The organism is Enterococcus sp. MSG3299, from assembly GCF_050555765.1.
Classification (GTDB): Bacteria; Bacillota; Bacilli; order Lactobacillales; family Enterococcaceae; genus Enterococcus; species Enterococcus faecalis.
The window spans coordinates 2,320,001-2,550,686 of sequence record NZ_CP187869.1 but is presented as its reverse complement, the minus strand read 5'-3'; the positions used below and the strand labels follow the sequence as shown (position 1 = coordinate 2,550,686).

Genomic DNA, 230,686 nt, shown 5'->3' with positions numbered 1-230,686 from the left:
ACGATGCTGGTTATAAAGACGTAGACGGCGATGGCATTCGCGAAGACAAAGAAGGCAAACCACTAGAAATCAAGTTTGCTTCAATGTCAGGCGGCGAAACTGCACAACCACTTGCTGATTACTATGTCCAACAATGGAAAGAAATTGGCTTAAACGTAACGTATACAACAGGACGCTTAATTGATTTCCAAGCCTTCTATGATAAATTGAAAAATGATGACCCAGAAGTAGATATCTATCAAGGCGCGTGGGGCACAGGTTCAGATCCTTCACCAACCGGCTTATATGGTCCAAACTCAGCCTTTAACTATACACGTTTTGAGTCAGAAGAAAATACTAAATTACTTGATGCGATTGATTCAAAAGCATCATTTGATGAAGAAAAACGTAAAAAAGCCTTCTACGATTGGCAAGAGTATGCCATTGATGAAGCGTTTGTAATCCCAACGCTTTACAGAAATGAAGTCTTGCCTGTCAACGACCGTGTAGTTGACTTTACTTGGGCAGTTGATACGAAAGATAATCCATGGGCAACAGTGGGTGTCACTGCAGACTCACGGAAATAAAAAAACAGATTCTAGAAGACATAAAGCTCTTCTAGAATCTGTTTTTTTGGATAGGATAGTTTCTTAGGCCATCTTATTTTATGTGAAAATTTTTGTTACTTTAAGCAATTACAATTTATATGTATGCGTTATTTTTTTGTTATAGATGAATTGTTTTTTATGCAGTATGGTTTTTGATGGGAGGTTCTGTTTTTTTATTTTATTTAGTGTGTATATCTACATATTTGTTATGAAATGTTATTTTTTTTATTATATATATAATACTACCTTTACGTATAAAGAACGATAAGTTACAATTAGATTAAGTTTTAGTTAGTTTTTGAAGGTGTGTTTGGTATTGTTTATAACTAAAACTTATATTTAAAGAAAGGAGTGAATGGATATGCCACTTTATATGGAGAATTATTTGCTTGCGTTGCAATCAAAATATTCACAAGAAATAACTGTAAAATGGGTTTGGGCAGTTGTAATATTACTTTCAGTGATTGGCTGTATTGGTTATGCAGTTTACTGTAGTTGGGTAGGTGGAACATTTGCTGGGAGTATTAAAATTGGTGTTCCCGACTTGGTACACGTTACCTTCAATTGTAAACGTTGATATTTAAGGAGGAAGGAGCCTCTATTTTATGGAGGCTTCTTGTTAAGAAACTTATGATAAGAATTGAAAATTTAACAAAAAAATTTGATAGGAAAGTTTTAGATAATATAACTATCTCATTGCCTAAAAACCGAGTTAGTGTGATTGTAGGTATAAATGGAAGTGGGAAAACTACTTTATTAGATTGTATTGTAGGATTGAAAGATGCAACGTCTGGAAAGGTATTTATTGAGAGCTATTCTAATGATTCTGAAAAGTTTAAAGAATGTATATTCTATATACCATCGGAATTTTATCTACCTAATTATATGACGGGTAAAGAGTACTTAAACTTTGTTTTATCAAGATATCGCTGTAGTGATACAGAACGGATAGATGATTTTTTAGAACTATTTGATTTAAAATTTGCTGGAACTAATTTAATAGAATCGTACTCATTTGGTATGAAGAAAAAAATACAAATAGTTGCAGCAGCACTAGCTAACACTGATTATATATTAGGTGATGAAATATTTAATGGACTTGACTTTGAGACAACATTGCTTACGTTAGAGCTGTTTGAAAATTTATCTAGAGAAGTAGGGATAGTGATTATTTCTCATAATAAATTAATTATTGAAAGGTTTTCAGAGAATATTTTATTGATGTCCAATGGCAATTTAACTCCATTTTTAGGGGCGTCAGAGAATTTAGAAAAAGAAGTGATAAGTACGGAGAAAATTCATGAAAAAATTAAATACATCAAAGGATATCATCCTATTAATCGAGTTATTTATTGATAATGCTTTACGAGGTTTGCTCAAGCACTCTATTTTGTCAAAAAAGAGTACTCGCATCGTAATAGGTGTGTGTGTATTTTTTATCTATTTTGCATACTTTTTTTATAATATGAGTGAATTAGCTAGAATTGTACCAGATTCAGAAAAAATTAGTCATATTTTGATAGAACAAGGTCGAAAAATAACTTTTTATAGTTATTTTAGTAATACATTTGTTTTAGGTATAATAGCATATATTTTAGTTGATAATACTGTTGCATTAGATAAAAACTCCTTATTTTTTGTGAAAACATTGCCTTTTAGAAAGAAAGACATCAGCTTATCTTTTATGCTATTCAAATTTGTAATTATGATATTGCTTTATGAATTAGTTATGATCATTTCTACGCCAGCTATTAAACTTGTGACGACTGTTCCTATTGAATATGTCATTTTTTTTATTGTTCAGCATCTTTTTTACCTAGTGGTAATTGGGGTGATTGAGTTTATACATTGTTTGTTTGCATTCTTTTTGAAACGAAGAGTGAAACAAATCAATAGTCTCAAAGTGATAGGTGATAGTTTATTAATGATTTTTGCTACTTTTTATTTTTTTGATTTTCGTTATGGTTTAGAATTATTTCTAGCAAACCAATTGTGGAGTATCTCCTATATGATTCCTATCACTTTTTTTCTAATAGTGGTATGTTTAATGCTTATTAGTATAGGCCTATTAAGACTAATTAGTATTCTTGAAAATCAAATGTCTCAACATTCAAAATATATATACATTCCATTCTTAAATAAAGTTATATTTCGTTATAAAGCGAATTGGTATTTTATTAGTTTTACTACAGTTGTTATGTTGGTTATTTTTTTCCAAAGTGGTTTAAGAACAATGTTATTCATTTTGACAACTGTTATGGCCTTTTCAGGCGTTTTATTATTAAGCTATGGAGATATTACTGCTGATTTCAGAAAACAATATGATTTATTGAGAATAAAAATTAGAAATGAATGGTTGAGTCAACTATTGCTAGTGATAATGTTGGCAATGCCATTGTTACTACTTTGTTTTTGGGGATTTGGGGAGTTAGCTCAACTAATTACAGCGTTGTCGTTATCATTAGTAGCTATAATTTTGGGATATGTATTTCCAAAATCACAAGGAAGTTTAAATGAAACGACTTCATTATTGTTATTATTTATTGTATTTGTTCTAGTTAGTTTATTGACAAATCGCTCTTTTGGTTGGTTGATTCTAATTGTTTTAGTACTCTTGCATTTGTTAGTAATTAAGAAGGTGAGAAATGAAAAAGAATAGTAAATATTTAGGAAGTATAACAGTTATCTATTTGTTAGTTCTTGTGATTGAAACATTATGGGAGCTATTCCATACCAGTCGCACAGAATCAACGAAAGTCACTACCTTATTAGGAATTACGATTGATAATCGTATAAGTAAACATGAAATTTCAACTACTTTTGGTTTGACAATTAAGGTATTAGTACTCTATTTGTTGTTATTGTTAGTTGTCTATATTTTGACTGGGTTATTTGGAAAAAAGAAAATATGATTATTAAGTTATCAATATTGTATGTGTTGTCAATATATGTCGTGTTACTTGTACATGAGTGGTTACATTTTATTTTAGCCAAATTCTTCAAATACAATGCTTATATAAAGAGAGTTGGTCTATACCCATTTAAAGTAGTGTATACGAACAGAAATAATCCTCTAGATAATTTATTGATTTCAGCGATATCTCCGCTTTTCTTGGTTATAGTAGGAATAATTTTGCCATTAAATTATTATACTGTGATTTTAAAAGTATCTTGTATTAGTAATATTTTTAATCTCTTACCGTTTACTGCAGATGGAGAAATAATTTTGCTTTCAATTTTTCAAATTTTTAGGAGGAGAAATAAATGAAAAAAAGAAAAGTGTTCATTATTTTTCTTGTTAGTTTGATTATATTTGTTTTTGGTTATTACTTAGCGTTTAATCAAAATAAGTATGTATCATATAATGACGAGACAAAACAGTTTGTACATACTGATACTTCAAAAATAATGGAAAATCTGGTGAACAGACAACAAGGAATTTATTATTTTGGCTTTCCGACTTGTCCTTGGTGTCTAGAATTATTACCAATACTAGATAAAGAATTAGAGAAGGAAAGTATGAATGCTTATGCTGTAAATACTCGTGGTGATGACTATACAGAAAATGATGATGAATTATTACAAAAATTTTATCAAAAATATACTGGGGATGAGTCGCTTTCTGTACCTTTTATTGTTGCTATAAATAATAAGAAAGAGGTGCAGGTTCATATAGGCACAGTAAAGAATCATGATGCGACTAAAACAAAATTAAAAAGACGACAAAAAGAAGAATTATCCCAATCTTTAAATGAGATGTTAATATTTAGTGAAAGTGAATAACTGAATGCTTTTTTTATTGTCTCTTGCTGGTACGTTTATTCAAAAAATTCCGAGAAAACGTTGCTACGTTTTCTCTTTTTTTATGGGATAGCAGTGGCTGATTTGATAGCTGGAGAGGTGATTTATTTATTTTTTTCTAAAAAATAATGAGAACACAGTGAATAACAGGCTTTTTCTGAATAGAACCATTTAAAAAAAGTGAAAAAAAAAGTATAATGAAACAAGGTGTAAATAAATGTAAAGGAATGTGGAGAATGGACAATCAGTTAACAACAGAGTTAAAAGAACGTTACGGCATTGTTTTCCATGATGTCAATCTATTAGAGCAAGCTTTTACTCATTCATCCTATGTGAATGAGCATCGCTATTTAAAATTATCCGATAATGAACGTCTTGAATTTTTAGGAGATGCAGTTTTAGAATTAATTGTTTCACAATATTTGTATTTAAAATTCCCAGAACTTCCAGAAGGAAAATTAACGAAGATGCGCGCAGCCATCGTTCGGGAAGATAGTTTAGCCAAATTTGCGAAAGAATGTCACTTCGACAACTACATTTTATTAGGTAAAGGAGAAGAAGCATCGGGCGGACGAACACGTGCATCATTATTATGTGACTTATTTGAAGCCTTTTTAGGTGCCCTCTACTTAGACCAAAAAGTTGGCGCAGCCAAGAAATTTATTGAAGACGTTATTTTTCCGAAAATTGATGCCGGTGCTTTTTCACATGAGATGGATCACAAAACACAATTACAAGAAGTTTTACAACGCAAAGGCGATGTTTCAATTGAATATCGCTTAATTAAAGAAGAAGGCCCTGCTCATGACCGCACCTTTTTCACTGAAGTTTACATGAATGGTGAACTCATTGGGTTAGGCCAAGGAAAATCGAAGAAGTTAGCTGAACAGGATGCCGCTGAGCGGGCACTGAAAAGTATTCCTCAGTAAGGCTGGAAGGAGCAATATTCGTGTATTTAAAACGAATTGAAATTACAGGATTTAAATCATTTGCAGATAAAACCATTATTGAATTTGAAGATGATGTGACAGCAGTGGTTGGTCCGAATGGAAGTGGGAAAAGTAATATCACGGAAGCCGTTCGCTGGGTATTAGGTGAACAATCTGCGAAAAACCTTCGCGGTGGCAAAATGAACGACATTATCTTTGCCGGTTCGGAAGGTCGTAAGCCGCTAAATATTGCGGAAGTTACAGTGACGTTAGACAACATCGACCATTATTTAGCATTGGATTATAGTGAGATTAGTGTCACCCGTCGTTTAAAACGAACGGGCGAAAGTGACTTTTTTATTAATAAACAAGCGTGCCGTTTAAAAGATATTCAAGATTTATTTATGGATTCAGGGTTAGGCAAAGAATCTTTTTCAATTATTTCGCAAGGGAAAGTTGAAGCGATTTTTAATAGTAAACCTGAAGACCGTCGTGGGATCTTTGAAGAAGCAGCGGGCGTTTTAAAATACAAACAACGGAAGAAAAAGGCTGAACAAAAGCTTTTCGAAACCGAGGACAACTTAAGCCGTGTCCAAGATATCATTTACGAGTTGGAAGACCAATTAGTTCCTCTAGCCGCCCAAGCAGATGCGGCTAAAAAGTATTTAGCTTTGAAAGAAGAACTTACCGAAATTGATGTCAATTTAACTGTGACCGAAATTCAAGAAGCAAAAGCTATTTGGGAAACGAAAACGCAAGAATTAACAGCCATTGAAGAAAAGTTAGCTGGCGCAAGTAAGCAAGTCCATGACTTAGAAGGCAAATTGGTACGTTTACGCAGCAAGCGCAATCGTTTAGATGAACAAATTGAAACGGAACAACAACAATTATTACAAGTGACAGAAGCGTTGAAACAAGCAGAAGGACAAAAAAATGTTTTAATTGAACGTTCCAAACACACCTCCCAAACGGCAAGCGAATACGAAGAGACATTGGCAGAAACGGCCGAAAAAATTGTTCGTTATCGAGAAGAATTGCAGACGCTGGAAACAGCAATCGCAGAAAAAACGGCACAACGTCAGACGTTAAAAGAAGCATTGGCTTTGGCAACGAAAGATGTGGAAAAATATAGTAAGTCTTCTAAAGAATTGATGGAGGAATTGCGCAGCCAGTATGTGGAAGTCATGCAAGAACAAGCCAATACAGCCAATGACTTAAAATATTTAGAACGACAATATCAACAAGAAACAGCTAAAAATCAACAATCGCTAGCAAAACACGAAGCGCTAGAAGAACAGATGGTTGAAGCTCTCGCAATGAAAGAGACGCTAGAAAAAGAGCAAAAAGTTGCAAAACAAGGCTTACAAGAACAGCTGGAAGAATACACTGCGTTGAAAGCAACGCTTGAAGCCAAACGTGAACGATTAGCACAGCGTCAAAACGATATGTACCAAGCGATGAATCAAGTGCAACAAGCGAAGGCACGCCAAAAAAGTTTGCAAGAAATTCAAGAAAATTACGCTGGCTTCTATCAAGGCGTGAAAGCTGTATTGCGTCACAAAAACCAATTAACTGGGATTGTTGGCGCAGTGGCTGAGTTAATTGAAGTGCCTAAAGAATATACGTTGGCGATTGAAACGGCCTTAGGTGGTGCGGCGCAACATATTGTTGTGGAAAATGAGAAAGATGGTCGAGCAGGCATCACCTTCTTAAAACAACAACACAGTGGCCGAGCAACCTTTTTACCATTGACTACCATTAAGCCGCGCTCTGTATCGGCGATGGTTCAGAATCGTTTGGCTGGTGCACCGGGCTTCGTGGGGATTGCCAGTGAATTAGTTCGTTATCCAGAACAAGTACAAACCGTTATTCAAAATCTCTTAGGCGTCACGATTTTAGCGGCAGATTTAACGAGTGCCAACCAGTTAGCAAAATTAGTCAATTACCAATATCGCGTTGTCTCATTGGAAGGCGATGTGATGAATCCTGGCGGTTCGATGACTGGGGGAGCCAATAAACGTGGCAACCAAGGAAGCCTATTTTCACAAGCGCAAGAACTTCAAACAATCACTGAACAAATGACTCAATTAGAAACACAACTAAGAAGTGTAGAACAAGAAGTCCAAGCGCTCTCGCAAGAAGTGAAAACAGCCACGGAACGTGCAGAAATGTTGCGCTCTGCTGGTGAACAAAATCGTTTAAAACAACAAGAAATTGACAATAAATTAGCCAATCAAACAGAAACGATTACTCGTTTAACAAAAGAAAAACGTCTGTTTGAATATGAATCACGGGAATTGCATCAATTCTTAACCGAATATCAAACGAAAAAAGCCACATTGACAGAGCAACAAGCAAACTTAACGGCAACGAAAGAACGTTTAGATGCTGAAATGAAACAAGTGGAACAAGAAGCTAGCCAAATGGAAACCTTTAAAGCCCAAGCGCAAGAACGCTTGACGACAGTTCAAGCAGAACAAGCAGTAGCGGCGGAACAATGTGCCCATTTTGCTCGTCAAAAGCAAGACAAACAAGAACAATTGGACGAATTGTTGATTCGAGAAACGGCCATCCGTCAACAGCTACAACAATTAAGTAGCCATTCTAGCGATCACCAGTTAACCGAAGAAGGCTTAGCGGCACAAGTCGCGCAATTAGCGGAGAAACAAACAGCGTTGCAAACCTCTTTACAAACGGCACGCAGTCAACGACAAGCGTTGCAAGAAGAAGTAGACGATTTAGATACAAAATTAGCGGAAGAAAACAAACGCCAACAACAGTACTTAGCAGATAAAACACAAATTGAAGTCCTAAAAAATCGTGCAGAAATGCAATTAGATAGCTCGTTAAGTTACTTACAGGAAGAATACAGCTTAACCTTTGAAGCTGCCTATGAAGCGTATTTCCCAATCGATGATTTAGCGCAAGCGCAGCAAACAGTGAAACGCCTAAAACAAGAAATTGAGCGGTTAGGACCTGTTAACTTAAGTGCCATCGAGCAATTTGAACAAGTCGATGAACGCCATCAATTTTTAGTCAGTCAACGAGATGATTTATTAAATGCGAAAGAACAATTATTTGAAACCATGGATGAAATGGACCAAGAAGTGAAAGAACGGTTTAAAGAAGTCTTTGAAGCAATTCGTGGCCAGTTCAAAGTGGTATTTCCCAATATGTTTGGTGGCGGACGGGCAGAACTGGTGCTAACCAACCCAGAGGATCTCTTGAATACAGGGATTGAGATTGAGGCGCAACCACCAGGGAAAAAATTACAACATTTAAGCTTGTTGTCTGGAGGCGAACGGGCATTAACGGCGATTGCGTTACTCTTTTCAATTATTCGTGTTCGACCAGTTCCGTTCTGTATTTTAGATGAAGTAGAAGCAGCTTTAGATGAAGCCAACGTTGCTCGCTTTGGCCATTATTTAAGCGAATTTGAAGATGGCACACAGTTTATTGTGGTGACGCATCGTAAAGGGACAATGGAAGCCGCAGATGTTTTATATGGCGTGACTATGCAAGAATCTGGGGTTTCAAAAATCGTTTCAGTTCGCTTGGAAGAGGTCAAAGAAGGTGGCGCAATTGAAAAAAGCAATTAGCCAGAAGCAAGGAGGAGCGAACGTTTGATAAAATTAGTTGCTATTGATTTAGATGGAACATTATTAAATAGCCAAAAAGAGATTTCTTTACGGAATAAACAAGCACTGATGGCTGCGAAACAAGCAGGCGTGAAAGTTGTTATCTGCACAGGTCGACCTTTGGCAGCCATTGGTCCTTACTTAGAAGAATTAGGTTTACAAGATGAAGGCGATTATAGCATTACTTTTAACGGCGGATTGGTTCAAAAAAATGATACAGGGGCCATTATTGAGAAAACATTGATGCCCTTGGAAGCGATTCATGAGCTGTACCAATTAGCAACCACACTCAACATGCCGTTTGATGTCTTATCCGATGAGGTCGTGATGCAACTGCCTTCTGCACCTAATTATCCTTCAATTTATAGTTCTCTAAACAAATTATTAACCTTTGAGTCTTACAAATTAGAAGAGTTAACCCCAAATCGAATTTATAACAAAGTTGTTGTTGCGATTGATGAAGCGTATTTAAATGAACGCATCAAGGAAATTCCAGCCTCTTTTTATGAGCGCTTTGAAATTATTAAAACGCGAAATAACTTATTAGAATTTATGCCAAAAGGGATTACGAAAGCCTATGGTATTTCCTTGTTAGCCAAAGATTTAGGAATCCGTGCAGAAGAAATCATGACCTTAGGGGACGAAGAAAATGATTTACCGATGATTGAATACGCTGGCTTAGGTGTCGCCATGGCAAATGCGATTCCATTAGTTAAAGAAGCCGCAGATGTCGTTACAGACACGAATGACCAAGATGGCGTTGCCAAAGCGGTCGAAAAATATATTTTAACGCCGTTGGAAGGAGGCCAATAAGAATGGGATTTTTTGATAAAATTAAAAAAGCTTTTTCCGCTGAAAAAAAGGAAGAAGAAAAACAAGAGATAATTGAAGAAACAGTAGACGAAACACCTAGTGATGAATCAGCGCCTGCTGAATCAAAAGAAACCGCAACAGAAGAGGCGCAAATAACGCCAGAAACGACAGCAGAAGAAGTTGCAGAAACAGCCGATTTAACAGATAACGCTGAAATGGAAAAATTAGCTGATGTAGAAGAAGCGTTAGATGAAGAGCCAGAAGAAATCCTGACAGAGGAAACACAAGAAGTTGTTGTGGAAGCGCCTGAGGAAGAAAATAGCGTCGTGACTCCGTTTGCAGAACCAACAGACACGCAGGTTTCAGAAGAAATTGAAGAGTCGAAAGAAGAACAAGTCCAAGAAAAATATGAAAAAGGCTTGGAAAAAACGCGTAAAACATTTGGTCAACGGTTGAACGAATTGTTTGCTAATTTCCGAAGCGTCGATGAAGATTTCTTTGAAGAATTAGAAGAAACGTTAATTGGTGCAGACGTAGGCTTTGATACATCCTTAAAAATTACAGAAGCCTTGCGACAAGAAGTGAAACTGCGAAACGTGAAAAAACCAGCTCAAGTTCAAAATACCATCATTGAAAAAATGGTTGATTTGTATGAAGAAGCAGGAATTAATGAAAATAATGCGATTAACTTACAGCCAAATGGCTTAACCGTGATTTTATTTGTTGGTGTTAATGGAGTTGGTAAAACAACCAGCATTGGTAAATTAGCCCATCAATACAAGTTGGAAGGAAAGAAAGTTTTAATGGCCGCTGCCGATACGTTCCGAGCGGGCGCCATCGATCAATTAGTTGTTTGGGGTGAACGGGCTGGCGTTGAAGTTGTGCGTGGGAATGCTGGCGGCGACCCAGCAGCGGTCGTTTTCGATGCAGTGGAACGTGCCAAAGCAGAACAGGCCGATGTTTTGCTAGTGGATACAGCAGGTCGTTTACAAAATAAAGTCAACTTAATGAAGGAATTAGAAAAAATTAAACGAGTCATTCAACGAGAAATTCCAGATGCGCCTCACGAAGTTCTCTTAGTCGTGGACGCAACTACTGGGCAAAATGCGATGACACAAGCCAAACAGTTCAAAGAAACAACCGATGTCACTGGCTTAGTTTTAACCAAACTAGACGGAACAGCCAAAGGTGGTATTGTCATTGCTATTCGGAATGAATTACACTTGCCAGTGAAATTAGTTGGTCTAGGTGAAGGCATTAACGATTTAGAACCATTTAATGCCAACGATTTCGCAATGGGCTTATTTAAAGGCTTATTAAAAGATGTTTAGTTGTAGAAAATAACAGGTTTGGGAAGAACGTGGGACAGGAGCCTGGGACAAAAATCACTTTGGATTTTTGTCCCAGGCTCAAAACCTGATAAACGGCGGGAACAGAACCAACTCCTTCGGAAATAAGTCGAAATTCTCCAAAAATTAAAGAGCAATTTTCGGAAATTTCTTCTTATTTCTCGGAGCTAAACGGTTCTGTCCCGACCTCCTGTCCCGCCGTTTATTTTAGGATTAGGACGGATGTTCTAAGTTCTTCCTAAATTGTTTCTGAAAAAATGAAGGAGTGAGGGAGAAGATGACAGAACAAATGTGGATTGAGAAGTTAGGATTAGAAGCGCATCCGGAGGGCGGTTATTTTAAACAAACCAATAAAAGTGAACAATTGATTCCGACCAAACGAGGCGAACGGGCATTGCATACAGCGATTTTGTTTCTATTAAATACAGAAAGTCCGTCACATTTTCATCGTTTAAAAGCGGATGAATTATGGTTTTTTCACGATGGTCAGCCGTTAACCGTTCACTGTATTTTTCCTGATGGAACGTATCAAGCTGTTCAGTTAGGGAAAGACTTAGTTCAAGGACAACAGCTTTCGTTCTCAGTTCCTGCCGGCACAATCTTTGGCTCTACAGTAGCGACAGGATTTGCGTTAGTCAGTTGTGTGGTTACACCAGGCTTTGAGTTTGAAGACTTCGAGTTATTTACTCAAGCGGAATTGTTAAACGATTATCCACAACATAGTGAAATCATTCAGCGCTTGGCTTATCGAGAATTACCTTAAGAAAACGTTTTAGTAACATTTCTTTTATGAATATGCTAGTATAAATCAAACAAGCTTGTTGATTTTGTCGCAACGCACAGTTAGCTGTCGTAGATGATTAAAAGAAAGGGATGAATCACATGGGCACAATGGTTTTTGTTAACTTCCCAGTAGCGGATGTCCAACGTTCTACAGCATTTTATGAAAAACTTGGATTCAAAAAGAACGAAGAATTTTCAACAGAGGAAGCTAGTTCGATGATGTGGGATGATCAATTTTGGATTATGTTGTTGAACCATGACTTTTATGGAAAATTTATCCAAGAAAAGCAAATTATTGATGCGCAAACCACCAGTGGAGCATTAATTTCCTTTAGTTTAGAGAGTGCCGAAGCCGTAAAACAGTTTGGCGAAACCGCCAAAGCTAACGGAGGCAACTGTTACCGAGTTGATATGGGAATACCAGAAGAGCAAATGTATGGCTTAGAGGTGCAAGACCTAGATGGCAATAGCTTAGAACCTGTCTGGATGAAGATGTAAAAAGAGCCGCAAAATCTCTACAGATTTTGCGGCTCTTTTCCTACAAAAAACTATTGTAAATTATTGGCATTAGTAGCTTCAACGCCATAAGAATCAGCTACTTTTTTCAAGCTAAATCCTTTTCCGTAGACTTCACTCGCACTCATTGAAATCAAAAAAGCTTCTTCATCAATATCAAGAATGGCTTCTTTTAAGCGGGGAAAATCTTTTTCACGAATGACAGTCATTAAGAGCATGCCTTTCGCGCTTCGATAACCGCCTTCGATTGGCACCAAGGTCACACCTTTATCTAGTTCACGTAATAAGCGTTCTTGAATAGCGACATATTTTGGTGAAATAATCATCACATTCTTCGAGCGAACCAGACCAACTTGAATCATGTCAACGACACGACCAATTGTAAATAAACAAATTAAAGAGAATAACACAATATCTGCATTAAAAGCGTACATTGCTGATAAAATGACTAAACCATCGACGAATAAAATAGCAATACCTAAGGAAACTTTGAAGTATTTATTGACAATTTGTGAAATGATTGCTGTCCCACCAGTTGAGGCATTGCCACGGAAAACCAGGCCTAGGCCAGCACCTGTAATAATACCGCCAAATAATGCTGCTAGAAAAATATTATGTGTTAAAACAGGCATCCCCGAAGTAATTCCTACAAAAAATGGATAAATAAGACTGCCATAAATGGTTTTGACACCGACCTCTTTCCCAAGAAGTAGGAAACAAAGCACTAAAAGAGGAATATTGATGGCGTAAAGAACAATGGCGGGACTAATCCCGAAAACATAATTAATAACAATACTAATGCCATTGGCTCCGCCTGCGACAAGTTTATTTGGCAATAAGACCGCATTGATTGAAATGGCCAAAATGAATGCACCAACTGTTACATAGGCGGTGTCTTTTAAACGTTGGGCTGTAAAAAATTTGTTCATAAAATACCTCCAATTATTTATTAGTTTAGTGAATGATGACATAAAAAAAGACAGAACATGAGAGACAAGCCTAATCGACTTATGTCCCACACTCTAAATCTTCAACTAATCAACTGAACACTTTTTCCTTATACTAACATGAAATACGACAAGAAAACATAGTGAACAAACAATTTTTTGGAAAAGCCCTCAATTTATTGAAGGCAAAAAAGTCAAAAAGCGGCCAGCCCAAATAGCTTCATGATGTTGGATAATTTGTGCCGCGGTTAAATGTCCATTATCCAAGGTGGAAGTGGTTTTCGGTGTCATCAAACACGTATAGCCTAAACCATGAGCCATCCGAATTGTAGTGTCCACACAAAACTCGGTTTGGACACCAGCGATTTCTAACGTTTGAATGTCGTGTTCCGTCAGTAAATCATTTAAATTTGTTTGGTAAAAGGCATTCGCGTGTGTTTTGCGGATGAAAAAATCTGTGGGTTGTGCATCCAGCTTTTCAAAAAGTTGCCAAGAGTCTGAGTCAAAAGCTAATTCGGTTTCTTCATGTTGAACAAAAATAATGGGCGCATGGTGTTGGCGGTAAACAGCAATACGCTGATTGACCTTTTCCAACACTTCTGGCAGACGGTACAATTGCTGCGTCGGACTTTCGATGCCTTTTTGAAAGTCAATTAAAAGTAATGCACGATTTTTCATGAGCAATCCCCACTTTCTATAAACTAGTTGTTTTCAGTATAACGGAAAAAGGCGCTCTCTAAAAGTGTCTCGAAAATTCTCGAGTGAACGTTCAAAAAAACAGCATATTTACTCGTTTTCCTATATAATAGTAAGAGAAACAGATAGTTTGTAGAAAGAAAGGCGACAAGATGAATTATAGAGAATTAATGCAAAAGAAAAATGTTCGTCCTTACGTATTGATGGCTCGTTTTGGTTTAGAAAAAGAAAACCAACGTAGTACACGAGAAGGGCTTTTAGCGACAACTGATCATCCCACGGTTTTTGGTAACCGTTCTTATCATCCATATATTCAAACAGATTTTAGTGAAACACAGTTAGAACTAATCACGCCTGTAGCAAATAGCGGCACAGAAATGCTTCGTTTTTTAGATGCCATTCACGATGTGGCTCGTCGTTCGATTCCAGAAGATGAAATGCTGTGGCCATTAAGTATGCCGCCACAATTACCAACAAAAGATGAAGAGATTAAAATCGCTAAATTAGATCAATATGATGCAGTGTTATATCGTCGTTATTTGGCAAAAGAGTATGGCAAACGAAAACAAATGGTCAGCGGAATTCATTTTAATTTTGAATATGACCAAGCCCTGATTCAGCAATTATATGATGAACAATCCGAAGTGACAGATTGCAAACAATTTAAAACGAAAGTGTACATGAAAGTTGCCCGTAACTTTTTACGTTATCGTTGGTTAATTACGTATCTTTTTGGGGCTTCGCCAGTTAGTGAAGACGGCTACTTTAGGGTCTATGACGACCAACCGCAAGAACCCATTCGCAGTATTCGGAATAGTACGTATGGCTACAGAAATCATGACAATGTGAAAGTATCGTATGCCTCATTGGAACGCTATTTAGAAGATATTCATCGCATGGTGGAAAATGGTTTACTTTCTGAAGAAAAAGAATTTTATGCGCCTGTGCGCTTACGTGGCGGGAAACAAATGTCTGATCTGCCTAAAACAGGTATTCGCTATATCGAGTTGCGTAATTTAGACTTAAATCCTTTTTCACGTTTAGGCATTGTGGAAGATACCGTGGATTTCTTACATTATTTCATGTTGTATTTATTGTGGACAGATGAAAAAGAAGAAGCGGATGAATGGGTAAAAACTGGCGATATTTTTAATGAACAAGTGGCTCTTGGTCATCCTCATGAAACGATTAAGTTAATTGCAGAAGGCGATCGGATTTTTTCAGAAATGATTGATATGTTAGATGCTCTAGGCATTCGTAAAGGTAAAGAAGTTGTCGGTAAGTATTATCAACAACTGCGGAATCCACAAGACACCGTTTCTGGCAAAATGTGGACGATTATTCAAGAAAACTCCAACAGTGAACTGGGAAATATTTTTGGAAACCAATATCAAAGTATGGCCTTTGAACGCCCTTATCAATTAGCTGGTTTCCGTGAGATGGAATTATCCACACAAATTTTCTTGTTTGATGCGATTCAAAAAGGTTTGGAAATCGAAATTTTAGATGAACAAGAGCAATTTTTGAAACTGCAACATGGCGAGCACATTGAATACGTCAAAAATGCCAACATGACTAGCAAAGATAACTACGTGGTGCCATTGATTATGGAAAACAAAACCGTGACAAAGAAAATTTTGTCTGCAGCAGGGTTCCATGTGCCTGGCGGTGAAGAATTTTCATCTTTTATTGAGGCACAAGAAGCACATTTACGCTACGCCAATAAAGCGTTTGTCGTGAAACCAAAATCAACGAATTACGGTTTAGGAATTACCATTTTTAAAGAAGGCGCTTCGTTGGAAGACTTTACGGAAGCGTTACGGATTGCTTTTAAAGAGGACACAGCGGTTTTAATTGAAGAATTTTTACCTGGAACAGAATATCGGTTCTTTGTGTTAGATAATGATGTAAAAGCCATCATGTTGCGCGTGCCAGCCAATGTTACGGGAGATGGCAAACACACTGTAGAAGAATTGGTGGCCGCTAAAAATAGTGATCCATTGCGGGGGACCAATCACCGTGCACCACTAGAGTTAATCCAGTTAAATGATTTAGAAAAACTAATGTTGAAAGAACAAGGTTTAACTATCTATTCTGTGCCAGAAAAAGAGCAAATCGTGTACTTGCGAGAAAATTCTAATGTTAGCACGGGCGGGGATTCGATTGATATGACCGATGTCATTGATGATAGTTATAAACAAATCGCCATTGAGGCCGTAGCTGCTTTAGGAGCCAAAATTTGTGGTATTGATTTAATCATTCCTGACAAAGACGTAAAAGGCACACGTGATAGCTTAACGTACGGGATTATCGAAGCAAACTTTAATCCAGCCATGCACATGCATGTGTATCCTTACGCTGGAAAAGGACGCCGTTTAACAATGGACGTTTTAAAACTTTTATACCCAGAAGTGGTTCAATAAAAAAAGAATACCGCCAAAAAATTCATAATAGATTTTTTGGCGGTATTCTTTATAAAAACGTTTTCTTGGTGAACCAAATAGGTTATACTAAAGCTATTACCAATGAAAGTTGTATGACGGTGGCTCTGAGTTAGAGAGGCAGGTGATGCCTATGTGTATCCGATGCACTTTAACGAAAGGAGCATTTTTTTTGTCAATCGAAGCGACATTGGAATTGATGATTAGTTTTGCAACCCTTGTTGCGTTACTGATTTTCGGTATCCTTGAAGCAACGAAAAACAATAAAAAATAACCGTTCACAAGCTTCGTAGGCCGAACGGTTAAGATTCAAAACTTAACTCAGTAAGCCACCAGTTCTTATAACTGGTGTTGGTATAAAAGGAGAGGTATGTAGTAGCATATCTCTCTTTTCATTTTCATAATAGCATAATTCTATTTAAAATGGAAGCGCTCATAACTTATATCATTTTATAGAAAATTCCTATAAAAACGTTTTCTTGGTGAACCCAATAGGTTATACTAAAGTTATTACCAATGAAAGTTGTATGACGGTGGCTCTAAGTTAGAGAGGCAGGTGATGCCTATGTGTATCCGATGCACTTTAACGAAAGGAGCATTTTTTTGTCAATCGAAGCGACATTGGAATTGATGATTAGTTTTGCAACCCTTGTTGCGTTACTGATTTTCGGTATCCTTGAAGCAACGAAAAACAATAAAAAATAACCGTTCATAAGCTTGACAGGCCGAACGGTTAAACAGTAATAAAAAACTTAACTCAGTAAGCCACCAGTTCTTATAACTGGCGCTGGTATAAAGGAGAGGTATGTACCCGCATACCTCTCTTTTTCATCTTTATAATAGCACAATTCTATTATAAATGGAAGCGCTCATAACTTTCCTTGAGCTTTTTATGAGTGAAATAGCTTTTGCCAAAAGCCTTTTTTAGCTGTTGGCTCTTCTTTTGGCGTTTCTGTTGCTTGAGGATATTTTTCTGTAACGTCAATCACAGGTTCATCGACTGCATGTTTTTCAGCTAACAGTAAGCCGAGAGAGTCAGGGTTGTTCTCCACAAAATTGTTAACAATCTTAAAGGTTGCGCCATGCTGATTTAATAATTTAATATAGGTACTTTGCAGGTCAGAAGAGATTTCGCCATTTAAAAGTACTGTAACTTCAGGATGCTTCGCTAATTCTTCTAATAAATGTTTTTGGTTCTGTGCATCTTTCATTTCAGCGACGGTCATGGAGAGACGGCAGCGTTCACGAAATGTGCCCATGTATTTGTGTTGTTCTTCAGGATTAACGAGGGGCGTACCGTACATTCCTTTATCCAGACGTTGTTGTAAGTCATCATTCGCCATTCAGTAACACTCCTTTCCTAACGTTTCCCTCCATTATAGCATATCTTAGATAAGTCGTTGGTCAGTCGGCTTGAGAAGAAGTTTTTAATAAAGGAAAAAAAGTGGTTGCATTTGTGATGGTTTTCTCATACACTGTAACTAAGAATGAGAATCATTCTCAATTAAATAAAAATGGAGTTTTCTCATGAAAAAGATTGGTTTGTTTGTTCTACTATTACTTTTCAGTTTATTGTCATTAGTGATAGGGGTGAAGGACATTGCACTTTCTCAGTTGTTTCAATTAGATGCGCAGCAACAATTTGTTTTATTTACCACCCGTGTTCCCCGCACGTTGAGTTTAATCATTGCTGGTAGTACGATGAGTATTTCTGGATTGATTATGCAGCAACTCACACAAAATAAATTTGTCGCTCCTAGTGTCGCTGGAACAACCGATAGTGCAAGGTTGGGTATTTTAGTCGCAATGTTATTTTTCCCAACAGCTCCGTTTCTCTATCGAACGGCAATTGCTTTTATTTTTGCGCTAAGCGGGACCTTGTTATTCTTAGCGCTCATTCGATTATTACCAAGTAAGAATCAAGTGATGGTCCCTTTGGTGGGCGTGATGTTTGGTAACATTCTAGGTTCAATTGCCACATTTTTTGCCTATCAATACCAATTGGTTCAAAATATGTCTGCTTGGTTACAAGGAAATTTTTCCACAGTTATGAAAGGGAATTATGAATGGTTATTCTTAATGATTCCTTTGTGGTTTGTTATTTATTTATTTGCTTATCATTTCACTGTCGTTGGTATGGGTGAAGCATTTGCAAATAGTCTTGGCGTCCACTACCAGCGAATTCAGTTTTTAGGTTTGACGCTGGTTGCTTTAGCAAGTGCCATCGTTTTATTGATGGTGGGGAATATTCCGTTTTTAGGAGTTGTGATTCCCAATCTCGTGTCTTTACGTTATGGCGATCATATGAAAAATACCTTGTGGTTAACTGGGATTTGTGGAAGTTTATTCTTGTTAATCTGTGATATTTTAGCACGAGTATTGATTTCCCCCTATGAAATTCCTGTCAGCGTGGTTGTCGGAACATTAGGGAGCATTTTGTTCATTTTATTATTACTAAGGGGGCGCAAACGATGAAACGGCCTTTAAAAAAATGGCTTTCATTACTTTTGCTTTTAGCTGCCGTAGTAATTGTGAGTCTTTGTTATTTAACTTATAACACGTATGGCAATTGGTCCTTTGCTTTGGCGTTACGAGGGAAAAAGTTATTGGCTTTTATTTTTGTCGGAATCGCTGCGGCTTTTTCAACCATTAGTTTTCAAACGGTCACGCAAAATCATTTCCTAACGCCAAACATTTTAGGGATGGATTCCTTGTACGTCTTTGTGCAGACGGTGTTATTTTTTCTTTTAGGAGGCGCACAAGCGTTAGGTCAAGTAAGTCTTGGCTCGTTTTTGATGAACGTCTTTTTAATGGTGTTTTTAAGTACTAGTTTATCGTATTTTCTATTACGCAAAAATCAATCCGACTTATTTTTATTATTGATGATTGGCATGATTTTAGGTACTTTTTTCAGTAGTATTAGTACGTTTTTACAAGTGATTATGGATCCTAACGAATACGACTTACTCCAAGGAAAGTTGTTTGCCAGTTTTGGTAACGTCAATAGTCAGTATCTCGTTTTCGTTGGTGTGGCGGTACTCATGATTTGTGGGATACTTTGGCGGGAAAGTTACCGTTTAGACGTTTTACATTTAGGGAACCATCAAGCCCAGAATTTGGGGATTGCTGTGAATCAGTTTCAATTAGTGTTGTTGTGTTTGATCAGTAGTCTGGTCGGCTTATCAACAGCATTAGTGGGACCGATTACATTTTTAGGTTTTATCGTGGCCAATATGAGTTATCAATTCATGAAAACCTATCGCCACCGAGAACTGTTTGTGGCAGGGAGTTTAATAGCAGTCTTTTTACTGGTGTTCGGCCAATTGATGGTTGAACAGGTCTTCCATTTGAATACCCCGCTAAGTGTGGTGATTCAATTTGTTGGGGGCGTTTATTTTATATGGAAAATTATTGCAGAAAGGAAGCAACGCACATGATCCAGATGAGTGATGTATCAAAAAAATATGGAGATAAATTTGTCGTTTCAGATATTGATTTACCTATTTCTGAAGGCAAATTAACGGCCTTTATTGGACCAAATGGCGCTGGGAAAAGCACGCTGCTAGCCATGATGAGTCGCTTAATTCCCAAAGATACCGGGGAAATTTATCTGGACAAGCAAGAAGTAAAAACCTGGAAGCAATCAGCTTTTTCACAAAAAATTGCCCTTTTAAAACAAGCCAACGGTGTACAACTTAAATTAACTGTGCGAGAACTGGTCAATTTTGGTCGTTTTCCTTATTCCAAAGGTCGCTTAAAAAGCGCTGACCATGAAAAAGTAACAGAAGCACTGGAACAATTGGGCTTAACTGAAATGGCGGAAGAATACATTGATACCCTTTCTGGAGGGCAATTACAACGGGCGTATATTGCCATGATTTTAGCCCAAGATACCGATTATATTTTATTGGATGAGCCCTTAAATAACCTCGACATGAATTATGCGGTTCAAATGATGCAGATTCTTAAACGCTTAGTGGATGAACTAGGAAAAACAATTCTGATTGTTCTACATGATATTAATTTTGCCGCAAGCTATGCAGATGAAATTGTCGCCATGAAAGGCGGAGAGCTCTATGCGCATGGCGCAACAGAAGAAGTTATTCAAACAAGTATTTTAAATGATCTTTATGAAATGAATATCCGGATTTGTGAAATTGAAGGAAAACGCTTTTGTCTTTATCACTAAATCGGGCAATTTAAAAATAACGTTTTTGGAGGAAAAGAATGAAAAAGAAATTTTTAGCAATGATGGCAGTTTCAATGATGGGACTGTTAATGTTAAGTGCTTGTCAAACAAATAAAAAAACAGCAGATTCTGCAACAACAGAAACAACAGCTAAAACGGAAGTCACAGTCAAAGACACCAATGGTCAATTAACCGTTCCCAAAAATCCTCAGAAAGTCGTTGTTTTTGATAATGGTTCCTTGGATACAATGGATGCACTAGGTGTCGGTGACCGCGTGGTAGGCGCGCCAACTAAAAATATCCCTGCGTATTTGGAAAAATACCAAAAAGTTGAATCAGCAGGCGGCATTAAAGAACCAGATTTAGAAAAAATCAATCAACTAAAACCAGACTTAATTATTATTTCTGGTCGTCAACAAGATTATCAAGAACAATTAAAAGCCATTGCGCCAACCATTTACTTAGCTGTAGATGCCAAAAATCCTTGGGCATCAACGAAACAAAATATCGAAACGTTAGGCACTATTTTTGATAAAGAAGAGGTAGCTAAAGAAAAAATAACTGGCTTAGAAAAAGAAATTGCTGACGTGAAAAAACAAGCAGAAGCTAGCGCGAATGATGCGCTTGTTGTGTTAGTTAACGAAGGACAACTTTCCGCTTACGGAAAAGGCTCTCGTTTCGGTTTAATTCATGATACATTTGGCTTCAAAGCAGCAGACGATAAGATTGAAGCTTCCACTCATGGGCAAAGTGTTTCTTACGAATATGTTTTAGAAAAAAATCCTGGGATTCTCTTTGTGGTAGATCGCACCAAAGCAATTGGTGGCGACGATTCAAAAGATAACGTCGCTGCAAACGAATTGATTCAAAAAACCGATGCTGGTAAAAATGATAAAGTCATTATGCTTCAACCAGATGTTTGGTATCTAAGCGGTGGTGGATTAGAATCAATGCATTTGATGATAGAAGATGTTAAAAAAGGATTAGAGTAAAATTGTTTTAGAAAAGAGGAATTGAAACCTCTTTTCTTTTTTTAATGAAAAACAAAAAAGTTTTAAATTAAAAATGTAGTTGACGGCCTCGAAAATGTTTGCTAAACTATCCGTAAATCAGTATGATTGATGAAACAAATAAAAGAACAAAATGTGATGAGAAGGAAAGTACTTTTTAAAATAGCTTGCAGAGAGCCTCGTTTGGTGAGAAGAGGTAGTGACGTTAAAGGGGAAAATGGCCTTTGAACAGGTTGGTTGAAGCCGTTCGCTTAAACCAATTCAGGTGCGCCTGTTATAGCGCTACAGTATGATTGTACTGGAAACGAGCGGATCTTTTTTAGCGAAGAGATCAACAAAGGTGGTACCGCGATTGCATAAGCATTCGTCCTTTTTAGGACGAATGCTTTTTTTATTTGTTTAAAAAATATGAGGGGGCAACAACATGAAATTGGGGAAAAAAGTAGTAGGTTTGATTGCAACAGGGTTTCTTTTAGCCGCATGTGGCGGAACCAAAGAAGCGGCAGAGAAAGTAGATTCGGGAAATTTAGCAGCTGAACAAAAAATCAGTATTAGTTCACCTGCACCAATCTCAACATTGGATACAACACAAACAACAGATAAAAATACCTTTACAATGGCACAACATTTATTTGAAGGCCTTTATCGGTTTGATGATGATAGTGCCACGGTGCCAGCTCTAGCTAAAGATGTCAAGATTAGTGACGATGGGCGCAAGTACCACTTTACCTTGCGGGAGGGGATTAAGTGGAGCAACGGCGAGCCAATTACGGCCCAAGATTTTGTTTATTCTTGGAAAAAACTGGTGACACCAGCGACGATTGGACCGAATGCCTATTTACTAGACAGCGTTAAAAATAGTTTTGAAATACGCAACGGTGAAAAGTCAGTCGATGAATTAGGGATTTCAGCCCCGAATGACAAAGAATTCATTGTTGAATTAAAACAGGCCCAACCTTCCTTCTTAGCAGTCGTTTCGATTGCTTGGTTAGCGCCACAAAATCAAAAATTTGTCGAAGCGCAAGGCAAAGATTACGCCTTGGATAGTGAACATTTACTTTATAGCGGGCCATTTACGCTAGCCAATTGGGATGCGACTTCAGATACTTGGACATTGAAAAAAAATCCAGAATACTATGATGCGGATCAAGTGAAACTGGAAGAAGTTGCGGTTAGTACAATCAAAGAAGATAATACTGGGATTAACTTATATCAAGCGAATGAACTAGACTTAGTTCGCATTAACGGACAATATGTTCAACAATATCAAGATGATCCAGGCTATGTCAGTCATCCAGATGTGGCCAACTACTTCTTAGATTTCAACAAAAAAGAAGGAACGCCATTAGCGAATGTTCATTTACGAAAAGCGATTGGCCAAGCAATTGATAAAGAAGCCTTAACACAAAGTGTCTTAAACGATGGGTCAAAACCCCTCAACGGATTGATTCCAAGTAAACTTTATGCGAATCCAGAAACAGATGAAGATTTCCGAGCTTACAGTGGCGAGTATTTGAAAAATGATGTCAAAAAAGCCCAAGCTGAATGGACGAAAGCCCAAGCGGATGTCGGTAAAAAAGTGAAACTTTCCTTGCTGGCGGCAGATACAGATCAAGGAAAACGAATTGCGGAATATGTTCAAAGTCAGTTGCAAGAAAATCTGCCAGGTTTAGAAATTACCATTTCATCGCAACCAAGTAATAATGTGAATCAATCGCGACGTGAAAAAAATTATGAGTTGTCTCTTTCAGGATGGATTGCCGGCAGTAGTGAATTAGACTCTTACTTTAACTTATATGCAGGAGAATCAAGCTACAATTATGGCAATTATCATAATGCCAAATACGACCAATTGGTAGAAGATGCACGAACGATTAATGCCAATAATCCAGAGAAACAGTTTGCAGAATACAAAGAAGCGGAAGACATCTTGCTGAACCAAGATGCTGCCCAAGTACCGCTGTATCAAAGTGCCTCAAATTATCTAATCAATCCTAAATTGAAAGGCATTAGTTATCACTTGTATGGGGATTATTTCCACTTGCGCAATGCTTATTTAACAGAATGATTCAGGAAGAAGGAGTAAAAAATGGAAAAATTAGTCGAACGATTTTTAACTTACGTGAAAGTTAACACCCGTTCAGATGCCAACAGTCAAACCACACCGACGACGGTCGGTCAAGTGGTTTTGGCCAGAATGATTGAAACAGAACTGCATGAATTAGGTTTGGCCGATGTGCATTATAACGAACAAAACGGCTTTTTAACGGCACGGTTGCCTGGTAACCAACCTGCAGCGAAGAGTATCGGCTTGATTGCACATCTGGATACGGCGGATTTTTCAGCAGAAAACATCCGTCCCCAAGTCATCACTAATTATGATGGTCAAGATGTCCTCTTGAATCAAGAACAAGGCATCGTTTTATCAGTTGCTGAATTTCCCAATTTAAAAGAGTATCAAGGGGAAACGTTGATTACTACAGACGGAACCACACTTTTAGGAGCAGATGACAAAGCGGGAATTGTCGAGATATTAGCTGCTGTTGAGTATTTTTTGGCACATCCAGAAGTAGCGCGGGGGGATGTTTGGCTCGCCTTCGGTCCAGATGAAGAAATTGGACGCGGGGCCGATCAATTTGATGCGCCGAACTTCCCAGTCGCTTTTGCGTATACAATCGACAGTGGCCGCGTGGGGCATTTCGAGTATGAAACGTTTAACGCTGCTCAAGCTGTGATAACAATTGAGGGAACCAGTGTCCATCCGGGAACGGCCTATGGTTCGTTAGTAAATGCCATTAAATTAGGCGAACAACTTGATCAATCACTGCCGCAAAAGGAAGTACCAGAACAAACACGTGGAAATGAAGGATTTTATTTACTCAATAAATTTACAGGAAGTATTGAAAAAGCAGAACTTGTCTATATCATTCGGGATCATGATCAAGAAAACTTTCAAGCGAGAAAGCAATTTTTGGAAAAACAAGTCCAACGTTTAAATGCGCTGGCGGATAAACCCAGACTAACAATTACTTTCCAAGAACAATATTATAATATGAAGGAAATCATCGAAAAAGATTGGACCCCTGTGGAATTAGCCGTCCAAGCAATGGAAAGTTGTGACATTGAACCAATTATCACACCATTTCGTGGCGGGACAGATGGTTCTAAGATTTCTTTCATGGGCATTCCCACGCCTAATCTATTTACAGGAGGCGAAAATTTTCACGGGCAATATGAATTTATTACCGTTGAATCAATGGCCAAAGCTGTTCAAACGATCATTGCCATCATTCGCTTAAACGCTAATTAAAGAAACACGCGAGGAAAATGCCGATTTTCCTTGCGTGTTTCGCTGTTTTTCTGTAAAGTATGTAGAAAAGTAGGGAGTTTTGCTCATGAATTATCCATTGATTTTTGCAGAAAACCAACGAATTGAAACCGAACGCTTGATTTTAAGACCTGTCACATTAGCCGATGCAGAAGATATGTACGAATATGCTTCAGATGAGGAAACGGTCCGCTATGTGTTCTTGAAAAACCAAACAATCGCTGAAACACGACAAAACATTGCTAAATATTTTATGGGGGAACCTTTAGGAAAATATGGGATTGAAGTGAAAGAAACGGGCAAAATGATTGGCACGATTGATTTGCGGGTCAATGAAACCAATAATGTTGGAGAATTAGGCTATGTCTTGAACCGTGCCTTTTGGGGCAATGGCTACATGCCTGAAACCGCGACGGCGTTAGTTGAACTGGGTTTTGCAAAAATGAAACTCATGAGAATCTTTGCTTTACATGATCAAGACAATCCAGCTTCTGGTCGTGTCATGGAGAAAATTGGTTTTACCTACGAAGGAACACTGCCCAATGCCCGAATTAGTAAAGGGAAAATTGTCACAGATGTTTATCGTGGGATGACACTGGAAACATGGCAAAATCGACAAAAATAGAAGCGGAAGACAAGTTGAGAGAGGAATTAGAGAAATGTTGATGTTTACAGAAAAAGAATTCGCAGCCTTTGAAGTTGCTGGATTAGATGAACGAATGGCGGTTATCCGTGCGCAAATTCAACCGATTTTTCAAGAATTAGACACGTATTTTGCCGAACAACTAGCGCCTGAACTAGGAACGGAGTTGTTTGTCCATATTGCGCAACATCGCCGTCGCACCGTGTATCCACCAGAAAATACTTGGTCCGCACTCAGTCCGAATAAGCGCGGTTATAAAATGCAGCCGCATTTTCAATTAGGCATTTGGGGCGACTATGTGTTTATGTGGTTGTCATTCATTGATAATCCTAAAAATGAAAAGCAGATTGCGCAAGCCTTTTTAGAGAATCAGCAATTATTCCAAGCATTACCAGAAGATACGTATGTTTCCTTGGATCATACGGTTCCTCAAATTACTCCGCTGCCAGAAACGGATTTAGAAAAAGCCTTAACTCGTTTTAGAGATGTAAAAAAAGGTGAGTTTGAAATTGGGCGTATCATTCCCAAAGATAGTGCCTTGTGGCAAAACCCTGAAAAAGCACGAGCTTATATGTTGGCAACCTATCAACAACTCCTGCCATTGTACCAATTGGCTATTGCCCAATAAGAGAAACAGACAGTTATTTTATGTTTTAGTGTTATTTTATCGAATTATCCAATCGTCAAAAATGAGAAAAGCTCACAATGTTAGTTTTAAACACTAACATTGTGAGCTTTTCTTTAGTTTAGGTGATGGAAATTTAAGAAATTAAAGATGATTTTTTTGAAAAAGGGGATAGTCTTTACTGTTTTCCCTTGTTTCCTTTAAATAACGTAGCTTAAAAGACACGATATATAAGGAACTTGTTGAAATAAGGGTTATCAACTGGAAAAAACTGTTGTTTTGAAGAGTCTTTTTTTTTGCTATTATAGAGCTATGAAAATAGGTTGTGAGAGATATTTAAATGCAAAAGGAGGTTTTTAAATGAAAAAAAAGCGTTATTTAATGATTGCGTGTCTACTATTTTCCCCTAGTTTTTTTATAAATGTTGAAGCGTCTGATGGTGGTTCTAGTTCGGTGGGGATTGAATTTTACCAAAATCCGACAACACCCGCTCCTAAAGATCCCCCACCGAAAACAGATGCGCCAGCTGCTGATCCCAAGGAACCAGCTGGTCCTCCGCAAGGAGATCAACGAAGTGGTGGTTCGACACAGACCACCACAACTGGCTCGCAGCTCCCTCGTACAGGGAGCAAGAGTCAGGCAAATTTGAGCATTCTCGGCTTAGCCTTAATTGGCTTGGCGGGAATCGTACATAGAAAGAGGGGACGACATGAAGCGAAATAAATGGCAACGTCTTGCAGCTATTGGCTTATGTAGTTCTATGCTAGTGAATGCCTTTTCTGGCGTGACGGCAGTTGCGGAAACCGTGACGATTGAAAGTAGTCCGACCGCCGAAAGTAGTACCAAGGAAGAGACACCAGCCAGTAGCGTGAAGGAAGAAACAACGAAAGCCAGCACGGAAAATAGTCAAGTAACAACTGACACAAGTCAGGAAGAAGTAGAGCAGACAGAAAAAACAGAAATCATTCAAGAAGAAAATATACTTGAACCATCCAGTGTTCAAGCGAAAATTATGCCTAGGGCATTTGTCTGGGCAGCTACAGGGACAACGAATAAAACTACGGTTCGTCTTAATGATGTAGTTGATTATCGGTTGAAATTTGAAAATATTACAACAGATGACACAAATTCAGATATTGTTGGTCCGATTCGAATTGAATCAAAATTGGCAGCAGGAATGACTAGACCCACTTCAGTTATTATTAAAGTTGGCCCCGAGGAACAAAATGTAGTTCTAGGGGAAGGCTCTCATAATGCCAATAGTGGTGGCGAATATTTTGTTTGGACAGAGTCCACTAGGACGGTCACTGCATTTATTAATCGTCTACACGGGAGAACTTCTGGAAATACTGGGTATATCAAAACGTTGTATTTTCAGACAAGAATTACTTCTGGTATACACAATGAAAAAAAATATATCGATTCCACGATTCGATTTAATGGTTTTGGTGCAGTCAATAGACGAAATGAAATGACATATGTGGATAAATTTGCTGGTAACTTAGGTTTAAAAGGGAGTTTAAAATTTTACGATGAGGATGGACAGTCTAGTAAGGAACAAATGAGCCTTTCCATGAATCCAGTACTATTTAAATCAACCAACTCTAAAGTTGAAGGAACACTGTTAAGATATCCTTTAACTATGACAAACGCTGGCAATGGACTTTATAGTTTTAATACAGGACTAAAAACTGTAGGCACTAGTAATGGGGGTTCGTGGCTTTTCTTTAGTAACGACATTGCGATTAATTTTGCTACAGCTACCACCAATAGAATTGATAAAATTGTGTTAACGCCGCCTAAAACAACATTTCCAGATAGCCGAACAGGTGTGATGACTTCCAGAGCATATACATCAACAACTTATACGAGAAGCAACTATGATATTTCAGCATATAACTTTACTAAAGCGACTGGTAAGACGTGGCGCATAACTAATCTTAATCCTCATAGCGGAGTAAGTACTAATATTATGTTTAGTGACAATCTTGTGGGAACAACAGGACAATTTAATGCAGGAAATAATAGTGCAACGATTACCTACTATATTTATTACAAAAAACTTTATGAGAATTTTGTTAATAGTAGTGGACAAAAAATCGCACCACCCCCGGGATTCACTCAGGGTAAGAAAACAGTTATAAATAGTGAAGCGTACACTTTCAAACAAGCAGGCACCTTACCAGACACCTACACAACAGGTGGTAAAACCTACAAGTTCAAAGGTTGGTACAAAGGTAAAACAAAGCCAAGTACCTTGACAACTACCAAAGCACCAAGCTATGCGGTGACGTATGATGGGAATGATGATTTGAATGTGGTGTATGAGGAAGTGAAGACTAAAACCTATACATTACCTAGCAAAGAAATTACTTTTGGCTATGTAGACGAAAAAGGTAATTTAATCAATCCTGCTAATTTCATATTGAAAGCAACGATGTCTGAAACAGAAAAAAGTGGTACAACAACACCATTTTCAACAATTACAGGAACCAATGTAACGACAACGAATCTTAAAAAATTAACGATTCCACAAAAAGTCTATACCTTACCAGAGTCTGCGGAAAGTATCACATATATCACATATGGTACACAAAGTGTTACACATGAAATTCCGAAATACTATCGCACCATTTCAATCTCGCCAACGGCAACTTATACAGGAGATAAAACGAAATATCCACTTGCGAATGAAGTCAGAAAAGAGGTTGCGAATCCAAGCACGGTTGTTAATTCAACTACTGGTACAAACGCATATGAATTAGTCAAAACCAATAATACATTATATAACACCAAACAATATTATTGGACCTGGGATGCGACTAAGACGCTTTACGCAATGAGTGTTTACTCTGGTAACGTAGGAGCGAATTACAATTTAGCAACCCCAGATAAAACTGTTTATTATTACTTAGAAAACCGCCGTGTTACCGAAAACTTCGTAGACACCAACGGCGCTAAAATCACGGCACCAACAGGTTTTACGCAAGGTAAAAAAACGGTGATTACAAGCGATGCCTATACTTTCAAACAAGCAGGCACCTTACCCGACACCTACAAAGTCGGTACAAAAACCTACAAGTTCAAAGGCTGGTACAAAGGCAAAACCAAACCAAGTGCCTTGACAACTACGAAAGCGCCAAGCTATGCAGTAACGTATGATGATAATGATGACTTGAATGTGGTGTATGAGGAACTAATTCCCAAAGATACGTGGGTTTACCCAGGTTTCCATGCAGAATTTGTCGATGAAAAAGGACAAGCTTTCAATGAACCGTTAACGTTTTCTGGAAACTACACACAGACACTAAGAAAAGCGGTAGACCAGACATATGTGACAACGGGGGCTATGAATCCACTGGTAAGTATTAAAAATACGAATAAAGCCAATATCTATACTATTACGACCCAATCAAGAGTCAACGTTCCAGCAAACTTTGATGAAGTTCCTAGCGCCATTTATGATATGCGTACTTATGCAATCAACGACTGGAATATTACAACGGAACTAAAATATATTGATAAAATTGAAACAATGAATACCACATTACCTGTTTCTGAGTACCCAGTGGGCTTTGTGGGGACTGACCCAGTGTTTAACAATAGTGGTCCGGGCCAATTAAATGAGATAGATAAATCCTTTAAAAAAGGGGTAGATAATAAATTTTCAATAAAAGCAACATTTGGTGTCGGTAGCTCAGTAAACACTGTTCCAAGATTATTACTTGTAGCTCGTGCGACAGGAAATCCAGAGAATAAGATCGTTTTACATGGTTTTGATGGGACACAAGACTTCAAACAAACTATGAACTATAAAGTCACACGGAAACAAGTCACCGAAAACTTCGTGGATGTCAACGGTGCCAAAATCACGCCACCAACAGGCTTCACCCAAGGCAACCAAATCCCGATGACTAGCAATACCTTTAAGTATACAGCGGCAAAAGCTTTACCAGCGACGTATACTGCAGGTGGCAAGACCTATACTTTCCAAGGGTGGTATAAAGGGAAAACCAAGCCAAGTACGTTGAACAAAACCACAACACCAACGTTCAATGCGACCTTTGATGGCAATGACGATATGACCGCCATGTATAAGGAAGAGATACCAACGGCTAGTGTCACATTAACTCGACCAAAAGAAGTGATCGATACGAATACCAATGTAATCTGGACAACAACGATCACGAATACTAGCAAAGCACCCTTACAGAATCTTAACTTGAAAAAAGGGCCCAATTGGTCAGCTGGTCTGACGATCCCGACCTTTATGGAAGTGACACCAGAAGGAGAAACGACAAAATCAATCCCAGTAAATAGTACACTTTGGACAGAGGGGGTTTCTTTACCAAATGCCGTTCCTATCGGCAAAAAAGTTTCAATTGCTTTCACAACTCGCGCAACAGGGAAACCAAACACTGTTTTGAAAGCAGAAGTTGTAGTATTTGGTGGTATTAAAGATAGTACAGTGGACAACTTCGTGAGAATTCGTCCAAATGATCAAGAAGTAGTCACACCAACGACCGAAGGCTTCATCAGTGTGCCAACCTTCGACTTCGGCCAAGTGGGCGTTGCAGGAAGTAAGCAACAACACAACTTGAAAAAAGCCGCGGATTACTACGGTAACGGTACACGGAATCCGTATGTCCGAATCAAGAAAACGCAACCGAATTGGAGCCTAACGGCGCAACTGTCGCAACCAAAATCAGCGACAGACAGCTTGCCTACAGCGACCCGCTTATTATTAGGGGCGGCGCCTGTCTCTAGCTTCACCAATTACAATCAACCAACCGAGTTGAAAAATGCGGTCGGTACCACAAGTGCCATTAGCTTAACAGCTAACAACACAGCGACGGATATTATTGCCAACCAGCAATTCACAGGTAGTAATGTTTATCAGTTGGATTTCACCTTCAATAATGTCAAACTTGAAGTGCCAGCCAATCAAGGTGTTAAAGGGCAACAATACAAGGCCGCGGTTACGTGGAATCTTGTGACTGGACCTTAACAAGAATACGTGAATAAAAGCTAAACCGCCCTCAAAAAGTCTAACTTTTTGAGGGCGGTTTATTATTTTTATGGAAAGCCAATTTTATCTAATGGATAATAACGAAAAGTCAAAACACCTTCCACACTCTCTTGTTTAACAAAGCCAAAGTAACGACTGTCATCTGAGCGCGGGCGATTATCCCCCAAGACAAAATACATGCCTTCTGGAACGGTCAGGGATTGGGTGGCTTCTAAGGTCTCTAGCGTAAAATCTTGGGTATAATTTTCATTTTTAGAGACATTTCGTTTAGCACTTGCTAAGTAATCTTCACTGAGTGATACACCATTAATATAAAGGGTATCATCGCGATACTCGACTGTTTCGCCAGGTAAACCAATTAAACGTTTGGCTACTCGTTGGCCGTTGCGAGGACTAGGAAAAGCGATAATATCAAAGCGTTGTGGCTTTTTAATCGAGGTCACCCATAAACGGTCGTTGTTATGAAGTGTTGGTTCCATTGAAGAGCCGTTCACCGCAGCAGGGGAGAACACATAGTGTCGAATCAGCAAGACAGCGCCGACTAACAAAACCAACTGAACCAATCGTTTTAATAATGAGGACATGGACTTCACTCCTTTGTCCTTTTAGTGTACTACAGACAAGGAAAAGAAAAAAGTTTTCCCCTTAAGAAAGGTGTGCTAAAAAACGTTTCATAAAGCGTTGGCGAATTAAAATACCAACATAAGCAGCTGCGACAGCTTTAATGATGCCAGGAATAATAAAAGGAGCAAACCCACCCGCAAAAGCATTTGGCCACGGTAGATTTGCGGAATATTTCAACCAAATCATACCGAAAACTAAGGTAACTAAGGCGCCGGCAATATTTGCGATAATGGCCCAAGTATAGTTAAAGGTTGTTTTTTCTAAAATATAACCAGTTAATAAGCCGTTGAAGATAAACCCGATTAAATAGCCGCCAGTTGGTCCAAAGAGTACACCGAACCCGCTAGACATCCCAGCATAAACGGGTAAACCAATTAATCCTAATAAGAAGTAAATTAAAATAGCGTAGGTCCCCGTTCGCTTACCCAAAACGGTAGCGGTTAAGCCGATGGCAAATGTTTGTCCGGTTAGTGGGACAATCCCCAATGGAATTGTAAATTGTGAAAGTACAGCAATAATCACAGCGAATTCTGCTGCTAAAATTAAAGAGCGTAACGATGCTTTATTCATAAGAAGCCTCACTTTCTATTGTTAACCAATTATTTTTATTTGGTTAACAATAGTTTAGCGGAAGTAAACAATTTTGTAAAGAGGGCAAAGAAAAAACCTTGCCAAGAAAGGCAAGGTTTTGAAAGAAGGTAAGAACCGCAGTTCGACCTTTTGAAATCTTAAAGTTTTTGGTTGTAGTATTCAACGACAAGTGCTTCGTCGATTTCTGGGTAAAGTTCATCACGTTCTGGTAAACGAGTGAAGCTACCTTCTAATTTTTCAGTGTCAAAGCTTACGAATGCTGGACGTCCAACAGTTGCTTCAACCGCTTCTTTAATTGTAGAGATGTTTTGAGATTTTTCACGAACACCGATCACTTGACCAACTTCAACGTGGTATGATGGAATATCAACACGTTTGCCGTCTACAGTGATGTGGCCATGGTTAACTAATTGACGTGCTTGACGACGAGTAGTTGCAAGACCTAAACGGTAAACAACGTTATCTAAGCGTTGTTCTAGTAAAACCATGAAGTTAACACCGTGTTTACCTTCTTTGATTTTGCTTGCTTTAATGAACAATGTACGGAATTGACGTTCGTTCATGCCATACATATGACGTAATTTTTGTTTTTCAGTTAATTGCATTCCGTATTCAGAAACTTTACCACGGCTGTTAGGTCCGTGTTGTCCTGGTTTGTAAGGGCGACGAGCTAGTTCTTTACCAGTACCTGATAAAGAGATACCTAGACGACGAGATACTTTCCATGATGGTCCAGTATAACGAGACATTAAAAATTCCTCCAATAAATAAAAGTTTTTTTGGAGTAAAATAATTAGATGAAAAATTCATATTCGTTCAGTTCATTCTTCAACCTTCGCCTTTGCAGCCGCGGTTACGCAGTTGAACCAAGTTTGGCAATGAACTGTTGACGAGTTATTATTCTTCTGCTGCAATTATTTTACACAAAATCTAGTATACTTAATAAGATAGGAAACGTCAAGGTTTTAAAGTGAAATCTGAAAAAAAGGTAGACAAAAACACTTTTCCTCATTAGAATAAGAGGAGATGTTTTGAAAATATAAGTTGAAAACGGAATGAAAGGGAGTTTACAATGAAGTCTGGTTCACCATTGTTTGAACAAATTGATAAATCTATCGACAAGAAAGTGAATTTATTCTCAAACAGCTTTTCCCGCTACGCTGTTCGTGCAATGCTTGCTTGCCTATTTTTAACGTTGGGAACAGCCGTTGCTTTTGCAATCGCAATTAAAGGAGAAGGAATTTCTCATGGTTTAGGGAAAATGCTTTACGCCTTCATGTTCAGTTGGTCACTTGTAATGATTTTATATATGAATGCCGAACTTGGTACCTCAAATATGTTGTACATGACTGTTGGGGTCTATCGTAAAAAAGTCAACTTTTCCTTAGCTGCAAAAATTTTATTTACCTGTATCTTATTCAATTTAATTGGTGGCGTCTTGTTTGGTTTCTTGGTATCACTTACGGTGCCGTTCCAAGATTTGCCAAAAGATAGTTTCTTCTTTACATCGATTGCTGGAAAATTAGAAAAAACTACCCTACAGATTTTAGTTGAAGCTATGTTCGCCAATATTGTAGTTAATACAGCCGTATTAGTGAGTATGCGAATGAAAGATGACGCCGGCAAAGTCGCGGCCATTATTTTCATTATCTTTATCTTTGCGTTCCTTGGTTTTGAACACGTGATTGCCAACTTCCCAGCCTTCAGTTTAGCTTACTTTGCTTCGAACGGCGCAATTGAAGCTTTCACAGCTGGTAATGTTGTTCATAATCTGTTCTGGGCCTTTATCGGTAACTTTATCGGTGGTGGCTTAATTATGGGTCTCGGCTATGCCTGGTTAGATAAAGACAACAAAAACTTAACGTATTTTGATTAATTGACCAACCAACTATACTAAAACATGGTACACTGTTTTAGTATAGTTTTTTTATTATAAGGAGCGAAGGAATGGACACACTTCAATTTCAGAAGAACCCAGAAACAGCAGCAAAAATGTCTGCTTATATGAAACACCAATTTGTTTTTGCAGGCATCCCCGCCCCAGAACGTCAAGCGTTAAGTAAACAACTTTTAAAAGAAAGTCATACGTGGCCAAAGGAAAAATTATGCCAAGAGATTGAGGCTTATTATCAAAAAACAGAACGAGAATATCAGTATGTCGCTATTGATTTAGCCCTTCAAAATGTTCGGAGATTTTCATTAGAAGAGGTCGTAGCGTTTAAAGCCTATGTTCCACAAAAAGCGTGGTGGGATAGTGTGGATGCTTGGCGAAAATTTTTTGGGTCGTGGGTGGCGTTGCATCTGACTGAATTGCCAACGATTTTTGCCCTTTTTTATGGCGCTGAAAATTTCTGGAATCGGCGTGTTGCGCTGAATTTACAGTTGATGTTGAAAGAAAAGACCAATCAGGACCTGTTGAAAAAGGCGATTATTTATGATAGAACTACAGAGGAGTTCTTCATTCAAAAAGCGATTGGCTGGTCATTACGCCAATATAGTAAAACGAATCCGCAATGGGTCGAGGAATTGATGAAAGAATTAGTGTTGAGTCCTTTAGCACAACGAGAAGGCAGTAAATATTTAGCGAAAGCGAGCGAATAAGGAGAAATGATGGAAAGAAAACTTTTTGCATTTGATATTGATGGGACGTTGTTAAATTCGGAGAAGAAAGCATTGGATAGCACGAGAGAAGCGCTAGCAAAATTGCGGGAGCAAGGACACTTAGTTACGCTGGCAACTGGCAGAAGTCGTTATATGGCGCAAGAGGTGATTTGGGATTTAGATTTTACTAATTACGTATTATGTAATGGCGCCGCGGCTTTTGTGGATCATGAGCAATATTATCAAAATTTATTGCACGCTGAAGCGTTGGAACGTTTGGCACAAGACAGTGATCAACGCGGCTTAGGATTTGCTTGTGTGGGCTTAGATGATATTAAGAAGAGCAACCAGCACCGTGCTGAAAAAATGGAAATTGCGATGAACTCTTTTCATTTTCATTCACCTGCTTATGATGAACACTTTTATCGTCAAAATGATATTTACCAAGCGCTAGCTTTTTATGACGCAGAAGATCAGTGTACGTTTGAAGAAGAATACCCAGAATTTCGCTTTATTCGCTGGCATCAACATAGCGTAGATGTTGTGCCTAAAGATGGCTCAAAATCAGCTACGTTAACGTATTTAGCTAAACGTGTGGGCATTGATGCAAAAAATATCATTGCCTTTGGGGACGGCGAAAATGACCGAGAAATGTTAAGCCATGCAGGGATTGGCGTCGCAATGGGCAACGCGAGTCCTTCCATTCAAAAAGTGGCCACAATGGTCACAGATACAAATGATAATGATGGGATTTGGAAAGCCTTAAAAGAAATGAAGGCCATTTAAAAAAACTGCACCGTTTGTCTGAAAACAAACGGTGCAGTTTTTTTTTCTTTATTCGATGACTAAAACGCCCTCTTTTAAAGCAAATGGATTTTCTTTATTAATATGATCGTAGAACATGATGCCATTAATATGATCAATTTCATGTTGAACCACAATCGCTTCGTAGTTTTTTAAACGAACTTTGTGTTTTTCGCCAGCCATGTCAAAATAACTGACGGTAATTTTGTTATGGCGAACGACATACCCAGGCACATCCCGATCGACAGATAAACAGCCTTCCCCTTCACCTAAACATACATCTTGCACAGAATGGCTCAAAATTTTAGGGTTGTACATTACCGTACTTAATGAAGGCGTTTCGTTTTCTGGGTCGTTACTAGGAACATGGACAGCAATAATTCGTTTAGAAATATCTAATTGTGGTGCAGCTAAACCAACGCCACCACGTAATTGTAATTCTTCGGCTTTGACTGGATCTTGACTATTTTTTAAGAAAGTCAACATGTCTTCGCCTAATTGTCGGTCTTCCTCAGTGATAGGGACAGGCACTTCTTCTGCCACAGCACGAAGTGTGGGATTCCCTTCACGAATAATATCTTTCATTGTAATCATTCAATGGTTCCTCCTTTGAAACATAAAAAAATTCTTCTTTTATTTATTCATGCGCTGAAATAATCAGTTGTTTACCACCATTTAGTGTATCACAAAATCACTAAAAAAGGGGCTAGATTGTTTAAAAAAACTATCGAATAATAGAGATTAAGCTTGCATTTTAGCGGTGTTTCCTGTAAAGTAAGCTTGTGTGGAAACACACCATCTATCACTTGGTTTAGCGAGTCACCAACGCTTCACTCAGTGATCAGACGAATAATAGAGAAAGAGGTGGAACAAATGGCAATTTCACAAGAAAGAAAAAACGAAATCATTAAAGAATACGCACGTCATGAAGGAGATACTGGTTCTCCAGAAGTACAAATTGCTGTCTTAACTGAAGACATTAACCAATTGAACGAACATGCGCGTACACACAAAAAAGATCACCATTCTTACCGTGGTTTAATGAAAAAAATCGGTCACCGTCGTAACTTGTTAGCTTACTTACGTAAAACTGACATCCAACGTTACCGCGAATTGATCCAACGTTTAGGATTACGTCGTTAATCATTACGTATAAAGCGAGGTTCAATCAGAATCTCGCTTTTTATCTTATTGTCACTATTGAGGGTCCTCTTTGGAAAGTTTTTAGGAACTACTAACCAAATGAAAGAGCAGCAACGACTTGTTACTTTTTCATTTGTTTAGTAGCCGTCTGACTTTTCCAAAGAGCAAGAGTAAAGGAGAAGAATTATGACAGAAAAACAAGTCTTTAAAACAACTTGGGGCGGCCGCCCACTAGAAGTAGAAATCGGCCAATTAGCCAAACAAGCCAATGGAGCTGTCTTAGTACGTTACGGCGATACGGTCGTTTTAAGTGCTGCTGTTGCCTCTAAAGAAGCAAAAGATGTAGACTTTTTCCCATTAACTGTAAACTATGAAGAAAAAATGTATGCGGTAGGAAAAATTCCTGGCGGCTTCATTAAACGTGAAGGTCGTCCAAGTGAACGTGCGACATTAACCGCTCGTTTAATCGATCGTCCCATTCGTCCAATGTTCTCAGAAGGCTTCCGTAACGAAGTCCAAATCACAAACATCGTTATGAGTGTGGATCAAGATTGTACACCAGAAATGGCTGCAATGTTTGGGTCTTCCTTAGCGTTAGCAATTTCAGATATTCCGTTTGATGGACCAATTGCTGGTGTTGACGTTGGTCGTATTAATGGCGAATATGTTTTAAACCCAACGGTAGAACAAGCGGAACAAACAGATATTGAATTAACTGTTGCTGGAACAAAAGAAGCCATCAACATGGTTGAAAGTGGTGCTAAAGAAGTATCAGAAGAAGATATGTTAGGTGCCTTACTTTTCGGTTTTGATGCCATTAAAGAACTAGTGGCGTTCCAAGAAGAAATCGTTGCCGCTGTAGGTAAACCAAAAATGGACGTGGACTTATTACAAGTGGACGCTGATCTTAAAAAAGAAATTTTTGATGCGTACTACAATACAATGAAAACAGCCGTAATGACGGAAGAAAAATTAGCACGTGAAGTTGAAATTGACAAAGTAAAAGATACAGTCAAAGAAGTTTACGCTGAAAAATTTGCGGAACACGAAGAAGAAGCGCAATTACTAAAAGAAGTGAAACAAATTGCGGAAGATCTTGAAAAAGATGTCGTACGTGAGTTAATCACGATCGATAAGATTCGCCCGGATGGCCGTAAATTAGACGAAATTCGTCATTTATCATCAGAAGTAAGTATTTTACCACGTGTGCATGGTTCTGGCTTATTTACTCGGGGTCAAACACAAGCTTTATCCGTTTGTACATTAGCGCCTTTAGGGGAACATCAAATTATCGATGGGTTGGGTGTCCAAGATAGCAAACGTTTCATCCATCATTATAACTTCCCACAATTCTCTGTTGGTTCAACAGGACGCGCGGGCTCACCAGGTCGTCGTGAAATCGGTCACGGTGCGTTAGGTGAACGTGCCTTAGCACAAATTATTCCATCAGAAGAAGACTTCCCTTACACAATCCGCTTAGTGGCAGAAGTGTTAGAATCAAATGGTTCTTCTTCACAAGCAAGTATTTGCGCGGGAACATTAGCATTAATGGATGCGGGTGTGCCAATTAAAGCGCCAGTTGCAGGTATTGCAATGGGTCTTGTTAGTGATGGCGAAAACTATACAATCTTAACAGATATTCAAGGTTTAGAAGATCACCTTGGCGATATGGACTTTAAAGTAGCGGGAACGAAAGACGGAATCACTGCTTTACAAATGGACATCAAAATCCAAGGAATTACAGAACAAATTTTAACGGAAGCATTAGACCAAGCGAAGAAAGCACGGATGGAAATTCTAGAAGAATTAACAACAACGATTGCTGCTCCTCGTGAAGAATTAAGTCAATATGCACCGAAAATTGAAATGATTCAAATTAAACCAGCGAAAATTAAAGATGTCATTGGTAAAGGTGGCGAAACAATCAACAGCATTATTGATGAAACCGGCGTTAAGATTGATATCGATCAAGACGGTAACGTAAGTATTGCTTCATCAGATGCTGAAATGATTAAAAAAGCCATCAAGATTATTGAAGAATTAACCAAAGAAGTCGAAGTCGGTCAAGTTTACTTAGCAAAAGTTGTCCGCATTGAAAAATTTGGTGCGTTTGTTAACCTAATTAAAGGCAAAGATGGCTTGATCCATATTTCTCAATTAGCAAACGAACGTGTGAACAACGTTGAAGATGTCGTGAAATTAGGCGACGAAGTCCTTGTCAAAGTAACTGAAATTGACAAACAAGGCCGTGTCAACGTGTCAAGAAAAGCATTATTAAACGAAGAAAACAAAGAAAAATAATTTTTTTTAAACCAACGAAAACCAAGGAAGTTTCCTTTCTTTTCGTTGGTTTTTTCGTTGAAAACAAGCCCTAAAAAAGAAATGATAAAAAAAGCTAAAGACGATCGCCAACTCTTTTGTTTATAGTCAATTAGTGGTAAAATTAATACTATCAGTCTGAAGAATATCTGGGGTGTCTTTGTGAAAAAATTTAATCCAAATAAAAATATAATCATTACCTTAATTTTAGTCATTATTTTAGTAACCATTATTAGTTTAACTGCTGCGCAACGTTCTGAAAAAGGCAAAACCAATGTCGTTCAAGGTGGCGTCAATAATAGCGTTAGTATGGTGGATCGTGTGATCTCTTTTCCAGCTCGTGTGGTGGAAAACGGCTTGTCTTCAATGGGCAATTTAATTAACACGTTTAAAGAAAACGAACGTCTAAAAGAAAAAATTGATAGCTATAATGAATTAGCTGTCCAAAACAATAACTATAAACGCGAAATTGATAGTTTAAAACAAGAATTGAATCTGAACGAAACGTTGGCCACTTATGAAAAAGTAACTGCGAATGTCATTACGCGTTCGCCGGATACTTGGCAAGACTTATTAATTATCGATAAAGGAACCAATGACGGCATTGAAGCGGGCATGGCGGTCATGGCGCAAAAAGGGTTAGTGGGGCGTGTCATTGAAGTCAATGCAACGACTGCAAAAGTGGAACTACTAACGTCTAAAAATGTCAACTCGAACCATTTCCCTGTGCGAGTAACTTCCGCAAATGGCGAATCGTTTGGTTTACTTAAAAATTACGACAATAAGACGAATGCATTAATTGTGTCACAATTAACTGGCGATGCCACTCTGAAAGAAGGCGATGTCGTTCAGACTTCTGGCTTAGGTGGTAATTCCCCAGCCGATTTAGCGGTAGGGACAGTTATTAAAGTGAAACCAGATAGTTTTGGTTTAGATCGTGAAGTGTATGTGAAACCTTATGCGGATGTCTATGGGATCTCCGTTGTGACGGTCGTGAAAAGATCGGCAGGGGAAAGCGAATGATTCGGAAAGAGTATTTAAAATACGTCACGCCTATTCTCTTGTTTTTCTTAATGTTAATTGATGCTCATTTAACAAAGTCTTTTGAAACGTGGACAAGTAATGTTTACTTCGCCAGTTCTCATCTGTTATTACTTGCGTTTATGTTTGCCGTTCCTAATTTTTCTAAACGTTATTTATTAATTACTTCGTTAATTTTAGGCTTCATTTGCGATAGCTACTACATTGGCATTATCGGGATTTATACAGTTGCACTGACGATTTCGGTTATGTTGATGTATACATTTAAAGAAGTAATTCAAACAAATTTACTAACTGGTTTTTTTGGGATCGTTATTTTTACCACGTTGTATGAACTGATTGCGGTACTGATTCAAGTGGCCTTTCATTTAGCGGATGTCAGCCCAATTTTATTTATTACACGTGTGTTAGGCCCTACATTGCTATTGAACATGGTGTGGTATGTTATTTTATCTTATCCACTGAAAAAACTGTTTTCCGTAAAATAAAAATTGAAAATTTTGTTCGTTTGCGAAAAATGCTCATTTGTTAGCATTTTTCGCTTTTTTTATTCTCTTTAAATAACAAAACAATGAGAAGCTTACCCTGGAGCCATGAAGAAAGTTGTGAAAAAAGTGAAGCTTTTTTTTGTCATTTACAAGAAGAAAATTGAAATATTACTGTAACATCCATATTATCTCAGTGACATACAGCTATGCTACAATTGCTCTATCGTTGAAAAAGAGAAATTTATTCAAATTTTAATAAATAATAAAAAAGCTTAACAAAAAAGGATTTTCGGAGGACAACAGATTGAAGAAAAGTGTATTATCGGCTCTAATGGTATGTTCCATTACATTAACAAGCGTAGCGTTGCCATCCGCAGCATTTGCAGATGAATACGATACAAAGATTCAACAACAAAATCAAAAAATTAATGCGTTAACTAGCCAAATGTCAGATGCAGAAGCAAAAGTTGCCGCGATTGAAAATGATATGGTTGAAACGGCCAAACAAATCGATACATTAACAGCTAAAAAGAACAAGCTATCATCAGAAGTATCTAAATTATATAGTGAAATTTCTGATTTGAATGTCCGTATTCAAAAACGTGAAGTACAAATGACAAAACAAGCACGCGATGTCCAAGTGAATGGTCAAAGTGATTCAATTATTGATGCTGTCTTAGATGCAGATTCAGTAGCAGATGCAATTGGTCGCGTTCAAGCGGTCTCAACAATGATGAGCGCCAATAATGAATTACTAGAACAACAAAAAGAAGACAAAGCGACTGTTGAAAAGAAAACAAAGAATGTTGAAAAACAAATTGCTGAATTAGAAGCAGCAACAAAAGAATTAAATGATAAAACAGAATCATTAAAAACATTGAAGATTCAACAAGAAGTGGCTAAAAATGATTTAGAAGCACAACGTTCTGAAGAACAAGGGAAAAAAGACGGCTTCATTAAACAGAAAAAAGAAGCGGAAAAACGTTTAGCAGAAGAACAAGCACGCCAACGTGCAGCTGCTAAAAAAGCAGAAGAACAAGCGGCAGCGCAAGCACAAGCCGCAGCACAAAAAGCGGCAGCAGAGCAAGCGAAAGCAACAAAAGCAGCCAATGAGGCAGCAGCATCAGCCGCTGAAGAAAAAGCCGCAACACCAGCAGTAGAATCATCAACAACTACTGAAAGTACCACAACGCAAGAAACAACAACTTCAAGTACTGAAACAGAAAGTGTTGTAACAACACCTGCAGCAGCACCTGAAAAAGAAAAAGAAGTTCCTGTAACTAACCCAACGACTCCTGAAAAAGGTAATGAAGCAAAACCAGGGAATGGTGGCGTGACTTCAGGAAAACAAGCCGCAATTAATGCAGCTTTAGCAGATGTTGGTAATTCTTATGCAACAGGTTGGAATCAACCAGGTGAATGTTTAGTATCTGTTCGTCGCTGGCTAGCGGCAGGCGGTATTAACTTCGGTTATGGTGGTCCAAACAGTGGCTATGTTGCTTCTGGCGCAACACAAGTTAGCTGGAGTAACGTGCAACCAGGCGATGTTGTTCAATATGAAAGTGCCTATAGTCCAGATAGCTGGATTGGTGGCGTGCATACTGTCTTAGTTACAGGTGTAAGTGGTGGAAGTGTCCAAATCGTTGAAGCGAACAACCCAGGAGGTTCTGGTTATGTTTCTTCTAACTCTAACTGGTCACCAGCACCACCAGCAGGATTCCGCGCTGTTGTATGGCGTTTTCCAGGCTAAATAGTCATCTATTAATAATTGATAACAAGGAGTGGTAACTAACAAAAATCGTTAGTTGCCGCTTTTTTTATTCATTTAATTTTAAATATATGCATAAAATGTATCTGAAAATATTGTAATCTGGCCATTTTTTTGCAATTATAGAGGTATATACATATTAGGAGCGGAGGAATCAGCATGAGCGGAACGCACGATACAAAACAAGCAATCGCTTCAGCTTTAATAGAATTATGTGAACAAAAGGATTTTCGTAAAATAAGTGTCCAAGATATTACCAAAAAAGTGGGCTTGAATCGCCAAACATTTTATTATCACTTTACAGATAAATATGATTTATTACGTTGGATTTATCGTCACGATGCATTGATTTACTTAGAAACAGATATTTGTTTGGAAAACTGGGAGGAACAAGCCCTGAAGTTATTAAAAGCGATTAAAGAGAAGAGTCATTTTTACTATACAACGGTGACCTCAGATTCAGAAGTTCTTCTTAATGTTTTTTCCGCTTCGACCAATCGCTTATTTATTTCATTATTTGAACAAGTCGATGTTGAGAACCATTTAACAGATAAAGACAAACAATTTTATGCGAATTTCTTTTCTTATGGATGTAGCGGCGTCTTAACGAAATGGATTCTTGAGGAATATCCTCAGACTCCTTTGGAAATGGCGACGCAATTATTCCGTTTAGCGAAAGATACAGAATTTATGGCTTATCATTTGTATGAACAAGAAGCCAATGAGTAATGTGTGAAGGATAAAAAGTTTTATGAAGGAGTGAAACGTTGTGGTAACTGTGTTATTTGTTTGTTTAGGCAATATTTGTCGCTCGCCAATGGCAGAAGCGATTTTTCGTCAGAAAGTCCAACAAGCCGGTTTAGAATCGACTATTCAAGTGTTTTCAGCAGCTACTAGCCACTGGGAAGTTGGCAGTCAGCCACATAAGGGAACCAGAAAAATTTTGGAGCAACAAGGAATTTCCTATCAAGGAATGCGGGCGACACAAATCCAGCCAAGTGATTTTAAAAAATATGACTATATCATTGGGATGGATACGAATAATGTGGCCGATTTAAAAGCATTAGCTCCTCAAGAAGAGCAACCGCGGATTCATTTATTTATGGAAGTTGTGGCTGGTAAAGAAACCATGGACGTACCTGATCCTTATTATACTGGAGATTTTGAGGAAACTTACCGCTTAGTGGAAGCAGGTACCTCAGAATGGTTGAAAAAAATAAAAGCACAGCTGAAAGATTAGGACTATAGTCCGATAGTACTTTCTGTTTCCCCTTGGTACAATAGTGTTAACAAATTGTTCAGGGAAAAAGAGACAGGAGGGAAGTAAGATGAACAGTAGTTATTTATCCTATGTTTTTGAATTGAGTTTGTATTATTTATTGTTGATAATGAGTCTGCCGCTAGTGTATGCTGTCACGTATCATTTATCTTTTAGTAGTATGTATACAAGTGAATGGTTAATGATTTCTGTTTTCTTATCTCCGTTAGTTTTATTATTTGCAGGTATTCGTTATGGTTTTGCTCGTTTGAAACAGCAAGAACGTCAAGCGATGAAATAAAGCAAAAAATCCTTGAAAAGTGTCAAAACTTTTCAAGGATTTTTTTATTAAGCCACCCAATCGGCTAAGGTTTTTTGCTCCAATTGGAAAGCCTTTAACATATCGTCGTTGGCGTCTTTAATAGGCGTCGTTGCTGCTAATGTTCCTTGAACAGCAATTCGCGTCGTTGCTTGTAAATCGCCACAGGTAATTAAGGTAATCATATTTTGACCAGGAACGTCATCAATTAACTCAACACGGGTTGGTTCGATTTTTTCTACAGAAGTTATTTTGTATGTATAAACAGTAGATAAATCAGTGATATAAATGAGTTCGTCTTTTTTGGTTCTTTCTAAAGGTGAAAATAAGGAAACGCCATCTTCCGTTCGATGACTAGCCAAGGCATAATTGTTTTTCCCCATGACTTGATCTTCTTTCATGGTCCCGGCACCAGTTAATAAAGCGACATTTGACAATCCTTTAAAAATGGGCAAATTAATTTCGACACTTGGTATCGCAATGGCACCAATCACAGGTAAGTTTTTGTTTTCAAATTGGGCTTTCATCACCGCTTCTGTGCTCAAGGACTCAACTGAATCAAAGTCAAACGTTGTTTCACGAGCCATATTTTTCTTCACATCAGCTGGTTTCAACTTGCTAACGGCGTACGAGCGGCTATTTTGTTGAACCACCCAACTACGTATCTGATTGTTAAAAATTAAGGCCAACCCAATGATAAATAGTAAAACTAATAAGCTGTTGATTAACCAATTTTTTCCTCTTTTTTTCTCTTTTGGGCGCATGTTCTCCCTCCTTTTAATGTATCAAGTTTACCACAATTTATTTGAAAAACCTATTTATTTTCTTTGGGGAATAGGTAAGCTGGCCGGACCTTGATTTAATAAAAAACAACTGAATCGATTGATTTTTCAAAAAAATCCTCATTTTGTAATGGAATTTTAAAGTAAAAGAAACAAGCTTTTCTTTTGAAAATATTGTAAAATGGTAAGGAGGCTAGTAGAGGGGAGATGGGAATTTGCTTGATTTAATTTATGTACATATAGATGTAACCAGCAACGCGGTTTTATCTAAAGGAATTACCCATTCCGATTTTGTTCGTTCAATTGTGCATCATCCACAGAACTTACTATTATTAGATCCTTCTGCCGAAGCTGGCGAATACGATATGCATTCAGGCTTGAAAATTATTCGCGGAGAAGAAAGCGTCAATCGCTATTTTCAATCGCTACAACGTCGTTGGATGACTGAAGAGATTAAATGGATTGACTTTTCCGATGTGACGATGCTAAAAGAGCTAACGCCATTAGAAATTTCGGAACTTCTTTATTTTGGACACATGAAGAATAGTTTGCATTCGCCTTTCTTTTATAAGCTACAAAATGATTTTGTCTTTTTTGAATTTGCAGATCAGATGACGCGTGTCTATTATCGTTATATTGATGAATTTTATCGAATCTTTGCTGATAAAATTACACGTGTTGTTTTAGAGAAAGTGAACCAGAAAAAGGCCTTCTTTAAACGAAATACGCCTGTCGAAAAATTAAGTCCTGAATTACTTAAAAATATGAAAGGTATCTTGCAAGAAGGTGTTATTTTTTGCTTCCAACAAACGGAAGTGGATAAAGAAGAATATCGGATTCCTATTTACTTGGTGGAAGATTCACTTAGCAAGATGAAAAATACCTCTTACCAAAAAGAAGAAATTTTGGCAACGCTTGTCTATAATAGTGAAAAACGCATTTGGCACATTGAACAAGAGAATGATTTCGGTGAAATTTTTATGTTGGCCCATGAAGGCTGAGAGAGCTCTAACTTTATCAACTAAAGTAGGGCTTTTTTTTGTAGCTATGATTTGGATGAGAAATCAAGTATAATAAAATGATAAAAAGGAAAGAAGGTTGTTTAATGAAAAAAATACTCTATGGCTCTATGACTGGCTTGGCACTCTTTTTGATAGCTGGCTGTACATCCAAAACACCTACAGCTGTTTCATCAACAAATGAACAAAAAGAAACAGTAATATCAACTACTGAAACAAGTTCATCCGTACAACAAGAAGCAACGACGACATCAGAGAAGACAAGTGCGGTAGCTGTCTCTTTAGAAAAAGTAACGACAGCATTTGAGAAAAAATATCCAGAAGCTAAAATAACAAGTCTGCAGTTAGATACAGATTTTGGACGTTATTTTTATGAAATAGAAGGCGTGGATCAGCAAAAAGAATATCAAGTTGAAGTGAACGCAGAAACAGGCGAATTCACAAAAGAAAAAGTCGAAACCTTGGATGCCGATGAACAAAATGGCGTTAAAATGCAAGAAGAGGCACTTGATTTAACAAATATCATTTCCAGAGAACAAGCCACAACCTTGGCTGAAAAAGAAGCGAAAGTCGGCCAGGCAACAGATTGGAAGTTAGAGAAAGAATTAGGAATCACCTATTGGGAAGTGAAAGTGAAAGAGGGCCAACAAAAAATAGAGGTAAAAATCGATGCTCATTCTGGTAAAATTTTGACAACTGAGCGGGATGATTAATGGATAAAAAGTAGCTGGCATGCGTTTGAGTAGGAGTTGATTCCCTTAAATGCTGATCAGCTATTTTTTTGCTTGTTCGACAAACGTGTTTTTCTAAAGTCCCTATGGTAAAATAACGATGTATTAGTGGTTGAGAGCGTCAGAACATAGGAGGAAATTTGTTTGGCTAGAAAAATGGATTTACGTATTTGGGTAGAAGGAACAGTCGTCGCAGCAATGGCAATGGCCCTCTCTTTTTTACCGATTGAATTTGCCAATAGTGGCTTGGACCTATCGTTGGGAATGGTCCCATTAGTTCTTTATTCGTTTCGTCGTGGGTTGCTTCCTGGAGTTGCAGCAGGCTTTGTTTGGGGCATGTTAAATATTATTCTCGGCACAGCCATGAAAAATTTCTTGTCCGTTCCACAGATTATTTTTGAATATCCCTTTGCTTTTGCGTTTGGAGGAATGGGTGGCGTATTCGCTAGAAAAATTCAACTGTATTTTCAAGCGAATCGTTTAAAATCAGCCATTCGTACGATTATTTTAGGAAGTGTTGTCGCAGTCTTCGCCCGCTGGTTTTGGCATTTTTGGGCGGGTGTATTGGTTTGGGGCATGTATGCACCAGAAGGAATGAGCCCATATCTCTATTCCTTTGTTCTAAACGGTACAAGTACCGTCGTCAATTGTTTGTATGTAAGTCTAGTTCTAGGCTTATTGGCAAAAGTAGCACCGCAATTATTTGTTCCTAAGAAATAAGTTGAGTCCTAAGTCAGAAGTTTCATGGGATTTTGACTAAAGTCATAAATAAAAGAAACCACCAACCTGCAATCGCCAGGGTTGGTGGTTTCCATTTATTTTATAAAGACTTCAATATTCTAGTGAATTTGACGTTGGTGACGATTAGCTAACGTGCTGACTTTCATGACAGAAGCAACAGGAATCATGCGCAACTGTTGTTCATCCGTTTGTAAACGAACGACGATATTGTCCGAAATATTTTTTGAGACAATCCAGCCGATCACCGTTTCGAATTTATGCGCTGTAGGGACTTCTTTCAATTGTAAGACCACTAAGGATTTTTGGGCGGCAGCGACTTGGAGCTCTTGTAAAAGCGCACTGCGTTCCTTTTCTTTATTCTTTTGATCTTGAGAATCTTCTAAAAATGCCGAAAAGAAATGTTGGGAAGAGAGCGTAATCAGTTTAGAAATGCTCTTGATGGTAGCTTTATGTTGATCCATTCTTCTGCCTCCTTTACGAATAAAATAGAATAAAACTCAAATGACTAATTACCTGTATTTTACCTAATTTTGTGATAAAATTCAAGAAAATATGTTCGCCTTCAATAATTATGAGAATTTACCAACGTTTCTGTTTTTCGAAAAAGAAAGTAGTATAATGTGTGAGCATATAAGAAATACATAAGATTATCGGATGTAGTCAATAGATAGAAAAGGATGAATAGTATGTCAAAAAAACCATCAGGTTACCAAAAAAAAGTTCTCACGGTGTTGTTGGTATCGTTTGGCTTTGGCGGATTGTTAGCGCAGTTTTCGCCGATGAAATCAGGTGGGTTTTCAAGTTGGTTTGATGATTCATATGTTAAAGCTAGTGCTGAATCAAGTAAAACAAAAGAACCAGCACCAGTTAAAATTGAGAAAAAAGTCAAACCTTTAAGCTATGGACAACAGGTCAATCAAGAAATTGAAAAGAAGCAATATAATGGACATCTGGATTTGCCGTTAGAATTGCAGACAGATGCTAAATGGAAAGACACCGCATACGGATTTGGCAATGTGGATAAGCCGAATACAATCGAAATTAATGGCTGTGCGATTGTGTCGCTTGCAATGGTTGGTTCATACATGGATCACCAAGAAGTTACCCCTCTGGATGTGTTAGCTTGGGCAAAAAATGACTTCTTTATGGAAGGACAAGGGACGGCGTGGTCTATTTTTAGTGCATATGCTGAAATGAAAGGCTATAACTGTCAAGAAATTGGGGATATTGAAACAGTGGCAGCTTTCTTGAAGGAAGGTCATCCAGTCATTATTTCTGTAAAACCGGGCTATTTCACTACAACTGGTCACATTATGGTGATGAGTGGTGTGGATGAAAAAGGCGATTTCTGGATTAATGATCCAAACGATTCAGAAGAAAAGGGCCATTCAAAACGGACATTTACAGCCGAAGAAGTGATGAATGAAGCGTTAAACTTCTGGGCATTTTATTAGGAATAAGAAAAGGTGTGGAACAACAGGCAGTACCCTTTGTTCGCATCTTTTTTAGCAAATAAAAGGAGGCAGGACAATGGAGCGATGTACTTGGGCAACGGATACAACTGAAGAGATGCAAGCCTATCATGATGATGAATGGGGACGTCCAGTTCATGAAGAGCAACAGTTATTTGAGTTATTGACCTTGGAAAGTATGCAAGCGGGCTTAAGCTGGGAGATTATTTTGAATAAACGAGAAACGCTTAGAGCAGCTTATGATGCGTTTGATTATCGGAAAATTGCGCGATATGATGAGGAAAAAATTTTAGCTTTACTAGCAAATCCTGGTGTGATTCGTCATCGTTTAAAAATTCAAGCGACCATCACGAATGCGCAAGTTTTTCAAGAAATTCAGGCAGAATTTGGGTCCTTTGATCGCTACCTCTGGAACTTTGTCGATCAGCAACCAATCGTTAATCACTGGCAGCACCCAGAAGAGGTTCCAGCCTCCACGGAATTATCGCAACAGATTAGTCGAGCGTTAAAAAAACGAGGATTTAAATTTTTAGGTGCCACGACAGTCTATTCCTTTTTACAGGCGGCGGGTTTGGTGAATGATCATTTAGAAACGTGTCAGTATAAATAAGTATAGAAGAATTAAAAAGGAAGGAACTAGCAAAACGAATGGCTAGTTCCTTCCTTTTTTTGCAGTGATTATGGACACTCATTTAACATCGTTGAAACAGTTTTCGCCAACTTTTCTATTAAGAATAGTGCAGGTAGTTGGGACGTTACGTCTGCAATGGAACTTTTCTCGGTTGTTATATAGTAGGGGATCGTGACTGTTGAAAGTTGAGCAATCGTGCTTTTTTCACTATTTGTAATGGCAATTACATCAATCCCCATTTCGATAAAATAATCAATATTTTGCCGAACTTTTTGTGTTTCACCCGAAACTGATAAGGCGATAACACCCACTTTTTTAGCAGTTTCTTCGGATAATTTGCTAACGGGATGGGAAAAAAGGTGGGATACAGAAGCAGATAAATTATAGATACTGGAAAAATAAATTTCACCAAATTCAGCTAGGACTTTGGACGTTCCTTCGCCAATAAAAAGAACAAATTCTTTTTTTGCCAGTAATTCCGCAGCTTGAACAATCCGTCCTTCTAATAATTCTTCTGATGAGCGTTGCAAAAAATGAATCAGCATTGTTTCATCTAAAGATTTTGGTTGGGCTGTTTTTTTTCGTTCGCTTAGATAATTCTTCAATTTAAATTTAAAATCTGTATAGCCTTCACACTCGAATTTTTGACAAAAACGCCAGATTGCCGTTTTACTGAAATGAATTTCATCTGCTAATTCTCGAATTGTCATATAAGGAACTTTTTCAATATTGTGGCTAATATACTTGTAAATCTCTAATTCTGTTGGATTTAATTGTGGATCGTAGGTTAAAAACAGCATGCTGATCCCTCCTGTCGTTTGTGAACGTAATGTCCTTTTTTAGGGACATAGTCTTATTTGTAGATTATAGCACTCAATCAGAAAACTAGCTATAAAAAAAGGCGCCACTTAGCTACAATCAATAGAGAAACAACTAAAAATTCATGAAACAGAAGAGAGAGTGGGGAAAAATGAGCAATAAAAAATTAATTATCAACGCTGATGATTTTGGTTACACGCCAGCGGTAACGCAAGGAATTATTGAAGCACACAAACGTGGCGTGGTTACTTCAACAACCGCATTACCAACTTCTCCTTATTTTTTAGAGGCCATGGAGAGTGCTCGAATCAGTGCACCGACTTTAGCTATCGGTGTCCATTTAACATTGACATTGAACCAAGCAAAACCTATTTTACCTCGAGAAATGGTCCCTTCCTTAGTAGATGAAGCTGGTTATTTTTGGCATCAATCGATTTTTGAAGAAAAAGTCAATTTAGAAGAGGTTTATAACGAATGGGATGCTCAAATTATTTCATTTATGAAAAGTGGTAGACGCCCTGATCATATTGATTCTCATCATAACGTTCATGGAAAAAATGAAAAGTTATTAGGTGTGGCTTTGGCACTTGCTCGCAAATATCAATTACCTTTACGTAACGCTTCAAGAAGTATTGAAACAAAAGACTATTTAGAGTTATATCAGGATGTTCGCACGCCAGATGAAATGTTGTACCAATTTTATGACAAGGCGATTTCAACTGAAACCATCTTGCAATTGCTTGATATGGTTGTTTGTAGTGAAGGAGAGGTCTTTGAAATCAATTGTCATCCTGCGTTTATCGATACTATTTTACAAAAGCAATCAGGGTATTGTATGTCTCGAATTCGTGAAGTGGAAATATTAACGTCCCAAGAAGTCAAAGAAGCGATTGAAGAACGCGGCATCTTGTTAGCCAATTATGAATCGCTAGCAATGTAAATCAAAGCAGCGTGAATAGCGTGTGAGTAAGTTCTTAATCAGAGCGCCTACTTACACGCTAAATTATTGAAAGAAAGAGGACGTACATGAGTAAAGGACAACCAATAAATCTGAATATCAGCGATTTTTTAAAAGTTTTCGCTGTAGCATCAGTTATTTTACAAACGGTTTTATCATACGTGTTGACACATTCTCCGCAAACGGAAGCAATGAATTCAATCGGTAGTTTTTACCGAATGTCTAAATATTCGGCACCCATGTTTATTTTTGCAATTATTTACAACACGGTGTTAAAGAGTCAAGCTGAATCGTATCTTGAATTTTTAAAGGAAAAATTTTATGAATTGGTGCTTCCTTATGTGGTCTGGTCCAGTCTCTATCTATACGCTTTTCCTAGTTTACAACAACGAATACCCTATGAAACGCCCCTAGGATTTCTAGGGGAAATTCTTAGTGGTGATGGCGCGGCACATCTATGGTATGCCGTAATGATGTTGCAATTCCAATTATTTATGCCGTATTTTATTTGGTTGGCAACAAGAATTACAAAAAACAAAAAAGTGATTTTACCAATTGTTTTTTTTACAATCGGTGCGCATATCCTTTGGTGCTTCTGGTACCAGAAAATGATTTTTCCATATGCAGAAACTTCTCTTTGGTACTTAATAGATCGTTTAGGGCTTAGTTATCTCATTTATGGTATTTTCGGGGTCATCGCAGCGAAGTATCAGTGGGAAATTTTTACTTTCTTGAAAAAGACGAGAGTGGCACTATTTCTGTTGTTTCTTTTTATTTTTTGGCAGGCAGTCCAAGGGAATTTATTTGATGGAACACAGATGACTCCGAACGATCTACCTTATTTGGATCCTCTTCAAAGTGCCTATAGTTTATTGATTATCGGGTTGGTTTTTTATTTGGGAACGCAAGGAATAGCCAAAAAGATTCGTCTTTTACCAATGGTTAAATGGATAGCCACTTATGCGTATCGCAGTTATCTAGCGAATGTTTTTATTTTTCAAGTGGTCTTGAAACTGGTCCACCCGTTTTTAACCAATCAACCAGTCAGCTTGGTTATTCTTGTGTTGTATATGGGTACATTTGTTGGCTCGTTTGGACTCACGGTTGTAATCGAGTATTTTTTCAAAAGCATCTTTAAGTTGGGACGCCTTGTATCTATATAGGTACATGTTCTTAAATAGAAATCATTGTCCAAAATCATGGGAAAGCATACTCAATTGTCACAAGAATTGTTACACTCTTTGAGGAATAAGTTCTGCTTATCCAATTAAATAGTAAGCTCAGTAAATAGTTAGGGGAGAAAGAATAAATGATAGGTCTTATTTTAACGGGACATGGGGTATTTTCAACTGGAATGCATCAATCAGTTAGTATGATTGCAGGAGAGCAAGCAAATGTTCAGGCAGTCCCTTTTTTCAATGATACAGGGCTTGATGTATTAGAGTCAAACATTCGTAAAGCCGTTGACTCTATGCTGGAGACGTGTCCAGCAGTGGTCATTTTAACTGACCTTTTAGGTGGCACACCGTTTAGAATTTCAATGACTGTCGCAAGTAATTATCCAAATGTCGAAGTGTTAGCAGGAACAAATTTACCGATGGTTCTTGAAGGGCTTGCATTACGCACAATCAGCACGAACGTAGAAGATTTTGTTTCAATGGTCACAGATTCAGCCAGAGATGGGATTGTTCATAAAAAACTAGAACAACCACAAGCAAATACTCAAGAAGAAGCAGACGGAATCTAACCAATTAGAAAAGAGGAGGAAGCACTATGCCGAATATTTTATTAACAAGAATTGATAATCGCTTGATTCATGGTCAAGTCGCAACACAATGGAACGGTTCTTTAGGCGCCAACTTAATTTTAGTCGCAAATGATGCAATTTCTGAGGATACACTGCGCCAACAATTGTTAAACATGGCGGCCCCTGCAGAAGTACAAACCCGCTTTTTCTCCATTAAGAAAACGATTGAGGTCATTCATAAAGCCTCAGAAAGACAAAAGATTTTTCTGTTAGTTGATAATCCTGTTGATGCATTGCGCTTGGTAGAAGGTGGTGTGCCAATTGAAAAATTAAACATTGGTAATATGCATATGGAAGAAGGCAAAAAACAAGTAGCTACCGCTGTTGCCGTTAATAAAACAGATGTAGACGCCTTTAAAAAGCTACAAGAATTAGGTGTTAAACTTTCGATTCAACGTGTACCGTCAACGCCAGAAGAAAGTTTAGATGCATTATTTTCATAAAAAAGTAATGTTGGACAATAATTTTGAAGAGAAGAAGTGGGAAGAATGATTATTCAAAGTAAAAACGTATGGATTAACGAACAATTTCAACCAGCTCAAGTTGAAGTGTCAGAACAACGAATTGTTGCAATTCTACCGTACAATGAAAAAGCTGTCGACAAAGAATACGGAGAAAAGCGCATTCTTCCAGGATTTATTGATATTCATGATCATGGTTGGCATGGTGGGGATGCCAATCATGCCAATCATGAATTTATCAAAGAGTGGCAAGCTTACCTTCCAGAAGAGGGGATTACAGCTTTTTTACCAACAACGTCAACAACATTTCCAAAAGACTTGGAACATTCATTTGAAGTGATTGGTTCATTTATTGAGGAAGACCAAGGAACCAACGGAGCACAAATCTTAGGGATTCATGCGGAAGGACCAATGATTTCTGAAGAATTTCGTGGCTCTCATAATCCAGAGTTATTAGTAAAACCATCCGTTGAGACATTTAAAAAATGGCAAGAGTTAGCAAAAGGGCACATAAAATTAATGACGTTGGCACCAGAAAATGATGTAGAGAATGCCTTGACTACATATTGTCATGAACATGATGTAGTCATTTCAATTGGCCATACGGCTGCAACCTATGAACAAGCAATGGCAGCTGTCGAAGCAGGGGCAAAAAGTTTTACCCATACGTTTAATGGAATGGAAGATATCAGTCACCGGAAACCAACCGCAGTAGTTGCTGCTTTGGATAGTGAGGAAACGTTTGCTGAAATTATTGCTGATGGGGTACATGTTGATTATTCATTAGTACGTGTGTTAGCCAAACTAAAAGGCAAGGACTATTTAATTGCTGTGACAGATTCTATCTGGGCCAAAGGGTGTCAACCAGGCGTTTATCCAAAACCAGAAAAAGGGATTGAAATGGTTATTGATGAACAAAATGTGGTCCGTTTAGCGAATGGCAAGTTAGCTGGAAGTACGAACCATTTAAATAATATGGTTCGCAACCTTGTTGAAAAAGCATTACTTCCAGAAGTGATTGCTATTAATTCAGTCACGAAAAATCCAGCTCGTTTGTTGAATGTGAACGAATCTATGGGAGAAATCAAACTAGGGCTTTTAGGTAATTTTACAATTATTGATGAGAAATACGAAGTGCTAGAAACCTTAGTAAATGGTGAAACAGTTTATAAAAAGTAGACGAAGTCTAATAGGAGGAAAAAAATGTTAGTACAGGCAATTTTGGTAGGAATTTGGGCTGGGATAGCAGGGGTTGATAAGCTTGTCTTACAGACACATATTCATCGTCCGATTGTTACAGGGCTGATTGTTGGTTTAATATTGGGAGATGTCAACACAGGGTTAATCACTGGAGCAACGCTAGAGTTAGTTTGGATTGGTGCAGTAGCAATCGGCGGTGCGCAACCACCCAACGTAGTAATTGGGGGAGTTATTGGAACAGCGTTAGCAATTATCACAAAATCTGACCCGCAAGTAACCGTAGGGTTGGCTGTTCCTTTCGCAGTTGCAGCGCAAGCGTTAATTACCTTGTTATATACAGCGATGTCACCAATTATGCATAAATTTGATGCTTATGCAAAAAAAGCAGATACAAGAGGGATCGAAAGATTGTCTAGTTTTGTCCCAATCGTTTTATTCATTTGTTATTTTTTTGTAGTGTTTTTATGTATTTTCTTTGGTGCTGATAAAGCATCTAGTTTCATTTCTATTCTACCCGAATGGAGTATTCATGGCTTGAGCGTTGCAGGTGGTATGATGCCAGCAGTAGGTTTCGCCATGTTATTAAAAACGATGTGGGAAACATCCTACGTGCCGTTCTTTATTTTTGGTTTTGTTATGGCTGCCTATTTAGGATTAGATACATTAGCGGTTGCAGGTTTAGCTGTCGCAATTGCTTTATATGAATTTTACGCACAAAGAAATAATACAGTCACTGCATCAAATAATAATGGAGGGTTTGAAGAAGATGGCATCTGAAGAAACATATAATGATACGATATCCGAAAAAGTAATAACAAAAAAAGAGTTAAAAAAAATAATGTTCCGTTCGTATCTGCTACAATCTTCATTTAATTATGAAAGAATGCAAGCAGGCGGCTGGACCTACTCATTAATTCCAGGATTGAAAAAGATTCATCGTGATAAAGAAGACTTAGCTCTTTCTTTGGAAAATCATTTACAATTTATGAACACGAATCCACAATTGGTGACATTCATGCATGGTGTGATTATTGCAATGGAAGAGTCAAAAGAATCACCAAAATCCATTCAAGCGATTAAAACAGCGTTGATGGGCCCGTTAGGCGGAATTGGGGATGCGCTATTTTATTTAACCGTTTTGCCGATTGCAGCAGCGATTGGTTCACAACTATCATTAGAAGGCAATATCTTAGGAACAATTGTTTTCTTGTTGTTATTTAATATTCCGTATATGGCTGCCAAAATTGGGTTAATTAATCTAGGTTATAAAATGGGCGTCAAAGCAATTTCAGTTTTAAGCGAAAGTACCAAAAAATTATCTCGTTCAGCAACAATTGTAGGAATTTCCGTGGTGGGCGCGTTGATTCCGAAGAGTGTACAATTAACGACAACTTTTGTTTTTCGCTTGAAAGATACTAAGTTAGACCTTCAAACACAATTGTTTGATACAATCATGCCCAATTTATTACCGTTAGTGTTTACGCTGTTTTGTTTTATTATGTTGAAAAAAGGACGTACGCCGATTGCTTTAATTATTTTTACTGTGATTTTTGGGTTGTTAGGTTCTTTAATCGGGATTATATAAAAAAGATTTGGAACAATAGCGATTTTGGCTATTGTTCCAAATCTTTTTCTAAATTTAATCGAGTGATTATTCTTTATACGCCCACTTGAAGTCGTATTTAGCACCTGTTGGATGATAAATAATTTCTTTCACGTTTGGTGCACGTAAGTGTGATTCTGCTTTTTGGTAAATTGGCACAACACCCATATCAGCAATTACTGTTTTTTCAGCGTTGATTAGATCTTCCCAGCGTTTTTCAGGATCGTTAACATCTGTGGTTTTGGACGCAGCAATGAATTTATCGTATTCAGGATTGCTGTAACGTCCACGGTTATTAGAAGTTGAGCTTTCTAATAAATCTAAGAAGTTAATTGGGTCTGAATAGTCGGCACTCCAACCACGAACAGCGATTTGGAAATCCCCTTTTAAGGTACGATCTAAGCGAACAGCCATAGGGACAGGTGTCACAGTTACTTTTAAGCCTTCCAAAGTATCAGACAGTGATCCTTGAAGATATTCGCCCATTTTTTTAGCGCCTTCAGAGTCGTCTACCATTAAATCAACCGTTAAGTTGGAAACACCAAGTTCTTGTTTCGCTTTGTTCCAGTATTCCACAGCTTTTTTCTTGTCGTATTTGACTAATTTGTCGCTACCAGCTTCTTTAACAAAGTCTTCACCCGTTTTTGGTGATTTCGCGACATCCACAGGAACGAAGCCTTGTGAAGGAAGAGAGCCATTGGCTAAAATGTTTTTAGCTAATGAATCGCGATCGATGGCATAAGACATAGCACGACGTAAGTTTGCGTTGGTCAATGGTGATTTTTCATCTGCTTGATTCATTTCTAAATAGAAAGAAGAAGCGGCTTTTAATTGGACCAAGTCAGGCGAGTTTTGCATTTGTTGGGCCAGTTCGCCAGATAAATACGTATCATCCACTTCACCGGTTTCATAAAGATTTAAGGCAGTTGGGGCTTCTTTCACCACGTTGATAGCGACTTTATCTAACTTGACAGTCTCTTTGTCCCAATATTCTTCATTTTTAGTTAGAGACCATTTAGTATCTGTTCCGGGACCATCAAACTCAGTTAGCGTAAACGGACCATTGTAGACTGCTTTATCGCTACTCTTTGTATAATCTTTACCAAAACGTTCAACGATATCTTGACGTTGTGGCAAGAAAGAAGGGAAAGCCAATAAATCGTCAAAATATGGTGTTGCTGTTTCTAAAGTGATTTCCAATTCATGATCATTGATTGCTTTAATGCCCAACTCTTCTTTAGGTAGTTCCCCTTTAGAAATTTTTTCAGCATTTTTTACTGGTTCAAACATGTAGGCATATTCTGAAGCAGTGGCAGGGTCCACTGTTCGTTGCCAACCATAAACGTAATCTGCAGCAGTAACTGGTTTGCCATCAGACCATTTTGATTCTTCACGTAATTTAACTTTGTAAACTAAACCGTCTTCTGAAACAGTCGCTTTTTCGGCTGCACCAGCAGGCGCGGGTTTGTTGTCTTTATCTAAACGATAGATTCCTTCGTAGACATTATTTAAAGTGGTAAAACTCACTTCATCTGTCGCAAGGGACGGATCGGCACTAGGCATTTCTTGGGATTCAACCATTGTGTATACTTGGTTGTCGCTGCCGCCGTTGCTAGCTCCTTTATCGTCACTGCCACCGCCGCAGGCCGCTAAAGCTAAGCTTGATAATACAAGTAATGAAGTAAATAAAACAGATTTCTTCATTTGACACGCTCCTTTTCATTTTTAGCAATACTCTCAGTATAATGTAAAAATGAAAAGGAGAAATTAAAAAATCGTTAGAAATGATTATTCTTTTATCAATTTTTAAAAAATGTCTAATCTTTTTTATGAAAAAAGTGGACAAACGTTGATAAGTAAAGATTTAAGCTGATTTCCATGCAGAAAACATTCGATTTTTGAGTATTTATTCATCATTGATTTGATTTTTTTGACATAAAATAAACATCCCTTTTACAAAAAACAAATGAGAAGAAAAAAAGATTGTTACAAAAGCAAATAAGTGCTTTTGTAACAATCTTTTTAATCTTTTAATCGTTGAATGTCAATTACAGTTCCTGTGTAGGCATCTGCAGTGAATTCGTATTGAACAATGCCGTCGTCTTCAATGCGGCAAATTCCTCCAGTATACGTTTTGGAGTGGATGGCGAATTTCCGCAAGGGCTTTTTCTCAAACTCAATCCACGAACCTTCAATCGGTCCTTCTTTTAAAAAAGCAGCTTTTACATTTTCTAAGACGAGATCAGCGGAGATTGTTTTTTTCTTATGGTAGAACAAGGTTGAGGCAATGCCGCCTACTAAACCAAGACCAACACCTAGCGCTAAGCCGCCTTTAAAGTATGTCAACTCATTTTCTTCGTTCATTTGTATGACCTCCCTTGGTCGGTTTCTGCTTACTATTACTTTTGTCAGTATCACTCTTATTTTACCATAGAGAAGGGGCCGCTGAGAAATAAAAAAAGTTTTTCAATCATTCTTTTAGGGCATTCTCATTGTCACGTTTAAAAAGAGAAAGCGATGTGCATTTTCTAGTATTTGCGTTATAATAAGAGTGAAATCATATGAAAGGAGTACCTATTTTTATCGACAGGATAAAGTGACTTTTTAGAGGAAAAGTGACGCTTGGTTGGCGTAATTTCCAACAAATCAAAAGCAATAGGACATACATCTATGGAAGAAAAAACATTTCAACGAATCAAGGAATTAACTGAATTACAAGGAACCAGCGGATTTGAAGACGACATTCGCGCGTACATGAAAGAACATATCACCCCGTTAGTGGACGATGTTCAATATGATGGTTTAGGTGGTATTTTTGGGATTAAACGTTCAAAAGTGGAAGCAGCGCCACGCGTAATGGTAGCAGCTCACATGGACGAAGTTGGCTTCATGTTAACTCAAATTAACGATAATGGTTTATTCCAAGTGGTTCCTTTAGGTGGCTGGAATCCCTATGTTGTTTCAGCACAACGTTTTACGTTAAAAACAAGTAAAGGGAACTATCCATGTATTTCTTCATCTATTCCGCCACACTTGTTGCGTGGTACGAGTGGTCAAAAACAATTAGAAGTCTCTGATGTGTTATTTGATGCAGGATTCTCTTCAAAAGAAGAAGCTGAAAGCTTTGGCGTTCGTCCAGGGGATTCCATTGTTCCACAAACAGAAACGATTAAAACAGCTAATGGCAAAAATATTATCAGTAAATCATGGGATAACCGCTATGGTTGTACGTTGGTATTAGATGCATTGGAAACGTTACAAAATGAAGAATTAGGCCACACATTAATTGCTGGAGCAAACGTACAAGAAGAAGTTGGTTTACGTGGTTCTAAACCATCTGTTCATAAATTTAATCCAGATATCTTCTTTGCGGTGGATTGTTCAGCGGCAGATGATATTCACACGAAAAAAGGGACGTATGGTCATTTAGGTGAAGGAACGTTATTACGGATTTTCGACCCAGGTTTGATCACATTGCCTCGCTTGCGTGAATATTTATTGGATACAGCAGCGACACACAATATTCCGTATCAATATTTTGTTTCTAAAGGCGGAACGGATGCTGGGGCAGCGCACACAACTAATAACGGTGTACCAAGTACAGTCATCGGCGTTTGTGGTCGTTACATCCATACGCATCAAACAATGTTTAGTATTGCGGATTATGAAGCAGCGCGGGAAATGTTGTTACAAGCATTACGTGGCTTGGATAAATCAACAGTTAATACAATTGTTTACGGAAAGTAGAGGATGTTTAAATGATTTATCCCAATTCATTAGAAGAACTAGCAACTTATGTTGAAAAAGGTAAAAATGTTTTCTTCTTTACTGCTGATTGGTGCGGAGACTGTCGTTTCATTAAACCAGTCATGCCTGAAATTGAAGAAGCATTTCCAGCTTTTCAATTTATCGAAGTCGACCGCGATCAGTTTATTGACGTGGCTGCCGAGTGGAATATTTTTGGTATTCCGAGTTTTGTCGTAATTGAAAACGGTCAAGAGTTAGGACGCTTAGTAAACAAAGACCGAAAAACAAAAGAAGAAATCAGTGCATTTTTAACTAGCTTAGGCTAATTTTCATGAACCAGAGGAACCATTAAATTAAGAGAGAATCAGCTGGACAAAAGGGCGTTCTGCGCAAGGGTCCTAAATTCATTTTTGACTCTAGTTTCTTAGTCAAAGAAGCCTTTTAGATCAGCCTCCATCGGGAAGGTGACGAAAATGGAAGAACAAATGTATAAAAATATTCTTGTCGGCGTAGACGGTAGTGATCAAGCCAATTTAGCTTATGAACGTGCAATTGAGGTTGCTCGTCGAAACGGAAGCCGAGTCATTGTTGCAAATATTTTAGAAAATCAAGTGTATACAATGATGGGGTATTCGACGTTAAATGATCAATTAATTGATCAAGAAACAGCTGCTGCGGAAGAATTAATGGCCGATTGTAAAAAGTATGCTGAAAGCGTTGATTTTCATAATGTTGAAACAGTTACCATGTTTGGTTCACCAAAAGAAGTCATGAGTCATGAATTACCTGAAAAATACAATGTTGATTTAATTATGGTGGGACAATCAGGATTAAACGCAGTCGAACGTGTGGTCATGGGAAGCGTCAGTAGCTACATTATTCGTCAAGCCCCTTGCGATGTCTTAATTGTTCACTCTGAAGAAAAATAAGCAAAAAGAGTTATTGATTGAATAGAGAGTTGACCTAACGTTTCTTTTGTTTTTTCAAAGGATCAGCGGCTTGTCACTCAAAATTGAGGACTTGGAGAATAAGTCGTAGTGACATATTTTCCAAGTCTTTTAGTTTTTCGACAAAAAAGTATGCACAATGGGTCAATTTTTGATAAGATAAGACAGGAAAACGACAGAGGAGGAACAAAAATGATTTTTGCATATAATAAAGAACACGTTGGCGATGTCTTACTTGTCATCGTTGCGGACGATCAAGGTGCGGAAAACCAAGTAAAACGTGTCGGCGATGTGGCACGTGTAAGTTTAGTTGAGGCGCCAGAAACAGTGGTAGCTTGGAATATTTTCAATGCTTCAGCGTTTCTAGGTGACATTAATGGCACCGGCCAAGTGACTTTAACAGACGAACAAATTGAAAAAGTCAATACAGCGATTAAAGATGCGGGATTTTCAGAAATACTTGAAAAAGACGACACCCCTAAAATTGTGGTCGGCTTTGTCAAATCATGTAAAAAACATCCAGATTCAGATCATTTATCTATCACACAAACAGAAGTAGACAACGGCGAAATCTTACAAATTGTTTGTGGCGCACCGAACATCAAAGCAGGACAAAAAGTAGTTGTGGCCAAACCAGGCGCAATGATGCCTGATGGTTTAATGATTTGGCCAGGGGTTTTACGTGGTGAAGAAAGTTTTGGAATGATTTGTTCAGCAAAAGAATTACGTTTACCAAATGCACCTGCTAAAAAAGGAATCTTAGAATTGCCTTTTGATGCAGAAGTTGGTTCTGCATTTGCGGTAGGAGAATAAAAGAAAAAAACGACCTGTTGTTCAGACAACAGGTCGTTTCTTTCTTTTATTGATTGCTGCGATTATTTTGTTGTGTTAAAGCTGATTTATCAATGGTTAAATCGATGGTTGCTTTCATTTCTTTAGAACCACGATAATAAGTCACTTCCATTTTATCGCCAACTTTTTTCTTGTAAAGCGCGCTTTGTAAATCTGTAGTAGAGCTTACGTCTTGGCCGTCAACTTTCGTGATAACATCGTATTTTTCCAATCCAGCCTTTTCAGCAGGGGTCGCTGCTTCAACACCACGAACCACTACGCCAGTTTTTACAGAAGCTGGAATTTTTAAAATTTGTTCTTGTTGTTGTGAAGAGATACCTGTTAAATCAGACATCGTAATCCCGAGAGCTGGCCGCGTCACTTTACCATCTTTTTCTAATTGGTTGATAATGTTGACTACGTCATTACTTGGAATGGCAAAGCCCATCCCTTCAACGCTCACTTGACTAGTTGATTGCACAATTTTTACTGAGTTAATGCCAATGACTTGTCCTTCAATATTGATTAGTGGACCACCGGAGTTTCCTGGATTGATGGCAGCATCGGTTTGAATGGCATTAATATTGATGGTTTCACCAGACTCGTTTTTATTGGTAATATTTCTATTCACAGAAGAGATGATTCCTTGTGTGACAGAGTTAGCATAATCAGAGCCTAGAGGGGAACCAATCGCAATAGCAGGCTCACCGACTGTGATTTTACTAGAATTCCCAAACTCAGCGACTTGATCAACTTTGTCGGAAGAAATTTTAATCACGGCTAAATCCGTGTAAGCATCGGTTCCGACTAATTCGCCTTTCACTTTGGTACCATCAGATAAAACAACTTCCAATCCTTGCGCTTTATCTACGACGTGGTTATTTGTCACGACATAAGCCGTTTTACCATCTTTCTTATAAATAACCCCACTACCTTCACTGGCTGCTTCTAAATCGTTACCATTGTTGCCGGAAGAGTCTTGAGTACCTTCATTCCCACCGAACAATCCCCCAAAAGGATCATCTGCCGAAGAATTGTTGCTAGCACTTTGCATATTAATGACAGAAACCACAGAATTTTGAACTTTTTTCACGGCTTTTGTGACATCGCTAGAAACATTGTAACTCACATTGCTGACTTTTGTGTCGCCGTGATTAGTGGACGTCGTCGTCGCTGCATTATTTCCGCCGTTGGGTGTGGGAATAATCCCAGAATAAGCGCCTCCTAGAATAAGAGCGCCACCAAGTAAGCCGCCAGCTAAACCAATCCCAAATTTTTGCAATAAACTTTTTTTATCTGAATTAGGTGTAACATCTTTTCGTTGCATAAAATAACCTCCCAATAAGTGCATCTGAATTTTCTATATTAAGTATATCTGTTTCCTACTCCTTTAGTCTATCGAATAGCTTTGAATTTTTTATGAACAACTTAGGGAAAAATTACAGAAAAAATACGAATGAAAAAGTTATACACAGAAAAATGTGAACAAATCGGGAATAACTCTGTGTACAGTTTTCAGAAAAGTTATCCACAGAATGTGGATAATGTGGACAAATCAGTGGCGAATATGTGTTTGTATTGAAAAAGCTGTTAAATAAAGTAATTTTTCAGTTTGTTCTGTGGATAACTCTGTGTATATGTGTATAAGTATGTGGAAACGTTGTGGAAAGTAGCCAAACTTCGTGCTAAAATAAGAAAGAAGAGAAAACGAGAAAGTAGTGGAATAGGTGAAAATTAAACTAGTAACAGTCGGAAAACTGAAAGAAAAATACCTGATTCAAGGCATTAATGAATATCTGAAACGTTTAAATAGCTATGCCAAGATGGAAATCATTGAAGTACCAGATGAAAAAGCCCCAGAAAAACTCAGTGACGCTGAAATGCTTCAAGTCAAAGAAAAAGAAGGCCAACGTATTTTGGGGAAAATTAATGACAACGAATACGTCTTTGTTTTAGCCATTAATGGCAAACAATTATCTAGTGAAGAATTTTCAAAAGAAATTGAACAATTAGGGATTAGTGGCAAAAGTAATCTAACCTTTGTCATTGGTGGCTCCTTAGGTCTCAGTGATTCAGTCCTTCGGCGAAGTAACCAACAAATTTCTTTTGGCCGCTTAACTTATCCACATCAGTTAATGCGTTTGGTATTAGTGGAACAAATTTATCGTGGTTTTCGGATTATGAAAGGGGAACCGTATCATAAATAGGAAGTAGGCTGGTTGCTCAGTAAGTTCTATGAATCAAGTCATTGCTTGAAAAATATATGAAGTAAAATATCTTTAGTCTGTTTGTCTGATAGAAAATAAAAAAATTCAATCAAACTGGTTTGAGAGAAACGTTACCGTTCAAACAATAAATAAAAATGAGAGGAATGGCAAAAAACAATGGTCATTCCTCTCGTTTTTTCAAAAAAATTGTCCAATTGTTGTGCCTCAGAAACAGGTTCAGCATCCATGATTATTATTTTAAAATGAGAAAAAATTAAGGGATTATCATAAAAATCAATATTTTTAACGAGAAAAGTTGAATAAGCTCTTCAATGAAGAAAACGCTATTGACAGTAATTAAAAATTACCTTAAAGTGAAAGCGTAAACATGTATAATATTTCATGTGACTAGGGAAAACTAGGCATGAAAAGTCTGTCTGAAGTAATTACTTTAGGTTGTCTTTTCATGCCTAATTTTTATATAGAATACTTAGTAGAGGAGGAAGTTGATTAAATTATCAGAAAAAAGTGTTTGGAAAAGTCGGATTGGTTGCTTAAAAATAGAAAGATATGGGGAGAAATATGATTAAAAAAATAATAGTCGTTGTTGCTTTCATGCTTACAGGCTTCTCGCTAACTGCGATGAGTGCATCTGCAGAAGAAATAACTGATTTATTTTTACAAAAAGAAGTGACATATTCTGGTGTAGAAGGAGGAAAAATTGGAGAGAATTGGAAATACCCTCAATTTGTTGGCGAAAAAGCTGTTGATGGCGATGAAACAACACGCTGGTCCGCTGATAAGCAAGATGAACAATGGTTAATTGTTGATTTGGGTGAAGTAAAAAACATTGGCGAACTCGTTTTACAGTTGCATGCAGAAAGTCCTGTGTATGAAATCTTAGTTTCAACAGATGGTGAAAGCTATCAATCTATCTTTAAAGAAGAGAATGGGCAAGGTGGCCAACCTACTAAAAAATATATTGATGGCAATAATGTACAAGCACGTTTTGTAAAATATCAGCAGATGAAAATGTGGCAACACACAAATAAGCAATTTTACAGTTCAAGTATTATTTCGTTTGAAGCATATGAAAAAAAACGATTGCCAGAAGCGATTAAACTTTTAACAGAGAACCTGACTATTAGTGAAAAAAGAAAGCAACAGCTAGCCTTTGAAGTGTCACCAGCTGGAGTAGATATCACAGAGGATCAGATTGAGTGGTCGAGTAGTGATCCTACCATTGTGACGGTTGACCAAACGGGTAATTTAACAGCAGTTAAGAGTGGTGAAGCGAAGGTAACAGTCAAAATTAAAGGAACAGAAATTAGTGATACAATTCCTGTGACTGTTGTAGCAGAAAATAAACAATATGCGGAAATGCGAGCAAAATGGAAAATGCGATTGTTAGGTACAACGCAGTATGATAACGATGCAGATGTGCAACAGTATCGTGCCCAGATTGCTACGGAGAGTTTAGCATTATGGCAAACGCTTAATCAAGCAGCAGATCGTGAGTATCTGTGGGAACGAAAACCATCGGATACAGTGTCTGCTGATTACACGACTCAATTTACCAATATTAAAAAATTAGCGTTAGGCTACTATGAACCATCAAGTGAGCTTTTTGAAAAACCAGAAGTTTATGATGCGATTGTTAAAGGCATTGAATTTATGATTGATACAAAAAAATACAATGGAACGTATTACACAGGTAACTGGTGGGATTGGCAAATTGGTTCCGCGCAGCCGCTAACAGATACATTGATTTTATTACATGATGACCTATTGAATACAGATGCAGAAAAATTAAATAAATTTACTGCTCCGCTGATGCTGTATGCAAAAGATCCAAACATACAATGGCCAATTTATCGTGCAACAGGAGCTAACTTAACAGATATTTCAATCACCGTTTTAGGTACTGGACTTTTGTTAGAAGATAATCAACGCCTAGTACAAGTACAAGAAGCTGTTCCGTCCGTTTTAAAAAGTGTTTCCTCTGGTGATGGCTTATATCCTGATGGTTCCTTGATTCAACATGGTTATTTTCCGTACAACGGCAGTTACGGGAATGAGTTGCTAAAAGGGTTTGGACGAATTCAGACTATTTTACAAGGTTCCGACTGGGAGATGAATGACCCTAACATTAGTAATTTATTTAATGTTGTTGATAAAGGTTACTTACAATTGATGGTAAATGGAAAAATGCCATCGATGGTTTCTGGTAGAAGTATTTCCAGAGCGCCAGAAACGAATCCTTTTACTACAGAGTTTGAATCGGGTAAAGAAACAATAGCTAATTTAACCTTAATTGCAAAATTTGCACCAGAAAATTTAAGAAATGACATTTATACATCTATCCAAACGTGGCTTCAACAAAGTGGGTCATACTATCATTTCTTTAAAAAACCAAGAGATTTTGAAGCGTTAATTGACTTGAAAAATGTGGTGAATAGTGCGTCACCTGCCCAAGCGACACCAATGCAATCTTTAAATGTATATGGTTCGATGGATCGAGTCCTACAGAAAAATAACGAATATGCGGTGGGTATCAGTATGTATTCACAACGTGTCGGAAACTATGAATTTGGGAATACGGAAAATAAAAAAGGCTGGCATACAGCAGACGGCATGCTTTATTTATACAATCAAGACTTTGCTCAGTTTGATGAAGGATACTGGGCAACGATCGATCCATATCGATTACCAGGAACGACAGTTGACACAAGAGAATTGGCAAATGGTGCTTATACAGGGAAACGCAGTCCCCAGTCATGGGTAGGTGGCTCAAATAATGGACAGGTTGCCTCTATAGGAATGTTTTTAGATAAAAATAATGAAGGAATGAACTTAGTTGCTAAAAAATCTTGGTTCTTATTAGATGGTCAAATCATTAATTTGGGAAGTGGCATTACTGGTACGACAGATGCTTCGATTGAAACAATCCTCGATAATCGGATGATTCATCCACAGGAAGTGAAGCTTAACCAAGGTTCAGACAAAGATAATTCTTGGATTAGTTTAAGCGCAGCGAATCCATTGAATAACATTGGCTATGTTTTTCCTAATTCAATGAATACGCTTGATGTTCAAATAGAAGAACGCTCTGGTCGCTACGGAGATATTAACGAATACTTTGTTAATGATAAAACCTATACAAATACATTTGCTAAAATTAGTAAAAATTATGGCAAGACTGTTGAAAATGGTACTTACGAATATTTAACAGTGGTTGGGAAAACGAATGAAGAAATCGCAGCTCTTTCTAAAAATAAAGGCTATACTGTTCTAGAAAATACAGCAAACTTACAAGCCATTGAAGCAGGTAATTATGTCATGATGAATACATGGAATAATGACCAAGAAATTGCAGGACTGTATGCGTATGATCCAATGTCGGTTATTTCAGAAAAAATTGATAACGGTGTTTATCGCTTAACTCTTGCGAATCCTTTACAAAATAATGCATCCGTTTCTATTGAATTTGATAAGGGCATTCTTGAAGTAGTCGCAGCGGACCCAGAAATTTCTGTTGACCAAAATATTATCACTTTAAATAGTGCGGGGTTAAATGGCAGCTCGCGTTCAATCACAGTTAAAACAACTCCTGAAGTAACGAAAGAAGCGTTAGAAAAATTAATTCAGGAACAAAAAGAACACCAAGAAAAAGACTACACCGCAAGCAGTTGGAAAGTCTACAGCGAAGCGTTGAAACAAGCACAAACTGTGGCAGATCAAACAACAGCAACGCAAGCAGAAGTAGACCAAGCAGAAGCAAAACTACGCTCGGCAGTGAAGCAATTGGCAAAAGTACCAACCAAAGAAGTAGATAAAACCAACTTGTTGAAAATCATCAAAGAGAACGAGAAACATCAAGAAAAAGACTACACCGCAAGTAGCTGGAAAGTCTACAGTGAAGCATTGCAGCAAGCGAAAACTGTGGCAGATCAAACAACAGCAACGCAAGCAGAAGTAGACCAAGCAGAAGCAAAACTACGTTCGGCGGTGGAGCAATTGGCAAAAGTGCCAACTAAAGAAGTAGATAAAACCAACTTGTTGAAAATCATCAAAGAAAACGAGAAAAACCAAGAAAAAGACTACACCGCAAGCAGTTGGAAAGTCTACAGTGAAGCGTTGAAACAAGCACAAACTGTGGCAAATCAAACAACAGCGACACAAGCAGAAGTAGACCAAGCAGAAGCAGAGCTACGCTCGGCAGTGAAGCAATTAACATTGAAAAATAGTGGGGAAAATAAAAAGGAACAAAAAAATGGGGGGAATAATGGACACTTAAATACTAGTGCGGGAGTTGATCAAACTGGTACGAAACAAGTTAAGCCATCAAGCCAAGGTGGTTTCAGAAAAGCTAGCCAATTTTTACCGAGCACAGGAGAAAAGAAATCGATCGCGCTTGTGATTATTGGCCTTCTAGTTATCGCCAGTGGGTGTCTTTTAGTTTTTCGTAAAAGTAAATCGAAGAAGTAAAAAATTACGGATTCACTAAAAACATAATAAAAAAGCAGACTTCCATACAAGAAGTCTGCTTTTTCATTAATTACTCCGCTTCCGCATTTTGCAAGTCAGCGACATCAGTCAGATAAGTGGTTTCATCCAACAAATCTTCCGAATGTGCGACATAAATCGCAGTGGCGCTATCACCAACCACGTTTAGGCTAGTAACGAGCATTTCGATTGGACGATTAATAGCTAAAATCAATGAATACGTCGCAATCGCAATCTCATTGTTATAGTTTAAACCAGTTAAAATAGTGAAAAGGATAATCCCGCCAGCGCCAGGTGCCGCCGGTGTACCAATGGATGACATTAAAGCTAAAATGGCAATCAAGGCAATATTAGCTGGTGTCACTTCATAACCAGCTACGCCCGCCACAAAAATAGCCGCAATTACTTGCATAATCGCTGTGCCGTTCATATTAATAGTCATTCCTAACGGCAAGACAAAGGCGGCAACATCGCTGTCGACACCTAACTCTTCAACCGTTGTTTTTGTATTTAACGGTAAAGTGGCTGCCGAAGAAGAAGTAGAAAATCCAAAGACCACAACTTTCATAATCTTTTTAATAAAAGGAACAGGATTTAATTTTGTCGCAAATAAGATAAATAATGGGTAACCGATCATCAAAAAGGCTAAGAGCGTCGCTGTCGTTGTTACGACGTAGACTAACGCTGGTTTTAAATAATCAATCCCGTAAGAAGCAAACGTCCGAACTAACAACATAAAGACGGCGATAGGAGCAAATTTAGTAATTACAAAGGTTAAAAATAACGTGACCATCGCATTGACTTCTTCAATTAATTTTTTGAAAACACGAATTTTATCCCCTAATGCATTAATACATAAACCAGTAATCACTGCCAACACAACAACAGCTAAAATCGCACCATTGTCGCTAAATGCAGAACCGATATTTTTCGTGACAGCATTGACTATCACCATTAATGGGTTGCCGCTTGTACTTACTTCGACAGGAGCTAGCGTTTCAGATAACGACACATTAAAAGCGCCAGTTAAATATACGCTATAGCCCACAATTCCTGCCGTTAATAGAGCAATCAGTGACATCGATAAAAAGCCAAAAATTGTTTTATAAGAAATTCGTCCTAATTTTTGCGTATCGGTAATATGACAAATGGCTAAAGTAATTGAAGTAAAGACCATCGGCACAATCACTAATTGTAGGCCGTTGATAAATAGTTGACCAATAATATAGAAAAGCCCAATCGCAGATTGTCCTTTTTCAGGATCTGAAATATCTTGGAAAAGAATCTGATTGATTGTCTGCCACACAGCGCCTTGATTGCTGCGAATAAGGTGCTCTCTTAAAAATAAAAAGCCGAGCCCAACGATTAAACCTCCCACCAATGAAATCACCATTTTTTTGGTAAATGAGATACCTTTCACTTCACGTTTTTTCTTTTCCACTTTGTTGCCTCCCAAATAAATTGATTAAGCACCGCGCAAAAAAAGCCTTGCACACAAAAAAAGGGCAAGACATCTCGTATCATTCACTATACAAAAATACAGAATTTTACAGAACTTTGCCTTGTTAGCCTCTCGGACTATCTTAAAGGTACTTTTCCACATACTAAGGGAAACTACGAGAATTGTCAATTCTTTTTTACTTAGGGGGGTGTTATTTTTGAAGAAAGAAAGTGATCTTTACCCTTTCCGCAGATACCGCAGCCAAAAAAGAACTACAACGGATTCTTTTGCAGTATAATAGAAAATAGAAACGAAAGAACAGGCACCAACACAAAGGAGGTATTTTTATGAAAGTCACTCAACTTTCTAGTGAAACCCTTGACCGAGCGCACGAACGTTTTGAAGAAACACTTGCGCAAATGACCGTTGCCGAAGCAAACACGATGCCCGCACCATTAATTAAGTCTGTTACTTGGCTAATGTGGCACACAGCCAGAGAATTAGACCTACAAATTTCCGCACTTAATCATAGTGAGCCGTTATGGCTTAGCCAACACTGGACAGAAAAATTTGCCTTGGATTTGCCAGATGAAACAGAAGACTGGCATCACACACCAGAAGAAGCGGCGAAAGTCGTGGTGGCAGAAAAGCAATTGCTTAGTGACTATTTGGCTGCCAGTGTGGCACTTACCAAAAGCTATTTAGACCAAGTCAAAGAAGAACAATTGTCAGACGTGATTGATAAAAATTGGACCCCGCCGGTGACTAGACAAGTGCGTTTAGTTTCAGCGATTGATGATGCAGTGATGCATTCTGGGCAAGCCGTTTATACACGAAGATTAGTCATTGGAAAATGATAAATAAGAAAAAACAAAAAATGCTTCTGCCTAAGCAGGAGTATTTTTTATTGAGAGAAAAAATACATAAAAATAATGAACGAAGGACTGTCCACTTTTTCCCTAGTTGAAACGTTGTATAAGTGAAAGGAGAAATCAGATGAAAAAGGAGGCAAATTTTGACGAAGTACTATTTTCTTTGGGGCAAGAAGTCATCCAAGTCTTGATTCGCCGAGGAGCAAGTCTTGAAGATGCACAAGATGCAGTGTCGCAAACGTATACAACGATTTTTTCAATATTACCTGAAATTACATCAGAAAATCTACGCCCGTGGTTTTTCCGAGTAACATTTAATTACTACATTACGATGTATCGAAAAAAGAAACGAGAACGCACTTTTGTGGCAAACAGCCATCCTGTGCAATCAATAGAAAAAATGGAAGGGCAAGAGTTATTATTATTGATTGATTCCTTAAAAGATGAGGAACAAGAACTATTGCTTTTGAAATATTATTATCAATTATCGTATGCCGAGATTGCGTTGATTTTAGAATTATCTGTTGAAAATGTTCGCAAAAAATTGTATCGCACACGTCAAAAATTAAAAAAAGAACTGGAGGAATAGAAGTGGATTTAAAAAAAAGTATTCGTAAAGCGAAAAGAAAACAATTTATCGTGATTGGTGCCATAACCGTTGTTAGTTTTGCCGTATTGTTTGTCGGTTTTTTTGTGGGAATGGATAAACTTTCGACGAAAAACTATCATACCCTACTAGAAGTAATTAATGATCAAGAAATGATTGCTTCACCAAACACTCAATTAGATTCCCAAGTGATTGCTAATAGTTCGCCTTTTGGGGGCGAAGTTGTAACTAATCGTTCAAAAAATATTGATGGTTACACGGTGGAGTGGAGTAATTTACGTAGCAGATATAGCTTTTTCAGAAATTCGATTGACTGGAATGAAGTCTATCCTGGTAGCTATTATTCTTCTAAGAATTTTTATGAATACAACCGACAAACCAAGCAGAAAGTAGCATCTTTTTATAACCCAGCGATTACCAATTACTATGGTGGTATCAAAAACGAATTAAGTGAATTAGATAAAATGGAAAACCAAGTAGCGGAAGTGGCGATTTCTTTTGATAAACCTTATCCATATGAAGAAGTCCGCAAAATGTTACCGAGCAATGTCAACTTAGTTTGGCTCTATGTTTACTCCGAAACGGTTAATGAAAAAGAGGGTCCTTCTGGTACTCTGCCTTATGGTTTTCAATTAAGCATGGACGATCAAAACGAAATATTTGATCCTGAAAACGACAAGCAACACTTTTTTGAAACCTTAGAAAAATCCCCGTTGTTTGCTGATAATCAAGAAGGCCAAAAGTTTATCCAACAAAATAAAAATAAAAAAGTCGAAAAATTACCTATTTGGGGAGTCATGCTCACCGGACAAACCAAAAATTTCAAAGCCTTACAAAATGAACCTTTTGTTCGTGGGGCTTCAATTGGCGTGACCGCACCTATCGTTCCTTATATTCAGCCAGAGAAATAAACATTCTTCCAAACTCTAAGCCTTCCGACTGATTTTGCTTCAACGATATTGTCAGTAAAAATAGAAAACGTTATAATAGAATGGATCACAGGAAGTGCTTCTACAATGCGTGGGAGCACTTTTTTTACTTATCTATGAGGAGGGCAAGTGAATGTTTTTTAATTTTATTGGGTTAACGTTATTTTTTGGTATCGGGATCTTAGTTGCGAATGGCGCCAAAATTGTAGCGAATAAAGGGAAAAAGAGTAAGGGGACCATTCTATTAATGGTGATGGAATTGCTCTTGTTAGGTATCTTTTTATTTGTGACTTTGCCAAGTAAAAATCTTTCAACCGTGTTATGGATTAATCTGATTGGCGCAGTGATTGCTAGTGGGGTGTTATTAAGTACACGCTTAGCTAGTAAAGTCGAAGTTCCTGGTATCCAAAAGGGCCGCAAAGAAGTAGGGAAGAATACCAACAAAACGGCTAACAAAGACTGGTCTGGCAAAATTTTGGGTGTTGCCGTTTTGGCAATGATTTTGTTGACTATTGTCAGTAGTATTACCAGAATCTCTTCTATTGATGAAATTTATCAAACGATTCCTTTAAAAACGGAAGAAAAAGCTGAAGTTTTAACTTCGGCGAAAGAAACACCCATTGCGATTGCACCACAAACGGCGAAACGAAAAATGTTACAGAAATTTTCTGTCATTCCCAATTCCAATATGTTTACTTTGGATGGTATAACGGCACAAGTTGTCAATGGCGAGTATGTTTATGTAGCAACAGTCGAATTTAATGGCTTCTTTAAATGGCTAAAACTGGGGGAAGTACCTGGCTATTTCATCATTAGTGCGACAGATATCAACGCACAGCCAGAATTTGTAGAAAAACCAATTGTTTATACTCCTTCAGCTTACTTTGGCAAAGATGCCGCACGAAAAATTTATTCCGCTTATCCAGGTTATGCAGCAACTGGCACAATCAATTTAGAGCTGGACGACCAAGGGAATCCTTACTATATTCAAACGCTTTACAAAGAGTATGGGGTTTCTGGTCGCATGCACTATAATGAATTTAAAACGGCGGTATTAAATGCTACAACAGGAGAAGTTAACGTTTATGACAGTCAAAAAGCCCCAAGTTTCGTTGATGCGCCGATTACTAGCTCAGCGGCGAATAGCTTAAATGAATTCTTTGGTCGTTACAGTCAAGGCTGGTGGAACCAGACAATGTTTGGTGCCAAAAAAGATGTCAAAATTCCAACTGAAAATGGTATTTATGCATCAGGACAAATTACGCCGATGATGAACAAGGAAGGGAACCAGTTGCTTTATTTTACGGACTTTACAAGTAGTGAAAAAGACCAAGATTCCGCTTTAGGTTATTCCTTAATCAATGCCCGAACAGGCCAAGTTACGTATTATCGTGATACTAAAGTCGGCATTATGGATAGTGATGGCGCCATTTCTATCGCTTCAAAAATTTATCCAGAAAAGAAATGGAAAGCTAGTATGCCAGTCCTTTATAATATTGATGGCGTGCCAACGTGGATTGTTTCGTTAATGGACAGTAAAGGGATTTTCAAAAAATATGTCTATATAAACGCCGTAGATAATGATATTGTGATTGATGCAGACACGGCACAAGGTGCATTAGACGCTTATCGAATTGAGTTAGTAACAAAAGGAAGCAACAATGAAAATACAGACAAAGCCAACTTGAAAACGATGCAAGGTAAAGTAGCTCGTGTCTCAGTAGTAGCTGGGGAAGCGCAAACGGTAGTTTCATTTTTACTAGAAGATGAAAAAACCATTTTTAGCGTAACGACTAATAACAGTCCGCTGGCGCTATTCTTAAAAGAGGGCGACCAAGTGACATTTAAAGCCGTAGTGACTGAAAATGCTAAAGCAGCGAATGTTGAAGAATTGAAAATTGCAGGATTAAACTAAGAGGTCGGGACAGAAGTGTTTAACTCCGAGAAATAAGAAGGAATTTCCGAAAATTGTTCTTTAATTTTTGGAGAATTTCGGCTTATTTCCGAAGGAGTTGCTTTTGTTCCCGCCGTTTATCAATTTTTAAGCCTGGAACAAAAATCCAAAGTGATTTTTGTCCCAGGCTCTCTTGGAAAAGAAGAAAAATCCACTTATTTCTGCTATGATAATAGAGAAAAAGAATACGAAGGAGCTTCGCCCATGCGCAACATAAAATTAACCATTGAATATGATGGTAAAAGATACTCAGGTTGGCAACGACTAGGTAATTCAGAGAAAACGATTCAAGGGAAAATTGAAAGTATTTTAACACAAATGACGGGTGAACCGATTGAAATTATTGGCTCAGGCAGAACGGATGCCGGCACACATGCACGTGGTCAAGTAGCGAATTTTAAAACGACTAGTTCACTAACAACAACCGAAATGTTATCCTTTTTAAATCGATATTTACCTGGCGATATTGTTGTTAAAGAAGTTACAGAAATGCCTGAACGTTTTCATGCACGGTATAACGCCACAGGCAAACAATACAGCTACTATGTTTGGAATAGCCCAATTCCTAATGCCTTTGAACGGTATCATAGTTTTCACTTTCCCAAAGCGTTGGATCAAGAAAAAATGGAACAAGCTTGCCAAAAATTAATAGGGACCCATGATTTTATTGGCTTTTCAGCATTGAAAAAAACCAAAAAATCGACTACTCGAACGATTGAAAAGATTACGATTGAAAGAAACGGCGAAATGTTACAGTTCACTTTTGTGGGCAATGGTTTCTTGCATAAAATGGTCCGCATCCTCGTTGGGACACTTTTAGAAATTGGTGCAGGCACCAAAGAATTAGCGATAATTGATGAATTGTTCGCAACAAAAGTCCGAGAAGGCGCAGGTGAAACGGCTCCTGCACAAGGGTTGTTTTTAGATGAAGTGTATTATAAATAACAAAAAAATAAATTTTCTTTAACCACACCAATTAAAAAGTTGAACTTCATCTAAAAAGTGCTAACGTTAAGAAGAGATTAACAATAGAAAGAGGTCATTTTTTTGCTATCTTTACTTATTTCTGTCAAAAAATTATTTTCATCTTTTTTAGGTATCTTAAAAAAAGAAGACACTCGTGCCTTGTTCTTTTTACTGGCAACCACGTTGTTGAGTGGGACTATTTTTTATTCAACAGTGGAAAAATTGTCGCCATTAGATTCGTTATATTTAAGTTTCATGACGTTAACCACGATTGGTTATGGAGATGTGCATCCAGTTACTGACTTGGGAAAAATTTTCACCATGATTTATGCTACAGTAGGCTTGGGGATTATGGCTATGTTTATTTCGGTCGTAGCAAAATCCTACTTGTATTCTAAACAAAGTCATCACCATCATCACCATAAAAACAAAGAACATTCAGCGGAAAAGTCTTCAGAAAAATAGACGAAATTGATGAGTTGACCAAGTGTTTCTCGAAAAATGAAAGTTTTTTGAGAAACACTCTTTTTTTATCTTAATAATTATGGTAGTATGTCCCAAACTGTATTTTATTTTAAAGGAGCGTGAAGTGAATGGTCAAAGCGATTCGGAAATTATCGTTAATTCAAAAAATCATGATAGGGATTGTGATTGGAACCACCTTGGGTTTCTTGGTGCCGGAATGGACCTTCATCAACGTTCTTGGTGAATTGTTTGTGGGCGCCTTAAAAGCAATTGCGCCGATTTTAGTTTTTGTCTTAATTATTGCGTCGCTAGCCCAACAAAAGGCTGGGGCGAAAACATATGTTGGATCAATTTTAGTTGTGTATCTGTTAGCGACATTTTTGGCAGCTGTTGTTGCCGTGACGGCAAGCTATCTGTTTCCCGTTAAGATTGTCTTGGAGGCGGCGCAGGAAGCGCAAGCAGCCCCAACGCAACTTAGTGATGTTTTAAGTAATGTGTTAACAAGCGTTGTCCAAAATCCGATTCAAGCGATGATTGAAGGCAATTATTTATCTGTTTTATTTTGGTCCTCATTAATCGGTATTGGGTTACGTCAAAGTTCGGTCGCTACCAAGGATGTGATTGCCAATCTTTCAACAGGGATTACCACGGTCGTTCAAATGATTATCGGCATTGCGCCAATTGGAATTCTAGGTTTGGTGTTTCATTCGGTGGCAACCACAGGCATTGCAGGGTTAGCCAAGTATGGTCAGTTATTATTATTGTTAATTGGTACGATGGCCGTGGTTGCTTTAGTCGTTTATCCAGCGATTGTTTTTTGGAATATTCGGCAAAATCCGTATCCGTTAGTCTTTTTTGTATTAAAGGAAAGTGCGATTCCCGCATTCTTTACACGCAGTTCTGCGGCCAATATTCCCATTAATATGGAATTGGCGAAAGCAATGGATTTAAATGAAGAATCTTATGCGGTCTCTATTCCGCTAGGCGCAACGATTAATATGGGCGGCGCAGCCATTACGATTACCATTATGACATTGGCGGCAGTCCACACATTAGGCATGTCCGTGCCAATCTATTTAGCATTATTGTTGAGTATCATCGCCGCTGTTTCTGCTTGTGGGGCTTCAGGAATTGCTGGTGGTTCCTTGTTGTTAATTCCGCTTGCATGTAGTTTGTTTGGCATTTCCAATGACATTGCCATGCAAGTCGTCGGCGTTGGCTTTATCGTCGGCGTAGTCCAAGATTCCATTGAAACAGCGTTGAACTCTTCTAGTGACTTGTTGTTTACCACCTCAGTTGAGTTAGCAGACCGACGTAAAAATGGTGAAATCATTGATGTCAAAGCGTTAATTGGCAAAAGTCAATTGGTGGTCGAACAAGAAAATATTTAAAAGAAAGGAACAACCCGCTAAAATGTGGGTTGTTCTTTTCTTTAATAATCTCGGCCCCATTTTTTTCAGGGGCCACTGAAATTATCGACCATTTTGTGAAGAAAATCCTCTCTATAATAAAGGTATCAAGTAAATAGGAGGTACACGAAATGAAATGGTATCAACTTTCCTCAACAAAAGTAATCGAGCAGACTAAGACGAAGCAAACGGGTCTTTCTAGCGAAGAACGTCAGCAACGTTTACAAACGAATGGTCCAAATAAAATTGAAGAAAAACAACAACTGAAAACGTGGCAAAAGCTAGCCAAACATTTTACAGATTTACTAATGGTGGTCTTACTCGCTGCCGCAATTCTAAAATTTGCCACAGGCGAAGTGGTCGAAGGAAGTATCATTTTTCTAGTGGTACTTGTCAATGGCTTTGTCGGTTATTGGCAAGAGCGTAAAGCAGAAGAATCATTAGACGGCCTGAAACAGATGATGGGCCAAGAGGCAGTCGTTCTAATTGATGGACAAAAAACAACCGTTTCTTCTGAAACATTGGTTCTGGGAGATGTAGTCACGTTACAAGCTGGCGATGTAGTCCCAGCAGATTTGCGCTTATTTGATGTTCATAATCTGATGATTGAAGAATCAATTTTGACAGGCGAATCAGAAGCCGTGGAGAAAATTACCGGTTCCTTGAATGAAGAATTGCCAACAGGCGATCAAAAGAATTTGGCTTTTTCAGGAACACTTGTCCAAGCAGGTTCGGCCTTAGGTGTTGTAGTAGAAACAGGAGATGCCACTGAAGTTGGAAAAATTAATCACGCGTTGCAGTCAGTAGATCAAAAAACAACGCCGCTCGTACGGAAAATGCACCAATTAAACAAGCAAATTTTCCAAGGGATTATGGTCTTGATCGTGTTTCTGATTTTCTTTACCACTTTTCGTCATGGCATGGAATGGAGCCTCTTATTTTCTGCGATGATTGCATTAATTGTAGCAATGATTCCAGAAGGCTTACCTGCTGTGTTAACGATGATTTTATCGATGGGTGTTCATGAGATGGCTAGAGAAAATGCGATTATTAAAGGCATGCCTTCCGTTGAAACATTAGGCTCAATGACAGTTATCTGTTCAGACAAGACAGGAACGCTAACTAAAAATGAAATGACGGTAATGGATGTAGTGACTGAAGAAATGACCATTGTCAAAGAGATTATGGCCAACTGTCAAGAATTGAAATTACAAGACCAACAAAAAATCGCCGACTTACAAGGGAATCCTACCGAGTTAGCTTTACTACAATATGTTGATCAGGATCAACTGTCTTTACGCCCTGTAGAAAAGAAAATTCCGTTTAGTTCAAGTTACAAATACATGGCCACTCGCCATCCGCAAGCAGAAGGTTCAATTATTTATGTCAAAGGTGCGCCAGAAGTATTGTTACAACTTTCTACGTTATCTGATAATCAAAAAGGTGCTTGGCAAGCACAAGCTGCGCAATTAGCGCAAAAAGGACAACGGGTATTAGGTTTCGCTTATAAGACAGTTACGTCACAACAGGAACTGACACATGAAACATTGTCAGGATTGACGTTTGCTGGACTGGCAGGCATCATCGATCCGCCAAAAGAAAGTGCTATTCAAGCCGTCAAAGAATCTCAAGAAGCAGGTATTTCCGTCAAAATGATTACCGGAGACCATAAAGATACAGCGCAAGCCATTGGCGAGCAAGTTGGTTTAAAGCATACGAAAAAAGTCCTTGAAGGATTAGAAATTGATGCTATGTCAGATGAAGAATTAGCCCAGAACGTTCAAAAAGTCGATGTATTTGCACGAACGACACCAGAACATAAATTACGAATTGTCACGGCGTTACAAAACAATGGCGAAATTGTCGGAATGACCGGCGATGGCGTGAACGATGCGCCAGCACTAAAGAAAGCCGATGTCGGAATTGCCATGGGAATTAAAGGAAGTGAAGTAACCAAACAAGCCGCAGATATGGTTTTGGCAGATGATAATTTCCATACGATTGCTAAAGCCGTGAAAGAAGGACGCCGCATTTTTGATAACTTGAAAAAGACGATTACCTTCTTCTTGCCAACCTCTTTAGCACAAGGTTTAATTGTTGTCTGGGCGCTTTTAATGAATCATCCTCTACCGTTGACACCTGTCCAGATATTATGGGTAAACATGGTAACTACGATTACTTTGTCTTATGCATTAGGTTTTGAAAAAGCGAGTGCTGATACCATGAAACGACCACCAAGAGATGTCAACGAAGGCATTTTAACAAAGTACAGTATTTTTAGAATCGTCTATGTGTCGGTACTCATTATGGTGCCAGGTTACCTCATGGCGTTACAATTTGAGGGCCAAGCCTTACAGCAAACGTTCCTCTTACAAAGTATCGTCTTAGCGCAAGCAGCGTATATGATCAACTGTCGTAAGTTGGTTGATCCGTCGTTAAGCACAGGCTTTTTCCAAAATAAAGTGTTGTTTGCTTCATTAGGAATCCTCTTTTTACTACAAGCGCTAGTAGTTTACTGGCCAGTAGCGCAGCAATTAATTGGCACAACTTCTTTAAATGGCCTTCAATTAGCAATGATTTTCGTCCATGTTGTGAGTCTGTTTTTCCTTGTTGAAGGGGAAAAATATATAACCAAACGATTCATGACGAAAGAAAGCCAAAAAACTAGCGAATGTCCTCGCTAGTTCCTTTAAAAATAAGAATGAAGAGTGAGCTCTGCTAGTCGGCGGAGTTCATTTTTTGTTGGAATTAAAGAGAGATAAAAGACAGGAAGATCAAGATGATCCAAGGGAAAATTGGAAATGATTATGTCGGCTTCATTTAACGTCAACTGGCTTAGTTCCACATATTCAATAGCTTGTAATTTCACACGAGTACCTAAATAAGCAGCTAATTCTTGTTGCAAAAAAGCTTTCCAAGCAGGTTCCCCTTGAAAGAGGAAATAGGCAGTCATCGTTTGCGCCTGAATGGAATAACTGGCTTGTTTTTCTAACAAAGAAGCCAAACTAAGAAAATAAGTCGGTTCTTCAATCGTGGTGTAGCGAGATAAAATCTCCAAAAGTTCTTGGTTGCTCTTTGATAACGCAAGGTCCTCTGCGGCTTGTTCGGTCATTAATTCTTGATATTCCAATTGAAATTGCTCAGAAAGTGTTGGGGACTCGGTATATTTAATGAATAACAATAACAGATTATCCAATAAATTTGTTTGGATTAAATCAGGCCGGGCTTCTTCAGTGGACAAATTAGTGACAAACTGTTGTAACGACTTTCGCAGCTGACTGTAATGAGTGTGGAGCGCAGAAGCCAACGTTTCGCCATAGACATTATCATAATTCCAACTTTCTAAGAAACAAAAGAAGGCGAAAAAACTTTCTTCCCCTTGCAAATAGATGCCTTCAGAAGCATAAAGTTTTGCCAAGGACGGTTGATAAAGTTGAAACAAGACATCTTTTGAATCAAAAGAAAATTGACTCACTCGGCAATTGGCTTTATTGCGAATCGTGTTAATAAAAAACCAACAAGCGCCAAAAATTTCTTCCGTTTCTACCGTCAACTCACTACTGTAAACTTGTTTCAAAAATTGAAAATAATGCTCCTCATGAATAGAATAATCGTCAAAAAAATAATTATTATGAGTAAAAGGCACCAACAAGCGATGATAAAAAATCCGAATATTGCTTTCTGCCCCGATTAGCTGAATGGTCGTCGTGGTTAGTTGAATCGTTAAATGAAAATCACGTAAGGCCTGATTCATTTTTTTGATATGTCGCTTCAAAGTTTCATAAGAAACACCACTAGTGCTCAAAAAAGAAGTTGTCACTAACTCTTTCGTAAATAGTAGCTCTTTTAATAGTTGAATACTAATGGATTGAGGTAAAAATAATGACCAAAGCTCATTGGTTTGCGCATTCCCCTGATTGCGTAACCGAATACCACTGCTATCGGTTTCAATGGACCAGTCGGCGGGTAATTGACTGCGAATATACTGTAAATCCGAAAAAACGGTTCGCTCTGTCGTTTGGATTTGCGCGGCTAAACGCTTGGCTGTCAGCTGAGGAACATTTAACAACTGTTCCAACAAACGAATTTGCCGAAGCAAATCTTTTTCCGTTATCACACGTTTTAACATGGAGTACATGGCAAAACCTCCTTTTGCTTAAGAATACGGATAAAAAGGGGATTGGTCAATTAAAAAAAGAAGCGAATCGTCATTCGCTTCTTTTTATTCACTATACAAAAATATCAAATGTATGCAAAACGGCTGACAATAAAATGGTTACAACAGCCATTCCTGATACAAAGCCGACAGCACCAGGAACAAACGGAGGTAATCGTTTAGCAATATAGCTACCGACAGGGGCCGCACTGATTCCTGCTAAAACGGCGATGGTCAGGGAAAGCCAAAAGCCACCACCCATCATTAAAATCACACCAGGAACAATACTGACCAGTGGCATAAACGTTGGATACCAACCTTCTTCAGCGAAATGTTTTCGATAAAGAAAAACACCAACAGCCGAAGCAATCATTTGTCCCATTAAAATGTCAGGAACCAAGCCAGAACCATTTGTAATATGATTAATATTGACAAACCAATCTGTCAAAACGCCTAGAATTACCAAACCTCCAACTAACTCATTTCCATAAAACCAAGCTTCGGAGAAGTCAGCAAAAGTGCGTCGTATTGACCATTGAAAGGTTTGCGTATTTTCAATTTTAGGTTGTTTTTGCCGCTTCTGAGCGATTGGTGCAACAGAAGGAACCATCCAAGGGAGTTGATGACAGATGGCTGAAACAATCCAGCCAACAAAAGCCATTGTGGTAACGTTGGAAACTGTCCCAGGTACATTTAAAAGGGGCATCAATTGCGCATTCAACCAATTGGCAAACGGAAAAGTGAAAAGTGCACTCAACAGAGAAATCGTTCCTAATTTTTTCCAGCCAGGTCCGTAAACAAGCGTTAAAGCTGGCGGCGTGCCGACCACCACAATAAACGTTGGTAACCACAACACTTCTTTTGTAAAAAAGCGTGTAAAATCAAAAACATAAATAGTTAAAAAGAGGGAAAGTAGCTGAGAAGCAAGTACCCGAGGCCAAGCACCAGAGCCACCAGCAATTGCAAATCCCTGCCATTTTGAATTTTTCCGATAAAGTTGCCAAGCAATCAGACCGCCGATTAGTAAGAAAAGCGTTGTAAAAAGTCCACCGTAAAATTCCCCTTCCGTGAAGTTCATAACAAAATAGATAAATTTGTAAAATCCCTGCTGATTTACTTTGATAACTACGTCATTGTAAGGAAAAAAGTTAGACACATGTCGAAAGCCATTCATGATCCAATACAGGAACATTCCCAAAAAAAATTTTACAACAAGAGCTAAAACGGCTTCGTAATTGATCGATTTATTTTTCATATGATCGCTCCAAAAAAATGACATTTTACTAAGTTTTTGAAATTAGTTTATTTTAGCTACTAAAGCTTTTAGTGCCTCGTTAAAGACATTTGCTGGCGGATTAGTCAATCCAGCGCCAATCATACCAATCCCCGGTTCCTTATGAGCAATAGCAGTATTAATGATAGGCAGCATCCCTGTTTCTAAGACTTTTAAGACATCGATGCCTGAAGGAATCCCCATAAAATCTAAAACAGGAATCGTGACATTGGGATTTTCTTTCGTAGTAATTTCCAGCATTTCTTTTGAATAATTCAATGCTTCTGCCACTGTTCCGCCAACTAATGGGACAATTGCTGGTGCAGCTGCCAGAGCAAATCCGCCAACCCCATACGTTTCTGTAATAGCACTATCGCCCATATCCAAACCAGCATCTTCTTGTGTGTAACCAGCAAACATCGGACCAATCACCCGTTGGGCAGGCCCCGTAAACCAGTGATTTCCGCCAATCCCACTGACACGAATTCCAAATTCGACCCCATTGCGACACATGGTGGTGACAATTGTACTATTCTCTACATTATGCCCAGCATCTAACGCACATTTAGCGGCGCCCATCCAAGTTGGACCAGAAAAATAGTCAGAACTGCCAAGAAATTCAAATACTTCTTTTAATTGTTCACGAGAAAAATCAGTTTGAACCATGTAAGGCGTTAATGCTTGGACTAACAACGTACTTCCAGCTACATTGCGATTATGACACTCATCGCCCATATGCAAGGCTTGCGAAAGCATTAAGCGTAAATCAATGCCTTCTGGACAAAAAGTCATGGCATCATGAAGTAATGGACCTAAAACATCGCGCATCCAAATCAGGCGATCCACGACGGATTGATCATTTGCGCCAAATCGTAAAACTTTCGCCAATTGTTCACTTAAATTAGTAAAAGCTGTATTGCCATACGTTTCATTTTTGATAATATGAACGTACATATTCGGAGAAGTCACGCCAGCCATAGAACCAACGGCATCATGTTCATGACAAGGAGAAAACGTAATCGCGCCAGAACGAGCAACCCGATCGGCATCAGCTAGATCTTTTGCTAATCCTTCAAAAACAAGCGCTCCTTGAACGGCACCTTTCATCGGTCCGCACATATTTTCATAAGTAATGGGTGGCCCAGCATGTAAAATGGTCGTTTCAGTCATATCGGGCATGACATTAATTGCTTTATCAAATCCTACTAAAATAGGTTTTGATTGAATAATGCGGGTAACTGCTTCTTCGTTGGCTTGTTGGATTTTTTCATAAAGTGTTGGATTTTTTAATTGATCCAATAATTTTAATAGCTCTGGGTCACCATTGGCTGGCGGTGCCCAATTTACTTGATGTGAAGGAATCCCTTGTTTTTTCATATCTTCATGAATAAAGTCAATGCCTACATTGATCGTATCTAAAGGTTGTTTAAAAAGATCATTTCTGCTCATGTTCGTTCGCTCCTTTTACAAAAGTTTTGGTGGCTTCGCAAAGTTGATGACTGCTGTCGACAACGAGAACCTCTAAATCTTCTAAAATTTTCCGCTGTTCATGAATATCTTGTGGATCTTCTTCGGTCCCTAAAACATAGCCAATAGTGGCTAACTCACGACCATCTGCTTTCGCTATTGCTTTGGCTTCCTTTAACGCCTCCGCTAACACGCCAACAGGATTTTCGTGAGAACCATAACCTAATTCAAAATCTAACGCTAAAACTGCCACTTCAGGATCTTTGGCTTCTTGAAGAATGCGAGTAATCCGAGAAGTCGGATCGATCATTGGATGTGGGCGGCCTTCTGTGAAACGATCATCACCGAAATCAATCAATGTATGTGCTTGGCTGTGGTCAGGATTTGCTAATTGCCGTTCAGGAATTTTATGAATATTACTATAAACATCATCAGAGACTTCTGTTAAAGCATATAAAAGTTCATCACAAAGAGTGCCACCACAGAACAACCCACGAACAAATTTTTGAGAAGAGGCTTGTTGCTGTTGGATGGCTGTTAACGTTGCGCCTGTCGGATTTTGATAGAGGCTGGTTTCCGCTTCCTGTGTTTGACTAAATTGAATCACCTTTTGAACTGCATCCAGAGAAGAAGTAGCAAAAGTGACGTTGTCTATTTTTCGTTCCGTTTGTTCACTGCCGATAAAATAAATAACAACTGGTTTAGTTGAAACAGCTAATTTTTTTAAAATTTTCTCTGTTACTTCTGGAGCAGGCGGTTTAGAAATAAGTAAAATTGCCTTAGTTTGTTCGTCAGCCATTAAAGCATCCAGCCCGTCAAGCATCATCAGCCCACCAATTTCAGCAGACAAATCACGGCCGCCAGTACCAATTAATTGTGAAATCCCATAACCATATTTATGGATTTGAACACTAACTTCTTGGCTGCCTGTACCAGAAGCGCCGACAATTCCAATATCTCCTGAACGTACCTTGTTAGCAAAACATAACCCAACGCCATTAATAATCGCTGTTCCACAATCAGGGCCCATCACAAACAGTTCTTTTTCGTGTGCTTTTTGTTTTAACGCTAATTCCTCGTCAACCGTCACGTTATCACTAAAGAGCATGACGTGTTTTTGCTGATTTAAAGCTTTATGCGCTTCTCGTGCAGCAAATTTTCCATTGACAGAAATTACAACTAAGTTGGCATCAGGCTCTTCATGAAGGGCTGAATCTAACGTCTTATAGGTTACTTCAGAAGAAGCGGTTTTCTTTTTCTTCGTAAATAACTCGTCGACTTGCTGTAAAATTTCTTCTGAGTCCGCTTGGTCATCAAGATCTAAAACAATTAATAAATCGCCCGTTGTAACATGATCCAAGGCGGGTGTATATAAACCAACATTCCGAATCACTTCAAGATTCATGTCGGTTCCCATCCCAATCATTGCGGTTTTAACTCCAGCCAGTTCATTGGCTCGTGTTGAAATGGTCATTAAAGTAACTGAATCAAAATAGGCGTTCTCTTTAATTACTGTTTGAATTGTCATGATTATTCTCCTCACAAAATAGTTTTAAACCAAAAATAATGCCGCAAAGTATGTCGCTTCCTGAAGTTGAGCCCACCTCCTCTAAAGCTGAAACCGCTTGAGCCATTTCGTTTGTATTTCCGCTTTCAATCGATAAAAAAACACGCTGAACTAGTTGAGAAAACCGCTCGTTCACTGCTTCATGGATTTCCGCATAACTGACCGCATTCGTTCGTTCCTTGGCTAGCACAGCCAGCTGTTGGAAATTCGAGGGAAGTTGCTGTAATGCAGAAAAACTAGCAAGTAATCCTGTGATAAAATCATCGCCAGTGGGAGTTAAACCAATCCCCAATCCCAAAATCTTCGTTAAACAATCAAGAGCTATTTTAAAAGATTTTTGCGCCCAAGCCTGTTGAAAATGAATCATTTCTTTTTGAATCTGGGTCCGACTATAAGAATCAAAAAGAAAGGTTGACGGCGAAGCAGGAAAAAGCGCTTGCCAAGGATTGAAACGAGTTTGCTGAATATACGTTAAAAAAATAGCTATCTTTGTTTTACTGGGTGTTAAATAAAGTGGCGTTGGTTGCCAAATTTGGGCATCGGCTAGGGTTAATTGTCGTCGGCCTAACCGGATAAACAGGGGCTCAATTTGGACAGGTAAATCAGCGAAATGGCTAAGTTTTTTTCATCGAGTATAATCGTGTTAGGTGCTATATGTTCGGGATGCGTTGAAATGGTCAAGAGAATTTCTTGGGTGTCTACATGACCATAATTAATAGCGTGCGTAAAACATTGCAAACTAGTCAATGTTTGATGAGGGAGTTTCGATAAAATCGTTTGGTCATAAGCTAAAATTTTTGTCATTCCAACGACCTCCTTTTTAATAGCGCTTTCACGACTTCATAATAAAAGAATCCAGCACGCTAAACAATTGCTAAAAATGACATTGATTTACAAGTTTGAATGGACAATTTGTACATTGGGAGGATAAATGATGTTAAAAGTGAGTGATTTATTAACGTTAGAAGAATTACCTGGCATTACCTTAGTGGCAGGACATAAAAATCAGGACCAACCGATTTTAAAAGTCAATATTTTAGAAAATCCTGATATTTTAGATTGGCTAACAGCAGGTGAGCTGCTGTTAACGACAGGGTACATATTTAAAGATGATCGGAAATTACAGAAAAATTTTTTGAAAGAACTAGCCAAACACCATTGTGCTGCCTTGGGATTTAAAACCCAACGTTATTTTGAAGAAGTTCCACCAGACCTAATCAAATTAGCAGATGAAATGAACGTTCCTATTTTAGCAATTCCTTACAATTATACCTTTTCGCAAATTGCTGACGTGTTGAAAAGTCATGTCACGTTAGAACAATTTGACATGAATGCGCAAGAAACCGCATTGCATAATAAAATTTATCAAATCTTAGAAACGGGAAGTAGCAGTTTTCATTTGCTGCAGGATCTAGCAGAAACCATTCAAAATCCTGTCTTGTTATTGAATGACCACTTTGAAGGAGTTAATTTTTTTGACTTGCCTAAAAATCCAATTCGTATTTCTAGCATTTTAGAAGATAGACAAGAAACCTCAGAGTTCCAAAAACAATTGCTGGAACAAAGTCATCCATTATTACGCTTTTATCAAGAACCGATTCATTTACAGTTGAAACTCCAGAACCAAGTGGTGCCAATTGAAATTTATCCAATTAAAAAGAAAAATGTTATTTTATATTATTTGCTCGTCTGGAACACCTTGGCCCCATTACGACCAGTCGACGTGGCTCATTTTAAAATCACAGCTCATTACTTACTTTTACAATTGCAATTGGAATACTCACGGAAATTTGAAGAATACCAACAACGAAACGAATTATTTTTTAAGCTGATTGCGCATGAAAAGAGGGACCAAGCTGTTTTCCAACAATTTCAACAATATTATCGCTTGGCAATAGATAAGCCCTATGCGATTTTGCTAATTTCATTAACTTTAAATGAACGCCAAAGGCAAGAAAGAATGTCTATTTTAGGTAACCAGTTAAACCAAGTTATTTTAGGGGACAAACAAAAAATTGTTTGTATTGAAATTGACAGTTCCTTTGTCTTATTAGTTGAAAATCCACCTGAAAAAGAAGGCGATTATCTGAAAATGATGCAACGCCTAGCACAAAGTAGTATAAATCAGTTAATGAAAGTACAAGAAGATGTGGAACTTTTCCTAACAATAGGACCTAAGATTCAAGGTCTGACCCAGATTCATGAATCGTATCAACAAGCGATTGACGTTTTAGCCTTTCAACGCCAATTCGTTGCAGAAAAACCTGAAATGAGGATTGCTTCCTACGCGAATTTTCATCTTAGACAGACATTGCAACGTTATTTTTTAGCAGAAGGACAAGCAACCCTCAGAAAAAAATATCTTCAACCATTGCTGAAAAGTGATCAACAGCAACATACAGACTTTGTCCATACACTGAATGTCTATTTTCAATCAAAACGAAACTTGTCTCAAACAGCCAAAAAGCTCTTTATTCATCGTAATACTTTGTTACAACGATTGGAGAAAATTGAACAGCTAGTGCTGTTGGATTTTGATAAGGAAGTGGACTTGTTGGCGTTGGAAGTGGCGTTGTTTGTGGGAACTTAAGAAGCAATATAAGTGGCGGTTTTTAATTTAATGGAATATATATATAGCTAAAAGAAACGATTATACAAGAAGAATAATTTAATCAATAAAAAATGGAATCTTTTCATAACCTTAATTTTTCAAAAAAACTAATCCTTCCCAAAATCTTCAAACACAAACCACTAACTATCTGCTACTATAAAAGAAACAACTATCATTTGGAGGAAGTATGCGTAACAGAAAAATGTGGACAATTATCGTCAGTGGGTTATTTTTAAGTAGTATCATCGCGGGAATTTCAGGAGCATTTTTAATCATTGAAGGAGAGCTAACGACTCTGCTCTGGGAGGTGTTGCCAGCGCAAATGAAATGGCCAATTCTCTATTATTTTGTCTTGTGTGTGCTAGGAGCGTTGGTATTGAGTTATCTGAAGAAACGCTTCGGGCAAGTACCACAAACGGCGCATGAGGCTCTGACAGAATTGAAGGCGAAACAATCGGTCGATTATTCAGGTGTGTTTAGAAATTTATTGGCCGCCTTGGTAATTTTAATTTTCGGGGCTGGTGTCGGTCCTGAAGCTGCATTGTTGGGAGCAATTATTTCGTTGTCAGTCTGGCAATCTGATAAGTTACGGTACCTTTATTTTCATTATGACGAGCAAGAACAGCAAGTATTTTGGACAAAAATTCAGCGCTTGCTACATCCGCAACAGTTTGTTCAGCGCTACGATACGAGGCTCGCTCCTGCGGATAAAAAGAAACTGAAACAAGTGATGAACGGGTTATTTATTGTGAACGGGTTGGTGGTGTTTACCTTTTTAATGAAATTGGTGGGACACCCATCGTTTATTACGAAGTTAGGAACTGGAAAAATTGAAATGGCTTCGTTATGGCTGATTTTACCAGCTTTATTAACTGCTTTTGTGATTGGTAACGCCTATCAATGGTTGCAAGCTGCTCTGGCTAAACTATGCCAACCTTTTGAAGAAAAGCAAAGCATACTGGTAAGCTTTGGTGCAGCCTGTATTTTTCTCTTTGTTATTTTAATGCCAAGATTACTATTTTCAGGACAATCTTTTATGCATTTAGTTCCTAGTTTTGGTAGTCAACAAGCTTGGTATATCTTGGTGATCGCTGCGATAATGAAACTAGTATTTCTACAAGTTTGTTTACAGACAGGTTGGATAGGTGGCGATATTTTTCCCGTCGTTTTTTCAGCTATTTTAATCGGGTTTGCGGTCGCGCAATTTTTTCCAACAATTGACTCACTTTTTGTTGTCGCAATTTTTGCTACGAGTTTAACAACCCAGATCTTAGGGACGATTCTTGTACCGGGTATTTTTGTGGGGCTCTTTTTCCCAATCACGCTTTGGCCAATTGTAGTCCTTGTGTTATTTTTACAATGGCTATTGAAAAATAAAATTATTAAGAATAACTAGAAGATACTAAAAAGAGGGAATAAAATGAACCTAACCCATCAAGACTTCAATCTATTCAACCGAGAAATCTTCACATTTAAACAACTCAAAGAGCAACAAAAATCAGCAGAAATCGATGCCTTAAAGCAAACCTACAAGCAACATTGGGAAAAGTGGAAAGCCTTAAACCTCGCAATCGCTCAAGGTTTACCAGCTGAACTCGGCATCACTAAGCCGAAAATCGAAAGCTGGACCAACGGCTGGAATTTACGCAGTCATTTCTGGGCTGCGTATCGCAGTGAGCAACGCCAAGCGGAAAATGCTTGTCTGGCGTTGTTATTAAATAAAAAGCAATTTCAAGTATATTTGATGTTTCAACATTACAAAAGTGAGGAGCGGACAGGCTCAGTCGTCGCTTACAATCAATTGCTTAATCGTTTAGAAGCTTGGAGTCAAACCATCGACTGCGAAGGCTATTATATTTGGCCGCAGGAAGAGCATGAACTAGTGGACCATTTGCCTTTAAAAGATTATTTAGCAGATGAAAAACAACGGAAAATTTTAGAAGAGCGGATAGGCAATCGCTCATTTCAGATCGGTAAGTTGTGGTTTGCGACGGAAAAGCTTGAAACGATTGAAGAAAAAAGTTGTCAGGCGCTTCAAGAATTAGCGCCGTTGTATAACGCATTATCTGAAAAATGAACGAAACAACGTCTCTGACCAAGTACCTAGTCAGAGACGTTGTTTGTGTTTTTATTGATTTAAATCTGTTAGTAGTAGCTCGTTAGAAACAGCAAAAGTAGTAACTTCTGTTAAAGCTGGATCCAAAGTGTATTTTGTAAATGAGGTAGTACTTTCTGGTTGGACATACATGGTTAGATTAGTCACATCATATCCTGACCAATAATGTGTGAAATCAGACAGAGAATTACTTTGACCTAAATGGCCAATCCCCCGAGGAATCATCACTGTTTGGAAGGCGCGATAGAGTTGCATAATCCCTTCAGAGCTATCAAATTCTTGGAGATTGTCAGAATAGTATAACGTACGAATGAAGCGTGACGGCGAAGTGAAGTCTCCTGGGATTCCTAGTAGTCCGTAAGAAGTCCCACCTTCAATTGGGTCAAGTGTTGCGCCTGATTTTAAAGTGTAAGGTTCTTTAATAGCGTAGTTGCGCATTCCGATATAGTTTCGTGCATTGGTTAAATGATAATTGTATTCTGGGCTGTTTGTGACTACGCCAATCGAATCATAAATGACGAACGCTCCGTTATCTGTTGGTTGCAAAACGATACTATTATTATTTTTATCATTAATGGTCCAGTGTAAGGTGAAATGAACTTCCCCCAATGAATCAAGTTGGAATTTTTGATCTAACAGGCCGATTTTTTCAAAAGCTACTTTTACTTCGTCAACGCTTTCAAAATTACTCAAAATATAAGCAAGTACTTCTTCTGCAATATGAGGTGTTAAACCACGATCTGCTAAACTTTCAGCAGGTGCTGTTGAAGATTCCATTAAATATTGAATATCACCAGATAAGCCGGCTTCGTTGATACCATCTGTGATAGCAAGGCTGACGGTTTTACCATCGTTCGCTGGTTGATCTGTGCCTGACATTGCTAGTCCCATAAAGGCATATTTTGCCGTCCAAGGATTTAGTTGGCTATTTAGAACTGTACCTTTTGGAAATTGAGCAATTAGAGTAGGGATTTTTGGTGCAATTGGATCTTCGTTGCCAAAAAAGTCAAACGTAAAATCCATCGTACGTCCATAAAAAATATCATTTGTTTTGGAAATAATCTTGATGCCTGTACACATAATAGTTTCCCCCAATTAATGTAAGTTTGTGAAGCCTGTTTACTAGTTAAGCATATCATACTCTAGGAAACAGCGGTGGCTAAATTCCTAAAATATTAGACAATTTTGTCTAAATGAGGTGAAAAAAATTTTTTAGCGATTTCCTTCACAAAACACCTTATTATCTTTCCGAAAATATGATATCTTTAGAATGGAAATTTCATGAAAAGAGGATGCGAATGTTTAAAAAGTACACACAAATGATAAGGGATGAATTTAAAGGGTATAATCAAAAAAAATTGAAAAAAGATTTCTTGGCAGGTTTGACTGTCGCAGCCGTCGCGTTGCCGTTAGCGTTAGCGTTTGGGGTCTCTAGCGGCGCCACTGCAGCAGCTGGCATGATCACGGCAATTATCGCTGGAATTGTGATTGGAAGCCTTTCAGGTGGGTTTTATCAAATTTCAGGACCAACAGGTGCGATGGCAGCTATTTTAATGTCAATTGCGGCAGTGCATGGCATGCAAGGGATTTTGTTGGCCACCTTTTTGGCGGGAATTTTCTTGCTTTTGGCAGGGATTTTGCGCTTAGGGAGCTTGACTTCTTTTATTCCGTCACCGGTCATTACCGGGTTTACTTCAGGAATTGCTATTATTATTGCGTTGGGGCAGCTTGATAATTTCTTTGGGGTTCGTTCAGAAGGCCACAATTTAATTGAGAAAATCAGCAGTTATCGTTCATTGGGCTTTGATTTAAGTATACCAACGACGGTTATGTCGATTTTAGTGGTGCTTGGATTAGTATTCTTTCCGAAAAAGTGGAATGCGATGATACCAGCTTCATTGGTGATGATTATTTTAGCTACTTTAGCAACAGTGGTTTTTCAACTGCCAGTGGCCACTGTAGGGAAAATTCCGACAAGTATTTTTAGTGATACACGTTTGGAACTTGGTTCGCTTCAATTAAGTGCGTTTCAGGATATTTTGGTGCCTTCGATTAGCATTGCTATGTTAGGTATGATTGAAAGTTTGCTTTGTGGCGCTTCGGCTGGTCGCATGACAGGGAAGCCATTAGACAGTAATCAGGAACTAGTGGCACAAGGAATTGGCAACTTAATTTTGCCATTTTTCGGTGGCGTGCCTGCGACGGCAGCGATTGCCCGCACGAGCGTAGTGATTAAATCTGGTGCGCAAACACGTTTAGCGGGTATTTTTCATGCAGTCTTTTTATTGTTATCGATGTTGCTTTTATCGCCAGTCATGTCTAAAATTCCCATGCCTGCGTTAGCTGGTGTTTTAGTGGTGACAGCGTGGCGAATGAATGAATGGTCGGTGATTAAAGAATTCTTCCAGAAACGTTTCCACACAGCCTTATGTTTATTCTTTTTAACGATGGTAGCGACCGTTATTTTTGACTTGAGTTTAGCGATTGTTTTAGGGGTCTTAGCGGGTTGCCTGTTTTTCATTGCGAAAAGTGCCGTGATTACGATTAATGTCGAGGAAGTTGATTGGTCAAGAATGGGGCTAGTACCGACCGAGTGTACAGAAAATTGGGTGGTGGTTTATTTGAGTGGCCCGTTATTTTTCATGTCTTCTGAACGATTGAAACAAACGTTACTGCAATTGGAAACAAAAAGTGGTGTAGTATTTTCAATGCGAGGAGTTCCTAGCATTGATAGTACGGCGCTAGATATTTTAGAAGAATTTTGTCTCGCAGCAGAAGGTCGTGGACAACAAGTTCAATTTGCCGCTCTGCAACCAGAAGTTGAAAAAATGATTCGAACCATTCAAGGAAATCAAGAGAAAGAATACCATTTCTCAGTCGCAGAATTTTTACAAACGGTGCATGTTGCAGAACAATAATTCATTTTCAAATGAAATGTTCTATTTTCTATCGCGGGCTTAATGGGTGAAGAAATAAGAAAAATAAGTGGGGACTAAAACGAGTTTCTAGATGAGTTCCTAAAAAATAATGAAGAGAAAACTTCTAAGTATGAAGTTTTCTCTTTATTATTTTTTTTAGGTTATTTATTGAATTACTTCTAGCATAACGTCTTTTTGATCATCCGTAACATTGCCTGCGTAGTTAGGAGTGATTAAAGATATCGAACCATTTTTATTGTTGAATAAGTATAAAGTACCCGATCTATTTTGTTCATCGTTTGAAGAAATATTAGTTCCTAAAATTAACTCTGTATTTACTTTAACGGTGCGAATACTGTTATCGGCCGCTGAAAATATTCTAATCTCTTTTGTAGGAATTGTATTTATAGATAGCTCATATTTATTAATGGCTTCTTTCACTTGATCATTTCCAGCCCCAAACAATTTAGTTCGGAAGGTAGCAGTTGGTGTTGAATTTAAGTTCTCTAACGTAATTGAAGTTGGCACATTCATTCCTTTAAAATTAAATACTAGTGGATTGTTTAAGCTACTAAGATCGACAGCATAAGGTGTTGCTTCTAAAGAATTTGCTTCTTCGACATTTGTGGATACTTCATTTTTAGACTTTGCCGAAGCTTGAGTGGTACTGGCACTTTCTGAAGTTTCTTTTAGTTTATTATTAGAGCTTGTTTCTGTGCTAGAACTGTAATGATTAGCACTGCTTTTCATTGATGTTGTATGATTGGTAGAATTTTCTTGTTTTTTAGGTTCATTCGCTTTTTGAGAACTACAACCTGTTAAAAAAATAACTAAAATAACACAAAATAATTTTTTCATACTATTCCTCCTATAGACGCTATAACTAATTTTATCTTACTTGTTAATATAACAAAAGAAATAATTATTTTATTTTCACGAATGCTCAAATTGTTTAAATCTGTAGTTTTTATACTTATTTTTGTTGCATTTGCAACAAAAATAAGTTAAAGTAATGACAATCATAAAATATTAGCGAAAGGAAGTGTCCTAGTGACAGATATTTTAAGAGAAATTGGCATGATTGCGCGGGCCTTAGATTCAATCAGTAATATTGAATTTAAGGAATTATCTTTAACACGAGGACAATATCTTTATTTGGTCAGGGTCTGTGAAAATCCTGGAATTATCCAAGAAAAGATCGCCGAACTGATTAAAGTTGATCGAACCACAGCGGCGCGGGCGATTAAGCGTTTGGAAGAACAAGGCTTTATTTATCGTCAAGAAGATGCAATCAACAAAAAAATTAAGCGGATTTATGCCACAGAAAAAGGGAAAAACGTTTATCCAATCATTGTGCGCGAAAATCAACACTCGAATCAAGTTGCTTTGCAAGGCTTGTCAGAAGTGGAAATTTCACAATTGGCAGATTACTTAGTCCGGATGCGTAAAAATGTCAGCGAAGATTGGGAATTTGTCAAAAAAGGGAACACTCGAAATTATTAAGGAAAGGACGACTGATTGATGGGAGAAATAAAAAAATTAACAATAGAAGATGCACCAGCGTTACAAGAAATCAGCATTGAAACTTATACAGATACTTTCGGACCATATAATACCCCAGAAAATATGCAAGCCTATTTAGTAGAAGCCTACAATTTAGAAAAATTACAAAAGGAATTGGCTAATCCCCACTCTGACTTTTATTTTATCTTTGTCGATAATCAATTAGCTGGCTACATGAAATTAAATCGTGAGAAGGCACAAACGGAACCGATGGGGCCAGAAAAGCTCGAGGTTGAGCGATTGTATATTTTGCCTGCGTTTAAAGGAAAGAAGCTGGGAACACAATTGTTAGAACTGGCGGAAGAAAAAGCTCGTGAATTTGGTAAAAACGCACTGTGGCTAGGTGTCTGGGAACACAATGATGCGGCGCGGTCATTTTATAAAACGATTGGCTACCGCTATTACAGTCAACATTCATTTTTTATGGGAGACGATGAACAGACGGATTTTATTTTGTTAAAGGAATTATAGCAAGAAAATTTAGAAACAAAGATTTCTGATTTTATCAGAAATCTTTGTTTATTTTTTTGATTAAAATTAAGCAATTTTTTATTTTCAAAATGTTATTTTTAAAAACGTAAAAATTGAAAAAGAAGATTTTGAATCTGTGAAAAGTTGTCGATCTTGTGAGAAAACTCTTTTGTCAGTGTCTTTTTTCAGGATGGGTCTCTTCCTGAAAATCCACTTCAGTTTATCTGTTTTGTGTGTTTTTGATTAAAAAACGTTGTGTTGGATTTCATTTAACTGTATAATTTATTTATGTCATTTTTAATAATAAGCGTATTTTAGCATTTGAAAAGAGAAGTTGTACATAATATGTGAATAAAAAGATTTGTTTCTTACTTTCTAGAGTGAGAGGACGATATAAAAAAGGTTGCTATTTTTTCGTTCAAAGTGAACAAAGAATCGTTTGTTATTTAGTTGGGGTAACTAATGATTGTTGTTATAAAAAGCGCTTACAATTCGTGTGATGAGAGTAGTACGCATGTTTGTGCAAAAGTGACAAAAAAGAGAAGGCAGGGTGTTTTAATAGAAAAAAATTTTTAATAAAAAGGAGAGTTTGTCGTGGAGAAAAATGTGTCTCAAGTAACAGCTCAAGAAGAAACAGCGCTGAAAGCACGTGGCTACAATGAGGATTTGTTGCCAAGTAGCCCGAAACAACGGACGATGGGCGCGCGCAATTTTTTTACATTATGGATGGGTTCGATTCATAATATCCCGAATTATGCAGCAGTGGGCGGCTTTATTTTCTTAGGTTTATCGCCGCTGCAAGTTATGCTGGCAGTTGTGTTAAGCTCATTCATTGTAGCAACTTTCATGAATTTGAATGGCGTGGCTGGCTCTAAATATGGGATTCCTTTTGCGATGCACTTACAGTCTACTTACGGCAGTCTCGGAGCAAAACTGCCAGGGTTCTTAAGAGGTTGTGTGGCCGCGATTGCTTGGTTTGGTCTGCAAACATTTACAGGATCGCTGGCTTTATTAATTATTCTCGGGAAATTTTGGCCGAACTTTTTACAAATTGGTGGATCATTCCAGTTTTTTGGTCTTAGGCTACCTGAATTAATGGCGTTTACTCTTTTTTGGCTCTTAAATGTGGCAATAGGTTTCGGTGGTAGCAAAATTTTGAACCGTTTTACCGCCATTTTAAGTCCGTTGATTTATGTCGTTATTATTGGATTAACGATTTGGGCCATTCGAGCTGGGGGCGGTTTAACACCAATTTTGTCCTATCAAGTTTCTGGTGCGATTCGTTCAGTCAATCCACTGGTGGCGTATCTGATTATTTTTAACTCGGTTGTGGCCGTTTGGTCAGCGCCTGGTGCGAGTGTGGCGGATTTTACTAAGAATGCGCGCTCGACACGTGCTCAGGTTGTGGGGCAAACAGCAGGTTTAGTTGTTGGTTATGGGATTTTCGCTTTTTCCAGTGTGGTTATTCTGTTAGGTGGTTCGCTGTATTTTGGGATTCAAGAATGGAATATTTTAAACATTATTGATCGTTTAGATAATGTGGCAGTGGTGGTCTTAGCCATGTCGGTTTTCTTATTAACGACTATTTCAACGAATGCAACGGGGAACATCATTCCGGCAGGTTATCAATTGGCGGCGCTATTTCCTAAAAAAATGACATATAAAAAAGGCGTCATGATTGCCAGTGTTATTAGCTTTCTTATTATGCCTTGGAAACTGATGGAAAACGCCGATAGTATTTTTATTTTTCTGAACGCAATTGGGGCTGTTTTAGGACCAGTCGCTGGTGTGATGATTGCGAATTATTATTTTGTTCAAAAGCAACAAATTGATTTAAATGCTTTATACGTAGATAAACACAAAAAAGAGGAAGCCAATCCTTTTTACGGATTAAACAAGCCGGCATATGTTGCTACTATTCTAGCGTTGGTTCTTTCCTTAAGTGGTCAATTTATTCCGCAGGTTAAAATCATTGCTGATATTTCGTGGTTTGTGGGCTTTGCCACAGGTTTTGTGCTGTACTTAGTGTTAAAAAAATGGACTTGGGATTCAAAAAAAGTGAAAGAAACAGCTTATCAGGAGGGAAAATAAATGCAAGCAGAGTTAGTGATTAAAAACGGGTTAGTTATTTTAGAAACTGGAGAAGTCATTACGGATGTCGCCGTTCAAGGAGGAAAAATCGTAGCGATTGGGCAAGACTTGTCAGGAGAACGTGTGATTGATGCGACGGGTTTAGTCGTTAGTCCTGGGATGGTGGATGCTCATGTTCATATTACCGATCCTGGTGGTGGTTACCGCGATGAATGGGAAGGGTATGTCACAGGAACGGCCGCTTGTGCCAAAGGGGGCGTGACGACCTTTATGGAAATGCCTTTAAATCAGATTCCAGCAACTGTGGATAAGACCTCTCTTGAGATCAAATACAAGGCAGGAGAAAATAAACTAAAAGTAGATGTAGGGTCATTTGGCGGCGTGGTCCCGACCAACTTGGCTGGCGGGATTCAGGAACTTGATGAAGGAGGCGTTTCCGGCTATAAATGCTTTTTAGGAACGTGCGGCGATCGTTCAATTGAAGGAGATTTTCAAAATGTCGACGATTATTCGCTATATGAAGGAATGAAACAAGTCGCCAAAACTGGCAAAGTGCTAGCAATCCATGCAGAAAATGCGCCAATTACGGATAAATTAGGCGCGTTAGCTTATCAAAATGGCGAAACGACTTTAGCAGCATATGTAGCTACACGTCCTGTGTTTACCGAAGTTGAAGCGATTCAAAAATCTATTTTATTTGCCAAAGAAACAGGTTGTCGGATTCATATTTGTCATGTGGCTTGTCAAGAAGGCGTGGAAGAAGTTTTAAAAGCCCAAGCAGAAGGGGTAGATGTGACTTGTGAAACATGTACGCATTATTTATATTTTACCACGGATGAACTTGATGCCATTGGTCCAGTTGTCAAATGTTCACCGCCGATTCGTGACGCGGACCAACAAGCCGCATTATGGAACCACGTGCAAACAGGCGGCATCGCGTTTGTAACCTCTGACCATTCTCCTTGTACGCCAGACTTAAAAGATACAACCAATGCTTTTGAAGCTTGGGGCGGCATTTCTGGTGTTCAAAATAACGTCGATGTGTTATTCGATGAAGCCGTCCAAAAACGTGGTTTATCCTTGAAACAATTCGCGGATATGATTGCAGCAAACCCAGCTGACCGTTATCACTTAGCACAAAAGGGCCGCATCAGCATTGGTAAGGATGCCGATTTTGTACTAATTAAACCTAATGCGCCGTATATCTTAAAAGCAGAAGATTTAGAATATCGAAATAAAATTAGTCCTTACATTGGTCGTGAAATTGGGGCCCAAGTGATTCAAACAATTTTAAGAGGCGAAACAATTTACGCACAAGAAACTGGGGTAACCGAGGCGTTTAACGGCGTATTTATCAAAAATTAAACACTTATTTTAGAAATGTAAAGGGACAGAAGCGTGATTGAATTAGCACCTCTGTCCACGAGTTAGAGAATGTTCATTGGCTATTTTGCACAAAAAAAGGCTTAATTTTGTTTGATAAGTACAATGAAGATAGCTAGGGAAACGTTTACAATCAGAGTGTAATCAGTCAGGAGGTTTTGTGATGGACTTGGAAAAAGTTTTAAAACAAAGAATCGAAGAGTTGTCAGCAATTGGGAGTAATCCTGCAGGAGGGATGACACGCTTACTTTATACAGATTCGTGGTTGGCAGCACAAAAGTATGTGCAAAGCCAAACTGAGGCGTTTGGACTGGAAACGCAATTTGACGAAGTTGGGAATCTGTTTTGTCGAGTGGCAGGAACGGAATTTCCTCAGGAAACGATTTTAACTGGGTCACATATCGACACCGTAGTTAATGGTGGGACCTTAGATGGTCAATATGGTGTTATTGCTTCCATGACAGCTGTTCAATATTTATTAGACAAATATGGGAAACCACGGCGTTCTTTAGAAGTGCTTTCCATGGCTGAAGAAGAAGGGAGTCGTTTTCCAACGGTTTTCTGGGGAAGCAAAAATGTCGTTGGTGAAGCCAAACGTGAAGAAGTAGTCGATATCTCTGACAACGAAGGCAAAAAGTTTGTTGATGAGATGCATCGCCAAGGCTTTGATTTTCGGCAAGAGCAAACTAGACGTGAGGACATTGAAGCATTTGTCGAAATTCATATTGAACAAGGCAATATTTTAGAGAACGAAAAGCTCCAAGTCGGTGTTGTTCATAGTATTGTAGGGCAACGTCGCTACACGGTTAACTTAAAAGGGCAAGCCAATCATGCAGGTACTACGCCAATGAGTTACCGTCATGATGCGGTATATGGCTTTGCTAAAATTTGTGCAGAAGCCATTGATCGTGCGAACGAAATTGGGGATCCGTTAGTTTTAACATTCGGTAAAGTCATTCCGAAACCCAATACAGTCAATGTGGTGCCTGGAGAAGTGGAATTTACAATTGACTGCCGTCATACCGACGCTGCTTTTTTACGACATTTTACAGGTGAATTAGAAGAACGGATGAAGACAATTGCTCAAGAATTAGGCTTGACGATTGCAATTGACCGCTGGATGGATGAAGCCCCTGTACCGATGAATCAAGCAATTGTAGAAGTTATTGAACAAAAAGCCAAAGAAGGCAAGTATCAGTATCGTATGATGCATAGTGGCGCTGGGCATGATTCGCAAATTATTGCGCCCCATTACCCGACAGCGATGATATTTGTGCCAAGTATTGGTGGGATTAGTCATAATCCAGCAGAAGCAACGGCATTTCCAGATTTGGTTGAAGGTGTCAAGCTTTTAGCAGATACCTTATATGAATTAGCGTATAAATAAGATAGAAAAGGAAGAATTGTGATGGGTTATAAAAATAATCGAGTTGGTTACCAAAAAGAATTGTTAACATCAAGAGCTGTGATAAAAAAAGACAATTACGCCATTATTCCCCATGATGGTTTGGTGCAAAATGCAGTACCTGGTTTTGAAAATGTCGATATTTCCATTTTGGGATCGCCTAAATTAGGTGCGACATTTGTGGATTACATTGCTACGTTTCATAAAAATGGTCAACAAACAACTGGTTTTGGTGGCGACGGGATCCAAACGTTGGTTTATGTCATTGACGGTCGTTTGCGCGTTTCAGATGGTCAAGAAACTCATGAACTTGAAGCCGGGGGCTACGCCTACTTTACGCCTGAAATGAAAATGTATTTAGCGAACGCACAGGAAGCGGACACAGAAGTTTTCTTATATAAAAAACGCTATCAGCCGTTGGCAGGCCATCAACCTTATAAAGTGGTTGGGTCAATTCATGACCAACAACCCGAAGAATATGAAGGAATGACAGACGTTTTACTTTGGAGTTTATTGCCGAAAGAGTTTGACTTTGATATGAATATGCATATCTTATCTTTTGAACCAGGTGCTAGTCATGCCTACATTGAAACGCATGTCCAAGAGCATGGCGCGTATTTAATTAGTGGCCAAGGGATGTACAATTTGGACAACGAATGGTATCCAGTGGAAAAAGGGGACTATATTTTCATGAGTGCCTATGTGCCACAAGCAGCCTATGCGGTTGGTCGTGAAGAACCGCTAATGTACGTTTATTCCAAAGATGCCAATCGTGAACCAGAATTATAAAGAAAAGCCGAATGTAAAGTAATGACCTCGGAACAATAGGATTTGAACACGCAGTGGTGAACGGTAGAGTCCTTTTTCTTGGTAGACGTTACTTTTATTCGGCTATTTTCCTGTTAATTATTTTTCTGAAAGTTCCAGCGCTACCCGTAAGAGTAAACTCGTCTCAGGCTCTTGAATAGAGGTGCCTAATAACTTTTCACATTGATTCATGCGATATTTAATGGTGTTTCTGTGAAGGTAAAGAGCGTTAGCCGTTTTAGTAATTTCGCAATTGAAATCTAAAAAAACTTTCAAGGTTTTTCGTAATTCTTGTAACGTCGGTTCCGTCGGATAGGCCAACTCTTTCAATTGTTGCTGGCAAAAGTATTCAACATCTTCAGTGCCAATCTTTTCGAAAAGTCCAGCTAGGCCTTTGGGATGGAACAATTGCACAGTCGCTGGTTTTTGAGCGTGTAAAGAAGCCTCTAATGTCGAGGAAGCTTCAATATAAGAATTAGGCAAATCTTCTAGGTTTTCATAAGCATTGCCTAAAGCAAAGCGAATGGTAATAGGCAAAGTCTGTTGCAAACGTTCAGCGAGGTTTTGCAAAATCATCAAATGGTCATTTTTCTTTGATTGAAAAATCAAGATACTTTTATTTTGATTTTTTAATTTAAACAAGGCGACATCTGGCAGGATTTCCGGCAATTGTTCTTTGAGCCATTGGAAAATTAGTTGCCCTTCTGCTTGCTGATAACGAATATGGGTTTCATTTTCTGGTTTAGTCACGCCGTAGACAATCGCTAATTGATAATAATCACTGTTGATTAAACGATAATTTTTCCAAAGTTCCAACCAATTTTGATGTTTACTCAGCGCTTCTTGATGTGTATCAAGCAAGCGGTCCAAAAAGTCTGTTTTGAGATGTTCAAAAGATTCAGCAATTTTCTGGTTTTTAAATAACATAAAAGTCAAAACTAAAATGGCCTGATCAATGGCAAATTCAGAAATAGGGTAAGGAATCTGTTCAGGAGATAAGACCAATAAATAATAGGGAAAATAATCGTTCACACGAATTGGAAAGCCAGCTACTTGAATGTTTTCTTGTCGCTCATCCTGTAAACGAAAGATTTTCTTTTCTTGTGCCAATTGTTGAAAGTGGTCTTTTGATAATTGTTCGATGAAAAACTCCGCCGATTTTTGATTGCCATAAAAATAATTCGAGTGGGCAATCACCTGTTGCCAAGGACTTAATAAAATAATTGGCGCATTTAAAATTTTCGCAAATTCAGCGATGAAGCGCGTAGCATCAACATCTTGCATTAATAATGTTGAAAAACGCTTTTGTATGTCAAATGCTACAGACATCTGTTCGGTTTTGCTATCACGAAGATAGCCTACAATTTCATGCAACAACCCGCCTAGTGGCTGTGTGCTAGGAATTTTAATCAGGGGCAAATCAACGGCACTGGCATAGGCAACAATTTCTGGTGAAATTTCGTCAAGGAACCGCCCAACTTTGATTCCTAAAGCCGTACACTCTGCTTGTTTTAGCGAGTCAATAAAAGGTTTCAATTTTTCTTGATCATCTTTATAAATCATTGCCGTTGTTAAAATCATGACATTTTTAGGGATAAAATCAGCCACATCAGGTGTTTCCGTGATTTCTACACTTTCCAAGGGCTGTGTTAAGTTTGAGTGAGACGATAATAATTGTAAGTCAGAAAATCTTGGTAAAGCCAAGACCTCAGCTAATATTTTCATCACAACAACCTCCTTTTTTTATAGTATATCGAAGAATAAAAAGGAGTACAAAAGATAGTTATTGAATATGTCTAAAAAACAAAGTCAAAATAGTGCAAATTGAACAATGAATTTCTGGGTTTTTCCAAAGATAATAAAAGAGAAGAATTAAAAATGAAGTGAGGGATTACTATGTATCAACAACCAAATTTTGTACGGCGAACAATCATGACGCCGGGACCAGTCGAAGCCCATCCATCGGTACTTCGTCAAATGGGTCAACCAATTTTAGGGCAATTTGATCCAGAATTTCTACAGATTATGGACGAAGTTCGGGAAATGATTAAAGTACCTTTTGCCACAAAGAATCAACAAGCCTTTGCCATTGATGGCACGTCACGTTCAGGCTTAGAAGCGGGGTTATTTGCATTGATTGAGCCAGGTGACAAAGTGCTTGTGCCTGCGTATGGCCGGTTTGCTTATTTATTAGGTGAAATTTGCGAACGCGCCCGGGCCGAAGTCATTTATTTAGAAAAGGACTGGCTCGCACCGTTTGAACAAACAACGGTGATTGAAGCGATTAAAGAACATCAACCAAAAATTGTTGCGATGGTCCACGGCGAAACGGCGAATGCACAAATGCAACCGCTGGATCAAATTGGCGCCTTTTGTCGGGAAAATGAAATTTTCTTCGTAGTAGATATGGTGGCGACTTACGGCGGTGTCGAAACAAAGGTCGATGATTGGAAGATTGATATTGCGGTAGCAGGCACTCAAAAATGTGTCAGTGTACCTTCAGGCCTTTCTTTGATTACTTACAACCAACGTGTGGCCGACTATCTGGCGGGCCGTTACCAAAAAGAGTTAGGGCTTGGCGCGGATGCGCGGAATGAACGGTTCATTCAAAGTAACTACTTGGATTTATCGCAATTAGAAAAATATTGGGGACCAGAGCGCTTAAATCACCATACAGAAGCGACTACAATGATTTATGGGCTACATGAAGGGCTGCGCTTGTTACTTCAAGAAGGCATGGAAAATGTCTACGCACGCCATCGGAAAAACGATCGTATTTTAGTTGAAAGTCTGCAAAAAATGGGCTTAGAAATTTTCGGGAAGTTAGACACAAAAACACCAACAGTCATTCCTGTGGTCATTCCAGAAGGAATTGATGGTGAAAAAGTGCGGAGCTTATTACTGGATCATTTTAAAGTTGAAATTGCCTCTTCCTTCGGTGATTTAAAAGGAAAAATTTGGCGGGTCGGTAATATGGGTTACAGCAGTCGCGAAGACAATGTGTTGCATTTCTTAAGTGCCTTTGAGACTGTATTGAAACACCAAGGTTATCAATTTGAAGGCGGTAGCGGTAGTACTCATGCATTGGCTGAGTATTTAAACTAAAAAAGAAGGTAGGACAAAGGTCACTACGTAAAAAAAGCGTAGTGCTTTTGTTCCTTGTGAAACGTTAACCAAAAAAATGATTGGTGGAGGAAAAGAAAATGACAGACAAGACAAAAAGTTCGTTGGCTTATTGGAAAAAAATCGTTATTTTACTATGTATGGGCTGGGTAACAATCTGGATTTATCGTTCCGCGCTTTCTCCCGTTTATCCACAAATTCGCGCGTCTCTAAATGGTAACGCTTCCGATACGGCACTAGGGTCCATTTCTAGCTTTTATTTTCTCGGTTACGTAGTCATGCAGATCCCTGCAGGCTTCTTGGTAGACAAGATTGGGAAAAAACGTGTATTAATTCCAGGATTTATCTTGTTTGCGCTGGCAGCATTACTGATTGCCCAAGCCCAAACGATTGGAACAATTTACTTAGGTAGCTTATTGGCAGGCTTAGGATGTGGTTCTTTCTATGGCTCGGCTTACTCGTTGACGTCGCAAAACATTCCTCAAGCCAAAAAAAGTTTTGCAACAGCTATTGTCAACAGTGGTTCAGCAGTTGGTTCAGGTTTAGGGATGATTTTATCTAGTTATTTAGTTGCCCAAAAAGGATTACCTTGGCAAGTGATGATGTACATTTCCGCCTTTATGATTATTTGTATGTTAGTGGCTTTTCAAGTGATTATTCGCAATCATAAAGAAGACATGGCCTTGATTCAGCCAACCGTTGTTGATGAAAAAGATAACGGAGCGGTAAAAGAAAAAGTGCCCTTTAAAAAACTGTTTGCGCCACATATGCTATTTGCGTATATTTTATATTTTGGCACTTGTTATGCATATTATATGATTGTGACTTGGTTACCTAATTTTTTAAGTACCGAACGCGGTTTCCAAGGAGCGGCAATTGGATTGTCCTCTTCGCTGGTCGCATTTGCCTCTATTCCAGGAGCGTTATTTTTTAGTCGGTTGGCGGATAAGTACATGCATAAAAAAGTTCAATTCATCGTTGTTTTAGAATTTTTAGCAACAGCTATGCTCTTGTTAACTGTACAAGTAAGTAATGCAACGTTGTTATTAATTGCTTTAATTATGTATGGGTTCTTAGGAAAATTAGCTGTAGAACCGATTATTATTTCTTGGCTAGGTGAAAATGCACCAAAAATTGGAATTGGCACTACTTTGGGCGTGTTTAACTTTTTCGGCATGATGTCATCTGTGATTGCCCCAGCTTTAACTGGGAAAATTTCTGACACAACGGGTTCGAAAGTCATGGGCTTTTATATCGCCGTCGTGATTTTACTAATTGGCACGATTCTTTTTATGCTTGTTAATTTAAAAAAACGCGGGGCAGATTCGTCTAATAAATAAAAAAACAACGCAAACTTATCTTTCGTTGAATAAGTTTGCGTTGTTTTACTTTTTGACAATCATATTAATCGCTTGTGCTAATCGCTCTTCTTGTTCTTTAGGATCTTTTTCAGGATTTTCAAAGCAATGCTTTAGATTCTCCGCAACTATCATTCCCATTACGCGATCAATACTAGAACGGACCGCACTCAACTGAGTGATAACATCGATACATTCTTTTTCTTCATCAATCATTTTTTGAATCCCGCGAATTTGACCTTCTGTGCGGCGTAAACGATTCAGCACTTTCTTTTTTTCTTCAGTCATTTTGCCCCTCCTTAAGAGTAGTGATTGGTTTAAAATATACCTATACGAGGTATTTTTGTCAACTATCTTTTCTTTGAATCTAAAAAGGGCAGAAATCTCTTCAGTTGACAAGTCTAACTTTTTCATGTTAAATATACCCCATAAGGTATATAGGAGAAGGAGAAAAAGATGTTATTTCAATTGTTTAAAAAAACGCCAAGTATTTCAACAAAAGAATTGCAGTCACGTTTATCTAAAGAGATAACGTTATTAGATGTCCGAACACCTAGCGAATACCGCACAGGGCATATTCCACAAGCGATTAATGTCCCACTTAACAAAATTCCCGCCTACAACAAATCCGCTAACGAAGTCTATGTGATTTGCCAGTCCGGCATGCGCAGCAAAAATGCGGCCAAAATTTTAGCGAGAAAAAACTATCACGTGATTAACGTTCGTGGCGGGATGTCCCAATGGTCTGGTCAAATTAAAGGAGGAAAATAAATGAAAATTGTAATTATCGGAGGCGTGGCTGGTGGTATGTCAGCAGCGACACGTTTACGTCGCTTAATGGAAGATGCTGAAATTGTTGTCATGGAAAAAGGCCCTTTTGTTTCATTTGCAAACTGTGGTTTGCCTTACTACGTTTCTGGCGAAATCGCAGAAAGAGAGCAACTGCTTGTTCAAACACCCGAAGCGTTAAAGGCACGGTTTAATTTAGATGTTCGTCCTCACCATGAAGTCGTGGCGATTGATCCAATAGAAAAAGTGATCACAGTGAAACATGAAACAGAAATTTTAACAGAACACTATGACAAATTAATTTTATCACCAGGGGCGAAACCTTTTGTGCCACCAATTACAGGATTGGCAGAAGCCAAAAATGTTTTTTCATTAAGAAATGTTCCTGATTTAGATCAAATTATGACAGCCTTGACACCAGAAACAAAACGAGCCGTCGTGATTGGCGCAGGCTTCATTGGCTTGGAAATGGCAGAAAACTTACAAAAACGCGGATTAGAAGTCACTCTCGTGGAAAAGGCACCCCATGTTTTACCGCCATTAGACGAAGAAATGGCCGCTTTTGTCAAAGCTGAATTAAGCAAAAACAATGTTCAAGTAATTACGGGACAATCTGCGGTTGCTTTTGAAGAAGAAGGGCAAGTGATTCGCTTAGAAGACGGTCAAACATTAGCTTCTGATTTAACCATTTTGTCGGTGGGTGTCCAACCAGAAAATACCTTAGCAGTTGAAGCAGGTGTAGCAACTGGTTTACGTGGCGGTATCGTTGTTGATGAACACTATCAAACGAATCAACCCGATATTTATGCGGTTGGGGATGCTATTGTAGTGAAACAACAAATCACTCAAGAAGATGCGCTGATTTCTTTAGCTTCTCCCGCCAATCGCCAAGGACGTCAAGTAGCGGATGTGATTGCTGGGTTAGAGAGAAAAAATCAAGGGAGCATTGGGACCGCTATTGTGCGAGTCTTTGATTTAACCGCCGCTTCAACTGGTTTAAGCGAACGAGCTGCTAAAGCTGCTGGACTAACAACAGCTGTTGTGCATATCAGTGGAAAAGACCATGCGGGGTATTATCCTGGCGCAACAGATCTTCAGTTAAAATTAGTTTTCCATCCTACGACAGGGGAAATTTATGGCGCACAAGGAATTGGGGCAAAGGGCGTAGATAAGCGGATTGATATTCTTGCGACCGCTATTAAAGGACAGTTAACTATTTTTGATTTGCCTGAATTAGAGTTTACCTATGCGCCGCCGTTTGGTTCAGCGAAAGATCCTGTGAACATGTTAGGCTATGCAGCGATGAACCTTGTAGAAGGATTGAGTGAAAACGTTCAATGGTATGAGTTATCCAACGAATTAGCTAATGGAGCTGTTTTATTAGATGTCCGTAATCCCGCCGAACGAGCCAATGGTCAATTTAAAAATGCTGTGTCTATTCCTTTAAATGAGTTAAGAGAGCGTTTGGAGGAATTAGACAAGTCAACGGAGTACATTGTTAGTTGTCACAGCGGTTTGCGTAGTTATATTGCAGAACGGATGCTAAAACAAGCAGGCATCTCAGCCAAAAATTTAGATGGTGCTTTTGCGCTATATCGAATGGTAAAACCGGAGGAACTAGAAAATGTATAACACGATTGGCATGCCTGAATTTTATCAGGAAGCAAAACGAAAAAAATTACCGATTATTGATGTACGAGAAGAAATGGAATACCAACTGGGGCATGTCCCTCAGGCCATCAACTTACCTTTAAGTACTTTAACCGAAAATTATCAGCAATTAGATAAAAACCAACCCTATTATCTGATTTGTCAAATGGGCTCGCGCTCCGCACAAGCGTGTGCGTTTCTCAGTCAACAAGGGTATCAAGTAACCAATGTTCTAGGTGGTACATCTGGCTGGTTGGGTCAATTAGAACAATAAAATAACAAAAAACGTTTATCCTTTTACACAGGATAAACGTTTTTTTGTTAAATAAAGATGTGTCAAAACTGTAAGAAGAATGATAGGAAGATGAAGGGACCAGTTTTTTTATTCATTATATACTAAATAAAATGACAAACTCGTCAACAGAAATCAAGGAGGAACAAATAAATGAAAAAGTCAGGCCAGAAGAAGCGAAATAAAAAAGTGTGGTTCGGTATTGGTGCCGCAGTGGTCGTCGTCGGATTTATCGGAGCAAAAACAGTTTTTTCTTCAAAAGAAGTTGAACCTGAATACACAACGTATACCATTACAGAAATGGCCTCATTAAAATTAGATGGTCAAGTGAGTTTTCTAGATACTCGGGATATTTTCTTTGATCCTTCTTTAGGAAAAATTGCCGAAATAAATGTTGAAAATGGTAAAGAAGTCAAGAAAGATAGTCCATTGTTAACGTACAATAACTCAGACATCCAAGCCACAGAAACAGAACAAGCGAATGCCGTTAATCGGAACAATCTTCAAGTCCAACAAGCACAAGAGAACGTTAACTTAGCCACTCAAAAATACAATGAAGCCTTAAACAAAGTTGCTGCAGCCAAGCAAAAATTAAACACCGCAAAAGAGGCTGAAGAGAAAGAAACACTAAATGCGGAAATTCAGCAATTGAATGAAGCCGTTAGTGCTGCGAATAGTGAAGTCGCCCAAGCTAACCAAGCCCTTCAATTAGCCAACAGTGATGCCGTCGGAGCAGCAAACACGCTTGAACAAACACGTGGCAAAGTCAACACAGTCGTTACAGCACCAATTGATGGCCAAGTCACTGTTGATGCTAGTGCCATGAGTAGTACCGACAAACCAGTCATTAAAATTGCAACACAAAAGAAAAATATTCAAGGAAAAGTAACCGAATATGATTACGATAAATTACAGACAGGGGAAGAAGTAACAGTGACGACCGTTGGTTCAGGTAAATCAGCACCAGGCAAAATTGTTTCCATTGCGCAAACCCCAATAGCTAAAAATGAAGGCAATCCAGTAGTGAGTTATCAATTTACAGTAGAAGGTGATTTTCCTTGGGCAGAAGGCTTGTCTACTAGCATCGCTGTGCCACAAAAGCAAATGATTATACCGACAGCAGCAATCCAAAAAGAAGGCCAAAAAGAATTTGTCTATGTTTACAAAGCGGGCAAAGCGAAAAAAACACCGATTGAAACAGAAACAAATTTAGGTCGTAAAGTTGTCAAAAGTGGCTTGAACTGGAAAGACCAAGTGATTGCCAATCCCAATAAAGAATTAAAAGATAATCAAGATGTTCAGGTAGCTGCCAATGATTAAGCTATCCCATATTCATAAATATTATTATTCCGAAGAAGAAACACTGCATGTGTTAGATGATATTAACCTCCAAGTAGATGCTGGAGAATTTTTAGCAATTATGGGTCCTTCTGGTTCTGGGAAATCGACTTTGATTAATTTGCTAGGCTTTATTGATAAAAAGTTTGAAGGAACGTATTTATTTGAAGACCGTGAAATTGGCGACTTTTCTGATAAGGAACTATCCCGAATTAGAAATGAAGCAGTCGGCTTTGTCTTTCAGAATTTTAGTTTAATTGAAACACTAACAGTTGAAGAAAACATTGAATTACCTCTTTTATATAGTGGGTTAACCCCAAAAGAAGCCAAAGATCGTGTCCACGAAGTTCTGACAAAAGTCGGCTTGCCAGATAAAGGCAAGAAGCATCCAAAACAACTTTCGGGCGGACAACAACAACGTGTGGCCATTGCGCGTGCGATTGTCAATCGGCCAAGTTTTATTATTGCAGATGAACCAACTGGGGCTTTAGATAGTAAAACATCGGAAGAAATTTTAACGCTCTTTCAGCAATTAAACAATGAAGGTGTCACCATTATTTTAGTGACACATGATGAAGAAACAATTGAATACTGCAATCGTTTGATTAAAGTTCGTGATGGAAAGATTTTAGAGGAGGTGCTGACATGAAACGTTCAATTATTTGGAAAACCGCCTTCCGTTCCATTTTGAAAAATAAGCGACGCAGCTTGTTAACGATGCTAGGGATTGTCATCGGGATCGCTTCGGTGATTACCATCGTGGCTATCGGTAACGGCTTTAAAGAAGACATGGTCGATAAATTATCTGCTGAAAAACAAAAAGAAAATGTGAAAAAGATTTCTTTTTCGGCCTACAACACTTCGGATATGTTTAGTGACCAAGCGATGTTTACCGACAATGATTTAGGGGTCGTGCGCATGGTTCCTGGCGTAGAAAAAATTGATTTTGATCAAAGAGAAGTTGATGGCGCCCAAAAAGGTACACTGAATTTTCAAGCAGGACCGAAAAATCTTTCCGTAACCTATGAACTTGCCGACAAAACCACCAAAGAATTGTTGGTGGGACGCCAACTGAATGATGGAGACAATGCAAAACTGGATAAAACAGTGGTGGTGGATGAACTGGTTGCCAAAGAACTCTACCAAGACCCGACTGCAGCAGTTAATCGAACTTTTCCATATAAAGAGCAACTTTTTACCATTGTTGGCGTGACAACCAATACCAGCGGTGCCATTGGTCCAGGTAATGATGACTCATTACTTTATTTTCCCAAAAAGACCTATGAACATTATTTCGGCAAGCTAAAAGATACATCTACGTTGAAGCTAACAGTAGCACCTGGCTATCAACCAGATCAAGTATTGAAAGAAACAATAAAAACTCTCTCTCAACAAGGAACCATGAAAAACAGCGGGACGTATCAAGAATATAATGTTAAAGATACCATCAAAGAAATGGGCTCTTTATTAAATAATTTAACCTTGTTTATTTCCGCAATTGCGGCCATTTCACTGGTAATTGCTGGGGTCGGCGTTATGAATATGATGTACATTTCGGTCTCAGAACGGATTAAGGAAATTGGTATCCGACGTGCATTGGGCGGGACAGCCAGTGATATTAAAAAGCAATTCTTAACAGAAGGGATTGCCTTGACCTTAATCGGCGGAATTACTGGTTATCTTTTAGGAATGATTATTGCCTACTTAGCATCAATGGCACTACCGTTTTCTGTTCGTCCAGATTTAATGACGGTTTCATTAGCCATCGGGATTTCTGTCTTTATCGGGGTTGTATTTAGCTATTTCCCTGCCTCGGCAGCTTCAAAAAAAGACTTAATCGATATTATGAAATAAATATAAATAGCAAAGAAACAGCCATTTTTGGCTGTTTTTTTTAGTGAAAGTAGAAAAAAATCCAAAGATTTCAAGAGAAAGTAGCTAACAAACGTCAAAAGGTTGATATTAGCTACCAACCTTTTGACGTTTGTTAGCTAAATAAAAAAGAAAAAAATTAAAAAAATAGCACGTTGAGAATTAAATAACAAACATTTTTTAAATAAGACTATTGGAAATCCTTTATAAATCTGGGATTACAGGAATGACTGTTAATGACTGATTTGCTTGTAAATTTCTAAATTTTAATTCGAAAAATTTCCAGTATACTAAATATATCAAAACAAAACACGAAAATTGAGAAAATTTTGAACTAAAAAAGAATTAAGGAGGAATCAAGAATGAAAATAATGGTCATCACAAAAAATATTTTATCAGAAACTGCTTTTCAAAACCGCTTACAGCATTTAGATCACCAAGTTTTTTGTACGACGTGTCTGATTGGTGAAATTAAGGAAAGTCATTTGTTTTATCGAAAATTTGATGCCATCATTCTCAGCGAAACGATTCCTCGCAAAGAACAATATTTATATCTAAAGGAATTAGCCAGAGTTAAAACGCCGTTGTTTCTTCGCTCGGAAGACATTCCTACCTCGGAAGAATTGAGCATTAGCTATCAATATGGCATTCTCAATTGGTTACGATTGGATGCGACTTTGGATACGTTAAGAGAAAATCTCCTTTTGGCAGAATTAAATAAACCCATCCAACGAGAAGATGAAAAGTTAGATGTAGAGGGGATAAAGCTAACAGCCGCAGAACGTGCACTACTGGCTGTCTTGTATAGTACGCCAAAAGAACACTTACCAATGGAGCGCCTTTGTAAATTAATATATGACACAGAAGAAACAGCCAATAATCGAAAAAAAATGACCAAACAGCTGACAAAATTAAATAAAAAAATTCAAGTAGGGGGCTTTAAAAAACAAGGTATCCAAAATACACGGTATAAAGGCTACAAACTGCATCCGCAGTTGCTTCCTTACATTGGCGAATTATTTACTTAAAATAGAGAAGCACTTGACGAATGAAAATCACCATCACAGGATGCCCCCTAAAAACCATGCTATACTAATAAGGAATAGTATAGGAGGTGGGTCTGTATGAAAGACGGACTATATTGGGTACAACAATTAAAAGAACAGAAAGTAAGTCACACAGAACTCTTAAAGGATATTGAGAAAAAAGTCCAAAAGTTAAATCCAAAGATCAATGGCTTTGTAACCTTTGACAGCCAAAAAGCAGAAGCAACTTATCAAAAAAATAAACAGCAGGACACACTATTTGCTGGTTTGCCATTTCCTTTGAAAATGTTAGGCCAAGAAAAAGCGGGGTGGTCGGCAACGGCCGGCTCGCAACTTTTTAAAAATAGTACTGCAACAACGACCTCTAACTTTGTCAAACAAGCAGAAACGATTGGTTTGATGCCCTTAGGACAAACCAACGCTCCAGAGTTTGGCTTTAAAAATATTACGGATCCTGCGCTTTACGGGCCAGCCCGCAATCCTTGGAACCTGGAACATTCGCCAGGCGGTTCCAGTGGCGGCGCTGCCGCAGTTGTCGCTAGCGGGATTGTTCCTATAGCCGGCGCTAGCGATGGCGGTGGCTCCATCCGAATTCCCGCCTCTTTTAGTGGCTTAATTGGCTTAAAACCTAGCCGTGGCTCCATGCCTGTCGGCCCTGAAGGCTGGCGAGGCTGGCAAGGTGCCTCGATTGACTTTGCGTTGACTATTTCTATGAGAGACACCAAAGCGTTATTTTATGGCCTACGTGGTAGCCACAGTGGCGCCCCTTACCAAGCGCCCTTGGCAGAATGGCAAACACACCCTAAAAAACAACGGCTAAAAATTGCTCTGTGTACCGCTTCGCCTATCGGCTCAATGATTTCGCCAGAAGCAACACAAGCGGCGAAACAAGCGGCTGATTTTCTGGCAGCCGCTGGCCATGAAATCATTGAGATTTCTTATCCAGTCGATGGTGCAGCGCTGATTCGCTCCTATTATCAAATGAACGGCGCAGAAACTACAGCGATGATGAACAGCATTCAACAGGGGCTCGGGCGCCCAATTCGTAAAGAAGAAATCGAACCTTTTTCATGGACCATGCATCAATTTGGCCAAAAGATTCCAGCAGCCACCTATGTTCATTCATTACAGTTGTGGGATCAAGCAGCAGTAACGATGGAAGAACTTTTCCAAAAATTTGATCTGTTTTTATCACCAACAACGGCTTTTTCAGCACCAAAAATTAACGAAGATTTGCAAAGTGAGCACATTCGTCAACGAATGGCGCAAGCAGCAGAATTAACAGAAGCAGAGCTAGCTGAATTAATCTATGATTATTTTGATAAAAGTTTACAGCTAACACCGTATACTCAACTAGCGAACTTGACAGGACAACCAGCCATCAGCTTGCCCACACATGTGACGGCAACGGGGTTACCCTTAGGCATTCAATTACTGGCTGCTCGTGGACGTGAAGATCTCTTATTCCAAGTAGGCGAACAGTTTGAGCAAGAAGGCAAATTTAAATTACCAGAAAGTTACCGCTAAATAGGGTGTTATTGTGACCAAATTTCAGATAAAATAGACACAAGACAAAAAACTGAGGTGGAAAAATGCTGTACGTAGTGAGACATGGTGAAACAGATTATAATGTGGCCCGTAGAATTTGTGGTCATGCGGAAGCGCAATTGACCGAAAAAGGCTATCAACAAGCGGAATTGGTAGCTGAAAAAATTGCCAAACAAGGAATTCAAATCGACCGTTTACTGGCGTCCCCTTTAACACGGGCGCAAGAAACAGCACGTAAAATTGCGGAACGAAATCAATTGACGATTGAAACAGAACCTCGTTTAATTGAGATGAATTTTGGTATTTATGATGGTGAACCGATTGAAACAACGGCTTTCCAAGAAAATCGTTCTGAGATTTCCTTGCCGTTTCCAGAAGGGGAATCAGTCCTAGATGTCGCGGGTCGAATTTATCCTTTGATTGAGGAAGCCTTGGCTTCAGAGGAAACTTACCTATTTGTTTGCCACAATGCGGTTATGCGAGTCATTGATAACTACTTCAATGGTAAAAAAATCCAAGATTTCTTGGACTTTCATTGTGAAAATACACAACTTGTACAATACGGAGAATAAAAATCAAGTCTTTAATCTTTTGGTTAAAGACTTGATTTTTTTTATTTATACAATCAATGCGCTAAACAATTATAAAAACTAAAAAATATTTAGCTCGTCTTCATATTTTTTTATAATCTATGATAAGCTATTATTAAGGAACAGAATAAGAAGAGGTGAAGTGTTGAAAAAAATGGCGGATGATTGTAAGCGGAATTATTTTTCTGGTAGGGGGAGTGAGCGTGTTTGGTTATCGAGAAAGTGTAGAACGGAGAGAAGAACGAGAGTTAATTCAAATGGAAACGATGACGGCGAAGCAGATTAAGAATACTTTTGCGAATGTAACGGAGATTGAATTTTCGGAAAAATATAGAAAAAATAAATTGACTGGTTATACAGGAGTAGATATTACTGTATATACTAGTTAGGGTGTGACTACAGATATAGATGCTAGCATGTCTTTAAACAATAAAGACAAAAAATTAAGTTCTTATCCAGTAGATCCTAAACTTTTAGAAGGAGTAACTGAAAACGAAGTGAAGGTGATTTTTTCTGATAAAACAGAGAGGAATTTATGAAGATAGCGAAAAAGAGGTGAAGTGTTGAAGAAAAAATGGTGGCTAATTGTAAGTGGAATCATCTTGCTAATAGGAGGAGTGAGCGTTTTTGGTTATCGAGAAAGTGTGGAACGGAGAAAAGAACGAGAGTTAATTCAAATGGAAACGATGACGGCGAAGCAAATTAAGAATACTTTTGCGAATGTAGTTGAGATTGAGTTTTCGGAAGACTATGTAGAAAATTCTTTGGCTGACTTTACAAGCATAGATGTTTTAATTTCAACGAGTGATGGTATTTCTTCTGAGATTGGAGTAAGTATGTCATTGTATAACAAAGGTAATCTATTAGAGTCTTATGCGGGAGGTGCTGAATTTAAAGAAGGAAAAACTGAAAATGAAGTAAGGGTTATTTTCTCTGATAGAACAGAAAGGAAGTTATGAAGATAGCGAAAAAGAGGTGAAGCGTTGAAGAAAAAATGGTGGCTAATTGTAAGTGGAATCATCTTGCTAATAGGAGGAGTGAGTGTGTTTGGTTATCAAGAAAGTGTGGAACGGAGAAAAGAACGAGAGTTAATTCAAATGGAAACGATGACGGCGAAGCAGATTAAGAATACTTTTGCGGATGTAACGGAGATTGAGTTTTCGGAAAAATATGGAAGAAATACGTTGACTGGTTACACTCTAGTTGATGTAACAATAGCTACAAGTTACGGAGTGACTTCTGAAATCGGAGTAAGTATGTCGCTTAATGATAATAATAGTCAATCATACTTAGGAACGGCTCCATTGCCAGAATTAAAGGAAGGAAAAACAGAAAACGAAGTGAACGTTATTTTCTCTGATAAAACAGAAAGGAGCTTATAATGATAACAGAAGAAGAATTAAGAGACTTGAATAATGAAGTTTATCGAGTTGACTCAAATTATAAAGATACACAAACTAAATTTAAATATACAGATAAAAAGATGGAAGATTTGAAAAAATCTGAACGAAATGAATTTAAGACAAAAAACGGTCAAAATTTCAAAGTCCTCTCCATCAAAAACGGCACCCATAGTTTCCAAGCCATGGCTGTTGCACCAATTGTGAAGGGGCAACCGGACGTTTCGCAAGTGACAGTTGTCGCAGCAGGAACTTACCCTTCTGATGAGAACGACTTGAAAGCTGCTGCTAAAGGCCTGGCGCCAAATGGTTCGCCACAAGCAGATGAAGCACTTGAGTACATTGGAACTTTGCTTGAAACGCATCCAGACTGGACAATTACGCAGTTGACTGGTTACTCACAATCTGCATATATGCTGAAAGTTGGCGCTCATTTTCAAATTGCTACAACGGTTTTTAGCGGTTGGTTTCAATATGGTTCTTTAACCAAAGCTGAAGCGAATTTTATGGAAGAAAATCCGCATTTGTTTTTGAATTATCGACAAAAGAATGATGATGTGACAAAGTGGAATGACTTTAATTCACACTGGGGTAATAGCGATGATTTTGGCACGATTATTTGGGTCGAAGGCAAAAGCCATGCATTAGATAGCTGGTCGTTTGATGAAAAAACAGGTCAGCTGAAAATTCCAGAAAAATCTGGGAATTTAGAAGGCTATATGCGTCAGCAAGGGGCGCAAATCATGCGACACTACACGGCACAAGTTACAAGATTAACTCAATTAAAAAGTCGCTTAACAGCCAGCGGTGGCGGCCTTTCTGTTAATGAGCGAATTTATTTAGAAGACCAGCAGGCTCTATTAGCGGTGGACACAGGACGTACAGCGTTTCAAAATGCCATGACCAATGTGATGAATATTTACCAACGAGCCATTCAAGAAGCCGAGGAATTATGGCAGAATACCTTGAAAGAAGCCTACAGCCAAACAGCGATTCTCTCCGATGGTGAGATGAGAGAGTGTTTAGCCACAGCAGGTGCAACGCAGCAAAAAATAGTTGGTGAACCAACGGAATTTTTCCAAGAAAAAATTAATCAGATTCGAATGATGGCTGAAAAATTTCAGCAGTTAGCTCAAGAAATTAAACAAAAAATTCAAGAATTGGTCCAAAGAGATCGAGCCTTAGCCCGACAACTAGGGACGTAAAAGGAGAAAAAATGAAAGAAGAACAAATTATCGCTGCTTATCAACGAGAACGTTGGCAATTAGAAGATGCGGAGAATTATTTGAAAAACTATCAACGTAAAGGTGAGCAGTTAATTGAGGAGACGTTATCAAAGCTACAACGAATCGTTCAGAAAGCTGAAGTTGACAGTGAAGTGTTTGCTCAGGCAAAACAAGCGATTATGCACCTAGAATATGAATATAATGAAGAAATTGCCAAAGAGAAAAAACAACTCATGCGGCAGCAAGACGAATTAGAGCAGCAATATCGCCAAGATCTTCGCAATCTCAAAAATTAGTAAGGAGCGTTCGATTTGGAAGAAATAGTAGAAAAATTGTTTAAAGAATTACAAAAAAGTTTAGAAAAAATTCGTGTTCAAACAATTGGAAGGGTGAACGCACAAAAGGCTTATACGAATCAGCAAAAGGCACAAAAAGAAGGAAAAGTCGCAATTGAAAGTGCTAAAAAAACAGTCTCTTCAACTGAGCAAACCTTGGAAGGTTCCTTAAAAGGACAATTTTGTAAAAAAATCACAGAAGTATTGAAAGAGCAACAACAAACTTTGGATAAATTATAAATGCCATATTGATGAGCGGTATTTTGTATCTATACATATTTTTTTATTTATTTGACTTTCTTCGCCAGATTTGCTACTCTCAAGTGGAGAATAAATAAAAACCAACAAATGAATGTGGGGTATTTTGGTGAGTGTCGTAGGTATCTAATTGATAAGTTGAATAACCAGTGAACCAAGCAAGGTTTATTTGGTGTGCTTAGAAAGTGATACCTGTCAGTCATCTCATTTACTAAATACCTCCTTTAGAAGAGGTTTCTTTAGTAACCTTTATCCAATGATAAAGAGGACAGCGGTAGAACGCTGTCCTCTTTTTTCTGTAGAAACTGGTTTTTATTTAAAGGCGCCAGGTATTCTTTTCGTGATAGAAAGGAAGAAAAAACAAATGAATCATGAAACCATTCAAAAATTACAATTTACAACAATTCTTAAAGAAGTTCAAACACGTGCGATTGGCGAGTATAGTAAAGAACGGTTGGCGAAAATGGTCCCTGCAACACGTTTAGAAACAGTGCAGTCCCGCTTAACGGAAACAACCGAGGCCCGCTTAATTATTGATAGCGGACAACACGTCCCTTTCATGGGCTTGAGCCAAATTACCCGCTTGCTTCAACAAGTGAAAAAAGGCTTAATCCTTACACCAAACGAATTGATTGAGGTCGCTGACTTTTTAAGAAGTAGTCAGCGAATCCAGAAGTTTTTTGAAAAAAATCAATACCAAACACCACGCCTATTTAGTTACAGTCAGCACTTAGCTGATTTCAGAGCAATTGAAGAACAAATTTATACGAAAATCCATAATCAAAAAGTTGCCACCGATGCTTCTCGACAACTTCGGAAAATCCGGCGTCAAATCAATGAATGCCAACAAGAAATTGAAACAAAAGTCACCAAATTTTTACGCAATAAAAATAATCAACTGTATATTCAAGAAAATATGATGGTGAAAAAAGGGGAACATTACACGGTACCAATCAAAGCTAGCTATAAAAATAAGGTTTCAGGCATAATCATTGAGCAATCCAATAAAGGACAAACGGTCTTTATTGAACCTGTAGCAATTAGTAAATTAAATGAACAATTGACACTCTTAAAAGCGGAAGAAACAGCGGAAGAATATCAAATTTTGGCAGAACTAACAGGGTTAATCAATGAGCAAGAACGACTAGTCGATCAAGCCGTCGATACAATGACCACCTTAGATATTATTTTTGCACGAGGAAAGTATAGTCGCGAAATTGGTGGGATTACGCCAAAAGTAAACAAAGAAGAACGCTTGCGCATTGTTCAAGGAAAACACCCTCTTTTATTAGAACACGCAGTACCATTGACGTTTTCTTTAGGAGCAGAGTATCGAGGACTTTTCATTACAGGTGCCAATGCTGGTGGTAAAACGGTTGTCTTGAAAACAGTTGGCTTATTGACTGTCATGACACAATTTGGGTTGCAAATTCCAGCACAAGCGGGCACAGAGATTCCAGTATTAGATGAAATTTTTGTCGATATTGGTGATCAGCAAAATCTGGAAAATGCGTTAAGCACTTTTTCTGGGCACATGAAAAATATTGCGGAAATGTTGCGTAATGTTAAGCGACACACGCTTGTTTTATTAGATGAAATTGGCAGTGGCACCGAGCCGAACGAAGGAGCTGGCTTAGCGATTGCTATTATGGAAACGATGTATCAAAAGGGAGCCTTGGTAGTTGCAACGACCCATTATGGTGAAATTAAACGTTTTGCCCAAGAGCATGACGATTTTGTGCCCGCCGCAATGGCCTTCGATCGTGAAACATTAACGCCCAAATACCAATTGAAAATTGGTGAAGTTGGCGATAGTCAGGCGCTTTGGATTGCACGTAAAATGAAGATGGAGCCACAGCTCATTGAAAAGGCGGCCCATTATATTCAGCGGAAAGAATACCCTACTAATCGAAGTTTATTTAAACCCCTGAAAGCAAAAGAAACGACCTTTACCACGTTTGTAGAAGAAACAGACCGTTATCAAAAAGGTGATCGTGTCCTATTGACAGAAACACAACAAATTGGGTTGGTTTTTACAGATGAGGGTGAACAAGAAATCCAAGTATTTGTGAATGATAAAATTGAAAATGTACCACGAAGACGGTTGAAATTACAAGCGAAAGCACAAGATCTATATCCGCAAGACTATGATTTAGAAAGTTTATTTACAGATTTCCATGAACGAAAGAAACTCAAAGATATCGAACGCGGCTCAAAAAAAGCGCAGAAACAATTACGCAAAGAAGCCGAAAAAAGAGCAGCAAGACGCGACAAATAAGGAACTTAACAGAAGCAATACAACAACTTAACACTTTGTTTACTTGTTATTTATCAGAAATCAACTAAGACTTGTTATAGTCAATGTATGAGTAGATATGAAGGAGGAAACAAAGAAATGAAGAAAAGAGCTTTGCTAGGGGTTACCTTATTAACATTCACAACATTAGCGGGTTGTACAAATTTATCTGAACAGAAAAGTGGTGAAAAACAAACAGAGGTTGCTGAAGCGAAGGCAACTGAATCCGAAAAAGCACCAGTAAAAAATGTTATTTTTATGATTGGAGATGGCATGGGGAATCCGTATACAACGGGCTATCGCTATTTTAAAGACAATCACTCAGACAAGCGTGTTCCCCAAACAGCTTTTGATACCTATTTAGTCGGACAGCAAGCCACTTATCCAGAAGATGAAGAAGAGAATGTCACTGATTCAGCGTCCGCAGCGACAGCGATGGCTGCTGGAGTGAAAACCTACAATAATGCTATTGCACTCGATAATGACAAGTCCAAAACAGAAACAGTGCTCGAACGTGCGAAAAAAGTGGGGAAATCAACGGGGCTTGTAGCAACATCTGAAATAACACATGCAACCCCTGCTGCATATGGCGCACATAATGTTTCACGCAAAAATATGGCAGAAATCGCCGATGACTATTTTGATGATCAAATCGACGGACAACACAAAGTCGATGTGTTACTTGGCGGCGGCTCCGAATTTTTTGCGCGGAAAGATCGTGATTTAGTCAAAGAATTTTCCCAAGCGGGTTATGGTCATGTCACAGACAAAAAGTCGTTAAATGAGAACCAAGACGACAAAATTTTAGGCTTGTTTGCACCAGGCGGGCTACCTAAAATGATTGACCGAACGGAAGAAGTCCCTTCATTAGCTGATATGACAGAAGCGGCTCTTCAACGTTTAGATAAAAATGAAAAAGGTTTCTTTTTAATGGTTGAAGGTAGTCAAATTGATTGGGCCGGGCATAGCAATGATATTGTTGGCGCGATGAGCGAAATGCAAGACTTCGAAGCGGCGTTTGAAAAGGCCATCGATTTTGCCAAAAAAGATGGTGAAACATTGGTGGTTACAACTGCAGATCATTCAACAGGGGGCTTGTCTTTAGGCAAAGGAGATCAATACAACTGGTTGACGGAGCCTTTACATGCGGCAAAACGCACGCCTAATTTCATGGCAGAAGAAATTATTAAAAATGGTAATGTGGAAAAAATAGTGACTGAGTATATTGATTTTCAATTAAGTGAGGCTGAATTGAAAGCAGTGAAAACAGCGGCGGAGTCAAAAGATGTTGAAAAAATCGCTCAGGCATTAAGAAAGATTTTTGATGAACGTTCGAATACTGGTTGGACTACTGGCGGACACACAGGAGAAGATGTAAATGTCTATGCTTATGGCCCAAAAGCAGAAGCTTTTTCAGGACAAATTGATAATACAGACCAAGCGAAGATTATTTTTGGCTTAGTAGATGGCACCGGGCAAAAAGCTGAGATTAAAGATAAAGGTATTGGCAAATAACAAAATGAAGAAAAAGCAGAACGTATAGAAGTTCTGCTTTTTCTTCATTGAAGGCATAAAAAATTTATCTCTGTTATAATGAAGGTAACCAGATAAAAGTGAGGTCAAATAATGAAAAAAATGCATGTTGAAAGTGAATTTGCACCGTTGCGTTCAGTTGTTTTAGCACAATCGCAATTTTGTTTACCAGATAAATTTGATGAAGCGGATACGACTTTTTTAACAGAGGAAAATGCCCGTTTAACACAGAATAATGAAGGGCGTGATTTAGCAGACTTTGCACCAGAACAACAAGTGCGTTGGGAAAAAGAAAAAGAAGTCATGCAAGGAGTATTAGAGTCTTATGGCGTAGAAGTATTTCGTCCACGTTTATTGACACCCTATGAAAAAGAACATGGCAAGGAATTGGGCGTAGGATATAGTAACTTCTTTTCACGAGATCCCTTTTTTACAATCGGCAACCTTTTAATAGAAGGAAACTTAAGATTCCAACACCGTCGACAAGAAATTTTACCAATTCGTCCGATTATTCAGCAGTGGACACAAGAAGCAGAAGGTTATTATTTTGCTGCGCCACAACCTGACACTTCTGAAGGCGTTTTGAGTGAAGCAGGTCCCTTTATTGAAGGCGGTGATGTTTTAGTTCTAGGAAAAACAATTTTTGTGGGCTACTCTGGCTTGGCAAGTAACCTAGCAGGAATTCAGTGGTTAGCCAATATGATTGGTCATTTTGGTTATGAAGTGGTGCCGGTTCGGTTACATCCGCATATTCTCCACTTAGATTGTGCGTTAAGCTTGTTGAGAGAAGGCTTGATGATTGTTTGTGAAGAGGCCTTTTTGGATGGACTTCCTGCGCAATTAGTCAACTGGGAAAAAATTCACGTTACTTTGCAAGAAGCAGCGTATTTAGTGACAAATGGTCTACCGCTTAACGAAGAAACGTATATAACGGACCAATCGTTTACAACCTTAATTCCTCAAATAGAAGCAAAAGGTATCAAAGTTGAGGCAATTGATTACCATGTTTCTAGAATGTTAGGTGGTTCTTTCCGTTGTACAACGCAAGCTTTGATTAGAGAATAGTCAGCGAGTGATTATCAATTTTCGTAAGAAAAAATGTACGTTTTGTCTATGAAAACGATATAATTTTAGTTTTCACTATTTTTTTTAAAAATATTGAGGAAATTTTGATTTAATAAATGCGAGAAAACGTCAAAATGTTAGTGTTTGTTACTAATATTTTGACGTTTTCTCGCTGTTTTTTTATAAAATCACCACTTTATATATGGAAAAAAACGATATCTTTTTTGAAAATTACGTTTTCAAAGACACAAAAAGTCGTTGGAACCTTGCTGTTATAGTAAATTCATTTTTTTTGCATGAGGTGTTTAAAATTTGAAATCACAAGCAGTCTTTTTTTCGCTATACTTAGTTTACGTTCTACTGAGATAGAAAAGTTTTTCACTTTTTTATTCATTAATTAACCAAGATATAAAGGAGAGAGTAAAATGAAGAAAAAAACATTGGTAACTTTATTTGCAGGAACGGCAATTTTAGGGGCAAGCATCGCTCCTGCAGCAGCACATGCAACAACAACTGGTACAACACCAGCAAACGTAGAGATGACAAGTGGTTCATTACCAGGCGGTACGGGTGATGGAGATGACGGAAGCACACAAGAACCAGAACCAGGCTCGAATACAAATTTTGATTTGTTATATGTTCCAACAGAATTCAAATTTGCTTCAACAGAAGTTAGTTCTGATTTATCAGCGATTTCGTTAGATGCAACAGGTACCCAAACAAAACGTTATGCCGTTGGGGATGTTCGTGGAACACAAGCGGGTTGGTCAGTTACTGCCGGCGTTGCTGAAATGAAAAATGGCACTGCTACTTTAGAAGGCTCAATTACCTTTGCACAAACAGGAGCAGTAGCGAAATACGACGAAACAGCAAAAACATACTCACGTGATGTAGCTGCCTTTGCAGCAGATCCAGGAAGTCCTGAATTTGCTGGAACAACTATTCCAGTAGGTGGAGCAGCTGTATCAATTGCTACAGCAGCAGTTGGTAAAGGTCAAGGTACATGGGATTCTGAATTATCAAATGTAAAATTAAACATTACAACACCTAGTTCACAAATTACAAATGGTGCGTATACAGGTAACGTAACTTGGACATTAGTGGCTGCGCCATAAAAAGTTACTAACGAGAATACTGCATTACTAGAAAAGGAGCTGCGCAGTGGTGCACGGCTCCTTTTCGATACATAGGAGGAACAAATAATGAAGACAATGCGCTGGCTAATCGTCACAGTTTTTATTTGTGTGATGGCATTAAGCATCCCTTCTGCTGTACAAGCAGAAGAAGCGGATGACAACATGAATACAAAATTTACAGTTAAACCCAATATTCCTGAGAATCAAGCGAAAAATACGCAATCCTACTACGATCTCATTGTAAAACCAGGACAGAAACAAGAAGTCGAATTATCATTAATTAATAAAACAGATGAAGAATTGACGATTGATTTAAATTTGGCGAATGCTGTGACGAATGACAATGGTTTAATTGTGTACAATGATTTCGAGAAAAAACCAGATTCAAGTTTAAAAGTACCCTTGACAACATTAATTAAATTACCTGAGGAACATGTAAAAGTTCCCGCTAAGAAAACCGTAACAGCCAAAATGACTGTCGAAATTCCAGCGAATGGTTTCCAAGGATTAGTTTTGGGTGGTGTTTATGCTTCGCTTGCAGAAGATGAAAAGGAAGAAAAAGGAAAATCAACGGGTTTAACCAGTCGATATGGATTTAATGTAGCAATTGCTTTACGAATGTCAGAAGATACACCGATGTATCTAGCAGAGACTCTTCAATTAGTTAAATTAGTTCCGACCATTGCTTTAGGAAATAAATCGGTCCAAGCGGTTATTCAGAATCCGACATCCGCTATTTTTCCTGAAGTACGTTTAGAAGGAAAAGTAACGAAAAAAGGCGAAACGAAAGAATATGCCAAACGGATTTTACCAAGTGTTCGTTTTGCGCCAAATTCGACGATGAACTTCCATTTAGATTTCGGGAAAGAAGATGTTCGTCCAGGAACCTATATTTTTGAAGGAAAAGCGGTCTTGAAAGAAGATGAACAACAAGTGTGGCCGTTTAAGCAAGAATTTACCATCAGTAGTCAAGAAGCCAAAAAATTAAATAAAGAAGCAGTAGTGAAATTGGTCCTACCGACTTGGTGGAATCAAGCTTTTTATGGCTTGTTAGCTGCAACAATTGTGAGTCTAATTCTAGCTATTTGGCGTTTTACGCAACAGAAAGCAACACTGAAACAACAAGCCTATTTACAACAAGAAAAACAGGCAGCCTTGAAAAATAGACAAGGAGTGCGCGATGATGACAGCGAAAAGTAAAGGATCACTTCTGGTGACATTGGGAATACTTTTAACCGTTAGCATTGCGATTCTGACCGCTTCTTCTGAGAGCTTTGCAGAAGAAGCGGGACAAACGAATATCGGTGTGACGTTTTATGGAGGGAAGGCACCCCTAAAAACGAAAGGTGGCACTAAGTCAACAGAACAATCAGTCACTAATAAAGATAAAAAAACGTCACAACAACAAGAAAAAGTGAGCAGAAAAACCACTGCTAAAACGAATCCGACTAATGCACAGACGTCATTACCAAGGACAGGTGAACGAAATAGCACGTGGCTTTACAGCCTTGGTATTGCATGTTTACTCGTAGTACTAACAAGTTTCTATTATTTGAATAAAAAAAGGAAAAAGGAAAAATAATGTGCTGTTTTTATAAACAGAGTCAATTGTAGAAGGAGGAATATAGATGGAGATTACGATGTGGATTTGGATTTGTGCTGGCTTGGCCGTCCTTTGTTTTGCTTTATTTTTACTGTTCTTAGTAAATAGCATGAATTTTGTACATCTGGCAAAGCCTAAGCAGTCTTTAGTAAAACAATCAATGTTTAGTTGGCTGCTTCTGGTGATGTGTGGCGGCTGGGTAGCGGTGGCTATTTTGCTGAATATCGCATTACAAACACAATTAACATAAAGAAAACCCGTTGTAAGTTTTTAAGAAACTTGCAACGGGTTTTTGTTAACTTTAAAATAAAGAACGGTACAATTTATCAAAAAAGTACAGTAGACATTTGTACCCAACTTAGATAGAAAATAAAGCGCTATCATTATATGATGATTACAGGAGGAGGACACAGCTGTGAATTATAAAATAAGTTATCTCCTTGACGAGTATGCAGGGCAAAAAATTGCGCTCTCTTTGGCTCAACAAATAACCGATCTTTCGCAACGAGAATTAGTGACACAACTTTCGACAATAGGCGGAGAAGTTCAACAGAATACCGTCAGTATTCCAAACCTTTCCGCAAATGAATGGGGAAAACAACTTTTTCAACAACGTCAAGTGATTTATAGCGAAACAGAAAGACAAGCACTTATTTTTTTGCTCACTTATTCAGAAATCGAAGAACTATCGGTGTATCATTACCAAAATTTTTTAGACGTTTCGAAAGGCACTATTTTAGCGGACATCAAAAAAGTACGACACCAACTAGCAACTGAAAACATTGCTTTATCCTACGAACGAAAACGAGGGTTTTACCTAGAAGGAGATGAATTTCGGATTCGTCGTTTCGGGAAAAATTGGCTTGCCCGCCTCTTACAACAAAAGTCGGGCACCTTTGCTTTATTTTGCTGGCTCAGTCAGCATCAAATGAGCCAATACGCAAAAATGCGTGACGGCATTCAATTAGCCGTCCAGGAAGCGCAGCTTCAACTGGTACCCAGCAGATTGGATGAAATTAGTTACTTTCTTGCTTTTTCTCAAAAAAGATTAGGCAAATATGGAACAGTCGTCTGGCCTGAGAACCAGTTAATTCAGTCCTTACGCGCTTATCCCGTCAGTCGTCGTATTTTAAGTGATTTAGTTGGGCCTGTGGCGAATATAGAAACTGAGAGTCTTTTTTTCACGATTTGTTTAATGACAGCTTTGCAAGGAGAATTGCGAGATACGAAGTTAGAGTTTTTATTAGATATTTCTGGTGAAATTATTCGGAAAATGGAATTATTGGCCGTTGTTCAATTTGAACAGCCTCGTGAATTGCTCATGAATGTGTATTATCATCTGGTTCCTGCCTATTTTCGGATTAACTATGGCTTTTACTTGCCGAATGTTTTAATCAAGGATATTCGACAATCGTATCGGTCGCTTTATCATCTTTGTGAACAAGCGTTAGCTCCTTTAGAAAAATTAACGAAACGGTCAATCCCGTCAGAGGAAATCGGTTTTTTTACCATATTATTTGGTGGAGAAATTTTCGGGCAAAAAAATGAACAGCGGCAAGAAAAGCTAAAAGCGCTAATTGTTTGTCCCAGTGGTATCAGTTCTTCGTTGATTTTGCAATCGGAATTGCGTCGGCTATTTCCAATGATTGAATTTAAGGAAACGAATGCGGTGAGGGAAATAGAGAATGTATCTGAAAAAAGCTATGACATCATTTTCTCAACGGTCCCTATTGAAACAGCCAAAAAGGTTTATCTTACCAAGCCCATTATGAGCTCTTTGGAGAAAAATCAATTGATGCACCAAGTTCAATCAGATTGGTTATTGCCAGGTATTTCCATGCCAGATGTTAAAGATATTTTAGATGCGTTAAAACCTTACATTTCCTTAAAAAAAGGAGTCACAGAAGCGCAGTTATATCGTGTCTTGCATCGTAAAATGAACAAAATTTTAGAAAAAGAGGAGGATCTGCGTCCAATGTTATCGGAATTATTAACAACAGAAACAGTCCAAGTCCTGCCTGAAGTTGCAGACTGGCGAGCGGGAATTACAGAAGCTGCCAAGCCGTTATTAAAAAATGGCAGTATTACGGAAAAGTACATTGATGCAATGATTCAAAAAGTCGAATCGTTTGGGCCATTTATCCATATCTGTCCAGACGTAGCATTGCCTCATGCGCGACCAGAAGATGGCGTTAATCAGTTAGGCATGTCATTACTAAAAATCCAAAAAAGTGTCGATTTATTAGAAGATCCTAAGCATGAAATTCACCTTTTTATTTGTTTAGCTGCTTCAGATAACGAAACACATTTACGGGCCTTATCTAGTCTGACAAAAATTCTATCAAAAAAAGAATCATTACATCGCTTAGTGGCGGCTGAAACCGTCCCAGAAATACTATCAATTATCCAAGAAGGAGAGAAATAAGATGAAGATTTTTACAGTTTGTCAAAGTGGTTTAGGAACAAGTTTTATGGTGCAAATGAATATCCAACAAATTTTAGAGGAAGTCGGTGTTGATACAGATAGTTTTCAAATTGATCACACAGATGTCGGGAGTGCCAGTGGCGATCTGGCTGATTACTTCTTTGTCGAAAAAACATTGCAAGATGCTTTAGGGTCAATTCCTGATGAAAAAATCATTCCTTTAAATGCGATTATTGATTACGATGAAACGAAGGAGAAAGTCTTGAAAGTTTTAGATGACAATGGCATTGCACATCAATAAGAAGGAGGAAAAACATGGAAACTTTATTGAATTTATTTGTTTCAATTGTTAGCCAGCCAGCGATTCTGGTTTCATTAATTGCTTTGTTGGGATTAGTTTTACAGAAAAAGAAATTTTCTGATGTTGTTCAAGGAACGTTGAAAACATTCGTCGGCTTCTTAGTTTTAATTGGTGGCGCAGGGCTATTGGCGAACTCATTAACGCCCTTTGCGGAGATGTTCCAAACAGCATTAAATACACAAGGCGTGGTACCTAGTAATGAAGCAGTTGTAGCGATTGCCTTGCAACAATATGGGACACCAACTGCTCTGATTATGTTGGTGGGCATGGTTGTTAATATTCTGTTGGCGCGTTTTACACGTTTTAAATATATCTTTTTGACAGGTCAAGCGATGATGTACGTTTCGTGTTTGACAGCCGTTATTTTAGTGGGGGCCGGTTTTAGCGTTAGTTTACCAATGATTCTTTTAGGTGGTTTATTTGAAGGAACTTTATTAACAGTGACACCTGCTCTTTGTCAGCCCTTTATGAAACAAATTACTGGAAATGATAAAGTAGCAATGGGGCATACAGGGAATATTGGTTATGCGGCAAGTGGCTTTATTGGAAAAGTCTTTGGGAATAAAGAAAAGTCAACGGAAGATATTAAAATTCCTAAAAGTTTTGGTTTTTTAAGAGACTCAACCATCTCAATTATGATTTTGATGTCGATTGTCTATGTGATTTTGGCTTTGCTGGCTGGGACAGGCTATGTCGAGCATGAGTTAAGCAATGGCGAAAATGCGATTATCTTTTCATTAATTCAAGCAGGAACCTTTACGGCTGGTTTCGTAGTGGTTTTACAGGGTGTGCGGATGGTTTTAGGAGAAATTGTGCCAGCTTTCCAAGGAATTGCTAAAAAATTAGTGCCTAATTCTAAACCAGCACTTGATGTTCCCATTATCTTTCCTTATGCGCCAAATGCTGTCTTGATTGGGTTCTTTGTGAGCTTTATTGTGGGAACTATTTCAATGTTAGCGATGGTTGGTCTGAATACCACCGTGATTATACCAGGCGTTGTCGGGCACTTTTTCTGTGGTGCCGCGGCAGGCGTTTTTGGAAATTCCACAGGGGGACGTCGAGGAGCGATTTTAGGGGCTGCGTTTAATGGCTTATTAATTAGTTGGTTACCGTTATTTATTTTACCAGTCTTGGGTGATCTACAGTTAGCATCCTCAACGTTTGCGGATACAGATTATTTAATCCCAGGCCTATTTTTAGGCAAATTAGGTGAGGCAGGTCCGAGTCTTTTAGTAGGAGGAATCATTGCTTTTGTAGTGGTTGTTCTTTTGGCTAGCGCTGTTTTGACTATGCGGGAGAAAAAAGTCGCCGAAGAAAACTAAGTGTTTTGTTCTAAAAAGGCAAGTGGGACAGAAGTCGTTTTGACTTCTGTCCCATTTGCCTTTTACCATTGTTCTTGGATAAATTGTGCAATTTGTTTCCGCGCTTGTCGTCCTTCTGGCAAGTACTGTTTCATTGCGAAAACGTGTTGCATGCCAGGCACCAATCGGCAAGTATCTTGTGGTCGTGGCCCTAATTGTTTTAAAAATTGGTGATAGGAAGGGCAAAAAACTTCATGTGTGCCGCCCACGAAAAAAAGTGGCGGAAATTTTTGATAATCAAAGGACAAGCAATTTAAAGAAAGCGTGGAGTGATTGGCCGTGTCGTCAATCTCTTGGGCAATTAATTGTAAATAGTTCATGCCAATCATTTTGTCCTTTTTTTGATAACTTTTGGCAACGGGAATGTCTAAATGTCCATCTAACCAAGGAGAAATTAAAACAGCAGCTTTGGGTAAGCGTTCAGGGAAATCGATGGCTAAATTCTGCAATACGTTTAAAACCAATGTACCACCAGCAGAATCACCTAATAAAATAACATCTTCGGGATCATAATGCTGTAAAATTTCTTGGTAAGCAGCATAGCAATGATTATAAATATCAGCAAAAGACTTATTTGGTGCTAATGGATATACAGGGATAAAATAATCTGTTGCAAAAGAGAGATCTTCAATTAGTTTATAACTAAAGTCTAATTGGCTATAGGCGAGATTCAATGTAAAGCCCCCACCATGCAGGTACAGTACAGCTTTCTTGGTAGGCGCAATAACGGAGTTTGACATGCGATACATCGTAGGAAATTGAGTCGTTTCTTGAAGAGGAAAAAGATGACGTAAATGTTTTGGCAAAGTTACTTGTTCATTTAATGATCGTTGCCAATGATAAAAAGCCTTGGTGACTTTCGGATTTCGTTCAAGGCGAGCAATTTGGGAAAGACGTAAAGAATCTTCAAAAAGACAGGCTTTTAAGGATTTTTGACGAGAACGTATGTGAAACAAATATGCGCTAGCTAACAACAAACCAATCGATTTCTTTTTCAATTAAGGCCCTCCATTCAGCAAAAAGTAAATCATTTTTTCTACAGTATAACATTTTAAAAGTAGAACAACGAAATTTGTTGAAGGGATGAAAGGACGGTTTAAACGAATGTACGTATTTATTTGTGGTTGCGTAAAGTAAATGATTGTAGTAAATTAAATGAGATTAAGAGGTCCGGTGAATGGGCGCGTTCACGGCAAGGAGAGAAGTAGGATGACAAATAAAAAGGTTACAATTAAAGATGTTGCCAATGACTCAGGTGTCTCCATTACTACCGTTTCACAAATTTTAAATGGGAATGGGGCACGGTTTAGTGGGAAAACGGTCGAAAAAGTATTGGCTGCAAAAGAGCGATTAAACTATCAGCCCGACTATTTTGCGCAACGTATGGTGATGAAAAAAAGTAAGACGATTGGCGTAATCGTACCTGATATTACCAATCCATTTTTCGCGCAATTGATTCGAGGAATTGAAAGTGTTTTATACAAAGAAAATTTTATACTGATGTTATGTAATGCGGAACAAGATGTTACAAGAGAACATGAATATTTAACAGAGTTGATTCGTCGTAGTGTCGATGGCTTTGTGATTGCAAGTTCTGAAATTTCCAATCAAACGATTAATGAAACGCTACGTGCGAAAAAGATTCCATTTATTGTACTTGACCAAAAAAAAGCAGAAGGCTTTAGCGACGCTGTTTTGACAGACGATTATAGAGGTGGGCAACTAGCAGCAAAACATTTACAAGAGCAACGACATGAACAGGTCGTCGTGGTAATGCCACCACATGCGCCAGTCAATATTCAGCAACGGTTAAAAGGTTTTTGTTCTGTTTATACGGAAAAGGTCCAGTTAATCGAAACAGAATTATCAAAAACTGGCGGCTACCAAGCTGTCCCCGAAATTTTAAAAACAGAGAGCACCGGAATTTTTGCTATCAATGATGAAATTGCTTTTGGTTTATATCGAGGATTAGCAGAAGCGGGCAAAAAAATTCCTGAGGATTATAGTATTATTGGTTATGACAATGTTGATATGTGCGAGTATGTTTCGCCGCCGCTAACAACAATTGCTCAACCTGTTTTTCAATTGGGGCAAACTACGGCGACTCTATTATTGGAAAGAATCCATCAGCCTGCAAAAGATTGGGAGGAGCAAACCTTGCCTGTCCAACTGATTGAACGATTTTCGACAGCACCCTTGAAATAGCTTTCAAGGTGTGCTATATTTTTGTTGTGGAATTAAAACGTTTTACTAAAACGTTTTAATTAGAATGAAAAAATAAATTTTATTGAGGTGGATGAAAATGAACGCGGTTACAATTATCGGAAGTATCAATTTAGACACAACATTAAGAGTCAAAGAAATGCCAAAACCAGGCGAAACAATTCACGCCATTGAACATTTTACAGCGGGTGGTGGTAAAGGAGCAAACCAAGCAGTTGCAGCGAAACGTTCAGGCGCAGAAACATATTTTATTGGTGCTGTGGGAAATGATGGCGCTGGAGCTATGATGACTGATTTAATGAGTCAAGATGAAATTAATTTAACTGGGGTCACCACTTTAGAAAAAACAGCTACTGGCCAAGCCTTTATTATGGTAGATAACGCTGGTGAAAATAGCATTATGATTTACGCAGGAGCCAATAACGCCTTTACGCCAAAACAAGTCCAGGAACATCAAGAAATTATTGAAAAAAGTGATTTTGTGATTGCCCAATTTGAAAGTGCGATTGATAGTACGATTGCAGCGTTTAAAATTGCTAAAAAAGCAGGCGTCAAAACGATTTTAAATCCCGCACCTGCGTTAGAACAAGTTCCTGAAGAATTACTAAACGTGACAGATATGATTGTACCAAATGAAACAGAAACAGAAATTTTAACAGGCATTAAAATCACAGATGAAGAGAGTATGCGTAAAGCCGCAGAAGCACTTCATCAATTAGGGATTGAAGCAGTAATTATTACAGTAGGTAGTAAAGGCGCCTTTTATGACGTCAATGGACGAAGTGGTATTGTGCCTGCTTTTAAAGTGAAAGCGGTTGATACAACGGCTGCTGGCGATACTTTTATTGGCGCATTAAGTAGTATATTAGAAAAAGATTTTAGCAATTTGGAAGAAGCTATTCGCTATGGAAACAAGGCGTCCTCGTTGACTGTTCAACGTTTTGGAGCCCAACCTTCGATTCCTTATCAACACGAATTGGCAGACAAATAAAAAGGAGCGAGCGACATGAAAAAAACAAAAGTTATTAATTCAGATATTTCCCGCGTTATCGCACAAATGGGTCATTTTGATAAATTAAGTATTGGTGATGCAGGCATGCCAGTGCCTCGGACTACAGAAAAAATTGATTTAGCAGTTACCAATGGCGTCCCTAGTTTTATGGAAGTTTTAAACAATGTCCTTGAGGAATTGGCAGTTCAACGAATTTATTTAGCAGAAGAAATTAAAACAGAAAATCCTGACATGTTGGCAGCAATTGAAACTCGTTTACCAGAAACTCCCATCAGTTTTATTCCTCATACAGAAATGAAACAAGAATTAAACAACTGCCATGCATTTATTCGGACAGGGGAAATGACTCCTTACGCAAATATTTTATTAGAAAGTAACGTTGTCTTTTAAACGAGAGAGGGGAAATAGAGATGAATGCGACTGCATTATTAATCGGTTTAGGACCGCTTCTAGGTTGGGGGCTTTTCCCGACAATCGCTTCCAAAATTGGTGGTCGTCCAGTGAATCAAATTCTTGGTACCAGTTTAGGAACATTAATTTTTGCCGCTATTTTTTCAATGATTAATGGTTTAGCTTTTCCAACGGGCATGGATTTATTCTTTTCAATTTTATCTGGTGTCGGTTGGGCCTGTGCGCAAATCATTACGTTTAAATGCTTCACGATGATTGGTTCATCACGTGCCATGCCAGTAACGACCGCGTTCCAACTTTTAGGTGCTTCTCTCTGGGGTGTCTTTTTCTTAGGAAACTGGCCAGGTGCGACAGCCAAATTGTTAGGCGCATTTGCCTTAGTGTTAATCATGATTGGTGCCAAAATGACGGTCTGGTCGGAAACGGAGTCCGCTGAGAGTGCTGGGATTATGAAAAAAGCAGTTCTTCTATTAGCCGTTGGTGAAATCGGCTATTGGGCGTACTCTGCAGCACCCCAAGCAACGGCAATTGATGGCATGCATGCCTTTTTACCACAAGCAATAGGCATGGTAATTGTGGCAGTTATTTACTCAGCAGTTGTCACTATTAAGGGTGGGGAAACATCCCCATTTATAGAAGCTGTTTCTTACAAACAAATTTTTTCAGGCTTTTTCTTCGCCTTTGCAGCGTTAACTTATTTAATTTCAGCGCAGCCAGATATGAACGGCTTGGCAACTGGCTTTATTCTATCCCAAACATCAGTTGTGCTTGCAACGTTGACAGGTATTTGGTTCTTAGGTCAAAAGAAAACAGCCAAGGAAATGACCGTAACGATTATCGGCTTGGTTTTGATTTTGGCTGCAGCTACGATCACAGTGATGATTTAAAAAAGTATTCAACGACCTATTATTCAGGGCGTTGAATACTTTTTTTTATTTGTTCTAAAAATAATGCAGCAGCTGTGGAAAGAACCGTATTTTTGCGCCAAATTAAACTAATTTTGGCTGTTAAAGCAGGATATAGCGGGATAAAACGTAAATTTGTTTGCTTTGTTTCTAGAATACCATCAATGCTTAGGGCGCTACCTAGCCCAGCTTCTACCATCAGTGAAGCGTTGTAAAGTAAGTTGTAGGTCCCAACGATTCGGAACTGATCTAGACTTGCTTCGAGCCAATCAGAGAGTTGGCTCGGAACTTGTGCTTGTCGAGAAATAAATAAAGGTTCTTCTTTTAAATCGGCTGCAGTAATAACATTTTTAGTGGCTAAGGGATGGTCCTTTACAGTGATTAAGCCCCATGTATCTACAACTGGTAATGTTAAATAGCTATATTTTTGTTTAGGTGCAGGCTCAATAATTAAACCAAAATCTAATAATCCTTTGTCTAGCCGTTCTATTACATCATCTGCATTCCCGCTGTATAAATGAAGGTGAATATCAGCTGAGTGCTGGCTTGTTATTTGTTGTAGTGCATTCGCTAAAAAAGACATAGCTTTTGTTTCGCCGCCACCAATCGTGATTTCGCCATTAATGAATTCATTTTGCGACAAGTTGGTGACTGTTTTATTCGCTAAGCTTAAAATATCTTGCCCTTGTTTAGCTAAATATTCTCCTTCAGGTGTTAATTGTATTTGTCGATTTCCGCGTATAAATAATGTCACGCCTAATTCTTCCTCTAATTCTTTTAATTGCTTAGATAATGTTGGTTGTGATACATGCAATTGTTTGGCTGCGCCACTAATCGTTTTTTCTTGGACCACTGCTAAGAAATAGTGAATCACTCGTAATTCCATTACTTTCCCTCCTATAACTAAAACGCATACTTATCTATTTATTATAAGTATTAGACAGAGGAGTTGTCACGTATTACGATAAATTTAGCAAAAGGAGGCGATTAGGAATGCTTACAAAAAATCTCCAAGAACTAATTGCAACAGGTAGCATTGATAAAGATGAACCACTATTTCAACTTATTCATCAGATTCAAGAGGAAAATAGTCGCTATTTAATAGAATTAAATCAACAAGCCTATACACATAATGAAGTAAGGAATCTTCTTGCCACGATTATCCAAGACAAAATTGACGAAACCGTTACGATTTTATTGCCTTTTTATACAGATTTTGGACGCAATATACATTTTGGTAAAAATATTTTTATTAATCGGGCAGCTATGTTTGTTGATTTAGGGGGCATTATAATTGAAGACAATGTTTTAATTGGTCCGCGCGTTAATCTCTTAAGTGTCAATCATCCGGAACTGCCAATGAAACGGCGAGGCGTATTGCTAGCACCAATTACCATTAAAAAATTTGCGTGGTTAGGCGCGGGTGTTACTGTTTTACCAGGTATTACGATTGGTGAAAATGCTATCGTAGCAGCTAATGCGACTGTAACTAAAGATGTGCCAGCTAACGCTATTGTTGCAGGAACACCAGCTAAAATTATTCGTTGGATTCAGGAAGATAAGGAGGAAATATAATGAAATCATTATCAGAAAAAGTTATTGTTATCATGGGCGCTTCCAGTGGAATCGGTGAGGCAACAGCCCGTTTACTTGCCAGAAAAGGAGCGAAGTTAGTCATTGCAGCACGTCGACAAGAACGTTTAATTGCTATAAAAAAAGAACTTCCTGAAGCAACGATTCTCGTGCAACAAGCAGATGTAACGAAAGAAGAGGAAGTTCAGCGTGTAATCAAGCTTACAATGGAAAAATATGGACGAATTGATGTTCTTTTTAACAATGCAGGAGTTATGCCAACGGCGCCTCTTATTGAAGCACCAAAAGAAGAATGGCGTCAAATGCTAGATATTAATATTATGGGTGTTTTAAATGGCATTGCGGCAGTTCTTCCAATTATGGTTGAACAAAAATCAGGGCAGATTATTGCTACTGATTCTGTGGCAGGACATGTCGTTTATCCAGATTCGGCTGTCTACTGTGGAACAAAGTTTGCTGTTCGAGCAATTATGGAAGGATTGCGACAAGAACAAAGAGAGAATAACATTAAATCAACGATTATTTCACCAGGTGCTGTACAAACAGAACTTTATCAAACAATTTCTAATCGAGTAGTACCTGAAACGTTACATCTAGAACAGTTAAGTTGGGGCTTAAAGGCGGAAGACATTGCGCAAGCAGTGGTCTTTGCCATAGACACGCCAGATCGTATGTCAATCAGTGAAATGGTTGTTCGCCCGACCACACAAACGATTTAATTTAAAAAGTATTCCTAGAAAGGAATACTTTTTTTAATCGTGATTGTTCGTTTTTTACAGAATTTAGAATTTGATATTTACTTATTTGTTGGTTTATTATATGATTAAACACGTTGTTTCATTAATAAATTGAATATTTTACGAACATTGTAAAATATTTAGATTTTAGGAGGACGGAACATGAAAGAAAAAATAAGTTCATATTTTGAACTTGAACAATTGAATACGAATATGAAACGAGAAATGTTAGCTGGTTTCACCACGTTTATCTCAATGGCGTATATTTTGTTCGTTAATCCAACCGTACTTGGTGCTTCTGGCATGGACGAAGGCGCTGTTTTTACTGCCACCGCTTTAGCGAGTGCCTTAGGTTGTATTTTAATGGGTGTGTTGGCGAAATATCCGATTGCGACAGCACCAGCTTTAGGAATTAATGCATTCTTTGCTTATTCAGTCTCTGTTGGTATGGGGATTCCTTGGCAAACGACATTAGCGGGCGTTTTTGTGGCTTCATTGATATTTATTTTAATTACAATTTTTAAATTACGCGAGTTAATTATTGATGCAATTCCTGCAGACTTGAAATTTGCCATTTCAGGTGGGATCGGGTTGTTTATTGCTTTTCTTGGTTTAAGCCAAGGTGGCTTAATTGTGGCTAATGATGCGACACTCGTTGGCTTAGGACCTTTGAATGTTGGTTCAACGTGGGTTACCATTGTCGGCTTAGTCGTAACTGCAATTTTGTTAGTTCGTCGAGTGCCTGGTGGTATTTTTATTGGGATGGCGATTTCAACGATTGTTGGTTTAGCGACAGGCGTTATTCCAATGCCTGATAAGATTATTTCAAGCGCGCCAAGTTTAGAACCAACATTTTTAGTGGCGTTAGGACATGTGAAAGATATCAATACGATTCAAATGTGGGTCGTGGTTTTAACGTTTCTATTAGTAACATTCTTTGATACGGCTGGTACGTTGGTGGGCTTAGCCAATCAAGCAGGTTTTATGAAGGACAATAAAATGCCGCGTGTGGGGAAAGCTTTAGCCGCTGATTCAACAGCGATGTTAGCTGGTTCTCTACTAGGGACATCGCCAGTTGGTGCATATGTTGAATCATCTGCGGGGATTGCTGTGGGTGGTCGTTCAGGAATCACAGCTATTACAACCGGGATTTTATTTATTTTCAGTTTGCTATTTTCTCCTTTGTTAGCAGTTGTCACTTCGCAAGTTACAGCACCAGCGTTGATTATTGTTGGTGTTTTGATGGCACAATCCTTAAGCAAAATTAAATGGAATGAGATGGAAATTGCGATTCCTTCCTTCTTAATCTTGTTAGGAATGCCATTGACATACAGCATTTCAGATGGGATTGCCTTAGGCTTTATCTTCTATCCAATTACAATGATTGCGGCAAAACGCGGGAAAGAAGTTTCGCCAATTATGTATGGCTTGTTCTTTGTTTTTGTCGGATTCATGTGGATCCTGAATGCGCAATAAGCAAGAGAGAAAGTTATCAAATAGTTGATTCATAAGACAATGAACTTATGAATCAACTATTTTTTTCGACTAAGCACTAGAAAAACGCCCCTTATTTGATGTATAATTTGCAAAGACATTGACCTGTGAAGATACAGGAACAGAGAGGAATTAATTGAGTGAAATATACAGAAATTATGGTTTTAGATATTAGTTTCTGTTGAAGTGTATTGAGAATACTGGTTTTTAATGTCTTTGTTTGCATAGTAAATAAGTTCAAAAAGCAATGATTGTTAGCTTTTGTGTTAGCGGTTGTTGCTTTTTTTATTTATTTCTTTTAGATGATGAAATTACGTTGAAAACTTTTACTTAGTAGGATTTTTCATATATAGCTATTGTTAAATTTAACCCTGGACTTATCTTCTCATTTCTGCTATAATAACTAAGTTATTATTAATAATGAAGGTGGTGAAGAAATGCCTTATGCAATAGATTTGTTTTGTGGTGCAGGTGGTTTTAGTGAAGGAATTATTCAAGCTGGATTTAATATTGTCTTTTCTAGTGATAAAAGCCCTATGGTCGAAGAAACCTATACTAATCGTCATAAACAACTTGGATTAGTTGAGGGGGTGGACACTCATTTTGAATTAGCAGATATAAAAGACCTTACTACTGAGCTAATCTTTAAAAGTATAAATAATTTGAAATATGGGAATATTTTTGAGCCCGGTTCAATTGATGCTATTTTCGGTGGGCCACCATGTCAAGGCTTTAGCCGTCTTGGTAAAAGGGATACCAAGGATCCAAGAAATATGTTGTTTCATGAATATCTAAGAATCATAAAAGATATTCAACCAAGATATGTAGTAATGGAAAATGTAACAGGAATATTAGACATGCGTATGCTTGATTTTCCAAGTGTTTTAAGTAATAATTATTATGCTGGACAAACGTTAGTACAAGATATTCTTAATTCAGAATTAATCGGTTTAGGTTACACTGTGTTAGATGTTCAAGTTTTAAACGCAGCCCATTTTGGAGTTCCACAACAAAGAAATAGGGTAGTTTTTCTTGCTTATCGTAACGATGTTGTCCCAGTTACTTATCCAGTAATTAATAATGATAGAACAACGGTTTATGATGCTTTTGGAAGTCTTTATCCTAATACTGATTTTCAATATGATACTCAGTATTCCTTTAACAGTTTGGAAGGTCGTACACCAAATGTTATAACTGGCCGCCCTATACCTAGAGAGTATATCACAAATATGGAGACTTCTAAGCATGAAACTATAGTTCAGGAGCGTTTTTCATTGTATAGACAGGGTGAGAATAGGAGAAAAGCAGTTAATCGCCTTAAAAATACTGGAATAAATCTTAGAACGGCTGCACCAAGTCTTTTTTATGAAAGCCTATTTCAATTAAATAGTAAAACAAATGCTGTATTGATAAAAAAGACATTGGAAAAACTAAATCTTCTAGCGAATGTAAATATTAATGATAAATGGCTACATTTTACCAATAGGCAATTGTCTTTATTAAAGCAATTTCATGACTTACACGATGATATAAGCTTTAAACGAACTATTCTATCTTTATCTTCTCGGTTAAACACTAACCTAGAAACCACTAAAATATTCTGGAATAAAATTAATAAAAGGCTAAATAAAGAAATTGATGAAATAACTTACCACAATGAGCTTTTGAACGGTGAAATTAGTGATGATATGGCTGAAGCAATTTTTACAAAAAAAGGAATTCGTACACGCCTGGATGTAGAAAATGTATCTCCAACAATGGTAACTTTGCCTGATGATTTCATTCATCCTTATTTTAATAGAATTCTTACAGTGAGGGAAATGGCTAGATTACAATCATTTGATGATAGCTTTGAGTTTTTAGGAAAACGAACAACTGGTGGCTCTCAGCGAGCTCTTGAAACGCCACAATATACTCAAGTTGGCAATGCAGTTCCTCCATTATTAGCAAGAGCCATAGCAGAAGAAGTGTTCAATGCTACACAGCATACAGATAATAGATAATATTGAAAATAACGAAGGCTAAAGATAGTCTTCGTTATTTATTGTAGGTTGATTGTTTCCATACTCCCAAAAAGTAAAGATCGCTGTTTATTTTTTATGCGCCAAGCGTTACCATGATTTTTGCCACTATACGCCCCGTGAGGAGTAGTATATCCTCTCCAGTCGTAAGTAATTCCACCAGTCTTTACTAATGATAAAAATGTTGTAAATTGTGGTGACCTCGAAAGCTCTGCTTCAACATATTTAAATTCTCCAACCTCATTAATCATTCTTGTTTCGGCTTTTACCCATAAAGTGGCTGGATGCTTTTTGTGTAACTCTTCTTCTAAATCATCAAAATACCAATAAGCTGTTAAAAAATCTTTTTTTTCATTAAGTTGTTTTCTTAGCTCTATTTTTCTCTCCTCCTCATTTACGTGAAGAAAAAATCCAAGAGAATTTTGCGGAGCCATATCAGAACCAATAGTGATATATAGACTTTTATAGCCAACGTGTTTTTCAGAATCATATCCATACAAACGAGTAAAGGCAGAAACTCTACTTCTATCATTAGGCTCGAATTCTGCCACAGGAGTCCCATCAAATTGTGGCCTCAGTGTAAATAAAGTATCCATTGTTCTACCCGTTTTTGCTTTGAGCTCAATTATGCCTTCAAAGTCAGCTTCTTGCGAATTGTTTGTTTGTATACCTAATAAGGACTCCAGAGTGTCACCTGCATCTTTAGGTGAAATTTTCCCTATTCCTTTTGAATTTGGATGATACCCTTTCTGTGCTACATTCCTAATCATTGGAATTAATCTAGATAATGAATAATTTACTCTATCATCACCAAAAAACTGTAACAATATTCGGTTGCTTGGAATATTGTTTGTAATGTTCATAACTGTAATTGTAGGAAGTGGTTTTTGTGTATTAACAGATACATATAACAAGTCTCCTTCATTAATTAAACCTTGTTGAAAAAGTTTTTTTATACCATATATCGAAAATCGTCGATCACCCCGTTTATTATTAACTCGATAAAAATTCATTTTTATTTTTTGTAACTCATTATTGAATAAAAATTCAGCTTGAAATTTTTTACCGTTTATTCCGCCATGTTCTAATAAGTCAAAATCCACTAACTCATTATTTTTCAACAAATCTCTTAGTAGTGCATTGGCATCAATATTATTCTTTTCAATCATAGTTTTTGTTAATCTAATGACTACATATTCAGAATCATTGTACTTATGAATATTATTAATAATTTCTAATTCATCTTTGTAAGGTTCAAAGATCATTAAACATCTTCTCCTCGCCTAAATAGTAATTCTAATCGTGTATCAATTTGTTCAGATATAGCAATAAGAGTCGATAATCTAGGATCTGCATTCTTACTATTTAATAGCTCACTTACTGTCGACTCTCTAATTCCAGGATCACTACTTAAAAATTTCTGTTTGGATCCACGAAGTTTAATCTCAATGTTTTGAATAAAAATGTTCAAATAGCTTTCTAAGTTCATGTCTCTATCGTAGGTGCTTTTCATATTAATATTTCGGCTAAATAATTGTGGAAAGTCAACATCTAATACTTTAGAGATTTCTATAAGAGTCGATAATTTAGGATTGTTCTCTCTTTTTGTGGATGAAAGTTTATTTATAGTATTCCTTGAAATATTTGCTTTACTAGATAGCTCTTTTTGAGTAAAATTTCTATCTCGTATCAACCTACCAATGTTTTCGCTAACAATTTTATTTTTCAACTTATCGCCTCCAATCTAAATACAATAATACGCTTTAATAAACATCGTAAATTCATTATAGTTTACAAAATAAAGGGTTATTTAACTTAAGATTCACTATTACTTAAATAGGCAAGTATTCTAATTAAAACTGATGATGATTTCTACGCTATTTTTTGTATACAAATAGAAGTTCATAAGAGGTTATCTTTTTACTGGCATTATTATTAATATAATTTGGTTATTTATAGCAATTGGAGAATTATGGTTTTAGGTAGTAGTTTCTGCTGAAATGTATTGAGAATATTGGGTTTTAATGTCTTTGTTTACATAGTAAATAAGTTCAAAAAGCAATGACTGTTAGCACTTGTGTTAGCGGTTGTTGCTTTTTAAATATGTTTTGTTATTAAACAATATGCTTTCCTTATAGTAAGTATCAATTCATAAAACTAGGTATTCAAAATTGTTATTAATGAAGTAAAATCCAAAAATATGTGAATATGCATTGTATATTATAATTTTATTGTGATAAAATAAATATTTTAAAAATTATTTTTGTTAGAATTTTCATTAATATAAAAATAGAAAAATTAATGATAATTGTTTTGTTATTAATTTTTTTGTTTCTGTTGTCTAATCAAAGATTTTTAGATTTTTCAGTATAAAAATACGTTTTTTAATTAGAATAAGATGAGTTTTTGCTTGAAAAATGATTGGATAGTGGTAAAATAATTTCATCAATATTGATAAAATTATAACGGAGGTGTGTTAAAATGAATGTTGAAGAAGTTTTAGTGTCGCAAAAAACCCCAAATGCAATTAATGAAGAGACTGAATTATATGGGTTTGGGTATGGTTCTGTCGTTGAGAACATTACTGTCTCTAAAGGTGGAGGCGGTGGTGGAGGCGGCGGTGGCGGTGGCTGCTGTTGTTGTTGCTGCTGTTGTTGTGGGGGTGCCACAGGATTAGAAGAATAGAAACTTCATAAGGTAAGTGGACGCACTTACCTCTTTACATAATCAAGTAAAAAGGAGTGAAAAAATGTATAAAGTAAACCCTTTTATATGGCATGATCTTAGTGAAAAAGAAACATTCTTTCAAACAAAACTATCTTCGATAATTATTACTAATAAAAATTTAGTTAGAATGTTAAAAGATTTAGAAAAAAATGAAGTAATAAATTTTGAGGAATCTCTATTATCCAATTATTTTAGGAGCAACATGATTAATAATGTACTGGTCTTTTTAGAAGAAAATAAATTAATTAAAAAGCTAGATATAGAAAATAATAAGGTTAATGAGGTTTTGGTATATACCGATGATTCTGAATTTTCTGAATTATTCGATTACGTGTTTTCCGAAAAATTTACAATTAGTCATCAGAGCAGTATTTCCCACTTAGAATCTAAAAATATGGATGGTAAATTGCTTATAGTATTTTTAAAGGCTTTCAATTTTAAAGAATATGAAAATATTGTAAATATAGCCAAGGAAAAGAATGTAGTCATTAAAATAATTTTTAGCTATAATCATCATATTTATTTTTCGAATTTCTATAAAAGAGAATGGTACAATCCATGTCCAATATGTTTTTTTTCTGAACTAGAAAGCCAATTAAGAGGAGAAATAACTTCTGATACAGCTAATTTTCAGACAATTATAGATTTACTTTATACAAAATCACAAAATTTTGCTATAGAATACCCGTTGCAAAAGGATGATTATTTTACGATAGTTTATACCATAATGAGGAATTTGGATAGCGATTTAATGAAATGTGACTTAGATGAAGTTTTATCTATTGATTTAAATAATCATTTAGTTTCAAAAGATATTGCTTATCATTGGGGGTATTGTGATTGCTATGAGTGATTATTATTGGAATGAATATAAGAATGTACTATTAGATGAAGCATATTTGATTGATACGTTAAAATATCAACAAAGGGTAGTGAATAAACAAGTAGAAGAAAATAATTTAGATGAATTGAGCGATATTTTAGGTCTTTATAATGTGAAATACTCGGATATTAGGTTAGCGGTATATCCTTTTGATGAGTTACCTGTCTTTATAAAAACGTTAGTTAGTGATTTACAAAAAAATTATGCTTCCTTTATATATAAAGTTAGTATGCCAATACTAGCCATAACAAAAAAAATAGGGAATGTAAATACTGGTTGTTATTCTTTTGATTTTAAAAATAATTTTTTGATTCTATATGAAACTGATGTAACTAAGATTAGAGAAATAGTAAATGATAAACTGGTGTTAGCTTTTTTTTTAAACATAGAGGATGCAATTTGTTTATATAAAAAAAAGGCGTACACAAATGGTATAAAAGAAATTGGTTATGTTTCTAAAAGCAGTCAATTAGCGATTAGTAAAGAAAAAAACATAATAATAAACGAAATGCTAGTACCAGAGCAACAACTGACAAATGGATTAGGTATAAACTTGAGAAAATGTTTGTTAATGGAAACTTTAATTTTAGAGGTGTTAACTAATGATATTCACGAATAAAAGTTCCTATGGTGTGAAAAGTGATATGTTTTTATCAAATATAAATATTGGATATGTGAATTTTTCACGTGTCAAGATTAAGCAAGGAACGACAGCAGGTAGTGCTTTCTCAGTTGACGAAAATAAACAGTTATCACTTATTAAAAGTTATAATGAATATTTAGAAAGACTTTTCTTAGGGATACCATTAAGTACAAATAAAACTATTTCTTCTGTAAATTTAGAAAAAAATATTGTAAGTAGTAGAAAATATTCAGAATTTGGATATGGAAATCATGAGTTCGGATTTAATGATACGACAGGAACTTCATCTGGAAAACTTTCAGAAGTAATAATCCCAAAGGCACTAACAGAATTGATTGAGAAAAATGAAGTATTTTGTTTTTGGTATGGTTTGAAAGGGGAAAAGTTAAAACAAGATAAAGAAATTCATGACTTAATTAATGATTATAATTTTATTTCAAATATGTTTAAAATTTATGTAGTTCGTGAACTTAGTAATTATTCAACAGTGATCGTGATGGGGTTTTTAGAAGGGAAATTACTAACCTCAGGTGTATGTTGTAGTATTACTATGGAACAATCTCTAATTTTGGCCTTGAAAGAAGCTAAGGGAATAGAGTGGCAAACTTTTAATAATCCCTTAGCAAAAGCAAATAAATTTTCTGATAAATTGCATAAACAAATTTTAAAAAAAGTAAAGTTTATGGATGAAACATACAAAGTTATTACAAAAGATTCTATACAAGCTACGAAATACATTGAAACTTCTGATTGGATTAACCATGTTGAGATATCCGTAATTGGAGATGACATAAATAGAGGAGTTAAAACAATAAAATGTATATCCAAACAGTTACTAAATTCTGTACCAATTAAGATAAACATTGAAAGACAAAAAGATAAAGAGATTATTAAGAGATATTTAATTGATTATTCTATTGATTGTCCTATCCAATGATAGAAAGGAGAATACTTTTGAAAGGTTTTTTAAGAAATAAGGTGAATTTTGTTTTAAATGAGGATTTATTTATGTCACATCACTATAACGTATATATAGAAAAATATTCTAAAAGACCTATCAAAGCCTATGAGGTTGATTTAAAGAATAAAAGGCAGCATATTCTTTCAACTTTAGGAGAGTATTTGGAGCGAGAAACACTCATCAACGAAAATTCACCAAAAGAGCATACGGTTATTGCTACGAATTTAATTGATGGAAGCATTAAACAAGTTAATCTTGATATGATTTTGTTTAAGAATAGTTTTGTTGATTCTTCTGGTATGGCCTCGCATAAAAAATCAAAGCCATTGATATGGACAGCGTATAAAGAATTCTTTGAAAGACAGAGCTATATTACTAACTTCTTGTTTCATACTAAGGCTCAGCAATTAAATATAGATAAGATAGAAGAAATAAAAAAAATAGACCGATATTTGACTAATTATTTAGACAATGTCAAATATTATAATATATCTTTAAGTAAGAACCTTTACGTAGTACTTGCCGTTGGATATGGTGAAAAATACAAAGCAGTGGGTTTGGGAACTAGTCAATCAGCAAGAAAAGCAGTAATAAAATCACAAAAAGAAATATTACAATATTTTGCTACATCGCATTCAAAATATAAAGAAGGAAAAGTTAGTCAAGGCTCTGGATTAGTAATTGACAATAAGGACATTTATCATGACTATTTTGATAGATTGAGCTCGAAAGAAGTTAAAGATTTATATGCATATCTTGAAGGTAGTGAATTTGTTATTCTGAATAATGAAGAGAAAACAGAAAAAGTAAGTCATACATTTACTATCAAAAATATAAGCAATTCTCTTAATATGTCTCCGTATATTACAATGTTTGAAAATAATCATGCTAAGAATGTGAAAGTAGTGAAGGTATTTGACCCAAAGTGGTTTCCCAACATGGCACCAAGAAATTTTTCGAAAGAAATAATATTAAATATAGAGAATATATTAAAATTAAAAAGAAAAAATTTTTCAGAACTGTTACCATTTCCGTAAGGAGGAGTGAAAATGTTTATCTCAGTTAAATCATATGCATTGTTTAATATTAAAATGTTACTGAAAGATAAAATCCCTTTATTGTGGTCAATAGCCTTACCTGTAATTACTTTTTTTATGAATTATAGAAGTGTAACAAATGAATGGGAATTGGCATATTGGTGGGTATATATTGTTGTTTGTTCCTATGTTTATGGAGTAGGAGTTTACGCATTACAATTAAAGGAATATGGAAGCTTAAAAACAATTTTTTCAATAAATAATTCACCTTGGGCATTTTTTTTAGGCAATCTATTGACGCAAATTATGTTTAGCTTTATCAGTGTAAACTTACTTAATTTAATTGTGGTTATTTTACTACCATTATCGTTTCTCCGTCTTTTTTTATATAGCTTTATTACTATTATAGCGTGTTTACCAGTTGCATTTTTTAGTTACAATTTAACTCTAATAAAAAAAGTGCATGCTAATACTATAAATTCAATATTTACAATGCTAATTTTTGGTTTATTTATATTGTTAAATACGAATATAGAGTTAAATAAATATAACCCTCTGTCAATTTTATCTAATGTTTTAATTGAACATAAAAATATGGATGTCTTCAAATATGTTACTTTTTCAATATTTTTAGTTTTTATTAGTATGTATTCTATAGTTAAATTTGAACCGATTTCAAATGAAAGAAGGTAAAGCTATGATAGAAATAAAGGATTTAAATATTCCTTATGTAGATAAAAAAATAAGTATGAATATTTTAAAAGAGTATAATTTATTTACTGGTGATAATGGTAACGGAAAAACCTTACTATTAGATTACATTTCAGGAGTAAAAAAGGCAAAAAGAACTGTAATTAAGGGGAATGAAAGTATCATATATATTAATCAAAACATATATTTTTCTGATCGTTTATCAGGAATGGACTTTCTGAAATTTAGTTATGGTTTGGACGGAAAAAAAAGTATTCAATCTTTTTATCAATTAAGCGATAAAATTCTTAAGCGTGAAGATATTGATAAGTTGCTTAAAAAACAATGGGGAATGCTTTCAGGAGGGGAAAAAAAGTTCCTTTATGCTCTTATTTTGATGTCTTTAGAAAGAGAATGGTATATTTTAGATGAACCGTTTGCTTTTGTAGATAAGAAAAGAAAAAAAATGTTATATAAGATTATAGATATTAAGATATCAGAAGATAAGGGTATTATTTTAACTACTCATGAAGAAGATGAAGTAGTATTAAAATCAGTTAGCAAGGTTTTTGAAATATAACTGTAAGAAGTAGTGTCATTATTTTAGAATATTTAATGTTGTACGATAAAAGAATGAATTATAATAAGCTCAGACTGTAGTTTAAATTATAGTAAATATAAAATAATTATGTTTTTGTATAGTAGTTTTTTTGGAAAGTATAGATAATACTGGTTTTTAATGTTTTTGTTTGTATAGTAACTAAGTTCAAAAAGCAACGATTGTTAGCTCTGCTGCTAGCAGTTGTTGCTTTTTGAACTTAGTTAAATAGTGTAGTCTATGAAAATTAAAGTGCTAGTGACAAATCTACTCTACTAATTTAAATAACGTTTGTTTTTTGTTTAGATTAACTCATTAAATGTACAATCGTTTCAAATTAATGAGAGTTTTCGTAATAAAGTTTTATCTCTTTTGGTAAGTTATTTGGAATTTTTGATTTAACAGCCACCTCGTTCCCTTGCTTAAGGACTTCATCGTAGTACCAGCATTTAAATTTAATCATATCAAGAACTTTTTCCATTTGTCGCAATTCTTTTTCTACGCTTACTTTTTGTCGTTCAAATAGTTCTTTTCGAATTTTGAAAGTTTCTGACCCTAATTTTGTCCATTTCATAAATTGTTTAATATCTTTAATTTCTAATCCAGATTTCTTCAAACACTCAATCACTCTTAAAGCTTCAATTTCGTTATTAGAAAATTTTCGAATACCGGAAACACGCGTTATTTCAGGAAATAATCCTTCTTTATCATAATAGCGGAGAGTTGAAACTGGAATGTTAAACATTTTTGATATTTCGCCGATTGAATATGCTGTCATAGCTCCTCCTGAAAAATTTTTATAATCAGACTTGACCTAAAGTTAAGTTTAGGTAGTAAGATTGTATTATTAAAAAAATTAAATGTCAACTATAGGAGGGAAAGCAAGGATGCTAGAAGATACTACAATGATTCAAAAATGGGATAAGGTATTCCAAAAAAGCGATAAGGTTAATCATCGTAATGTGACTTTTACTAATCGATTTGGAATAGCTCTAGTTGCTGATTTATATGAACCAAAAAGACAAGCGGAAGAGTTTCCTGCAATTGCTGTGTGCGGTCCGTTCGGGGCAGTTAAAGAACAATCATCAGGACTTTATGCTCAAACAATGGCAGAACGGGGCTTTTTGACGATAGCTTTTGATCCGTCATTTACTGGAGAAAGTGGAGGGATCCCACGTAATGTTGCTTCTGGCGATATTAACACTGAGGATTTCCAAGCGGCTGTTGATTTCTTGTCGGTCCAAAAAAATGTTGCTCAGGATAAAATTGGAATTATTGGTATTTGCGGTTGGGGCGGCATGGCACTAAATGCAGCTGCAATTGATACAAGAGTAAAAGCAACCGTTGTTTCGACTATGTATGATATGTCTCGTGTAACAGCTAATGGTTATTTTGATTCTATTGATGTGGATGGTCGATATGAAATGCGTCAACAACTCAATGCACAACGTATTGAAGATTTCAAAAATGGGGATTATGCTCGTTCGGGTGGTGTTCCAGATAGTTTGTCAGAAAGTGCGCCTTATTATATTAAAGATTATTTCGATTATTACAAAACAGACCGCGGCTATCATAAGCGATCGTTGAACTCAAATGAAGGTTGGAATATGACGTCTGCTCTTTCATTGTTAAATACTAAATTTCTGTCTTATAGTGATGAGATTTTTAGTGCGGTGTTAATTATTCATGGTGAAAAAGCTCATTCTCGATATTTCGCAGAAGACGCTTTTAAGAAGTTGCAAGGAGATAACAAGGAGTTGCTAATTATTCCTAAAGCAACACACACTGATCTCTACGACAAAATAGACATCATTCCATTTGATAAAATGACCGAATTTTTTTATCAAAATTTGGAAGTAAGATAGGAGGAATTTGTAAATGATTGAGAAACAAACTGCTGGAAGAGATTTTTTAGGTGAATTTGCACCCAAATTTGCTGAGCTGAATGATGATGTGTTGTTTGGTCAAGTATGGGCAAGAGAAGATAAACTTTCTTTGAAAATGCGTTCTATTGTGACAATAACGGCGCTCATTTCAAAGGGAGTTATCGATACATCTTTGAACTATCATCTGGAAACTGCTCGGAAAAATGGTGTAACTAAGACAGAAATGGCTGAATTATTAACACATCTTTCATTTTATGCAGGATGGCCGAATGCTTGGGCAGCGTTTCGATTGGCGAAAGAAGTGTATGTGGAGGACCATAACAAAGAAGAACATGGGGGATTGTTTGGTCAAGGGGAATTAAACACAGCTTATTCAGAATACTTTATTGGTCAAAGTTATTTGAAACCATTGACTGATCCAAAAGAAACAGTGTTTATTGCCAATGTCACGTTTGAACCAGCTTGCCGTAATAATTGGCATATTCATCATGCGAAATCAGGAGGAGGCCAAATCTTGATATGCGTAGATGGTGAAGGTTGGTATCAAGAAGAAGGAAAAGAAGCACAAAGCCTGAAGCCAGGGGATACCATTACAATACCTGCCAATGTAAAGCATTGGCACGGTGCAAAGAAAGATCGGTGGTTTAGCCACTTAGCGATTGAAGTGCCTGGGGTAGAAACATCAAACGAATGGCTAGAGCCTGTTAAAAATGAATTTTATGATAGTCTAAAGGAGTGTTAATAATGAAAGTAAGTATTGAAGATGTTATTAATGGGTACAGAAGTGATGCTCCTGTTGATTTAGAGCGAGATGCGTATGCTGAGGAGCTTTATCAAGAAGCGATAAAAATTGGAATAGAAATGAATACCAAGTATCATTCAGAAGAGGAATTACGAGAAATTATGAGTTACTTGATTGGAAAAAAAGTAGATGAAACTTTTCGTATATTTCCACCTTTTTATACGGACTTTGGTAAAAACATTACACTTGGCAAAAATGTCTTTATAAACTCAGGGACACATTTCCAAGACCAAGGTGGGATTGTGATTGGTGATGGTGTATTTATAGGACATAATGTAGTACTTGCTACAATTAATCACGACCTATTTCCAAAGAATAAACGTAAAAATCATTATGCGCCAATTGTGTTAAAAAATAACGTATGGATTGGTTCAAATGCTACGATTACTTCAGGTGTAACGATTGGTGAGTGGTCAGTAGTTGCAGCAGGTGCGGTCGTCACAAAAGATGTTCCACCCTACACTGTAGTAGGTGGCGTTCCCGCTCGTGTGCTAAAATCAATAGATAAGGAAGAGAATGGTAGATGATTGATAAAACAACAAATTCAAAAGCAGATGAGACTGATAATATGAAGAAACTTTATCTTATGCGACATGGTGAAACGCTATTTAATAAATTAGGGAAAATTCAAGGAGCAAGTGACTCACCTTTGACTGAAGTAGGAATAAAACAAGCAAGAATTGCAAAAGAGTACTTCCAAAATCATAATATTAAATTAGATGCTTATTATTCCTCTACACAAGAGCGTGCATCAGATACACTAGAAATAATTATAGGAAATAAAAAATATAAGCGTATAAGGGAACTAAAAGAATGGAATTTTGGTATATTTGAAGGAGAAAGAGAATATTTAAACCCTAAAAGACCTATTGGGGAAACTTCATATGGTGATTCTTTTGTGCCTTATGGCGGGGAGTCTTCAAAAGTGGTGCAGGAAAGAATAAACAAAGGACTTACTAAAATTATGGAACAAGAAAATAACCAGAACGTTTTGGCAGTTAGTCATGGGGGGTCTATGTATCTATTTATACAAAAATGGCTAGCGTATGAAAAAGTTTCAAAGATAAACTTTTCAAATTGTTGTATTTTAGAGTTTGGGTATAAAAATAATAGTTTTGTATTTCTACAAGCGATAAATCATGATTTTTCTAATTTAGTTTAAAAAAGTAAACAGATCGGAAGTTAAAAAAACTTTTGACCTGTTTACTTTTTATGTATGCTTTTTGAATTTTAAATATTTTTCTTTTTTTATAAATAACAGCATATTGGTTTTGATATATCTTCTAGAGCTCTGTAAAATGTTATCGTGTTAGTATAATTATTTGAAATATATCGTACCTAGCAGTACATTAGTTTTGTAACTAATATTAATTAGGAGGGTTTTCTGTGAAAAAAACTTTAATTTCTGTTCTAGGGGTTTTATCTATCGTTGTTTCTATGGCATTTTCTTCTTATTCTGTCAATGCAGCTTCTAATGATTGGTCTTGGCCACTAGGCAAACCATATGCGGGAAGATATGAAGAAGGACAACAATTTGGGAATACCGCATTTGATCGAGGAGGCACTTATTTCCATGATGGGTTTGACTTCGGCTCTGCTATCTATGGAAATGGTAGTGTGTATGCTGTGCATGATGGTAAAATTTTATATGCTGGTTGGGATCCTGTAGGTGGAGGTTCATTAGGCGCATTTATTGTATTACAAGCAGGAGATACAAATGTGATCTATCAAGAATTTAGCCGAAATGTTGGGGACATTAAAGTTAGCACGGGACAAACTGTTAAAAAAGGACAGCTTATAGGGAACTTTACTTCTAGTCATTTACATTTAGGAATGACAAAGAAAGAATGGCGCGCTGCTCATTCTTCTTGGAATAAAGATGATGGCACTTGGTTTAACCCAATTCCTATACTTCAAGGAGGGTCTACGCCTACACCTCCAAATCCAGGACCAACAAATTTCACAACAAATGTACATTATGGTTTACACGTCCTTGGGGGATCTTGGTTGGGGGAAGTAACAAACTTTAACAATACTAATGATGGTTTTGCAGGTTATCCTAATCGGCAACATGATATGCTTTATATTAAGGTAGATAAAGGGGAATTGAAGTATCGTGTTCATACAGCTCAAAGTGGCTGGTTAGCTTGGGTAAATAAAGGAAATAAAAATGATACAGTGAATGGCGTAGCAGGTATTCAAGGACAAGCAATTGATGGTGTTCAGTTAAACTATATAACTTCTAAGGGAGAAAAATTATCACAAGCATACTATCGCTCACAAACTACGAAACGATCAGGATGGTTAAAAGTAAGTGCAGATAATGGTTCTATTCCGGGATTAGATAGTTATGCAGGAATTTTTGGAGAACCGTTAGATCGCTTGCAAATTGGTATTTCACAGTCTAATCCATTTTAAATTTAAAAAATAACAGCACGATTACGCATTTAATAAATTTTAAAGAGGTGAATGAGTATAAATAAAGATATAGTCAATATACTGAAAAAAACATTTATTTTGCCTGTTGTTGGAGTATTCTTTATGCTGAGTACCAATGCTTTTGCTTCTGAAGATTATAATTTACTTGGAGTAAAAAATTATGATCAGTATGCATTAGGAGCACCTAGTGGGTGTGAGGGAGCTTCACTATTACAAGGATTACAGTATAAAGGGAAAATTCCAGATTGGGACTTAATCAAGTTTTTGAAGACAATCCCTATCTCTTCTAGTGGAAATCCTTATGATGGATTTGTAGGTAGTCCTTTTGTTGAAAACTCATGGACTTATTCCGCTATCTATCCTATTCCTTTAGTAAAATGGGGGCAAGCATATGGTGATGTAAAAGATATGTCAGGTCATTCTTTAGATGAATTACTAAATGAAGTGAAAAATAATAATCCAATTGTTGCTTGGGTAACGATAAAATTTCAACCGGCACGATGGGGAATATGGAATTTTGGTAGAGCAGTAAATAATAATCATGCAGTAACTTTAGATGGTTATGATTCAAAAAAAGAAAAACTTCACGTATCGGATCCGATTTCTGGTAAATATTGGATCGATAAGAATACATTTGAAAGTGTATATAATGAAAGAAACTTTGCGGTTGCGATTTATTAAGATCTATTACTTATCAAATTATAGAAATAAAAGAAATTTTTTTATCGAATGTATTTGAAAGTGTACAGAAGAACTGTTTTTTGTACACTTTTTTTAGTTTATTTTAAGGAATAATAAATATATTCTATTTATTATCAACAACCCAGTAAATAAATAACCATAAATCAAGTAAAAAAATCATAACTTCAATATCTGTTTCTCCTGATGGTTAAAATAGTTAAAGATTTTAACGCCATGAATTCGTTAAATATGAGTGTGCTAGTAGTTTATATTTATAAAAAATAAACTATGGAATTTTATAAAATTTTTAAAATAGTGAATTGAACAATAAAAATAGTTTTAAATATTACAATAATTTTAAGCTGATTTCTAGATTTTCTATTTTAAAACCATATTGAGCATTATGGTTGTCATAGATAAAAAATAGATGGTAAAATATTTCCACCTAAAATCGAATAAGAGATTTTGGGAATATAGTATATGGTGAAAGTCGTTTTTGTAAGATGCTGAGTATATTAAAAAATTATAGAAATTTTTAAGTTAACAAAAATAAAACTTTCGCTAGATTATTTATAGGAAAGAGGAAAAATAATGACAGAATTAAGTAAAAAGCCCGTACGTGATTATGCAGAACATAATGCTTATTTCCCATCAGAGTACTCATTGAGTGTTTATACAAGTCCAGTTACACCTTTTGATGGCTATAAGTTTAATAAGGCTTATTCTGGAGGAGAATTAAAGATTTTAATGATTGGATCAGATGAGCGCTATGTCCAAGTGCAAAACGGGAAATTGTTTTCTACAGGTAATCATCCTGTAGAGACTTTGCTACCTATGATGCACATGGCTGCAGCGGGGTTCGACATTGATGTTGCTACTCTTTCTGGTAACTCCATCAAGTTAGAAATGTGGGCTATGCCAAAAGAAGACGAGGCTGTGATGGACTTTTACCATGATTACCTTCCTAAGTTTGAGAACCCTTTGAAGCTAAGTGAAATTTTACCTCAAGTAATGGCCGATAATTCTCCTTATGTGGCAGTTTTCTTCCCTGGTGGTCATGGAGCATTGCTAAATCTTCCTGAAAGTGAAGAAGTCAAAGACATTCTCAATTGGGCTATGACCAATGATAAGAAAGTAGTGACTCTTTGTCATGGACCTGCTGCATTGCTAGCTGCAACTCTTAATGACGGAGATTTTCTTTTTGATGGTTACGAAATGACTGTCTTTCCAGATAGTTTGGATGAAGGTGCTAATCAAGAAATTGGATATATGCCAGGACTATTGAAATGGCGTTTACAAGAAACACTGGAAGAAAATGGAGTAAAAGTTCTCAATGAAGATATTACAGGACAAGTTCATAAAGATCGTAATCTATTAACAGGAGATAGTCCACTTGCTGCTAATAATTTGGGGATTCTTGCTGCTAATGAGTTGTTAGAAATGGTGGATCAATAAAAAAAATTTCATTACTAATAAAAAAATATTAGTGTTGTACAAAAACATGAAATTAATAGGATTTTTAATGGGTTTAACAGTTTGTTTTTAGAAGTGAATAGTTAGAATAGATAAATATTAATTTATATTCAAAGTTAATCAAACCTTTCTTGAAATAGGGAGGTTTGATTAATTTAAAATATGAATAAATTCATATAGACGTAGATACGCCTTAGCTAAAAAAATCAATAATTTTTATTTTATAAATATTAGGGAGAAATTTTTATATAAAAGATATGGTAAATAAATGGGGCTCTCAGAACAATAATGCTGGAAAAATAACATTTACACAAAAAGAATAACATTTTTATAATTCTTAAATTAAAGAAGTTCCTAATTATTATATATTAGGCATCGATATAAAATTATAAGTTAAAAATAGTGTTTGACAAATAGCTAATTTCTAGACAGAAGTATATTGAAAGATGTATGTGTTAAATTAGCATAGTTTTACATTTCTCTATTTAGTGATTGAATTTTAGAAGATTTGTGAGATTTAATACAATATAAATACCCTCCCTTATATTAAAATCTGAAGGTAAAAGTAAATAGTTGGGATTCTTAATTAGCGATATCAATTATATATATCTTAAAGTTCGATAAAGAAATCTACGTATAAGTGTAGATGGAGAAAATTAAACTTTAATAAGAAGGTGTATTATGTGTATAAATATAAAAAAATTAAATTAAATATAGAGTTATTGACTGTTATAGTTATCAATTTATTAAGTTTGCAATTAAGTGCTTTTTTATTTGGAAAAAATAATGAACTAACAATTAAAGGTGCACTAACTTATACGTTACCATTAATTATTATTTTTTTTAGTATTCGTATTTTGAGTGTAAAAATTGGTTATAAAAATTTAAAAAATACTCTAAAATCTTTTTTTAGGGATGGACGCTACTTAATTTTGATAATGGTAATTTTTTTTCTAATAAATTTAGGTTCTATTTCTAGTGATAAATTAGATGGTTTTCAAATTAGAAATGTTTTCTTTTTTCTTTTAACATGCTTTTTTACAGGTGTTTTTGAAGAATTACTATTTAGAGGAATTGTTTTAACACGTCTATCTAGTATTTATTCTCCTAGAGTAAGTGTAACAATATCGTCTATTTTTTTTGGTATAGTACATCTATTAAATTTGATAGATCAACCATGGTTAATTAAAGGAACGCTAACTCAAGTTTTTTATACGTTTTGTTTAGGTATGATTTTAGGAACAATTTATTCTAAGAGAAACAATATTTTTACAATTATATTATTACACGCTAGCTTCAATTTTTTTGGCTCATTTTCTCAAGTTTTTACATGCAATATTTCTTTGGTCAAACAAGATAGTTCTATGATTGAAATCCTTATACCTATAATATTGATAGTACCTTCTACAATACTTTCATTAAAGAAGATGCATTAACATAGTATTTGAGTACCTATTCTAATTTTACAAAAAAATGATTTAATAAAATGATTTTTATATAAATAAATTTATCTGAGAATTACATCTATCTATATAATTAAAAAAGCGAGTTCACAATTGTATGTTTAGTGAAGAAGATAAGCTTGAGATTATTCTAGGCATAATTTATATACACAATAAATAGGAATAAAAGTTCATATTTTTTTTTGTACTAATTATTATGGAATTAAAATTGGAGATGATGATATGTTTAAACTATATCTTAACTATTGGAAAAGAATTTTTGATTATAAAGGAACATCAGATGTGATTGAAATTTTTATTGCGTTAGCAGGTGATTTTTTAGTAATCATTTTTTTGAATATTCTAGGTATTGTCATTCCAATTAGCTGGGAAAATAGTTTAGTGAATTTTTTATATATTGTTAAATTAGCAATGATAGTTCCAGCAATATCATTGTTAGTACGAGTTCTAAATAAATATTAAATTAAGGATAAAAAATATACAAAATATTATTATACAGTGTTCAAATTCATTATACGTTTAACATTTTTAAGTAAAATTAAAAAGTTGCTATAGAAAAATTTTTATAGAATATTAATAGAGACACATCTTTTAATTTATTGATCTCTTTTGCTGAATAATTGTAAAGATTTCTTTATAGATTGTTTTTAATAACTCTTTATAATTATAGAAAATCAAAATATTTGTATAAATAAATAACATCCTATAAAATTTTATTGTGAATAAAAATTAGGAGGATATATAAAATGAAAAAAAGCAATACAAGATTCAGAACTTATTTTACAGACGATGAAGCGGGGACAAACATTTCTTGGGGATCAGTTTTTGCTGGAGTAATTACATTTCTATCTATTTTTATGACTCTTGGACTTATTGGATCAGCGATTGGGTTCGGTACTTTAAAACCGACATCAAGTAACCCTTTAGATGGAGTTGGGACTGGACTCATTATTTGGTCGATTATTACTATTGTGTTATCTCTGATGGCTGCAGGATTTGTATCTGGTGTAGCGGCTAAAAGAATTGGTTTATTGCACGGTTTCTTAACATGGGCAACAAGTATGATTGTAGTAATGCTTTTAGTGAGTTATACAGCTGTTAGTACATTTTCAGCAATCGGTTCCCTTTTAGGAAATGTTGCTTCTGGTGTAGGGGATAGTGTTGGGGCAGTTGCTTCTACTACTGGCGATGCGATCTCAAAAGGTTTTGATAAAGTAACTGATGAAATTGGCACGGTCAATACACAAGAACTACAAAATAATGTAAATAAATATTTAAAAGATACGGATGTTCCAGAACTTCAACCAGATTATTTAAAAGATCAAATGAGTGAAGCGACTGATAAAATCAAAGATGCTGGTAAAGAAATTATAAAAAATCCTGAAAATGCAGATAAGGTTTTTGATTCTACAGCGGATTCTTTACAAGACCAAGCGAAAAAAATTGGCGATTCCGTAGATAAAAACGCGATTGCGAATGCTGTAGCGAAAAATAGCGACTTATCTCAAGAAGAAGCTCAACAAGCAACAGATAATATTTACAATGAATTAAAAACAGCTAGTGATGAAGCGCAAAAACAAATTGACACTGCACGTACTAATTTAGATAAAGCTAAAGATGATTTGAAAGAATCAATCGATGAAGCAAGACAAGCGGCAGAGGATGCATCAAACACGACAGCTAAAGCATCTATTTGGGGATTTGTTGCAATGGTCGTTGGCTTAATTATTACTTCCCTATTTGGATTATTAGGAGCTAACTTAGTAAAAAATCCTGAAAGAGAGCATAAAATGTAAGAACATTAAAGTAATTTAAATGTTAATAATCAATGTAATGAATATTTTGAACTGTTTATAAAAAAAGTCTGAGAACATTATTGTTAATGCTTTTCAGACTTTTTTATTGCATGCAATTGTTATTATTTAATCGAATTTTATAATTTTTAAATCTTTAAAAAACGCTTCTGTACCGATATCAACGAACAATCCTATACTACCAGAAGCAGCCTCCCCAAGTTTCATGTTCTCTACAACCAAAGAAGGAGTTTCATTATTGTTTATATAAAATTCACCTCTAGATTCTTGAATTATGGCTTTTAAAGTAATCCATTCGTTAAGCTTAATATCAGCTGAACCTTCATAATCCGCTATATTAAGATTTCTAAAATATTCAAAGGTATAGTTGGGGTATGAAAAATATTGTACTGCTCTATTCTTTCTTGTAGGATCTTCGCTATGACCATTGGTAGGGCGTATATAAAAAGATTCAAATTTAGAATCATCATCATTTATCCTGAATGCAATACCAATAAAACCTCGAGCAAAGCTTGGAGCATTCGACAATAACCTACTTAACATTTTTACTTCAATTATACCATTATGAAAAGAAAAATTAGTTACTTTAGCGTAGGTATTTTCATCAAATTCCATTATTTTATTTGATTTTACAACTCTTAAAACAATGTCTTTTTTTAAAGTAGTAAGTTTGGCATTTACATTTACTTGCTCAAAATCAAACATTTCTATATCCATGTTTTCACGCTCCCTAATTTTCTATAATATAAGGATAGCTTATTTTTTTTAGAATGAGAAGTAGGTACAAAAATGTAACTATATGTTAACTTGTGTTTTGTAAAATTCTCCCCACTCTCTCATAGATTCAATTACAGGTAATAATGTATTTCCTAGTTTAGTTAATTTATATTCGACATGGGGTGGATTTTTTTTAAAATCAATACGTTCAACAAGGCCATCTTTAATCATTGACTTTAAACTAGCTGTCAAAACTTTTTGTGAAATTCCACTCAATGATCTTTTTAACTCACTATTTCTTTTGGAACCAGTCATTAAATCCCGGATAATCAAGACCTTCCATTTACTATTAACTAGTTTAACTGTTGTTTCTACATCACAAATAGGTAATTGTGGATTTTTTTTCATAATTTTGTTCTCCGAATAGAATTTTTAATTTATCTATAGTATAAATTAAATTTATAGATAATTTCAACGGAAATATCTAATAAAATTTTATTAATAGACTTTCTATTTTAGCTAATATTGTGTGAAAAATTATAGATATATATTTTAAAACATAATCAGTTGCCTTGAAGTTAACTTCAAGGTTTATAATGATGAAAAATAGATAGTAGGGAGTTAGATAGATGAAAAAGACACTTTATTTAATGAGACATGGTCAAACATTGTTCAATCAACAAAAAAAAATTCAAGGATGGTGCGATTCTCCTTTAACAAAACAAGGAATTGAACAAGCTAAGATAGCTAAAGAATTTTTTGAAAAAAACGGTATTGTATTTGATGGTGCACACACTTCTACTCTTGAACGAGCTTCAGATACATTAGAATTAATTACAGAAATAAACTATGAGAGGCATAAAGGCTTAAAAGAATGGAATTTTGGCAGATTAGAAGCGGAGCATGAATATTTAAATCCACCATTACCTTATAGAGATTTTTTTGTACAATATGGTGGTGAAGAAGAAATAGAGTTTAGAAAAAGAGTAACAAAATGCTTAGTAAATATTATGCAGAAAGAACAAGGTAAAACTATTTTAGTAGTCTCACATGGAGCAGCTTGTAGGCAATTTATAAGAGAGTGGGCGCATTTAAGTGATATTACACCGCAAGCTCCTATTGGTAACTGTAGTATTATGAAATTTTGTTTTGAGAATGATCAGTTTTACTTAGAAGAGATTATTAATCATGATTTTTCACATTTAGAGTAAGGAGGTAAAGACAATAATGAATATAAAACAGGCAGCAGAAATGTTTAATTTAACAGTAGATACGTTAAGATATTATGAACGAGTGGGAATAATACCTCCTGTATCAAGAAACAGTAGTGGATATAGAGACTATAAAACTAAAGATTTAAATTGGGTTTATTTAGTAAAAAATCTTCGTAATGCAGGCTTATCTATAGAATCTTTGATTGAATTTTCAACTTTAGCACAACTTAGAGATAAACAAAATGTAGAAGATGCGCAGAAGCATATTTTAAAAGAACAGTTAGTAGAATTAGATAAAAAGCTAGAGGAAATGCAACAAACAAGAGAATTACTTGTGTACAAGATAGAAACATATGAGGATCATATTGCAAAATTTAAAGCTGGTGAATTGGATCCTGATAAAGTCGAAAAACTATGGGAACGAAAAAAATAAATTTTTTTCTTTTTATGTATTTAACTCTAAGATTTAGGATAGAACATGTAAAGAAATTAGAGGAGGAAAACAATATGCAAACAATTACTTTGAATAATGGTGTAGAAATGCCTCAATTGGGATTTGGTGTGTATCAAATTCCATTAGAAGAAACAGCTGAAGCAGTCTATCAAGCCATTAAAGCAGGATACCGTTTGATCGATACAGCTTCTATTTACGGAAATGAAAAAGAAACAGGTGAGGGAATCAAACGTGCCATCAATGAAGATCTGGTCACTAGAGATGAACTTTTTATTACCTCTAAATTGTTTATTCTTCAAGCATCAGAGGGCAAAGCTAAGGAAACGATTGAACATTCTCTTAAAGTAATGGGATTGGATTATCTTGATCTTTATCTTATTCATCAACCATATGGAGATATTTATGGTGCATGGCGGTCAATGGTTGCTACTCAAAAAGCAGGGAAATTGCGTGCAATAGGAATTTCAAATTTCAAGTCAGCTAAAATGATTGAGTTTGTTGGATTGAATGAAGTAAAACCTCAAATTAATCAAATTGAAGTGAATCCATGGAATCAGCGAATTGAAGATCAGGAATGGCACGAAAAATATGAAGTACAAATAGAAGCTTGGGCACCATTTGCAGAAGGTCGCCATGAACTATTCAAAAATCCAGTATTAGAAGAAATCGGTGAGCAATATGGCAAGTCAATTGGTCAAGTTGTGCTTCGCTGGCTAATGCAAAGAGGGATTGTAGCTTTAGCAAAATCAGTCCATCCTGAACGAATGGCTGAAAACATTGATATTTTTGATTTTGAGCTTTCAAAAGGAGACATTGAAAAGATAGCGAATTTAGACATGAAAGAATCTGCTTTCTTTGATCATGACGCACCACAGCAAGTGGAATGGTTTATGAATAGAATGCTAGACACTGAAATTAATGTGGATTAAAGGAGTTAAAAAAGATAGGTCTGTATGGTTACTTTAAAGTAACTAATTGCTAGCTATAATAAAACCTTATAAAATTATTTTAGAAAGGAAGTGATTGTTATGAACAAATATAAAAATATAATTATTGGTTTTGGAAAGGGAGGGAAAACACTAGCAAAAGAAATTGCTATGCGTGGTGAAGAGGTATTGATGATTGAAGAATCTGAACTAATGTATGGAGGGACATGTATTAATGTAGGATGTATACCATCAAAATCTTTAATAATTAATGGAGAAAAACATGTAGATATGTCAACGGCGCATTCAATAAAAAATAGTTTGACAAGTAAGTTGAGAGAAAAAAATTACAATAACCTTTTTGAAGAAGAGAATATAACTATTTTAAATGGAAAAGCTAAATTTTTATCAGATAAAATCATACAAATCACTAAGACAGATAATACGAAAATCCAAGTTGAAGGTGAACGTATTTTTATTAATACGGGCTCAAAAGCTATCAAATTACCTATAGATGGGGTAAATAAAAGTAAAAATGTTTTAGATTCTACAACTGCTATGGAACAAGTAATAGCACCAGAAAAAATAGTTATTATAGGTGCTGGTTATATTGGGTTAGAATTTGCATCAATGTTTAATTCTTATGGAAGCAAAGTTAGTATTTTAGATGCTAGATCTGAATTTTTACCTAGAGAAGATGAAGATATCTCAACATTAATATATAAAGATTTTTTAGATAAGGGAATTGATATTCAGTTAGGCGTATCTATAAACCATATCATAGATAAGGATAATTATACTGAAGTAATATATACTCAAGCTGGTAAAATAAAGAAAGTAGAAGTGTCTAAATTGCTTGTAGCTACAGGTAGAAAACCTAATACAGATGCCTTAGGATTAGAAAACACAAATATAAAAACGGATAGTCATGGGGCTATTGTTGTAGATGAATTTTTAAAAACATCTGTGGAAAATATTTGGGCAATAGGCGATGTAAAAGGGGGCCTACAATTTACCTATATTTCTTTAGATGATTATAGAATAATAGTGGATTATCTTTATGGTGACAAAAAGAGAAATACTATGAATAGAGGTAATATACCGTACAGTGTATTTATAACACCACCTTTTTCAAGTGTTGGAATAAAAGAAAAAGAGCTAGAAAAAAGCAAAGTAAACTATAAAGTTTTTAGTTTACCTGTAAAAGCTATACCTAAAGCCCATATTATTGATCAGACAGTAGGAATTTTTAAAGTAATAATAGATGCAGAAACTGAAAAGATTTTGGGAGCTTCTTTATATGGTGCAGAATCTCATGAATTAATAAATCTTATTTCGTTGGCAATGGATTTTAATATGGACTATAAAGTATTACGTGATAGAGTGTATACCCATCCTACTATGTCGGAATCTTTAAATGATTTACTAAAATAAAAAATTGAAGTTCATTTCATAGCCATAGAAATGAACTTCAATTTTTTAGATTTGTACAATCTAATTCTCTTTGACCCCATAGTTTCATTTGTAAAACAATAGTTGCTAAATCTTTTCCCTTTTCAGACAAATAATAAGTGGACGAAGTAGTATTATTGAAAACTTCTTTTTCATTCTTAACAATCTCATTGTCTTCCAAAAGTTTTAGTTGTTGTTTGATCATTTTTGGAGAACTATTCGGAAGCATTCGGCAAATTTCTCCAAAGCGCATAGATCTTCCGTTTAGGGATTCTATTATTTGGGGGATCCACTTTTTTCCAAGTATATTAGATAAAGCCTCTACAGGGCATTTTTTTTCTACGTTTTTATCCATTATGTAACACTCCTTTTATGAATTATTAAAATAAAAACTAATTGAAAATAAATCTGTAGATGTCAGTTTCTTTATGAAAGTAATAATTGTTAAAAAGTGTATTAGCGTGTGTAAAAGTACAGTTATTTACATACATAAGATGTTCGATGAGTCTATTTCTTAATGCAGATTTGCTCATAAAAAAGTATTGTGCAATTTCTTCGAATGAATAAAATTTTTTAAATGCGTAAAACAAGGCTTGGTCATTTGCCATTAACATGCTAGCACCGACATTAGCACGATATTCTTTTGGAAAATCTTCCATCAAGTAACCATTTTTTAAAAGAATATCAGAAAAAGTATGAGTTGCATTATTAATTTTAGGTATATCTATGTAGTAATGCATAACCTCATGCATTTTAGTGAAATTTTTTCGTTCTAACATTAATTCTTTGTTTGTTGTTATAATAACTTCATCGTCTACTTTAGAGATTGAACCAAGCATCCGTCTTTTAAGTTGTTTTTGAAACGTGTATTCAACAAATTCAACATCTTCAACTTCTTTTACATATTTTTCAATATCAAAGCATTTAACTTGTTCAATATTTTTGGAAGAGTAGTAAGATACTTCTTTTATTAATTCGTTCGAAAAATTAAATGCTTCAAAATAGAGTTCTTTACTAATAAAATCCACCAACAACAGTCCAATCAATCTTTTTTGTTACGTTCCTTTTTTTCTTTTGCTTTTTTTATAAGAAAATCTTGAAAGTCGATTAATTCCTCTTCTAATTCTTCTATATCTTCTATGTCCATATCAGAAGTATTTAAACGAAAATGAGAAATGATATTTTTTCCAATTTTTTCCTTGTCGTTTAGATGTATTCTTTCCTCTGTTCTACCTAGTAAAAAATCGGTAGATACATCATATAAGGAAGCAATTTTTGATAGCATTTCCGAATCTGGTTCACGTGTTCCATATTCCCAGTTTGCATAGGTTCCTAAGTTATTTAAGCCTAGTTGTTTTGCAACATATGTTTTTGTCCATTCTTTTTCTTCTCTTAAAAGCTGTAGTCTTTTTGCTAATGGTTGCACTGGTTTTACCTCCTCTTATAAGTACATTATAAACTTTTTGTGTACAAAATTGAGAAAGTTAAACAAAAAGTGTTGACAATTTATTTTAAAAGGTATATTCTTAACACAAGTTAAACAAAATGTTTAACTTTTCGATTGGATAAACAAAAAAGCGTTCACGAGAAGAAAATGAATCTCCATTTCGTAAACGCCGTAAAATAAAACTTAGACACTTTTATTGTACGGTATTTGACGAGATAAAACAAGGGTGAAGTTTTCATTAAATGTTGTAAGTCTTGTTGAGGTGGTGCGTACCAGCCGTTGAATGGGACGCAAGGTGGCAGTAGTATCTTTAACTAGAGCCATATTGATGACAGATTAATGCAGAGCTGTCAGATTATTTTCAATAACCATGTCGTGAGACACGTTGGAAATAGTTGCTGAACTAGATTGAATAAAAAAATCTATGCAAGCTCAATAAAAGGAGGAGAGCTGTACACCGTATATTACAGTACTATCTAATGTGCCGTGATGTGATGGAATGTAAGAGTCACTAGCCATTGAAGATGATTCTATGTATTGTGATGAACGTAAGAATCTAAAATTGAAATACAATTAAAGTTGTTATTTTTAAGCGTGGAAAAGATTTTTTCTAAAAGAATATTCAATATTAACTTTAGTAAGCACAACTGTATTATTTTAGTTGTACTTTTTTATTTTAAATGAAAGAACAGAATTTGTTATTAAGTGAATAAGGAGGATAAAAATGAAAGAAGAGCTATTACTTTTTGTTGAGAAGTTTGTTGAACGTATGAAACGACAGAAAAAAACTTTTTCTATTTCGGATATAGAAAAGAGCTATAACTTAGAACGTAAGAAGTTAGGTAAGAGTGCGGTTAAGTTAACAAACATGGAACGCTTAACAATTGAAAGTCGATTATTAAAAAATCAGATTTTACAACGAACATATAAAATGACAGGTTATCATAAACCTTGTCAAGTTGTGTTTTTTAGTTAATAAGAAGAATTGCATAAAGAGAGAAAGGCAGTCAATGGTTGACTGTTTGTTTTTGTATAAAAATTAGTGAAAGAAGGAAATTATTTTGGCAAATAGAATTCAAGAAATTGCATTAAGTGATAAAAATTTAGGAAGTAAAATTAAAGCTGTTTATAAAACAGAACGTGATATTTATGTAAATGGATCACCTGTTCGTGGTCGTGTGTTCACCGCTTCAAGCGAAAAGCAACGTGATTTTGAGATTTTTGTTCCTCATTTACGAAATTCACAAATGTTGAATGGCCGTGAAGAAGTAAAATTAATTGATCCAGTAGCACGAATCAATGTAAAACGGAATAACATTGGAAATAGTCGCTCAATTGACATGGTAGTTTATGCAAAACGTTTAGAAGTAGTTGGAGGTAATAAATAATGGGATTATCATTTGAAAATAACACGATTGAAAATTTTGATGTAGTAGGAACATTTGGTACGATGAATTTCTTAGAAGTAGTTGCAATTAATGAACGTGATGGTGAAGGAAATGTGACTGACGATGTTCGTGAACAACGAGTAACGGTTTATTCTAGCAAATTAAATGACCAAGTAGAAATTGCGATTGATCCAGGCTATGACGTTAGTGATATCAATTATGATGATGAAATCGAGTTGACTGGAAATGTAACAGCTCGTGGATGGCTTAATGCTTACAAAGGTTTTAATGACAATGTACAAACAGAACAAGCGTTTAAAGTCCGTGCAGTGGGTATAAAAAAAGTAGGAGCTGTTAAACCAGCTCAACCTACACTACAAAAAGAAAATAAGAATCAAGCAAATGAGCAAAAATAAATATTAGATTGAGGTAGATTAAATGAGCAAAAGAGAAGAATTAAAAAAAATAGGTGATGAATTGTATGAAGTTTTGGCACAAAAAAACGTTACCTTTGAACAAGCAAAAGTAACGCTAGATTATCTTTCAATTAAAATAGATTATGAAATGAAACGAACAATGGTATCTCTTAAGACGTTGTAAAATAGAGAATACTTTTTTCAGGGATGTAGTATTGAATATTAGAACTGATAAACTCTAAAATTTTATCATCAATAATTGATTGGAATTTTTCAATTTTGAGTTTTTGATTGTTGGTAAGAATAATTGTTACGGATTGCATGTCTATTTCACATGCTTTTTCAATTGTTTTTAGCATTATTATAGGACACCTCCTTTTGTTAATATTTTACCACTGAACCAGAAATTTCTGAAAAAATTAATTGGATGTGGGAATTGAAACGAAAGTAAATATCATATTCAGACGAATCGGTAGCACCGTTTAACAGCTAAAAAGGGCATTCTAACGAGTGCCCTTTTTACTATTAATTTGTGTTAACAAGATTTGTTAATAGACATTAATAATAAAGAAAAGGAGAGGTTAAATGAAACAAGGGAAACGCCTAGTTAGGAAAGAAAAAGAGTTGTTGAAAAGTTGCCGATTGAATCCAAAAAATTGGTTAGTAGAAAGACGGTTGAAGAGTAGTGTGATTTTTCTTCATAAAGAAAGTGGTAATTTGAAGGAAATTTATTATTGAAAGGGGTGGCGGAGAAGTAGTGTTAGACTTGGCGGAAAGAATGGGTGTAAAACAAGAAAAATATAGGAGGTTTTTAGAGAGAAAAATTAGAGTCTATCGTATGTGGCAAAGTTTTAGTTATTATAGTACATTGTATTTAAAACTTTATAACGAAACTAGTGAGTATCTTATCCAGTTTTTATTGTTAGATGATTTATTTTTTGAATGTGATGAAGCTATTTTAAACTTGTTAGATAATTTTTTAGAACAATTAGTTAAAGCATATAATAATAAACTGCATGAAGATTTTGATAAGGGTGTTTTCTTTGAGGAATACACAAGTAAAGTGAATTGATTGTGAAATTTGAATGCTTTATAATGGCTTTAGAATAGACGTTAGAAGAGGTGAGAAAAATGGTGATGACAATGAATGAAATTAAAGAGCGTGTGAAACCTGTAGCAGAAAAACACAATGTACCAGTCGTTTATGTCTTTGGTTCTTATGCACGTAATGAAGCGAAAGAAACCAGTGATATTGATTTTGCTGTAGATATTACAGGACAATCAGAAGAAGCCTATTGGAATTTATATGGAGATTTCTTTGAAGAATTAAAAGAAGCTGTAGCGCATGATATTGATTTAGTGGAGCTAGAAACTCTTGTTGATACACAAGATAAACCTGAAAGAAGAGAATTGTTAGCTACCATTTTAAAGGAAGGTGTAAAGGTATTTGAGAGATAGTACAGCAAAGGATTTACGTTTGTTAAGAGGAACGCTGATCTACATTGAAGATATAGAACAGACACTCAATCGTTTTGGAAGGGATTATGAAACCTTCTATCATGATAGAGTGTTTTTTAATGCAATCAGTATGTGTTTAATGCAAATTGGTGAATATACTGTTGGGAACAGTGTCTTTTCAGAAGAATTTAAAGAGAAAAATAGTGGTAAAGTTGATTGGAAAAGACTTAGGAATATGAGGAATATGTTTGCACATTCGTATAGCACAATGAATGAACGTCAGATTTTTCGAATGGCTACAGAATATATTCCAGTGTATAAAGAATTTTGTAGACAAGAATTAGCACGGTTAAAAAAAGAAGGTAGGTAAATGGTAAAAAAATTATTTAGATATAGAGGTAGAAGAATTCGTTATTCTTCAAGAAATTTGTTGGCACTCTATAGAGTGTTATTTTTTATGCCAATTTTTGCTTGTTTAGGCTATTTTGTGGGCTATAAATGGATGTATCCTTTATATCTTTCAAATCCAACTGATTGGAAAATATATATTGTACCAGCGTTAATCATTATAGGTGTCTCGATAGGCTCAATCGTGCTAATTACATTGCTTGTTAAGGCTTCAATTATCAATTCGGGCTATTTTTCTAAAGTAGAACAACGTCAAGTGTTAGCTCGTATGATTATCGACAATGGCTATTATACGAAGAAGCAAGTTAAAGGTAGTGATGGTAAAACAAAAGAAAAAATAAAGTTCCCAAAAATTTATTATAAGTCTGCAAAAAATAGTATTTTCGTTTCATTTGAAACAGCAGGTAATAAATTTCAGAAAAAATTTGAAACCATTGGTGGTTTTTTGGAAACAGCGTTTCATGCGGACAATTTAAATAAAATTGATGAAAAAGGCTTTATTACCTATGAACTAGCTTCTGATGTTTACAATAAGCGTATTTGGATAAAGGATATGCAAGCTGATAAAGGAAAGGTTCAATTAATGAAAGGGTTGTATTGGTACTTTGATAAAGACCCACATTTATTATTAGGTGGTGGAACTGGTGGAGGTAAAACTTTTACCATTTTATCTCTAATTTATGCACTTTGCCGTGTGGGTGAAATGGAAATTTGTGATCCAAAAAATTCTGACTTGATGGCACTAGGTAAGTTACCAATGTTTGCAGGAAAAGTGCATACAGGAAAAATAGATATTGTTAATTGCTTGAAAAATGCAGTTGAATTAATGAATGCACGTTTTGAAATGATGAATAATAGCCCTGATTACAAAATGGGTAAAAATTATGCGTACTATGGTTTAAAGCCTAAGTTTATTGTGATTGATGAATTTGCAGCATTTAAAGCAGAATTAGCGAATGACTATGCGATTGATGGCGATGTAGATGAATATTTAACCCAACTTATTTTAAAAGCTCGTCAAGCAGGGATTTTCTTTATCGTTGCAATGCAACGTCCAGATGGTGAATTTATCAAAACGGCTTTACGTGATAATTTTATGTTTCGAATGTCAGTTGGCCGTCTTTCAGAAACAGGTATTTTGATGATTTTTGGTGATGAAAATAAAAATAAAAACTTTAAATATGTTGAAAAAGTTGACGGTCAAAAAGTCTATGGTCGTGGTTATGTTGCACAAGGAGGTTCAGTAGCAAGAGAATTTTATAGCCCGCAAGTACCACAAGATTTTGACTTCATTCAGGAATTTATCAAGATTTCTAAAGAACTAGGATATGAAGAAATTTCAAAAGAAGTTCAAGAAGAAGTATCTCAAAAAATATCAAAACATGTGGATAAAGAAGCCCTTGCTGAAATTGATGAAGAGTTAGAAGCAGGGCAAGCAAAGTTAGCTAAGTTAAGTGAAAAATTTGGATAATAAGAAAGGAGCTTTTTATTGGATTCTAATGAAATAATCAAACACATTAGAGAACGAGTATATGTTGAAGTCAAGAAACGATATAAAAAGCCTGATTTAGATACACGTATTCGTGACATTCTCTATGAACAATCAGAAAGCTATGCAAAATTAGTTCGATTTTCTAATGGAAAGCGAATAAAAAAATTAACTGATCCTGTTGAGTTTGAAAAATTTATAGAAAATAAGGGAACTAAAATTGTTGAAGAAGTAATCTTTGCTTTGAATAAAAAGGAGGAAAAAGAAAGTGAAATTTAAATCGCAAGGACAAATGCTAAGTTATGTAAAAGAGAAGGAACAAAAAATAATTAAAGAAATTGACCGAAGAGCAGAAAAAGAAGGAGTTTTAGATAATAATAGATTGCTTGATTATAAGTCTTTAGTGACTTCTATTTTAGATGCAGAAGCTTTTTATGATGAAGATAGACCAGTTGAGGAAAAGAAATTCTCAACATCACAAGAAGTTGATAAGTATTTAGAAACAATATTTAAGGAGCATATGGATTCTGCTTGGAAAGAAATGTTTGGTAAGTAGGTGTTAAGTATGTTTTCGTTTGAGGAAGTGATTTTACAACTTGAAAATAAAATTGCACTAAAAACATTAAAAAACTGGGCGAATAAAATAGAGAGATTAACAGATAAAAAATTTGAAAGGAAATATGCGAAAAATTCTAAAGGTTATACCTATTCGTTTAAAGTTTTCAGTTCTAATGATGTTGAATCCTTTTTTAAATTAATTGATCTAAGAAGTAAAAATATTCCTTTGGATATAGCTATTTCGGATGTTTTTATGTCAGAAGAAGAGAAAAAGAAGAAGGAAACTATTTCAATAACAAAAGCAGAGTTTCGAGAAAATCAAGCAACAGTGAAAGAGCTAATCGATTTAGTAAAGGACGTACTATCAGATAATGCAGAGATAAAAAAACGCTTGAAAGTTTTAGAAATGAAGTAAGGAATGGTAGGAGAGTAGACTAGAAGTTGCTAGGGATTGTTGCGTGCTTTGTAGATAGAATAGGGGTGGCGCCCCAAGGCGCCCGCCCCTATTCTATCGTTAACAAAAGTAGCAACGTATATCCCAAATACTTCTAGTCGTGAGGTGGGCTTGACCCACTTCGAAATTTTCTACCCCCGTTTTATAACATGGGGGTAGAATTTAATATACCATATAAAAAAGTTACTTAAACGCTATGTCCCACAAGGGATTGAGCGATTATAATTTTGTCACATTTTTCGACTAAAGTTGTCACATTTTTTGGAAGTAGGTTTAAAGCAGTGAGAGGTGTTGATTTAAAGCGGTATAGAAAAGAGCTAAAATTAAAACAGCAAGAATTGGCAAGTAAATTAGGAATTGAGCGTTCGTTAATTTCAAAAATAGAATCTGGAAAACGTGTTATTTCTAAAGAGTTAGAACAAAAGATTATTGATGTGTTGAACTTAGATGGTGGGCACGCTTCGGTAGAAGCAAAAATTGACTTTTTAAGAATACGATTTAAAACATTAGATGTTCGGACAGTTATTGAGAAGTTGTTGCACATGGATATGAACTGGTTTACTTATGAACCTAGAGGGTTTTATCATTATACAGAAACATTTTCATATAGCTCTATTCGGATTTTTCGGAATCCAGAAAACGTTAATATGGGAATTATGTTGGACTTGTCTGGTGAAGGTTGTCGGCAACTAGAAGAAATTTTTGAAGAGGATAACAATAGATCGTGGACAGAATTTTTTCGCTCTCTTTATGATGACGATATTTTCGGTCAAGGTATTTTGGTAGATACAAAAATTACACGAATTGATATTGCTCTTGATGAATTGATTGTGAAAGGACAAGAAAATTTTGATTTATATGTTTTGAAAGAAAAAATGGAGCAAGGGCTTGTAGATACTACATTTAAGAATTTTGATTTTAGTGGGGGCTTTGCTTATGAAAATAAAAAAATGGTAAATAAAGGTTTGTCTCTTTATTTTGGCAGTCGTCAATCGCCATTATATTTTAACTTTTACCAAAAAGATTACGAGTTAGCAAGAAAAGAAAGTGTAAGTGTTGAGGAAGCAAGAGAAAAATATGAAATTAAAAATCGATATGAAATTCGCCTTTCAGATGAAAAGGCGTTTTTGTTTGTAGAATATTTTCTATCAAGCGGTGAGTCGTTAGACTGGTTAGTGAAAGAAATTATTAATCAATCTTTGACTGTATATGACATTGAAGATGATATGAAGGTCTATTGTAAATCTTGGTATGATGTTGTTGATAAATTGGAAGGCTTAAAATTATCTATTCAAGGTGAAAAACCGTCTATTGAAAAAACACTTCGGTGGTTATCAAATTATTTAGCCCCTTCATTAAAGATGATTAAAGAGATTGATAATCTGTTAGGAACAAATGAGCTGATGGAACGTATCGATTTAGCAGAACTAAAGGAGAAACACGAGGAAATTATTGAAATGGTGTGTGTTGATGCGAAAGATTTATTGTTTAATACTAATCAAAATAATAGTGTTCGGTCTTATATGGAACAAGAATTTGATTTAGAAGAAGCATATCCATTTTAAAGATTAAGGGGGGATATATGGATACAATTGATTTATTGCTAATTACTTTTGTTTTAGTAGTACTTAATTTTGAGATATTTATTTTTTCACTCTATTCGATGAGAAAGAGAAAAAAGCTAAATAATGTTGATGAAGAATTTAGAAAACGTTCTGATGCTGATTCTTTATTAATAGATAATATTGTAGTTGAAAGGAGTTTATGTATATGGGCAGAGAATGTATTAAACAAAACACTAAAGTAGCAATTACTATTACTGGGAAAATGAAACAAACTAGAAATGACATACAAAAAACAAAAGAAAAAATAATTCAATTAGATAAACAAGGAGAATTGATTATTCCTTATTTAAAAATAGTCTTTGAAAAGCTTTTAGAATCTAATGAAGAGCTTTTAAAAGAAATTTCAAGATATAGTTATACTTATGTAGCTTATGAAGAATTAATGACGGTTAAAGAGAAAGCAATTTGGGAAGAATTTTTTAGTGTAAAAAAAATATATGATAAAGAGCTTTCAGAATTTTCTAGTTTTAAAGAGAAATATAAATATTTTGAACCTAAAAACAGTGAAGAATTAAAACAACAAGCTCGAGTATTGTTAGAAAAGAAAGGGTATATTGTTGACAGTCCATTTGAAGGTGATTTTGAAAGATGGATTGGGGTTTACGCTAGACCAAAGGATAAACCAACTTATTTAGATCCAACGGATGGAGAAGAAGTTGGTTTACAAGAAGTGTATAGTGTAGATGGATTTAAACAAGACTTTGCAGAATGGTTTGAAGGAGAAATTGTGGAAGGTAAAGTAAAAGAGATGCTTTAAATTTTTCAAATGCTAGGTGTTTTGTTGAAAACAGAACGTGCACCTTAATATATTTAATTGAATGAATCTGTGATGAAGCGATAGAAATTATTCTGTGGCTATTTTTTATACAAAAAAATAATAATGAAAAGAGGAAATATTTTGAAGAAAACAACGATTATTCAAGGATTAGCAACAACAATCATTTTATCAGTCATGGCAATGCCAATGATGGTTCAAGGGCAAGAAGGCGGACAAGTTCCACAAACAGTGAGAGCAGATTTTTTTCAACGTGCAAATGTAAGCTCTAACTCAATCATTAATGCGCCGAATGCTTCTGTGGTAACACCAGATGATGAAGCTGGTTCAAAGTATAGTTTTATTGCAAAGTTTATTAAAGGTGTCACTACGGTTGAAACAGGTGGTGGTGGGTGGACGAATGATGTTTACGTTAATATGCCTCCTCAAAAATGGGACGGGAAAATCGGTCTTGATGTAACGAAAACGAAGAAAGGGCAATCGTGGATTCGTTACAACAACGTAGGTACAGCTGATGATGGGACACCAATTGATTTAAAAATTACCATTCAAGATTGGGAACAATATAAAAATGCACAAAATATGGTGTCAAATAATATTGTTGCTTTTAACAATGTATCCGCAATTGCAACCTACCAAGGTGGTTTCTCATGGGTGAAACAAACATGGACGTACCTAGAACATGGCACAGACAAAGAAAAGCCAGTTTCAGGCTACTATTCATGGATTGATATTGATAATTTACAAGGAATGACGATTGACAAAGATTCGTACAAAGCAATCGATAAATTGTACGTACCAACGAAAGATACAATTGTTAAATATAAAGAAGAAAAAGACGGTGGAAAAACTTTTTATGATTCTGATGACATTCCCTTAGATGATGGCGATAACCGTGGTGATTTTACGTTTTTGTATTCTAATCGTTCTCGATTCGACTTCACATATAGTGAGGACTTCGCGACACGTGAAAAGAATTTAGGGTATCCTTTACCGCCAAAAAATAATAACCAGTATAGTTATTTTGGTTATAGTGCTAAAAAACCAGTTCGAACAGCGCCAATGATTCCTACTAAAACAGTGACAGATAGTGATGAAACAAATGTTGATAAGAATATCTTAGAAGGGTTAGGCGAAGTATATAGCTATACGATTACACATAAAGTTCCTGATGAAATGAAAGAATTCTACTACAGTAATTACGAAATGCAAGACGAGCTGGTTCCTGAATTAGAACGTGTGTCTGATGTGAAAGTCACGGACGAAGCAGGAAAGGACGTTACCAATAAATTTGAAGCGAAGCATGAAGGTAATTTAGTACGTATGGTCGCAAAAGCAGACGTATTAAAAACAGCGGATTTCTACAATCATGAATACAAGTTCAATTTTCAAACAAAAATCCGTGAAGGTGTTAGCTTAGATAAGTACCTTGTCGATGGCAAACTACAAATTCCAAATAAAGCAAAAATTATCCAAAACAACAAAGAAGTGCCAACTGATGAAACACATACAACTGTCACACCAAAAGACCCGTCTATCGCTAAGAAAATCCTTGAAGGCGATAAAGAAGTGGATTTGACCAGTGCCAAATTGGGCGATGAAGTGACATTCAAATTAGATGTACAAGTGCCAAACACCAAAGATATGACATCTTTAGTGATTCAAGATGATTTAGAAGATGTATTGGAAGCGAATAAAGAAGTGAAAGTCACTCTTTCAGATGGGACAGATATTACGGATCAGGGGAAAATTAGTGTTGATGAAAAAACACAAAAAGTTTCTTGGACTGCCAATGAACCAAACAAATTAAAAGAAAAACAATTATTTGTGTACATTAAAGGGAAATTGAAAGACGCAGACTTTTCGCAATATGTCGATGATAAAGGGGATATTATGATTCCAAACTTGGCACAATTGGTGATTAATGATGAACCGACAGATTCTAACAAAGTGAATGTTACAACTCCACAAGAAAAACCAAAAGTATTGCCAAATACTAATATGGATTTTGGAACAAGTGCAGGTGTAGCTACAATGATTGCAATTTCATTAATTGGTGTGGTCGTAGCAGTGAAACGACAAAAAGATAGCAAAGAGGGCTAATTAATGAAAAAATGGATTGAAAAAAACAAATATTTTGTTGGAGCAATTGGAGTTATTCTCATTGCTCTTTTTTCATTCCTTCTTTTTCAAAACCAACAAAAAGAAGAAGTGAAAGAAGCTATAAATACAATGGTATCAAGTGGCTTAGAGGAAGCAGAAAAGCCAAAAAAACATGTAGAGACAAAATCTAGTGAAACTGTTCAAAGTAATCAAGTAGATGTTATTACTGGTACGGAAGTACAAGAAGAAACACCTATTCCAACAGTGATTTCTTTAACCGAAGGCGAACGTCCGTCTGTTAAAACGATTCAAAGTGCCCAAGTAAATTTTAATGAAGTGTCGGATTCTGTTTTGGGGTCTATTGAAATTGATTCTATTCAATTAACATTGCCTATTTTAATGGGTGATAGTTTTGACAATATGCTTTATGGAGCGTGTACTGTTTTATCAAAACAAACGATGGGAAAAGGAAATTATGCTTTAGCTTCTCACAATGCTGGATATGAAGGATTACTTTTTACCTCGTTAAATAAAGTTTCTGTAGGAGATTTGGTCAAACTTAATGATCGTGAAGGACATTCGTTCACATATAAGGTAAAAGAACAAAAGCATGTTGATATGACTGATACAACTATGTTGAATCTAACAAGAAAGCCAACATTAACTTTAATAACTTGTGACCAAGCCACAAAAACAACAGGAAGAATTATTGTGATTGCGGAATTAGTTTAGAGGAGGGAAAAAGTTGGTTGAAAAAATAAGGGAATTGTCAAAAGAAGAATTTGTCAATCAGTACATGTTTGATTTTAAGTCATTAATTTTCAAATCCAATAATCCTGAAAAAATAACAGCTAAACAAGAAAAACTCTTGGAATGTGAAAAGAAAATCGCTGTATTATTTTATGAAACATATAAACGAATGAAGGGGTATCCGCCTGATGAAAAAGAACTGGGTAGGATTGTTCAAAGAAATTTCCTTGACCGTTTAAAGTTATTTCGAGTGGAATATGATGTGATTAGTGAAGAAAAATTTTGTGGTCTACACGTACAAATGGTCAAACAGCAAATGCCATTAGAAAAGTATCGATCCGATGATTTATCTTATATTTTAGGACGAGAAAAGAAGATAGCTATTAATTATTTTATCGCACATGATGATTTTCCTATGGGTTATGAAGAACTAATGATAAGTCGTTCTAAACAAGCAGTTACCCAAGGCTTGGAAGAGTTAAGGGGAGAATTTATGGAAAGATACCATAAATATTACAGAAAAATGGAAAGGAGTTGTATTTTATGAATCAACATATTATGCCAATTTTTAGAGAGCATAGTAAATTTTACCAAAGGTATTCAAATGTACCAGTTCCTGAAATGCTTCGCTTGCATGGATTCATAGTTGATGAAATGCCAATTGATGAAGCAGATATTGTTTATATGGAAGAATATAAAAATTCTTTACTTAAAATGGGGATTATTATTGATGAAGTACCTTTTAAGAAGGAATTTGTTGCGCAATACGTTTTTCATGGCGGTATAACTAGTTTGATGGCAGAAGGTCAATATTTGAGAAAGCCTAACGGGGATAAAATGTACAATTCGTATTATTTTTATTTGTATAAAGAAGGCTTTCAAACACATAAGGGGCATGTTAGAGAGAGAGTTTATGTTGAAAAGGCGATTAAATCTACTTTTTTAAAAACGTTTGAAAGTTGTTTGGGCTTATTAAGAGTAGGAGGGGAATATGAATTTAAAGAAAATTAAAAAGAAAGAGAAGAAAGAAAAAATACCAAAGGTTAAAACTTTTTCTCAAAAGAAAGCGAATCAGGTTGTGTTAATTGGCGCTAGTGTTTTACTGGTGATGTCAGGAGTTGGTGCGATTCGGGCCAATGTGATGGCAAGTAATGTAGACAATTTGTATTCAAAAGTGGATACGTTAAGCGAACAATCAAAAAAGAATAAAGTTGATAGAGAGGAGCTTGATTATTCAGCCCTCTCTTTTTATACCGAAAATTTTGCGAAAGAGTATTTGAACTATAATTCGAAAGCAAGTGATGAAGCGAAAAAGGCTCGTATTGATCGATTATCTAAATATTTATCACTAGATGTAAAAGATGTTGATGAAACAGAAAACCTACAAGGGAATGTCTTGCGTACGTTTAAAAATACGTCTCTATCACGTATAGAGAAAATGGAAGATTGTTATTTGGTTTATCTAAATGTGAGTTATGAATGGGAGAAAGATAAAAAGACTGAAAATGTGACACAGAATATGGTTTTACCAATTCAAGTAAAAGACAATTTGTTTTCAATTGTAGGACGTCCTTATTTTGTAGCAAGTAGTTTACCACAAGGAAAAACAGTACCTCTAAAACAGACAGAAAATTCAATAGATGTTGATGGGAAAGAAAAACAATCTATAGAGAAATTTTTAAAGATGTTTTTTACAAAATATTCAGTTGGGAACAAACAAGAATTAATGTTGTTAATGAAAAATCCAACAACGACAGCAGGTCAAGACTCATTTGTTTCAATAGATTTTGGTGATATGAAATTTTTTGATACAAAGCAGAAAGGTGTAACAGGGGTTCAAGTATCGGTCACTTTTTCAGATAAAACAACAAAATTAACGCATACTGAGGATTTTTCGCTTTGGTTATCTAAAACGGAGAATTCTTATTTTATTAATACGATGAAACATTACTTTACAGAGAAAGAAGGAAATGACTAATGAATACAGGCAATTTGAGTAGTTTTTTAAGTACAGGTTTTATTACAATTTTAGCGGCTGGTGCGATTATCTTGATTTTAAAACATTGGAAAGGTGCCGAATGGGCAAAAATTGGTTCAGTAATTGTCATTGCCTTAATTTTACAGGACTTTGCGACGAATCAAGGAAAAAATATTTTTGCAGTTGTTAAATGGGTATTAAGTTTAGTTGGAATTAAGATGTAGGTGAGTATATGAAATATTACGATTATTCAAGGGGCTTAAAAGCCCCTTATTCAATGCAAGTTATTAAGTCGCCTAAAGGACAAGTGGTGTGGGTATTTGCACAACCTGTTAGTCTATCCTATCTCCTAATTCTATTCTTAGGGATTGTGTTAACTGGCTTGTTTTGGAAAGAAGTACCATTACCACAAATTTTAGGAATTAACTTAAATTTGTTAATCATGGTGTTGGTGCCGAATAAAGTTGCTCGTTGGTATTCCGAAAAGGAATTCGAAGGAAAAACAGGCTTTGGTTTTTTAAAAGATGGTTTTGTCTATGTGAAAAATTATGTGTTAGATAGTAGACCAATTGTAGCTTTCGAACGAGTAAAAGAAATAGAAGAGTTTTCATTTAAACGTTAGTACAAAAAGCGCACTATATCTATGAATAAAAAAAACAAGGAGCGTATAGCATTAGCTCCTTATTTTTTATGTCTAAATTATGAATTTTTATATTTTAAATAAAGCATGACTGCACAGACTATTATTCCGATGACTAAAATTAGCACAGTAACAATACTTTCATTTTTATTTATTTTTCTTTCAGGTCTATAGCTAGGATTAATTTGTTTTGCGTTAAAATCAGTAATTCCAAAGTCTAAAGTAGGAAGTAAAAACAGTAATAAAATAATATATATAATTCCCGCTATAAGGAAAATAGGAGCGTTGGTGAAAAGTGAAATAATGGTACCTATGATTATAGGAGTTAAAATGTATAAAAAGGATTTGATAACATTTTCTTTTCTCATTTTAATTACCAAATTTTGTTATTCATGTTTCCCATATTTCCTAAAGGAACACAATAACCACCGCTCATATTTTTTCCACCTGTAGACCAACCACCTTTTTTAAAATAAAAACCACCAGGGCAAGAGCTACCAAATTCAGCTTCTCTGGCACTAGCTTCTGAACTAAAAATAAAAGGTGTTACCATTTCGAAAATAGTTAAAGCTAAAAAAACTTTTTCTTCATACACTTTCCTTCTTTCCAATTATTATTTAAAAGCTATATTAAATATAGCTTTATTTTATAATAACTGAATGAAAAAAAGTTGTCCAATAATATATAGAAATTTCTGAAAAATCATTTTTAATGTTAATTACTAAAATAAAATCAACAAGAAAGGAAAAAATATGCAATTAGAATATCCATTAACGAATCATATGAAAGGAAATATTGTTTTAACACAAGAAAAAACAGCGATGGCTTACTATCGTGTTCGTTCTGAAACGGTAATGTTGACTGATGTTGAAAAGAAATTAAAAACGAAAAGAAAAGTTGCTCGTGCGTTAAATCGCTTAAAAGCAAATGATGGATTTGAAATTAACCTTTTGCCAGTTAATGCCGACATTCGAGGGAAAATGGGTGCTATGCGCTCTTTAATAGATTCTAATAATTATGAAGTAGGCGTAGATAAATTAATGAAAACGGCAATGGTTTTAGAACAAGAAATGGGTATGGTTTACGAATATACGTGGATTATTGGTGTGCCTTTAATCAAGAAAGATCTCGCTGTTGATTTAAAAGAAACCGTTACTAACTCAATTAGCAACGTATCGGAAAAGTTTGTCAAAGGCTTAGGTTTTGATGTAGAACTGTCGGAGTGTTGGGAAAAAGATTATCGAGAGCAAGAATTAGAAGTCTACCAAAATTTATCTGAATTGTTAATTGAACGATTATCGGAAGATGAATTGTACTATTATCAAGCGTATCAATTTTTAAAAAATATTCCACATGAGCGACAAGATGTTCTTTCTAGTCAAAACTTAGATAATTTAATGGCAACAAAAATTAAACCATTGTTCGGTGGAGGGCTTCATTTAAATTGTGATTATGGCGAAAGCTATATATCCTACCTTCCAATGGGAGATGTAGGTGTTTTTCTTGATGGTAATCATTTTTTAGAGGTCGTTCAAAAAATGCCTTTCCCAGTTGAAGTGAAGATTCAAGCGACTTTTGCAGAAAGTAAAGGGCAATTGGCACTGTCTGGGCGTTCGTCACGTGCAAGAACCCGCACTAAGAATATCATGCAGGAAGCACACTTAGCTGGTTCTAAACAAAAACGAAAGATTGTTGAAGGTCAATTATCACTAGACGATTTAGACCAAAAAATTGATGATGGTGTGGATATTATTGACTGGAAAGCAGTGGTTGTTGTTAGTGGTAGTACAAAAAAACAAATGCGTGCAAGAAAAAAATATCTAATCAATCGTTTTGATAGTTTAGATATTCCACTTATTAAAGCAACGTTTGATAATCCTTATTTATTTCAATCCACTTTGTTTGGTAATTTTATCCGCATGCAGACTTCTCGTTGGCAACACACGTCAACAATTGAATCGTTTGCCGAGTTGAATTTCTTTACTTCACTTCATGCAGGTACGAAGTTAGGCTTTTACCTTGGACGTATTGATACAACTTTAGAAGAAAAAGAAGATAGAAAATCTATTATTTCCAGTTCAAAAAATTTAATTTTTATGAATATGTTACTAGCGAATAAACAAAATGTTGATGGGAAGAAAACAAATAATCCCCACTGGGCTTTAACTGGCGATACTGGGAACGGAAAATCGGTTACAGCTAAAACATTGTTTATGCAAATGGCACTTTTAAAAGACAGAGTGTTATACATTGATCCGAAAAAAGAAATGCGAAAGCAATTTATGTATACAATCAATGCCCCTGAATATCAAAAGAAATATCCTTTAGATGTTGATTTTGTGAAGTCCTTTAATTTTGTCACTTTAGATGTTCGTGATACGAAAAACCATGGCGTCCTTGACCCGATTGTTCTATTTAATGAAACAGAAGCCACGTCTACCGCTAAAGCGATGATAACGAATGTTTATGATGGTACATGGAACTTAAAACAGAAAACAGCAAGTAATGAAGCTATTACAAAAGTAATTTCTGAACGAAAAGCAGGAAAGAAAGTTGGATTCTGGCATGTTATTGAATTGTTAGCTGAGAGTGAAATCTCGGATGTTAAAGACATGGGGAGATTTTTATTGTCAACAATCAAAGGGTCTGTTTTAGAATTGGCGTTTTCTCATGGAGAAGTGGAAGGTTTGTCATTCGATAGAAAAGTAACCATTTTGGAAATCGAGGACTTAGATTTACCAACTGATAAAAATGAAAAGTTAGATGAAAATAAACGGTCGTCAGTTACACTGATGTTTGCTTTAGGAACGTTTTGTTCGAAGTTTGGTTCAAGAAATCCAAAAGAAGAAACAGTGACGTTCTTTGATGAATCTTGGATTTTTCAATCTTCTCCTGAAGGTAAAGCAATTTTGAAATCTATGAAACGTATTGGCCGTTCGTTTAATAATTTCTTAGTATTGATTACACAATCAACAAATGATTTGGATGATAGTGAAGATGGTACTGGTTTTGGAACAGTGATTTGCTTTGATGAAGTACAAAATCGAGAAGGTGTTTTGAAATATCTTAATTTACCAGTGAACGAAATTAACATGAAATGGGTCTCAAATATGGTTCAAGGTCAGTGCTTAATGAAGGATATGTTTGGTCAAACCAATCGAATTGTTGTTCATGTAATTTTTGAGGAATGGTTGGAACTATTCAAAACTGTTGATGATACAGAAGCTTCTAAAATGGAGAATCGCTTTGTTGCATAGGAAGGAAGTGAGAAGATGCAGTATCTAATTGACAGTTATAGTGCGTATACGGTTGATGGTGGTTTGTTGGATAAAGGATGGCAAGTAGTAAATTGGTTCTTTGTAGATATACCATTCTTTATCTTACGAACGTTTGCTTCTTTTTTCCTTTTTTGTGAGAACGTCTTAAATCAATCTAGTTTCTTTGAAGGAAAACAAGAAACAGTATTGAATATGTCAAAAGATGTCCTAAATGACTTTGGTGGCAAGGGATTTAGAGGTAGTTCTTTATTTGCGTTAGCGATTCTTGTAAGTGCATATTATCTGCTTTATCATTTCTTTTCCAGTCGTAGAAGCTTTTCAAAAGTATTCCTTCATTATTTAGCAGTTGTTGTTTTATTTGGTTTTTGGTTTGGCTCTGTATCAACGTCAACAGGCACAACAAGTGGCTCAACGTTCTTGATTCAATCAACTAACGCAATTGCTAAAGGAGTACAAAGTACGTTTACTACAAGTGCCAATTTAGGAACAGAAGGTTCTAAAGATGGAGAAGTATACCAAAGCCCTATTTTTGATGCCACAGTAAAACAAACATTTAATTTTGTAAATAGTGGTTCACTTGATGGGAAAATGGAAAATGGTAAAAAGTTAGACGAAAGTAAACTACTAGAAAAACCTAAATTGTCTAAAAAAGAAAAAGCAAAGTTTGAGGATGAAAGAAGTACCTATATAAAAAATAATGAGAAAGATAATCCATACTTCGCACAGGACGGAGCAAAAACAATGGAAAAAGCTTTTGGCGTTGGTGTGGGTGTAGTCAATTTAGCAGTCTTAGCAGTGCCTGTCACGTATATTAATATTATGCTCAATGTAATTCAAATCATTGTTGATTTACTCATTTTTGTTTTTCCGATTATTGCGTTGGTGTCTTTCTTCCCTCGGTGTCAAATGATGATGTTTAAATTTTTTAAATCATTAATTGGCATTTTATTTTTACCTGTAGTTTTCGGTATCTTTTTGTCTGTGTTGTTTTGGGTCAATAAGTTAATTGACCAAGCGTTTTTAGGATTGATGGATAAAGTAAGTAGTAGTTTATTAATGGTGATGTCTGGTGGTGTTTTTCTTTTAGGCACATTAATTGTTACTGCATTGGTGAAAATTATTTTGTATCGGAAAATTTGGAAAAGCAGATATAAAATATTATCATTCTTTTCTGATGGTCAAGTTCAACAACCTTCTTTTGAATCAAAAATGAATGAAAAAACAAAAGAAACGGTTGAACGTACAGGTGAAATTGGTGTTGGAGCAGTGAAAGCAGGAATAGGTGCTTCCACTGGGAATTTAGCGTTGGCTGCTGATGGTGCTAGTCATTTAATGCCAAAACATGACAAGGCATTGAACTTAGCCAAAGACCATTTTATTGACGATAATGGGCAATTTGCTGGTGTTAAAACAGGATTGAATTCATTATTGAATCGTTCTACTCAAGAAGAACAACAACCATTTAAAGACGATATGTTGCCCGACGAAGAAATTGCGGAAGTAGAAGAGCCAACCAATGTTGATAATGAGGAACTAGAAGAAATAGAAGATAAAGCTTTAACTGATGAAGTGGATAATTTTGAAGATTCAACAGATGATGAAATGGATAATTCTTTAGAAGAATTTGATGTTCCTGTGTTAGATGAAAATGTATCTGATTTTGATACTGATACTTCTTTAGCTGATGAAAATAATATTGAATTAGAGCCAATTATTGAAAATGAACTTGATAGTTTAGATTCAAGTTTAGATTCAAGTGAAAATGATAGAGAAGAGCCAATTCAAGAACTTGATGAGCAAGAAATAGCGGACAATTTGAATGTTAGGGTTGATAATTTCGATGAGTTGGCATTTGCTCGTGAAGAACGTGCATTTTTTGATGGTGGAGAGGATAGCGAATTAATCACAAACAACAATGATTCATTAAATAACGTTTATTCATTTTACCAAACAGAAGAAAACTTCAATAATTTAGAACAAACAGAGGAACAATTTTTTGGTAGTGTGAACACGGAAGAATATAATTTTGATGTTGTAGAGGGCTGATGAAATGTTTATCAGTCTTCTTTTTTATTGAAAGGAGAGAACATGAAGAACTTAAATAAGATTTTAATTGCTAGTTGCTTTGTCTTTATTCTTCCTTTTTTATTATTTTTAGGTGTATTTTCTTCTAGTGAAAGTGGAGATTCTTCCCAGTTTCAGCCTGCTACACCACAGGAAAAAGTAGCATTAGAAGTTTCTAACTACGTGACGTCAAACGGTGGAACGTTGCAGTTTGCAGCCGCTTGGATTGGCAATATGGAACATGAAAGTGGATTAAATCCTGCTAGAATTCAAAGTGATTTGGCTTTTAATCCTTCTATTGCTTATAACGCTAGTTTAGGCGGTTATGGAATTGGATTAGGACAATGGGATTCAGGACGAAGAGTTAATTTATTAAATTTTGCAAAAAGTCAAAAAAAGGAATGGAAATCAGTAGCTTTACAAATGGATTTTGCGTGGAATAAGGATGGTTCTGATAGTGACTTACTTAAAAGAATGTCTAAATCAAAAGATGTGAATACACTTGCGGTAGATATTTTGAAGCTGTGGGAACGAGCTGGAACAAAAGATGCTCCTGTAGAACAAGTAAACAGAAAGACTAGTGCTAATAATTGGTATAAGCGACTTTCTACAGGTTCGATGGGCGGAGGTTCAGCCAATATTGGTGGAGGAGAAATTGATATTTTAGAAAATGTACTGGGACAAACTATTAATGGTGGGCAGTGCTATGGCTTATCTGCTTTTTTTGTTGAAAAACAAGGAGGTTTTCAAATGATGGGTACAGGACATATGTTTGCGAGTGAGATTGGTAATGATTACAATTGGCCGTCAATAGGTTGGAAAGTGATAAAGAATCCAAACTACTCGGATATTAAAGCAGGAGATGTTATTAATTTTGGACAAGGTGGTGTGGCTACTAGTATTTATGGACATACTGGTGTTGTTGCAGGAGTAGAAGGCAAAGGAAAATTTACAACATACGAGCAAAATGCGGAACAAGGTCAAATTGTTGCTAAGTATTCTCGGACTTGGGGATTAGATTTTCCACATGTGACCAGCATAGTAAGGAAGTAGGAGGAATTATGAATGATTTTGAGTAAGAAAAGTGGTTTAACTAATCGTCAGATAAAAGAAATCTGTTCGAAATTTAACTGTAGAAAAAATGAATTTGCAGTTCAAAAGTACCAAGATGGTTTTTTAGTAGCTGTGAATAATAAAGAGTATCGTGTTAAATTTTCTGAGGGAATTTTTTCAAAGGTTGTGTATATTAAAGAAGTGCAACGCATTTCAAAGAAAGTAGGTAGAAAATGAAAAAGTTAAGTTTAGTAGTTTTAGTATTAGGTGTTGGATTAATATTTTCTGCTTGTGGAGGAAATACCAAAGGTCATGAAACGGTGGCTTCGTCAACAACTGAATCGGTGACTATGAAACCAGTTGATAATATAAATACTACGAAAAGAAGTGAAGTAACTGAAAAAAGTAGTACCAAGTCTATACAGAGTAAGGATAAATCAACGGAAGAAAAGGTATCTAACACTTACCAGTTGGTAGAGGACTTTGGAAATGCTTATGCTAATTTTTCTAGTATCAATGATCGTAACGAAAATTTGAAGAAATTAATGACTGCTGAATGTATAAAGAAAAATGGTATTGATGTGAAAACTGGTGCAAAATTGGAAAGTAAAGGTGAAGTAAGTTCAATATATCAAAATGATAAAAAGGAATACGCAGTCTTGCTTGATTGTGAACAAAACGGAACAAAAACAAGGGTACTTTTACTGGCAAAAGTGAAAGGGAATAAGATAGCAGAAATTACCTATAACTCAGTGAAACAAGAGTATTAATTTTGATATACAATTTTTTGCTTTATTTAATAGTGTTACGTTTATATAAGTTAGGAGATGATAAAATGAAAAAGGCAGCTTCAATTGTGTTGATGGTTGTTGCAATTTTTATGATATCTGCCTGTGGTTCTAAATTAGATAAAACAGGTGAAGAATTTAAAGACTCTATAATTAGAGATTCTGCATATGGTGATGAGCATTCAGAAGATAGTTTTAGTTTTTTGATGTATAAAGATAAAGACACTAATCGTTATTTGGCTGATATTTGGGTTCCTGTTAAAGATGAGCCTAGTACATTGGAGTATTTTTATTATTATGATGAAGATAAGCAGTTAGATAGTACAAAAAGTAAAGCAACTTTTGATGATATGAAAGCTAGTGGTAACTATGAAGTTATCTACAAGTCGGGTAAATTTAAATAGAAATTCAATTTTATTGAACATTTGACATAGGGTAGTGCTAATTAAGTACTGCTTTTTTTTATGTAATTAAATAGAAGGAGATGGTATTATTAATGTTAAGTACTGTGACAAAAAAAGACATTATTAGCCTTGGATTTTCTCCATACCAATCACAACGTGTTATTCGTGAAGCCAAAGCTTTACTAGTAGAAAGAGGTTGCCACTTCTATAGTGGTAAGAAAATCTCTTGTGTTCCTGTGAGTGTAGTTGAAGAAATTTTAGGAATAGAGGTTAATAAAGGTGGCAAAGACATCAAATGTTTATAAAGACAAAAAGACAGGTAAGTATTATTTTGTTGCAAGTTTGGGTTTTGATTTAAAAGGGAAAAGAATACAAAAATTTAAGCGTGGATTTAAGACAGCAAAGGAGGCAAAAAAAGCTTATAATCAGTTTATGATTGATTATCAAGAAAAACGTGAAAAGATTACATTTGGTAATTTTTACGAAGAATATTATAAATGCTGGTACAAAAATCATGTTAAGGAAGGTACTTTTAAGACCAATACAGGTATAATTGAAAATCATTTATCTATCTTTAATGAGGTACAGATAAATACTATTGAAACGGTTGATTTACAAAAATTGATTAATTATTTATCTGGTGAGTATAGAACTAAAACAGGTGAAAGTTTATCTCCAGAGTATATTAATTTGATCATTTGTAATATTCAATCCGTATTTGAGCGAGCTTTTATTTTTGGGTTTATTGATGAAGATATATCAAAAAAAGTAAGTAGAGTTCGTGTTGAAGAGAAAGAAGTTAACATTTGGACTATAGATGATATGCAAAAAGTAATGCTGCTTAGTGATGAAAGCGATAGTTTATTGTTCTTTAAAAAAATGTTTTTTAGATTTTTATTCATGACAGGTCTTCGGCTAGGTGAAGCCTTAGCTTTGAATTGGGAAGATGTTGATTTTGACAGTAAAGTTGTTTATATTAATAAGACGATGCTTGTTAAAAATAAAAGAGAGTTTAGAACTACAACGCCAAAAACAAAAAGTAGTATTAGAACCGTATCTCTTGACGATGAAACGCTACGGCTTTTTGAAATATGGAGAGAACAGCAATCTCCTTTAAAAATAAACCTTATATTTTCTATAGATGGTGGAACATTGGCTAAGTCTACAACGCATGGCTGGCTTAAAAAACTTTGTGACTTAGCAGATGTGCCAGTGATTAAGATACACGCTTTAAGACATTCTCATGCTTCTATGTTAATTGCCCTTAAGGAAGATTCACTGGTTATTAAGGAAAGATTGGGTCATAGTCGTATAACAACTACTTTAGAAAAATATGGGCACCTTTATAATGGAAGAATGAATGATGTTTCTAAGAAATTAACTGATTTAAAAATTTAGAATAGTAATTGTTAGCTTTATTGTTAGCAAATATAATGAAAACTAATTGTAAGCTTTGTTTTAAAGCGATTTAGAAAGGGATTAATAGAAAGTGAAATATACAGAAATTATGGTTCGCTATGGCGAATTATCAACTAAAGGAAAAAATCGTAAAACGTTTATCATGCAGTTAGCACAAAATGTGAAACGTGCGTTAGCTGATTTTCCAGCATTGAAAATCCATGCAGATCGAGATAGAATGCATATTTTATTAAATGGGGAAGATAGTGAAGAAGTGATTCCGAAACTAAGTAAAGTGTTTGGAATTCAAAATTTTTCGCCAAGTATTCGTATTGAAAAAGAAATGCCAGCGATTCGTGCAATGGTTCAAGAGGTTGTTCGGGAAGTTTATACGCCAGGTAAGACGTTTAAAATTACTGCTAAACGCTCGGACCATTCATTTGAACTTGATTCAAATGGCTTGAATCAAGAATTAGGTGGGGCTGTTATTGAAGCCATTCCGGAAATTCAAGTACAAATGAAAAAGCCTGATATCAACTTAAGAATTGAAATTCGTAAAGATGCGGCGTATTTATCTTATGAAACGATTCGCGGTGCGGGTGGATTGCCAGTGGGCACCAGTGGTCGTGGTATGTTGATGTTGTCAGGAGGCATTGATTCACCAGTTGCTGGTTATTTAGCTATGAAACGTGGCGTGGAAGTGGAAGCTGTCCATTTTGCTAGTCCGCCTTATACAAGTGAACAAGCGTTACAAAAGGCTAAAGATTTAGCTGAAAAATTAGTCCCTTATGTAGGAACTATTCAATTTATTGAAGTGCCCTTTACAGAAATTCAAGAAGAAATAAAACGAGTTGTTCCCCAAGGCTACTTAATGACCATTACACGACGTTTAATGTTACGTTTAACAGATGCAATTCGTGAAATGCGGAAAGGTTTAGTCATTATTAACGGTGAATCGTTAGGACAAGTGGCTTCGCAAACACTTCAAAGTATGGTAGCAATTAATGAGGTTACCTCAACACCGATAATTCGACCTGTTGTTTCAATGGATAAGACAGAAATTATCGAAATTGCCGAAAAAATTGACACGTTTGAATTAGCCATCCAACCCTTCGAAGATTGTTGTACAATTTTTGCGCCACCGCAACCGAAAACACGACCTCGCTTGGATAAAGCGCAAGATTATGAAGCGCGCTTAGACTTGGAAGGTTTAATGGCTCGGGCCTTAGAAGGACTCAAAATTACAGAGATTTCAGCAGAAACAGCGAAAGATAAACAAGAAGACGAATTTGCAGATTTCCTATAAGAAATAAATACAGTGACGGTCGCTTAGACGTCACTGTATTTATTTTGTACTTATTTCACAAACAAGTTGCTCGGAGAGGGGAACCGTGATAAACTGAATATGTGAAGTAGGTAACAAGGAGGACAGAGGATGGAGAAAAAAATGCCTAAAGCAACGGCAAAACGTTTGCCGGTTTATTTACGTTATTTAAAAATGTTAGGGGATTCTGGTGTTAAACGCATTAAATCACGAGAGTTTAGTGAAATGATCCAGATTCCTTCTGCAACGATTCGGCGTGATTTTTCCCACGTTGGTGAACTGGGCCGAAGCGGTTATGGTTACGATGTGCCGTATTTAATTGAGGTATTTAGTAATATTTTAAATACGCAAGAAGAAAAAAGAATTGCTCTGATTGGTTGTGGCAATTTAGGCAAGGCATTATTAAAAAATAATTTTAGACGCAACGAGAATTTGAATATTGTCTGTGCTTTTGATAATGATTCAGCTTTAGTTGGCACCACGATTAATGGATTATTAGTTCATGATATGTCTGAGTTAGAAGCATTCGTTCGACAAGAAGGGGTCACGGTAGCCATTTCTACAGTACCCAGTCACCATGCCCAAAAAGCTATCGACAAAATTGTTCAAGCGGGTGTGACTGCGATTTTAAATTTTGCGCCAGACCGTGTCAGTGTGCCAGCCAACGTTAGTGTGCAGTATATTGATTTAACAACGGAACTGCAAACACTGATTTATTTTAATGAAACTTTTTCACTAGCAAATAGCCCAAAGCAATAAAATTGTCTTCATAAAAATCCTCTACTATACTTATTATTGAAAGTGGAAAAGGAGGATTTCAGAATGAATGTTACAAGAAAAGGGCACGTATTAGAATTGACAGGTGAACAGCCCGAAGTTGGCACAAAAGCCCCCGTCTTTTCTTTGAAAAATTTAAACAACCAAGAAATCAACTTGGCAGATTATAAAGGTAAAACGGTTTTAATTAGTGTGGTTCCTGATATCGACACACGTGTTTGTTCACTGCAAACGAAACGTTTCAATCAAGAAGCGGCGAAATTAGACGGTGTTCAGATTATCACGATTTCCAATAACACAGTTGAAGAACAAGCAAATTGGTGTGCCGCTGAGGGTGTCGAAATGGAAATGCTTCATGATACTGAAGACTCATTTGGTGCAGCTTATGGTTTGTATATTCCAGAAATGGGCCGTTTAGCACGTGCTATTTTTGTGATTGACCCAGAAGGAACGTTAGTTTATGAAGAAATCGTCTCAGAAGTTTCGTCGGAACCCGATTATCAACAAGCGTTAGAAGCTGCAAAAAAAGTGTAATCCCTCTAGATTACAAATTGACTTTGCTTGCGCTTCATTGTAGAATGAAGCAAAGACAGCGAACAAGAGGAGTATCATTGGCGTCGTTTTAGAGAAAAAGTCGTTCAGGTGCAAGACTTTTACACAACCAGTGAGAAGGTAGCTTGTGAGTCAATGGTTTGAACACAGTACGTTAGTAGAACGATTCGTTTCGTGAACGTTATCTCACGAATGAGTGGCATTTGAATGAATTCAATTCAAATGCAATTTAGGTGGTACCGCGTAAATAAGATGAATCTACGCCCTAAAATACGAAAGTATTTTAGGGCGTATTTTAGTGTTTAGCCCAAAAAAACTCATTTGTAAAATAATTACCGCTCCAAATCGCGTATTTTAAGAAAGAAGGGGAAAAAATGTCAGAAGAAAAAAACTTACCAACGAAATATCAACCGACAGAAATCGAAGCTGGCCGTTATCAAAAATGGCTAGATCAAGATTTATTTAAACCAAGTGGCGACAAAAAAGCGAAGCCCTATTCAATTGTTATTCCACCACCTAATGTAACAGGGAAGCTACACTTAGGGCATGCTTGGGATACAACATTACAAGATATGATTATCCGCCAAAAAAGAATGCAAGGCTTTGATACGTTATGGCTGCCAGGAATGGACCATGCTGGAATTGCTACGCAAGCAAAAGTAGAAGAGAAACTAGCACAACAAGGAATTTCACGTTACGACTTAGGTCGTGAAAAATTTGTTGATCAAGTGTGGGAATGGAAAGAAGAATATGCTTCTCACATTCGTGAACAGTGGGCAAAAATGGGCCTTTCTTTAGATTACAGCCGTGAACGTTTTACTTTAGATGAAGGGCTATCTGAGGCCGTTCGTAAAGTGTTTGTCTCTCTTTACGAGAAAGATTTGATTTACCGTGGTGAATATATCATTAACTGGGATCCAAAAGCGAAAACAGCATTGTCTGATATTGAAGTAATCCATAAAGATATTGAAGGAGCTTTTTACCACATGAGCTACCCATTATCAGATGGTTCTGGCGTTGTTGAAATTGCGACAACGCGTCCTGAAACAATGTTGGGAGATACGGCGATTGCGGTCCATCCAGAAGATGAACGGTATCAAGAACTTATTGGTAAGACAGTTGTCTTGCCATTAGTAGATAAAGAAATTCCAATTATTGCAGATGACTATGTAGATATGGAATTTGGAACAGGGGTTGTAAAAATAACACCTGCCCATGATCCAAATGACTTTGAAGTCGGTAATCGTCATGACTTACCTCGAGTAAATGTTATGAACGAAGACGGCACGATGAATGAACTGGCTGGAAAATACGAAGGAATGGATCGTTTTGCTGCACGTAAAGCGATTGTCTCTGACTTGAAAGAATTAGGTCGCTTAATTAAGATCGAAACAATGAATCACAGCGTGGGCCATTCAGAACGAACAGGCGTTGTCGTGGAACCACGTTTATCGACCCAATGGTTTGTAAAAATGGGACCATTAGCTGAAAAAGCAATGAAAAATCAAGAAACAGAAGACGCTGTTGAATTTTATCCACCACGCTTCAATCAAACATTTTTACGTTGGATGGAAAATGTACATGACTGGGTTATTTCGCGACAATTATGGTGGGGCCATCAAATTCCTGCTTGGTATCACAAAGAAACGGGCGAGATGTATGTTGGGATGGAAGCGCCAGCCGACAGTGAAAACTGGGTTCAAGATAGTGACGTCTTAGATACATGGTTTAGTTCTGCTTTATGGCCATTTTCAACGATGGGTTGGCCAGATGAAGCAAGCGAAGATTATCAACGTTACTTCCCCACAAGCACATTAGTTACTGGCTATGACATCATCTTCTTCTGGGTAAGTCGTATGATTTTCCAAAGCTTAGAGTTTACAGGTGAACGTCCCTTCCAAAATGTCTTAATTCACGGCTTAATTCGTGATGAGCAAGGACGCAAAATGAGTAAATCATTGGGGAATGGGATTGACCCAATGGATGTCATCGAAAAATATGGCGCAGATGCGTTACGTTGGTTCTTATCAAATGGTTCAGCACCTGGTCAAGATGTTCGTTTTAGTTATGAAAAAATGGATGCTTCTTGGAACTTTATCAATAAGATTTGGAATGCAAGTCGTTTCGTTATCATGAATGTAGAAGGTATGACTGCTGCAGATATTGACTTTAGTGGTGAAAAGACTGTCGCTGATCGTTGGATTTTAACGCGCTTAAACGAAACAGTCGCCCGTGTGACAGAATTATTTGATCGTTTTGAATTCGGTGAAGCAGGTCGCCAATTATACAACTTCATCTGGGATGATTTCTGTGATTGGTATATTGAAATGAGTAAAGAAATTCTTTACGGAGACAATGAAGCAGCTAAACAAACAACACGGAGCATCTTGGTGTACACATTGGATCAAATCTTACGCTTATTGCATCCAATTATGCCGTTTGTAACAGAAGAAATTTGGGAAAAAATTCCGCATCAAGGTGAGTCATTGGTTGTGGCAGAGTACCCAGTTGTTCATGAAGAATTTAACGATGAAGCAGCAGCTCGAGGAATGGAAGTTCTGAAAGAAGTTATTCGTTCGGTTCGGAATATTCGAGCAGAAGTGAATACACCACTTTCTAAACCAATTACCTTGTTAATTAAAACAAACGATACAGAAGTAGAAGAATTTTTAACAGCTAATACTAGCTACTTGGAACGCTTCTGTAACCCAGAGGAATTAGTCATCAGTCGTGAAATAGAAGCGCCAGAATTAGCCATGTCCGCTGTTTTAACAGGCGCAGAACTATTCCTACCATTAGCTGGGTTGATTAATATCGAGGAAGAAATTGCTCGCTTAGAAAAAGAATTAGACAAATGGACAAAAGAAGTCAAACGTGTGCAAGGCAAACTTTCAAATGAACGTTTTGTGTCAAATGCACCAGATGAGGTCGTGGAAGCAGAACGTGCAAAAGAAAAGGACTACCTTGAAAAACAAGAGGCTGTCAAAGAACGGATTGCCCAATTACGTTCAATCTAAAAAAAAAAAGACAACAAAACCAAACGTTGGTTTTGTTGTCTTTTTGTTATAATTTGCCAAATAATTGAAACAAATACAACATTAAATAGCTGTAAGTAGCCACAGACCAGAATTTTAATAAAAGAACAATTTTCATGAATTCCTTTAAAGATATATCTGTAATTCCCGCCACTAAACAAACAATATCATCTGGAGCGAAGGGGACTAACATAGTAAAGATTAAGAGCTTTTTGACATTGTGTTCATTTTTGTCTAAAATCTCTTCAAATTTTTTGTATTTATTTGGTGAAAGGATTATTTTTACAAAGCTACGTCCATAGTAACGAACTAGTAAAAAGCCAATAAACTCACCAATAATCAACCCAAGATAGCTATACAAAAGGCCTTGCAAATTGCCAAACATCAACATTCCTGCAACAGAAGAGATTCCTCCAGGTAGAATAGGGATAATCACTTGGACGATTTGTAAAAGAATGAAACACAGAACCGCATAGTTACCAAACTGTTTAATAAAAGCTTGCAAGGAAGCAACAGAATGAAAAATTCCTCTGGAATATCCCCATAAAATTAAGCCGAAGAAAAGCACCAGTCCAACTAGGGGTAACCACCGAATGAGTCCATTTAAAAATTTTTTCTGATTAGTCATGAGTGGCCTCCTGACGTTTTCGACGGTATTTTTTAAAGCCAAGATAACCAGCCGTTCCCAGTAAAACCGTTCCGCTGACGGCAGTGCCAAGATAAATCATTCTTGGATGATAGGCAAAGGTTAACTGCTGTTTGCCAGCTGGGACTTCAACAGCTAAAAAGCCACCTAGAATGCGTTGTGTTTTTAAGGGTTCTTTTTGTACCGACGATTTGACTTGCCAATCTTGGTCATAAGGAATGGACGTATACAGTAACTGAGTGTCATTTCCAGGTACATTCAGTGCGCCATTTAAATGGCCTTTTTTAGTTGCATTCACGTGAAGAGCTTGTTGGCGTAATTTGTCAACCGCATGATTAAAGGCTGTTTGGTCTAAAGTTTGAAGTTGCCAATTAGTTAAATCAACCACTTGTTCAGCAGTTAGTGACAGGGTCACGGTAGTTCCTTTTTCAAAATGCCCTAAATTGAACAGTTGATTGGTTGCAATATAAATCGGCGTCGAGATAACTTGTTGGTTTACCTTCAATTTTGTAACTTTTTTCCATTTTAAATTCGGAATATAAAGATGCAAGTCGCCAGTGCTATTCACTTTAAAGGTTGCTTCAATTGTTTCGTTGGTATGATGAGGTTCATTTATCAACGAAGCTGTTTTAAAGTAAGGTTTGTCCGTCGGCACGAGCGTTTGCAGGAGTTCTTCTTGGGCATCTAAAGGATTATTTTTTGCTAATTTTAACTTGGTTAATGCGGTTGGCGCCAAAAAGCCCATACCGATCGCTTCATCATTTTCCATGATTTTCGTGGAACCAACTGTTTTTAGCAATTTTTCACTCGTAGGTTTTTCAATTGGTAAAAAGTCATATTTCACATTTAAAAGTAAATTGGTTAGTTGTGAATTATCCACATAGGCAATCCGGCGATCATTTTTTCGATACAAACCTAGCGCACTTAATGTGTCTTGGGTAGTGGCAGTTAAAGTCGAAGTATAGCTAGAAACGCCAGCATAGCCATAAAGTAAAGGATTATTGTAGCCATTATTGATTTCACGGAACCCTGTTTCTTTGGAAGGAATGACTTGTTTCATGCGATAAAGTTCTGGTGCTGAGGCCATTTTTTCATCGATTAATTGGCTGTGTTTTCGGTAATCTTGGGCAAATGTTGCTTGGCTACCAAAGGGCATATGTTTAAAAGAAATCCAGAAATTCGTTGTTAATTCTGTGCTGACCAGTAAGAATAAAGCCACGACTACATAGTTTCTTAAGGCCTTTTTGTGTGCTAAACGCAAGCAAACGAAAATCAACCAAATAAAAAGTAAACTTAGCCATAAATAATTGATCGAAATTAAGAGATTCTTTTGTGGACCATAATACAAAGATCCGTAGCCAATGACTAACAGCAGACTAAAAATAATAGGTGCGGACCAAGGAATGGTCACTCTTGTAAGCCAAGCTTCATAGGCAAAGACAATCAATAAAAAGCTAAAGATAAAGACATTTCGGTAAGGGAACCCAGCTGGGCTTTGAAACATGTGCCAGACAGTATTAAAGGCTTCTAACCAAAAGCTTAAAAAGAGAATGAATAAAAGAATCGCTGAAGCTATTCTTTCTTTTAACGCAATTTGTTTCGTTTGAAAATAGGCAACACAGAGGAGTGTCACAAATAATCCAGCAAAAACGGTTGGTAAATGGTCTAAACGCAACTCATAATTAATAGAACCTAAGCCTAATTGCGAGAAAAACGAAGTGTTGAACTTAGGCGTTAAAAAGAACGTCGAGACATCAAAATCTGCTTTTTTTGTATAGAGCATCCCTTCTGCTGCAGGTAATAATAAAAAGCTAGTTGCAGTTCCTGTTAAAAAAGAAACGAGGATGAATAACGGACTTTGTTTAAAAAATTGCCGAATAGCATGGGCTTGGGTATTCTTTTTAAAGAACCAATAGATACTGTACAAAACAGCAAAGAGACAAATCATATAACCCATGTAGTAATTCGTCACAATCGCTAAAAACAGGGTTATACTGTATAAGCCCCATTTGCGTTGATCCCATAAACGTTGGAGTCCCAATATGATAAGCGGGAATAGAATCAGTGCATCCAACCACATAAAGTTTTGGCTATAGACGGTGACAAAGCCACAGAAACTATAGGACGTTGAAAAAAGTAACGTGGTGCCATCAACTTTTTGATAGGTGTATTTTAAATAGCTAAACATCGTAGTGCCCATCAAGGCAAGTTTTAAGGTAATAATCCATAAAATTGCTATAGGTAATTGTTCATAAGGAAAAAAGAAAGCCAACACATTAAAAGGGCTCAGTAAGTAATAGGCTGCCAAAGGAACAATCGATTCACCAATCTCATTGGAAAAAGAGTAGAATGTAGTTATTCCCTCGTGAAAAGAGTGTTTTAAAAAACTCAAGAAAGGCATGTATTGTGTGCCTAAATCACTAACTAATAAGTTGTTGTCACCAAAAGGCGCAAGTTGTAATGTCATCCATACAAGCAACAGAAGTAAAAACGGCAAGAAAAAACTTCCTAACCATAAAAGCTTCGATTTGTTTTTCATCAAAATAAGTCCACCTTTATAAAAAAATCATGAATAAGCGTGTTGAACGCTCTAAAAATAGTTTTTAATTGGCTGGCTGGAATGAACCATCCAGAATGTTAGTTTACCATAAGTTCATTAATGTATCCGCTAATAACGCAAAATTATGAAAAATGCAAAAAGTTTTCAAGAAAAAGTTTCAATTGGTTATTAGTGAAAAAGTCACCTAACTTAGTTATAATGTAGAAGAAGACAAGGAGTTGGACAAGATGCAATTAACAATAGAAGAAGCCATTGAATGGATTCATAGCCGGTTACCCTTTGGCTCAAGACCTGGTTTGGATCGGATCAATGCGTTATTAGAAAAAATTGATCATCCAGAAAACAAAGTGCCAACGATTCATATCGCAGGAACCAATGGTAAAGGCTCAACCGTGACATATTTACGCTGTCTATTAGAAGAAATGGGCTTGAAAGTCGGAACCTTTACCTCTCCTTATATTGAATCATTTAATGAAAGAATTGCGATAAATGGTCAACCAATTTCAGACGAACAATTGATTACCTATGTGGAAAAGTATCAACCAATCATTAAAGAATTAGACCAGATCACTGAAGTGGCTGGAATTACAGAATTCGAAACATTGACAGGAATGGCCTTGGACTATTTCGTGAATGAACAAGTGGATATCGCAGTTGTTGAAGTTGGCTTAGGTGGATTACTTGATAGCACCAATGTCGTGAAGCCATTATTGACGGGAATTACGACAATTGGGAAGGATCACACAGAAATTTTAGGTGAAACAATTGCTGAAATTGCCTATCAAAAAGCGGGTATTATTAAAGAAAAAGTCCCAGTAGTAACAGGCAATATTTGTGCTGATGCGCTAGCAGTCATTGAAAAAGTCGCACAAGAAAAACAGAGTCCAATTTTTCGTTTTGGCAAAGAGTATCAAGTGGAATATCTACATCCTGATACACAATGGGGGGAAGTATTTAATTTCTATGGAGAAATGGGCAAACTGACAAAGATTAAAGTTCCCTTGTTGGGGCGTCACCAAGTAGAAAACGCGGCGGTAGCTATTCAATTATTTGACAAGTATTGCCAACTACAACATTTGCCGTTTAAAGAACGAGACATTACTCAAGGGTTAGCTAAAGCGCAATGGCCAGCTCGAATGGAACGTCTTAGTGATGAACCGTTGATTGTTTTAGATGGTGCCCACAATGATCATGCAGTAAAACGCTTAGTTGAAAACTTGCGCAAAGAGTTTCCACAACACACGATTCATATTTTATTTTCAGCTTTAGTAACTAAAGATGTGGATGAGATGATTCAGGACTTAAAGCAAGTACCGAATGCGCATCTTTACTTAACTAGCTTTGATTACCCTAAAGCTATTGCACTTACAGAAATGGAAAAATATGAAGACGATTTAACAGAAATTGTGTCTTTATGGCAATTTGGCTTAGGCGAAATTTTAGAAAAAATGTCGACAGATGATTTATTATTAGTAACAGGTTCATTATATTTTGTTTCTCAAGTAAGAGAATTACTTTTAACTATAGGAGGAAATGATGAAGAAATTTGATGGCGTAATTTTTGATATGGATGGGTTGCTTTTTGATACAGAGTTGATTTACTATACATCTACTCAAAAAGTAGCAGATGCAATGGGGTTGCCATATAGTAAAGAAGTCTATTTAGACTATGTTGGGATTTCCGATGAAGAAGTACAAGAGAATTACCGACGTATTTATGCATCCTATGGTCATGACACAGTGGAAGAATTTATCCGCCGTTCTTATGATGATACCCTGCAAGAGTTTCGATCTGGTAACGTCCCTTTAAAACCAGGGGTGGTGGAATTCCTCGACTTTTTAGATGATCAAAAAATTCCTCGATTGGTTGCTTCAAGTAACGTCCGTCCAGCAATTGAAATGTTATTAAGCCACGCTGGGATTCAGGATCGTTTTGTAGGAATTGTTTCAGCAGAGGACGTTAAACGAGCAAAACCGGACCCAGAAATTTTTCAAAAAGCACGTCAACTTTTAGGAACAGAAGCCCCGAAAACCTTGATTTTCGAAGACTCATTTCATGGGGTAAGTGCGGCTCATAGTGCGGGCATTCCAGTGATCATGGTACCTGATTTATTGCAACCAACTGAAGTTATCCAAGAGAAAACATTACATGTCTTGGAGAGTTTACATCAAGCGCCACATTATTTAAAATAATAAAAACAACACTCCTTTGCGTAGTTTATTAATGACTAGCAAAGGAGGTTTTTTTATGCAAGTATCGGATCTGTTTATTCGTGAGATGCCGAGTGATTGTTTACCACGAGAACGGCTCTTAGCGATAGGAGAAAAAGCATTATCGAATCAAGAGTTGTTGGCGATTCTGTTACGTACTGGCTCAAAAGAAGCAGACGTGATGACTGTTGCCGCAACGCTGTTAAAACAGTTTAAGCAACTTTCTTATTTGCAGCAAGCCACGTTGAACGAGTTAATGGCTATTAAAGGCATTGGCCAAGTGAAAGCCATTGAATTACGTGCGGCCATTGAATTAGGGTGTCGAATCTATCAAAGTAGTCAAATCAAATTTGGTAAAGTTACGTCCAGCCAACAAGTCGCTCAACGATTACTCCAAGAGATGAAGGGGCTGCAACAAGAACATTTAATTTGTATTTACTTGAATACCAAGAATGACATTATCCAACAGAAAACGATTTTCAAAGGATCACTGAATCAAAGTATTGCTCATCCACGCGAAATTTTTCGGGAAGCGGTTAAATATTCATCGGCTCGCATACTATTAGCTCATAATCATCCATCTGGCAATCCGACACCGTCTCCACAAGATATTCAATTTACCAAACGAATGGAAGAATGTGGCGAAATGATGGGGATTCAATTGTTGGATCATATTATTGTTGGTGATAGCGGATACATTAGTTTGAGAGAAGAGAATTTTTTTGCTTCAGAATGAGGACAATTCTTGCAAAAATATTTTATCACGTGTAAAATGAAAGGGTAATCTTGTTTGGAATTATGTAGACTTTTTAAATTTTTTTAAATATTCTATTGGAAGCGAGCAAAGTTACGACTATTTATGTGCAAATGCACGAGGAGGAACAAAAGAATGGAACAAGGAACAGTAAAATGGTTTAACGCAGAAAAAGGTTTTGGGTTTATCTCACGCGAAGACGGAAGCGACGTATTCGTACACTTCTCAGCTATCCAAGGTGATGGTTTCAAAACTTTAGAAGAAGGTCAAGCAGTGACTTTTGATGTTGAAGATTCAGACCGTGGCCCTCAAGCAGTTAACGTAGAAAAAAACTAATAAAAAATAATCCAAAAACACCTAACATGCGTTAGGTGTTTTTTTGTTAGAAAAAATAGAGAAGAAAAATGTTTGTCCATTTTTCTTCTCTATTAAATGAGAGCTTTATTAATCACTAACTGTGGCAGTCATAATCATTGGCAGAATCATTGGATGACGTTCTGTTTGTTCAAACAAGAAAGGCTGTAAAGCGGTCGTCATGGCTTCGCCTAATTTTGCTTCGGTACAGTTTTTATCTTTCATTGCTTCACGTAGAGCATTGAATAAAAGACGTTGGCCTTCATGAATCATATCACCAGACTCCCGCATGTAGACAAAACCACGGGAAAGAATGTCTGGACCAGCCATAATTTCTTTATTTTTAATATTAACCGTTGCTACCGCTAAAACTAAACCTTCTTCAGATAAGATACGACGATCCCGTAAAACAACATTCCCGATATCACCGACACCATTTCCATCAACGTACACGTCATTAGCGTTGAAGTGACCAGCAGGACGTGCGCTATCAGCCGTTAAAGCTAAGACATCGCCGTTGCCCATGATAAAGCAATTTTCTTCAGGAACCCCTGTATCTTGAGCGAGCGAAGCATGGATTTTTAACATTCTAAATTCACCATGAACAGGCATGAAATATTTAGGCTTCATCAAGCGAAGCATTAATTTTTGCTCTTCTTGTCCACCGTGACCAGAAGTATGGATATTATTGATTTTTCCGTGGATAACTTCTGCACCGGCTTCAGATAATAAGTTGATTAAACGGTTAACGCTTGTCGTATTTCCAGGAATTGGTGAACTTGAGAAAACAACCGTATCGCCTGGTTGAATACTAATTTGGCGGTGTGTACCGTTAGCAATCCGACTAAGCGCGGCCATAGGTTCTCCTTGAGAGCCAGTACATAATATCATTGTTTCATTTGCTGGCAATTGATTCAGTTCCGCCGCATCGACAAACGTTCCTTTTGGCACTTTGATGTAGCCTAAGCGTTCGCCATTGACAATGGCATTTTCCATGCTACGACCAAAAACAGCAATTTTGCGACCGGTTTTCACGGCTGCATCAGCAGCTTGTTGTAAACGGAAAATGTTTGAAGCAAAACTGGCAAAGATAATCCGACCATCAATTTTTTCAAAGATTTTTAAAATAGAGGTCCCAATTGTTTTTTCGGATTTTGTAAAGGTGGGTATTTCAGCATTGGTACTATCCGAAAGAAGACAAAGGACGCCTTCTTCACCTAATTTTGCCATTCTGTGTAAGTTGGCTGGCTCGCCAACGGGTGTAAAGTCAAACTTAAAGTCACCTGTTGCGACAATGTTACCAGAAGGCGTTTTAACCACAACGCCCAAGGCATCAGGAATACTGTGAGTCGTCCGGAAAAAGCTAATCGCTGTTTTTCTAAAACGAATCACCGTATCTTCATTAATTTCGTGTAATTCCGCTTCTCGCAATAAACCATGTTCATCTAGTTTGTTGGTAATTAAAGCCAAGGCTAGTGGTCCCGCATAGATTGGGATATTCGCTTGACGTAAAAGATAAGGAACGCCACCAATATGGTCTTCGTGACCGTGGGTAATAACGAGTGCTTTGACTTTATGCAAATTTTGAACGATGTAGCTATAATCTGGAATCACGTAGTCAATCCCAAGTAAATCATCTTCTGGGAATTTGATCCCAGCATCAATAATGATAATTTCATCTTGGAATTGTACCCCATATGTGTTTTTTCCAATTTCGCCTAAACCACCGATTGCAAAAACGCCAGTTTCGTTATTTTTTATGTTTACTTTCATGTTAAAACTCCGTTAGAGTGAAGTCCGCATGTTCTTGCTCGTAAGCAAGATGTTTTTCGTCTAATAATTGAACGTATTCAATATTGTATGGGGTATTTTCTTCAACTAATTGGCGCACGATTACATCGCTATCGGCTTCCATGTAAAGAGATTTTGTGTCTTCTCTTTTTGGGTTTCTGATTTTTGTTTCTTGATAGTATACTTTGTAAATCATCGATTCATTTCTCCTTCAGCTACTAATAGTAGCAATTTATAGTTTTTTTCATTTTAAGACAGAAAATTAAACACAACAAAACGAGGTGCTGATCACCTAAAAAAGAATGCTCATCAAAAACATCTGTTAATGATGAAATGAAGCCTCGACTTTGCTTCATTCTGGGTATTTGATTTTATGTGTTCTTTTTCAACCGTCCCGTGTGTTGTGAATAACAACAATTAAGCTTATTTTATCATAGAATGATAAGGAAGTATAGAAACACTCACTGGACTTTAAAAAAAAACAAACTTCTTGTTTCGCCTTATTCTTGATCAAGTTCGAGTGCCTTTTTTTTAGGACGCCAATACCAACTTAAGCCAATCACGTGGGCTAAATAAACAATCGCTAAAGTCGTAGTCATCAACGTATTTCGGACAATTAAACACGGAATGGCAAATAAAAGAAACATGGAAATAAATAGTTTCCATTTGCCTTTACGAGTAATTTTTTTCTCAAAGAAGGCTTCTTGGATATATTTTTGATAATAAGAAGAAGCTAAAAATTTGTTATAAAGCTTATCTGAACTACGCATCCAAAAAAAGGCCGTTAATAAATAAAAACCAGTGGTGGGTAAAAGCGGCAAAAAGATTCCTAACGTGCCTAAAGCAAACGTACAGGAACCGAGAAAAATGAAGAATAATTTTTTCATTCAAAGGGTCCTTTCAGTTTTTCCCAATTATGGCACAATCAAAAGGAAGTAGCAATTTTAATCGTATAAGTAAATCATTAAAATCATCTATTTTTTAGAAAATCTAAAAGAGAAAGGATAGAAAGAGAAAGGCTGTTTTTTCTAGCCAGACAGCTTGTATTACCGATTTCTTTTTGATACAGTGGGAGTACTAGAAAATTTAAAGTAAGATAAGAAGGAGATGATTAATTGAAGTTAATGTGGCGTTACACAATGCGTTATAAGAAATTACTTTTTGCTGATTTTATTTGTGTGTTTGGTTTTATTTTGATTGAATTAGGTTTGCCGACCATTTTAGCGCGAATGATTGACAAAGGAATTATTCCTAGAGATATGGACTATATTTATCAGCAAGGGATTTGGATGGTTGTAATTACGATTATTGGCGTCGCAATGAATATTTTGCTAGGGTACTTTGGTGCCAGAATTACAACAAACATTGTTCGTGATATTCGTGATGATTTATTTGAAAAGATTCAAACTTTCTCACACAGTGAATATGAAAGTATTGGGGTTTCTTCCTTAATTACGCGAACTACCAATGATGCATACCAAATTATGCTCTTCATGGGAAATATTTTACGTCTTGGCTTTATGACGCCAGTGATGTTTATTGCCAGTCTTTACATGGTGATGCGAACGAGTCCGTCGTTAGGAATGTACGTTTTAGGTGCCTTGCCTTTTCTGCTGCTAGCAGTTGTCGGAATTGCTCGTTTGTCAGAACCGTTATCTAAAAAGCAACAAAAGAACTTAGATGGAATCAATGGGATTTTAAGAGAAAATCTTTCTGGATTGCGGGTAATACGCGCATTTGTTAATGAAAAATTTGAAGAATCTCGTTTTAATAAAGTCAATGAAACTTACACTAAAAGTTCAAAAAGTTTGTTTCGTTTAATGGCAGCAGCCCAACCAGGCTTCTTTTTCTTATTTAATATTGTGATGGTCTTAATCATTTGGAGCGGGACTGTTCAAATCAGCCATGGGGATTTAGAAGTTGGGAATTTAATTGCTTTTATTGAATATATTTTTCATGCGCTGTTCTCGTTTATGTTATTTGCCAGTGTCTTTATGATGTATCCGCGGGCTGCGGTTTCGGCTTCACGGATTCAAGAAGCCTTAGACATGGAACCAGCTATTCGTGAAGAAGAAGGCGTAACAGAAACAGCTACTAAAGGCTATCTAGAGTTTAAAAATGTAACCTTTGCCTATCCTGGACATGCGGAAAGCCCAGTTATTCGCAATGTAAGTTTTAAGGCGTCACCTGGTGAAACAGTGGCCTTTATTGGGAGCACAGGTAGTGGAAAATCAACATTAATTCAATTGATTCCACGGTTTTATGATGTATCAGAAGGTGAAATTTTAATCGATGGAGTGAACGTAAAAGATTACCAACTTAGTGCATTACGCAATAAGATTGGCTATATTCCACAAAAAGCGTTACTTTTTACTGGTACAATTGCTGATAATCTTCGCTACGGTAAGGAAGATGCGACGTTAGAAGAAATGGAACGAGCAATTGACATTGCTCAAGCAACAGAATTTGTTTCACAAAAACCGCAAGGCTATGATGAACCTCTTTCAGAAGGTGGCACGAACTTTTCTGGTGGTCAAAAACAACGTTTAGCTATCGCACGGGCGATTATTCGCAATCCGGAAATTTATATATTTGATGATAGTTTTTCTGCGTTAGATTATCAAACAGATGCAAATTTACGAGCGCGTCTGAAAAAAGAAACAACAGAATCCACTGTTTTAATTGTGGCACAACGTGTTGGAACAATTATGCATGCGGACCGCATTGTTGTTTTAAACGAAGGCGACGTGGTCGGAATTGGCACACATCGTGAATTGCTTGAGACTTGTCCAATTTACTATGATATTGCGGCTTCTCAATTGTCAGAGGAGGAATTAGCATGAAACACGCCTTTTCTTCTATGAAACGAATCGGTCGCTATATTAAACCGTACCGAGTGACGTTTTATTTAGTTATTTTATTTACAATATTAACCGTGGCCTTTAATGCAGCGTTGCCTTATTTGACTGGATTACCAACGACAGAAATTAGCCGTAATATTGCGGCCGGTGAATCAATCAATTTTGATTATGTAATCCAATGTTTAATTTGGATTTTAGTTGTGGGAACAGGTTATTGTGTGGCACAATTTTTGTCAGGCTTTTTAATGACGAATGTCGTTCAACAATCCATGCGCGATTTACGTCGAGATATTGAAGAAAAAATCAATCGTTTGCCAGTTTCTTATTTTGATAAGAACCAACAAGGAAATATTTTGTCACGGGTGACGAACGATGTGGATGCTGTCAGCAATGCGATGCAACAAAGTTTTATTAATATTGTTTCGGCAGTCTTAGGGATTGTGATGGCGGTAGTGATGATGTTCTTGATCAATCCGCTGATGGCGATTTTTTCAGTGATTATGATTCCGTTGTCTCTGATTATTTCCAGAACAATTGTTAAAATCTCCCAGAAATATTTCCAAGGAATGCAAAATTCTTTAGGAGACTTAAATGGTTATGTTCAAGAAAATATGACTGGGTTCAGTGTCTTAAAACTATATGGCCGGGAAAAAGAAACTCTTGAAGGTTTTAAACAAGTCAATCACCGTTTAAATGGTTTTGGCTTCAAAGCATCCTTTATCTCAGGATTAATGTTGCCATTGGTTCAAATGACCGCTTATGGGACCTATATCGGGGTAGCTGTCCTTGGTAGTTACTATGTGGTTGCTGGTGTGATCGTAGTGGGGCAATTACAAGCGTTTATTCAATATATTTGGCAAATTAGCCAACCAATGGGGAATATTACGCAGTTGTCTGCAGCTTTACAAAGCGCTTCAGCTTCGACCATGCGGATTTTTGAAATCCTAGATGAACCAGAAGAAGAACTTAACGAACAAGATGTTCCTTTGCCAGAACCTATTTTAGGATCTGTTGAATTTGAAAATGTCAGCTTTAGTTATGACCCAGAAAAACCGTTAATTCGTAATTTGAACTTTAAAGTTGATGCGGGCCAAATGGTTGCGATTGTGGGACCAACTGGCGCTGGGAAAACAACCTTAATCAACTTACTGATGCGTTTTTATGATGTAACAGAAGGCGCCATTAAAATTGATGGCATTGACACGAAAAAAATGAACCGTAGTGATGTCCGATCTGTATTTGGAATGGTATTGCAAGATGCTTGGTTGTATAAAGGTACCATTGCAGATAACATTCGTTTTGGGAAGTTAGATGCCACGGATTATGAAGTTGTCGATGCAGCGAAAACGGCCAATGTGGATCACTTCATTCGGACAATGCCAGACGGGTATGAAATGGAAATCAATTCTGAGGGAGATAACGTTTCCCTTGGTCAAAAACAATTGTTGACCATTGCCCGAGCGGTAATTTCTGATCCAAAAATTTTGATTTTAGATGAGGCGACTAGTTCAGTCGATACACGCTTGGAAGCCTTAATTCAAAAAGCAATGGATCGTGTTATGGAAGGACGAACGAGTTTCGTTATTGCCCACCGCCTATCAACTATTCGTGAAGCTGATTTAATTCTTGTTATGAAACAAGGAGAAATCATTGAAAAAGGTACGCATCATGAGTTGCTGGAACAAGGTGGCTTCTATGAAAAACTATACAATAGTCAATTTGCTGAAGAAGGCGACTATGAGGAATAAAAAGAGGTCGGGACAGAAGCGTTTAACTCCGAGAAATAAGAAGGAATTTCCGAAAATTGTTCTGTAATTTTTGGAGAATTCCGGCTTATTTCCGAAGGAGTTGCTTTTGTTCCCGCCGTTTATCAGTTTTTGAGCGTGGAGCAAAAATCCAAAGTGATTTTTGTCCCACGCTCTTTTCTTGTCTTTTTTACTATGAAAGTGAGGAATTCTTGTCTATACTTAATGAAAAGAGGTGACAGAGTTTGAAAAAAGAGTATTTTATTGCTGCTAGTGCAGATGTCTATGGAAACGTACAACTAGCGAAGGATAGTAATATTTGGTTTCAGTCGGTCTTAAGAGGTGACAGTAACACAATTACCATTGGTGAAGGTAGTAATATTCAAGATGGCACGATTATTCATGTTGATGAAGATGCCCCGACAATTGTAGGCAAGTATGTAACGGTGGGCCATCAATGCATGTTACACGGTTGTAAAATCGGTGATGGTGCTTTGATTGGCATGGGTTCAACCATTCTAAATAATGCTATTATTGGAGAAAACAGCCTGATTGGTGCGGGCTCTTTAGTGACAGAAGGCAAAATTATCCCGCCAAATGTTTTAGCATTTGGTCGACCCGCGAAGGTTATCCGTCCGTTAACGGCAGCAGAAATAGCCAGTAATCATACGAACGCCTTACATTATATTCAACGAGCAGAAGAATTTCGCCAACAAAAATACCCGAAACTAACATAGAATTAGGAGGAAAATGATGAAGAAAATTAAAGTAATGACGGTTTTTGGAACACGGCCAGAAGCAATCAAAATGGCCCCTTTAATCAAAGCTTTAGAAGAGCAAAGTCAAGGATTTGACTCTGTAGTAGTCGTAACAGCGCAACATCGCCAAATGTTGGATCAAGTGTTAGAAGATTTTCAAATTACACCGAATCATGATTTAAATATCATGAAAGATGGGCAAACCTTAACAGATATTACAAGTCGTGTTTTGAATTTATTAACTGAGGTTCTTGTGACAGAACAGCCGGATATTGTCTTGGTTCATGGCGATACAACCACGTCATTTGCGGCTGCATTGGCTGCTTTTTATCAACAGATTCCAGTGGGACATGTGGAAGCAGGATTGCGGACCTGGCAAAAATATTCTCCGTTTCCAGAAGAAATGAATCGTCAACTGGTAGACGTGTTAACTGATATTTATTTTGCCCCAACCATTCAAAGTAAGGACAATTTAATCAAAGAAAATCATCCAGAAGAACATATTTATGTGACTGGCAATACAGCGATTGACGCGATGGCGTACACCGTTGATGCCCACTATCAAAATGATTTATTGGAAAAAATCCCTACAGACCAGCGCATCGTGCTAATTACAATGCATCGTCGTGAAAATTTAGGCCTGCCAATGGCAAATGTGTTTAAAGCTGTTCGTCGACTTGTAATGGAACATCCAGAAATTGAAGTCATTTTCCCTATGCACAAAAATCCCAAAGTCCGTGAAATAGTAGCGGAACACTTAGGTGAATTAGCTCGTGTGCATTTAATTGAACCATTGGATGTCAAAGATTTTCAAAATTTTGCAGCGAAAAGTGCTTTAATTTTAACTGATTCTGGCGGTGTGCAAGAAGAAGCTCCTTCCTTAGGTGTGCCAGTTTTAGTTTTACGAGATACAACGGAACGTCCAGAAGGCGTAGCGGCAGGAACATTGAAATTGGTTGGTACAGACGAACAAGTAGTCTATCAAGAGGCGAAAACATTATTGACTGATTCTGATGCTTACCACGCGATGGCGCATGCACAAAATCCGTATGGGGATGGTCAAGCTAGCCGTCGAATCGTTGAAGCCATTGCCTATGAAATGCAGCAATCAGATAAAAAACCAGATACGTTTACAGCAAAATAAATAAAAAGGCAGAGAAGCGCTGAAAAATGTGCTTCTTTTGCGTATCTTATTTTGAAGAATCAATTAGACAAAAAATGCTAGAAAGTAGTGAAGTGAAGATGTATCAAACGATTTTATTTGATTTAGATGGCACAATTACGGATTCTGGTAGCGGCATTATGCGTTCTATTTTATACGCAACAGAACAATTAGGCTGGCCAGCTCCTAACGAGGAGACGTTACGTTCTTTCATAGGGCCGCCTTTATATGAGTCATTTTTGCACATGGCGCCTTCAGCTGAAGCAGCGCAACAAGCCGTGGGTCATTATCGAGCGTATTATCAGAGAAAAGGTATGTTTGAAAACCATGTGTATCCAGGGATTCCAGAAGTGTTAACAAGGTTAAAGGAAGCGGGAGCAAAGTTATACATTGCGACTTCCAAGCCAGAAGAATTTGCTAAAAAGATTATTACTCATTTTGATTTAGATCGTTATTTTACAGGCATCTATGGAGCGAGTATGGACGGTCATCGTTCTAAAAAAGCAGATGTGATTCAGTATGCATTAACGGAAGCTCAATTAGACCCAACCAAAGAAGCAATTATCATGGTTGGTGATCGTAATCATGACATTCTTGGTGCTCAACAAAATGGCTTAGATAGTATAGGTGCCTTGTATGGATTTGGTGAAGAAACAGAATTACAAGAGGCGGGAGCAACATTCCTAGTACAATCGCCTAAAGACTTAGGTGCTATTTTGCTACAAAATTCTTAATAGAAAATGGATTTTCGATAAATTTAGGAGGATTTTAAGATTTATTATCGTTTCAATAGAAAAGCGCCATCATAGGCTTTAAACGTTGTCAATGATGAATTTTTTATCGGGGAATGACGGTCTTTTTATTAAAAACATTTAATTTTAAAGAGGTTTCATGTATAATAGTTTCAGTCATAAACGATAGAATAGTAAGGAGGGTTAGTTTTGGCTAATGATAACCAAAATAACCAAGATCCCAAATCTTCGCTTAGAGATCAAGTAACTGGGTCTTTAAAAGGTAGAAATGATGGCGATCAACCTGATTCCTCTGAAAAAAATGATAGGTCTCCCCAACCTTCATATGATGAATCACAAGAAACAGTGAGCCGCACAACACAAACACGTGCAGGTTCTAGAGCTGCTCGAAGACGTGGGAAAGACAAGACAACACAGACAGTCGAAGAGCCAACCCCGATTGAAACAGACGAAAAGCCAACAAATACAAAAAAACAAACACGTAAAAAAGAAGATCGTTTAGTCGGTCGTATCGTGTTAATTGTAGTTTCTGTATTGGTTTTAATGATGGCAATCTTTGGGTTTACTTTTTATAAATATGTAGATGCTGGGCTACAGCCACTAGACAAGAACAATAAGAAGCTTGTTCAAGTGCATATCCCAGAAGGATCTTCTAATAAGCAAATTGCTGCGGTTTTAGAAGAAAGCAACGTCATTAAAAGCGGAATGGTTTTTAACTACTACGTAAAATTTAAAAACTTAACAGATTTTCAAGCGGGCTATTATCAAATGTCTCCAAGCATGACACTCGATGAAATTGGTGAAATGCTAAAAGAAGGAGGCACGCCAGAACCAACTAAAATCGCAGATGGCAAAGTAACGATTCCTGAAGGCTACGATATAGATAAAATTGGCGAAGCCATTGAAAAAAATACGGATTTCAAGAAAGCAGATTTCATTGCATTAATGAAAAACGAAGACTTCTTCAATCAAATGAAGGCTAAGTATCCTGATTTACTTGAAAGTGCTGCAACCGCAGAAGGTGTTCGTTATCGCTTAGAAGGCTATTTATTCCCAGCAACTTATGATTATTACAAAAAAGCAACACTTCCTGAATTTGTCGAACAAATGATTGCTAAAATGAACACAGTAATGGAACAATATACGCCGACAATTCATGCAAAGAATTTAACCAATCAGCAAGTCTTAACGTTAGCTTCATTGGTTGAAAAAGAAGGAGTCAAAGAAGCAGACCGCAAACAAATTGCGCAAGTATTCTTTAACCGCTTGGCTGCCGATATGCCAATCCAATCAGATATTTCTATTTTGTATGCTCTAGGAGAACACAAAGAAACTGTAACGTATGCTGACTTGGAAGTGGACTCGTCTTATAACTTGTATAAAAATACTGGTTATGGACCAGGACCATTAGATAGCCCAAGTGAGGAGTCAATTAAAGCAGTCTTGAATCCGACACCAAGTGACTATTTATACTTTGTAGCAGATATTTCTACAGGAAAAGTATACTTCTCAAAAACATATGAAGAACATCAAGTATTAGTAGATCAGTATGTCAATAATTCAAGTAGTGAATAAAATGAAAACATAAAAGAGCTTGGTGAATCAATTTTGTATGATTCACCAAGCTTTTAGATACTCAAAAAGTAATCTGTTTAACAGAGGGAAAGCGTAGCAACTAGAAATTTATATAAATAAAATTTAGCAAAATCACAAAAATTCAATAATTATATTTACAATTTAGAAAAAGCGTGGTACTCTTTTGTGGATTGAAAGCGGAATTTTTTTCAATAACCAACCAAGAACTACGTATCGTTAAGCGAAAAAGGAGAATTAACATGGTAGAAAAAGTATATCCAATGACTCTTGAAGGAAAAGAAAAATTAGAACAAGAGCTAGAAGAATTAAAAACAATTAAACGTAAAGAAATCGTAGAGCGTATTAAAATCGCTCGTAGCTTTGGGGATCTTTCAGAGAACTCAGAGTATGAATCAGCTAAAGATGAACAAGCTTTCGTTGAAGGACGTATTACAACGTTAGAAAATATGATTCGTTTTGCAGAAATCATCGACAATGATGGCGTGGACCAAGACGAAGTTTCCATCGGTAAAACAGTTACTTTCCAAGAATTGCCTGATGGAGAAGAAGAGGAATACACAATCGTAGGAAGTGCCGAAGCCGATCCATTTTCTGGTAAAATTTCTAACGATTCACCGATTGCGCAAGCCTTAATTGGTAAACAATTAGGCGACCAAGTGATTATTGCAACACCTGGTGGCGACATGACAGTTAAAATTACAAAAGTTGAAGCAAACTAAATAATTGAGTAGGGCAGGCAGCTTCCAAGGCCTGTCCTTTCGCAATCTATGACATTTAGGGCTAAAGTCCTATGGTAACCTAAGGCGCAAACCACTATGATTAAATAAAATAAACGAGTAAAATAAATGACAGAGGGAGGAGGCAAATCTATGAATAATCCTTGGCGCTTTTTTATCGTCGCAGAAGCATTACTTTTTATTCTGGCGTTATGGCAAATTGTACATAATCCTGGATTAGCTGTTTTATTAACAATTGGCGTTTTACTTGTGGCCTATGTTTCCAGGAAAGCATCTAAAACACATTTTAACAACTTTCAATTCGTCCTCGGCGTTGTTTTTATTGTCATTGGTGCAATGAACAGCACGGCTGTTTGGTTTATGTTGATTTTTGGCGTACTCTTTATCGGCTTAAAAGGCTTTGAGATTTCAGGCGTGGATATAGCTGAGCGAGCACCTTGGCGTAAAAAACAAATGATTATGGTGGAGACGGCGGCAAAAGAACCTAAAAATGGCAAACGATTTAAACGCCGCTGGTTTGCCAACGAACGCATTGGTAACAATATCTATGAATGGGACGATATCAATATTGATTTAATCTCTGGGGACACCATTATTGATTTAGGTAATACGCTACTACCGAAAGAAGACAATATTATTATTATTCGTAAAGGTTTTGGCCGCACGCGAATTCTAGTGCCGTTAGGTGTAGCTATTTTGTTAGAACATTCAACGTTTTACGGAACGGTACGTTTTGAAGAAGAAAAATATCAATTGAAAAACGAATCATTAAAAATTTACAGCAATGATTATGATACCAATCTTCGTCGTTTGAAAATTATGACGAACACTTTAGTAGGAGATGTTGAGGTGATCCGTGTATGACCGATCGGATTTCAAGACGCATGATTTCATTATATGCGTCCCTTAGCACCTTTATTGTTATCTTAATTACATTGTTTTCATATTTTCATTCGATTAAACAAAACCGGTGGCTATTAGAGCTTCTTCAGAGAAAAGTCTTTTATTTACCACTAATTGTGCACATTGTTCTCATATCCTTACTAATAGGCTTATTGACCTTTTTACTGATTTCATTGGTTCAAAAAGGGCAATATGGACGGATTGAAGAAAAACTTCGGTTATTGGCCAACGGTAATTATGAAAGTCCAGTCTTAAACAAACCAACGACCAGTGAAAATCAAGATCATTATCTAACCGAAGTCGAACAAGATATTTGGTCGATTAAAAATAAATTATTAGAGATGTCTAAAGAATTGCAATTATTAAACAGTCGACCGCAATTAATGGATGGGCAAACAAAAGAAGAAATTTTAGAGAACGAGCGGCATCGTTTGGCGCGGGAGTTGCATGATTCAGTCAGTCAACAACTTTTTGCAGCCATGATGATGTTGTCTGCCTTAAATGAACAAGCACAACGAACAGAAACCCCTGAACCATATCGTAAACAACTAGCCATGGTGGCAGAAATCATTAATGCCTCCCAATCGGAAATGCGCGCGTTACTATTGCACTTGCGTCCTATCAGTCTAGAAGGAAAAAGTTTGCGTAAAGGTATTGAACAATTACTGAAAGAACTACAAACAAAAATTAAAATTGAATTGATTTGGGATGTTGAAGATGTTCATTTAAATAGCAGCATTGAGGATCATCTTTTCCGAATTGTGCAGGAGTTACTTTCAAATACCTTAAGACATGCCAAAGCAAAGGAATTAGAGGTATACTTACACCAAGTCGATAAAAACGTGCTATTGCGTATTGTTGATGACGGTGTCGGCTTTGATATGAAGGAACAAAGTAATAAAGCCGGTAGTTATGGCTTAAATAATATTCGAGAACGTGTTGTCGGCATGGGCGGTACAGTTAAAATTATTAGTTTTAAAGGGCAGGGAACCAGCGTTGAAATTAAAGTTCCTGTCATAAAGGAGGAAACTGCAAGTGATCAAAGTAATGTTAGTGGATGACCATGAAATGGTCCGTTTAGGCGTTTCATCATATTTATCTATTCAAGAGGATATAGAAGTCGTAGGCGAAGCAGAAAACGGTAAGATTGGCTATGAAAAAGCATTGGAACTACGTCCAGATGTTATTTTGATGGATTTGGTAATGGAAGAAATGGACGGCATTGATTCAACAAAAGCGATCTTGAAAGATTGGCCAGAAGCCAAGATTATTATTGTGACGAGTTTTATTGATGATGAAAAAGTGTATCCGGCGATTGAAGCTGGTGCAGCGGGCTACCTATTAAAAACATCAACAGCACATGAGATTGCTGATGCAATTCGGGCGACTTATCGCGGAGAGCGTGTGTTGGAACCTGAAGTGACGCATAAGATGATGGAACGGTTAACAAAAAAACAAGAGCCGGTGCTACATGAAGATTTGACAAACCGAGAACACGAAATTTTAATGTTGATTGCACAAGGTAAAAGTAATCAGGAAATAGCTGATGAACTCTTTATCACTTTGAAAACAGTTAAAACACATGTTTCAAACATTTTAGCAAAACTAGATGTGGATGATCGGACCCAAGCGGCGATTTATGCTTTTCAACATGGTTTAGCCAAATAAATATCAGATAAATCCATAAATAAATTCTAGGAAATCCTTCTAGGAATTTATTTATGGATTTGTTATACTAATTTTAACGAACAGACAGGAGCGGTCAGAAGAAATGAAACAAAATTTTGCAATTATTGGTTTAGGACGTTTTGGCGGCAGCATATGCCAAACTTTGGTGGAAGCTGGTCAAGAAGTTTTGGCCATTGACAGCAGTGAAGACCGTGTCAATGAATATATGAATATTGCAACGCATGCAGTGGTGGCTAACGCCCAAGATGAAATGACGTTGCGTTCTTTAGGAATTCGGAATTTTGATCACGTAGTGGTGGCAATTGGTGAAGATATTCAAGCGAGTATTTTAGTGACACTAATGGTTAAAGAGATGGGGGTTCCCAATGTCTTGGCCAAAGCAGTCAATGAATATCATGCCCGTGTCTTAGATAAAATTGGGGCAGATATGGTCGTTCACCCAGAGCGAGATATGGGTATTCGAATTGCTCACAAACTTGTTTCACGCAATATTTTAGATTATATTGAATTATCTAGCGAATTTTCATTAGCTGAGGTTCGGGTCACCAATCCTAAATTTTACAATAAAACCTTAGCAGAATTAAATTTCCGTCAGCGATTTGGTTTAACTGTGGTAGCGATCCGCCGCTCGAAAACAGAAGTAATTGCTTCGCCAGATGCTTCTGAAATTGTTCGAGAAAACGACAATTTATTAGTTATCGGTGATACCGCAGACGTGGATTTATTAGATGAAAAAATGAATGGCTAAGCACTTTATTCTCTAAAAGCACTGCGCTGTGCTACAATAAATGGCGACAGAGATGTGAAGGAGGAACAAAGAATGAAATTAGAAGTGACACCGAAAGCCCAACAATGGTTTAAAGAAGAAACCGGGGTTCAGCCTGAGACAGGCATTCGTTTTTTCGGAAAAATTTACGGAAAAACACCTGTTCATGATGGTTTTTCCATTGCGATGTCTGTAGAAGCGCCAGATGAGCCAATGATTAAAGAGAACCTAGATGGGATTACCTATTTTATTGAAGAAACAGATGATTGGTTCTTTAAAGGGTATGATTTGATTGTTGATTATGATGAAAAGAATGATGAACCGCGTTATCAATTTGAAGCGAACCAAGAAGATTTAACAAAATAAATTTAGTGCTAAACAGAAAAAGCTGAAGTAGTGCGTAGGACTATTTCTGTTGCTTTCGTTTAACCGCTAGTCAGCCTGAGAAAAAATCGTTTTGGATTTTTTCCCCAGGTTCTTTCTATTTAAGTTCTTTTTAGTTGGATATCGTTATTTAATAAGGCTATTATATGGTATAATGATAATTAACTGAAGTGTGGAGGAAATAAAATGTTATCAATTGTTGTCCCTTGTTATAATGAGGAAGCAGCGATTCCGCTGTTTTTTGAAGAAGTAGAAAAAATTAGCCAGCAACTGTCTCATTCAGTAGAATATATATTTGTGAATGATGGCTCAAAAGATAAGACGTTAGCTGTTTTAAGACAGCTTTATCGCGAACATCCAGAGAAGGTCCGTTATCTTTCTTTTTCACGAAATTTTGGGAAAGAAGCAGGCTTATACGCTGGTTTAAAAGAAGCAACAGGTGACTTAGTGACAGTCATGGACGTTGATTTACAAGACCCGCCTGAGTTATTACCTCAAATGATTGAGATGATTGAAACCAGTATAGATTTAGATTGTGTTGGCACACGACGCATAACAAGAGACGGCGAACCGCCCATTCGTAGCTTTTTTGCTCGGATGTTCTATAAACTCATTAATCGAATTGCTGAGACAGAAATGGTGGATGGTGCCCGGGACTTTCGTGTCATGACCCGACAAATGGTCGATGCGATTTTAGAGTTATCTGAGTATAATCGTTTTTCAAAAGGGATTTTTAGTTGGGTCGGCTTTAAAACAGAATATATTGAATTTAAAAATCGAGAACGAATTGCTGGAGAAACCTCTTGGTCTTTCTGGAGTCTATTAAGTTATTCAATTGACGGGATTGTCAATTTTTCAGAAACACCATTGAATATTGCTTCATACGTTGGCGCCTTTTCGTGTATTGGTTCTGCACTAGCAATGTTAGTGATTATCTTTCGAACATTAGTTAATGGTGATCCAACAAGCGGCTGGCCTTCAATGGTTTGTATTGTACTTTTTGTAGGTGGTTTGCAACTATTATGTTTAGGAATTATTGGCAAATATATCGGCAAAATTTTCTTAGAAACGAAAAAAAGACCAATTTATATTGTAAAGGAATCAGAAAAAGATTCTAAAAAATAACCAAAAAAGCAGAGAAAAATTCTCTGCTTTTTTGTTATGCGTTAAAAAAAGTGTAAATAGGCTTTTCAGAAAAACAACATTTTTTACATAAAAAATACATTAACTTTACCTATTTTTATCTTAATGAAACAGCTTTGCTCTCGCGGTTGCAAGAAATAAATGTTAAAATCAAAAGGTATGCTATTAAATGTTTTTTTGGAGGTTGGGTCATGATAGAAGTTATCGACTTGAAAAAAGTATTCGATAATGGGTTTGAAGCGTTAAAATCGGTCAATTTTACGATTGAGCAAGGGGACTTGGTTTGTTTGTTAGGACCAAGTGGGTGTGGGAAATCCACAATTTTAAACTTAATTGCAGGTTTATTACATCCAAGTGATGGAGATATTCAGTTTCGACAGCAATCGGTTGTCAAAACAGCACCAAAAGATCGGAACATCGGGTTCGTTTTTCAAAACTATGCCTTATATCCACATATGACTGTTCTAGAAAACGTAATGTTTCCTTTGACGGTAGGAAGTAAGAAAGTTCCCAAGGCAGAGGCACAAGCTATTGCCGAAGAATATATGAAACTAACGAATATTGAAGAGTTAAGCCATAAAAAGCCAGGCACACTTTCTGGTGGTCAACAACAGCGTGTTGCGATTACCCGGGCGTTAGTTCAAAAACCAGATGTTTTATTATTAGATGAGCCTTTAAGTAACTTGGATGCACGTTTGCGTTTGAAAATTCGTGAAGAAATCCGCCGCTTGGTGAAAGAAGTAGGCATTACAACAATCTTTGTAACGCACGACCAAGAGGAAGCGCTATCAATCAGTGATAAAATTATTTTATTAAACGAAGGGGTTATTCAACAAAATGATGAACCTCAAAACCTTTACTTAGAACCAAATAACTTATTTGTTGCTCAGTTCATAGGTAACCCAATTATTAATTTATTGTCTGTTGAAGTGAAAGACGGCAAAATGTACCATGAAAGTTTTGAAATTCCGCTTGAGCGTTTTGAGCAAGCACGCTTTAAAATGCCAATGACTGATGGGAAATATACGTTTGCTTCTCGTCCAGAAGATGTGGTACCAGCTGAAACAGGTCTCTTTACCACAACGACAGATTTAGTGGAATTGATTGGTCGAGAACGTATTTTACGATTTACATTAGGAAATGAACAAGTGAAATCAATTGTAAGTGTAGAAGAAGCGATTGAAGAAGGAGACACTTTATCTTTTGATTTTTCATATAAAAAAGTATTTATCTTTAACGAAGCGGGAGACCGGGTTTACTAATGAAAAAATACAATCCAGAAAATCAACCAAAAGCATGGCTCTTCCTTCTGCCATCATTAGGAATCATTTTACTGTTTAGCGTTTATCCACTGTTTCGTTCTTTGTGGATGAGCTTCCAAAAAGGTTCCTTAATTAACCAACGCTACGCTGGTTTAGAAAATTATCAACGTGTATTGAATGATCCAATCTTCTATAAAGCGTTAAAAAATACAGCGCTCTATGCATTTGCTGTGGTACCGATTGCCTTGATAATTTCCCTAGCAATTGCTTGGATTATCTTTGAAAAAGTTAAACATAAGAGTTTCTTTGAAACGATTTTCTTTATGCCTTATGTAACGAGTACGATTGCCATTGGGATTGTCTTCCGTTACTTCTTTAATGGCGATTATGGAATTGTCAATTACGTCTTAGGCTTTTTCGGCATTCCTTCTGTCAACTGGCTAGATAATGTTCAAATGAGTATGCCAACATTGATTATTTTTGGGGTTTGGACGAGTTTAGCATTTAATATTATTATTTTGTTGGCTGGGTTGAGAAATATTGATGAAGAACACTTTAAAATAGCGAAAATGTTTGACGCCTCAGACGGCGAAATTTTCCGACGTATTACGTTTCCGCAGCTAGTCCCGACCATTGCCTTTTTATTAACGGTCAATTTAATTGGCGCCTTTAAAGTTTATACACAAGTTTATGCTTTATTCGGTGGTCGTGCGGGGATTGCCAATAGTGCCACAACCGCAGTGTACTATATTTATGACAAATTCCACATTGCAGGACGTCCCGGAATTGCGATGGCCGCCACAGTGATTTTATTTGTGATTATTTTAGTGGTCACTTTCTTACAAAATAAACTCTTAAAGAAAGTGGGGCAATAAGCCAATGAAAAAAGTTTTAACGATTATCGCATTTGTTTTCTTAGGCATTTTAGCCGTTATTACGTTATTTCCATTTGTCTATATGATTTTAGCTGGTTTAATGAGTTACTCTGAAGCGACCAGCATGCCGCCAACCATGTTTCCGAAACAACCACAATGGCAAAACTACACAGAGGTCTTTCAAAAAGCACCCTTTCTTCGGTATTTCTTGAACACAGTCTTTGTTTCAGGTGTTACAACGATTGCTACGGTAGTCACCGCCGTTTTAGCTTCATTCGCGTTAACGAGTTTGAAGTTCCGTTTTAAAAATGTGGTCATTGCTTTGATGATTTCGTTGTTAATGGTTCCGTATGAATCTATTATTTTTACCAATTATCAAACGATTGCGCAATTAGGTTTGTTAAATACTTACAGCGCCTTAATTATTCCATTTTTAACTAGTATTTTTTATATTTACTATTTAAACGGTTATTTAAAAGGTATTCCTGATACTTTTTACAAAGCTGCCAAGATTGATGGCGCTAGTGATTTAGAATATATTTGGCGTATTTTAGTACCAATGTCAAAACCAGCGTTGGTAACAGTAGGGATTTTAACATTCATTTCTAGTTGGAATTCTTTCTTGTGGCCATTGTTGGTGACGAACGAGAAAAAATACCGTCTATTGAATAATGGACTATCGGCCTTTGCGACAGAGAGCGGTAGTGACGTACATTTACAAATGGCTGCTGCAACATTAACCGTTATTCCAATTTTAATTATTTACTTGATTTTCAGAAAAGAAATTATCAGAGGAGTTGCAAAAAATGGAATCAAAGGCTAAAACAACTGTGACTTTTCACAGTGGCATTTTAACAATTGGAGGAACCGTGATTGAAGTGGCGTATAAAGATGCCCACATCTTCTTTGATTTTGGTACAGAATTTCGACCAGAATTAGATTTGCCTGATGATCACATTGAAACCTTAATTAATAATCGTTTAGTGCCAGAATTAAAAGACTTATATGATCCACGTTTAGGTTATGAATATCATGGTGCAGAAGACAAAGAGTATCAACACACCGCTGTTTTCTTATCTCATGCCCATTTAGATCATTCGCGCATGATTAATTATTTAGACCCAGCTGTTCCGTTGTACACATTAAAAGAAACGAAAATGATTCTAAATAGTTTAAATCGCAAAGGTGATTTTTTGATTCCATCACCGTTTGAAGAAAAGAATTTTACCCGAGAAATGATTGGTCTTAATAAAAACGATGTGATTAAAGTTGGCGAAATTTCAGTGGAAATCGTACCTGTTGATCATGATGCGTACGGTGCTTCGGCATTACTGATTCGCACGCCTGACCATTTCATCACATACACAGGTGATTTGCGCTTACATGGCCATAATCGTGAAGAGACTTTAGCTTTTTGTGAAAAAGCCAAACATACTGAATTATTAATGATGGAAGGCGTAAGCATTAGCTTCCCAGAACGTGAACCAGATCCAGCCCAAATAGCGGTTGTCAGTGAAGAAAATCTTGTTCAGCACTTGGTTCGTTTAGAACTAGAAAACCCGAATCGACAAATTACCTTTAATGGTTATCCAGCAAACGTGGAACGTTTTGCTAAGATTATTGAAAAGTCACCACGTACAGTCGTTTTAGAAGCAAATATGGCTGCGTTGTTACTTGAAGTATTTGGAATAGAAGTTCGTTATTATTATGCTGAATCTGGTAAAATACCAGAATTGAATCCAGCGTTAGAAATCCCGTATGACACGTTACTAAAGGACAAAACAGACTATTTGTGGCAAGTTGTGAACCAGTTTGACAACCTCCAAGAAGGTAGTTTATACATTCACAGTGATGCACAACCGTTAGGGGACTTTGATCCACAGTATCGCGTGTTTTTAGATTTGTTGGCTAAAAAAGACATTACTTTTGTCCGCTTAGCTTGTTCAGGACATGCAATTCCAGAAGATCTGGATAAAATTATTGCATTGATTGAACCTCAAGTATTGGTTCCAATCCATACGTTAAAACCAGAAAAACTGGAAAACCCGTATGGTGAAAGAATATTGCCAGAACGTGGCGAGCAAATTGTTTTATAAATTTTTTTAAGGGAGAGAAAAAAATGAAGTTCAAAACTCTAGCAACAACAGTGTTAGCAACCGCAGCTATTTTCGCATTGGGGGCTTGTGGTAACGGTAATGGGGCCAAAGAATCAAACGATATTGTGAAAGAAGTGAAGGAAGATACGACAATCACTTTCTGGCATGCAATGAATGGGGTTCAAGAAGAAGCGTTAACAAAATTAACGAAAGACTTCATGAAAGAAAATCCAAAAATTAAAGTGGAATTACAAAATCAATCTGCTTACCCTGATTTACAAGCCAAAATCAATTCGACTTTAACTTCACCAAAAGATTTACCAACAATTACGCAAGCGTACCCAGGCTGGTTATGGAATGCTGCACAAGATGAAATGTTAGTGGACTTAAAACCATATATGGATGATGACACAATCGGCTGGAAAGATGCAGAACCAATTCGTGAGGTATTGTTAGATGGCGCCAAAATCGACGGCAAACAATACGGCATTCCATTTAATAAATCGACAGAAATGTTATTCTATAATGCTGATTTGTTGAAAGAATATGGTGTTGAAGTACCGAAAACATTAGAGGAATTAAAAGAAGCTTCTAAAACAATTTACGAAAAATCCAACAAAGAAGTCGTTGGTGCTGGTTTTGACTCGTTAAATAACTATTACGCAATTGGAATGAAAAACAAAGGCGTTGATTTTAATAAAGACTTAGATTTAACAAGCAAAGATTCACAAGAAGTCGTGGACTATTACCGTGATGGTATCGAAGCAGGTTACTTCCGCACAGCTGGTTCAGATAAATATTTATCTGGCCCATTTGCAAACAAAAAGGTAGCAATGTTTGTCGGTAGTATTGCTGGTGCTGGTTTTGTTCAAAAAGATGCTGAAGCTGGTGGCTATGAATACGGTGTTGCACCACGTCCTGAAAAAATCAACTTACAACAAGGAACAGATATTTATATGTTCGATAGTGCTACGCCAGAACAACGGACAGCGGCATTTGAATTCATGAAATTCTTAGCTACTCCTGATTCACAATTGTACTGGGCACAACAAACAGGTTATATGCCAATTTTAGAATCTGTTTTACACAGTGATGAGTACAAAAACTCTAAGACAACCAAAGTACCTGCACAACTTGAAAACGCAGTAAAAGATTTATTCGCTATCCCAGTAGAAGAAAATGCTGACTCAGCCTATAATGAAATGCGGACAATTATGGAAAGTATTTTTGCTTCATCAAATAAAGACACGAAAAAATTATTGAAAGATGCAACATCACAATTTGAACAAGCATGGAACCAATAATCAATAAATAAACAGACGTGGGAGGTTGGGATCTGAGTCGTTATGGCTCGTGTTCTAACCTTCCTGTTCTTTTGGGCGGAAGAAGGAGAGAAACAAAATGCAAATAAAAATTTTAGCAACAAGTGATATGCATGGGTATATTATGCCAACAAGTTATAGTGAAAAAAAGATGGATTTGCCTTTTGGAACCGCAAAAGCAGCAACCATGCTGAAAAAGTTACGTGCGTCTGCCGAAGGACCAGTTTTTCAAATTGAAAATGGGGATTTTATTCAAGGTTCGCCGCTTAGTTACTACGTAAGAAAAGCAGAAACACATTCAGTGGAAGCCATCACTAAGATCATTAATCAAATGAATTATGATGTTAGCATTTTAGGTAACCACGAATTTAATTACGGATTAGATTATTTAAAGGAAACGATTGCCAGTTATCAACAGCCAGTTTTAGCTGCCAATATTTTTGGTAAAGATGGACAACCTTATTTCGGTCAGCCGTATGTCATCATAGAAAAACAAGGGGTTAAAGTAGCCATCCTTGGCGTGACGACTCAATATATTCCTCATTGGGAACAGCCGGCAACAGTCAAAGATTTAACGTTTAAAAGTGTCGTTGAAACAGCGGCAGAATACGTGCCAAAACTGCGGAAAGAAGCGGATCTAGTTGTTGTCGCTTACCATGGCGGTTTTGAAAAAGATTTAGAAACAGGGGAACCCACGGAATTACTAACAGGAGAAAATGAAGGCTACGATTTATTGGAAAAAGTTCCTGGGATTGATGCCTTGGTCACTGGTCACCAACATCGAGAAATTGCTACAAAACTGAATGGAATACCTGTGATTCAACCAGGTTTTCGAGGAGCTTTCGTTGGAGAAATTACTTTAGAAATTGAACCTATGGCTAAAGGCTATCGCGTTATCGGAAGTGATGCAGCTATTCATCCTGTTGGGAACGAACAACCAGATGCAGAAATTTTAGCTTTGACAACAGCGTTACATGACGAGGTAGAAGAGTGGCTTGATCAACCAGTGGGAAATGTGGAAGGGGATATGACGATTCAAAATCCGAATGCCGTACGCCTCAAAGAACATCCATATATAGAATTTATTAATAACGTCCAAATGGCTTCAAGCGGAACGGATATTTCAGGGACTGCACTTTTTAACAATGAAGGCAAAGGGTTTAATAACCAAATTACGATGCGCGATATCATTACCAACTACATTTATCCAAATACCTTGGCTGTATTGCGTGTCACTGGACAAGACCTCCGTGAAGCGTTAGAACAAAGCGCTACTTATTTTGTGTTAGAAAAAGGCCAACCAATTTTTAACCCGAAATATGTCGATCCAAAACCACAATACTATAATTATGATATGTATGAAGGCATTGAGTATACGCTTGATTTAAGACAACCGTTTGGTGAAAGAGTGACGAAACTTAATTATCATGGCAAAGCAGTGCAAGCAGAAGATGTTTTGGAAATCGTGACAAATCAATACCGAGCAGTCGGTGGCGGAAACTATCAAATGTTCCAACCTGAAAAAATTATTCGAGAAATTCAAATTGATATGACGGAACTGATTGCAGAATATTTGAAAAAACATCCAATCATTCAAGCGTCGACAAATGATAACTTCAAGGTTATCTGGTAAAAAATAGCAAAAAAAGCCTTCAACCATGCAATTACTTGAAAGATGGTTGAAGGCCTTTTTTGAGTTAATAGCCTTTTTTTAAGGAAACTTGGTTTTTGACGAGGGTCTGATCCGTCACAAATTGATTTAAGTTTGGAATAAAAATCGCCAGTAATTTTGATTTGAACTTCGGTGTCATGCCAGAAATATGAGGTGTTAATAAAACATTCTGCATCTCCCATAAAGGGCTATCTTCGGGAAGAGGTTCTTCTTCAAAGACATCTAAGGCAGCAAAAGCAATGGTTTTATTGTTTAAGGCAGTTATCAAATCGTTCGTTGCTACTGAGGCGCCGCGACCAACATTTACGAAAATTGTTTCAGGAGCCATTTTTTCAAAAAGTGCCTGATTGTATAAATGTTTTGTTGTTTCAGTCAAAGGAAGAATGTTCACAACAATGGACATTTCATGGATAATTTTACTCATATTCTTCTGTGAATAGCATTCAATGAAGCCTTCCGTCACATGTCCAGAGGTATTCACGCCATAAACTTGAAGATTTAAACCTTTAGCAAATTTAGCTAATTGTTGTCCGATTTGCCCGGTGCCTACGATTAACATTTTTTGCCCAGAAAGTTGTTGATAGGAAGGGGCTGTTTGATTCCATGTGTGTTGCATTTGTTGTTGGATACTTTCTTGCAGTCCGCGGGTATGTGCTAATAAAACGCCTAAAACATGTTCTGAGATAGAAACACTATGGATTCCGCTACCATTAGACAACAGAATGCCTTTTTCTCTTAATTTATCAAAATCCATATAATCAGCACCAGCAGAAATGAGCTGAATCCATTTTAGGTGACTAGTATCAGAGGCTAATAAACGCGGACCAATTTCTTTATGCCAGCCTAACATAATTTCGATTGCCTCTTCTTCAGCAGAGGATAAATGATCGGTAGATGTTTTAACTAGATAATTGGGCGCCACAGCTTTCACTTGTTCCAGTTGTTCTTCGTTGAATACTTCATTTAAATAAATAATTGGTTGGTTCATCTTTCTTCCTCCTAGCACTTTTTATTGTATCAAAAATAAATTTAAAAGAGAAAAAGAAAGGCTTTTCAGTAAAGCAGAAAGCCAAGGACAAAAATCTAAATCGGATTTTTGTCCTTGGCTTAAAAACTGCTAAAGTCCAGTGCTAACCTTATTTAGGTACGCCGTTTTCAAATAAACTTGTACTATGAACTGGTTGACGTCGAGCATCGGGCCGTAAGTAATGTAAAGCATTATTTACGGCAGTAGGTGCCTCACCAAATCCTGTAGCGATTAATTTCACTTTTCCCTCATAGGAACAGATATCCCCTACAGCGTATACACCAGGAATGTTAGTTGACATATCGGAATGAACATTAATAGCATTTCTAGAAACGTCTAATCCCCATTCTTTGAGGTGTGTTAAAGAAGAAGTGAAGCCATAATTGATAATTAAATCATCCAGAGGGAGATCCAATGTTTGGTCACCTTTTGTCTCCGTTAATTGGATGCCTGTGAACGTTTCATTTTCCTTTAAAATATCACTAATGATATAAGGAGTTCTGATAGAAACGCTAGATTTTTCTAGTTGTTCCACGCTATGTTCGTGGCCGCGAAATTGTGGGCGACGATGGATAATAGATACTTCTTCTGCAACGTTTTCTAGCATTAAAGCCCAGTCAATTGCGGAATCGCCGCCACCAGCAATCGCAACTTTTTTGCCAGCGAATTTTTTCATGTCAGTCACATAATAATGGATTGACTCACCTTCAAAGGCTTCAACATTTTCGATAGCTAAACGTCGAGGTTGGAAAGCGCCGTTACCAATCGCAAAGATAACCGTTTTAGAATAATGTGTGCCTTTAGTTGTTTCTAAGCGCAAAAGTCCATCTGCTTCCTGTGCAAGGTGTGTGACCTCTTCTTCCAAGCAAACATCGTGCTGAAATGGTTGCATCTGTTTTTCCAAATTGGCAATTAACTCACCGGCTTTAATAGCAGGGAATCCAGGAATATCATAAATATATTTTTCGGGATACAGCATTGTTAGCTGACCACCTAATTGCGGCAGGCTATCAATGATTTTCGTTTTCGCTTTACGAATTCCCGCATAAAAAGCGGCAAATAATCCAACAGGACCGCCGCCGATAATCGTTAAATCATAAATATCTTTTTCATCAGACATTTGAAAATTCCTCCTAATTCATTTAGGGTTGAGACAACTATTGATCGTTTTGCGAACACTTCACAAAATAGCACGGCTTTTCGAAAAAAGCAAGTTTGGCTAACGAATCAAAGCATTCTTTAATCATTGGAAAAAGATCATAGCAATTTTCAGCATTTTTCGATATGATGGAACTATAAAATAATTATCTAGGAGGACATTCTCATGTCACAATTTCCACAATTAGATTTAGAAAATGCTAAAGGCCCAAAAGCGGTCATTAAAACAAACCGAGGCGACATCACTGTTCAATTATTCCCAGAACAAGCGCCTAAAACGGTTAAAAATTTTGTTGAATTAGCGAAAAAGGGCTACTATGATGGCGTTATTTTCCATCGTGTGATTCCTGATTTTATGATTCAAGGCGGTGACCCAACCGGAACAGGAATGGGCGGCGAAAGTATTTATGGAGAAGCATTTGAGGATGAATTTTCTCGGGATGTTTTCAATTTGCGCGGCGCATTGTCAATGGCAAATGCTGGTCCTAACACAAATGGCAGCCAATTCTTTGTTGTTACTAATCAAAATGTTCCAGCTCAAATGATGAGTCAGTTAGAAGAAGCTGGTTTTCCAGAAGAAATTATTGAAGCTTACAAACAAGGCGGAACACCTTGGTTAGACTTCCGTCATACTGTTTTTGGTCATGTTGTTGATGGTATGGATGTAGTGGATGAAATTGGTGGAGTCCAACGGGATGCCCAAGACCGTCCAACATTTGACGTCGTGATGGACACAGTTGAAATCATTGGTGAATAAGTTTAACCAATTGAAAAAGAGAGTACCAACGAGGGACAAATTCGTTGGTACTCTTTATTTTTTTCTTAAAACGACTAACTTTTTTTTAAAAGCATCCAAATCTCTTCTTTTAATGAAGTCTTTATAGGATACTGAGTTAAAGAATAGAAGGAGAGGAAGCAAATTTGTTAGAAAAATACAGATATCCAATGGCCTTGGCTTTGTTTGCAGTGATACTCCCCTTTATAGGAACGTTTTTTACGTATGTAGATCAGCAAGGAATCGTTCATGAACCAGGATTTTATACAATCATAATTGGAGAAATTTTACTTCTATTTTCAGGTATCTGGTTCGTCAGAGTTTATTTAGCTAAACGCAAAAGAAAGAATTAAAAACAGCTGTCCTAAAAACTAGGACAGCTGTTTTTAATTAAAAGCTTTTTTGATACGTAAAAGGCCTTCTTCGAGAGTTTCTTTTGAACAAGCTAAGTTTAAACGCATGTGTTGAGAACCTTGGGGACCGAAACTAATTCCTGGATTTAGAACCACTTTCCCCTTATGAATTAAGGTATCGCGAAGTTCCCGATCCGTTAGCGAATAAGAACTAAAGTCTAACCATAAAAGATAGGTTCCTTCAGGCTCCATTACACGAACGCTAGGCAGCTCTTCACGGAAAAAGGAAAGGGCAAAATCAATATTTTCTTTTAAATAATCAAGTAACGCCGTTAGCCATTCTTCCCCTGTTTGATAGGCAGCTGCCGTTCCAACGTAGCCAAAAGTATTGATACCGCCTTGATGATTTTTGTCTTGTAAAGATACGAAAGATTGCCGTAGTTTTTCATTAGGAATGAACAGCATTGAATTTTTAATACCCGCTAAATTAAAGGTTTTCGTTGCCGCTGTTAAGGTAACAGTGAATTCCTTAAATGCTTCATCAGCAACAGTGAAGGAAGTGAAGGTATGCGGTTTGAAAATCAAATCCTGATGAATTTCATCGCTAACTACAGTTACTTGGTGTTTTTGGCATAAACGGCCAATTGCTAGCAATTCTTCTTTTGTCCAAACACGTCCACCAGGATTATGGGGATTACAAAAAAGTAACAGTTTCACCTTTTCTTCGATTATCTGTTGTTCCATTTTAACCAAATCAACTTCATAATGTCCGTTAACTTCTAGTAAAGAATGGCACACAAGTCTACGCTCATTTTGTTTTACCACATCTGCAAAAGGGGGGTAGACTGGATCACAAATCATGACAGAATCAGCAGGTGCTGTATACGCTTGAACGGCTGTGGCCAAACTGGGTACCACGCCACTATTAAACAAAATTTCTTCTTTTTCAACAATCAATTGATGGTGTTGCCGTTGCCAATCTTGAATTGCTTGATACAGTTCATTAGGTGCAACCGCATATCCTAGAATGCCCTGTTCAATAACTTGTGACAAAGCATCAAGAATAGGCTGATGCACTTTGAAATCCATATCAGCAACCCATAAAGGTAGTAAATCTTTTTCGTGGTAACTCGTTTCAACGGTGTCCCATTTAACACAATTCGTGTGGCGACGATCAATGGTTTCATTAAAATTAAACATAAGATAACTCCTTTTCTTCTATATAAAGTCTTACTTCCTATAGTATAGTAGATTTTGCTTAAAAGATGAAACAATAGTTTTAACAACTAGGGAAGAAATAATGCACAAACGTTGAAAAAATGCTATTATTTTAAATGAGTAGAAACGGAAAAAGAAATTTATCGTATGAAAAGAGGAAATTTGATGAAGTACAAAATTGGTATGGTACTTTCTGGCACAATTACCGGACTTCAACCATATGGCGCATTTGTTTCTTTAGACGAAGAAACACAAGGACTGATTCATGTTTCGGAAGTACAAGCTGGCTTTACCAAAAATATCCATGGACTCTTAACCGTTGGACAAAAAGTAACCGTTCAAGTTATTGATGTTGATGAATATTCTCAAAAGATTAGCTTATCTTTACGAACCCTTGAAGACAAAGTTCATTCAGTGAACCATCGACGCAAAAAATATTTTACGGATAAGAATAAAAAAATTGGCTTTGCAACCTTAGACAAAGAACTTCCAGAATGGATTGATGAAGCAATGGATAAGTTGCTTGAAAAATAATTCTGTATTTTTTCAGAAAGTGTGTTACAATTTCTTTTGTTAGTGAATCTAAAAATTAATTGAGGTGGATGTCGTGTCTAACAAAAAAGTCGCTGGAACAATCATACTGAACTTAAACGATGGTAGTAAAAAATTTTTGATGCATCCAATAGGTGAAGCGATTGAGTTTGCGATGGCAAAAGTTTCTGATGAGATGACGGGTTTAGCTAGTATGCTACAATGGTTCAAAGAAGAGGTTCAATTGGACGTTACTTCAATTAGCTTAGTAGAATTAACTAACGCGCATATCAATAAAGAAAATGTTCCGCTGTTTGTCTTCGAGATGGATGAACAAGCACTTAAAAATGAAATGGATAAAGACTATACATGGGTAGCACCTGCAGAATTAAAAACGATTTGGTCAAAATATCATATTGAAGGTGTCCCAATGTTTTAAACAAAAAAGAAAGAATCTGTCGATAATCGAACAGATTCTTTCTTTTTTTATGTTGGACGTAAAAAAGTTAATCGAACTATTTCAAATATATGATTCAAATTGTTCGATTTTTAGTAAGGAATTAAACTGTTTTGATAGACAATTAGGATTTAAAAAGTTTAAAAACGAAATAATTGAAAAGAATGAAAACAGATTGAAAACTTCTTTTAATTTTTTTGAAAAAAAGTGTTGACCAAACATCAAAATCTTGATATATTATTACATGTCGCAAGGCGAGTCACACAGCTGAGCGATTCAGAAATCAATAATTAAATAACAATTCTTGATTTTAAATCTCTCGAAAAAAGTTTGAAAAAACAACAAAAAAGTTGTTGACAAATAACAAACGAGATGATAAGATATAGAAGTTGTCACAACAGACAACAACAACCAAGCAAAACAACTTAAAAAAACTTTTTTAAAAAAGTTCTTGACATTCAAACGAAAGTTTGTTATGATATAAAAGTTGCTGCGAGGTAACGTAGACCTTTGAAAACTGAACAAAGAATAGACGAACCAAATGTGTAGGGCGTCTTGATTCAATTCAAGACAACAAACATTTTTAACAAGCAAGCAATATGCTAGCAAACAAATTGAGCTTAACAATCGTAAGATTGTTCTAACTTTTATTATGAGAGTTTGATCCTGGCTCAGGACGAACGCTGGCGGCGTGCCTAATACATGCAAGTCGAACGCTTCTTTCCTCCCGAGTGCTTGCACTCAATTGGAAAGAGGAGTGGCGGACGGGTGAGTAACACGTGGGTAACCTACCCATCAGAGGGGGATAACACTTGGAAACAGGTGCTAATACCGCATAACAGTTTATGCCGCATGGCATAAGAGTGAAAGGCGCTTTCGGGTGTCGCTGATGGATGGACCCGCGGTGCATTAGCTAGTTGGTGAGGTAACGGCTCACCAAGGCCACGATGCATAGCCGACCTGAGAGGGTGATCGGCCACACTGGGACTGAGACACGGCCCAGACTCCTACGGGAGGCAGCAGTAGGGAATCTTCGGCAATGGACGAAAGTCTGACCGAGCAACGCCGCGTGAGTGAAGAAGGTTTTCGGATCGTAAAACTCTGTTGTTAGAGAAGAACAAGGACGTTAGTAACTGAACGTCCCCTGACGGTATCTAACCAGAAAGCCACGGCTAACTACGTGCCAGCAGCCGCGGTAATACGTAGGTGGCAAGCGTTGTCCGGATTTATTGGGCGTAAAGCGAGCGCAGGCGGTTTCTTAAGTCTGATGTGAAAGCCCCCGGCTCAACCGGGGAGGGTCATTGGAAACTGGGAGACTTGAGTGCAGAAGAGGAGAGTGGAATTCCATGTGTAGCGGTGAAATGCGTAGATATATGGAGGAACACCAGTGGCGAAGGCGGCTCTCTGGTCTGTAACTGACGCTGAGGCTCGAAAGCGTGGGGAGCAAACAGGATTAGATACCCTGGTAGTCCACGCCGTAAACGATGAGTGCTAAGTGTTGGAGGGTTTCCGCCCTTCAGTGCTGCAGCAAACGCATTAAGCACTCCGCCTGGGGAGTACGACCGCAAGGTTGAAACTCAAAGGAATTGACGGGGGCCCGCACAAGCGGTGGAGCATGTGGTTTAATTCGAAGCAACGCGAAGAACCTTACCAGGTCTTGACATCCTTTGACCACTCTAGAGATAGAGCTTTCCCTTCGGGGACAAAGTGACAGGTGGTGCATGGTTGTCGTCAGCTCGTGTCGTGAGATGTTGGGTTAAGTCCCGCAACGAGCGCAACCCTTATTGTTAGTTGCCATCATTTAGTTGGGCACTCTAGCGAGACTGCCGGTGACAAACCGGAGGAAGGTGGGGATGACGTCAAATCATCATGCCCCTTATGACCTGGGCTAC

235 protein-coding genes, 1 rRNA gene and 2 other annotated features (2 of these 238 cut by a window edge) are annotated in these 230,686 nt (G+C 36.7%); of the genes, 191 read left to right on the top strand and 45 right to left on the bottom strand.

Annotated elements, in window-relative coordinates:
* The 12 genes from opp2A to IGL23_RS12490 form a co-directional block, all read left to right on the top strand.
* A protein-coding gene (opp2A, locus tag IGL23_RS12545; protein ID WP_033594397.1) for an oligopeptide ABC transporter substrate-binding protein Opp2A crosses the window boundary here: on the top strand, positions 1-566 show its 3' portion. The gene continues 1,216 nt to the left of window position 1, outside the view; only the last 566 of its 1,782 coding nucleotides appear in the window; its start codon lies off the left edge, out of view; it ends in the stop codon at positions 564-566.
* Positions 567-942: 376 nt separating this feature from the next.
* Positions 943-1,164 carry a hypothetical protein gene (locus tag IGL23_RS12540; RefSeq protein WP_002368444.1) on the top strand — a complete coding sequence of 74 codons (222 nt, stop codon included), beginning with the start codon at positions 943-945 and terminating at the stop codon, positions 1,162-1,164.
* Positions 1,161-1,943, top strand: coding sequence for an ATP-binding cassette domain-containing protein (locus IGL23_RS12535; protein ID WP_002368443.1), 783 nt, complete (start codon positions 1,161-1,163; stop codon positions 1,941-1,943). The genes IGL23_RS12540 and IGL23_RS12535 overlap by 4 nt, the downstream gene beginning before the upstream one ends.
* The gene (locus IGL23_RS12530) at positions 1,888-3,246 is read left to right on the top strand and encodes a hypothetical protein (RefSeq protein ID WP_002368442.1); all 1,359 of its coding nucleotides are present in this window, start codon (positions 1,888-1,890) and stop codon (positions 3,244-3,246) included. Before IGL23_RS12535 ends, IGL23_RS12530 begins: the two co-directional genes overlap by 56 nt.
* Complete coding sequence (locus IGL23_RS12525) at positions 3,233-3,499, top strand: hypothetical protein (RefSeq protein WP_002368441.1); 267 nt, start codon at positions 3,233-3,235, stop codon at positions 3,497-3,499. The genes IGL23_RS12530 and IGL23_RS12525 overlap by 14 nt, the downstream gene beginning before the upstream one ends.
* A gap of 352 nt (positions 3,500-3,851) precedes the next feature.
* The gene (locus tag IGL23_RS12520) at positions 3,852-4,370 is read left to right on the top strand and encodes a transporter (protein WP_002368439.1); all 519 of its coding nucleotides are present in this window, start codon (positions 3,852-3,854) and stop codon (positions 4,368-4,370) included.
* A gap of 254 nt (positions 4,371-4,624) precedes the next feature.
* A complete protein-coding gene (rnc, locus tag IGL23_RS12515; RefSeq protein ID WP_002354946.1) occupies positions 4,625-5,317 on the top strand; it encodes a ribonuclease III in 693 nt (230 codons plus the stop codon).
* Between the two features lie 20 nt (positions 5,318-5,337).
* The gene (gene smc, locus IGL23_RS12510; protein WP_033594398.1) at positions 5,338-8,916 is read left to right on the top strand and encodes a chromosome segregation protein SMC; all 3,579 of its coding nucleotides are present in this window, start codon (positions 5,338-5,340) and stop codon (positions 8,914-8,916) included.
* A 24-nt stretch (positions 8,917-8,940) separates the two neighbouring features.
* Positions 8,941-9,768, top strand: a complete 828-nt coding sequence (locus tag IGL23_RS12505) for a Cof-type HAD-IIB family hydrolase (RefSeq protein ID WP_002359053.1) — start codon at positions 8,941-8,943, stop codon at positions 9,766-9,768.
* A gap of 2 nt (positions 9,769-9,770) precedes the next feature.
* Positions 9,771-11,099, top strand: coding sequence for a signal recognition particle-docking protein FtsY (gene ftsY, locus IGL23_RS12500; RefSeq protein WP_033594399.1), 1,329 nt, complete (start codon positions 9,771-9,773; stop codon positions 11,097-11,099).
* 295 nt (positions 11,100-11,394) lie between these two features.
* On the top strand, positions 11,395-11,880 hold the full coding sequence (locus IGL23_RS12495) for a cupin domain-containing protein (protein ID WP_033595386.1): 486 nt from the start codon (positions 11,395-11,397) through the stop codon (positions 11,878-11,880).
* A 119-nt stretch (positions 11,881-11,999) separates the two neighbouring features.
* Positions 12,000-12,398, top strand: coding sequence for a VOC family protein (locus IGL23_RS12490; protein ID WP_002354951.1), 399 nt, complete (start codon positions 12,000-12,002; stop codon positions 12,396-12,398).
* A gap of 50 nt (positions 12,399-12,448) precedes the next feature.
* On the opposite strand, the gene IGL23_RS12485 is transcribed toward IGL23_RS12490, so the two are convergent.
* Complete coding sequence (locus IGL23_RS12485; protein ID WP_002368434.1) at positions 12,449-13,345, bottom strand: YitT family protein; 897 nt, start codon at positions 13,343-13,345, stop codon at positions 12,449-12,451.
* 189 nt (positions 13,346-13,534) lie between these two features.
* Complete coding sequence (locus IGL23_RS12480) at positions 13,535-14,041, bottom strand: cysteine hydrolase family protein (RefSeq protein WP_033595388.1); 507 nt, start codon at positions 14,039-14,041, stop codon at positions 13,535-13,537.
* Positions 14,042-14,211: 170 nt separating this feature from the next.
* Here IGL23_RS12480 and gshAB point away from each other — a divergent pair, with 170 nt between their 5' ends.
* The 3 genes from gshAB (at position 14,212) to IGL23_RS12465 (ending at position 17,205) form a co-directional block, all read left to right on the top strand.
* Positions 14,212-16,482, top strand: coding sequence for a bifunctional glutamate--cysteine ligase/glutathione synthetase (gene gshAB, locus IGL23_RS12475; RefSeq protein ID WP_002368430.1), 2,271 nt, complete (start codon positions 14,212-14,214; stop codon positions 16,480-16,482).
* Positions 16,483-16,672: 190 nt separating this feature from the next.
* On the top strand, positions 16,673-16,774 hold the full coding sequence (locus tag IGL23_RS12470) for a putative holin-like toxin (RefSeq protein ID WP_162780856.1): 102 nt from the start codon (positions 16,673-16,675) through the stop codon (positions 16,772-16,774).
* A 329-nt stretch (positions 16,775-17,103) separates the two neighbouring features.
* Positions 17,104-17,205 (top strand): putative holin-like toxin, encoded by a 102-nt coding sequence (locus IGL23_RS12465; RefSeq protein WP_162780856.1) that lies wholly within the window; start codon positions 17,104-17,106, stop codon positions 17,203-17,205.
* A gap of 185 nt (positions 17,206-17,390) precedes the next feature.
* On the opposite strand, the gene IGL23_RS12460 is transcribed toward IGL23_RS12465, so the two are convergent.
* A complete protein-coding gene (locus IGL23_RS12460; RefSeq protein WP_002359057.1) occupies positions 17,391-17,843 on the bottom strand; it encodes a YueI family protein in 453 nt (150 codons plus the stop codon).
* 184 nt (positions 17,844-18,027) lie between these two features.
* On the opposite strand from IGL23_RS12460, the gene IGL23_RS12455 reads away from it, so the two are divergent.
* The 10 genes from IGL23_RS12455 (at position 18,028) to IGL23_RS12410 (ending at position 31,303) form a co-directional block, all read left to right on the top strand.
* Positions 18,028-18,975: an ABC transporter permease gene (locus tag IGL23_RS12455; protein ID WP_002375573.1), complete on the top strand. Its 948-nt coding sequence runs from the start codon at positions 18,028-18,030 to the stop codon at positions 18,973-18,975.
* Complete coding sequence (locus tag IGL23_RS12450; protein ID WP_002371665.1) at positions 18,972-19,937, top strand: iron chelate uptake ABC transporter family permease subunit; 966 nt, start codon at positions 18,972-18,974, stop codon at positions 19,935-19,937. Before IGL23_RS12455 ends, IGL23_RS12450 begins: the two co-directional genes overlap by 4 nt.
* Positions 19,934-20,689 carry an ABC transporter ATP-binding protein gene (locus IGL23_RS12445; RefSeq protein ID WP_033595489.1) on the top strand — a complete coding sequence of 252 codons (756 nt, stop codon included), beginning with the start codon at positions 19,934-19,936 and terminating at the stop codon, positions 20,687-20,689. The genes IGL23_RS12450 and IGL23_RS12445 overlap by 4 nt, the downstream gene beginning before the upstream one ends.
* Positions 20,690-20,727: 38 nt before the next feature.
* The gene (locus tag IGL23_RS12440) at positions 20,728-21,681 is read left to right on the top strand and encodes a siderophore ABC transporter substrate-binding protein (protein ID WP_033595487.1); all 954 of its coding nucleotides are present in this window, start codon (positions 20,728-20,730) and stop codon (positions 21,679-21,681) included.
* Between the two features lie 147 nt (positions 21,682-21,828).
* Positions 21,829-22,074 (top strand) — a binding site (T-box leader).
* 49 nt (positions 22,075-22,123) lie between these two features.
* Entirely contained in the window at positions 22,124-23,767 is a 1,644-nt protein-coding gene (locus tag IGL23_RS12435; RefSeq protein WP_002359061.1) for a peptide ABC transporter substrate-binding protein, read from the top strand.
* A 21-nt stretch (positions 23,768-23,788) separates the two neighbouring features.
* Complete coding sequence (gene pepT, locus IGL23_RS12430) at positions 23,789-25,009, top strand: peptidase T (protein WP_033595485.1); 1,221 nt, start codon at positions 23,789-23,791, stop codon at positions 25,007-25,009.
* An 85-nt stretch (positions 25,010-25,094) separates the two neighbouring features.
* A complete protein-coding gene (locus IGL23_RS12425) occupies positions 25,095-25,652 on the top strand; it encodes a GNAT family N-acetyltransferase (protein ID WP_033595483.1) in 558 nt (185 codons plus the stop codon).
* Positions 25,653-25,686: 34 nt separating this feature from the next.
* Positions 25,687-26,298, top strand: coding sequence for a YktB family protein (locus IGL23_RS12420; protein ID WP_010713729.1), 612 nt, complete (start codon positions 25,687-25,689; stop codon positions 26,296-26,298).
* 357 nt (positions 26,299-26,655) lie between these two features.
* Positions 26,656-27,018 (top strand): LPXTG cell wall anchor domain-containing protein, encoded by a 363-nt coding sequence (locus tag IGL23_RS12415; protein ID WP_104869740.1) that lies wholly within the window; start codon positions 26,656-26,658, stop codon positions 27,016-27,018.
* Entirely contained in the window at positions 27,005-31,303 is a 4,299-nt protein-coding gene (locus IGL23_RS12410) for a WxL domain-containing protein (protein WP_181036284.1), read from the top strand. Before IGL23_RS12415 ends, IGL23_RS12410 begins: the two co-directional genes overlap by 14 nt.
* Before the next feature lie 68 nt (positions 31,304-31,371).
* Here IGL23_RS12410 and lepB read toward each other — a convergent pair whose 3' ends face one another.
* The 3 genes from lepB to rpsD form a co-directional block, all read right to left on the bottom strand.
* Entirely contained in the window at positions 31,372-31,908 is a 537-nt protein-coding gene (lepB, locus tag IGL23_RS12405) for a signal peptidase I (RefSeq protein ID WP_002383266.1), read from the bottom strand.
* A 61-nt stretch (positions 31,909-31,969) separates the two neighbouring features.
* The gene (locus IGL23_RS12400) at positions 31,970-32,518 is read right to left on the bottom strand and encodes a biotin transporter BioY (RefSeq protein ID WP_002354975.1); all 549 of its coding nucleotides are present in this window, start codon (positions 32,516-32,518) and stop codon (positions 31,970-31,972) included.
* A gap of 158 nt (positions 32,519-32,676) precedes the next feature.
* The gene (rpsD, locus tag IGL23_RS12395) at positions 32,677-33,288 is read right to left on the bottom strand and encodes a 30S ribosomal protein S4 (protein ID WP_002365342.1); all 612 of its coding nucleotides are present in this window, start codon (positions 33,286-33,288) and stop codon (positions 32,677-32,679) included.
* 323 nt (positions 33,289-33,611) lie between these two features.
* Between rpsD and IGL23_RS12390 the strand changes: the two genes are divergently transcribed.
* The 3 genes from IGL23_RS12390 to IGL23_RS12380 all read left to right on the top strand — a co-directional run bounded on the left by IGL23_RS12390 (position 33,612) and on the right by IGL23_RS12380 (position 35,926).
* Entirely contained in the window at positions 33,612-34,415 is an 804-nt protein-coding gene (locus IGL23_RS12390) for a formate/nitrite transporter family protein (RefSeq protein WP_002365340.1), read from the top strand.
* Between the two features lie 71 nt (positions 34,416-34,486).
* Positions 34,487-35,140, top strand: coding sequence for a DNA alkylation repair protein (locus tag IGL23_RS12385; RefSeq protein ID WP_002354978.1), 654 nt, complete (start codon positions 34,487-34,489; stop codon positions 35,138-35,140).
* Between the two features lie 9 nt (positions 35,141-35,149).
* Complete coding sequence (locus IGL23_RS12380; protein ID WP_002361040.1) at positions 35,150-35,926, top strand: HAD family hydrolase; 777 nt, start codon at positions 35,150-35,152, stop codon at positions 35,924-35,926.
* Between the two features lie 48 nt (positions 35,927-35,974).
* Here IGL23_RS12380 and def read toward each other — a convergent pair whose 3' ends face one another.
* Positions 35,975-36,538 (bottom strand): peptide deformylase, encoded by a 564-nt coding sequence (gene def / locus IGL23_RS12375; RefSeq protein ID WP_002354981.1) that lies wholly within the window; start codon positions 36,536-36,538, stop codon positions 35,975-35,977.
* A 279-nt stretch (positions 36,539-36,817) separates the two neighbouring features.
* Between def and rpsO the strand changes: the two genes are divergently transcribed.
* The 8 genes from rpsO to IGL23_RS12335 all read left to right on the top strand — a co-directional run bounded on the left by rpsO (position 36,818) and on the right by IGL23_RS12335 (position 44,262).
* Positions 36,818-37,087, top strand: coding sequence for a 30S ribosomal protein S15 (gene rpsO / locus IGL23_RS12370; protein WP_002354983.1), 270 nt, complete (start codon positions 36,818-36,820; stop codon positions 37,085-37,087).
* 186 nt (positions 37,088-37,273) lie between these two features.
* Complete coding sequence (gene pnp, locus IGL23_RS12365; protein WP_002367402.1) at positions 37,274-39,388, top strand: polyribonucleotide nucleotidyltransferase; 2,115 nt, start codon at positions 37,274-37,276, stop codon at positions 39,386-39,388.
* 180 nt (positions 39,389-39,568) lie between these two features.
* Positions 39,569-40,429 carry a rod shape-determining protein MreC gene (gene mreC / locus IGL23_RS12360; RefSeq protein WP_002395649.1) on the top strand — a complete coding sequence of 287 codons (861 nt, stop codon included), beginning with the start codon at positions 39,569-39,571 and terminating at the stop codon, positions 40,427-40,429.
* On the top strand, positions 40,426-40,935 hold the full coding sequence (gene mreD / locus IGL23_RS12355) for a rod shape-determining protein MreD (RefSeq protein WP_002359075.1): 510 nt from the start codon (positions 40,426-40,428) through the stop codon (positions 40,933-40,935). Before mreC ends, mreD begins: the two co-directional genes overlap by 4 nt.
* 331 nt (positions 40,936-41,266) lie before the next feature.
* On the top strand, positions 41,267-42,685 hold the full coding sequence (locus IGL23_RS12350; protein ID WP_430619694.1) for a CHAP domain-containing protein: 1,419 nt from the start codon (positions 41,267-41,269) through the stop codon (positions 42,683-42,685).
* Between the two features lie 177 nt (positions 42,686-42,862).
* Positions 42,863-43,432, top strand: a complete 570-nt coding sequence (locus IGL23_RS12345) for a TetR/AcrR family transcriptional regulator (RefSeq protein ID WP_002354991.1) — start codon at positions 42,863-42,865, stop codon at positions 43,430-43,432.
* A 40-nt stretch (positions 43,433-43,472) separates the two neighbouring features.
* Positions 43,473-43,943 carry a low molecular weight protein-tyrosine-phosphatase gene (locus IGL23_RS12340; RefSeq protein WP_002387365.1) on the top strand — a complete coding sequence of 157 codons (471 nt, stop codon included), beginning with the start codon at positions 43,473-43,475 and terminating at the stop codon, positions 43,941-43,943.
* Between the two features lie 88 nt (positions 43,944-44,031).
* Complete coding sequence (locus tag IGL23_RS12335; RefSeq protein WP_002383277.1) at positions 44,032-44,262, top strand: hypothetical protein; 231 nt, start codon at positions 44,032-44,034, stop codon at positions 44,260-44,262.
* A 47-nt stretch (positions 44,263-44,309) separates the two neighbouring features.
* Here IGL23_RS12335 and IGL23_RS12330 read toward each other — a convergent pair whose 3' ends face one another.
* Positions 44,310-45,044: a class A sortase gene (locus tag IGL23_RS12330; protein ID WP_002354994.1), complete on the bottom strand. Its 735-nt coding sequence runs from the start codon at positions 45,042-45,044 to the stop codon at positions 44,310-44,312.
* Positions 45,045-45,277: 233 nt separating this feature from the next.
* Here IGL23_RS12330 and IGL23_RS12325 point away from each other — a divergent pair, with 233 nt between their 5' ends.
* The 3 genes from IGL23_RS12325 (at position 45,278) to thiT (ending at position 47,532) form a co-directional block, all read left to right on the top strand.
* Entirely contained in the window at positions 45,278-46,063 is a 786-nt protein-coding gene (locus IGL23_RS12325) for a hypothetical protein (protein ID WP_002354996.1), read from the top strand.
* A 77-nt stretch (positions 46,064-46,140) separates the two neighbouring features.
* The gene (locus tag IGL23_RS12320) at positions 46,141-46,794 is read left to right on the top strand and encodes a PepSY domain-containing protein (RefSeq protein WP_033594656.1); all 654 of its coding nucleotides are present in this window, start codon (positions 46,141-46,143) and stop codon (positions 46,792-46,794) included.
* 162 nt (positions 46,795-46,956) lie between these two features.
* The gene (thiT, locus tag IGL23_RS12315) at positions 46,957-47,532 is read left to right on the top strand and encodes an energy-coupled thiamine transporter ThiT (RefSeq protein ID WP_002354998.1); all 576 of its coding nucleotides are present in this window, start codon (positions 46,957-46,959) and stop codon (positions 47,530-47,532) included.
* Between the two features lie 119 nt (positions 47,533-47,651).
* Here thiT and IGL23_RS12310 read toward each other — a convergent pair whose 3' ends face one another.
* Positions 47,652-48,014 (bottom strand): hypothetical protein, encoded by a 363-nt coding sequence (locus tag IGL23_RS12310; protein WP_002354999.1) that lies wholly within the window; start codon positions 48,012-48,014, stop codon positions 47,652-47,654.
* 216 nt (positions 48,015-48,230) lie between these two features.
* On the opposite strand from IGL23_RS12310, the gene IGL23_RS12305 reads away from it, so the two are divergent.
* Positions 48,231-49,007 (top strand): peptidase C39 family protein, encoded by a 777-nt coding sequence (locus IGL23_RS12305; protein ID WP_002355000.1) that lies wholly within the window; start codon positions 48,231-48,233, stop codon positions 49,005-49,007.
* Positions 49,008-49,083: 76 nt separating this feature from the next.
* A complete protein-coding gene (locus tag IGL23_RS12300) occupies positions 49,084-49,635 on the top strand; it encodes a DNA-3-methyladenine glycosylase I (protein ID WP_033594654.1) in 552 nt (183 codons plus the stop codon).
* 68 nt (positions 49,636-49,703) lie between these two features.
* Here the strand turns inward: IGL23_RS12300 and IGL23_RS12295 are convergent, their stop codons facing one another.
* Positions 49,704-50,456: a MurR/RpiR family transcriptional regulator gene (locus IGL23_RS12295; RefSeq protein WP_002365331.1), complete on the bottom strand. Its 753-nt coding sequence runs from the start codon at positions 50,454-50,456 to the stop codon at positions 49,704-49,706.
* Positions 50,457-50,599: 143 nt separating this feature from the next.
* Between IGL23_RS12295 and IGL23_RS12290 the strand changes: the two genes are divergently transcribed.
* From IGL23_RS12290 to IGL23_RS12260, 7 genes are all read left to right on the top strand, one after another.
* Complete coding sequence (locus tag IGL23_RS12290) at positions 50,600-51,415, top strand: carbohydrate deacetylase (RefSeq protein ID WP_050443319.1); 816 nt, start codon at positions 50,600-50,602, stop codon at positions 51,413-51,415.
* Between the two features lie 86 nt (positions 51,416-51,501).
* Positions 51,502-52,596, top strand: coding sequence for an acyltransferase family protein (locus tag IGL23_RS12285; RefSeq protein WP_033594650.1), 1,095 nt, complete (start codon positions 51,502-51,504; stop codon positions 52,594-52,596).
* 146 nt (positions 52,597-52,742) lie between these two features.
* On the top strand, positions 52,743-53,180 hold the full coding sequence (locus tag IGL23_RS12280) for a PTS sugar transporter subunit IIA (protein ID WP_002361048.1): 438 nt from the start codon (positions 52,743-52,745) through the stop codon (positions 53,178-53,180).
* Positions 53,181-53,206: 26 nt separating this feature from the next.
* The gene (gene agaV, locus IGL23_RS12275; protein WP_002387360.1) at positions 53,207-53,683 is read left to right on the top strand and encodes a PTS N-acetylgalactosamine transporter subunit IIB; all 477 of its coding nucleotides are present in this window, start codon (positions 53,207-53,209) and stop codon (positions 53,681-53,683) included.
* Between the two features lie 45 nt (positions 53,684-53,728).
* On the top strand, positions 53,729-54,880 hold the full coding sequence (gene nagA / locus IGL23_RS12270) for an N-acetylglucosamine-6-phosphate deacetylase (protein ID WP_002386286.1): 1,152 nt from the start codon (positions 53,729-53,731) through the stop codon (positions 54,878-54,880).
* Positions 54,881-54,904: 24 nt separating this feature from the next.
* Complete coding sequence (gene agaW, locus IGL23_RS12265; RefSeq protein ID WP_002355009.1) at positions 54,905-55,678, top strand: PTS N-acetylgalactosamine transporter subunit IIC; 774 nt, start codon at positions 54,905-54,907, stop codon at positions 55,676-55,678.
* A complete protein-coding gene (locus tag IGL23_RS12260) occupies positions 55,650-56,486 on the top strand; it encodes a PTS system mannose/fructose/sorbose family transporter subunit IID (RefSeq protein ID WP_033594648.1) in 837 nt (278 codons plus the stop codon). The genes agaW and IGL23_RS12260 overlap by 29 nt, the downstream gene beginning before the upstream one ends.
* A gap of 66 nt (positions 56,487-56,552) precedes the next feature.
* Here IGL23_RS12260 and IGL23_RS12255 read toward each other — a convergent pair whose 3' ends face one another.
* Together IGL23_RS12255 and IGL23_RS12250 are read right to left on the bottom strand one after the other, a co-directional pair.
* Entirely contained in the window at positions 56,553-58,208 is a 1,656-nt protein-coding gene (locus tag IGL23_RS12255) for a peptide ABC transporter substrate-binding protein (RefSeq protein ID WP_002355011.1), read from the bottom strand.
* A gap of 318 nt (positions 58,209-58,526) precedes the next feature.
* Positions 58,527-58,868 (bottom strand): PepSY domain-containing protein, encoded by a 342-nt coding sequence (locus IGL23_RS12250; protein ID WP_002355012.1) that lies wholly within the window; start codon positions 58,866-58,868, stop codon positions 58,527-58,529.
* Between the two features lie 306 nt (positions 58,869-59,174).
* Between IGL23_RS12250 and pepA the strand changes: the two genes are divergently transcribed.
* From pepA to ytpR, 4 genes are all read left to right on the top strand, one after another.
* Entirely contained in the window at positions 59,175-60,251 is a 1,077-nt protein-coding gene (pepA, locus tag IGL23_RS12245; protein ID WP_002355013.1) for a glutamyl aminopeptidase, read from the top strand.
* Positions 60,252-60,262: 11 nt separating this feature from the next.
* A complete protein-coding gene (locus IGL23_RS12240; protein WP_002355015.1) occupies positions 60,263-60,577 on the top strand; it encodes a thioredoxin family protein in 315 nt (104 codons plus the stop codon).
* A gap of 147 nt (positions 60,578-60,724) precedes the next feature.
* Positions 60,725-61,180 carry a universal stress protein gene (locus IGL23_RS12235; protein ID WP_002385249.1) on the top strand — a complete coding sequence of 152 codons (456 nt, stop codon included), beginning with the start codon at positions 60,725-60,727 and terminating at the stop codon, positions 61,178-61,180.
* A 210-nt stretch (positions 61,181-61,390) separates the two neighbouring features.
* Complete coding sequence (gene ytpR / locus IGL23_RS12230) at positions 61,391-62,011, top strand: YtpR family tRNA-binding protein (RefSeq protein WP_033594646.1); 621 nt, start codon at positions 61,391-61,393, stop codon at positions 62,009-62,011.
* A 46-nt stretch (positions 62,012-62,057) separates the two neighbouring features.
* On the opposite strand, the gene IGL23_RS12225 is transcribed toward ytpR, so the two are convergent.
* The gene (locus IGL23_RS12225) at positions 62,058-63,356 is read right to left on the bottom strand and encodes a S1C family serine protease (protein ID WP_002368406.1); all 1,299 of its coding nucleotides are present in this window, start codon (positions 63,354-63,356) and stop codon (positions 62,058-62,060) included.
* 400 nt (positions 63,357-63,756) lie between these two features.
* Between IGL23_RS12225 and rlmH the strand changes: the two genes are divergently transcribed.
* The gene (rlmH, locus tag IGL23_RS12220; protein ID WP_002380931.1) at positions 63,757-64,236 is read left to right on the top strand and encodes a 23S rRNA (pseudouridine(1915)-N(3))-methyltransferase RlmH; all 480 of its coding nucleotides are present in this window, start codon (positions 63,757-63,759) and stop codon (positions 64,234-64,236) included.
* A gap of 582 nt (positions 64,237-64,818) precedes the next feature.
* Complete coding sequence (locus tag IGL23_RS12215; protein WP_104869688.1) at positions 64,819-68,724, top strand: polysaccharide lyase family 8 super-sandwich domain-containing protein; 3,906 nt, start codon at positions 64,819-64,821, stop codon at positions 68,722-68,724.
* Positions 68,725-68,794: 70 nt separating this feature from the next.
* Here IGL23_RS12215 and IGL23_RS12210 read toward each other — a convergent pair whose 3' ends face one another.
* Positions 68,795-70,198, bottom strand: a complete 1,404-nt coding sequence (locus IGL23_RS12210; protein ID WP_002407860.1) for a dicarboxylate/amino acid:cation symporter — start codon at positions 70,196-70,198, stop codon at positions 68,795-68,797.
* A gap of 332 nt (positions 70,199-70,530) precedes the next feature.
* Between IGL23_RS12210 and gst the strand changes: the two genes are divergently transcribed.
* The 8 genes from gst to IGL23_RS12170 all read left to right on the top strand — a co-directional run bounded on the left by gst (position 70,531) and on the right by IGL23_RS12170 (position 80,069).
* Positions 70,531-71,040 carry a DinB family glutathione transferase gene (gene gst / locus IGL23_RS12205; RefSeq protein WP_002409189.1) on the top strand — a complete coding sequence of 170 codons (510 nt, stop codon included), beginning with the start codon at positions 70,531-70,533 and terminating at the stop codon, positions 71,038-71,040.
* 139 nt (positions 71,041-71,179) lie between these two features.
* Positions 71,180-71,644 carry an RNA polymerase sigma factor gene (locus IGL23_RS12200; RefSeq protein WP_002383292.1) on the top strand — a complete coding sequence of 155 codons (465 nt, stop codon included), beginning with the start codon at positions 71,180-71,182 and terminating at the stop codon, positions 71,642-71,644.
* A gap of 2 nt (positions 71,645-71,646) precedes the next feature.
* Complete coding sequence (locus tag IGL23_RS12195) at positions 71,647-72,573, top strand: anti-sigma factor (protein ID WP_002359103.1); 927 nt, start codon at positions 71,647-71,649, stop codon at positions 72,571-72,573.
* Positions 72,574-72,724: 151 nt separating this feature from the next.
* Entirely contained in the window at positions 72,725-74,506 is a 1,782-nt protein-coding gene (locus IGL23_RS12190) for a hypothetical protein (RefSeq protein WP_002378931.1), read from the top strand.
* 243 nt (positions 74,507-74,749) lie between these two features.
* A complete protein-coding gene (truA, locus tag IGL23_RS12185; RefSeq protein WP_002355033.1) occupies positions 74,750-75,490 on the top strand; it encodes a tRNA pseudouridine(38-40) synthase TruA in 741 nt (246 codons plus the stop codon).
* A 102-nt stretch (positions 75,491-75,592) separates the two neighbouring features.
* Positions 75,593-75,976, top strand: a complete 384-nt coding sequence (locus tag IGL23_RS12180; RefSeq protein WP_002367385.1) for a potassium channel family protein — start codon at positions 75,593-75,595, stop codon at positions 75,974-75,976.
* 128 nt (positions 75,977-76,104) lie between these two features.
* Positions 76,105-77,367, top strand: a complete 1,263-nt coding sequence (gene sstT / locus IGL23_RS12175; protein WP_033594898.1) for a serine/threonine transporter SstT — start codon at positions 76,105-76,107, stop codon at positions 77,365-77,367.
* 149 nt (positions 77,368-77,516) lie between these two features.
* A complete protein-coding gene (locus IGL23_RS12170) occupies positions 77,517-80,069 on the top strand; it encodes a cation-transporting P-type ATPase (protein WP_002365312.1) in 2,553 nt (850 codons plus the stop codon).
* Between the two features lie 5 nt (positions 80,070-80,074).
* Here the strand turns inward: IGL23_RS12170 and IGL23_RS12165 are convergent, their stop codons facing one another.
* The 6 genes from IGL23_RS12165 to IGL23_RS12140 all read right to left on the bottom strand — a co-directional run bounded on the left by IGL23_RS12165 (position 80,075) and on the right by IGL23_RS12140 (position 86,652).
* Positions 80,075-81,514 carry a helix-turn-helix domain-containing protein gene (locus tag IGL23_RS12165; RefSeq protein ID WP_002372883.1) on the bottom strand — a complete coding sequence of 480 codons (1,440 nt, stop codon included), beginning with the start codon at positions 81,512-81,514 and terminating at the stop codon, positions 80,075-80,077.
* Positions 81,515-81,614: 100 nt separating this feature from the next.
* Complete coding sequence (locus tag IGL23_RS12160) at positions 81,615-82,796, bottom strand: hypothetical protein (protein ID WP_033594894.1); 1,182 nt, start codon at positions 82,794-82,796, stop codon at positions 81,615-81,617.
* Between the two features lie 42 nt (positions 82,797-82,838).
* On the bottom strand, positions 82,839-84,263 hold the full coding sequence (locus IGL23_RS12155; RefSeq protein WP_033594892.1) for a DUF1116 domain-containing protein: 1,425 nt from the start codon (positions 84,261-84,263) through the stop codon (positions 82,839-82,841).
* Positions 84,250-85,809: an acyl-CoA synthetase FdrA gene (gene fdrA / locus IGL23_RS12150; RefSeq protein WP_033594891.1), complete on the bottom strand. Its 1,560-nt coding sequence runs from the start codon at positions 85,807-85,809 to the stop codon at positions 84,250-84,252. The genes IGL23_RS12155 and fdrA overlap by 14 nt, the downstream gene beginning before the upstream one ends.
* Positions 85,787-86,215 carry a DUF2877 domain-containing protein gene (locus IGL23_RS12145; RefSeq protein ID WP_033594889.1) on the bottom strand — a complete coding sequence of 143 codons (429 nt, stop codon included), beginning with the start codon at positions 86,213-86,215 and terminating at the stop codon, positions 85,787-85,789. The genes fdrA and IGL23_RS12145 overlap by 23 nt, the downstream gene beginning before the upstream one ends.
* 197 nt (positions 86,216-86,412) lie before the next feature.
* A complete protein-coding gene (locus IGL23_RS12140) occupies positions 86,413-86,652 on the bottom strand; it encodes a hypothetical protein (RefSeq protein WP_002398887.1) in 240 nt (79 codons plus the stop codon).
* Between the two features lie 127 nt (positions 86,653-86,779).
* On the opposite strand from IGL23_RS12140, the gene IGL23_RS12135 reads away from it, so the two are divergent.
* The 3 genes from IGL23_RS12135 (at position 86,780) to IGL23_RS12125 (ending at position 90,536) form a co-directional block, all read left to right on the top strand.
* On the top strand, positions 86,780-88,438 hold the full coding sequence (locus tag IGL23_RS12135; RefSeq protein WP_430619656.1) for a PucR family transcriptional regulator: 1,659 nt from the start codon (positions 86,780-86,782) through the stop codon (positions 88,436-88,438).
* 208 nt (positions 88,439-88,646) lie between these two features.
* Positions 88,647-89,855 carry a chloride channel protein gene (locus IGL23_RS12130; RefSeq protein WP_033594885.1) on the top strand — a complete coding sequence of 403 codons (1,209 nt, stop codon included), beginning with the start codon at positions 88,647-88,649 and terminating at the stop codon, positions 89,853-89,855.
* A 24-nt stretch (positions 89,856-89,879) separates the two neighbouring features.
* Positions 89,880-90,536: a glucose-6-phosphate 1-dehydrogenase family protein gene (locus IGL23_RS12125; protein ID WP_033594884.1), complete on the top strand. Its 657-nt coding sequence runs from the start codon at positions 89,880-89,882 to the stop codon at positions 90,534-90,536.
* Positions 90,537-90,587: 51 nt separating this feature from the next.
* Here IGL23_RS12125 and IGL23_RS12120 read toward each other — a convergent pair whose 3' ends face one another.
* Entirely contained in the window at positions 90,588-91,655 is a 1,068-nt protein-coding gene (locus tag IGL23_RS12120) for a choloylglycine hydrolase family protein (RefSeq protein WP_033594882.1), read from the bottom strand.
* Positions 91,656-91,831: 176 nt separating this feature from the next.
* On the opposite strand from IGL23_RS12120, the gene IGL23_RS12115 reads away from it, so the two are divergent.
* Positions 91,832-93,493, top strand: coding sequence for a SulP family inorganic anion transporter (locus IGL23_RS12115; protein WP_033594880.1), 1,662 nt, complete (start codon positions 91,832-91,834; stop codon positions 93,491-93,493).
* 165 nt (positions 93,494-93,658) lie between these two features.
* Here the strand turns inward: IGL23_RS12115 and IGL23_RS12110 are convergent, their stop codons facing one another.
* Entirely contained in the window at positions 93,659-94,351 is a 693-nt protein-coding gene (locus IGL23_RS12110) for a hypothetical protein (RefSeq protein WP_033594878.1), read from the bottom strand.
* 192 nt (positions 94,352-94,543) lie between these two features.
* Here IGL23_RS12110 and sylA point away from each other — a divergent pair, with 192 nt between their 5' ends.
* The 6 genes from sylA (at position 94,544) to allE (ending at position 101,195) form a co-directional block, all read left to right on the top strand.
* On the top strand, positions 94,544-94,996 hold the full coding sequence (gene sylA / locus IGL23_RS12105; RefSeq protein ID WP_010823229.1) for a transcriptional regulator SylA: 453 nt from the start codon (positions 94,544-94,546) through the stop codon (positions 94,994-94,996).
* 18 nt (positions 94,997-95,014) lie between these two features.
* Complete coding sequence (locus IGL23_RS12100) at positions 95,015-95,527, top strand: GNAT family N-acetyltransferase (protein ID WP_010823228.1); 513 nt, start codon at positions 95,015-95,017, stop codon at positions 95,525-95,527.
* Between the two features lie 594 nt (positions 95,528-96,121).
* On the top strand, positions 96,122-97,618 hold the full coding sequence (gene allW / locus IGL23_RS12095) for an allantoin permease (protein ID WP_033594876.1): 1,497 nt from the start codon (positions 96,122-96,124) through the stop codon (positions 97,616-97,618).
* The gene (gene allB, locus IGL23_RS12090) at positions 97,619-98,983 is read left to right on the top strand and encodes an allantoinase AllB (protein ID WP_033594874.1); all 1,365 of its coding nucleotides are present in this window, start codon (positions 97,619-97,621) and stop codon (positions 98,981-98,983) included.
* A gap of 181 nt (positions 98,984-99,164) precedes the next feature.
* On the top strand, positions 99,165-100,388 hold the full coding sequence (gene allC / locus IGL23_RS12085; RefSeq protein ID WP_033594872.1) for an allantoate deiminase: 1,224 nt from the start codon (positions 99,165-99,167) through the stop codon (positions 100,386-100,388).
* A 21-nt stretch (positions 100,389-100,409) separates the two neighbouring features.
* Positions 100,410-101,195 carry a (S)-ureidoglycine aminohydrolase gene (gene allE, locus IGL23_RS12080; protein WP_002384779.1) on the top strand — a complete coding sequence of 262 codons (786 nt, stop codon included), beginning with the start codon at positions 100,410-100,412 and terminating at the stop codon, positions 101,193-101,195.
* A gap of 117 nt (positions 101,196-101,312) precedes the next feature.
* On the opposite strand, the gene IGL23_RS12075 is transcribed toward allE, so the two are convergent.
* The gene (locus tag IGL23_RS12075) at positions 101,313-102,938 is read right to left on the bottom strand and encodes a PucR family transcriptional regulator (protein ID WP_033594870.1); all 1,626 of its coding nucleotides are present in this window, start codon (positions 102,936-102,938) and stop codon (positions 101,313-101,315) included.
* Positions 102,939-103,109: 171 nt separating this feature from the next.
* On the opposite strand from IGL23_RS12075, the gene IGL23_RS12070 reads away from it, so the two are divergent.
* Positions 103,110-104,318 carry a pyridoxal-phosphate-dependent aminotransferase family protein gene (locus IGL23_RS12070; RefSeq protein ID WP_002355061.1) on the top strand — a complete coding sequence of 403 codons (1,209 nt, stop codon included), beginning with the start codon at positions 103,110-103,112 and terminating at the stop codon, positions 104,316-104,318.
* Positions 104,319-104,416: 98 nt separating this feature from the next.
* A complete protein-coding gene (locus IGL23_RS12065) occupies positions 104,417-105,676 on the top strand; it encodes an MFS transporter (protein ID WP_002368361.1) in 1,260 nt (419 codons plus the stop codon).
* A 45-nt stretch (positions 105,677-105,721) separates the two neighbouring features.
* Here the strand turns inward: IGL23_RS12065 and IGL23_RS12060 are convergent, their stop codons facing one another.
* Entirely contained in the window at positions 105,722-105,982 is a 261-nt protein-coding gene (locus IGL23_RS12060; protein WP_002355063.1) for a metal-sensitive transcriptional regulator, read from the bottom strand.
* Positions 105,983-106,150: 168 nt separating this feature from the next.
* Here IGL23_RS12060 and IGL23_RS12055 point away from each other — a divergent pair, with 168 nt between their 5' ends.
* From IGL23_RS12055 to IGL23_RS11935, 25 genes are all read left to right on the top strand, one after another.
* Positions 106,151-106,465: a rhodanese-like domain-containing protein gene (locus IGL23_RS12055; RefSeq protein WP_033594868.1), complete on the top strand. Its 315-nt coding sequence runs from the start codon at positions 106,151-106,153 to the stop codon at positions 106,463-106,465.
* On the top strand, positions 106,466-108,115 hold the full coding sequence (locus tag IGL23_RS12050) for an FAD-dependent oxidoreductase (RefSeq protein ID WP_002387331.1): 1,650 nt from the start codon (positions 106,466-106,468) through the stop codon (positions 108,113-108,115).
* The gene (locus IGL23_RS12045; RefSeq protein WP_002355066.1) at positions 108,108-108,407 is read left to right on the top strand and encodes a rhodanese-like domain-containing protein; all 300 of its coding nucleotides are present in this window, start codon (positions 108,108-108,110) and stop codon (positions 108,405-108,407) included. Before IGL23_RS12050 ends, IGL23_RS12045 begins: the two co-directional genes overlap by 8 nt.
* A 171-nt stretch (positions 108,408-108,578) precedes the next feature.
* A complete protein-coding gene (locus IGL23_RS12040) occupies positions 108,579-109,745 on the top strand; it encodes an efflux RND transporter periplasmic adaptor subunit (protein WP_002359132.1) in 1,167 nt (388 codons plus the stop codon).
* A complete protein-coding gene (locus IGL23_RS12035) occupies positions 109,738-110,412 on the top strand; it encodes an ABC transporter ATP-binding protein (RefSeq protein WP_002367351.1) in 675 nt (224 codons plus the stop codon). The genes IGL23_RS12040 and IGL23_RS12035 overlap by 8 nt, the downstream gene beginning before the upstream one ends.
* A complete protein-coding gene (locus tag IGL23_RS12030; RefSeq protein ID WP_033594866.1) occupies positions 110,409-111,617 on the top strand; it encodes an ABC transporter permease in 1,209 nt (402 codons plus the stop codon). Before IGL23_RS12035 ends, IGL23_RS12030 begins: the two co-directional genes overlap by 4 nt.
* A gap of 380 nt (positions 111,618-111,997) precedes the next feature.
* Positions 111,998-112,663, top strand: coding sequence for a helix-turn-helix domain-containing protein (locus tag IGL23_RS12025; RefSeq protein ID WP_002359135.1), 666 nt, complete (start codon positions 111,998-112,000; stop codon positions 112,661-112,663).
* 96 nt (positions 112,664-112,759) lie between these two features.
* Entirely contained in the window at positions 112,760-114,208 is a 1,449-nt protein-coding gene (locus IGL23_RS12020) for an amidase (protein WP_033594864.1), read from the top strand.
* A 65-nt stretch (positions 114,209-114,273) separates the two neighbouring features.
* Positions 114,274-114,801, top strand: a complete 528-nt coding sequence (locus tag IGL23_RS12015) for a histidine phosphatase family protein (RefSeq protein ID WP_033594862.1) — start codon at positions 114,274-114,276, stop codon at positions 114,799-114,801.
* Positions 114,802-114,980: 179 nt separating this feature from the next.
* Positions 114,981-115,208 (top strand): hypothetical protein, encoded by a 228-nt coding sequence (locus IGL23_RS12010; RefSeq protein ID WP_225585827.1) that lies wholly within the window; start codon positions 114,981-114,983, stop codon positions 115,206-115,208.
* A gap of 171 nt (positions 115,209-115,379) precedes the next feature.
* On the top strand, positions 115,380-115,778 hold the full coding sequence (locus tag IGL23_RS12005) for a hypothetical protein (protein WP_236545693.1): 399 nt from the start codon (positions 115,380-115,382) through the stop codon (positions 115,776-115,778).
* Positions 115,779-115,802: 24 nt separating this feature from the next.
* A complete protein-coding gene (locus tag IGL23_RS12000; RefSeq protein ID WP_104869710.1) occupies positions 115,803-116,201 on the top strand; it encodes a hypothetical protein in 399 nt (132 codons plus the stop codon).
* On the top strand, positions 116,201-117,424 hold the full coding sequence (locus IGL23_RS11995) for a hypothetical protein (RefSeq protein ID WP_033595067.1): 1,224 nt from the start codon (positions 116,201-116,203) through the stop codon (positions 117,422-117,424). Before IGL23_RS12000 ends, IGL23_RS11995 begins: the two co-directional genes overlap by 1 nt.
* Before the next feature lie 11 nt (positions 117,425-117,435).
* Positions 117,436-117,741 (top strand): hypothetical protein, encoded by a 306-nt coding sequence (locus IGL23_RS11990; RefSeq protein WP_010712840.1) that lies wholly within the window; start codon positions 117,436-117,438, stop codon positions 117,739-117,741.
* Positions 117,742-117,756: 15 nt separating this feature from the next.
* Positions 117,757-118,020, top strand: a complete 264-nt coding sequence (locus IGL23_RS11985) for a hypothetical protein (protein ID WP_430619655.1) — start codon at positions 117,757-117,759, stop codon at positions 118,018-118,020.
* Between the two features lie 382 nt (positions 118,021-118,402).
* On the top strand, positions 118,403-120,316 hold the full coding sequence (locus IGL23_RS11980; RefSeq protein ID WP_406600099.1) for an endonuclease MutS2: 1,914 nt from the start codon (positions 118,403-118,405) through the stop codon (positions 120,314-120,316).
* An 87-nt stretch (positions 120,317-120,403) separates the two neighbouring features.
* Complete coding sequence (locus IGL23_RS11975) at positions 120,404-121,849, top strand: alkaline phosphatase (protein ID WP_161634305.1); 1,446 nt, start codon at positions 120,404-120,406, stop codon at positions 121,847-121,849.
* 111 nt (positions 121,850-121,960) lie between these two features.
* A complete protein-coding gene (locus IGL23_RS11970; RefSeq protein WP_033595061.1) occupies positions 121,961-122,932 on the top strand; it encodes a dimethylarginine dimethylaminohydrolase family protein in 972 nt (323 codons plus the stop codon).
* A 425-nt stretch (positions 122,933-123,357) separates the two neighbouring features.
* Positions 123,358-124,047, top strand: coding sequence for a WxL domain-containing protein (locus tag IGL23_RS11965; protein ID WP_002365278.1), 690 nt, complete (start codon positions 123,358-123,360; stop codon positions 124,045-124,047).
* Between the two features lie 87 nt (positions 124,048-124,134).
* Positions 124,135-125,268 carry a DUF916 and DUF3324 domain-containing protein gene (locus IGL23_RS11960; RefSeq protein ID WP_002397621.1) on the top strand — a complete coding sequence of 378 codons (1,134 nt, stop codon included), beginning with the start codon at positions 124,135-124,137 and terminating at the stop codon, positions 125,266-125,268.
* Positions 125,249-125,650, top strand: a complete 402-nt coding sequence (locus IGL23_RS11955) for an LPXTG cell wall anchor domain-containing protein (protein ID WP_033595059.1) — start codon at positions 125,249-125,251, stop codon at positions 125,648-125,650. The genes IGL23_RS11960 and IGL23_RS11955 overlap by 20 nt, the downstream gene beginning before the upstream one ends.
* Positions 125,651-125,696: 46 nt before the next feature.
* Positions 125,697-125,921 carry a hypothetical protein gene (locus IGL23_RS11950; RefSeq protein ID WP_002355093.1) on the top strand — a complete coding sequence of 75 codons (225 nt, stop codon included), beginning with the start codon at positions 125,697-125,699 and terminating at the stop codon, positions 125,919-125,921.
* A gap of 165 nt (positions 125,922-126,086) precedes the next feature.
* Positions 126,087-128,096, top strand: coding sequence for a BglG family transcription antiterminator (locus IGL23_RS11945; protein ID WP_033595057.1), 2,010 nt, complete (start codon positions 126,087-126,089; stop codon positions 128,094-128,096).
* A 1-nt stretch (position 128,097) separates the two neighbouring features.
* Positions 128,098-128,397, top strand: a complete 300-nt coding sequence (locus IGL23_RS11940) for a PTS sugar transporter subunit IIB (RefSeq protein ID WP_016626222.1) — start codon at positions 128,098-128,100, stop codon at positions 128,395-128,397.
* 14 nt (positions 128,398-128,411) lie between these two features.
* Positions 128,412-129,779 (top strand): PTS ascorbate transporter subunit IIC, encoded by a 1,368-nt coding sequence (locus IGL23_RS11935; protein ID WP_002355097.1) that lies wholly within the window; start codon positions 128,412-128,414, stop codon positions 129,777-129,779.
* Positions 129,780-129,841: 62 nt separating this feature from the next.
* Here IGL23_RS11935 and IGL23_RS11930 read toward each other — a convergent pair whose 3' ends face one another.
* Positions 129,842-130,816, bottom strand: coding sequence for an alpha/beta hydrolase (locus tag IGL23_RS11930; protein WP_033595054.1), 975 nt, complete (start codon positions 130,814-130,816; stop codon positions 129,842-129,844).
* Between the two features lie 211 nt (positions 130,817-131,027).
* On the opposite strand from IGL23_RS11930, the gene rbsR reads away from it, so the two are divergent.
* The 4 genes from rbsR to rbsU all read left to right on the top strand — a co-directional run bounded on the left by rbsR (position 131,028) and on the right by rbsU (position 134,351).
* Positions 131,028-132,023 carry a ribose utilization transcriptional repressor RbsR gene (gene rbsR / locus IGL23_RS11925; protein ID WP_010709908.1) on the top strand — a complete coding sequence of 332 codons (996 nt, stop codon included), beginning with the start codon at positions 131,028-131,030 and terminating at the stop codon, positions 132,021-132,023.
* A gap of 91 nt (positions 132,024-132,114) precedes the next feature.
* Positions 132,115-133,032: a ribokinase gene (gene rbsK / locus IGL23_RS11920; protein ID WP_002404607.1), complete on the top strand. Its 918-nt coding sequence runs from the start codon at positions 132,115-132,117 to the stop codon at positions 133,030-133,032.
* Positions 133,033-133,047: 15 nt separating this feature from the next.
* On the top strand, positions 133,048-133,443 hold the full coding sequence (rbsD, locus tag IGL23_RS11915; protein WP_002359153.1) for a D-ribose pyranase: 396 nt from the start codon (positions 133,048-133,050) through the stop codon (positions 133,441-133,443).
* A 20-nt stretch (positions 133,444-133,463) separates the two neighbouring features.
* On the top strand, positions 133,464-134,351 hold the full coding sequence (gene rbsU, locus IGL23_RS11910; RefSeq protein ID WP_002359154.1) for a ribose/proton symporter RbsU: 888 nt from the start codon (positions 133,464-133,466) through the stop codon (positions 134,349-134,351).
* Between the two features lie 19 nt (positions 134,352-134,370).
* Here rbsU and IGL23_RS11905 read toward each other — a convergent pair whose 3' ends face one another.
* On the bottom strand, positions 134,371-135,255 hold the full coding sequence (locus IGL23_RS11905) for a LysR family transcriptional regulator (RefSeq protein WP_002370030.1): 885 nt from the start codon (positions 135,253-135,255) through the stop codon (positions 134,371-134,373).
* A gap of 107 nt (positions 135,256-135,362) precedes the next feature.
* On the opposite strand from IGL23_RS11905, the gene IGL23_RS11900 reads away from it, so the two are divergent.
* The 4 genes from IGL23_RS11900 (at position 135,363) to IGL23_RS11885 (ending at position 140,196) form a co-directional block, all read left to right on the top strand.
* On the top strand, positions 135,363-135,944 hold the full coding sequence (locus tag IGL23_RS11900) for a DapH/DapD/GlmU-related protein (protein ID WP_002355105.1): 582 nt from the start codon (positions 135,363-135,365) through the stop codon (positions 135,942-135,944).
* Entirely contained in the window at positions 135,944-136,681 is a 738-nt protein-coding gene (locus IGL23_RS11895) for an SDR family oxidoreductase (protein WP_033595052.1), read from the top strand. Before IGL23_RS11900 ends, IGL23_RS11895 begins: the two co-directional genes overlap by 1 nt.
* A 180-nt stretch (positions 136,682-136,861) precedes the next feature.
* The gene (locus IGL23_RS11890; protein ID WP_002355107.1) at positions 136,862-138,175 is read left to right on the top strand and encodes an NCS2 family permease; all 1,314 of its coding nucleotides are present in this window, start codon (positions 136,862-136,864) and stop codon (positions 138,173-138,175) included.
* A 455-nt stretch (positions 138,176-138,630) separates the two neighbouring features.
* Positions 138,631-140,196, top strand: a complete 1,566-nt coding sequence (locus IGL23_RS11885; protein WP_002410042.1) for a DNA cytosine methyltransferase — start codon at positions 138,631-138,633, stop codon at positions 140,194-140,196.
* Positions 140,197-140,234: 38 nt separating this feature from the next.
* Here IGL23_RS11885 and IGL23_RS11880 read toward each other — a convergent pair whose 3' ends face one another.
* Together IGL23_RS11880 and IGL23_RS11875 are read right to left on the bottom strand one after the other, a co-directional pair.
* On the bottom strand, positions 140,235-141,479 hold the full coding sequence (locus IGL23_RS11880) for an MvaI/BcnI family restriction endonuclease (protein ID WP_002410043.1): 1,245 nt from the start codon (positions 141,477-141,479) through the stop codon (positions 140,235-140,237).
* A complete protein-coding gene (locus IGL23_RS11875; RefSeq protein WP_002410044.1) occupies positions 141,479-141,943 on the bottom strand; it encodes a helix-turn-helix domain-containing protein in 465 nt (154 codons plus the stop codon). The genes IGL23_RS11880 and IGL23_RS11875 overlap by 1 nt, the downstream gene beginning before the upstream one ends.
* Positions 141,944-142,695: 752 nt before the next feature.
* Here IGL23_RS11875 and IGL23_RS11870 point away from each other — a divergent pair.
* The 7 genes from IGL23_RS11870 to IGL23_RS11840 all read left to right on the top strand — a co-directional run bounded on the left by IGL23_RS11870 (position 142,696) and on the right by IGL23_RS11840 (position 147,735).
* Positions 142,696-142,899, top strand: coding sequence for a hypothetical protein (locus IGL23_RS11870; protein ID WP_002410046.1), 204 nt, complete (start codon positions 142,696-142,698; stop codon positions 142,897-142,899).
* A 64-nt stretch (positions 142,900-142,963) separates the two neighbouring features.
* Complete coding sequence (locus IGL23_RS11865; RefSeq protein ID WP_010716267.1) at positions 142,964-143,794, top strand: McbB family protein; 831 nt, start codon at positions 142,964-142,966, stop codon at positions 143,792-143,794.
* Positions 143,787-144,443, top strand: coding sequence for a hypothetical protein (locus tag IGL23_RS11860; protein ID WP_002410048.1), 657 nt, complete (start codon positions 143,787-143,789; stop codon positions 144,441-144,443). Before IGL23_RS11865 ends, IGL23_RS11860 begins: the two co-directional genes overlap by 8 nt.
* Positions 144,427-145,404, top strand: a complete 978-nt coding sequence (locus IGL23_RS11855) for a hypothetical protein (RefSeq protein WP_002394300.1) — start codon at positions 144,427-144,429, stop codon at positions 145,402-145,404. Before IGL23_RS11860 ends, IGL23_RS11855 begins: the two co-directional genes overlap by 17 nt.
* Positions 145,405-145,421: 17 nt before the next feature.
* Positions 145,422-146,465, top strand: coding sequence for a YcaO-like family protein (locus tag IGL23_RS11850; RefSeq protein WP_010714216.1), 1,044 nt, complete (start codon positions 145,422-145,424; stop codon positions 146,463-146,465).
* 12 nt (positions 146,466-146,477) lie between these two features.
* Positions 146,478-147,158 carry a hypothetical protein gene (locus IGL23_RS11845; RefSeq protein ID WP_002365261.1) on the top strand — a complete coding sequence of 227 codons (681 nt, stop codon included), beginning with the start codon at positions 146,478-146,480 and terminating at the stop codon, positions 147,156-147,158.
* On the top strand, positions 147,145-147,735 hold the full coding sequence (locus IGL23_RS11840) for an ATP-binding cassette domain-containing protein (RefSeq protein ID WP_002394296.1): 591 nt from the start codon (positions 147,145-147,147) through the stop codon (positions 147,733-147,735). The genes IGL23_RS11845 and IGL23_RS11840 overlap by 14 nt, the downstream gene beginning before the upstream one ends.
* 355 nt (positions 147,736-148,090) lie before the next feature.
* Here the strand turns inward: IGL23_RS11840 and IGL23_RS11835 are convergent, their stop codons facing one another.
* A complete protein-coding gene (locus IGL23_RS11835; RefSeq protein ID WP_002394295.1) occupies positions 148,091-148,531 on the bottom strand; it encodes a MerR family transcriptional regulator in 441 nt (146 codons plus the stop codon).
* Between the two features lie 82 nt (positions 148,532-148,613).
* Between IGL23_RS11835 and IGL23_RS11830 the strand changes: the two genes are divergently transcribed.
* The 10 genes from IGL23_RS11830 (at position 148,614) to IGL23_RS11785 (ending at position 158,293) form a co-directional block, all read left to right on the top strand.
* A complete protein-coding gene (locus IGL23_RS11830) occupies positions 148,614-149,618 on the top strand; it encodes an alpha/beta hydrolase (protein ID WP_002394294.1) in 1,005 nt (334 codons plus the stop codon).
* A 13-nt stretch (positions 149,619-149,631) separates the two neighbouring features.
* Positions 149,632-150,381: a carboxymuconolactone decarboxylase family protein gene (locus tag IGL23_RS11825; RefSeq protein ID WP_002394292.1), complete on the top strand. Its 750-nt coding sequence runs from the start codon at positions 149,632-149,634 to the stop codon at positions 150,379-150,381.
* A gap of 2 nt (positions 150,382-150,383) precedes the next feature.
* Entirely contained in the window at positions 150,384-150,968 is a 585-nt protein-coding gene (locus tag IGL23_RS11820) for an acyltransferase (protein ID WP_002365246.1), read from the top strand.
* Positions 150,965-151,603, top strand: a complete 639-nt coding sequence (locus IGL23_RS11815; RefSeq protein WP_002410049.1) for a histidine phosphatase family protein — start codon at positions 150,965-150,967, stop codon at positions 151,601-151,603. The genes IGL23_RS11820 and IGL23_RS11815 overlap by 4 nt, the downstream gene beginning before the upstream one ends.
* Positions 151,604-151,827: 224 nt before the next feature.
* Positions 151,828-152,859, top strand: a complete 1,032-nt coding sequence (locus IGL23_RS11810) for a M23 family metallopeptidase (RefSeq protein ID WP_002410050.1) — start codon at positions 151,828-151,830, stop codon at positions 152,857-152,859.
* A gap of 51 nt (positions 152,860-152,910) precedes the next feature.
* Positions 152,911-153,561, top strand: coding sequence for a C39 family peptidase (locus tag IGL23_RS11805; RefSeq protein WP_002410051.1), 651 nt, complete (start codon positions 152,911-152,913; stop codon positions 153,559-153,561).
* Positions 153,562-154,152: 591 nt separating this feature from the next.
* Entirely contained in the window at positions 154,153-155,016 is an 864-nt protein-coding gene (hchA, locus tag IGL23_RS11800; RefSeq protein WP_033595688.1) for a glyoxalase III HchA, read from the top strand.
* A gap of 701 nt (positions 155,017-155,717) precedes the next feature.
* Positions 155,718-156,470: a CPBP family intramembrane glutamic endopeptidase gene (locus IGL23_RS11795; RefSeq protein ID WP_002394284.1), complete on the top strand. Its 753-nt coding sequence runs from the start codon at positions 155,718-155,720 to the stop codon at positions 156,468-156,470.
* Positions 156,471-156,719: 249 nt separating this feature from the next.
* Positions 156,720-156,959, top strand: coding sequence for a hypothetical protein (locus IGL23_RS11790; RefSeq protein WP_002394283.1), 240 nt, complete (start codon positions 156,720-156,722; stop codon positions 156,957-156,959).
* 284 nt (positions 156,960-157,243) lie between these two features.
* Positions 157,244-158,293 (top strand): hypothetical protein, encoded by a 1,050-nt coding sequence (locus IGL23_RS11785; protein ID WP_002394282.1) that lies wholly within the window; start codon positions 157,244-157,246, stop codon positions 158,291-158,293.
* Between the two features lie 126 nt (positions 158,294-158,419).
* Here IGL23_RS11785 and IGL23_RS11780 read toward each other — a convergent pair whose 3' ends face one another.
* A complete protein-coding gene (locus tag IGL23_RS11780; RefSeq protein WP_002410053.1) occupies positions 158,420-159,028 on the bottom strand; it encodes a hypothetical protein in 609 nt (202 codons plus the stop codon).
* Positions 159,029-159,106: 78 nt separating this feature from the next.
* Positions 159,107-159,436 carry a winged helix-turn-helix transcriptional regulator gene (locus IGL23_RS11775; protein WP_002365236.1) on the bottom strand — a complete coding sequence of 110 codons (330 nt, stop codon included), beginning with the start codon at positions 159,434-159,436 and terminating at the stop codon, positions 159,107-159,109.
* A gap of 221 nt (positions 159,437-159,657) precedes the next feature.
* On the opposite strand from IGL23_RS11775, the gene IGL23_RS11770 reads away from it, so the two are divergent.
* The 4 genes from IGL23_RS11770 (at position 159,658) to IGL23_RS11755 (ending at position 163,056) form a co-directional block, all read left to right on the top strand.
* Positions 159,658-160,239 (top strand): histidine phosphatase family protein, encoded by a 582-nt coding sequence (locus IGL23_RS11770; RefSeq protein ID WP_002380883.1) that lies wholly within the window; start codon positions 159,658-159,660, stop codon positions 160,237-160,239.
* A gap of 16 nt (positions 160,240-160,255) precedes the next feature.
* Positions 160,256-160,675: a MerR family transcriptional regulator gene (locus IGL23_RS11765; protein WP_002365234.1), complete on the top strand. Its 420-nt coding sequence runs from the start codon at positions 160,256-160,258 to the stop codon at positions 160,673-160,675.
* Positions 160,676-160,689: 14 nt separating this feature from the next.
* Positions 160,690-161,625 (top strand): aldo/keto reductase, encoded by a 936-nt coding sequence (locus IGL23_RS11760; RefSeq protein ID WP_171803825.1) that lies wholly within the window; start codon positions 160,690-160,692, stop codon positions 161,623-161,625.
* A gap of 99 nt (positions 161,626-161,724) precedes the next feature.
* Entirely contained in the window at positions 161,725-163,056 is a 1,332-nt protein-coding gene (locus tag IGL23_RS11755) for an FAD-dependent oxidoreductase (RefSeq protein WP_002410055.1), read from the top strand.
* A gap of 37 nt (positions 163,057-163,093) precedes the next feature.
* Here IGL23_RS11755 and IGL23_RS11750 read toward each other — a convergent pair whose 3' ends face one another.
* The 3 genes from IGL23_RS11750 to IGL23_RS11740 are packed head-to-tail and all read right to left on the bottom strand — an operon-like array spanning position 163,094 to position 164,500.
* Complete coding sequence (locus IGL23_RS11750; RefSeq protein ID WP_002410056.1) at positions 163,094-163,429, bottom strand: winged helix-turn-helix transcriptional regulator; 336 nt, start codon at positions 163,427-163,429, stop codon at positions 163,094-163,096.
* A gap of 37 nt (positions 163,430-163,466) precedes the next feature.
* Positions 163,467-164,120, bottom strand: a complete 654-nt coding sequence (locus IGL23_RS11745; RefSeq protein ID WP_002394276.1) for an ImmA/IrrE family metallo-endopeptidase — start codon at positions 164,118-164,120, stop codon at positions 163,467-163,469.
* The gene (locus IGL23_RS11740; RefSeq protein WP_002394275.1) at positions 164,117-164,500 is read right to left on the bottom strand and encodes a helix-turn-helix domain-containing protein; all 384 of its coding nucleotides are present in this window, start codon (positions 164,498-164,500) and stop codon (positions 164,117-164,119) included. Before IGL23_RS11740 ends, IGL23_RS11745 begins: the two co-directional genes overlap by 4 nt.
* Before the next feature lie 745 nt (positions 164,501-165,245).
* Between IGL23_RS11740 and IGL23_RS11735 the strand changes: the two genes are divergently transcribed.
* The 4 genes from IGL23_RS11735 to IGL23_RS11720 all read left to right on the top strand — a co-directional run bounded on the left by IGL23_RS11735 (position 165,246) and on the right by IGL23_RS11720 (position 166,509).
* Positions 165,246-165,497 carry a hypothetical protein gene (locus IGL23_RS11735; RefSeq protein ID WP_002365227.1) on the top strand — a complete coding sequence of 84 codons (252 nt, stop codon included), beginning with the start codon at positions 165,246-165,248 and terminating at the stop codon, positions 165,495-165,497.
* Positions 165,498-165,582: 85 nt separating this feature from the next.
* Positions 165,583-165,909, top strand: coding sequence for a hypothetical protein (locus IGL23_RS11730; protein ID WP_002394274.1), 327 nt, complete (start codon positions 165,583-165,585; stop codon positions 165,907-165,909).
* Complete coding sequence (locus tag IGL23_RS11725; RefSeq protein ID WP_002380876.1) at positions 165,909-166,325, top strand: DUF961 family protein; 417 nt, start codon at positions 165,909-165,911, stop codon at positions 166,323-166,325. The genes IGL23_RS11730 and IGL23_RS11725 overlap by 1 nt, the downstream gene beginning before the upstream one ends.
* 22 nt (positions 166,326-166,347) lie before the next feature.
* Entirely contained in the window at positions 166,348-166,509 is a 162-nt protein-coding gene (locus IGL23_RS11720; protein WP_002394272.1) for a hypothetical protein, read from the top strand.
* Here the strand turns inward: IGL23_RS11720 and IGL23_RS11715 are convergent.
* Positions 166,496-166,648: a hypothetical protein gene (locus IGL23_RS11715; protein ID WP_267548142.1), complete on the bottom strand. Its 153-nt coding sequence runs from the start codon at positions 166,646-166,648 to the stop codon at positions 166,496-166,498. The two genes, IGL23_RS11720 and IGL23_RS11715, sit on opposite strands and share 14 nt — an antisense overlap.
* 262 nt (positions 166,649-166,910) lie before the next feature.
* Between IGL23_RS11715 and IGL23_RS11710 the strand changes: the two genes are divergently transcribed.
* The 18 genes from IGL23_RS11710 (at position 166,911) to IGL23_RS11625 (ending at position 178,545) form a co-directional block, all read left to right on the top strand.
* Positions 166,911-167,063: a DUF6906 family protein gene (locus IGL23_RS11710; protein WP_002410057.1), complete on the top strand. Its 153-nt coding sequence runs from the start codon at positions 166,911-166,913 to the stop codon at positions 167,061-167,063.
* A 40-nt stretch (positions 167,064-167,103) separates the two neighbouring features.
* Positions 167,104-167,397 (top strand): hypothetical protein, encoded by a 294-nt coding sequence (locus tag IGL23_RS11705; RefSeq protein WP_002394269.1) that lies wholly within the window; start codon positions 167,104-167,106, stop codon positions 167,395-167,397.
* Between the two features lie 59 nt (positions 167,398-167,456).
* Entirely contained in the window at positions 167,457-167,783 is a 327-nt protein-coding gene (locus IGL23_RS11700; protein WP_002394268.1) for a nucleotidyltransferase family protein, read from the top strand.
* The gene (locus IGL23_RS11695) at positions 167,773-168,153 is read left to right on the top strand and encodes a HepT-like ribonuclease domain-containing protein (RefSeq protein ID WP_002394266.1); all 381 of its coding nucleotides are present in this window, start codon (positions 167,773-167,775) and stop codon (positions 168,151-168,153) included. Before IGL23_RS11700 ends, IGL23_RS11695 begins: the two co-directional genes overlap by 11 nt.
* Positions 168,154-169,662 carry a cell division protein FtsK gene (locus tag IGL23_RS11690; protein ID WP_002407733.1) on the top strand — a complete coding sequence of 503 codons (1,509 nt, stop codon included), beginning with the start codon at positions 168,154-168,156 and terminating at the stop codon, positions 169,660-169,662. It begins immediately after the preceding gene.
* Between the two features lie 18 nt (positions 169,663-169,680).
* Entirely contained in the window at positions 169,681-169,959 is a 279-nt protein-coding gene (locus tag IGL23_RS11685) for a hypothetical protein (RefSeq protein WP_002394264.1), read from the top strand.
* The gene (locus IGL23_RS11680; RefSeq protein ID WP_002394263.1) at positions 169,949-170,236 is read left to right on the top strand and encodes a hypothetical protein; all 288 of its coding nucleotides are present in this window, start codon (positions 169,949-169,951) and stop codon (positions 170,234-170,236) included. The genes IGL23_RS11685 and IGL23_RS11680 overlap by 11 nt, the downstream gene beginning before the upstream one ends.
* A 9-nt stretch (positions 170,237-170,245) precedes the next feature.
* Positions 170,246-170,653 (top strand): hypothetical protein, encoded by a 408-nt coding sequence (locus IGL23_RS11675; RefSeq protein ID WP_002410060.1) that lies wholly within the window; start codon positions 170,246-170,248, stop codon positions 170,651-170,653.
* 320 nt (positions 170,654-170,973) lie between these two features.
* Positions 170,974-172,257, top strand: coding sequence for a replication initiation factor domain-containing protein (locus IGL23_RS11670; RefSeq protein WP_002399520.1), 1,284 nt, complete (start codon positions 170,974-170,976; stop codon positions 172,255-172,257).
* A 17-nt stretch (positions 172,258-172,274) separates the two neighbouring features.
* The gene (locus IGL23_RS11665; protein WP_002394261.1) at positions 172,275-172,499 is read left to right on the top strand and encodes a hypothetical protein; all 225 of its coding nucleotides are present in this window, start codon (positions 172,275-172,277) and stop codon (positions 172,497-172,499) included.
* Positions 172,463-173,074 carry a hypothetical protein gene (locus IGL23_RS11660; protein WP_033596164.1) on the top strand — a complete coding sequence of 204 codons (612 nt, stop codon included), beginning with the start codon at positions 172,463-172,465 and terminating at the stop codon, positions 173,072-173,074. The genes IGL23_RS11665 and IGL23_RS11660 overlap by 37 nt, the downstream gene beginning before the upstream one ends.
* Positions 173,075-173,197: 123 nt before the next feature.
* Positions 173,198-175,195 (top strand): isopeptide-forming domain-containing fimbrial protein, encoded by a 1,998-nt coding sequence (locus IGL23_RS11655; protein ID WP_002410063.1) that lies wholly within the window; start codon positions 173,198-173,200, stop codon positions 175,193-175,195.
* A gap of 3 nt (positions 175,196-175,198) precedes the next feature.
* Positions 175,199-175,927, top strand: a complete 729-nt coding sequence (locus IGL23_RS11650) for a class A sortase (protein ID WP_002394258.1) — start codon at positions 175,199-175,201, stop codon at positions 175,925-175,927.
* Between the two features lie 13 nt (positions 175,928-175,940).
* On the top strand, positions 175,941-176,492 hold the full coding sequence (locus IGL23_RS11645; RefSeq protein WP_002394257.1) for a hypothetical protein: 552 nt from the start codon (positions 175,941-175,943) through the stop codon (positions 176,490-176,492).
* On the top strand, positions 176,489-176,956 hold the full coding sequence (locus IGL23_RS11640) for a hypothetical protein (RefSeq protein ID WP_002365204.1): 468 nt from the start codon (positions 176,489-176,491) through the stop codon (positions 176,954-176,956). The genes IGL23_RS11645 and IGL23_RS11640 overlap by 4 nt, the downstream gene beginning before the upstream one ends.
* A complete protein-coding gene (locus IGL23_RS11635; RefSeq protein WP_002394255.1) occupies positions 176,937-177,923 on the top strand; it encodes a conjugal transfer protein in 987 nt (328 codons plus the stop codon). Before IGL23_RS11640 ends, IGL23_RS11635 begins: the two co-directional genes overlap by 20 nt.
* Entirely contained in the window at positions 177,923-178,147 is a 225-nt protein-coding gene (locus IGL23_RS11630; protein ID WP_002394254.1) for a hypothetical protein, read from the top strand. Before IGL23_RS11635 ends, IGL23_RS11630 begins: the two co-directional genes overlap by 1 nt.
* A gap of 8 nt (positions 178,148-178,155) precedes the next feature.
* Positions 178,156-178,545, top strand: coding sequence for a conjugal transfer protein (locus IGL23_RS11625; protein ID WP_002394253.1), 390 nt, complete (start codon positions 178,156-178,158; stop codon positions 178,543-178,545).
* Between the two features lie 77 nt (positions 178,546-178,622).
* Here IGL23_RS11625 and IGL23_RS11620 read toward each other — a convergent pair whose 3' ends face one another.
* Together IGL23_RS11620 and IGL23_RS11615 are read right to left on the bottom strand one after the other, a co-directional pair.
* Entirely contained in the window at positions 178,623-178,931 is a 309-nt protein-coding gene (locus IGL23_RS11620; RefSeq protein ID WP_430619654.1) for a hypothetical protein, read from the bottom strand.
* Between the two features lie 5 nt (positions 178,932-178,936).
* Positions 178,937-179,158: a hypothetical protein gene (locus IGL23_RS11615; protein WP_002410065.1), complete on the bottom strand. Its 222-nt coding sequence runs from the start codon at positions 179,156-179,158 to the stop codon at positions 178,937-178,939.
* A gap of 157 nt (positions 179,159-179,315) precedes the next feature.
* Here IGL23_RS11615 and IGL23_RS11610 point away from each other — a divergent pair, with 157 nt between their 5' ends.
* The 12 genes from IGL23_RS11610 to IGL23_RS11555 all read left to right on the top strand — a co-directional run bounded on the left by IGL23_RS11610 (position 179,316) and on the right by IGL23_RS11555 (position 193,218).
* Complete coding sequence (locus tag IGL23_RS11610) at positions 179,316-181,820, top strand: ATP-binding protein (RefSeq protein ID WP_002410066.1); 2,505 nt, start codon at positions 179,316-179,318, stop codon at positions 181,818-181,820.
* A 15-nt stretch (positions 181,821-181,835) separates the two neighbouring features.
* Positions 181,836-183,887 (top strand): ATP synthase F0, A subunit, encoded by a 2,052-nt coding sequence (locus tag IGL23_RS11605; RefSeq protein ID WP_002410067.1) that lies wholly within the window; start codon positions 181,836-181,838, stop codon positions 183,885-183,887.
* 42 nt (positions 183,888-183,929) lie between these two features.
* Complete coding sequence (locus IGL23_RS11600; protein ID WP_033596161.1) at positions 183,930-184,958, top strand: phage tail tip lysozyme; 1,029 nt, start codon at positions 183,930-183,932, stop codon at positions 184,956-184,958.
* Positions 184,959-184,970: 12 nt separating this feature from the next.
* Positions 184,971-185,195, top strand: coding sequence for a hypothetical protein (locus tag IGL23_RS11595; RefSeq protein ID WP_002371406.1), 225 nt, complete (start codon positions 184,971-184,973; stop codon positions 185,193-185,195).
* A complete protein-coding gene (locus tag IGL23_RS11590) occupies positions 185,192-185,728 on the top strand; it encodes an EF0163 family protein (RefSeq protein WP_002410069.1) in 537 nt (178 codons plus the stop codon). The genes IGL23_RS11595 and IGL23_RS11590 overlap by 4 nt, the downstream gene beginning before the upstream one ends.
* Before the next feature lie 65 nt (positions 185,729-185,793).
* Positions 185,794-186,150 (top strand): LptM family lipoprotein, encoded by a 357-nt coding sequence (locus IGL23_RS11585; protein ID WP_010712805.1) that lies wholly within the window; start codon positions 185,794-185,796, stop codon positions 186,148-186,150.
* Between the two features lie 80 nt (positions 186,151-186,230).
* Positions 186,231-186,455, top strand: a complete 225-nt coding sequence (locus IGL23_RS11580) for a DUF3173 domain-containing protein (protein ID WP_002365191.1) — start codon at positions 186,231-186,233, stop codon at positions 186,453-186,455.
* A complete protein-coding gene (locus IGL23_RS11575; protein WP_002410071.1) occupies positions 186,430-187,548 on the top strand; it encodes a site-specific integrase in 1,119 nt (372 codons plus the stop codon). The genes IGL23_RS11580 and IGL23_RS11575 overlap by 26 nt, the downstream gene beginning before the upstream one ends.
* 91 nt (positions 187,549-187,639) lie before the next feature.
* A complete protein-coding gene (thiI, locus tag IGL23_RS11570) occupies positions 187,640-188,854 on the top strand; it encodes a tRNA uracil 4-sulfurtransferase ThiI (protein ID WP_002359156.1) in 1,215 nt (404 codons plus the stop codon).
* 129 nt (positions 188,855-188,983) lie between these two features.
* Positions 188,984-189,631, top strand: coding sequence for a redox-sensing transcriptional repressor Rex (locus tag IGL23_RS11565; protein ID WP_002365189.1), 648 nt, complete (start codon positions 188,984-188,986; stop codon positions 189,629-189,631).
* A gap of 63 nt (positions 189,632-189,694) precedes the next feature.
* Entirely contained in the window at positions 189,695-190,183 is a 489-nt protein-coding gene (gene tpx / locus IGL23_RS11560) for a thiol peroxidase (RefSeq protein ID WP_002367321.1), read from the top strand.
* A gap of 49 nt (positions 190,184-190,232) precedes the next feature.
* Positions 190,233-190,472 (top strand) — a binding site (T-box leader).
* Between the two features lie 103 nt (positions 190,473-190,575).
* Positions 190,576-193,218 carry a valine--tRNA ligase gene (locus IGL23_RS11555; RefSeq protein WP_002355112.1) on the top strand — a complete coding sequence of 881 codons (2,643 nt, stop codon included), beginning with the start codon at positions 190,576-190,578 and terminating at the stop codon, positions 193,216-193,218.
* Positions 193,219-193,264: 46 nt separating this feature from the next.
* Here the strand turns inward: IGL23_RS11555 and IGL23_RS11550 are convergent, their stop codons facing one another.
* Together IGL23_RS11550 and IGL23_RS11545 are read right to left on the bottom strand one after the other, a co-directional pair.
* Complete coding sequence (locus tag IGL23_RS11550; protein WP_002355114.1) at positions 193,265-193,864, bottom strand: TVP38/TMEM64 family protein; 600 nt, start codon at positions 193,862-193,864, stop codon at positions 193,265-193,267.
* Positions 193,857-196,421: a YfhO family protein gene (locus IGL23_RS11545; RefSeq protein WP_033594327.1), complete on the bottom strand. Its 2,565-nt coding sequence runs from the start codon at positions 196,419-196,421 to the stop codon at positions 193,857-193,859. The genes IGL23_RS11550 and IGL23_RS11545 overlap by 8 nt, the downstream gene beginning before the upstream one ends.
* Before the next feature lie 248 nt (positions 196,422-196,669).
* On the opposite strand from IGL23_RS11545, the gene IGL23_RS11540 reads away from it, so the two are divergent.
* The 4 genes from IGL23_RS11540 to IGL23_RS11525 all read left to right on the top strand — a co-directional run bounded on the left by IGL23_RS11540 (position 196,670) and on the right by IGL23_RS11525 (position 199,743).
* Positions 196,670-197,992: a bifunctional folylpolyglutamate synthase/dihydrofolate synthase gene (locus IGL23_RS11540; RefSeq protein WP_033594326.1), complete on the top strand. Its 1,323-nt coding sequence runs from the start codon at positions 196,670-196,672 to the stop codon at positions 197,990-197,992.
* Positions 197,976-198,635: an HAD family hydrolase gene (locus IGL23_RS11535; RefSeq protein WP_002385286.1), complete on the top strand. Its 660-nt coding sequence runs from the start codon at positions 197,976-197,978 to the stop codon at positions 198,633-198,635. The genes IGL23_RS11540 and IGL23_RS11535 overlap by 17 nt, the downstream gene beginning before the upstream one ends.
* A 55-nt stretch (positions 198,636-198,690) precedes the next feature.
* Positions 198,691-199,389 (top strand): RadC family protein, encoded by a 699-nt coding sequence (gene radC / locus IGL23_RS11530; protein ID WP_002365188.1) that lies wholly within the window; start codon positions 198,691-198,693, stop codon positions 199,387-199,389.
* 153 nt (positions 199,390-199,542) lie between these two features.
* A complete protein-coding gene (locus tag IGL23_RS11525) occupies positions 199,543-199,743 on the top strand; it encodes a cold-shock protein (RefSeq protein ID WP_002355121.1) in 201 nt (66 codons plus the stop codon).
* A 108-nt stretch (positions 199,744-199,851) separates the two neighbouring features.
* Here IGL23_RS11525 and rnjA read toward each other — a convergent pair whose 3' ends face one another.
* From rnjA to IGL23_RS11510, 3 genes are all read right to left on the bottom strand, one after another.
* Positions 199,852-201,534, bottom strand: coding sequence for a ribonuclease J1 (gene rnjA, locus IGL23_RS11520; RefSeq protein ID WP_033594325.1), 1,683 nt, complete (start codon positions 201,532-201,534; stop codon positions 199,852-199,854).
* 1 nt (position 201,535) lies between these two features.
* Entirely contained in the window at positions 201,536-201,748 is a 213-nt protein-coding gene (locus IGL23_RS11515; RefSeq protein ID WP_002355123.1) for a DNA-directed RNA polymerase subunit epsilon, read from the bottom strand.
* 304 nt (positions 201,749-202,052) lie between these two features.
* Complete coding sequence (locus IGL23_RS11510) at positions 202,053-202,439, bottom strand: YbaN family protein (RefSeq protein ID WP_002355126.1); 387 nt, start codon at positions 202,437-202,439, stop codon at positions 202,053-202,055.
* Positions 202,440-202,667: 228 nt separating this feature from the next.
* Between IGL23_RS11510 and efrA the strand changes: the two genes are divergently transcribed.
* The 19 genes from efrA to IGL23_RS11415 all read left to right on the top strand — a co-directional run bounded on the left by efrA (position 202,668) and on the right by IGL23_RS11415 (position 223,236).
* The gene (efrA, locus tag IGL23_RS11505; RefSeq protein ID WP_010710228.1) at positions 202,668-204,395 is read left to right on the top strand and encodes a multidrug efflux ABC transporter subunit EfrA; all 1,728 of its coding nucleotides are present in this window, start codon (positions 202,668-202,670) and stop codon (positions 204,393-204,395) included.
* A complete protein-coding gene (gene efrB, locus IGL23_RS11500; RefSeq protein ID WP_002365186.1) occupies positions 204,392-206,161 on the top strand; it encodes a multidrug efflux ABC transporter subunit EfrB in 1,770 nt (589 codons plus the stop codon). Before efrA ends, efrB begins: the two co-directional genes overlap by 4 nt.
* Positions 206,162-206,403: 242 nt before the next feature.
* Positions 206,404-206,895, top strand: a complete 492-nt coding sequence (locus IGL23_RS11495) for a gamma carbonic anhydrase family protein (RefSeq protein ID WP_002355129.1) — start codon at positions 206,404-206,406, stop codon at positions 206,893-206,895.
* Between the two features lie 13 nt (positions 206,896-206,908).
* Positions 206,909-208,060 (top strand): non-hydrolyzing UDP-N-acetylglucosamine 2-epimerase, encoded by a 1,152-nt coding sequence (gene wecB, locus IGL23_RS11490; RefSeq protein WP_033595460.1) that lies wholly within the window; start codon positions 206,909-206,911, stop codon positions 208,058-208,060.
* Positions 208,061-208,134: 74 nt separating this feature from the next.
* Complete coding sequence (locus IGL23_RS11485) at positions 208,135-208,812, top strand: HAD family hydrolase (protein ID WP_033595463.1); 678 nt, start codon at positions 208,135-208,137, stop codon at positions 208,810-208,812.
* 207 nt (positions 208,813-209,019) lie between these two features.
* Positions 209,020-210,405 carry an endolytic transglycosylase MltG gene (gene mltG, locus IGL23_RS11480; protein WP_033595458.1) on the top strand — a complete coding sequence of 462 codons (1,386 nt, stop codon included), beginning with the start codon at positions 209,020-209,022 and terminating at the stop codon, positions 210,403-210,405.
* Between the two features lie 260 nt (positions 210,406-210,665).
* Complete coding sequence (gene greA / locus IGL23_RS11475; RefSeq protein ID WP_002355133.1) at positions 210,666-211,145, top strand: transcription elongation factor GreA; 480 nt, start codon at positions 210,666-210,668, stop codon at positions 211,143-211,145.
* A 150-nt stretch (positions 211,146-211,295) separates the two neighbouring features.
* Positions 211,296-212,027, top strand: coding sequence for a cell wall-active antibiotics response protein LiaF (liaF, locus tag IGL23_RS11470; protein ID WP_002381168.1), 732 nt, complete (start codon positions 211,296-211,298; stop codon positions 212,025-212,027).
* On the top strand, positions 212,024-213,127 hold the full coding sequence (locus IGL23_RS11465) for a sensor histidine kinase (protein WP_002365182.1): 1,104 nt from the start codon (positions 212,024-212,026) through the stop codon (positions 213,125-213,127). The genes liaF and IGL23_RS11465 overlap by 4 nt, the downstream gene beginning before the upstream one ends.
* Positions 213,102-213,734, top strand: a complete 633-nt coding sequence (locus IGL23_RS11460) for a response regulator (RefSeq protein ID WP_002355137.1) — start codon at positions 213,102-213,104, stop codon at positions 213,732-213,734. The genes IGL23_RS11465 and IGL23_RS11460 overlap by 26 nt, the downstream gene beginning before the upstream one ends.
* Before the next feature lie 103 nt (positions 213,735-213,837).
* Positions 213,838-214,503, top strand: coding sequence for a potassium channel family protein (locus IGL23_RS11455; RefSeq protein ID WP_002355139.1), 666 nt, complete (start codon positions 213,838-213,840; stop codon positions 214,501-214,503).
* A gap of 54 nt (positions 214,504-214,557) precedes the next feature.
* Positions 214,558-214,887 (top strand): HesB/YadR/YfhF family protein, encoded by a 330-nt coding sequence (locus tag IGL23_RS11450; protein ID WP_002355140.1) that lies wholly within the window; start codon positions 214,558-214,560, stop codon positions 214,885-214,887.
* Positions 214,888-215,091: 204 nt separating this feature from the next.
* On the top strand, positions 215,092-216,030 hold the full coding sequence (locus tag IGL23_RS11445) for a glycosyltransferase family 2 protein (protein ID WP_033595456.1): 939 nt from the start codon (positions 215,092-215,094) through the stop codon (positions 216,028-216,030).
* 146 nt (positions 216,031-216,176) lie between these two features.
* Positions 216,177-217,310, top strand: a complete 1,134-nt coding sequence (locus IGL23_RS11440) for an ABC transporter ATP-binding protein (RefSeq protein ID WP_002396511.1) — start codon at positions 216,177-216,179, stop codon at positions 217,308-217,310.
* Positions 217,310-218,185, top strand: coding sequence for a carbohydrate ABC transporter permease (locus IGL23_RS11435; RefSeq protein WP_033595454.1), 876 nt, complete (start codon positions 217,310-217,312; stop codon positions 218,183-218,185). The genes IGL23_RS11440 and IGL23_RS11435 overlap by 1 nt, the downstream gene beginning before the upstream one ends.
* Before the next feature lie 4 nt (positions 218,186-218,189).
* Entirely contained in the window at positions 218,190-219,008 is an 819-nt protein-coding gene (locus IGL23_RS11430; protein WP_002355144.1) for a carbohydrate ABC transporter permease, read from the top strand.
* On the top strand, positions 218,992-220,281 hold the full coding sequence (locus tag IGL23_RS11425; protein WP_033595453.1) for an MBL fold metallo-hydrolase: 1,290 nt from the start codon (positions 218,992-218,994) through the stop codon (positions 220,279-220,281). The genes IGL23_RS11430 and IGL23_RS11425 overlap by 17 nt, the downstream gene beginning before the upstream one ends.
* Before the next feature lie 23 nt (positions 220,282-220,304).
* Positions 220,305-221,585, top strand: coding sequence for an extracellular solute-binding protein (locus IGL23_RS11420; RefSeq protein ID WP_002359172.1), 1,281 nt, complete (start codon positions 220,305-220,307; stop codon positions 221,583-221,585).
* A 97-nt stretch (positions 221,586-221,682) separates the two neighbouring features.
* Positions 221,683-223,236 (top strand): bifunctional metallophosphatase/5'-nucleotidase, encoded by a 1,554-nt coding sequence (locus IGL23_RS11415; RefSeq protein WP_033595451.1) that lies wholly within the window; start codon positions 221,683-221,685, stop codon positions 223,234-223,236.
* Positions 223,237-223,300: 64 nt separating this feature from the next.
* Here the strand turns inward: IGL23_RS11415 and IGL23_RS11410 are convergent, their stop codons facing one another.
* Together IGL23_RS11410 and IGL23_RS11405 are read right to left on the bottom strand one after the other, a co-directional pair.
* A complete protein-coding gene (locus IGL23_RS11410; RefSeq protein WP_002355148.1) occupies positions 223,301-224,263 on the bottom strand; it encodes a phosphoglycerate dehydrogenase in 963 nt (320 codons plus the stop codon).
* Between the two features lie 148 nt (positions 224,264-224,411).
* On the bottom strand, positions 224,412-225,422 hold the full coding sequence (locus IGL23_RS11405; RefSeq protein ID WP_002355149.1) for an NAD(P)/FAD-dependent oxidoreductase: 1,011 nt from the start codon (positions 225,420-225,422) through the stop codon (positions 224,412-224,414).
* Positions 225,423-225,626: 204 nt separating this feature from the next.
* Between IGL23_RS11405 and IGL23_RS11400 the strand changes: the two genes are divergently transcribed.
* Together IGL23_RS11400 and IGL23_RS11395 are read left to right on the top strand one after the other, a co-directional pair.
* A complete protein-coding gene (locus IGL23_RS11400) occupies positions 225,627-226,217 on the top strand; it encodes a peptidylprolyl isomerase (RefSeq protein ID WP_033595449.1) in 591 nt (196 codons plus the stop codon).
* Positions 226,218-226,381: 164 nt separating this feature from the next.
* Positions 226,382-226,588, top strand: a complete 207-nt coding sequence (locus IGL23_RS11395) for a DUF3955 domain-containing protein (protein ID WP_002355151.1) — start codon at positions 226,382-226,384, stop codon at positions 226,586-226,588.
* 33 nt (positions 226,589-226,621) lie between these two features.
* On the opposite strand, the gene IGL23_RS11390 is transcribed toward IGL23_RS11395, so the two are convergent.
* Positions 226,622-227,788, bottom strand: a complete 1,167-nt coding sequence (locus tag IGL23_RS11390) for a MalY/PatB family protein (protein ID WP_033595447.1) — start codon at positions 227,786-227,788, stop codon at positions 226,622-226,624.
* A gap of 183 nt (positions 227,789-227,971) precedes the next feature.
* Between IGL23_RS11390 and IGL23_RS11385 the strand changes: the two genes are divergently transcribed.
* From IGL23_RS11385 to IGL23_RS11370, 4 genes are all read left to right on the top strand, one after another.
* Positions 227,972-228,340 carry a CvfD/Ygs/GSP13 family RNA-binding post-transcriptional regulator gene (locus IGL23_RS11385; RefSeq protein WP_002365178.1) on the top strand — a complete coding sequence of 123 codons (369 nt, stop codon included), beginning with the start codon at positions 227,972-227,974 and terminating at the stop codon, positions 228,338-228,340.
* A gap of 64 nt (positions 228,341-228,404) precedes the next feature.
* Positions 228,405-228,776, top strand: a complete 372-nt coding sequence (locus IGL23_RS11380) for a hypothetical protein (protein WP_002385270.1) — start codon at positions 228,405-228,407, stop codon at positions 228,774-228,776.
* Positions 228,760-229,008, top strand: coding sequence for a hypothetical protein (locus IGL23_RS11375; RefSeq protein WP_002387756.1), 249 nt, complete (start codon positions 228,760-228,762; stop codon positions 229,006-229,008). Before IGL23_RS11380 ends, IGL23_RS11375 begins: the two co-directional genes overlap by 17 nt.
* A gap of 434 nt (positions 229,009-229,442) precedes the next feature.
* Positions 229,443-230,686 (top strand): 16S ribosomal RNA (locus tag IGL23_RS11370) (it continues 317 nt past the right edge of the window).

What these genes read in the sequence shown, in the direction of transcription:
- IGL23_RS12540 (WP_002368444.1), top strand. Translation starts at nt 943, where the DNA reads ATGGATATGCCACTTTATATGGAGAATTATTTGCTTGCGTTGCAATCA.
- IGL23_RS12530 (WP_002368442.1), top strand. Translation starts at nt 1,888, where the DNA reads ATGAAAAAATTAAATACATCAAAGGATATCATCCTATTAATCGAGTTA.
- IGL23_RS12525 (WP_002368441.1), top strand. Translation starts at nt 3,233, where the DNA reads ATGAAAAAGAATAGTAAATATTTAGGAAGTATAACAGTTATCTATTTG.
- IGL23_RS12520 (WP_002368439.1), top strand. Translation starts at nt 3,852, where the DNA reads ATGAAAAAAAGAAAAGTGTTCATTATTTTTCTTGTTAGTTTGATTATA.
- rnc (WP_002354946.1), top strand. Translation starts at nt 4,625, where the DNA reads ATGGACAATCAGTTAACAACAGAGTTAAAAGAACGTTACGGCATTGTT.
- ftsY (WP_033594399.1), top strand. Translation starts at nt 9,771, where the DNA reads ATGGGATTTTTTGATAAAATTAAAAAAGCTTTTTCCGCTGAAAAAAAG.
- IGL23_RS12495 (WP_033595386.1), top strand. Translation starts at nt 11,395, where the DNA reads ATGACAGAACAAATGTGGATTGAGAAGTTAGGATTAGAAGCGCATCCG.
- IGL23_RS12490 (WP_002354951.1), top strand. Translation starts at nt 12,000, where the DNA reads ATGGGCACAATGGTTTTTGTTAACTTCCCAGTAGCGGATGTCCAACGT.
- IGL23_RS12485 (WP_002368434.1), bottom strand. Translation starts at nt 13,345, where the DNA reads ATGAACAAATTTTTTACAGCCCAACGTTTAAAAGACACCGCCTATGTA.
- IGL23_RS12480 (WP_033595388.1), bottom strand. Translation starts at nt 14,041, where the DNA reads ATGAAAAATCGTGCATTACTTTTAATTGACTTTCAAAAAGGCATCGAA.
- gshAB (WP_002368430.1), top strand. Translation starts at nt 14,212, where the DNA reads ATGAATTATAGAGAATTAATGCAAAAGAAAAATGTTCGTCCTTACGTA.
- IGL23_RS12460 (WP_002359057.1), bottom strand. Translation starts at nt 17,843, where the DNA reads ATGGCGAATGATGACTTACAACAACGTCTGGATAAAGGAATGTACGGT.
- IGL23_RS12455 (WP_002375573.1), top strand. Translation starts at nt 18,028, where the DNA reads ATGAAAAAGATTGGTTTGTTTGTTCTACTATTACTTTTCAGTTTATTG.
- IGL23_RS12450 (WP_002371665.1), top strand. Translation starts at nt 18,972, where the DNA reads ATGAAACGGCCTTTAAAAAAATGGCTTTCATTACTTTTGCTTTTAGCT.
- IGL23_RS12445 (WP_033595489.1), top strand. Translation starts at nt 19,934, where the DNA reads ATGATCCAGATGAGTGATGTATCAAAAAAATATGGAGATAAATTTGTC.
- IGL23_RS12440 (WP_033595487.1), top strand. Translation starts at nt 20,728, where the DNA reads ATGAAAAAGAAATTTTTAGCAATGATGGCAGTTTCAATGATGGGACTG.
- IGL23_RS12435 (WP_002359061.1), top strand. Translation starts at nt 22,124, where the DNA reads ATGAAATTGGGGAAAAAAGTAGTAGGTTTGATTGCAACAGGGTTTCTT.
- pepT (WP_033595485.1), top strand. Translation starts at nt 23,789, where the DNA reads ATGGAAAAATTAGTCGAACGATTTTTAACTTACGTGAAAGTTAACACC.
- IGL23_RS12425 (WP_033595483.1), top strand. Translation starts at nt 25,095, where the DNA reads ATGAATTATCCATTGATTTTTGCAGAAAACCAACGAATTGAAACCGAA.
- IGL23_RS12420 (WP_010713729.1), top strand. Translation starts at nt 25,687, where the DNA reads ATGTTGATGTTTACAGAAAAAGAATTCGCAGCCTTTGAAGTTGCTGGA.
- IGL23_RS12415 (WP_104869740.1), top strand. Translation starts at nt 26,656, where the DNA reads ATGAAAAAAAAGCGTTATTTAATGATTGCGTGTCTACTATTTTCCCCT.
- IGL23_RS12410 (WP_181036284.1), top strand. Translation starts at nt 27,005, where the DNA reads ATGAAGCGAAATAAATGGCAACGTCTTGCAGCTATTGGCTTATGTAGT.
- lepB (WP_002383266.1), bottom strand. Translation starts at nt 31,908, where the DNA reads ATGTCCTCATTATTAAAACGATTGGTTCAGTTGGTTTTGTTAGTCGGC.
- IGL23_RS12400 (WP_002354975.1), bottom strand. Translation starts at nt 32,518, where the DNA reads ATGAATAAAGCATCGTTACGCTCTTTAATTTTAGCAGCAGAATTCGCT.
- rpsD (WP_002365342.1), bottom strand. Translation starts at nt 33,288, where the DNA reads ATGTCTCGTTATACTGGACCATCATGGAAAGTATCTCGTCGTCTAGGT.
- IGL23_RS12390 (WP_002365340.1), top strand. Translation starts at nt 33,612, where the DNA reads ATGAAGTCTGGTTCACCATTGTTTGAACAAATTGATAAATCTATCGAC.
- IGL23_RS12385 (WP_002354978.1), top strand. Translation starts at nt 34,487, where the DNA reads ATGGACACACTTCAATTTCAGAAGAACCCAGAAACAGCAGCAAAAATG.
- IGL23_RS12380 (WP_002361040.1), top strand. Translation starts at nt 35,150, where the DNA reads ATGGAAAGAAAACTTTTTGCATTTGATATTGATGGGACGTTGTTAAAT.
- def (WP_002354981.1), bottom strand. Translation starts at nt 36,538, where the DNA reads ATGATTACAATGAAAGATATTATTCGTGAAGGGAATCCCACACTTCGT.
- rpsO (WP_002354983.1), top strand. Translation starts at nt 36,818, where the DNA reads ATGGCAATTTCACAAGAAAGAAAAAACGAAATCATTAAAGAATACGCA.
- pnp (WP_002367402.1), top strand. Translation starts at nt 37,274, where the DNA reads ATGACAGAAAAACAAGTCTTTAAAACAACTTGGGGCGGCCGCCCACTA.
- mreD (WP_002359075.1), top strand. Translation starts at nt 40,426, where the DNA reads ATGATTCGGAAAGAGTATTTAAAATACGTCACGCCTATTCTCTTGTTT.
- IGL23_RS12350 (WP_430619694.1), top strand. Translation starts at nt 41,267, where the DNA reads ATGGTATGTTCCATTACATTAACAAGCGTAGCGTTGCCATCCGCAGCA.
- IGL23_RS12345 (WP_002354991.1), top strand. Translation starts at nt 42,863, where the DNA reads ATGAGCGGAACGCACGATACAAAACAAGCAATCGCTTCAGCTTTAATA.
- IGL23_RS12335 (WP_002383277.1), top strand. Translation starts at nt 44,032, where the DNA reads ATGAACAGTAGTTATTTATCCTATGTTTTTGAATTGAGTTTGTATTAT.
- IGL23_RS12330 (WP_002354994.1), bottom strand. Translation starts at nt 45,044, where the DNA reads ATGCGCCCAAAAGAGAAAAAAAGAGGAAAAAATTGGTTAATCAACAGC.
- IGL23_RS12320 (WP_033594656.1), top strand. Translation starts at nt 46,141, where the DNA reads ATGATAAAAAGGAAAGAAGGTTGTTTAATGAAAAAAATACTCTATGGC.
- IGL23_RS12310 (WP_002354999.1), bottom strand. Translation starts at nt 48,014, where the DNA reads ATGGATCAACATAAAGCTACCATCAAGAGCATTTCTAAACTGATTACG.
- IGL23_RS12305 (WP_002355000.1), top strand. Translation starts at nt 48,231, where the DNA reads ATGAATAGTATGTCAAAAAAACCATCAGGTTACCAAAAAAAAGTTCTC.
- IGL23_RS12300 (WP_033594654.1), top strand. Translation starts at nt 49,084, where the DNA reads ATGGAGCGATGTACTTGGGCAACGGATACAACTGAAGAGATGCAAGCC.
- IGL23_RS12295 (WP_002365331.1), bottom strand. Translation starts at nt 50,456, where the DNA reads ATGCTGTTTTTAACCTACGATCCACAATTAAATCCAACAGAATTAGAG.
- IGL23_RS12290 (WP_050443319.1), top strand. Translation starts at nt 50,600, where the DNA reads ATGAAACAGAAGAGAGAGTGGGGAAAAATGAGCAATAAAAAATTAATT.
- IGL23_RS12285 (WP_033594650.1), top strand. Translation starts at nt 51,502, where the DNA reads ATGAGTAAAGGACAACCAATAAATCTGAATATCAGCGATTTTTTAAAA.
- IGL23_RS12280 (WP_002361048.1), top strand. Translation starts at nt 52,743, where the DNA reads ATGATAGGTCTTATTTTAACGGGACATGGGGTATTTTCAACTGGAATG.
- agaV (WP_002387360.1), top strand. Translation starts at nt 53,207, where the DNA reads ATGCCGAATATTTTATTAACAAGAATTGATAATCGCTTGATTCATGGT.
- nagA (WP_002386286.1), top strand. Translation starts at nt 53,729, where the DNA reads ATGATTATTCAAAGTAAAAACGTATGGATTAACGAACAATTTCAACCA.
- agaW (WP_002355009.1), top strand. Translation starts at nt 54,905, where the DNA reads ATGTTAGTACAGGCAATTTTGGTAGGAATTTGGGCTGGGATAGCAGGG.
- IGL23_RS12260 (WP_033594648.1), top strand. Translation starts at nt 55,650, where the DNA reads ATGGAGGGTTTGAAGAAGATGGCATCTGAAGAAACATATAATGATACG.
- IGL23_RS12255 (WP_002355011.1), bottom strand. Translation starts at nt 58,208, where the DNA reads ATGAAGAAATCTGTTTTATTTACTTCATTACTTGTATTATCAAGCTTA.
- IGL23_RS12250 (WP_002355012.1), bottom strand. Translation starts at nt 58,868, where the DNA reads ATGAACGAAGAAAATGAGTTGACATACTTTAAAGGCGGCTTAGCGCTA.
- pepA (WP_002355013.1), top strand. Translation starts at nt 59,175, where the DNA reads ATGGAAGAAAAAACATTTCAACGAATCAAGGAATTAACTGAATTACAA.
- IGL23_RS12240 (WP_002355015.1), top strand. Translation starts at nt 60,263, where the DNA reads ATGATTTATCCCAATTCATTAGAAGAACTAGCAACTTATGTTGAAAAA.
- IGL23_RS12235 (WP_002385249.1), top strand. Translation starts at nt 60,725, where the DNA reads ATGGAAGAACAAATGTATAAAAATATTCTTGTCGGCGTAGACGGTAGT.
- ytpR (WP_033594646.1), top strand. Translation starts at nt 61,391, where the DNA reads ATGATTTTTGCATATAATAAAGAACACGTTGGCGATGTCTTACTTGTC.
- IGL23_RS12225 (WP_002368406.1), bottom strand. Translation starts at nt 63,356, where the DNA reads ATGCAACGAAAAGATGTTACACCTAATTCAGATAAAAAAAGTTTATTG.
- IGL23_RS12215 (WP_104869688.1), top strand. Translation starts at nt 64,819, where the DNA reads ATGATTAAAAAAATAATAGTCGTTGTTGCTTTCATGCTTACAGGCTTC.
- gst (WP_002409189.1), top strand. Translation starts at nt 70,531, where the DNA reads ATGAAAGTCACTCAACTTTCTAGTGAAACCCTTGACCGAGCGCACGAA.
- IGL23_RS12200 (WP_002383292.1), top strand. Translation starts at nt 71,180, where the DNA reads ATGAAAAAGGAGGCAAATTTTGACGAAGTACTATTTTCTTTGGGGCAA.
- IGL23_RS12190 (WP_002378931.1), top strand. Translation starts at nt 72,725, where the DNA reads ATGTTTTTTAATTTTATTGGGTTAACGTTATTTTTTGGTATCGGGATC.
- truA (WP_002355033.1), top strand. Translation starts at nt 74,750, where the DNA reads ATGCGCAACATAAAATTAACCATTGAATATGATGGTAAAAGATACTCA.
- sstT (WP_033594898.1), top strand. Translation starts at nt 76,105, where the DNA reads ATGGTCAAAGCGATTCGGAAATTATCGTTAATTCAAAAAATCATGATA.
- IGL23_RS12170 (WP_002365312.1), top strand. Translation starts at nt 77,517, where the DNA reads ATGAAATGGTATCAACTTTCCTCAACAAAAGTAATCGAGCAGACTAAG.
- IGL23_RS12165 (WP_002372883.1), bottom strand. Translation starts at nt 81,514, where the DNA reads ATGTTAAAACGTGTGATAACGGAAAAAGATTTGCTTCGGCAAATTCGT.
- IGL23_RS12160 (WP_033594894.1), bottom strand. Translation starts at nt 82,796, where the DNA reads ATGAAAAATAAATCGATCAATTACGAAGCCGTTTTAGCTCTTGTTGTA.
- IGL23_RS12155 (WP_033594892.1), bottom strand. Translation starts at nt 84,263, where the DNA reads ATGAGCAGAAATGATCTTTTTAAACAACCTTTAGATACGATCAATGTA.
- fdrA (WP_033594891.1), bottom strand. Translation starts at nt 85,809, where the DNA reads ATGACAATTCAAACAGTAATTAAAGAGAACGCCTATTTTGATTCAGTT.
- IGL23_RS12145 (WP_033594889.1), bottom strand. Translation starts at nt 86,215, where the DNA reads ATGATTCATTTTCAACAGGCTTGGGCGCAAAAATCTTTTAAAATAGCT.
- IGL23_RS12140 (WP_002398887.1), bottom strand. Translation starts at nt 86,652, where the DNA reads ATGACAAAAATTTTAGCTTATGACCAAACGATTTTATCGAAACTCCCT.
- IGL23_RS12135 (WP_430619656.1), top strand. Translation starts at nt 86,780, where the DNA reads ATGATGTTAAAAGTGAGTGATTTATTAACGTTAGAAGAATTACCTGGC.
- IGL23_RS12130 (WP_033594885.1), top strand. Translation starts at nt 88,647, where the DNA reads ATGCGTAACAGAAAAATGTGGACAATTATCGTCAGTGGGTTATTTTTA.
- IGL23_RS12125 (WP_033594884.1), top strand. Translation starts at nt 89,880, where the DNA reads ATGAACCTAACCCATCAAGACTTCAATCTATTCAACCGAGAAATCTTC.
- IGL23_RS12120 (WP_033594882.1), bottom strand. Translation starts at nt 91,655, where the DNA reads ATGTGTACAGGCATCAAGATTATTTCCAAAACAAATGATATTTTTTAT.
- IGL23_RS12115 (WP_033594880.1), top strand. Translation starts at nt 91,832, where the DNA reads ATGATATCTTTAGAATGGAAATTTCATGAAAAGAGGATGCGAATGTTT.
- IGL23_RS12110 (WP_033594878.1), bottom strand. Translation starts at nt 94,351, where the DNA reads ATGAAAAAATTATTTTGTGTTATTTTAGTTATTTTTTTAACAGGTTGT.
- IGL23_RS12100 (WP_010823228.1), top strand. Translation starts at nt 95,015, where the DNA reads ATGGGAGAAATAAAAAAATTAACAATAGAAGATGCACCAGCGTTACAA.
- allB (WP_033594874.1), top strand. Translation starts at nt 97,619, where the DNA reads ATGCAAGCAGAGTTAGTGATTAAAAACGGGTTAGTTATTTTAGAAACT.
- allC (WP_033594872.1), top strand. Translation starts at nt 99,165, where the DNA reads ATGGACTTGGAAAAAGTTTTAAAACAAAGAATCGAAGAGTTGTCAGCA.
- allE (WP_002384779.1), top strand. Translation starts at nt 100,410, where the DNA reads ATGGGTTATAAAAATAATCGAGTTGGTTACCAAAAAGAATTGTTAACA.
- IGL23_RS12075 (WP_033594870.1), bottom strand. Translation starts at nt 102,938, where the DNA reads ATGAAAATATTAGCTGAGGTCTTGGCTTTACCAAGATTTTCTGACTTA.
- IGL23_RS12070 (WP_002355061.1), top strand. Translation starts at nt 103,110, where the DNA reads ATGTATCAACAACCAAATTTTGTACGGCGAACAATCATGACGCCGGGA.
- IGL23_RS12065 (WP_002368361.1), top strand. Translation starts at nt 104,417, where the DNA reads ATGACAGACAAGACAAAAAGTTCGTTGGCTTATTGGAAAAAAATCGTT.
- IGL23_RS12060 (WP_002355063.1), bottom strand. Translation starts at nt 105,982, where the DNA reads ATGACTGAAGAAAAAAAGAAAGTGCTGAATCGTTTACGCCGCACAGAA.
- IGL23_RS12055 (WP_033594868.1), top strand. Translation starts at nt 106,151, where the DNA reads ATGTTATTTCAATTGTTTAAAAAAACGCCAAGTATTTCAACAAAAGAA.
- IGL23_RS12050 (WP_002387331.1), top strand. Translation starts at nt 106,466, where the DNA reads ATGAAAATTGTAATTATCGGAGGCGTGGCTGGTGGTATGTCAGCAGCG.
- IGL23_RS12045 (WP_002355066.1), top strand. Translation starts at nt 108,108, where the DNA reads ATGTATAACACGATTGGCATGCCTGAATTTTATCAGGAAGCAAAACGA.
- IGL23_RS12040 (WP_002359132.1), top strand. Translation starts at nt 108,579, where the DNA reads ATGAAAAAGTCAGGCCAGAAGAAGCGAAATAAAAAAGTGTGGTTCGGT.
- IGL23_RS12035 (WP_002367351.1), top strand. Translation starts at nt 109,738, where the DNA reads ATGATTAAGCTATCCCATATTCATAAATATTATTATTCCGAAGAAGAA.
- IGL23_RS12030 (WP_033594866.1), top strand. Translation starts at nt 110,409, where the DNA reads ATGAAACGTTCAATTATTTGGAAAACCGCCTTCCGTTCCATTTTGAAA.
- IGL23_RS12025 (WP_002359135.1), top strand. Translation starts at nt 111,998, where the DNA reads ATGAAAATAATGGTCATCACAAAAAATATTTTATCAGAAACTGCTTTT.
- IGL23_RS12020 (WP_033594864.1), top strand. Translation starts at nt 112,760, where the DNA reads ATGAAAGACGGACTATATTGGGTACAACAATTAAAAGAACAGAAAGTA.
- IGL23_RS12015 (WP_033594862.1), top strand. Translation starts at nt 114,274, where the DNA reads ATGCTGTACGTAGTGAGACATGGTGAAACAGATTATAATGTGGCCCGT.
- IGL23_RS12010 (WP_225585827.1), top strand. Translation starts at nt 114,981, where the DNA reads ATGATTGTAAGCGGAATTATTTTTCTGGTAGGGGGAGTGAGCGTGTTT.
- IGL23_RS11995 (WP_033595067.1), top strand. Translation starts at nt 116,201, where the DNA reads ATGATAACAGAAGAAGAATTAAGAGACTTGAATAATGAAGTTTATCGA.
- IGL23_RS11990 (WP_010712840.1), top strand. Translation starts at nt 117,436, where the DNA reads ATGAAAGAAGAACAAATTATCGCTGCTTATCAACGAGAACGTTGGCAA.
- IGL23_RS11980 (WP_406600099.1), top strand. Translation starts at nt 118,403, where the DNA reads ATGAATCATGAAACCATTCAAAAATTACAATTTACAACAATTCTTAAA.
- IGL23_RS11975 (WP_161634305.1), top strand. Translation starts at nt 120,404, where the DNA reads ATGAGTAGATATGAAGGAGGAAACAAAGAAATGAAGAAAAGAGCTTTG.
- IGL23_RS11970 (WP_033595061.1), top strand. Translation starts at nt 121,961, where the DNA reads ATGAAAAAAATGCATGTTGAAAGTGAATTTGCACCGTTGCGTTCAGTT.
- IGL23_RS11965 (WP_002365278.1), top strand. Translation starts at nt 123,358, where the DNA reads ATGAAGAAAAAAACATTGGTAACTTTATTTGCAGGAACGGCAATTTTA.
- IGL23_RS11960 (WP_002397621.1), top strand. Translation starts at nt 124,135, where the DNA reads ATGAAGACAATGCGCTGGCTAATCGTCACAGTTTTTATTTGTGTGATG.
- IGL23_RS11955 (WP_033595059.1), top strand. Translation starts at nt 125,249, where the DNA reads ATGATGACAGCGAAAAGTAAAGGATCACTTCTGGTGACATTGGGAATA.
- IGL23_RS11950 (WP_002355093.1), top strand. Translation starts at nt 125,697, where the DNA reads ATGGAGATTACGATGTGGATTTGGATTTGTGCTGGCTTGGCCGTCCTT.
- IGL23_RS11940 (WP_016626222.1), top strand. Translation starts at nt 128,098, where the DNA reads ATGAAGATTTTTACAGTTTGTCAAAGTGGTTTAGGAACAAGTTTTATG.
- IGL23_RS11935 (WP_002355097.1), top strand. Translation starts at nt 128,412, where the DNA reads ATGGAAACTTTATTGAATTTATTTGTTTCAATTGTTAGCCAGCCAGCG.
- rbsR (WP_010709908.1), top strand. Translation starts at nt 131,028, where the DNA reads ATGACAAATAAAAAGGTTACAATTAAAGATGTTGCCAATGACTCAGGT.
- rbsK (WP_002404607.1), top strand. Translation starts at nt 132,115, where the DNA reads ATGAAAATGAACGCGGTTACAATTATCGGAAGTATCAATTTAGACACA.
- rbsD (WP_002359153.1), top strand. Translation starts at nt 133,048, where the DNA reads ATGAAAAAAACAAAAGTTATTAATTCAGATATTTCCCGCGTTATCGCA.
- rbsU (WP_002359154.1), top strand. Translation starts at nt 133,464, where the DNA reads ATGAATGCGACTGCATTATTAATCGGTTTAGGACCGCTTCTAGGTTGG.
- IGL23_RS11905 (WP_002370030.1), bottom strand. Translation starts at nt 135,255, where the DNA reads ATGGAATTACGAGTGATTCACTATTTCTTAGCAGTGGTCCAAGAAAAA.
- IGL23_RS11900 (WP_002355105.1), top strand. Translation starts at nt 135,363, where the DNA reads ATGCTTACAAAAAATCTCCAAGAACTAATTGCAACAGGTAGCATTGAT.
- IGL23_RS11895 (WP_033595052.1), top strand. Translation starts at nt 135,944, where the DNA reads ATGAAATCATTATCAGAAAAAGTTATTGTTATCATGGGCGCTTCCAGT.
- IGL23_RS11890 (WP_002355107.1), top strand. Translation starts at nt 136,862, where the DNA reads ATGAAAGAAAAAATAAGTTCATATTTTGAACTTGAACAATTGAATACG.
- IGL23_RS11885 (WP_002410042.1), top strand. Translation starts at nt 138,631, where the DNA reads ATGCCTTATGCAATAGATTTGTTTTGTGGTGCAGGTGGTTTTAGTGAA.
- IGL23_RS11880 (WP_002410043.1), bottom strand. Translation starts at nt 141,479, where the DNA reads ATGATCTTTGAACCTTACAAAGATGAATTAGAAATTATTAATAATATT.
- IGL23_RS11870 (WP_002410046.1), top strand. Translation starts at nt 142,696, where the DNA reads ATGAATGTTGAAGAAGTTTTAGTGTCGCAAAAAACCCCAAATGCAATT.
- IGL23_RS11865 (WP_010716267.1), top strand. Translation starts at nt 142,964, where the DNA reads ATGTATAAAGTAAACCCTTTTATATGGCATGATCTTAGTGAAAAAGAA.
- IGL23_RS11860 (WP_002410048.1), top strand. Translation starts at nt 143,787, where the DNA reads ATGAGTGATTATTATTGGAATGAATATAAGAATGTACTATTAGATGAA.
- IGL23_RS11855 (WP_002394300.1), top strand. Translation starts at nt 144,427, where the DNA reads ATGATATTCACGAATAAAAGTTCCTATGGTGTGAAAAGTGATATGTTT.
- IGL23_RS11845 (WP_002365261.1), top strand. Translation starts at nt 146,478, where the DNA reads ATGTTTATCTCAGTTAAATCATATGCATTGTTTAATATTAAAATGTTA.
- IGL23_RS11840 (WP_002394296.1), top strand. Translation starts at nt 147,145, where the DNA reads ATGAAAGAAGGTAAAGCTATGATAGAAATAAAGGATTTAAATATTCCT.
- IGL23_RS11835 (WP_002394295.1), bottom strand. Translation starts at nt 148,531, where the DNA reads ATGACAGCATATTCAATCGGCGAAATATCAAAAATGTTTAACATTCCA.
- IGL23_RS11830 (WP_002394294.1), top strand. Translation starts at nt 148,614, where the DNA reads ATGTCAACTATAGGAGGGAAAGCAAGGATGCTAGAAGATACTACAATG.
- IGL23_RS11825 (WP_002394292.1), top strand. Translation starts at nt 149,632, where the DNA reads ATGATTGAGAAACAAACTGCTGGAAGAGATTTTTTAGGTGAATTTGCA.
- IGL23_RS11820 (WP_002365246.1), top strand. Translation starts at nt 150,384, where the DNA reads ATGAAAGTAAGTATTGAAGATGTTATTAATGGGTACAGAAGTGATGCT.
- IGL23_RS11815 (WP_002410049.1), top strand. Translation starts at nt 150,965, where the DNA reads ATGATTGATAAAACAACAAATTCAAAAGCAGATGAGACTGATAATATG.
- IGL23_RS11805 (WP_002410051.1), top strand. Translation starts at nt 152,911, where the DNA reads ATGAGTATAAATAAAGATATAGTCAATATACTGAAAAAAACATTTATT.
- hchA (WP_033595688.1), top strand. Translation starts at nt 154,153, where the DNA reads ATGACAGAATTAAGTAAAAAGCCCGTACGTGATTATGCAGAACATAAT.
- IGL23_RS11790 (WP_002394283.1), top strand. Translation starts at nt 156,720, where the DNA reads ATGTTTAAACTATATCTTAACTATTGGAAAAGAATTTTTGATTATAAA.
- IGL23_RS11785 (WP_002394282.1), top strand. Translation starts at nt 157,244, where the DNA reads ATGAAAAAAAGCAATACAAGATTCAGAACTTATTTTACAGACGATGAA.
- IGL23_RS11780 (WP_002410053.1), bottom strand. Translation starts at nt 159,028, where the DNA reads ATGGATATAGAAATGTTTGATTTTGAGCAAGTAAATGTAAATGCCAAA.
- IGL23_RS11775 (WP_002365236.1), bottom strand. Translation starts at nt 159,436, where the DNA reads ATGAAAAAAAATCCACAATTACCTATTTGTGATGTAGAAACAACAGTT.
- IGL23_RS11770 (WP_002380883.1), top strand. Translation starts at nt 159,658, where the DNA reads ATGAAAAAGACACTTTATTTAATGAGACATGGTCAAACATTGTTCAAT.
- IGL23_RS11765 (WP_002365234.1), top strand. Translation starts at nt 160,256, where the DNA reads ATGAATATAAAACAGGCAGCAGAAATGTTTAATTTAACAGTAGATACG.
- IGL23_RS11760 (WP_171803825.1), top strand. Translation starts at nt 160,690, where the DNA reads ATGTATTTAACTCTAAGATTTAGGATAGAACATGTAAAGAAATTAGAG.
- IGL23_RS11755 (WP_002410055.1), top strand. Translation starts at nt 161,725, where the DNA reads ATGAACAAATATAAAAATATAATTATTGGTTTTGGAAAGGGAGGGAAA.
- IGL23_RS11750 (WP_002410056.1), bottom strand. Translation starts at nt 163,429, where the DNA reads ATGGATAAAAACGTAGAAAAAAAATGCCCTGTAGAGGCTTTATCTAAT.
- IGL23_RS11735 (WP_002365227.1), top strand. Translation starts at nt 165,246, where the DNA reads ATGAAAGAAGAGCTATTACTTTTTGTTGAGAAGTTTGTTGAACGTATG.
- IGL23_RS11725 (WP_002380876.1), top strand. Translation starts at nt 165,909, where the DNA reads ATGGGATTATCATTTGAAAATAACACGATTGAAAATTTTGATGTAGTA.
- IGL23_RS11720 (WP_002394272.1), top strand. Translation starts at nt 166,348, where the DNA reads ATGAGCAAAAGAGAAGAATTAAAAAAAATAGGTGATGAATTGTATGAA.
- IGL23_RS11715 (WP_267548142.1), bottom strand. Translation starts at nt 166,648, where the DNA reads ATGCAATCCGTAACAATTATTCTTACCAACAATCAAAAACTCAAAATT.
- IGL23_RS11710 (WP_002410057.1), top strand. Translation starts at nt 166,911, where the DNA reads ATGAAACAAGGGAAACGCCTAGTTAGGAAAGAAAAAGAGTTGTTGAAA.
- IGL23_RS11705 (WP_002394269.1), top strand. Translation starts at nt 167,104, where the DNA reads ATGGGTGTAAAACAAGAAAAATATAGGAGGTTTTTAGAGAGAAAAATT.
- IGL23_RS11700 (WP_002394268.1), top strand. Translation starts at nt 167,457, where the DNA reads ATGGTGATGACAATGAATGAAATTAAAGAGCGTGTGAAACCTGTAGCA.
- IGL23_RS11690 (WP_002407733.1), top strand. Translation starts at nt 168,154, where the DNA reads ATGGTAAAAAAATTATTTAGATATAGAGGTAGAAGAATTCGTTATTCT.
- IGL23_RS11675 (WP_002410060.1), top strand. Translation starts at nt 170,246, where the DNA reads ATGTTTTCGTTTGAGGAAGTGATTTTACAACTTGAAAATAAAATTGCA.
- IGL23_RS11665 (WP_002394261.1), top strand. Translation starts at nt 172,275, where the DNA reads ATGGATACAATTGATTTATTGCTAATTACTTTTGTTTTAGTAGTACTT.
- IGL23_RS11660 (WP_033596164.1), top strand. Translation starts at nt 172,463, where the DNA reads ATGGGCAGAGAATGTATTAAACAAAACACTAAAGTAGCAATTACTATT.
- IGL23_RS11655 (WP_002410063.1), top strand. Translation starts at nt 173,198, where the DNA reads ATGAAAAGAGGAAATATTTTGAAGAAAACAACGATTATTCAAGGATTA.
- IGL23_RS11650 (WP_002394258.1), top strand. Translation starts at nt 175,199, where the DNA reads ATGAAAAAATGGATTGAAAAAAACAAATATTTTGTTGGAGCAATTGGA.
- IGL23_RS11640 (WP_002365204.1), top strand. Translation starts at nt 176,489, where the DNA reads ATGAATCAACATATTATGCCAATTTTTAGAGAGCATAGTAAATTTTAC.
- IGL23_RS11635 (WP_002394255.1), top strand. Translation starts at nt 176,937, where the DNA reads ATGAATTTAAAGAAAATTAAAAAGAAAGAGAAGAAAGAAAAAATACCA.
- IGL23_RS11630 (WP_002394254.1), top strand. Translation starts at nt 177,923, where the DNA reads ATGAATACAGGCAATTTGAGTAGTTTTTTAAGTACAGGTTTTATTACA.
- IGL23_RS11625 (WP_002394253.1), top strand. Translation starts at nt 178,156, where the DNA reads ATGAAATATTACGATTATTCAAGGGGCTTAAAAGCCCCTTATTCAATG.
- IGL23_RS11620 (WP_430619654.1), bottom strand. Translation starts at nt 178,931, where the DNA reads ATGAGAAAAGAAAATGTTATCAAATCCTTTTTATACATTTTAACTCCT.
- IGL23_RS11610 (WP_002410066.1), top strand. Translation starts at nt 179,316, where the DNA reads ATGCAATTAGAATATCCATTAACGAATCATATGAAAGGAAATATTGTT.
- IGL23_RS11605 (WP_002410067.1), top strand. Translation starts at nt 181,836, where the DNA reads ATGCAGTATCTAATTGACAGTTATAGTGCGTATACGGTTGATGGTGGT.
- IGL23_RS11600 (WP_033596161.1), top strand. Translation starts at nt 183,930, where the DNA reads ATGAAGAACTTAAATAAGATTTTAATTGCTAGTTGCTTTGTCTTTATT.
- IGL23_RS11595 (WP_002371406.1), top strand. Translation starts at nt 184,971, where the DNA reads ATGATTTTGAGTAAGAAAAGTGGTTTAACTAATCGTCAGATAAAAGAA.
- IGL23_RS11590 (WP_002410069.1), top strand. Translation starts at nt 185,192, where the DNA reads ATGAAAAAGTTAAGTTTAGTAGTTTTAGTATTAGGTGTTGGATTAATA.
- IGL23_RS11585 (WP_010712805.1), top strand. Translation starts at nt 185,794, where the DNA reads ATGAAAAAGGCAGCTTCAATTGTGTTGATGGTTGTTGCAATTTTTATG.
- IGL23_RS11580 (WP_002365191.1), top strand. Translation starts at nt 186,231, where the DNA reads ATGGTATTATTAATGTTAAGTACTGTGACAAAAAAAGACATTATTAGC.
- IGL23_RS11565 (WP_002365189.1), top strand. Translation starts at nt 188,984, where the DNA reads ATGGAGAAAAAAATGCCTAAAGCAACGGCAAAACGTTTGCCGGTTTAT.
- tpx (WP_002367321.1), top strand. Translation starts at nt 189,695, where the DNA reads ATGAATGTTACAAGAAAAGGGCACGTATTAGAATTGACAGGTGAACAG.
- IGL23_RS11555 (WP_002355112.1), top strand. Translation starts at nt 190,576, where the DNA reads ATGTCAGAAGAAAAAAACTTACCAACGAAATATCAACCGACAGAAATC.
- IGL23_RS11550 (WP_002355114.1), bottom strand. Translation starts at nt 193,864, where the DNA reads ATGACTAATCAGAAAAAATTTTTAAATGGACTCATTCGGTGGTTACCC.
- IGL23_RS11545 (WP_033594327.1), bottom strand. Translation starts at nt 196,421, where the DNA reads ATGAAAAACAAATCGAAGCTTTTATGGTTAGGAAGTTTTTTCTTGCCG.
- IGL23_RS11540 (WP_033594326.1), top strand. Translation starts at nt 196,670, where the DNA reads ATGCAATTAACAATAGAAGAAGCCATTGAATGGATTCATAGCCGGTTA.
- IGL23_RS11535 (WP_002385286.1), top strand. Translation starts at nt 197,976, where the DNA reads ATGATGAAGAAATTTGATGGCGTAATTTTTGATATGGATGGGTTGCTT.
- radC (WP_002365188.1), top strand. Translation starts at nt 198,691, where the DNA reads ATGCAAGTATCGGATCTGTTTATTCGTGAGATGCCGAGTGATTGTTTA.
- IGL23_RS11525 (WP_002355121.1), top strand. Translation starts at nt 199,543, where the DNA reads ATGGAACAAGGAACAGTAAAATGGTTTAACGCAGAAAAAGGTTTTGGG.
- rnjA (WP_033594325.1), bottom strand. Translation starts at nt 201,534, where the DNA reads ATGAAAGTAAACATAAAAAATAACGAAACTGGCGTTTTTGCAATCGGT.
- IGL23_RS11515 (WP_002355123.1), bottom strand. Translation starts at nt 201,748, where the DNA reads ATGATTTACAAAGTATACTATCAAGAAACAAAAATCAGAAACCCAAAA.
- IGL23_RS11510 (WP_002355126.1), bottom strand. Translation starts at nt 202,439, where the DNA reads ATGAAAAAATTATTCTTCATTTTTCTCGGTTCCTGTACGTTTGCTTTA.
- efrB (WP_002365186.1), top strand. Translation starts at nt 204,392, where the DNA reads ATGAAACACGCCTTTTCTTCTATGAAACGAATCGGTCGCTATATTAAA.
- wecB (WP_033595460.1), top strand. Translation starts at nt 206,909, where the DNA reads ATGATGAAGAAAATTAAAGTAATGACGGTTTTTGGAACACGGCCAGAA.
- IGL23_RS11485 (WP_033595463.1), top strand. Translation starts at nt 208,135, where the DNA reads ATGCTAGAAAGTAGTGAAGTGAAGATGTATCAAACGATTTTATTTGAT.
- greA (WP_002355133.1), top strand. Translation starts at nt 210,666, where the DNA reads ATGGTAGAAAAAGTATATCCAATGACTCTTGAAGGAAAAGAAAAATTA.
- liaF (WP_002381168.1), top strand. Translation starts at nt 211,296, where the DNA reads ATGAATAATCCTTGGCGCTTTTTTATCGTCGCAGAAGCATTACTTTTT.
- IGL23_RS11465 (WP_002365182.1), top strand. Translation starts at nt 212,024, where the DNA reads ATGACCGATCGGATTTCAAGACGCATGATTTCATTATATGCGTCCCTT.
- IGL23_RS11455 (WP_002355139.1), top strand. Translation starts at nt 213,838, where the DNA reads ATGAAACAAAATTTTGCAATTATTGGTTTAGGACGTTTTGGCGGCAGC.
- IGL23_RS11445 (WP_033595456.1), top strand. Translation starts at nt 215,092, where the DNA reads ATGTTATCAATTGTTGTCCCTTGTTATAATGAGGAAGCAGCGATTCCG.
- IGL23_RS11435 (WP_033595454.1), top strand. Translation starts at nt 217,310, where the DNA reads ATGAAAAAATACAATCCAGAAAATCAACCAAAAGCATGGCTCTTCCTT.
- IGL23_RS11430 (WP_002355144.1), top strand. Translation starts at nt 218,190, where the DNA reads ATGAAAAAAGTTTTAACGATTATCGCATTTGTTTTCTTAGGCATTTTA.
- IGL23_RS11425 (WP_033595453.1), top strand. Translation starts at nt 218,992, where the DNA reads ATGGAATCAAAGGCTAAAACAACTGTGACTTTTCACAGTGGCATTTTA.
- IGL23_RS11420 (WP_002359172.1), top strand. Translation starts at nt 220,305, where the DNA reads ATGAAGTTCAAAACTCTAGCAACAACAGTGTTAGCAACCGCAGCTATT.
- IGL23_RS11415 (WP_033595451.1), top strand. Translation starts at nt 221,683, where the DNA reads ATGCAAATAAAAATTTTAGCAACAAGTGATATGCATGGGTATATTATG.
- IGL23_RS11410 (WP_002355148.1), bottom strand. Translation starts at nt 224,263, where the DNA reads ATGAACCAACCAATTATTTATTTAAATGAAGTATTCAACGAAGAACAA.
- IGL23_RS11405 (WP_002355149.1), bottom strand. Translation starts at nt 225,422, where the DNA reads ATGTCTGATGAAAAAGATATTTATGATTTAACGATTATCGGCGGCGGT.
- IGL23_RS11400 (WP_033595449.1), top strand. Translation starts at nt 225,627, where the DNA reads ATGTCACAATTTCCACAATTAGATTTAGAAAATGCTAAAGGCCCAAAA.
- IGL23_RS11390 (WP_033595447.1), bottom strand. Translation starts at nt 227,788, where the DNA reads ATGTTTAATTTTAATGAAACCATTGATCGTCGCCACACGAATTGTGTT.
- IGL23_RS11385 (WP_002365178.1), top strand. Translation starts at nt 227,972, where the DNA reads ATGAAGTACAAAATTGGTATGGTACTTTCTGGCACAATTACCGGACTT.